Genomic DNA, 230,686 nt, shown 5'->3' on the forward strand with positions numbered 1-230,686 from the left:
TCCGCCACCATCCAGCTCGATAGCTGGGCAATTCCGCAATCACCGAGCAACGCCGCCAACAACGGTGTTCCGCCTTTCGAGGTGACATTACCGCACACCGGCACTTTGCGCTGCTGGCGACCATTGGCAAAGTACCAGTATGACTGACGGCGCCCGCGATTGAGCAGCAGACAATTATGCGACGCCAGTTCATCCGGATGCGCCGGAATGCCGTGAGCCGCCAGATAACCCGGTGTCGCGCACACCAGGGTGTGATTGGACAGCAGCGGCCGGGCCTTGAGTTGTGAGTCCGGCAGCACGCCGACCCGGATCGACACATCAACATCCTCGCTGTAGAGATCGACCACCTGATTTTCCAGCTCTAACGCCAGAGAAATACCGGGATAACGCTTCAAAAATTCGGGGATCAGCGGGCAAACGTGCAAGCGGCCAAAGCTTTCGAACACGGAAATACGCAGCTTCCCTTCCGGCTCGCCGGGGGTGTCGCGCAGCGCGGCCTGGAGGTGATCAACCTCTTCCACGATCCGGCCTGCGCCTTCCAAAAACAAAGCCCCTTTCTCCGTCAGTCGCAAAACCCGCGTACTGCGCACAAACAACGCGGTATGGAGCTCTTTTTCCAGCGCATCGATTTTTCTCGCCACTGATGACGGCGCCATATTCAGTACCGCCGCCGCTTGGCTGAAGCTGCCGGTTTCCACCACCTTGAGAAACACCCGGATCGAATTCAACATGCGCCACCTTTGCAATTTACGCAAAACTGATTGAGTTATTTTGTGGATTCTATTGAGATCCGGCGAAATATACAATGCAGAGCATGTTCACCAACAGGAGAAAACACCATGGCAAATATTTCATTTGACCAGATCCCGGGAAAACTGATGGCCTGCATGATGCAGTCAGAGAACTACATCAATGGGTTAACCTGTACCAACCACGCCCAGCTGGAGCTGATCCGCTACTATGCGTCCGTTCTCAATCAATGCGCCTATTGTATCGATATGCACTTCAAGGAAGCAGTCGCGGCGGGAGAAAGCACGCAACGCCTGTACGCCGTTGCCGTCTGGCGTGACGTTAGTTTCTACTCCGAGCAAGAGCAGGCTTTGCTGGCCTGGACAGAAGCGGTCACTGACATCCGGGAAAACAGCGGGACACGACAGGCATCTTTTGAACACCTGCTGCACTTTTACACGCGGGAAGAGATTGCCAACCTGACCCTGGCCATCGCGCAGATGAATACCTGGAACCGGCTGGCCAAATCATTCGGCTTTGAAGCCGGGACGTATAAAGTCGGCGCGTACGCATAATCATCTTTTACCCACATCGACCTGCCAGGCGGTTGACCCAACACCAACCTGTGCTGGCAGGCTCTCCGTACCCGGCGTGTTTCACTGCGCGCGAACCCATTCATTTGACCAAAGAAAATAGCAACTTCATCACATTCCACTATCAAAATGAGATTCAGGTTTGCATTTTTGTTAAAAAAAATGCGTTTGTCATAACCTTATAAAATTAGTGGTGTTAGTATGCACCCGATTTCACAGTCAATTTCACAAGTTGGTATGGAAGATAATGATTAAAAGAACACAAGACATCACTGAAGCACTCGACAAGCCGTTTTCGATCCAGGTCGACGGCATCTCGATTCCGGCAGTCGAAGGGGAAAGTGTATTAAGCGCGCTACTGGCCTCAAACATTCGTCAACTGATGAAAAACGATTATGGCGCCGAGTCCGGCGCTTACTGCGGAATGGGTGTTTGTCACTGTTGCCTGATCCACATTGACGGCCGACACAAACAACGTGCCTGTCAGACGATTGTCAAACCCGACATGAACATCGAAACCGGTCGGAACAACGTGTTGGAGCAAGAGGTGAAGCATGGCTAAGAAGGTTGTTATCGTCGGGGCTGGCCCTGCGGGCATGTCAGCCGCCACGGAACTGGCAAAGTTCGGTATTCACACCACTGTCCTTGAAGAAGCGCCGAAAGCCGGCGGTGTTATTTATCGTGGCCCATGGCGCAAAACCCTGGATATGCCGCACCTGGATGAAAAACTGCAAGAATCGATCGATAAGATCCAGCAGAACTATCAGCAATATCGCTCGTTCATTGATCTGAGAACGCAAACCCGCGTGCTGGGGCCATTAGGCAACAACAGCCTGTTGCTGACCCATGACCATCAACTTTCCACCATCGAATATGACCAATTGATTCTGGCAACCGGATGCCAGGAGCGCAGTGTGCCTTTTCCGGGCTGGCAATTACCCGGGGTCATGTTACTCGGTGGCATCCAGCTTCAGCTGAAGAGCGGATTGGTCAGACCGGGGCACAAAGTCGTGATCGCCGGAACCGGGCCGTTATTGGTGCTGGTTGCCTGCCAGCTGCATAAAGCCGGGTGCCAGGTTGAAGCCATCTGCGAAGCGGCGAAGTTTTCTTCTATCGCCAAAGAAACCTTAGGCTTACTCAACCGGCCACAACAGGCACTCAATGGGCTCTCCATGATGTTATACCTCAAGCAGCACAAGATCCCGCTGCATTATGGCTGGGGACTGGTGAAAGCTTCGGGGGTGGAGCAGCTCAATGAAGTCACCATGGCGCCGTACAACGATCAATGGGAACCGGATCGCACCAAAGCCGTGACCCAGAATGTCGACACGCTCGGGGTGGGCTACGGCTTCTCGGCCCGCTCACAACTGGCTCAGTTAATGGGACTCGATATCGCATATGACCACATGAGTGGCGCGATTCCGACCACGGACGACTGGCAACGCAGCAGCGTGGACGGCGTGTTCTGTGCCGGGGACAGTGCCAAGCTGGCCGGTGCCGATGCCGCAATGCTGGAAGGCCGGATCTCCGCACAGGCCATCGCTGCGGAACAGGGCAAGCTGAGCCACACCGAAGCCGAGCAACAGATCCACGCCATGCGCCGCAATTTAACGCGTTTTTACCGTTTCCGTCAGGCGTTTGATACCGCAGGCTACCGGGAATCCGGATTGCTGTCACTGCCGGATGAAGACACGGTGATCTGCCGTTGTGAACAGGTGAAACGACGTGCCATTGATGAAGCCATTGCACAAGGTTGCCGCGATATCGTGACCCTGAAAATGCGCACTCGCGTCACCATGGGCGATTGTCAGGGGAAAACCTGCGCCCATTACTGTTATGACCGTTTAAAGGAAGAAGGCTACGGTCAGGACCAAGGTCTGGTCCGCCCAAGGTTCCCGTTAGATCCAATCCCGTTCGCTGCTCTGGAGGATAATGAATGAAAGCGTATGATGTAGTCATCTGTGGGGGTGGCGTCATTGGCGCCTCGGTGGCGTATTTCCTCAGCCGTCAGAAAGATCTGAAAATTGCGGTGGTGGATTACAAGCATCCCGGCAACGCTTCACGGGCATCAGCCGGCGGCCTGTGGGCCATGGGCGAATCCACGGGGCTGGGATGCGGGGTTATTCTGTTCAAAACCCTTTCGAAGCAGATGCGGGAATCCGGCGCGACCGATGCACCGGAGCTGAACCCGCACATCATGCCCGAGCCGTTTTTTAATATGTCAATGATGTCGAATGCGATGTACCCGGCGCTGTATGATGAGCTGCTCGAAAACCATGGCGTGGATTTCAAGTTTGAACGGACCGGCCTGAAATTTGTCCTGTTCGACCAGTATGACCGCCTGTATGCGGAGCATATCGCTGCGGCCATCCCGGATCGTCAGGCGCATGTGCGTTGGCTTTCGCAGGCCGAGCTGCATGACGAAGAGCCAAACGTCTCACGCGATGCCGTCGGGGCCATGGAATTCGACTGCGATCACCAAATCAACCCGTATCGTCTGAATGAAGCCTACCTTGAGGCGGCGCGGCAAAATGGTGTTGAGCTGTTTCTGAACACCAAAGTGACCGGGATTGAGCGCAAGGGGAACCGGGTCACCGCAGTGAAAACAGAGCAAGGTGTGCTGCCGTGTAAGATGATGATTAACGCCGCGGGTGCCTGGGCAGAAACCATCAGCCAATGGGCGACCGGGTATGCCTTACCTGTCTTCCCGGTCAAAGGCCAGGTGATCATTACCGAAAAACTGCCGAAGCTGCTCAACGGTTGCCTGACTACCAGTGACTGCTACATCGCACAGAAAGACAACGGGGAGATCCTCATTGGCTCTACCACCGAGGAAAGAGGGTTTGATACCACCAACGATGTCAAATACATCAAGCAGCTGGCACAGGGTGCGATGAAATCGATCCCCGCACTGCGCGATATGAACATCAAACGTTGCTGGGCCGGCCTGAGACCGGGATCGCCGGATGAGCTACCGATCCTGGGTCCGGTTCCGGGGATTGAAGGCTATCTCAATGCCTGCGGCCATTTCCGGACCGGGATGCTGACCTCGGCAATCACCGGGCAGCTCCTGGATGAGCTAGTCCGGGCCGTGCCGACCACCATCGACATTGAACCGTTCGCTTATGAGCGTTTCCTCAATGAGGAAGGCATCATGGTTGCCGAACACAAGCTCGCCCATTCTTTATAATGGCGAGTTTGATTCATGCTCATTATTGGAAAGACAGGAAATTGAACCGATAAAATAAATTTCTTTGGGTCACCTGGTTCAATAGATATTGACTAAGGTGACCCACTTTCAAAGCACGACTCTTCATTCAAAGCACCGTTCTGAATAAGCAAAAGTCTTACTTGATACCAGGTTTATGACTTGACGCATATCCCATGAGCAACAAGCGAATCATCAGACAATTAAAATTAATTCAACTACCCCTTTGGCCGCACAAACTGGTAATTTGTCACCTTTCAAACGGAGCAAGGAAATTATTATTCTGGTAAACCAGAGCAGAATAACCATCGCAGGAATAAAGCTGTCACATCCGTTAGTTTTCCCTCTCAAACGACGCTGAATCATTCACGAAAGACACGCTTCCCAACAACCCCAAAAAAGTGGAACCAATCACCCACGAATTCACTCCTTTGCTTTTTTTCATCAAATACAAAAAGCAATATAGCCCCGCTTAATCTTTAAGCATTCACATATAAATAATCACACAATAAAAAGACTCATAACCTTCATTCGGACGCTATTTATTGATGAATGTTTATGAGCTGTTTAACAGGAAAATATAATGAATAATAAACACCTTTCTGTAAGTGTTGTTACCCTGGCTTTGCTTGGCGCTTTGGCGCCGGCACACGCTGAGGACACACTCAAGGCTTATACCTCTACCCTGCTGGAACTGGATGACAGTGACGCACGCGCAAAAAAAATTCGTCTAATCTATTCTTTAGAAAATGTCTGGAACCAGTCACTGCTACCAAGCGGCGCTAAGGAAGCAAAGCTGATCTTAAACGGCGGATCCGGATTCGATATGACCAACGTCCCGAACAAAGAGCAAATCTACGGTTTTTCGACCGGCGGGGATTACCGTTACACCATCCCGACAGCCTTTAAACTGGCCTTGAGCTACCTTAATGGTGCACCGCTGCGTCACATGAGCCATGCCCCGGAAAATACCATTGCCACAACTTCCGTTAGCGAATCGCTGGACTTCAATCTGGGCTTCACCGCTTCTCAGTCGCCTTCAATCGGTGGTGGGATCTCCTGGAGTAACCGGATAAGTTACGATCAACCGGAGTTCCAAACGGTAGCGGATTTCAGCCAGACCAATGAAAGTATCAGTTGGTTGATTGAGAATCAGACGATTCGTAACCATACCCCACCGAAAGACTGGTTGCTATACCACTGGACCAGTTGTGACATGGGCAATCTAATCGACTACAGCGAGTTGCCTGTCGTCATGCGCTCTGACTTTAAACCACAAGTGGGTGTGGTCTATCGCAAAGACAATATCAATGATGGTGAGGATGTGACCGACATCAAGCTGGTTGCCGGATGGCGCAAGACCAACTACTACTTCGGTCGCGACTGGTGCAGTTGGTACACTTCTCCGGAAAATACCTGGAAGAAAAACAAAGACAGCAGTCAGTGGACTGAGACCAGCCGGGCAGTGACGATCGCCTGGAACGACGAGCTCTACCACTAATCTCTGCGCCGGTTACCGCGTGATACGGATGCGGGGTAACCGGCATTTTCCAATGCCAACCGACAACAAGACAGATTTTATGGTCGCTAAAAAACAACTTTTTATCGGTACAATGCTGATGGTCGCCGCAGCACTCGGCGCCCGCCTGATCACCATGAGCATCAACGCTGATCCGGTCCCTTCTACAGTCACAACTGAATTTCCAGAGCAGCAAGACAACCAAATTGCTGAGGCGCTAACCGCCCCCCCAGCACAAGCAATCAGCTCAACCCTTGAACCCGACACCATCCAGCCAGGCAGCGGAGAGGATGCCTATCAGGCAGCAGACACACCATGGCTTTCGGCCCCGTTGAATGAGCTCAGCAACGCGCTATACGATTTCATTGAAACCGAGCAAGTCCGCTATATCAATACGACAGACTACCCATTTGATGCGCACAAACAGAGGCAGCTGCGCGCCCTGGCCAAACAAGGCGCACTGATCATGTTTGACAACACAGAGCCAGACTACCTGGACAGTTATGGCGTCAACGAAACTCAGGTAGTCTCCGAATACTTCGGCACGGCGTCTGAGGGAGACGTTATTATTGCAACCGGCGTTCCGACAGAAGACGGGGGCATTCATTATCTGGTTTTGCCGCTGATCAACAAAAACACGGCTGACAACAGTGCGCTGGTTGAAACGGTGAAAGAGGCAGTCACCTTACTGAAAGCGCAAAAAACTGATTTGGTGAAACCCAGACCACGGCAATAAACGTTTGGCAGTCGCGGCAGGGCCGCGACTGCTTATTTTCCTGGCCAGTCATGATGATTTAAAGTTGCTGATAATCACCCAGGCACCAATGGGTAATCAGGTCCAGGTATTCCTCGCCGGCATCTTCCGATGAAAAGTGGGATGCATGGTCAAATACCACCCGTTTGTTGGACGGGATCTGTTTCGATAAATCATCTGCATTGCTGACAAAAACGAATGGATCCAGTTTGCCCCAGGTGATCAGGGTTGGCAGACGAATGTCTTTGAGCCGCTTCTGAATCCAGGATAAGTCGTTCGGATAAGTGCCAAAAAAAGTGATAGCACACCGATGGGCTTGTTCATCGAAAGCAATGTCATAGTACTCTTTGATCGCTCGTTTGGTCGGCCGGTAACTGTGATAGCCATCTTTCACAGCCGTTTTGAAATTCGTTGCCATCACGGACTTTTTGTTGAGTCCTTTTGCCAGCCATCGCACCAGGCCAAAGTTAACTACCGCCTTGAGGATCGGCGACATTTTCGCCGGGTAATTCCCCGGACCATCAAAAATGTTCAGACTCTCGAATCGATCCGGATGCGCAATGGCGGCCGCGAGTGCGATCGGGACGCCCACATCCGGCCCAATGAGATGTGCTTTGGCAATCCCAAAATGATCCATCACCTGAATGATCACCTGGCTTAAATTCCGGGGCGACATGTCGCTTTCCTGTGCTTTTGACAAACCAAACCCAGGAATGTCGAATGCAATCAGGTTGAAGTGGCGGCACAGCGTTTCCCAACCGCTTTCCCACATGCGGATACTTTGGGGCAGACCATTGAGCAAGACCAATGTCGGCGCATCTTTCTTCTCATAACGGACATACCGGATGTCAAACTTGCCGATGTTGACGAATTGAGGAGAGAAAAGGTCGATATCTGATTCAGGTTCATTTGATGCGTATTGTTCCAACGCCTGATGAAGCAGGGAGTAAGCCATTGCCATACCTTTGGTTTCACGTTGTCGATAACGTGGGTTACTAATGTATACTAAAGTACATAAATGAGTGTTACCCTGCAATAAGGCAGAATATTCTGCCTTAGTTACCTTTTGATAACCTATGAGAACGAAGGAAGATGGCTGCGAGTAATCAAACGGGCAAAAGAGTCTTCGTACAAAGTGCAGACTGCCCTATTCGTGATGTCGTTGCGCAGATCGGTGATAAGTGGTCAATCTTGATCCTATTCAGCCTTGTTGACGGGCCTGATCGATTCAACTCCCTGAAATCAAGAATTGAAGGGATTTCGCAACGCATGTTGACACAAACATTACGGGACCTGGAACGGGATGGCTTTGTGAACCGGACGGTATATTCCGAAGTCCCGGTAAAAGTGGAGTATGAATTAACTGAGCTCGGAAAAGGACTAACCAAGTCGGTCTGGGGACTGGTGTCGTGGGCGGATGCGCACCATGACGACATTCGAGCAGCGCGCCAACATTATGATGCAAAAAAACAATAGCCCAGCAGCAAAAAGCCGGTGCGCAGCCGGCTTTTTCGTCTCTGCTCGCCAGATCTCTAAAACTTATTGCGCGCAGACTGAAAGGCTTCTTTCATGGTTTCAAACGCTTCTTCCGCCCCGGCTTTCAAATCCTGCCAGGCTGCGTCGCTGGACGCCTTGACCTCATCCAGTTTGTTTTTTGCATCCTGCTTTTTTTGCTTCAGTTCCTGGATTTCTTCACGATATTCCGCCTGTTTTTCCGCTTTGGCCTGATTGGCTTTCGCTTCAAGCTTATCAATCTCGGCATTCCACTCATCGAGCTTGGCATGAAGTTTGTCGATAAATGCTTGTCTGTCCATCCGTTCCTCCTCGCTATATGTATGTTCAGTACGTATTACATGCGTTGTCCGTGGCCGGATCATCGCTGCTATCGCTGGATTCATCCGCAATATTACCGGCTCATCCACTGCAATAACTCAACTACCAGTTGATAGCGGGACTGCAATTCCCGCAAGTCGGCAGCCTCAGTCACGGCATCCTGGCCAGAGCGCCAGATCATCTCAGCCTGATGACTGACCGCCTGTTGCTGCTCCGATGTTCGGCAATGTTTGGCAACCGTTGCCAGAGCTTCCAGCAGCCGGATCGAAACCGCAACATTGCCTCTCGCCCCCTGGCGGATTTGATCAAATGCCGCATTCACCATCCCGGTATAGCTGACGCTGCGAAACCGACAGCAGATTTGTTCCGCTTCCTGGCATCGCAATGGGTGCGGAAACTGGCGCCGGGTGAGCAAACTCAGCACCGCTCCCAGCCGATCGATACAGGTCATCGCGGTAAAGGGATCATTGATCCCGGGGGATAATGCCCGCAGAGCAATCTCGACCATCTGGTTGAGGGCAAATTCCGGATCTTGCTCGGCGGTACGTAGCGCGCCGCAGACAAAGGCCTGCCGGATTTGCCGCGCTTCCGCCTCCAGCGTTTCCGGATCTGATGAACACGCGTGTTCGGGATCACGCGGGATCGCCGCCACCAGCGTCACCCCGCAGGTGATGAAATCGCCGGGTCGAAAACGGACATCGTAAAAACAGTCAGATTCAGCCGCCGACTGCAATAAAGCCGCATAATCGACCGCTTGCAGGTAGCCGTCACCCGTGGCAGTGATCGGCCGGATCGCAGAGGTCTGTTCGACAAAGTCAGGGACCGCCAAGGGTTGCGATTCATACTGCAACGGCTCCGGAAAAAACAGTTCGATGCTGGCGACCAACTCATCATAGACGGTCGCCACCACCTGATCGGCCTGAATCGACACCGACACATGATGAATAAAATAGATCAGCACCCCGACATTGAGCACCGCCAGCCCCAGCGCCACATTCACGGACAGGTACGGGACAAATGCCTTCTCCTCTTCCGTATTGACGGCGCTGAGCACAAACAGGCAATAAATAAACGTGGCGATGAAGATCCCCAGCACATACTGAGTGCCGGTATCTTGCATGAAGTTTCGCAGCAAACGGGGACCGAACTGGGAAGACGCCAGCGTCAGTGCCACAATCGTGATCGAAAACACCACCCCGGCCACCGTGACCATCGACCCCGCCAGCGTGGACAAAATCACCCGGGCGCCTTCCGGTCCGCCAAAATAAAGAAAGCTGAACTGACGGAGCACCGCCAGTTCGATCAGCTGGTCGAAAACAATCAGGCTGTGGGCTGTCCCCATGGCGATCAACACCAGCCCGCCCGGCACAAACCAGAAGCTGGTCCGTACGCCTTCCCACCAATTTTGTAATTGTATTTTCACGGTGCGGCTGAACCTCGGGTGAAAAGCATCTATTAACAGTAGCAAAGCTGGCTCATCACAGGCATAAAGCTGGTCGCGGTCCGGCAAGAAGACGTTCGTGGGCACGCATCAGGCGCTTTTCGGCAAGCGAATGTAAAGGCGGGCGAAACTGCGGATAGAAAAAAGCCCGGTCCAATGCCGGCCGGGCCAAAAACTTGTAACTCAAAACACAATTAGCGAGAACTCTGAAGTTCAGGTTTATCCTAATCGGCCATACCTGAACCCAGGCTGGTCAGGGTGATACTTTTTCAAGCGGCTCAAGTGCCAGGCAATCCTGAACCCCCACGTCTGCCACAAAGTCAGGATCATGGCTCACCAGAATCATCGGGCCTTGGTGGTCGTGCAGCGCCCGGGCCAGCATCTGCTTCGCCACCAGGTCCAGGTGATTATCCGGCTCATCAAGCAACAACAAAGTCTCGCCCGGCTGATGACTAATCACCAACAGTGCCACTTTCATGCGCTCGCCGCCGCTGAGCCGCCCGACCGGTAATTCCGCCCGCTGCCGACGAAACCCGACCCCGGCGGCCATGGTGCGCAGCTCAGTCTCCGTATAATCCGGACACAGCCGCTGCAAGTTGGCCAGCACCGTCTGGGCTTCATCCAGCAAACTAAAATGCTGATCCAGGTAACACAGGCTGGCCCGGCAATGGGCCTCCCCCGCCGTGGGTTGCAACTCACCGAGCAAGGTTTTGAGCAAGGTCGACTTGCCGCAGCCGTTCGGGCCGGTCAGATGTACCCGATCGCCAAAAGTTAACCTGAAACTGATAGGCGCATGCTGTCCGTAGCGGAGTGTCAGTTGCGTCACATCCAGCACCGCCGAGAGCCGCTTTTCAGCCGCATTGACCTTCAGTTGCAGTGGTTTGTCCTGAACATATCGGGCCTTGTGCTCGCTGACGCGTTGCTCGGCCGCTGCCAATTGCCGGGAGAACTGAACCTTGCGCGCCGAGGCGGACAGCTGTGCGCCTTCTCGTTTACCATCGAGCAACATCTTGGGCTGACTACCGGAGCGCCGCTCCTTCTTGCCCGTCACCGCCCGTTGCTGGGCTTTTTCCTGACTGCGCTGGTGTTGGCGACGCAACTGCGTTACCTGGTTTTCCGCACTGGCCAGCGCCCGGCTAGCTGCGCCCTGCTGCCGCGCTTTCTCCTCGACATAATCCGTGTAATTGCCGCCGTACTGGCACATCCCTTCAGCCGTCAGTTCCAGAATACGATCCACTTCCCGCAGCAGTTGGCGGTCGTGGCTGATCAGCAACACCCCGCCGCAATACTGGTGCAACTGCTGGATCAACCAGCATCGCCCCGCCTGATCCAAATGGTTGCTCGGCTCATCCAGGATCAGAAAGTCGTAGTCGCCTTCAAACAACTGCCAGAGCTGCAAGCGGATCAGTTCGCCGCCACTGAGCGCCTGACAAGGCTGAAACGGATCCGGCGGCAGCCCGATGGCGCTCAGCCTAGCGCGAAGGACTTCGCGGATCTCCCAATCATCACCGACCAGTTCAAAATCTTCGGGCGCGCAACTGCCGTGCTCGATCCGCGCCAAGGCCTGCAGCTTGGTCTCTAACCCCAGAAAAGCCGCAACGCTTCCCATCTCGCGGCGCTGCGTTATGTTAGTGAGCTGCGCCAGACAACCGATGTTGGCTGAACTGCGGACAGTACCGGCATCCGGTTGGATCTGTTGCGATAAAATGCCGGCCAGCACCGATTTACCGGCGCCGTTTTTGCCGACCAGACCGGTGATCTGGTGTTCAAGTGAAAAACTCACGCCGGAAAACAGCGCTTCGCCGTTGTGATGATAAACCGCCAACGCATGGGCGGTCATGATTGAAGCAGACATCGCCATCTGCACCTCCTGAAAATCTTTTGCGGGTGCTCAAGGGACAATTCAATCAAACTCGAAAAACCTGTCACCGAAACCGGCAGGTTCTGAGTCATACGCCAGAGCACCAAAAAACAGATCAGGGGTAGTCGCGCACGCCATTGATGACGCAGAGCAGAGATCACACAAACCATAGTTCGCACAGACCACAGGTCGCAGCACAACCATCAGGCAGCCAACACGCTTGCGCATCGGTTTCTCAACCTGAGCACCAATCATCAGCAGCCACGAGCTTTGGTCGCGAACAATTTTATTTGCGAACACTTTGCTGCGAATACTTGGTTGCGAACACCTTGCTGCAAACATTTTGCTGCGAACACTTGGTTGCGAACACCTTGCTGCAAACACTTTGCTGCGAACACTTGGTTGCGAACACCTTGCTGCAGTGAACACTGAGTTGCGAACAAATGACTGGGAAAACATGCATGCCGCAATCGCGGCCAAGACGAAGTTACGCCCACTAACCCTGAAAATCCAAACTTAAAAAAGAATGTCAGATGTTAGTTGTTCATCGTGGCGTAAACTCCTGGGGAAATGATGGCGCTATTGTAGCCAGGCTTTTCCCCTCACTGCAAATCGACTGACCCGAACTTGCTCAATATTCGGCTCAGTTCACAACTTTGAGCCCACAATTGAGGCGGCGTCCAGCCATCGAACCGGAATTCCGGTGTGATGAGGCCACAGAATCAGCGTCTTTCCCTTCCCAAGCGCACCGAGTTTTTTTAATGTTTTTCTCAACAAGTTGAAAAGCGACGGAAAGTGACGAGGTTTAGACGGCCTTTTCACGACACAGAAGTACCAGACACGGAAGTACCCCACATGCCTTTACCGGATAACATACCGCTTGCCCTCATTGAAGATGATGAGATTGTGCGCCAGGCCACCAGCCAGTGGTTACAGCTCGACGGATACCAGGTGCTGGAATTTGCCGATGGCAATTCGGCCCTCAATCAGCTTCCCCCCGGATTTCCGGGGATCATCATCAGTGATGTCCGGCTGCCGGATATTGACGGGATGGCCTTGCTGCCCAAACTTCTGGCGCGCCATTCGGGGATCCCGGTGATCCTGATCACCGGTCACGGCGATGTGGATATGGCGGTCAGGGCGCTGCGTGACGGCGCCTTTGATTTTGTCGAAAAGCCGTTCGATCCGGCCCGGTTACTCGACACCGTCGCCCGTGCCTGCGAAACCCGTCAGCGCCAGCTTGAACAGCAGGATCGCGACCAGTATCTGGCACAGGCACAAGGACTGGAGAAAATCCTCATCGGCCGCAGCGATGCCATGGTTCATCTGCGCCAGCAACTGCTGAAAATCGCCGCTATCGATACCAATGTGATTATTTACGGCGAAACCGGCTGCGGCAAAGAGCTGGTTGCCCATTGCCTCCATCAGGTCAGTCCGCGAAACCGCCACGAGTTTGTCCCGCTTAATTGTGCAGCGATCCCGGAAAACCTGTTCGAGAGCGAATTGTTCGCCACGAAGCCGGGGCATTTACCGGGGCGGTCAAACGGCGGATCGGCAAGCTCGAATATGCCGATCAGGGCACCCTGTTTCTCGATGAAGTCGAGAGTATGCCGCTGAATATGCAGGTCAAAGTGTTGCGAGCCTTACAGGAAAATACCGTTGAGCGGGTCGGCGGCAATACACCGATCCACATCGATCTGCGGGTGATCGCCGCCGCCAAGGAAGATCTCCATCATCATCCGGAATTTCGCCAGGATCTGTTCTATCGTCTCAATGTGGCTCAGCTGTATCTGCCGCCGCTGGCCGAGCGCGGCGAGGATATCCTGCTGCTGTTTGATCACTACATTCACCAGATGAATCCGGACACCCGCTTGCCGAGCCCGAGTGACCAGCTTGCGCTGATGCGCTACGCCTGGCCGGGCAACGTCCGTGAGCTGAAAAATATCGCCACCCGGTTTGCCCTGGATGCCAGCTTGACCGTCGGAGAGATCCTGGCATCCCGGCCGAACCTGACCACTGAGCCTTCCAAAGCAACCCTGCCACTGGCCATCCAGGTGCAGAACTTCGAACGCAAAGTGATCCACGAGTGCCTGCAACGCCATCAGGGCAGTATTATCGATGCCATGGATGAACTGGATCTGCCACGCCGGACCTTGAATCAGAAAATGCAGAAATACGGCCTCAACCGCAGCGATTACACCTGAGCCCCCGAACCGCACGCCCGCGGTTTCTCTGCACCGGGCCGTCGGCAAAAAATCGCCGATGGCCCGTGACCCAATTTGCAAGCACCCTCACACTTTCGCGCCGAAAACACCAACAACTCTGTAACAATCCACCATGATTCCATGCAAGCATCGGCTGTTTTTTGCTTATCGGTTCGACGTCAAATGAGCAATTTTTTGCTCATCCGCGACGAAAAATTAATTTAATTCATATTTATCAGTCACTTAAATTTTGGCACCTGTTTTGCTATTCCTGTTTTGCTATTGAAGCTCAGCACCTGTTACAGAATTGATAATCCCAGGTCGGTACTTTTACGAGACCATTTATCCAATCCGGCCGCTTACATGGAGCGTATGTGTATGTTGAAAAAGACCTTATTGAAATCCCTGGTGATCGCGACCACCCTGGGCCTTGCGAGCGCCGCAACTCAGGCCGCCGAGAACCGCAGCTATATCATGGCGACCGCGTCCACCGGCGGTACCTATTATCCGGTCGGGGTCGCCATTGCAACCCTCAGTAAGATCAAGCTCGAGCCACAGCACCATTTTTCACTGGCTGCCATCAGCTCCGCCGGATCGGGCGAGAACGTGAAACTGCTCAATGAAAACGAAGCCCAGTTTGCGATTCTGCAAGGTCTGTACGGCGCCTGGGCCTGGAATGGCGAGGGCGGCTTCAAAAACAGCGGACCGCAGAAAGATCTCCGCTCCGTCACCATGCTGTGGCAAAACGTCGAGCACTTTACCGTCCGAGCCGATCTGGCCAAAACCGGCACCATTGCGGACCTCAACCAACTGGACGGCAAGAAATTTTCCATCGGGAAGAAGAATTCCGGCACCGAAGGGTCGGGACGTCAGATCCTTTCCGGCCTGAACATCAACCCGGATAGCTTTAACCTGGCCTACCTCGGCTATGGTGCCAGCGCCGATGCACTGCAAAACGGTGCGATTGACGGCATGAACACCCCGGCAGGCGTACCGGTCAGTGCGGTGACCCGCGCGTTTGCGGCCATGGGCGAAAAAATCAAGCTGCTGTCTTTCACCGACGCGCAGCTCAAGCAAGCCAACAGCCAGTACAACCTGTGGTCCCGCTACACCATTCCGGCCAATACCTATCCGGGTCAAACCGAAGCGGTCAACACCATCACCCAACCGAACTTCCTGGCGGTGCGCAAAGACATTTCAGACGATGATGTCTATCTGCTGACCAAGGCGATTTACGAGAACCTGGCGTTCCTCAACGGTATCCACAAAGCCACCAGAGCCATGGCGATTGAACAAGCCATCAACGGCCTTCCGGTGCCGCTACACCCGGGCGCAGCGCGCTTCTATCAGGAAATGGGGATCAATGTCCCATCTGAGTTGATTGCCCAGTAATTGCCGACCCAGTGTTCCCCGGCGGCGACGGCTCTCGCCGTCGGGGTTGAGGAGCCGACCATGAGCACGACCACAGAACAAGAACTCCAGCAGTTTGAACTGCCGACCCGAACTGATTTTCCCTGGCTGACCACGACAATCACGGTCATCGGGGTATTCCTTTCCGCCCTGCATATCTGGTTCAACACCCTGGCCACCCTGCCCGAGCTCTGGGTCTCGGCCACCCACTTCGCCGGTTTTGCGATTATCTGCGCCCTCTGGTACCCCGCCCATCGCAGCCTGAAACAAAGCAAGCTGGCCCTGGGCGGTGATCTCCTCATCGCTCTGGCAGCGTTGGCCTGCCTGATTTATATTCCGCTGGCGGAAGATGCCCTCTATGCACGCGGCGTGAAGTTTGTCGCCAGCGACTGGTTCTTCTCTCTGCTATCCATCGCCATAGTCCTGGAGCTGATCCGCCGCACCATCGGCTGGTTTATTCCGGTCCTGATTATCCTGTGTCTGAGTTACGTGGTGTTGTGGGGCCAGTGGGTCTCCGGGATTTTCCACTTTCCGGGCCTGAGCATGGAAACCTTGCTCTATCGCAGCTTCTTCAGCTCGGAAGGCATGTTCGGCTCAATCTCGCGGATCAGCTGGAGCTTTGTCTTCATGTTCATCCTGTTCGGGGCCTTTCTGGTACGCTCGGGCGTCGGGGATTACATCATTGATGTCTCCCGTGCCGCGGCCGGAAAAATCATCGGCGGTCCTGGCTTTATTGCGGTGATCGGCTCCGGCCTGATGGGCTCAGTCTCCGGCTCCAGTGTCGCCAATACGGTTTCAACCGGGGTGATCACCATTCCGTTGATGCGCAAAGCCGGATTCCCGGCCCGCTTTGCTGCCGGGGTCGAAGCCGCAGCCTCCACCGGCGGTCAGTTAATGCCTCCGGTGATGGGCGCAGGCGCCTTTATCATGGCCTCCTACACCCAGGTGCCGTATGTCAGCATCGTTGCGGTTTCTGTCGTTCCGGCGCTGATTTACTTCCTTTCCGTCGCCTTCTTCGTGCGCATTGAAGCCAAGCGCAGCGGCGTTCACCAAGTCACGACCTCAACCGAGCCGCTGCTCAAAGTGCTGCTCTCGGGCTGGCATAACCTGATCCCGCTGGCGGTATTGGTCTACCTGTTGGTGAGTGGCTTTACCCCGACTTATGCCGCCGGGATTTCCATCATCTCCGTGATTGTCGCGTCCTGGCTCTCGCCAAACAAAATGGGGCTGACCGCGATCATTGAAGCCATGGCTCAGGGCGCCCGGAATATGGCCACCACAGCCGTGCTGCTGATCGGTATCGGACTGGTGATCAATGTGATCAGCACCACCGGGATCGGCAACACCTTCTCCCTGATGATCAACGACTGGGCCGGCGGCAGCCTGCTGGTGATGCTGTTACTGATCGCCCTGGCCTCGCTGATCCTGGGCATGGGCCTGCCGGTGACCGCAGCCTATATTGTCCTCGGCACGCTGTCTGCCCCGGCATTGTATCAACTGATGGCAGAGAGTCAGCTGATTGAGATGATGGTCAACGGTCAGTTGCCGGAGCAGGCTCGCGCTATCTTCATGCTGGCCGCACCGGATCAGCTGGCAGCGCTGACGCAACCAATGCCCGCGGCGCAAGCCCAGGCACTGCTCGCCATGGTACCGGCCGATTTTATGGGGACTCTGCTGGAGCAAGGGCTGGGAATGGAAAAAGTCGCGCTGGCGCTGCTGGCCGCCCACCTGATCATCTTCTGGCTCTCACAGGACAGTAACGTGACACCGCCGGTCTGCCTGACCGCATTCGCTGCAGCAACCATTGCCCGGACCCCGGCAATGCGCACCGGCCTGACCGCGTGGAAAATTGCCAAGGGCCTGTATCTGGTGCCGCTGCTGATCGCTTATACCTCGCTGGTCAGCTGGGACTGGGTCTCGGTATTAAGCGTCGGCATTTTTGCCGTCTTCGGCACCTACGCCTTGATCGCGGCTATAGAAGGCTACCTGGAAGGCACGCTAAACTGGCTGTTGCGCATCGCCCTGATCGCCATCGGCCTGGCGCTGGTCTGGCCGGAAATTCCGCTGGTGATCCGCTTGGCCGCGACCGCTGCCTTTATCGCGCTGTTCGTGTTCACGGGACGTCAGGCACGGCAGGAGGCAATAACCGCTGCCCCGTCTTCGCCAACGTCATCAACCACATCGTCTTCAACGTCATCAAGCTAGACTGGCAGGGAGCATTGATCTGTGACTAAAATTTATGACTACATCATTGTCGGCGGCGGAATCGTCGGCATCTCAACGGCCTGGCAGCTACGCCAGCGCCATCCGGATAAATCCATCCTGATGGTGGAAAAAGAAGACGGCCTGTCCCGTCACCAGACCGGTCACAACAGCGGCGTGATCCACGCCGGGGTGTATTACGCGCCGGGCAGCCTGAAGGCCAACTTCTGTAAAGCCGGGGTCGAGAAAACCCTCGACTTTTGCCACAAACACCAAATTCCGGTGGAAAACTGCGGCAAACTCCTGGTAGCAACCAATGCGCAGGAAGTCGAGCGCATGCATGCTCTGTTTGAGCGTTGCCAGCAAAACGGCATTGCCGTCGAATTATTGGATCAGGCCGGATTGGCAGAAAAAGAGCCCAACATCACCGGGCTGGGCGCCATTTGGGTGCCTTCGACCAGCATCGTCAACTATCGCCAGATCACCGAGAAAATGGCCGAGGAATTTCTCGCGCTTGGCGGTGAAATTGCCCGGCGCACGGAAGTCGTGGGGCTGGCGGAAGACGACCGCCAGATCACTGTTTCGTGTAAAAGCGACGGGCAACCCCTGACGCTGCACAGCCGCTTTCTGATCAGTTGCTCCGGCCTGATGGCCGATCGCCTGACCAAAATGCTGAACCTTGACACCGATTTTCAGATCATTCCCTATCGCGGCGAATACTATCGTCTGGCGCCGAAATTCAATCAGATCGTTAATCACCTGATCTATCCGATCCCGGATCCGGACCTGCCGTTTCTCGGCGTCCACCTGACCCGGATGATCGACGGCAGTGTGACCGTCGGACCAAACGCGGTGCAGGGCTGGAAGCGGGAAGGTTACGGCCGGTTGAACTTCAGCCTGAAAGATATCAGCGAGATGCTGCGTTTCAGCGGCTTCTGGAAAGTCACGGCCAAACACCTGAAAACCGGCCTGATTGAAACCAAGAATTCATGGTGGAAACCGGGGTATCTCAAGCTGGTCAATAAATACTGCCCGCAGATCCAACTCGGGGACTTGCAGCCGTATCCGACCGGGATCCGCGCCCAGGCGGTGCTGAAAGACGGTACTTTGGTGCATGACTTTTTGTTTGCAGAAAGTCCGCGCAGCCTGCACGTGTGCAACGCGCCGTCACCGGCGGCGACCTCGGCGATCCCGATCGGCGAATACATTTGCGGCAAGGTCGAAGCCAAGGTGGGTGATATCCCAAAGGAAGCGGCAGCGGAGCCGGCGTCTGAATCGGCGGCTGAACCGGTCTGATCGCCCTCAGCTCCCATAATCAAGCGCTCAGGCGTTCAACCGTTCAGGCGGGCATATCGTCCGCCTGAACGTCCCGTTTGCTTTCGTCACGCTCTGATGCCGAGGGCCTGCACTCAGGCCGCGTATCGATTGAGCGGACAGCGATAAATCAAATCGGCATAGCGGCGACCACCAATCTCATAGGCATCCGGGATCCGCTCCACGAACGCAAAACCGCATTTCTCCAGCACCCGGCACGAAGCATCATTGCCTTCGGTCACCGTGGCCGTCAGCGCCGTCATTCCGATCTGCCGGGCATAACCGACCACCGCCGAGAGTGACGCCGTGCCATACCCTTTGCCCTGATGGTCCGGCAACAGCATAAATCCGACTTCCGCTTGCCCGGCAGCGGTTTCATCCGGTAAAAAGCCGGTGATCCCGACCGGCCGCTGCGTGTCCTTTTCGATCACCACCAAGCACAACCAGTGTGCAGCGCCGGGCTGCCAGGGCGGCAGGCGGCTGGTAAATTTCATTTCCAGCTCAGCAAACGGCAGCGGATCCCCGACATATTTCATCACCGTCGGTTCTTGCTGCAGCTCAGCAAACAAAGGCCAGTCCGTGGGTTGGATTTGGCGCAGATGTAACTGCGGCGTATTCAATTCGAGCATATCTTTCCTTGATTCAGACATCACAAGCGATAAATGATAGTCTTAACACGGCAAGGGCACTGAAATCCAGTGCAACCAAAGACATATCGGCAATCATATTTCTCCGGCCGCACCACTTCCGAGGTCAGGATCATCCGCCACCTTTACAGGAGCCCCCGTGTCGCATCTGAATCGCCTGTCCATCCGAGCCTATACCCACCAGACGCGCAGCCACTACCATGAGTACCACCAACTGGTACTGCCACTGCATGGCACGATTGAAATCAAAGTCGGGGCCTATCACGGCAAAGTCAGTCCGGGAGACGGCGTCACGATTCAGGCCGGTGAGCAGCATGATTTTCGTGCCCGGGAGCAGGCCCGGTTCCTGGTTGCCGATTTAGCCCGGTTGCCGGAAAATCTGCGCAATACCCCGTCAGCCAAGTTTACGGTCAGCCCGCCGCTGCTGGCGTATTGCCAGTATATCGGGGTGCAGCTGGCGCATCAGGTCAACCCGGTCTTAGAACAAGCCACCTTTGACTTGTTCTGCCTGTTACTGGCCGAGCAAACCTGCCCGTATAAACGCGACCCGCGGCTGGAGCCGGTGATCGAAGCCATCACGCGCGATCTCAGCGCCGAACATTCCCTCTGCACGCTGGCCGCTCTTGCCTGCCTGAGCCTGACCCAGTTTAAGAAAGTCTTCAAAGCCAGCACCGGCCAGACGGCGCAGCAATACATCACCCGACTGCGGATGGAAAAAGCCAAAGCCTTGCTCACCCACACCGACCTGCCGGTCCGGTTGGTGGCCGAGCAAGTCGGCTACCGGGATCTATCTGCGTTCAGCCGTCGCTTTCACCGCTATTACGGCCAGCCGCCCTCGGCATTCTCGACCTGACCTTTTGTAGCTGCGCTTCTTCAACGGGCCTTCTTAACTGGCTCTTCTCGACCCGCTCTTCTCAACCAGCCCTGCTTAGCCAGCTCTTCTTAACCAGGCCCCCAGTAACACAATCAGCTTTCCGGCCAACAAAAGCGGCTTTTCAGCACAACAAGATAACCCGAAAGGCCCTAAGATTTTGTCATCTTGAACACTTAAAGGAACAATCAGATGGCAACCATATTCGGTATTCTGGCCGTGCTGTTGTGGGGCATGCTTGCCCTGCTCGGCACCCTGACCACGGGGATCCCGCCTTTTCAGCTGCTCTCAATCTGTTTTTTCATTTCAGCGCTGCTGATGTTCGGCAAACGCCTTTGTCGTCGAGAGCCGGTATTTGCCCGGCCTCGTTTAACCCGGCCCCAGTGGCTCTTTGGCATCATCGGTTTGTTTGGCTTTCACTTTTGCTACTTCCTGGCGTTACGGCAGGCACCCGCCATTGACGTCAGCCTGATGGTCTATATCTGGCCGTTGCTGTTGGCCTTGTTCGTCGCCAACCGCCAAACGGCGGGCAGAGCTATGGTCGGCGGATGTCTCGGGTTTGTCGGGATTGCGTTGATTTTCCTCGGCGACGGCAGCCTGGCGCTGGATCAGGCCCACTGGACGGGCTATCTGCTGGCTCTGTGCTGCGCGCTGATCTGGTCCGGCTATTCCTGGTATCTCTCGCGCTCAGATAACTCAGTTGAGGACATTGGCTGGCTGTCGGCGGCTGTGGCGATCCTGTCTTTGCTGGCGCATCTGGGGCTGGAAAACGGTCACTGGGAATTGAGCGGCACAGAATGGCTCGGCGCACTGTTGCTGGGTCTGGGACCGGTCGGCGGGGCGTTTTACTTATGGGATCTCGGGCTGAAACGGGGGAACAAGTCCCTGCTGGCCTCACTCAGCTTCAGTGCCCCGCTGATCTCTTCAGTACTACTAGCACTGGCCGGGCTTCATAGCTGGTCGATTAATATTGTCATTGCGCTGGGTTTGATTCTGACCGGCGCACTGGTGAACAACTGGCCCAAGCGTGTCCGGCGTCTGTCCCAACCTGAGAGCGCTTAAGACGCAGTGATCGTGGCTCATCCGGCTCCCCTTTCCCATCGTCCAGCCATAAAAAATCCCCGGCCAGTTGACCGGGGATGATTTGCGGAACGCCAAGCGTATCGTCGCTTAGAACTGAACCTGGTAGTTCAGAGTATAAGTGCGGCCACGGCCTTTATAATCAAAGACTTCCGCTGGTGCGTAGTAAGTGTACCAGCCCCGTGCACGTTGTCCCCATACAGTACTGTAGTCTTCATCCAGCAGGTTCTGGATCCCAAAGCCCAGGCTACCCACCGGCAGCGCGACCGTCCCCACCAGATCAAACACGCTGTAGCCGTCAACCTTGCCTTTTGCATCATCGGTCAGATCAAACAAGGTCTGGTTCTGTAGTTTCACCGCGTAGTCGTCTTCATACCAACCCAACCAGGCACCGGCTTTTGACGAACTGGCGTAACGGATCGACAGCTTCTTCCACTCACCGTCGCTGTTCTGCTGCTCAGACTTGACGTAGTGACCATTCACCCCGGCCTGGAGTTGATCGGTCAGCCAGTAAGACGCCATCGCTTCCGCACCGTAAATGCGTTTTTTGTCATCCAGAACGTTCACGTTCAGGGTCTTCTTGTCAAACTTCACCACTTTGTCTGACTGAGAGTAGTACAGCGCCGCTTGCAGGCTCAGCGCATCCTCCTGCATCCGGTAGCCGATCTCGTAGCTGTTGGTCTTGATCCCTTTCATCTTGGAATCGTTGACGTTCACGCTCGCGGTCAGCGGGTAATGGCCGTTGGCATCCGCCGCGCCGTAAGTCCCGACACCGTAGTATTTCGCCGGATCAGACAGGTCAAAGCCCTGGGAGAAGTTCGCCCACACCTGACTTTGCGGGGTGAAGCGATAGATGGTGCCGACATTGAACAGACCAATGTTGTAGTCGGTTTCGCCACCCGGTACCGCGTCAGCTGAGCTGCCCTGGCCCAGCGCAATTTGTTGCTGGATATCGGCGCTGACAAAGTCATCAACCTTGTTATCCATGTACTGATAGCGATAGCCACCTTCAACGGTCCAGTCGTCCGTGATATCAAAACCTGCCTGAATAAAGCCGGCGACAGACGACACTTCGGTGCCCGGGTAACGACCAATGGTTGCCATGGTGCGATTCACCAGACCACCGCTTGCATAGCTGGTTTGCGGATCAAAAATAGCCTGGTTACTCTCCAGCTTGTCGATGTAGCTGTCGATCCCGTAAGTCAGGGTCAGGCGATCGAAGGATTTGATCAGCGCGGCACGTAAGCTCAGCACATCCGTGGTCTGCTCAGACGCTGCCAGGTATTTCCCGTAGATAAACGGAATAAACGACAGCTCTTCGCTACGGTAAGAAGCCTGCATGATCAGCTCGTGCGACAGGAATTCAGCGTCGTGATAGCTGGCGTTCAGCATCACCCGCTCCGTCCCGCCCTGGCGATCCGACTCGAAGCCTTTGCGCACATCAATCAGGCTGGTGTCCGGCTTATTCCCGGTAATATTTTTCGGCGCTCCGGCCAGATCTTCGCCAAAGTAAATGCCGTACGGGCTATCTTGCTGGCTATTGTAATATTGAGCTAGCAGGCTCAGAGTGCGGGTTTCTGACGGCGTGATGGTCAGGCTCCCCATCACATCCACCATTTCATTGTATTGCAGAGAGCCCTGCGTAATATCCGGTACCACGATATCGCCATTGGCATCGTAGTAACCGCGGGTTTCCCCGTAAACCACCGACGCACGGCCTTTCACCCGCTCATTGCCGCCGCTGATCGACTGTGCCAGTTTGTAATCAAAATCATCGCTGCTGTTCAGGCCCGAGGTGGTGCTGACATAGCTTTCAAACTGCAGTTCATCGCTGTCCGCCTGCTTGGTCACAATGTTGATCACCCCACCGGTCGCACCAGCGCCGTAAATCGACGTAGCTCCGGATAGGACTTCGATGCGCGCAATATTGAACGGGTCGATCGAGTCCAGCTGGCGGCTGATTGAGCGCGAAGAGTTCAGCGAAACGCCGTCAATCATCACCAGCATCGCGCGGCCACGCAAGTTCTGGCCATAGTTGGTGCGGCCCTGGCTGCTGACATCCAGTGAAGGCACCGCCGCGGCCAGGATTTCACCCAGGTTTTTACCGCCGCGGTATTCCTGTTCAATCTGCTCGCTATCGACGTACCAGACCGTTCCCGGAATATCCCCGATGCTTTTCGGTGCATGGCTGGCCACTACCACCATGGTTTCATCGACCGCTTCCTCTGCAACGGCCTGAAGGGAATAAGCCGAACCGGCCAGTGCCATGGCGGCAAGAAGCGGTTTGACCACGAACGTCCTTGATTGCTTTGATTTCATTTTGATCACTTCTTTTTAGAATTACATGAGTTGAAGAGCCCGCAGGAAACCTGCGTAAATCAGGCCGTCAAATTCGCAACGACCAATTGAATTTGTGCTTCGGCGGTGCGGCGATGACAGGTCCCGCACAGCTTTTCGCCCATACCGGGCAGGGTGTATTTCAAACAGCAACTCTGGCGCCGGGGAACACAGACATGGCGTTCTGCCACTTCCAGCGGCAGCCATTCCAGTCCCGATTGCAACGACGGCGAGAGGCTGCGGAAGAAATGGCTGACATCCTGGTGTACCGCCCGCCCGTCCACTTCCGGAAAGCGAACCAGCTGACTCCAGGGCGAGGCAATGGCCAGCGCGCAATTGCCCCAGAACACCTGCGGCGCAACACCGAACCGACGGCGAAACAGCGCGAAAAACTTTTGGGTCAAATCATCCAGCCAGGGCAGAAAATCGCGAACATCCCCGTTACTCGTGGCATGACGCCATCCCAATTGCCACTGCTGGGTGTCGAAAACCAGACGCTCTTTGCGCTGCAATGGTGAACGGTTTGTTACTCGGAAATAGGCCACCAGCGGAGAGAGAACTGCGGCCATCAGCCGTTTCTGTACCAGCGTGGCAGCCACTTTTTGTGTCGGGGCCTGCTCACGAACCTGAAATGCTTCGATCTGTTCGGCAATCCAGGAACCTTCCAGCAACGCTTCCAGGGTCAGGCAATTCGGGCTGCTGAGTGCTTGCCAAGTCCAGGCCGGATTAAGCAACGCCATCTTGTCATGGGTACTGTCGGCCTCCGCGAGCATAGGAAACACGTTTTCAAAACTGACCTGCATGCCGTTTTCTGCCCCCTGCTTACGCTGATACTCTCGGCTTTCGTTGATAGCTGCTTGATACTCAACAGCTTTACATTCTAACCTGGTCGCAAATGCTAATCAGTCTTATTTGTTAATGCAAATGATTTATAACCCTATTAACATCAAGATCATTGAACCCATCCTCGCTCAATCATCCGTTTCATCAACAAAAAAGCCGACAAGATGTCGGCTTTTGATAACAATTAATTGAATTATCATTTACTTTCGCAGCAGGTAGAGGAAATAGCCGCCGCCGATCACCGAAGCCAGTAACCCCGCCGGAAACTGCCAAGGGAACCACAGATTGCGCCCGACCCAATCGGCCAGCATCATGATATTGCCCCCCAGCAGGCAGGCCACCACCAACTGTTGCCGGGCAGAATACTGCCCCAGCGACCGCGCCATATGTGGGGCCAGCAGACCGACAAAACTCAGCGGGCCGACGACTATCGTCGCCAGCGCCGTCAGCATCGCCGCCAATAACATCAGGGCCTGACGGACCCGCTGACAGCTGAGGCCAATCGAGCCGGCAATCACTTCACCCAGGCTGATCACATCCAGCCAGCGCTGAAGCAACAAGAGTGCGCCGCCAATCAGCACCACGCCGGCAAGCATCAGGGCCACATCCTGATCGGCTACCAGATACGTCGAGCCGGACAGCCAGGTCAACAGCGCTTTGAGGTTCTCCTGCCCGGAAGACATCGCAATGCGGATCATCGCATCGAGTGCGGCACTGATCCCGATCCCGGTCAGCAACATCTGTGTCGGAGCGAACCGGTGACGCCGACCACTAAGCCAGATCAGGCCCATGACAATCAGGGCGCCTGCGGTGCCCAGCGCCATCTGCTCAACCCGCTGGACCGTCCAGCCGGCCATCGCCCCCAGCACCAACGCGAGGGCCGCCCCGGCGCTAATGCCCATCACTTCCGGGCTGGCCATCGCATTCCCGGTCACCCGCTGGATCACCGTCCCCGCCAGGGCCAGCCCCATACCGGCCAGCAGCGCCACCAGAACCCGGGGCAAACGCAAATCCAGCAGGGTCTCAGACACGCCCCATTGCCATCCGGCCGGACTGTTCCCTGCAAACGTCGCCAGCAGCAGTACACCTATAGTCACCCCACCCAATACCATCAGCATCATCCGGAACGATCGCGGGTGATAATGGCGGGTCGGCTCTTCTTCTGCTTTCAGGCTGGAGACAAACGCCTGACGGTGCAGCAGCCACAGCAGAAACGGCGCGCCAATCAGGGCCGTCACCGCACCGGTCGGCAACAGCTCACCGCCGACCCCGGAAAGCGGCTGGATCACCAGATCAGCGATCAACAGCAACATCGCGCCCACGCCGCTGCTGAACAGCAGCCGACTCCACAAGTGCCGCGCCCCCAACAACTTCGCCAACGCCGGGGCAACCAACCCGACAAAACCGATGATCCCCACCTGGCTGACAATCCCAGAGGTGATAAAGATCCCCAGTCCAAGACTGACCACCCGCAGATGCGCAACTTTCACGCCTACTGAGGAGGCGACTTCCTCCCCCAATTGCAGCACCGACAGCGGGCGCAACAGCAGCACCAGGATCCCGGCCGGGATCAGCAACAGGGGCAGCAGCGACATCACACCTTGCCAGTCGTTCTGATTCAGCGCCCCGGCGCCCCAGATAAACACGCTGGTTAACTGCTGCTCATGGATCAGCAGCAACATCATATTGAGCGAGCCGAAAAACAGGCTGACCACCATCCCGGCCAGCACCATCTGCAAAGGAGCAAATCCGCGCTTGGCCGTCAGCAGAAAGACCAGCAAAGTCGCCGCGACGCCACCGAGAAAGGCAAACCAGTAATGGCCGATCCCCAGTGATGCCGGAACAAACAACAGGCTGGCAGCCAGGCCCAGCTCGGCACCCGCCGCAACCCCAAGCGTGGTCGGCGATGCCAGGGGATTACGCAGCACGTACTGCATCAGACACCCGGCCACCGCCAGCCCGGCACCACACAGCAGTGCCATCACCAGCCGCGGCAGGAACGTGAAATGAACGATGATCTGGCGATAGTCCGTTTCATCGGGACTAAAAAGCGCATTCAACCATTGATCGGCACTGAGCGGATAAGGCTGGGCGCGATAGAGCAATACCCCCAGTACCAGCATCAGCCCGCCGCCGATCCAGCGTTGTTGTCGCGCCGGAGCAATCTTGCCCGGCGCCGTTTCGATTCCCTGCATCATCAGCCCTGCGATCCGGTCAGCAACAGCTGGGTCACCTGATCACTGAGACGCTCCGCAGCCTTCAGGCCGCCAAACGACCAAATCGCCGGCAACTCATAGACCCGCTGCTCCCGGCTGAAGGCCAGTGCACGCCACAACGGCGTTTTGAACACGGCTTGCTGCACTTTGGCATCAACCGGGCCGAAATACACCACGCTGGCTTGCTGCAACGGCGCTAGTTTCTCCATCCCTGCAGACGAAAAGCCCCACAGGTTGGTGTCCTGATGCCAGCCACTTTCAAGCCCCATGCGGGTGAGCGTGTTCACCGCCAGGGAGCCTTCACCGTGAATCCGCAAATGTTTATCGCCGATAAACCGCACCAACAGCAGCGGATGGCTGGCTTTGCCGGCCGCCTTCAGACGCTGGCCGTTTTGCGCCAGTTTTTCACGTGTGGCAGCAATCACTTGCTCCGCTTGCGCCTCGCGATCAAACAGGGCACCCAGCTGACGGGTCATGGCTTCCGCCTCCTGGTACGGCGCTTTTTTCTCGGAATAGACCGAGTACACCAGCGTCGGCGCGATGGCCGACAGCTTCTCGTACGCCGGGGCCAGGTGTTGACTCATCAGGATCACATCCGGCTTGATCTGGGCCAGCAGCTCCAGGTTCGGCTCACGACGCGAGCCGATATCAACCACGTTCTGCGGCAACACTGGCACGCTGACCCATTCCCGGTACCCCGCAACGTCGGCAATGCCTTGCGGAGCGACGTCCAGCGTCAGCAGGGTTTCGGTCAACACCCAATCCAGGGACACCACCTTTTTCGGCGGCGTTGAAAACTCCGCGGTTCCCAGCTCGTGCTGGTAGGTTTTCGCCGCAACCCCGGCGCTGAACATCAATAAAATTGCAAAAATCACACGCATTTGTCGTTTCCTTTCTTAGCGTACATAACTGATGGGCTGACCGGTTTCCGGATGGGTAAACAGTCCGAGCGGCACCCCGTAAACCGATTCCAGGACCGTCTCTTTCATCAAATCCCCCGGCGCGCCGGAAGCCAGCACCGCGCCCGAGTGCATCGCGATGAGATGGTCGCTGAACCGCGCTGCCATGTTGATATCATGCAGCACCATAATCACCGTCAGCCCGAGGCTCTGGTTCAGTTCGCGGATCAGCGACAGCAACTCATACTGGTGCGCGACATCCAGCGCCGAGGTCGGCTCATCCAATAAAATACACTGACTGCGTTGGGCCAGCAGCATCGCCACCCAGGCGCGCTGGCGCTCCCCGCCGGACAGGGTACTGACAAACCGGTTGGCAAATTTCACCAGCCCCACTCGCTCAATGGCGTCATCGACCAGTTGCTCGTCTTCCGCAGAGTAGCGCCCCAGCGCCCCTTTCCAGGGATAGCGACCAAAGCGCACTAATTCGCGTACCGTTACGCCGTCCGTCAGGGGCGGATGCTGCGGCAGATAGGCCACTTTCAGGGCAAACTCACGGGCATTCAGTGCCCCAACCGGCTGCGATTGCAACAACACCTGGCCCTGACTGGGTGCCTGCTGGCGGCTGAGCAATTTGATTAATGTGGATTTCCCACTGCCGTTATGGCCCAGCAGGGTGGTCACCTGCCCCTCGGCAAACGACAAGGATGTCGGATGAAGAATGGTTCGCTCACCGGCCTGGAATGCGGCATCGACTAAGGTAAACATCTTGGATTTGTGTTCTCCGTGTCTGCTTCAAGGAGCCGGTTTTTCCCTTACGGCCTAACAACCTTGATATAAATAGCAATTATTTGTATTTTCATTGTAAAAAATATCATTACCGCTGTCATTCACTGACTGATCAAGCTGAGATCTCTCCACCATGGCGAATGCTCCTACAACCGATACTCCCGCCACGGACCTCCCCCGTGGAGCCCGACCTTTGTTCATTGCCGCCATTGCTGCCCTGATGGGGATCGGCCAAAGCAGTTTGCTGGTTTCTCTCCCGGTGCTGGTCGAACAGTCCGGGCTCAGCCTGAGCACCTGGTCGGTGTTGATTGCCCTCGGCAGTGTCTTATTTTTGCCTGCCGCGCCGTTCTGGGGACGGATGAGCGATCGGATCGGCCCCAAGCCGGTGGTGCTCACGGCATTGTGCGGGTTACTGGTGAGTTTCGGCGGGTTACTGGTCGGAGTGATTCTGGCCGGGCAGAACCGCTGGCCGGAGGCTGGGATCATTGCCGGTCTGGCGCTGGCACGGGTTATCTACGGCTGTACCGTGGCCGGAATGGTCCCGGCCGCTCAGCACTGGGCCATCGCCAGTTGCGGCGAAGTCCACCGGCTACAGGCCGTCACCACCATCAGCGCCGGGCTGAGCACCGGTCGCCTGGCCGGTCCGTTGCTGGCGATGCTTGCCATTACCTGGCATCCGCTGGCGCCGTTCGCCCTGATGACGGTGTTCCCGGCGATCGCGCTGGTCCTGGCACTGCCCTTGAAGGCACCGGCGCTTCCGAGCGCCCCGTCACCGGCCGACACAGCCAACAGTCGGCCCGGCCGTGCGTTACTGCCTTTCCTGCTGACCGGCGCTGCGCTGGGCTGCACAATTTCCTTGCTGCAATACACACTCTCGCCGCTCCTGGCGGCGCTCACGACATGGTCGACCCCGGAAATTACCCGCGCGATCGGGCTGTTACTGACCCTCAGTGCCGCGGTGACCCTGCTGGTACAGCTCACCGCGCTCAAGAAACAACACCTGCACAGCCACACCCTTTATCGCGGCGGTGCGGTCGCGCTGACCCTAGGCTTTGCCCTGTGTCTGTTTCCGTCCTGGATGGCCCTGATCCCGGCCATGGCCATCCTGTCGGCAGGCGCCGCCATGCTGGTACCGGCCTACACGACCCGGGCCACCCAGGTCCAATCCGGCGGGCATGGCCTAGTCGCCGGGTATCTGGCGATGTCCCATACCGTAGGCTACGGGCTGGCCGCATTGCTGGCAGCAACCAGCAGCTATTCAGTTCAGTTGCCGATCGGGCTCTGCCTCGGCTTTGCCGGCCTGATCCTCGGGATCGCCATTCGAGCCAGCCGCTAAGGCCTGTTGCAGGACCAGCGTAAACGTCATCCCGGGTTGGCGCACACCACGCGCATCCGCGTTGTTTGCCGCGCTGATACTGCCTTGCATATCCCGCATACTGTTGGCGGTGATCGACAGCCCCAGCCCCAGACCTTCACCCATTTTTTTGCTGGTCTGGAATGGCTCAAACATACTGCCCAGCTTGTCCTCGCTGATCCCGGTGCCGTTATCGGTCACCTGGATCACGAGCTGAGCCCCTTGTTCGGCCGCCGAGACCACCAGGCTCGGTGCCGCCGTTTCGGCCATCGCATCCAATGCGTTGCTGATCAGGTTGCCCAGCACCTGCATCAAACGTTGCGGCTCCCCCAGCACTGCCGGCAGCTGAGCCGGGATCCGGATCCGAACCTGCACCCTGTCCAGCCGCTGCTGATGAATGCGCAGCACTTGCTGCAACGCTTCGGGCAACGACGTTGGCCGTAACTGTTCCGGCCGGTTGAAGGCAAACGTCTTCAACTGGCTGGTCATGTTCGCCATTCGATCCAGCAAGATATTCACCAGTTGGGTGTTAGCCATCAGCCGCTGGGTCTCCCCCCGCTCGATTAGCAGCGCGTTGCTCGAGAGCAAGGTTTTGAGCCCGGTCAGCGGCTGGTTCAGCTCGTGGGTAATGGCGCTCGACATTCGGCCCAGAGCGGCCATTTTGCTGGTCTGCACCAGCTCTTCCTGCGCCGCCTGCAACGCTTTGGTCCGCTCCTGTACCCGTAATTCCAACGATGCATTGGCCGCCCGCAAGGCAGTTTCGGCCTTCTTCCGTTTGCTGATATCGATCACGGTGATCAGCGACTGGGTCTCGCCATACCAGGGCAACGTACTCAGCGAAAACAGCACCGGAAAGCGAGAGCCGTCGCTGCGCTGGGCCATCGCCTCCACCCCGGAGATCTCCCCCCACTCCTGGGGTTTGGTGAGATTTTTCAACAGCAGCATGACCGTCGAGTTACCGGTATGGGTTTCAAATAACTGCCAGGCCAACAGATGGCGGATCATTGAAGGCGACAGGCTGAAATAACGCATGGCCGTCGGGTTGATTTCACTGATCTTGCCCCGGCTGTTGACCAGCAACAGTCCGACGTGGGTTTTGCTGAACATCCGGCGCAGCCGGGCTTCAGATTCAGCCACCAATTGCTGCAACTGCTGCCTGGAACGCAGTTTCTGCCGCCGCTCAGCCACGAACAGTCCAAGCCCTAGCAGGGCAATAAAAATCATCGCCGCACTGATCCCGAACCAGAACACGGTTTGATTCAGTTCGGCCAACGGGGTGAGGTAGTAAATATTCCAGTGCAGATCATCAAGCGCCACCGTTTGCACCAGATACGATGCCTTACCAAGTTGCCAGGTTGCCAGATTGGCCCCGCTGTAAAGCCGGATCGCCTGCATGGGATTGTCGGACCAGCTTTTGGCCGCGTCATTAAGCCATGCGGCACTGAATTTCTGGCTGCTGGAGAGGAAAAAGGTATGGGCCGGATCGCTGATCAGCACCAGCTCATTTTCTGCCAGCCAGGACTCCGTCAGCGTGCCGAGCCCCACTTTCACCACCGCAATACCGATGATCCCCGACGGCGTGTTTACCGGGGCGGCGAGAAAATACCGGGCCTGGCCGTCCACCATTTTGCTGAGGGTCACCACATCCCCACCCTGCTGGCGCAACGTGTCGGCTATCAACCGGCCGTCGGCATCCCGCCAATGAGCCGGCTGCTGGCTGGACGCGACCAGATCCCCCGCCGCGGTCAGGATATACCAGCCTTTGGTGTTGGCGGCTTTATCGAGCTGAGCCAAATACAGCGAAACCTGCGCCCGGACTTCCTGCTCACCGGCCAGCAAGCGGCGGCTGTCCTGGTGCTCAGCCACCAGATAAGGCAAATAGTGATAGCGCTGCAATGCCCGGCGAATATCGCCGACATAACTGAGCAGCCGATCCTCCCCGGCCGTCTGCGCTGCTTCCAGCAACCATTGACGGCACAACTCACGGGTTGCCTGAACACCGGCGGCCATCAGTAACACAACCGAGACAACCACTAGTAATCGTTTCATTCGACGGGACAACATCATTCCTTGATCCACGCAATACCATGCCCCCAGTGTGCTGGGCGGAGGGCGTAAAGTCGAGCAACGCCCGGCATAACAACAAGCTAGGTCACTGTCTGTGTGTCGAGAAACGGCTTACCGGGGGTTTGATACACTTAACGATGACACAAAACCGAAATCATCATGACGCTGCACATCCCGGCAGCAGTCATATACCCCACAGTCGGAGGCGCTCGCACATGAAACGACGACACTGGTTGCTCCCCTGCCTGCTCTGGCTCACCACGCCGTCCTGGGCTGATGAAACCTTTGACATGCCGCCTGTCTCGATCACCTGGGCCAGTCCCGACAAGTATCGTGATGTGCGGGCAACAGCCGGGAGCCAGAGCCGTTTTGAGCAACAGGTTTTTGAAACGCTTTCGATTTATTTTCAGGATGCAGCCAAACGCTTTCTGACATCCGAGCAGACCCTGGAAATCACGGTCGTCGACCTGGACCTGGCCGGTGATGTCCGGCTCAATACCAGCGGCCAGCCGCTGCGGATCCTGACCAGTATCTCTTCACCGGCGATTAGCCTGAGCTATCAATTGCTGGAGGGGGAGACCGTCGTCAAATCAGACAAAGTCTGGCTCACGGACCTCAACTATCAGTCCAGCGTCACCGGGCTGGGCCATCGCTCCCCGCTAGTGTATGAAAAAGTGATGATCCAGCGCTGGATTCAAAAGACGTTCCGCGACTGAAATGACTTTTCGCGACTGACCAGATCTCTCGCGGCAGAATACCAGAACGCCGCGTGTGTATCCGGGGCATAAAAAAAACCGCAGCCCCGTCGCTCACGGTCTGCGGTTTTCTGAAGTGTCGGCTGGCGGCTTATCGCGTCGCCATCGCCCCTTTACCCACCCCTTCGTAAGCAACAACTTCCAGGGTTTTGTCAGCCACCAGCGGCTTGACCTGCTCGGCAATATAATGGGCCAGCAGCTCAACCGTGGTATCGGTTTCAAGGATCTCCGTTTCCGCTTTGGCAATCGCCAGCTCAAACTCACCCTGAGGCGCAGTGTAACGGAAACCGTAATGGGTTTGCGGGGTCGCTGCCGCCGCATGCTGGCTTAAATTCAGCTCACTCAGCTCGGCCAGATCTTCCCGGGAGCCCAGGTAAATATCCTGCCAGCGCTGGGCCCATTGCTGCTCCAGTGCCGTATCCCGGTGGCCATCCACCAACAACTCGACCGGCGAACGGTGGCCATGGGCAATGCGCTGGCAGTTGCCGTCATGCTTTTTCAGACCATGGCTGTAATGGTAAAACGCGCCGTCAAGTTGTTCATGGCGCAGCTTCAGCTCCAGCCCCTGAACATTCTCCGGCAGGTTCCCTTTCAGGACCTGATACAGGTGGCGGGTGACCGACTCAATCGTCACCGCCTCGTCTTCAATGAAGCAATACGCCTGATCCGGACAATGCAGGTGAATACTCTTCTCGTCACGCAACAGATCCACCGTGGTATACCCCGGCTGACTGCCCGCAATATGGATCCGGGCATTCTGGGTCGGCACAATCAGGCGGTGATCCACATATATGTCAACCAGTTGCTTGATTTGCTTTTTGACCCGACTGAAATCGAGCACCATGCTCATCTCGTTCAGCTCACCCGACATCACCACATCGAGAATCCAGCTCTCCCCGACCATCCCCCGCTGACCACACAGATATGAGGCGTCAATCACGGTTAGATCTCTGACAAATAGCTTCAAACTGAAGTCCTTATTGATAATCGTTGTCATAAAACCAGAGCGGCATTATACGCAGCTCAAGCTGGTAGTAAACCTATGGACACAACCATCCCTGCGAAGATCGTCCGCTGCGTCAGGCAAGCCGGGCATTACCGACTAAAAACGATAACTCAGTGCGGCGTACATGGACGAAACGCCATTTTGCTGCGATTCAAAGCGAACGGCATTGCCGTTGCTGTCGACCCCGTCCCAGGTTTTAATGTCTGCCGGCAGGCGGGAATGGCGAACGCCCAGCTCCATGGCAAACTGATCCATCACGGTCCAGTTAACCCCAGCCTGGACGCCGAACACGGTTCCGCTGACATCGAACCCGCCATGGAGATCTGATTCTGACTCCACCCAGGCATAACCGAAGTGCAGCCCCACAAACGGCCGAATGTCCTGTCCGTTTCGGAACAGGTAGTCGCCACTGAACAGATGCAGGTTCGCCACCGTTTCATAACTCAGATCATTGGCAAATTCGCTCTCCGAGCGGTGATGCTCATAGCTATAGTACAGTCGGCTCCGACCATCCGGAGAAAAAATCCCGATATCCAACCCGCCGAATCCTTCGCTGCGCGTGGTGTCAGCTTCCTGCTTATTCGTTTCGCTGATCACCAACTGATCGGAGTTACTGATCTGGCTCATGCCGCCTTTCAGACTGGTAAAATACGAATAAGGTGCCTGGGCCGGGGTGGCTGTTGCCTGCGGTTGTGGCGATTGTGCCCAACCGGTCAGAGGAAGCAGGGCCAATACACATCCTGCCGCGACTGTCTTTTTATCCATGATAAACCTGTTCTGTCTCACTTCCGTGGCAACCTCATTCGGAGCGACTGCATTCGAAGCTATCTCACTCGGAGCCATCTCATTTGTGGTCGCCTAATCCGTGGTCGCCGGATTCATGACAACCAAAGCGCGCAAAAATATGGCAGGCACTGCGCCTGCCATACCCCAATTACCGGGTATCTTAATTCATTCGCTATATCAATACTATAATCACACCTCAGTGGTCCTGGGATCAGGATCGCAACCAGCCCAGCGCTTCTAACGGATCGTCAAAATAGCGAATTTCACCCGCCACAAACCAGCTGCCGACCTTGGTCATCACTTCCTGCCAGTGGCTATTGCCGTAAAACGCCACTTTGTTGAACTTCTTGCCGTGTTTCAGACCCAGCTTGAGATCATCCCAGGCCGCCTGCAACTGCCAGCCTTCAAAGTCCGTCCCGTCGACATAGACATTGACGACCGGGCTTTCAATCCCTTCCAGCGCCTCATCCACCATCGGGGTGATTTTTTCGTAATCGGCATGCGTCAGGGTGCCAATCACTTTAAATTCCATAAAGACGACCCCGTTCACCTTTTCAATATCCATTGACAGACCATGTAAGTTACTCATCACACCTCCTCAAACACATCGGTTTCCGGCTGAAATGTGCAAGCCACACGACTCTGTATGCCACATCTTCCGGGTTTCTTTTCAGTGTAATACCAATCAAAGTATGTAAGTGATCAGAAATAGCGCAGGAAAAATGGTTGAGAACAAGGCAGAGTTTTTAGATAAGTAGTTATTCTACAATCAAAAATTCTAACGCAGTTATCGAGCATTTGAACAAGCTAGGATGACCAGTTATTTACTGCGATTGGTATAATACGGATACGGGCAGACAGCGTGGTCCCCGGAAACAACAAAGCCTCCGGCAGGGACTCTGCCGGAGGCTTGACGCATCACGAGATGATATGGCACACCCATTAAGTGACACCGTCACCTAAATTTCAGCGCGGAGCTCTTTTTTCAGGATTTTCCCCGTGGCACTCATCGGCAACTGCTGGCGGATCACCACACTACGCGGGTACTTATAAGATGCGAACTGTGCTTTCCCCCACGCCTGCAACTCGGCTTCTGTGGCAAACGCCCCTTCTTTCAGAACCACATAGGCCCGGATTTCTTCACCGTATTCCTGGTCCGGGATCCCGAGTACAGCCACCATCGACACCGCCGGATGGGTCATGTACACCTCTTCGATCTCACGCGGATAGACGTTGAATCCGCCGCGGATGATCATATCTTTCACCCGATCGACAATATACAAATTGCCCTGCTCGTCATAACGCCCGATATCACCGGTAAAAAACCAGCCGTTGCGCAGGGCCCGTTCGCTCTCTTCCGGCCGGTTCAGATACCCTTTCATCACGTTATGGCCGCGAATTGCCACTTCGCCGTCTTCACCGACAGGCACCGGGTTGCCTTCGAGATCGTACAAACGGATTTCTACCCCCTGGATCGGCTGACCAATTGAGCCCGGGATCCGCTCGCGATCCAAGTGGTTGAAGCACGCCACCGGCGAGGTTTCTGACAAGCCGTAGCCTTCAAGGATCGGCACCCGGAACTGACGCTCAAATACGTGGATCACCTCTTTCGGCATTGATGAGCCGCCGCTGATCGCCACCCGCAAGGAGGAGACATCATGATCGGCAAAGGCATGATTGAGGGCGATATACATAGTCGGCACACCGGCAAACACCGTGACCTGATGCGTTTTGATCAGCTCAAGCACCGTCTGCGGTTCAAATCGCGGCACCAGAACCATGGTCGAACCAGCCAGTACGGCTGCGTTCATATTGACCGTCTGGCCAAAGGAGTGGAACAACGGCAAGGTCACCAAATGGACGTCATCGCCCTGCGCCGCCATCAAATTTTCCGTCACCAGCGCGTTGCAGACCATATTGCTTTGGGTCAGTTCAGCACCTTTAGGCAACCCCGTCGTGCCTGAGGTATACAGGATCACCGCCGTATCTTCCCCGGAGCGGGAAAGGTAATCAAACTCACCCGGCTGATCTTGGATAAAGGCGGAGAACGTCGGTTGCCCGTTATACGACAGCTGGGTTTGATCGGCCGTCATGACGATCATGTGCTCACATGCGTCAACTTGTGCAAAAGCCGCGACGCCGGCAGCCCCCATCGGTAAGGTATCGGTACCTTCAAAGCAGAAATAAAACCTGGCCTGAGCATCTTCCAGGTGGAATTTGATTTCCCGCTCTTTCAGCAAAACATTCAACGGCACGACCACCGCCCCGGCTTTCTGGATCCCGTAATAGATGATGGGGAAAAACGGCAAGTTCGGGCAACTCAGGGCCACGCGGTCCCCCGGCCGGATCCCTTTGGCGACCAATCCGTGGGCAACCTGACTGGCCAGCGCATCAAGCTGAGCATAAGTGAGCCGGGTATCGCCACAGATCACAGCAGGTTTATCCGGTTTACAACTGGCATTTCTTTGCAGCGCGGCAGCAAGATTCATCATAAGTGACTACCTTGTCATTGTTTGAATTTCGTTGAAATACAACTTAAATATCCGCGATATGCGATGATATCCAACCCATAACTAATCAAGCCCGGCCGGGCTGTCAACGGACACTGAGCCGATTGTTAATAATTTGTGATCGATATAACCCCTGTTCATTCAACACTGTGAACTCAAGCCAATGACCAGGATCAGTTATCTGCAATGGGCGGAAAACAGACCCGCTTGCCGCTCGATTGTAAAATCGCAATCTCGCTCGGCTTGCCTTCTTCGTCCAACCTGAGCTCACCGATGGCACTGTAGTTGACCAAACGACGTTTGCCCGGCGTGTCCGGATCCCGCTTCAGGATCTTCATGCGTTTGCGCTTGGTCAGCCAGTTCAACGGCGAGTGCGGGCTATACAGCGCCCGGTCCATCAAATCGCAAAACCGCAGCAACGCCCGGGGGAACTCATTTTTCAGGCCGCTGGAGGTGATCTGGAAAATATTCGGGCTGCAGCGTCGAAAACGGAGCTTGATGTCATAGGCGAAGGAATAATGCACATCACCGGACAAAATCACGAAATTGGTCGGTGTTTTGGTATGGGTGAAAATACTCAGCAACGTATTGGCCGAGCCGGGATGGGCCATCCAGTTTTCAGCATCAACCATCAAGGGCTGGCCCAGCCAACTGACGACCCGCTGCAAGGTCTCGATGAACTTCACCCCGAAAATCGGGGCCGCCGACACAATAATGACCGCCGGCTCGCGGAGCAGGGACTGTTGTAATTCGGTCAGGGCTTCCCAGTCCATCAAGCCAGAGGGCTTGTTCATTTTGGATTCCGAGCGCCAGCGCCGGGTTCGGGTATCCAACACCAGCATTTTTGGTGTGGTGTCGATGGTATAGTGCCATTGTTCGAACCGGTACAGCGCGTCAATGAAGCGATCCTGGTGCGCAGCTGTCGGCTCGGCAAAGAAGGTCGTCGCCAGCGCCATAAATTCATCATCAAACGAGGCCGGATCATTGCCCCAGCCCTGGCAAAGCCAGTAACTGAGCAGACCGTTGCCAATGATCCGCCGCGCCAGCGGATGACCGTAAGCTGCTTTTTCCCACCCCACCGTCAGGTTCCAGTCATCCGTGACATCATGATCATCAAAAATCATGTAGGTCGGAATATGTGCCATCAGGCGCTGAACCTGGGGTAAACCGTCGACAAACGCGTCGATATGCGTTTTTTCTTCCTGCCAGTGCTGCTGCCACTTCTTGGCCAGCACCTCGCCGCCCCAGCGGAAGCCGCCTTGCTGCAATCGCGACCGGTTCGTCAGTTGCCACAGCAGCGGCGACCAGACCAGTAGGTACATGGCGAAAAACTCACTCAGCCCCATCAGGTGATTTTCATTTTCCCGCGAACTGAATACCGGTCGGCTGCGATGGGGCAGCCATTTCATCAGCGGGTGGTCGTCCGACAACCCGTAGCCGCTGTCGACATATTGCGGCAGAATTTTATCGCGGCCATAAAAGTTATACGGATGCTCATACAGGGCAGCAGTATCGGTCACCGGTCCATCAGGAAACGTCTCATTTGGTAACCCCAGCAGGGCAATCACCTGCTGGATCACATCCAGCGTTGGTCCGGCAACGTGATCGGCGTAGATCTGATCGCCGCTCATCATCAACAACGCCGGCCGATCGGCAATGGCAAGGGCTGAAACTTTTTCATCCGCGGCGACCAGACTGTCCCGGCTCGGATGATGGGGATTGCGACAGGAGCCGTGCATCACGTAATCCGCCCGGCGTTTAATGATCAAAGACAAACGCTGCGCCTGCGGATACAGCAGCGTAGGCACCAGCGCCGTCACCTCGCCGTCCTGGGTCTGCAACTGGTATTCCAGAGGCGTTTCCACCGGAAAATCCCCGCGAAACGTGGCCTGGACGATCCAGGCAGACTGACCTATCTGCAGCTGCGAGGCCTCACTGAGCGCCGCCCGATAAAACGGTTCTGCCTCTCCCGGCAGGTAAAGAGAAAATTGTCCCTGCAACGGCGCTGTTGTCGCCAGCCAGATCGTCAGCTCTGATGCCGTGCATTTTCGCAACACCGGTCCGGCCAGAATCAGCGGTAAGGATGGCACAGAATTTTCACAAGATTGCATGACAGGCAATGGTGACTCCTTTGAGGTTTGATAAAGGCATCATACCGCATCAGCTTCCTCTTTTTGCTAAGAAAACGTCAGGTTACAAACGGCCGCTGTGGTGGGGAAACATCTCCCGCAGCGCGTCATACATCCAGGTCATCACGGTGCCTTTGCCCTGATCCCGGCGCTTGACGACCCCCATTTCAACCAACACTGAGTCCGGAATATGCTCGGTCGACAGCTCCACCAATGCATCGGCATACCACGCCTCCCGGGCGACATGTTCCGGGATCAGCGCCCAGCCGAGCCCGCGGATCACCAGCGCAGTGATGTAATAGTAACTGTCGATGTGCCAGTGATTGGGTGAAATCGGCCGGGCCGGCACTTCCCCCATCCGATCCCGGATCACCAGTTGGCGATACGCATGCAGCTCAGTCAGAGTCGGCGTCGGTCGGGCCGCCAGCGGATGGTCCGTAGCCACCACCAGCGCCTGATGAAACTGGCCAATCGGCATGAATTCCAGATTTTCCGGCGGCGGCTTCAGGCGGAATAAAATCCCGAGATCAGCCCGCTGCTCACTCACCCAGCGGGCAATATCGTCCTGAGAGCCATTGATGATGGTCAGTTTCAACAGCGGGAAACGCTCAGCGACCCGCAGGAAAAAGTTCTCGAACGTGGTAATGGGCACCGCTTCATCCATCGCGACAGTTAAAGACATCTCCTCACCGGTTGTGGCCGTCATCGCCCGGGACTGCATGCGCTGACACTGGGCCAGCACGGCCTGCGCTTCAATCAGCATCTCCCGCCCCTGCGGGGTCAGCACCGGCAGCCGGGCACTGCGGTCAAACAGGTCAAAGCCAAGATCAATTTCCAGATTGGTGATCGCCGTACTGATCCGAGACTGTGCCTTGCCGATCTGTCGCGCCGCCGCGGAAAATGAACCGCATTGCGCCGCGGCCGCAAAAGCTTCCAATTGATCCAAGGTCCAATTCATGTGCGTCTCTCTGTTCTCATCTTGTCATACGCAATCAATACACAATCAATGCGCCATATTCACCCGCTAGCTCAACCCAGCGGCTCTGCCTGACAGAGCTGTGCCGGATCTATCCGCCAATCTATCCGCTAATCTATCCGTCAATCTATCCGTCAATCTATCCACTAATCTATCCGAATAGCGGATGGATACTAACTTTAATCAATCCGTATTGCGTACATAATGTCGCACATTCCTGCTTTAAGACACAAGATGATGCAACAGCTAAATAACACAACACATTCCGTGCGCCGGACCTTCTGGCGCTACACCCTTCCTTCCGTCGCCGCGATGCTGGTCAATGGCTTATATCAGGTCGTGGACGGGATCTTTGTCGGTCACTATGTCGGGGCGGACGGTCTGGCCGGCATCAACATGGCCTGGCCGATTGTCAGCCTCTTGATCGGATTGGGCTTGTTGGTCGGCCTGGGATCAGGCAGCCTGATTTCCATCGCTCGGGGGGAAGGCGCGACGCAAATAGCCCGGACGACCCTGTCAACCGGCCTGGGCTTGATGGTTTTGCTCGGGGGGCTCATGATGGTTCTGATCGCAGCATTCGGCCCGGCCCTGATGATGGCCCAGGGCGCAACCGGCGCAGTGCTGCTCCAGGGCATCGAATATATCGACATTTTCGCCTGGGGCGCGGTCTTCACCATTGCCGCCGGTGCCCTGCCGATGCTGGTGCGAAATGATGACAGTCCAAACCTGTCGACGGGGATCATGTGTCTCGGCGCCGGGCTCAACATCCTGCTGGACTACCTGTTGATTGGGGTCATGGCGCAAGGGCTGGCCGGGGCTGCTCTCGCCACCATCCTGTCTCAAAGTGCCGTCAGCCTGATTGCCCTGGGTTATTTCTTTTCATCCTGGAGTGCGTTGCAACTGACCTGGCGGAGCCTGTCTTTTCGCGCTTCGCTGGCACTGAAGTCCATCGGATTGGGCATGTCCGTCCTGTGCATGTACGCCTACTTCGGTTTTGTGGTCGCGGTGCACAACCGGTTATTTATGGACTATGGCACCACCACACATGTTGGTGCATTTGCGGTCATCGGTTACCTGATGGCAATCTATTACCTGCTGGCAGAAGGGATTGCCGGCGGAATGCAACCGCCCATCAGCTATTATGTCGGCGCGCGGCAAGTGGCCTCAATCAAAACCACCTTGCTGCTGGCGATCAAGGTCACGGTACTGACCGGCCTGGGCTTTGTCGCTGTGTTCAACTTATTGCCGGAAACCATCCTGGGTTTGTTTATCCAGAACGATCCGGCCCTGATGGACACCGCAGTACACGGCCTGAAGCTTCATTTGTTCGCCCTGTATCTCGACGGTTTCCTGGCGCTGGCTTCCGTGTACTTCATGGCGGTGAATCAAGGCGGCAAAGCACTCGCGATTTCGGTCGGTAATATGCTGATTCAACTGCCTTTCCTCTACCTGCTGCCGCAATGGTTTGGCCTGGACGGGATATGGCTCAGCATGCCGCTTTCCAATGTCGTACTGTTTGCAGTGGTGGCGCCAATGGTATGGCTGGATATCAACCAAAGGCAGCAGCTACGCCGCCCGGCCAGCGTTTAACAACCGTCACTGCGGTTCCCGTCATTTCCCACCCCAAGGGAAGTGACGGGCTGTAGTCATACGTTTTCCGCTCTAACCTAACCCTTCCAAACAAGATTAAGAATGATTATTATTAACTATCAGGGGTCGGCGCCGTTAAAACAGATCCAAGCCTTTGGTGCTCCCATATTCAGAAACCGCAAAATAAGGCAGCCTGATCCTGCCACTTTACAATGTAAATACAATGAATCAAACACTGGCATATCAGCGCTTATTTCAACTCACAGAGCAGTTCATTCCGATCATGAAGGGAGAGCTGGACGTGGTGGGCGCGCCGGACATCCAATCGGAGACGAATCAGGATTTTCAGCAGCAGGGTCTTCAGAAAAATCGGCCGAAAATCATTGCCGGGAAGGCTGAAACCGACGCGCATTTTCAGGCAATCTATCAATTCTGGGAAGCAACGCATCCGGAAGCCGGCCATCCGTATTGGCTAACCCGAAGCTGGCTGATGAGCATCTGGCAACCGGTCTACCTGGCCGTGTTCAGTGTCTATCTGCTGAAAGCAGTGCCGAACCTGCAAAACATGACCCAGCACTATGCCGAAGGCGTGGTCGCCGGATATCGCCTGGCACCGGAGGGGATTACTGAAGGGAATGACCGCCAGCTGATCCAAACTGCCTGCGCGCACCTGATCACTCTGGTAAATCAATTCCAGCACCACTTTAACGTTTTTACCCGGCTCCGCCCGGGCATGACCCGCCCCCTGCTGGCGGACAACATTCTGGAAGCGCTGGCCACGCTGGCCAATCACTTCCCCGATACCGCCCCAGATGACTTAAAAAACCATGCCCGGTTATGGCTGACCGAGCTGGCGCTGGCATCACGCCATCTGGACAGTCTGAGCCAAATCGCGCCACAACAGCACGATAATTCGCCATGTTGGCAAGTGGCGCGGATCAGCTGCTGTATGCATTATCGTCGCCATGACGGCAAGCTCTGCGCCAACTGCCCGCGCGCAGCCAAGCGGAGCAAACAGGATACGGGTAGAAACAACCGCTAATACCTGAAAATAAAAAATCCCCCGGGCCGGAGAAACCGTGACCCGGGGGCAAAAAGCACATCGAATTACTTGTTCACCTCACACGCCTGCGCTGCAGGCTGCGCAGATGCTTCAGCGGTGCCCTGAGCGGCGTTTTTTGCCGCCTGGCGTTTGTCCTTAAGCGCGGTAAATACCGGCAACATCAGCGCTAGCACTGCAAAGATCATGATGCTCAACGTCAGCGGACGCTCCCACAGGAAAGCGTAGCTGCCATCGGACAGCGTCAGGGATCGGCTCAGGTTCTTCTCCAGAATGTCACCGAGAATAAAGCCCAGCAGCATCGGGGCCATCGGGAAGTTCAGCAACTTCAGGAAAGTCGCAATCACCGTAATGATCACCATCATCTGAATATCAAAGGCATTGAAGCTGACCAGATACACACCGGTGATCGAGAAGAACAGAATCAAGGGGATCAGGATCGGACGCGGGATCACCAGCAGACGCGAAATATACGGGATCAGCGGCAGATTCAGGATCAGCAGCACAATGTTGCCGAAATACATTGAGATAATCACCGACCAGAACACATCCGGGTGATCGACGAACAGGCGCGGACCGGGCTGAATACCGTACGCAATCAGCGCCCCCAGCATGATCGCCGTGGTGCCGGAACCCGGGATCCCCAAGGTCAGCAACGGCACAAACGAACCGGTCGAGGCGGCGTTATTGGCTGATTCCGGCGCCGCGAGACCGCGCAAGGCACCCTTGCCGAATTTCGCTTTCTCCGCCTTTGGTGCCAGGTTGCGCTCCATCCCATAACTTAAAAATGAGGCGATGGTTGCACCGGCGCCCGGCAGGACGCCCACCAGAAAACCGAAAAACGAAGAGCGGGTGATCGTCGGAGCCACATGCTTCACTTCGTCTTTGCTCAGCTTCATGCTGCCCAGCGAGTCCATATCCATCTGCGGCTCAGCTTCTTTGTGCTCACCACGCAAGACGGTCATCACCACCTCGGTCAGGGCAAAGGTCGCCATCGCCAGCAGCAGGAAGCTGATCCCGTCGATCAAATCCACATTGCCGAAGGTAAAGCGCGGACTGCCGGACATCACATCAATCCCGACCGTCGCAATCATCAGGCCGAAGACCGTCATCATCATCGCCTTGAGCACCTGGCCTTTGCCGGAAAATGCCGCTACGGCAGTCAAGCCCAGCACCATCAAGGCAAAGTAATCACTGGACTGAAAACTGAGCGACACTTTTGCCAGCGCCGGAGCTGCAAACAACAACACAATCGCCCCGATAGTCCCGCCGGTAAACGAAGAGTACGCGGCCAGCGCCAGCGCCTTACCGGCCTGCTTCTGCTGGGCCAACGGGTAGCCGTCAAACGCGGTGACCACAGTACTGGCACAACCCGGTGCATTGATCAGGATCGACGAGGTCGAGCCGCCGAAAATGGCGCCATAATAAACCCCGGCCATCAGGATGATCCCGGAAGACGGGTCCAGACCATAAGTGATCGGGATCATCAGTGCGATGGCAGAAATGGGGCCCAGACCGGGCAGCATGCCGATGAAGGTTCCGGCGAAACAGCCGACAATCACCATCAGCAGATTAAAGGGCATCACCGCTGTACTCAGCCCCGACAAAATTCCATCAAACATTGCTTATCCTCCGATGATCGCGCTGAACAGACGACCGGGCGCTAAATAGATATCCAGCAACTGCGTCAGGACGAACCAGAACCCGACCGCAAAAGGCACGGACGCCAGCAGCAGAATTTTGGGCCGCCGCTCTCCCAGCAGCCAGTAGCCGCCGCACAGAAACAACGCTGTCGCGATCAGAAACCCGACCCACTCCAGCGAAAGGGCAAATGCCACCATCAGCAGCAACAACTTGCCCACCAGGAAGAAGTCGTAGCCACTCAGTGACAAACGATCATGGCTCGCCCGACTCGCCGTAACCAACTGGCACACCGAAAACAGGATCCCGAGCCCCGCCAGTGCGGTCGGCAAGGTTCTGGCATGAAACGGTTCATATTCATCACCGGGAAATAGCACAATCTGATTTGCGTAGTAGCCGTAGGCGACGGAAAAGCACAAAAACACCAAACCACCGATGTGATCTTTGGTTACCGTCATGAGTGAGTCCTCACATTACTTGTTCATTCAGGAAAAAAAGAAAGCGCAGGGCGGCGACTGACCCTCTGCGCTTGAAGGGATTAATTCAAAAAGCCGAGCTCTTTCATCAGGCTGCCAATCTCTTTTTCCTGCTGCTCCAGAAAGGCTTCAAACTCTTTACCCGGCTTATAGATTTCGGTCCAGCCGTAGCGATCGCGCACGGCAGCCCAGGCCTCGGTGTTGTACATTTTTTCAAGAACTTCGGCATACTCGGCGGCACGTTCGTCGCTGATTTCCGGTGAGCCGAAGAAACCGCGCCAGTTAACGAACGTCGCATCATAGCCCAGCTCTTGCAGCGTCGGGACGTCCGGGGCAGCGGTTGAGCGCTTGTCACCCGTCATCGCCAGGATCCGGACCTCGCCTGCTTCCGCCAACACCAGGGCTTCACTCAGGCCGGTCGACAGCACCTGCGTTTCCCCCGACAACAGACCCGCCATCGCCTTACCGCCGGCATCGTAGGCCAGATATTTCACCCGGCGCGGATCCCCACCAGCCGCTTTGAAGGCCAGCGCGGCGACCAGATGGTCCATACTGCCTCGAGCAGAGCCACCCGCGACCGACACAGAGCGCGGATCCTTTTTATAGTCATCAACCAGTTGCGTAAAGCTTTGGTATTTCGAATCTTTCGCCACCACAAATGCAGCATAATCACCCACGGTGGCAGCAATCGGTGTCAGATCGCGGAACGATTGCGGAAAAACTTTGGCAAGAGAGCGGATCACAATCGGCGTCGAGTTCACCATCAGCGTATCCTGGGACTGCTCAGCGGTTTTGATCAAATAAGCAATGGCTTTCCCGCCGCCGCCACCAGACATATTTTCATAGGAGACTTGCTCCACTAGCTCCGATTTAGACAAGGCTTCGCCAATCCCGCGCGCTGTGCTGTCCCAGCCACCCCCTGCGCCGCCCGGCACCAAGAAATGTACCGAATCTACACTGGCCTGCGTCCCGAAGCTGAGAGCAGAGGCCACCACAGCCGCGAGTACCGAAACACGTTGACGGGAAATAAACTGAGTAAGCATAAGGGTTCCTCATGAATAGTTGTTGGTTCCTTCATAAAGAACAGTAATTCGCCGGATGAATGTTTAAAAGATTGTAAAAATAGTGTGAATAACGAGCATTTTGGCTGTTTTGTTCATATTGTTCACTGCAAGAAAAAAGTAACACGGGTAGACTATCCCCACGATGACACCGAAGGTGAAAGGAGTTCACCACCACCATGCGTCAGTTACTCTCATTACGCCGGCTGCGGTTAAAATCCCGTATGATATTGATTTTAGGGATAATCGCGATCCTTCAAACCAGTGCGCTCGGCCATTTTGCGATCAGTTATCTCGATAATGTTCTCAACGAACAGATCGGCCAGCAAGCCATGCGGGTTGCCATGGCGATCGCCGCTACTCCGGATGTCATCGATGCCGTGGCCGAAAAGAACACAACATTTCTGCAACCCCTGAGCCATAAGCTGGCCCAGGCGGCCGAAGCCCGGTTCGTGGTGTTCGGGGACGCCGAGGGCATTCGACTCGCCCACCCGCTCCCCGAACGTGTCGGCCGCCCGATGGCCGATGACGAGGGAGACACCAACGCACCGGCGCTGCGCCACGGCCGGGCGTATGTGTCGGAGGCGCTCGGCAGCGTTGGCTGGTCGGTGCGCGGAAAAGCGCCGATTTTCAGCCACGACGGCCGCACGGTGATCGGGATTGTCTCGGTCGGTTACCTGCTGGACACCGTCGAAGTCATCGTCAGCCACCATACCGGCTCCATGCTTGTGGCGATTGTAGCCGCATTCCTGTTCAGCGTCGGCACCGCGATTTTATTTGCCAACCATTTTCGCAAAGCGATTTTCAACTTAGAGCCCGAGCAAATCGCCCGGATGTTCCAGGAGCGCAACGCAACACTCGAAACTGTTCGCGAAGGGATTGTCGCCATTAACCAGACCGGCCACATCACCACCTTCAACCATGCCGCCATCAAAACTCTGGAACTGCCCGACGATCGCACCTACATCGGCCGCCACATTACCGAAGTGCTGCCCGACACCGGCATGCAGGAAGTGCTGGATCAAGGCCAGCCGCATTTCGACCACGATATCTGGCTGCACGACCACAACCTGATCGTCAACCGGATCCCCCTGCTTCAGGATGGCGAAGTCACCGGCGTCGTCTCCAGTTTCCGGCTGAAGAATGAATTGGATTTGGTCAGCCGCAAACTGACCCGGATCAAGCAGTACGCCGAAACCCTGCGCAGCCAGGCCCATGAATACAACAACAAGCTACACACCATCGCCGGGCTGATCCAGATTGATGCCAAAGAAGAAGCCCTGGCGGTGATCGGCCAGGAAACCGTCAGCCACCAGGCGTTTATCCAGCAACTGATGCAGGTCACCTCAGACAGCGTGCTGGCCGGGTGCCTGCTCGGCAAATACAACCGGGCCAAGGAGCTGGGACTGGAACTGGCCATTGATGAGAACAGCCAGATGTCCGATCTGCCGGACCCGCTGCCGCGCGAGCAACTGGTCAGCATTCTGGGTAACCTGATCGACAATGCCCTGGAAGCCACCTTAAACCATTACGGACCGGGCGGCACCGTGACTCTCGGCTTTTCGGACTATGGCAAAGAGCTGATTTTTGAAGTCAACGATCAAGGCGCGGGACTGACCCCGGAAGAAGCCGAGAAAATCTTCACCCGCGGCTACACCACCAAACCCCAGGACGGCCACGGTATCGGTCTTGATCTGGTACGCAGCCAGGTCGATCACCTGGGCGGCCTGATCACTGTCGAACCCGGCGAGCCAAGTGGTTCCGACGCGCCTGAACCATACAGCGGTAGCCGCTTTACGGTTTATCTGCCCAAACAAGCCTGGCGAGAACTGGCCCAACACCAACAGAAGGACACCCAATGACGACACCGATCAGTATCGTAATTGCCGAAGATGACCCCAAAATCGCAGAGATCCAACGGCGCTTTATTGAGAAAATCGATGGCTTCGAGGTGATCGGGATTGCTCACAGCCTGGATGACGCCCGTGATTTGCTGGAAGTCCTGCAACCGCAATTATTATTGCTGGACAACCAATTCCCGACCGGGACCGGTCTGGCGTTATTGCGCGAGTTGCGCGCCGAGAGCACGCATACCGATGTCATCCTGATCACCGCCGCCAAAGAAGTCGACACCTTACGCACTGCGATGCATAATGGCGTTTTCGACTATATCCTGAAACCCGTGGTGTTTGAGCGACTCAAATCGTCACTGAATCACTACGCTGCGCACCTCAGTAAACTGGCAGACATGGACTCGTTGATCCAAAGCGAAGTCGACGGCTTGCTTCAGTCGACAGCGCCTGACACAGCAGCAACGACCACGCCGCGGCTGCCGAAGGGCATCGATGCCTTGACCCTGGACAAAATCCGTAAGGTTCTGGCATCCCCCGGCCAGTCACTCAACGCTGAGCAAGTCGGTCAGGAAATTGGGGCCAGCCGGACCACCGCCAGACGTTATCTGGAATATATGGTCAGCGCGGACGAACTGTGCGCCGAAGTCGCCTACGGGAGTGTCGGCAGACCCGAGCGGAGATATCGCCGCCCCGGCTAGCGATAACCGCTCATTCTAACGGACTAACGGAGAAGAATGCTTTGGTCATAGACTATGATTTCGCAACAGCGGCGCTCATCATGGCCGTCTTTCTACTGGCCGGCCTGGTTAAAGGCGTGGTGGGGCTGGGTCTGCCGCCCGTTGTTCTAGGGGTTCTCACCGCGCTGATCGGCATTCATCAGGCCATGGCACTGGTGGCCCTGCCGGCCTTTCTTACCAACGTCGTGCAAGCCTTCTCCGGCCGTGAGGGGCGCCAGTTATGCCGCAACCACTGGCAATTCTTTCTGGCAGCCACCCTGGCGATTGCCGCCGGGCTCACCCTGGCCCTGATTCTCAACAGCCATCTGATGGCCTTGGTTCTGGGTGGGTTGCTGGCCACCTATGCCCTCACCGGTTTGCTGAAATTCCAACTGTCGGTGCAGCCGCAATGGCAACCCGGCTACGGTGTCGCCATGGGCACCCTCAACGGCGTTTTTACCGGGCTGACCGGCTCATCGGCCGTGCCTGGAGTGTTTTACCTGCAATCGGTCGGCCTGTCCCGCGACCAGTTGATCCAGGCCATGGGCATTCTGTTCACCCTCTCTTCCGTCGGTCTGAGCCTCGGGCTGATCCTACAAGGGGTGTTGACGGTCTCTGCCGGTAGCTTATCAGTTGCAGCCTTAGTACCGGCCTTTGCCGGAATGGCGATCGGCAGCCGGATCCGGCAACGTATCTCGGTGGGCCTGTTCCAGCGGATTTTTTTCTGCTCCCTGCTATTGCTGGGCACCTACATCATTTTCATGAACCTGGGACGCATCCCCTAAGGAGACGGTTATGGACCCCAAAACGCGAGGATTACTGGATAAACTGCTGGCTTTCGGTCAGGCCAATGATCGCCGGGTCAGCCACAAAAGTGAGAAGATGCTCAACATCCCCAAAGATACCGGCGAATTTCTGGCGGCAATGATCCGGGCCACCCGTGCCCGGCATGTCCTGGAGATCGGCACGTCCAACGGCTATTCCACCATCTGGCTGGCAGACGCCGTTGACAGCGACGGCCAGGTCACTTCCCTGGATATCACCGCTGAAAAAACCCGCCTGGCCACCGAGAACCTGGCCCAAGCCGGTTATCTCGACCGGGTCACGCTGCTGACCGCCCATGCAGAAGACTTCCTCAGTGATGTCCGGACACCGCAGTTTGACCTGGTATTTCTCGATGCCGATCGCAGCCAGTACATCGACTGGTGGCCCTTGCTGAAGAAGAGCCTGGTCCCTTCCGGCACCATCATCGTCGATAACGCCATCTCCCACGCCGAAGAGCTGACCACGTTTACCGCACTCATTCAGAGCGAGCCGTCCGTGACTCAGGCGCTGGTTCCCGTCGGCAAGGGAGAACGAATCATCGTGGTGCACGAAGACACGGCAACACTTTCGTTACCGACCTCTCAAAGTCATCACAACAATCAGGGATAATCGGTTACAAACTTGTCACTAACTTGATAAGATGCGCGCTCTTTCAGTCACTTAGCTTTCACACATGCCGAATTTCAGCCGGAACAGTCTCGTACATCAGGGGGTCATGGTACTGACCCTGTTGTCGATCCTGCTGACCCAGTTTTTATCGGCGATCGTGGTGCTCAACCCGGCACATTACCAGGGCAACGGCAACTGGCTGACCGGCGAAAAAGTGCTGATCTGTACCAGTCAGGGCCTGAAATGGGTCGAAGTCAGTCAGCTTCGGCACCAAAACCAGACGGACGCGGCTACGGGTGAAACACCACATGTTCTGAAATTCCACTGCCCGATCCTCAAATTACCGCCGGTCCTGGAACACACCCCGCTGGCCGCCGGTTTTTTCCTGCTCACCCTGCTGTTCTGTTTTTTCCCGGTACAACTGTTCAACTGTAACCGGGTCCTTGAGCGGATCTATTATCGCTACGCGCCCAAACAGTCTCCGCCCCAATCCGGCATCGTCACCCATTGAGGGTCTATCCTAGACCTAAATAATTGAAAATCACGATGTTGAAAATCATGATGTCGAAGACCAAGTCACAACTGAGCTTGTTCGCTTGGTCATTTATGAGAACACCCTGCCCCGGGACCACAAACAATCTTATCCCCGTGGCAGCAAGGAGAAAATAATGAAAAAAATCATCAACCTTCTACTGGGAAGTACCCTGCTGTTGAGCGCGATGGCCAATGCACACGATTACCAAGGCGGCAACCTGCATATCGACCACCCGTGGTCAAAACAGGTGCCGCCGACATCCCAGGTCGCAGCGGCCTTTTTTGAGATCGAAAACCGGGGTCACGAAGCCGATACGCTAATCAAAGCCGAATCCCCGATTGCCGGAAAAACTGAGCTACATGCCCATATCCATGAAGACGGCATGATGAAGATGCGGGAAGTGGAAAGCATTGACGTTCCGGCGCAAGGAACCCGCATGCTGAAGCCGGGGAGCTATCACATCATGTTCTTCGAGTTGAAGCAGGTGCCGGCGCTGGGCGATCGCTTCCCGCTGACCCTGTATTTTGCCAAAGCCGGCAAAGTCGACGTCGAAGTAGCAGTTGAAGAAGCCACCTACCAACCGAAACAACAGAACGACTCACACGCAATGGATCATAGCGGCCACTAATCCCCGCGCACCATCCGCCAAAGCGGTCACACATCGCCCAAAGCCGTTTGTATGCCCAAACGGCTTTTTTCAACCACTCACCCTTTGTCAATCTATAGCCGGTTGATCTCGTTGTTCAGCTGATAGCCGCTGTCGGTCACGATTTTCTCCAGCACCTCAATCCGTGCTTTCAGAGTCTTGATGTCTTGCTTCATTTCGATCAATGCCCGGGATTGATGTTCACTTTCCAGCGCTTTGACTTTCAGTTGATGATCTAAATATCGCTTAAACATGATTGAGATAAACACGATGGCGACAATAATGATTCCCGTCCAGGCCATGAATCGTTCCTTCTTGGTCGTCGATAAATTTTTATCCTGATGGGACTATCTAACCACGTTATCGATGGTAGCATCTGAAGCAGAACCAGCGTTTTTGACGCATATCACCGAAAAGACAGCATGTTAGAATCACCCTTATGTCCGGCCCGCAATGAATCTTTTATGAAGACCTGGAAATACCCACCGGCTAATCCGGTGCTGGCTGCTATGATTGACTGCTACTGGCTGCTGGAGCGCCATCATGATGGCGCGGCTCAGCCCCTGTTGATCCCCAATCCCTATTGCCACCTGATCCTGACGCTGCCGGAAGACATCCACCACTACCAGATTCAGAAGCCGGCACAGGGACAGGTCAAAGGACAGCATGGAATGCAGATCAGCACGGTCGCCGGCTCGCACCTGCTCACCCCTTTCACGCAAGCATTAACTATCCGGGACAACCCGCAAGTGTTGCGGCTCGGCGTGAAGTTTCAGCCCGGCGCACAATACCGGCTGCTGGGCCTGAGCGGCAAGGAGAATACCAACCGGATCATCCCGCAATCAGATTCTGCGCTACTCAATTCGGCACTGAACGTACTCTTTCAGCCTGTCACGCTCAACGGCCTGTTCGAGCTCCGCCATCAGCCTGAAAGTGTGGTTGCCAGCCTGGACCGCCATTTCGCGACGATTCTAGCGCAAACACCCGATGACCCGCACAGTCGACTGACTCAGCAAGCCCTTGTTCGGCTGAATCTGGACACAGAAGCTCTGGACACAGCAGCTCTGAACATAAAAGCGCCGGGCGTAAAGGCATCGTACGCAGAAGGTTCAGAAGGCAGGACACCGAACGCTCAACTTCCCGACACGACACCGGAGCAGGCGCTGGGGTGTTCACGGCGCACCCTGGAAAGAGTCTTTGTCCGCGTGACCGGACTGACGATGAAACAGTATCGGATGATGAAACGGCTCGATGCGTTGTTTCTCCATCTCTATCAGCATCCCGACCGCCAGCCGGAGTGGGCTGAAATCGCGTTCAGGTTCGGCTTCAGCGATCAACCGCACCTGATCCGCCAGCTGAAACGAGCCATCGGTGCCACACCGGGAAGCTATCTGGAAGCACGTAATCTCATCATTGATCTCTATGGTGATTTTGAGGGCGAAAACATGTGAGCTGTCGTTTTTGTTCAATCTTGCCGACCTCCCCTGCGCTAAGCTAGCAGCATCTCCAATCAATGACGTAAGCAAACCAAGCCATGACAACGATAGATAATTCACGCCTGCAACAAGGGTTCCCCTGTGTGTTCGACGACACACACAGCATTCAGCTGATTTGCCAGGAAGATTTGGCCGAGATCGTCGAGATGCTCGACAATCCCAAGGTCAGCCAGTATCTCTTTTTCGCACCGGCACCGGCCGAGGTCTACACGGCGTTCTTTACCCCGATCATTGACAACACCCGCACTGCGATTGCCTCGGCGCAATGGCCGGAGCACCCGACTTTTATCCTGCGGGATCAGGACCACCGTTTTATGGGGATGCTCGGCATCACCCGGAACATGATGCTGCCGGGCAACTTCGATGTCGGCTACCAGTTACCGGAACATGCCTGGCATCAGGGAATTGCCACCCGGGGGTGTCAGTTCATCACCCAACTGGCCTTTGAGCAACTCGGCGCGCACAAGGTTTGCGCCGACTGCTACGGCAACAACATCGGCTCGGCCCGGGTGCTGGAGAAAAACGGCTTTGTTCAGGAAGGACGACAAGCCGGCTTTTACCAACTCGACCACGGCGTTGACGACCGGGTGCTGTTCGGCATGACCCGCGACCAGTTTGCAGCCCGCCAGTCCCGGTCGACGTGCTAACAGAGATTCAGCAAGCTGAGCAGGTTCATCGCAACGCGCTCCGCATCACTCATATAAAAAACGACCGCAGCCGTGGCTGCGGTCGATGCTTTTCAGTCGCCCTGCACCATTGCGATGAAGTGCCCTGCCGTTAAAAGCGGCTCACAATCGAGAAATAGACCTTGTCTTCACCCAAGTTGCTATCCAACCCCCGGGCATAGCCGAGAGTGACCGGCAAGGTCAGCTGATAACCGAGTTTGGCTTCGAGCGTCAGCTCGGCCCCGACACCGGTCAGCTGCTTCTTACTGCTGCCGCTGTCCCAGGCAGCGCCGGAATCCACAAACAGGTTTCCGGAAATATCCCCCAGCCCCACCGGATAGAGGGACCAGTTGCGTTCAACCCGGGCCAGCCAGGTTTCCAACGCCAGACGCTGAGTCGCATAACGATGACCCACCTGAACACTTTCGTCATACCCGCGCAGCGCCTGGGTATCCCGGCCAAATAAGTACGCTTCCTCGAACAGGTCATTGCCGCCAAGGCGGAATCGCTTGGCCTCATCGTCGGCATAACCTGCCGCCAACCGGGCGGTCACAGTCGTGCGTCCCGGCAGATCCCAGGTTCCCTGCCACCGGGCCTGATACTTCTGGCCTTCAAAGTCACTGTCCAGCAAGTCATTGGTTTCCGCTACCAGATCAATCGCGTGGCCCCAGCCAACCCCGGGGACATTCAAATAGGCTTCCCGGTTATCAAACGTCAGTGCCAGACCGGTCAGGGTTTCATTGCGATCCCGGTACGGGCCCGCAAAGTCCGGTTGAGAAATCAGTTTTTCTTTATCCAGCACCACCCCGGCATGCAGGCTGAGCTGATCTTCAAACGCATTCCAGAGATGATCCCGTTGCACCAACAACTCATCTTCACGGGTGATTCGGTAATCGCTGCGCATCCCCTGGGTCAGCTTGTCGAAATCATGACTCCGGCTATAAGAGAACAACCAACGATTGTCGTATTGGTAGATTGCATTGAGATCGCCCAGTTCATTATCGACATCCCACGCCGCCAGCACCTGATAGGTATGGCGGCCCAGTGCATCGGAACCGAATGTCTGCGCCCCGAGCAGGGTTTTCATGTCATCGATGGCAACCACCGGCAGCCAGTTGCGCGGACGCAGGGTTGACCAGGGAGAGTAATCACTAACTTCCTCCTTCGCGGCAGGCGCTGTCACTGCCGGCGGATAGTCATACCGCCCTTGCTGGGCGTCTATCGAAAACTCAGACAGTGCGGTTGGCGTCGTCAAGTATCGCAGCTGATAGCCGTCCGACGTGTAAGCCTGGTAGACCAGACCATGTCCGGGCTGCCACACCGGCCGAAACGCCCCGCCCACTTCGCGGGTCCATTGCGTGACCTGACCGCTGTCGGGCGCCAAAACATAAATATTGAAAACCCCGTCATAATCGGCACTGAACATCACGCGGCCGTCCGGCAGATAGTGCGGACTATTCTCGGCGGCCCGGGTATCGGTCAGCGCTTCCCAGCGTTGCGTGGTCAAATCGAAGCGCTCCAGGTTCCAGCCCTGCAGCGGCCGTTTCACCGCCGCCACCAGCGCACGGCCATCCGGTGCAATGTCAAAAGTGCCCAGCACCGTCTCCGGCTCTCCGCGCCAGATCCGGCTCGGTTTCGGATCCGGTGAAGACGCATCCGCATCAAGCCGCCAGAGTTCGCTGATCCCGGTCACTTTGCGACTGGCGATCAGCTGTTGGCCATTTGGCAACCAGTGCATTTCCCGAAAACGCTGACGCTCAGTCAGCTGCTGCCATGCCTCATCCCGAAATAAGAACAGATCGTTGTAGCTTCTGCCGTCGGCATAGTCGATCCGCCGCGAAGCCAGCAGCCCCCCTTGGGAGTGAACATCTAAAGCGGTGACTTGCGAGCGGGCCGTCAGCCTCTGCCAATCACCTTCCGGCGTGGCATGCAGCATGATCTCAGGCCGGTCGTCACCATTGTTGCGATTAACGAGCAGCCCGTCGTCGCTGGCAGTCACCACCTGCAGGAAAGGCGTCAGTTGCAGATCCTGCCCGGTGACGGCCTGCTGTCTGAGCTGGGCCAGTTGCGGCGAAAACTGCGTTGTCATCTGTTGCTGAAAGTCTTGCCACAAGGCATCAAAACTCACTCCGAACGAGGTCCGGGCGGTGCGATTGAGCAAGAAATAGGGAATGATCTGACGACTGTAGGATTGCAGAAAATGCTGCACTTTCTGCTCGCCATAGGTTTGATTGAGATACTGGACAAAGTAAGCGCCATACAGATACTGATAGCCTAGCGGCCATTCCCGATCGGCCACCACGACCTGATTGAGATCTTTGATCTCACCACCCGCCACTTCCATCCGCATTTTCATCGCATACTGGCTGCTTTGCAGGCGACCATAACCCAGCGTTTCACTGGTTTCGAGATACACCGCCAGCCCTTCCAGCAGCATGGACGGCGTCAGCGCATGCGGAAACAGTAGTCCCTGACGGCCGAAAATGTTCTGCAGGATTTCCGGCGTCCCTTCCGCCATTTCCATGTGCATGACATGGGCAAACTCATGGCGGATCAGCATATGCAGCCAATCGTCACTGGTGGCCAGATCGCCGCCGTCTTCCGGTGGACTCATGAACAAACGCATTTGGGCAAACGGCAACGGCGTCGCCCAGCCATTGGAGACATCAAAGTCATCCACCATTACGATTTCAGTCCGCTCGCCCGGCGCTGACTGAAAATACGGCAGCTGATCCTGGCGGACCTGCTCGGCAATATCGAGCACCTTGGCGGCGCTTTGCTGATGACCGTCGACGAAATGGACGGTGAAATGTTCAGATTGCTGGCTGTACCACTGCGTGCCCGGCGTATCCCAGGCCACCGGCTGCGCATTGACCGCTCCGGAAACCAGCCCTGCGGCGACCAAGCCCCCGAGCAATGTGCGTTGAAGTCTCTTTCCTGACATGTGTATATGACCCTGATTGGTAATGCACACAGGTTACCAAGGATCGCAGATAAAAACACCGTTTTATATCAACGCGCTGCACAATTTCTCGCACGCAGCCGGTGCGTCATTCCGCCGTAAATTCCCGCCGGTAAAAATCTGTCGTGGCATGCTTCGGATTCGGCTTGAAATAGCGCCAGTCCCAACGCTGATAATGCTTCACCGCCCGTGTATTGGTGCGGCTCACGGACAGCAAAGCCCCTTCGCATCCCTGTCGTTTTAGGGTATTCGCGATAAAGGCTTGCGCGAGATCTGCAATGCCCTGCCCGCGGCACGCAGGGATCAGATAGATCAGGTGGACATAGCCGTACCCGGCCACATCGGAAAAAGCCCGAAATTCCAGCTGACCGATGATTTGTTCACCCTGCCATAGGTGAATATAAAACCAATCTGGTTGAGTCAGCCGCTGCTGCATTCGTGCTTGATAGCCAATCACCGACTGCGCATAGCCATCATCGGTGCCGAAGCTGCACACATAGGAATCCAGCCTGAAGTCGTGGCACGTTTGAAAGTCACGCGGGAGCTCTATGGGTCGAAAATGAATCTCCGTCATTCGCTTAATCCGTTACAAACTTGGGGAAAAAAGCCGGGCACGCCGCTCAGGGCAGCCCAGTTTGAGGGGTTAAAGCTGCTTATAGAAATAGACCGTCGCTTCGAGCTGACCAGACGAGCTACGAGCGAAATCCGGAATCTGGCCGGCTTCGGTATAGCCGATTTTCCGATACAGCGCGGAGGCAACATCCCCCAAACGGGTATCCAGAACCAGCAAAGACAACCCCATATCCTGACTGACCTGCTCCATCCGGGCCATCAGCTTTTTGCTGATCCCGCGTCCGCGGGCGGAGGTTTTCACCATCAGTTTTTCGACCTCGCCTCGGTGCGAGCCATTGGCTTTGGAGCACAGCGAGAGCTGCACCGCGCCGAGGATTTGCTCATTTTCAATAGCAACAAATAACCGGCGGGCGCCGGATTGCAGATCCGCCGCCACGCCTTGCCAGTAGGCGCTGATTTCAGCCGAATCAACCGGGGTTAAAAAGCCGACCGACGCGCCGCTTTCAATGCAGTCGGTTAATAGTGACGCCAGCGCCGTTTCTCGATGGCCGATGGAGGCGATTTCTATGATTTCCAAATTATCTTCCTTGTGTTTTTTATAAAACCGACGAGGCTCCCGGCAGCTACATCCCCTGCTGAGGGAAGAGCATTCGAGAAAGTTCCTGACTGAGGTGTGTCAGGCCAGAGGAAAGACCAACACGATTTCTCCGTCATCCTGAGAGCGGGACATATCCGCCACAAATCCTGATTTTTCATAGGCCCGGCGGGCACTATGATTATGCGGATACACCGTCAGCACCAGTTGACTCACCCCGAGCTGATTGGCAGCAACATCCTTGGCCTGCGACAACAAACCAACACCGATGCCTCGCCCCTGACAATGGGCTCTCACATACATCTGGATAATTTGTGCGCTCTCCTGGGCGATCGTCACTAAACCGCACAAGCCAACCAGTTCCTGCCCGTGAAACGCACCCAGCATGACCTTGGTCGGGTCCTGCTCAGCAATGCGCTGTTCAAAAAACAGTTGCGGTAAGGCGTGTTGTTCTGCGTAAATCGCGCCAAAGTTCTCCGGGTATAACTTCAGGCTTTCTAACCGGATCTGCCGGTAGGCCTGACAATCTGCAGGCTGCAATCGCCGGTATTGGATCTTCATCTTTCCTTGCTCTCCCTGCAAACCATGCGCTCAGATAAAACCTTATGCACAAATAGCATGCTAATGCCTTGTTAAGCAATGAGAAATTCAACCACACCGGATAACTCTTGTTGGACAGACAGAGCGTCAGCGCCGTTTCGCCCGCTCCTGCTCGGGTCGGTTGGTATTGAGTAACAGATCTTCAAAAAACTCAGGAAGTCATCAGCCACCGCCAAGATCCCCTCCACCACCCGATGTTGCGCCTGCAGGCACTGCCCGAGATGATGACTCTTCATCTGCGCTGGCATATTCAGTGTGGCGGAGTGCTTGGGTATAGGGGGATTTTCAAATCCCGAAAGCCATTCCAACACCCAAAAACGAAAAACCCCAGCACAGTGGCTGGGGCTTCAAATGTGGCGGAGAGATAGGGATTTGAACCCTCTAAACCATATACGGTAATCTCCTGCGCCACAGAAGATTACCGTAAAACGTTCTATTTTACAGCATCTTGACTTATCCATCAGTATCGTACAGTGTCCCAGAAGGCCACATTTGATGGACACAAAAAAGGATGACGACAATCCCACTTCGAGCCATTTTCTAAAGAGCGGAAGAGGATGATCTCATTACAAAAAACCAATGAGGTTTATCAAAAACAAGCAGCCTGATGATGTCGAACTGTTGATGCCTGCTTTTTACTAACATATTTAGAGGTCATGGCATAGAGCAACGACTTGTAGTTGACTTTAAATGACAGAACATCACCGACTCCGGTATTAGTCCCTGTTACATCCAGAATGAGGTGATCACTGCTGCTGCCAATGATTTCTATCGAGCGATTGAGTGGGGTCAGATCCGCGACCGGAACATCCTGCTCTCCCAAGGCAACAATTGCTCTTTTGTGTATTCCCCGGTCGATGAAAACAGGCTTTACACCAAAGGCATTCATCCCTAACGCCCCTCTGGGAATGGAACTTTTTTCTTTCAATTCAATCACTTCAGCCTGTAGCGTGAAAACGTCATTGTACATTCCAGGTATGTTTTTGCCATAGGCGCTCTCCCTTCCGAAAAATAGGGATTCACCCAGCCGAAGCTGGTTGATTCCTTTCGGTATTTTCTGCTCCATTAGTAGCGGAAGAATGCTGGAATTACCGCCAGATATAATCGTAAGCGAATGGTTAAGCTCTCTTTCCACCTGCTGTTTTATGGCAGTCAGCTCCAGCATGATTTCTTCGGAGGGAATAACTCCTCCGTAACAGGTCAGGTTGGTGCCAATGCCCGACCACTCGATATTGCTCTGTTTCAGTATAAACTGACCAACCTCGATGAGGTTCTCTGCCAATATCCCTTCGCGCAAATCGCCAAGCTCTATCATCACAATGATTTTGTGGTTTACCCCCAGAAGGCGTGCTTTATCTTGCAGTTTTTTAATTGTTTCAATTTCTGAAACTAGGCTGATATCTGCATATTTGACGACGTCTTCAGCTTCATGAATTCCTGGCAGGCGCAGCAACGTGGTCTGACAGCTGTCAGATATTTCTTTGATACTTTTGAGATTTTCTATTCGGGAGTCAGCTAAGGACCGGCAACCGGTGTTGATCAGGGTCCTGATGATCTCAGTATCTCCACTGACCACTTTGGTGACGGGCACCCAGTCAATAGGGTATTCACTTTTGCTGCATAATTCGTCCAGGTAAGCTGCATTGTGTAATAGCTTGTCCTGATCCCAGACAATTCTTGGAAGTTTAAGCATATGTTATTCCTGTCATGCCAACGAGAGATGATAATTACGTCATGCATGCATAAAAAATAAGATGAGCAATCCACTCCATGAATTGCTCATCAATTTTATGACCTAAAGTAAGCCATTAATTATCTGGCGTAACTATCAATGTCAGATATTAGTTTGCTGTATTTTCGGATCAACACCATCGCGTATTTCACTGTGACTGTGTGTTTCGTCATTGGTATTTTGCAGCTTAACGATGGAAAAACCGGTCAACGCAAAGATGATGGAGATCATGGGAACCACAAAGTTGAGTATTGCATAGGGAGCGTACTCAACGGCACCAACCCCAAGAGTAGCCAGGATAAAGACGCCGCAGGTATTCCAGGGAATAAACACGGAGGTCAGGGTACCGCCATCTTCCAGTGCCCGGGACAGATTCTTAGAGTGCAGCCCCTTTTCCTGATAGGTACTGGCAAACATTCTGGCGGGCACGACGACGGAGATATACTGCTCCGAACAGCTTGCGTTGGTCAGGAAGCAGGAAGAAATGGTGGTCGGGATCAGGCTTTTTGCCGACTTGGACGCGCTGATTATTTTTTCAACGATAGATTTCAGCATACCGGTGTTTTCCAGTATCCCTCCCAGAGTCATGGCGACAATGGTCATGGAGACCGTATACATCATGGACTCCAAGCCGCCCCGATTGAACAGACCGTCGACCATGTCGTTACCGGTTTCAATGCTGAAGCCGGTTTGCAGTGCTTTCACCGCTTCCGCCACAGAGCCACCCTGAATGAAGATCTGGCTCAGAAAACCGAGCAAAATACCCGCGAATAAGGCTGGCAGGGCTGGTACCTTCCGGGTGACCAGAAAAATCACGAAGACTGGGATCAGCAATAGCCAGGGAGAAATGACAAAGTTGTCCTGCAATATGGCCATGGTGGTGCTGATTTGTTCAAACTCGACGTCGCCAGCAGAGAAGCTCTGGCCCAGATACCAGTATACGGTTAGAGCAATCAGCAGCCCGGGTACGGTGGTGTAGAGCATATGTTTAATATGCTCAAAAAGATCGGTGCCGGTTAGTCCCGCGGCCAGGTTGGTGGTATCGGACAAGGGAGACATCTTGTCCCCAAAATAAGCGCCGGATATCACGGCACCGGCAACCATAGGGGCGGGGATACCCATGCTGATACCAATACCCATGCCAGCCACACCGATGGTACCCATGGTGGACCACGAACTACCGATGGCAATAGACACTACGGCACAGATAAGGGTAATGGAAACAAGAAACAGAGATGGAGAAAGTATTTGCAACCCGTAGTAAATCATGCTGGCGACAACGCCACCACCAATCCAAGCGCCAATGGCAACACCAACCAGCAGGATGATTACGACGGCGGGGAGAGCCAGTTTGATGCCACTGTAGATGCTATCTTCTATGTGCTGCCACTTATAGCCATGTATCCAGGCGACCAGCGCTGCGGTCATGGTACCAAATACAAGAGGTATATGTGGACTACCTTCAAATATGACAATGGTTACCAGCATGGCACCGACCATCAGGATGATCGGCAGAATTGCCATGGTGAAGGGTATTTTTGGAGTATCGTTGTTCATAATCCCTCTTACTCTTGATTATTGAGTATAAATTTCACAAAGAATTGAATTGTGAAAATAGTTAAATCCATGTGAACGAACGAGATTATTACATAACATTTAACAACTGTCTTTGTGTCCGCTAAAAAAATCAGCATCGACATTATTTTTTTCTTGAAGTGTGATTGATCTTTTAATTTTATTAATTAGACGGATTCTGACTGGTGAGAATATTAATTAATAATACGGTTAAACGGACCCAAGGAATAATTCCCAGGGTCCAGTTGTTTTTAATATCCAATGTGGTCGAAACTGAGTTGAGTTTTAGTGACCGGCTAAAGATTTTTTAATATTTTTATTAAATAGCCTGCATTAATTCAACGTTCTCATCCTGATATAACAATGCATAAAGATCTTTTGAGTTGTCTGGTTGCGGAACCAAATCAATTAACTCACCCAAATTGTTTTGTTGGGAAATATCAAGCAGCAAGCGCAGCGCTGAGTAATCTTCTAATGCAAAACCGACCGAATCAAAGATTGTAATTTCCTCATCGGACGTTCTTCCTGGCTTAGTACCACTCAGGACTTCCCAAAACTCGGTCACCTGGTGCTCTGCCGGCAATTGCTGAATATCACCCTCAATACGGCTTTGAGGCTCAAACTCAACAAATATTCTGCCTTGTGTCAGAACATCCATGTGTAGCTCGGTTTTTCCGGGGCAGTCTCCCCCCACAGCGTTGATATGCACACCGGGCGCCACCATGTCCGGGGTCAAAATGGTCGCTAGACGTTTGTCTGCGGTAACAGTAGTGATGATATCGACATTCTTGACCGCTTCTTTCGCCGAATCACAGATGGTGATGGTCAGACCTTCCACTTTGCGAAGGTTACGCTTGAGTTTTTCACTTGCCAGCGGATCAACGTCAAAACAGCGTATTTCTTCGATCCCCAGCAGCTTATGGAAGGCCAGCGCCTGAAACTCGCTTTGAGAACCATTGCCAATCAGGGCCATGGTACGGGAGTTTTTTCTGGCCAGTTTTTTTGCGACCATCACCGAGGTGGCGGCCGTGCGCAGGGCTGTGGTCAGTGTCAGCTCGGAAAGCAGAACCGGATAACCGGTGTCGACATCAGCCAGCACACCAAATGCCATGACCGTCAGCATACCTTTCTCGGTGTTGGCTGGATGACCATTCACATATTTGAAAGAATATTGCTGAGCATCGGCAACTGGCATCAGTTCAATTACGCCGATGTCGCTGTGAGCTGCCAGCCTGGCCGATTTGTCAAAATCTTTCCAGCGGAGGAAGTCCTGCTCGATAAACGTCACTAGTTTTTCCATGAATTTATCTGCACCTACAGCACCTACATGCCGGCTAAGGCAATCAACATCAATAAATCGGGTCATCCTTTCCTCACAACAAGTACGTTTTTGATAGCGTCATTATCGTGGGTGGCAATGCTAAATAATAGACACGAAATGTAGCTAATTTGATAAATTAGTTATCACAATGATAACATCTGATACCAGTTTGATATATTCAGGAAGAAAAAGGGATATACATGGATTCTATCGACCACATAGACCGCCAGCTAATAGGCCATCTGAGAATGAATGCTCGCCTGCCCGTGGCCTGGTTGGCAAAGACCGTTGGCGTTTCCCGTGCCACCATTCAGAATCGTATGACTCGGCTGGAGAAGCGGGGAATCATCAATGGCTATACCGCGTTGGTTTCAAGTGGTGCCAATGAACAACTCGCAATGGTCAGGGCGTTAATGAGCATTTATCTGGAAGGGGATACGTCCAGAAAGGTACGAACAGAGCTGATGAGTGAGCCCTGCGTATGCGCCATTCACTCAACGAACGGGCGCTGGGATATGGTATTGGAGTTGCAAGCACGCTCGCTGGAAGAATTTGACGGTGTGCTGTGCCGGATCAGAGAGATTAACGGTATTTCTACCTCGGAAACCAGCATATTGCTGTCGTCTCACCGCATCGGCAATCAGCACATATGATATGTGGCACACTTGGCCTCTCAGTCAATCAGCAGAAATTAAATGCGCCATCACTGCTCTATCCACGGTATCCATACCAAACCGGCAGAACAAATTCGTATCCGGCTAGCGCATATTACAGGAGAGAAAGCTTACAGTAGCAAAGGGGGTCGAGCGGAATTCAAGCGCTGAGGCATCAAGCCGTCATTCTTCAGCGCTCGGAGGATCGCCACCCAAACAATTTGCCACATCGGCTACGCTATGACCTTTTTCAGTAACCTATTTGACAGCTTCAACTTTGAATTCTTCTGGGCATGGGGGAAAATCCCGACACTCAGCACATCACCTGAAACGAACAAAGCCCTGTCTGATGACAGGGCTTTGGAATGTGGCGGAGAGATAGGGATTTACTGCGCCCTTCGGGCCGTTACTATAAAACGCCTTCGGCTGGCAACGTTGTCTCGCTGCGCTCGGCTGAACCCCCGTCTAGCGTTCTTCACCCTATCTCACCATCACGAATTTCAGGCATAAAAAAACCGCTGAAATTTCAGCGGTTTTTTTTGAATGTGGCGGAGAAATAGGGATTTGAACCCTAGATACGCTATAAACGTATGCCGGTTTTCAAGACCGGTGCTTTCAACCACTCAGCCATCTCTCCGTAAGTGACGTACATCATACGGGGCTGGCTGAGGGTTGTAAAGCCGTTCTCACAACATTTTCGTTCAAACGGCTAAAGTGTCATCAACCCTACTCTCTCTCGCTTAGGTTGCATCCAACCGCACTATTCTGAGCTATCCCCAGCACCAAAGTGATAAGTCAGCTTCAGGGCCAGGGTATCCACGTCATTCGGCTCAATAAAATAACGGGTCGCGTTGATGCCCAGTGTCCACTGCTTAGACAGGGCATAACCGATGTCAGCCCCGGCATACAGATCGAACCCGTCACTGTCGGACTTGATCGTCTCACCCTGGTAGCGGCTTTCGAAGTCGACATCCCAGTACAGGCCGCCCAAACTCACCTCGGCCCGCCATGCTTCCTGTTGCCAGAACGCATAACCGACATCCAGGCCAAAGCCATCGGCCAGAACCGGCGTGACCTGTGCGACTTGCTGATGGTAGGCTTGCGGCGTCGCAGACATCCCGCTGAGCGTCGCACTGCCTTCGCCCATATCAACATAGCGCGCCGTCAGCGACCACTGCTCATTGAACGCATAGCCCGCGCCGACAGACCAGTACAGGTCCGTGTCTTCAGTTTTGATGACTTCTTCAACTTTCACCGCATCACGCTTGTGCGCATTGCTAAAGCCAAGATCCGTCTCCATAAACCAGGCGGCCTGACTATTGAAGCTCAGCAGCGCCAGCAGGGCGAGCCATCCGCGTTTGCCGACCCGGCGGGCAAAGCCCAGCAAGGTCAGCAGCGCAAGGGTCAACCCGCCCGTGTGACCACCGGCTTCATTTTCCACCACAACGCTGTGAGTCAGGCTGGTCTTCACCGTCACCTTCCCGGTGTCTTCCAGACCATTGGTATCGCGGATCACGTAAGTCACGGTATCTTCACCTTCAAAACCGACTTTCGGGGTATAAGACAGGCTCTGATCACTGTTAATCGTCACCGTCCCGTTTTGTGCCACGGCCGAGACCACAGTGAGCGCATCGCCATCCGGATCACTGTCGTTACTCAGTACCCGGATAACCAGCGGGGTCCGATCATCGGTGGCGACAACATCATCCACCGCAACTGGTGTCTGACTGTTCACGACATTGACCTTCACGTTGGCAAAGTCGGTTCCGCCATTGTTATCAGAGACGCTGTAGCTGATGGTCGCCACACCATAGTACTGATCTTTGGCGGTATAGCTCAACCAGTTGCCGACCACGGCCACCGTCCCGAAATCAGCGGTTGCATTGGTAACCGTCAGCGGATGACCATCGGCATCACTGTCGTTGGCCAGCACATCAATCATGATGTGACCATTGCGGCTGACAGACACCGTGTCGCTCAGTGCTTTCGGTGCTGTGTTACCGGTTGCCCTTGCCGCAACACCGCCCGGATCGACCACACTGCCATTGGCGACACCATCATCATCATTCGGACCACCATCCTGAATCGTCAACTGCACACACCAGTGACCTTCGGTCAGACCCGGCGTCCAGCTGCTGTCCCCCGGAGGCGGACAATAACCGGCTTCACCTTGTGTCGACGCCAATGTATTCTCAGCGTCCTGGACAAAGTCGACCCAACCCAGACCTTCTTTATACTTACGGTACACCGCATCTGCTGGGATCGGACGCCGCTGCGGGAAGACCACGCGATAACTTTGGCCCACTTGCGGCAGACCTGTTGCGACAAAGTCAAAGATCCCGCCAATGTTATCGGCGGTTTCATCGGCGCCCAACTTAGTTTTCACTTCGTCCTCAAGGAGCTGCGTCCCGCCGGTTTCATTACCGGCCACGGTTACCCCTTTGCGCAGGCAGACCCCCGGATCCCCTTCAACCAGATAATGAGATGTATCCGCGACATTTTCCTGAATCACATTACAATCGCTGATCGCATCCTGGTAATCCGGGATCCCATCGTTATCACTGTCGGTATGGCCTTCCTGGTTATCCGGGATCAAGTCGCCATCGCTATCCTCGTCGCCCAGAACCGCCAGCGCTGCCACCACCTCTAGATAAACATCCTCTGTCACCGACAGCGGCGTCTGACCGTTATCCGTCACCGTCAGTTGCAAGTGATAGATGGCCGAATTCAGCCCAACTGGTGAGAAGTTCAAGGTCGCCCCTTGGGTCTGCCCGGCGATGGCAGCCGCCAGTTGCGCATCATCCGCAACCCAAGCATAGGTATGGCTATCGCCAGCATTCGGATCCGTCACCGTCGCATTTACCGTCACGGTCTGATCTTTGTTTTCCACCTTACTGCGCTGATCGTCCCCTTGTTTCACGATCACACTCACCTTCGGCGCCACATTCTGCTCATAGATGGTCAGGGTGTACTGGTGCTTGCTGCCCCGGTTCAACGTGTCATCCAAAGTGATAATCAGCGTTTCAGGATCTTCCGACTCCGGATTCGCCAGGACATTAAAGGTGATTTCCCCGACAGTCCCCTCAGTTATCACCACCTCACCATCCGTCAGATCATGGTCATTCGCACCACTGCTGCCCGAGACCTGATATGGAATTGTGACCGGATACGACGGTGCCGGACCATTGAGGTGAACCTTCACGGTATGGGACGTGTCTTCGGTAGTTTCTGCATCTTTCTCGATACTGACCAGCGGATGGACAATCACCGTCTGGCTCGCTTCGGCAGTATTGCCCTGCGAGTCCTCGGTCTGCCAGTACACGGTATTCACGCCCGGACGGAAGAAGGTCCGGTTATCAGCCAGTGAAACCGGCAACGGCTTCCCGGTGCTGTCAAAGGCCACCGCCGTACCCAAGTCCACCTTAGTCGACAAGGCGGTCGCGTTCACTTCCACATCGGCGGGCGCCGTGATGGTTGGCGCATCCAGCTTGCCGCTCTCAAGGGTAACCAGCGCTTTCGCCGTCGCTTTGCCACCCTTGCCGTCGGTAATACCGTACTGCACAGTCAGGGTACCAATCTGCTGCGTTGTCAGCAGGATCTTGCCATCCTGGATGCTGGCTTGCCCGGCCGTTGGTCGGACCCAATCCAGTTGCAACGTATCCTCGTCAACATCGCTGTCGTTCCTCAACACGTCCAGGGTGAAAGTCGTTTGACCATGGGCAGTCAAAGCGAACCGATCATCCACCGCAACCGGTGCATCGTTCACGGCAGCAACGTTCAGGGTCACGGTATACGCCGCGGACGACACCTGACCATCATTCACCTGATACTGGAAGCTGTCGATACCGTTGAAGTTCGCCGTTGGCGTGTACGTCCAGCCGTTCGTCGTCGCTGCCAGCACACCGTGGGATGGTCCCGCGGTGACTTTCCGGGTCAGACTATCCTGATCCACATCCGACACCGTTGGCGTGATCGTTGCGCTGCTATCTTCATTCAGCGTGACGGTCAGCGACTCACCCACCGGCGCATCGTTGACGTTGTTCACCGTCAGATTAAAGGCAGGCAGTGATGCACTCGCCTGGCCATCGGAGACTGAAATCACAATCCCATTGGTGGTTCCGACATGGCTGTTATCCGGCGTGCCGCTGAGCGCCCCGCTGGTTGCATCAAAGTTGGCCCAACTTGGTTTGTTGGTGATGCTGAAGGTTAGCAATGTACTGTCGACATCCGTCACCTGCGGCTTGTAGTAGTAAGCCGTATCTTCGTTGACCTCCGTGGCCGGATTACCGCTGATCACCGGTGCATCGTTGACATTGTTGACCGTCAGGCTGAAGCCCGGCAACGAGGCTTTCTCTGTGCCGTCCGAGACTGAAATCACAATGTTATTGGTGATGCCGACATCGCCATTGCCCGGTGTACCGCTCAGCATCCCCGTCGCTTGATCAAAGCTGGCCCAGCTCGGCTTGTTGGCGATACTGAAGCGCAGCGTATCGGCGCTGTCATTGTCACTCACAACCGGCACAAACTGATAAGCGGTATCTTCATCGACCGCCGTCGACGGGGTGCCGCTGATCGTTGGTACGTCATTAACCCCAGCAATGTCGATCGTGACCGTCGCCGGTGTCGAATCCAGCTCGCCGTCGTTGGCAATATAGGTAAAGCTGTCCTGACCGAAGAAGTTGGCATCCGGTTGATAGGTCACCTTATTACCTGACAGCAGCACGCTGCCATTCTCCGGTGGCATCACCATCTGATACATCAATGTCGAACCTTCCACATCGCTGCCCACCAGGGTAATCGCCAGGTCCGTATCTTCCTCGCCGTTGACCGACAGGCTCTGGACACTTGGTGCGTCGTTGACCGGATTGACCGTCAGCGTGACTTCCACCGGCTCAGAGTCCAACTCCCCGTCATTGACTTTGAACTTGAAGCTGTCTGCGCCGTAAAAGTTCGCATTCGGGGTATAACGCCAGCTGTTGTCACCTAACTGCTCAAGCTCACCATTGCTGGTGCTTTCAGTAATGCTGTACACCAGAGCATCGTCTTCGATGTCCGTCCCGCCCAGGGTGAGAGTCAGCGTGGTGTCCTCATCCAGCATTTGTGCCTGGGCTATCGCAACCGGCGCATCGTTGACCGGGGTGACGGTCATGGTCACGGTGGCCTCATTCGAGACAGCCCCCGCGGCATCTTTCACGGTATAGGTGAAGGTATCCTCACCGAAGTAGTTTTCATTGGCGGTATAGACAATCGCCCCTGCCGATGTGACCTGAACCTGACCATTGACCGGTGCCCGGACAACCGTGACACTGGCTGGATTCAGACTGTCACCGTCGTCAAGGTCGACATCGGTATCATTCCCCAGCACGTTGACTTCAAACGAACCTTCTTCCAGGAGCTGAGCGGTATTATCGACCGCGACCGGCGCATCGTTGACCGGGGCCAAAGTGACCGTCACCGTCGCTGGCTCAGATTGCAAGCCTTCGCTATCAGTTAAGGTGTAAGTAAAGCTAAAGGTGCCGTTCTTGTTCAAACGTGGAGTGATCGCCAGACTGCCATCGTCCCGAACACTGACCTCAGCTTTGGCATAATTCCCCGCACCATTGCCCTGATCTTCCAGGGTGATACTTTCTGGAGTGAAGCTTTGATCTTCGATATCCGAATCATTGGCCAGAATCGTCAGCGTGGTTGCCACATCTTCATCCGTGGTCACGCTGTCATTCCCCACAATCGGACGGTCATTCACCGCACCAATATTCACCGTCACCGTAGCCGGCTCAGAAACGCCACCTTCGCTATCGGTGATGGTGTAGGTAAAGGTATCGGTACCGACTTCGTTGAGGTTTGGCGTGTACACCAAAGTCCCCGCGTCCTGGTCGATAGCCACGCTACCGATGGCAGGCTGCGTCTCAATGGTGATGTCGCCGGTCGGCTTACCATCTTCAATATCACTGGCCGCCTTACGCACCGCAAGGGCATCGGTGGCATTATCCTCCTCAATCGTCTCACTCAGGTTCGCAGCAACCGGTAAGTCGTTCACAGGTGTGATCGTCACAGTCACCGTCGCTTCTGCCGACGTATTGAGCAAAGCATCTTTCACCGTATAGGTGAAGCTGTCCTGGCCATTTTCATTGTCATTCGGTGTATAGGTCGCGACGCCATTCGCAATCGCCACTTTACCCTTGGTTGGCGCAACAACCACGGCGGCAGAAGATGGCACCATATCGCCTTCCGGATCATAGTCGTTGTCCAGCAGCTTAATGGTCACGACAGTGTCTTCGTTCGTCGTCGCTTCATCGTTAACCGTGACCGGCGCATCCGCCACCGCATTCATGGTCAGAGTCACAGTATGGACTTGAGAGGTTGCGTTTTCGGCATCAACAACCTGGAAGGTAAAGCTGTCCGCATGATTTTCACTACCGTCATGCTGATAGCTGAAGCTGCCGTCCTCGCTGAGGGTCAACTGGCCATACTGCGGCTCAGTCACCACAGACGCGGTGAAGGTATCGCCGCTGTCGCTATCATCATCCGTTGCCTTGCTCAGCAAACCATTTTCCGCTGCAACCGTCAGCGTCGCGGCTTCATCCAGGGTAAAGCTAAAGTCCTGGCCGACCGGCGCATCATTGGTATTCACAACTTCAATGCTGAAGCTGTCCAGCGTGTCTTCATCCGTCCCGTCAGAGACTTTAATTTGAATATCACTGTAATGACCAACATCCGCATCCTCAGGCGTCCCGGTGAGCGCGCCCGTCTGCGAATCGAACTCAGCCCACTCCGGCTTGTTTTCAATGCTGAAGGTGTGCGTGTCGCCCTCATCCGGGTCGGCCAGGGTCGGCTCAAAGTGATACGCCGCATCCTCATCGACTGCCGTCGCAGGCGTACCGGACAATTCCGGCGCGACGTTATATTTCTTCGTCACGGTCGCAGAAATGCTCTCCGCCGCATTCCCCGCTTCATCAGAAACGACCACCGACAACGTCAGCGTCCCCTCAGCCAAAGCGCTGACATCAACGCCTGTCACCTGTTTACTTTCAGCATCAATCGCAATCGGCGACGAGCCAGACACGCTATCCGTTCCGTCACTGACTTGATAAGTCATGGAACCCGAACCTTCCAAGCCCGAAACGGTAAAGCTCAGCGCAGCCTCATTCTCCCGGTTAATCAATGCCTGATCGACGACCACGCTATGGCCGCTCGGTAGAACCGTATCAACATTCAGAGTGAGCTGGGTTGCTGCGGTGTTGCTGTTCCCCGCCGCGTCGGTGAAAGCGCCCGCATAGATATCCAGCGTCGCATTGGTTTCACTATCCGCATCAGGCGTGAAGGTGACGGTATAACTCGTGCCACTATGAGACGTGAAATTGCTCAGGGCACCACCAACAACCGTAATGTCACTTTCGGCAAAGTCAGTGCTGGCTTCGTTCAGAGTGACGCTGATCGTCGCCTGCTCGCCTGCTTTCAGGCTGGCCTTGTCACTGCTGATGGTCACGCTCGGCAGCGCGGTATCCAGGGTGATGCTCAGTTGCGTCGCTGCGGTATTACTGTTGCCCGCCGCATCGGTGAACGTCTCCGCTGCAATATCGAATGTCGCTGGCTCACTACGATCGGCCGCCGGGGTGAACGTTGCTGTATAAGCTGTGCCGCTGCCTGCGAAGTTGCTCAGCGTACCGCCAACAACCGTGATGTCACCTTCAGCAAAGTCACTGCTGGTTTCGTTCAGGGTGAAGGTCAGCGTTGCGGTCTCGCCTGCTTTCAGACTGGCCTTACTGCTCGTCATCGAAACGGATGGGATAACGTTATCCAGGATGACCGTAGTACTGGCTGCACTCGAGGTATTACCCGCCGCATCGCTCTGGCTGGCTGACACAGTTAGCGTACCATTGTTGAACGCACTGACGTCGAACTCGCTGCCGCTGATGGTCCAGTTACCACTGCCGTCGGCAGTCACGGTACGGCTCTGGCTGTTGGCACCATCGTGAATGGTGACGGTCACGCTATTGCCCGCCTCTGCATCGGTACCCGCGATTAAGACATCGTTATCTTCGGCGGCATTGACCCGGCCATCCCCCTCAATCGGCGTGGTGATCGACGGAGCTGATGGCGCCGTGTTATCCAGCGTAATGGTGGTGCTGGCAGCACTCGAGGTGTTGCCTGCCGCATCGCTCTGACTGGCTGACACGGTTAGCGTGCCGTTGTTAAAGCTGCTGACATCAAACTCGCTGCCACTGATGGTCCAGTTACCGCTGCCGTCGGCAGTCACGGTACGGCTCTGGCTGTTGGCACCATCGTGAATGGTGACGGTGACACTATTACCCGCCTCTGCACCGGTACCCGCGATTAAGACATCGTTATCTTCGGCGGCATTGACCCGGCCATCCCCCTCAATCGGCGTGGTGATCGACGGGGCGCTTGGCGCCGTGTTATCCAGCGTAATGGTGGTGCTGGCAGCACTCGAGGTGTTGCCTGCCGCATCGCTCTGACTGGCTGACACGGTTAATGTACCGTTGTTAAAGCTGCTGACGTCAAACTCGCTGCCGCTGATAGTCCAGTTACCACTGCCGTCGGCAGTCACGGTACGGCTCTGGCTGTTGGCACCATCGTGAATGGTTACGGTGACACTATTACCCGCCTCTGCATCGGTACCTGCGATGAGCACATCGTTGTCTTCAGCGGCATTGACAATCCCGTCCGTCTCAATCGGTGTCGTGATGGTCACCGCAGATGGCGCGGCATTATCCAGCGTAATGGTTTGTGTCGCAGCCGTGGAGGTATTACCCGCCGTATCCGCTTGCGTTGCTGATACGGTGAGCGTGCCATTGTTCAGGCCGCTGACATCCAGCTCACTGCCGCTCAGCGTCCAGTTACCGGAATTATCGGCAGTCACCGTACGGCTCACCGAGCTGCTATTGTCCGTGATGGTTACGGTCACGCTGTTGCCCGACTCAGCACCGGAACCGGCGATCAGAACGTCGTTATCTTCGGCCGCGTTAACAATGCCGTCCGTCTCAATCGGTGTCGTGATGGTCACGGCAGAAGGCGCGGCATTGTCCAGGGTAATGGTCTGGGTGGCTGCGGTGGACGTGTTGCCCGCCGTATCCGCTTGCGTCGCAGACACCGTCAAGGTGCCATTGTTCAGGCCGCTGACATCCAGCTCACTACCGCTCAGCGTCCAGTTACCGGAATTATCGGCAGTCACCGTACGGCTTACTGAGCTGTTGTTATCCGTGATGGTCACGGTGACACTGTTACCCGCTTCGGCGCCGGAACCGGCGATCAGCACGTCGTTATCTTCGGCCGCGTTAACTATGCCGTCCGTCTCAATCGGTGTCGTGATGGTCACCGCAGATGGCGCGGCATTATCCAGCGTAATAGTGGTGCTGGCAGCACTCGAGGTGTTGCCTGCCGCATCGCTCTGACTGGCTGACACGGTTAGCGTGCCGTTGTTAAAGCTGCTGACATCAAACTCGCTGCCACTGATGGTCCAGTTACCGCTGCCGTCGGCAGTCACGGTACGGCTCTGGCTGTTGGCACCATCGTGAATGGTGACGGTGACACTATTACCCGCCTCTGCACCGGTACCCGCGATTAAGACATCGTTATCTTCGGCGGCATTGACCCGGCCATCCCCCTCAATCGGCGTGGTGATCGACGGGGCGCTTGGCGCCGTGTTATCCAGCGTAATGGTGGTGCTGGCAGCACTCGAGGTATTACCCGCCGCATCGCTCTGGCTGGCTGACACAGTTAGCGTACCATTGTTGAACGCACTGACGTCGAACTCGCTGCCGCTGATGGTCCAGTTACCACTGCCGTCGGCAGTCACGGTACGGCTCTGGCTGTTGGCACCATCGTGAATGGTGACGGTCACGCTGTTGCCCGCCTCCGCGCCGGTACCCGCGATTAAGACATCGTTATCTTCGGCGGCATTGACCCGACCATCGCCCTCAATCGGCGTGGTGATCGACGGAGCTGATGGCGCCGTGTTATCCAGCGTAATAGTGGTGCTGGCAGCACTCGAGGTGTTGCCTGCCGCATCACTCTGGCTGGCTGACACGGTTAGCGTGCCGTTGTTAAAGCTACTGACGTCGAACTCGCTGCCGCTGATGGTCCAGTTACCACTGCCGTCGGCAGTCACGGTACGGCTCTGGCTGTTGGCGCCATCGTGAATGGTGACGGTGACACTATTACCCGCCTCTGCACCGGTACCCGCGATTAAGACATCGTTATCTTCGGCGGCATTGACCCGGCCATCGCCCTCAATCGGCGTGGTGATCGACGGAGCTGATGGCGCCGTGTTATCCAGCGTAATAGTGGTGCTGGCAGCACTCGAGGTGTTGCCTGCCGCATCACTCTGGCTGGCTGACACGGTTAGCGTGCCGTTGTTAAAGCTACTGACGTCGAACTCGCTGCCGCTGATGGTCCAGTTACCACTGCCGTCGGCAGTCACGGTACGGCTCTGGCTGTTGGCGCCATCGTGAATGGTGACGGTGACACTATTACCCGCCTCTGCACCGGTACCCGCGATTAAGACATCGTTATCTTCGGCGGCATTGACCCGGCCATCGCCCTCAATCGGCGTGGTGATCGACGGAGCTGATGGCGCCGTGTTATCCAGCGTAATAGTGGTGCTGGCAGCACTCGAGGTGTTGCCTGCCGCATCACTCTGGCTGGCTGACACGGTTAGCGTGCCGTTGTTAAAGCTACTGACGTCGAACTCGCTGCCGCTGATGGTCCAGTTACCACTGCCGTCGGCAGTCACGGTACGGCTCTGGCTGTTGGCGCCATCGTGAATGGTGACGGTGACACTATTACCCGCCTCTGCACCGGTACCCGCGATTAAGACATCGTTATCTTCGGCGGCATTGACCCGGCCATCGCCCTCAATCGGCGTGGTGATCGACGGAGCTGATGGCGCCGTGTTATCCAGCGTAATAGTGGTGCTGGCAGCACTCGAGGTGTTGCCTGCCGCATCGCTCTGGCTGGCTGACACGGTTAGCGTGCCGTTGTTAAAGCTACTGACGTTAAACTCGCTGCCGCTGATGGTCCAGTTACCGCTGCCGTCGGCAGTCACGGTACGGCTCTGGCTGTTGGCGCCATCGTGAATAGTGACGGTGACACTATTGCCCGCCTCCGCGCCGGAACCAGTAATCAACACATCATTGTCTTCCGCGGCATTGACCCGGCCATCGCCCTCAATCGGCGTGGTGATCGACGGGGCGCTTGGCGCCGTGTTATCCAGCGTAATGGTGGTGCTGGCAGCACTCGAGGTATTACCCGCCGCATCGCTCTGGCTGGCTGACACAGTTAGCGTACCATTGTTGAACGCACTGACGTCGAACTCGCTGCCGCTGATGGTCCAGTTACCACTGCCGTCGGCAGTCACGGTACGGCTCTGGCTGTTGGCACCATCGTGAATGGTGACGGTCACGCTGTTGCCCGCCTCCGCGCCGGTACCCGCGATTAAGACATCGTTATCTTCGGCGGCATTGACCCGACCATCGCCCTCAATCGGCGTGGTGATCGACGGAGCTGATGGCGCCGTGTTATCCAGCGTAATAGTGGTGCTGGCAGCACTCGAGGTGTTGCCTGCCGCATCACTCTGGCTGGCTGACACGGTTAGCGTGCCGTTGTTAAAGCTACTGACGTCGAACTCGCTGCCGCTGATGGTCCAGTTACCACTGCCGTCGGCAGTCACGGTACGGCTCTGGCTGTTGGCGCCATCGTGAATGGTGACGGTGACACTATTACCCGCCTCTGCACCGGTACCCGCGATTAAGACATCGTTATCTTCGGCGGCATTGACCCAGCCATCGCCTTCAATCGGCGTGGTGATGGTGAGTGCCGACGGCGCGGCGTTATCCAGGGTAATGCTCTGGGTGGCCGCCGTGGAGGTGTTGCCCGCGGTATCGGTCTGCGTCGCCGACACCGTCAGGGTGCCGTTATTAAAGCCGCTGACGTCGATTTCGCTGCCGCTGAGGGTCCAGTTGCCGCCCGTATCCGCCGTCACCGTGCGGGTGGTGGTATTGTTATTGTCCGTGATGGACACCGTCACAGGGTTGCCCGCCTCCGCGCCGCTACCGGCGATCAGGACGTGATTGTCTTCGGCGGCATTAACCACACCATCCCCCTCAATCGGGGTGGTGATGGTGAGTGCCGACGGTGCGGCATTGTCCAGGGTGATACTCTGGGTGGCCGCCGTGGAGGTGTTGCCCGCGGTATCGGTCTGCGTCGCCGAGACCGTCAGGGTGCCGTTATTAAAGCCGCTGACGTCAATTTCGCTGCCGCTGAGGGTCCAGTTGCCGCCCGTATCCGCCGTCACCGTGCGGGTGGTGGTGCTGTTATTGTCCGTGATGGACACCGTCACAGGGTTGCCCGCCTCGGCACCACTGCCTGAAATCAACACATCGTTGTCTTCCGCTGCATTAACCCGGCCGTCCCCTTCGATGGGGGTGGTGATAGTGAGTGCCGACGGTACGGCATTGTCCAGGGTGATGCTTTGCGTCGCAGCGGTAGAGATATTGCCTGCCGTATCGCTCTGCACCGCCCTCACCGTCAGCGAGCCGTTGTTAAAGCCGCTGACATCCAGCTCCTGGCCGCTCAAGGTCCAGTTGCCACTGCCATCGGCATTCACGGTCTGGCTCTGGCTGTTGACACCGTCGTCAATGGTCACCGTGACACTGGCTCCGGATTCAGCGCCGGTACCAATAATCAGCACATCGCTATCTTCGGCCGCATTGACCAGACCATCGCCCTCAATCGGCGTGGTAATACTGGGTGCACTGGCGCTGGTGTCCACGGTCACCGATAAGCCTGAACTGTCTGCGATATTACCCGCCGTATCCGTCGCACGGGCCGTAATGATGTGTGACCCGGCGGTCAGTGCCGAGCTGGTAATGGTCCAGATGCCACCACTCGCCGTCGCACTGCCGACACTGCCATCGATATCGGAGATCAGTGTAATGGTGTCACCAGTAGTCCCGGAACCGGTGAATGTCGCCGTTGTATCATTGGTGACATTATCGGTATTTGAAGTACCAGTATCACTGCTGGCAGACAAGTCTGGCGTACCGGGTGCTGAAGGGGCCGTGGTGTCCAGAGTGATACTCTGGGTGGCCGCCGTGGAGGTGTTGCCCGCGGTATCGGTCTGCGTTGCCGACACCGTCAGGGTGCCGTTATTGAAGCCGCTGACGTCGATTTCGCTGCCGCTGATGGTCCAGTTGCCGCCCGTATCCGCCGTCACCGTGCGGGTGGTGGTGCTGTTATTGTCCGTGATGGACACCGTCACATAGTTGCCCGCCTCCGCGCCTGTACCTGAGATCAGCACATCGTTATCTTCTGCTGCATTAACCCGGCCGTCCCCTTCGATGGGGGTGGTGATGGTGAGTGCCGACGGTGCGGCATTGTCCAAGGTGATACTCTGGGTGGCCGCCGTGGAGGTGTTGCCCGCGGTATCGGTCTGCGTCGCCGACACCGTCAGGGTGCCGTTATTGAAGCCGCTGACGTCGATTTCGCTGCCGCTGATGGTCCAGTTGCCGCCCGTGTCCGCCATCACCGTCCGGGTGGTGGTGCTGTTATTGTCCGTGATGGACACCGTCACAGGGTTGCCCGCCTCGGCACCACTGCCTGAGATCAGCACATCGTTATCTTCCGCTGCATTAACCCGGCCGTCCCCTTCGATGGGGGTGGTGATGATCACGTCGGATGGCACTATTGTGTCAATGGTGACACTCAGCGCACTGGATGCCGGGCTTACGTTGTTGCTATCGGAAGCCGCTTTTGCTGTGATTGCGTGCGTCACACCAGCCGCAAGTGTGCTGGTCGTGATTTGCCAATTTCCATCGGTTGCGGTACCCGTACCAATAACATCGGCTCCCCCGCCGACTTGATCACTATATAAAGTAACAGTCGAACCACTCTCAGCAGTCCCACTCAACGTTAGTGTTGTATCGTTGGTGACATTATCGATATTTGATATACCGGTATCCGAGGCAGCATCCAAATCCGGTGCAGATGGCGCATCCGGCGCAGTACTCACCGTAATAAAGTTGAAGGTGTTATCGTCGCTGATCCCGGCAAAGCTGTTGCCGCTACTATCCTCCACAGCTCCCGGATCAATACGAATGGCATACGTGCGGTTGCCTGATAAATTATTGGTAGGATTTAAGTAAACTTTATCGTTGGTAATACCGATCCGCCCGGCGCCGGGAGAGGTCGTTGTCCCGTCACTTTCAGTGGCGATATTGAACACCTCAAAATCGCTGCTGTCGGTCACGTTGCGGATGGTGATGTTGCCGCTTCCCAAGGCGATATTTTCATCAAAGTCGATAATGATATTGTTACTAACAGAAACATTAGTGTCGTTATCAGCGGGGGTTGAGTTTGCCCCATCAAAAGTGGGCGGCGTACTATCCGAGGCTGAAACGGTAAAGATGATATTATCAATTCCAACCCGGCTGCCATTGGTTTCGTGAACAAAGGTATACACCACCGAAGAGACCCCGAGCCAGTCAGAAGGGGTCAGTGTCGCAATAAAATCACTTAACTGTGGATCATTTGTAGCGATGCTTTCCGCGGTACCGTTATCCGGTGTAAATACAAAACTACCCGCGTCTTGGTTAGCGAATTCTCCAATATCAAACTGGGTAATATCAATAGGCACACTGAAGGTGATCGTCCAGGACTCACTGTTATGAAATGTCCCTGCGTCCATAAAGCCCGCTGTTACCTGGACCGTATTGCCACCCGACTGAGTTGCGGTCAACGTCACTCCGTCGACGGTTGTGGTTAACGTCTGAGTATTGTCACCATTGACCGAGGTAAAGTTGAATTTGCCGGCGGCTGCATCGGCGCTAAATAAAGCAGAGATGATCAGTGCCAACTTAGTCACTTTGTGATATTTGAAAAACCCCATCAATGAAGGAGGATGGTACCTTGCCCCCGAAGTTAACAGATCAGCCTCACACACCATTTTATTTTTCATACCAACTAAACCTTCATACCCCGTCACGATATCATCCGTGAACTTTCTACCATTTCTGACGTGAACCCGATGAAACAGACTTGTCGAACATTTTCGGGTCAAGAATCATTTCTATCGTTTTCGATAAAATAGGTCTGCGTTTATTCTCGCCTGCAGACTCAAGCTTTTAACCAACCATGACCTCAAGCAAGCTCACCCTCCTGCTTGCTTTTTGAGGTCCCATTCATTTTTCAAAAATCGCATTCAAATAGCGCAGCGATGAGCGAGTCACCTCATCTATATTGAATGTATCAACAACGCAATTTTGAAAGGCAACCCGTCAAACAACAGCCCGTTGCCCTGTATTCTGATGCATCATCATATCTCTGTATTGTCACTTCCCACATTACAAATCATGGCTAACTGCGCGGCGGATATACTCCCCTCAATGCAATCAGCCAGTTGATCGGCAGCACCGGACTAATGATGCCGACTGGCTCGTCATTGCCGGTACTACCGATTGTGACCAAACCGCCAACACTGCCATCACCGGATACAGTCAGTCCTTGTATTTCAGTCAGACTCACTCCCCCTAACCCCGGTGATATGTAGTTGTCACTGGCACTGCCCGCCGCGAGGTAAGTGCCATTGGAAGGCACTGAAGATATCCCGACGTTAGTGGCCACCTCCAGCTTTCCCGTAACACTGGTGCCGCCTGTTGGCGTAAACGTGGCTGTATGGCTATGCGCGGGTAACTGTGAGACCTTAAGGGTGACTCGCTCTTTCCCCATTTTGAGCCCCTGCGGATAAGTAAGGCCGCCGGACATCGTGCCTTGCCCTACCGGGCTGCGACCGCGTAAATCGGGTAAACCGAAGGTGGTACGGGCATCTCCGCCATAAATAGAACCGATAATAGAAAAGAGTGCTGTATTTTGTGCAATGTCCTGGAGCTGCCCTGAACACATTGCCCAGTTTTCGATTGTATAAGTGCCGCCAAAAGGCACCATAGCACCAATATAAGAATCCGCAGCCATATCCGTTTCTCCTGTGTCTTTTTGTTACCTTGAAATCACATGGTGAATCACAACCTATCCACCTTGCATCCATTTTTGTGGGTGATCATAAAAATCTAAATAACTCATTTATCGATAGCGACTGCTGACATCCAATATCGAAAAAACCACATCGACTAAACCAGGGCAACAAAAACCGACCGGTAAAACAAACACATTCGGCAAATCATTTGGCCTCCAATTTATATTTCAGTGTCCCATGATCATTACACCGGCGATAACATCATCCCGGCATCCATCCCGTATAAGAGAGAAAAACGATAACCATCAAAAATCCCCTGTGGGGTCGCAATAATATCCAGCTTGACCGCACCATCTTTCGTCGCAACCACCACACCAGAATTCAGTCCCACTTCAATCACAGTACCCGGCGGTAGACCAGCGACACTCAATTCCTGTTTGCTCGCTTGAATAAGCTGAATATCATGAGTATGAAAACGAATCCGAATACTTCCGAAATCCCCACACCCAGCCCGGGCCATATTGACGATGTCTGATGCGGTATGTTCTTCCCAGTTCACCATCGAATCTTCCGGTTGGGGAAAAGGTGCGGATGGATACACACGATTGTTCTGTTGCCGCCATTCAACTGTGCCGCTTTCCAATTGATTCATGAATTGATGCAACAATTGCGGGATCAGCTGAGCACTTTTTTGATAAACACACACCAAAGTTTCAAAAGGATGAATCGGCATCTCAAGCTGCGCACCAATTTCACCCGAATCAATTTCCGGGGTGACCCGATGCACCGTCAACTGAGTACAGGAAATACCGTCTCTGACTTGCCAATACAGCGGCATAGGCCCTTTGTACTGAGGCAAGTCACTGGGATGGATATTATAAATATCCTGATGAAAGTAATTGATCAGCGCTGTACTGATCTTATGACGGAATAAATAAACGATGCCGTAGCGTGCCGAGGACGCATCCAGAGCAGCAATGAAAGGAGCAACATTGTCAGCCGAATACTTGAGCACTGTTATCTCCAGCTGATTTAAAGCCTGAGTCAATTGCATCAAATCAGGATTTGGCTCTGCATCGACCAACACAACGCACGCTAGACGTCCCTGCGCCTGTAAATACTGGATAGCCGGTAACGAAAAGCTACTCCCAGTGAAAAATGCAAATTTCCCTGTCATGCTCGATTATCCTTTTGTTGCAACAAAGCCAGGGAGGCCGGTGAGTTGGTAATAAAACTGCACCGTTTCTCCGCTCCGTACGACAAAGTTCTGAGAACTGGTCACCCTAGGTTGCATGTCCACATAAAAGCTCATATCCGGACAAGGATGGGTGATCCCGGAATCATACGGACCGACAGATTCCCCAGCGAAAGTCTCGATATGGGCATAAATCGCCAGGATCCGATCTTTCATATCTGCAACACCGCTCGGAATCTTCACTTGATTCGCCCGAATGACTTTGACGCCGCTTTGCAACTCAATTTCTGCCATACCCAGCAAGCTGGATTTGGTGATTTTGAAAATTTCGCCTAGCTCAACACGGTCGGCTTGGGCTTGTTCTGAAATATTGTCGGAATGGGCATATTTCGCTGTTTGCCATTGCTGGTTAAACTCGGTTTCACCATGAACCAGCATCCCACGAACGGAGATCTCTGCCGGAATGAGTGAGCCGTCAACACTTAAAAAAGGCACCAGATGCTTAGCAATACTGAGCTGCCCTTCTTTGGTAAACCCATGCTGCATCGCTTCTAAAATCAACAGATCGAACGACTGCTCAGGCTGGAAGGCTGTCGCATCCGCTTCGGCGAGCTGAGCGACATAAGCATCCAGCCCCAAATCCGAGACTAACTGGTGAAGGGTCTGAATCGCACCGGGTTGCACATCCACCAACGTTAATTGGATTTGCTCACTGGAGAAAACCGCCTTCTCCTGGTAGTACTGCAGCAACGGAAGCATCAGCGGTGCAAAAGGCCCACAAGCCGGATAAAGTATATGAATGCTTTCTTTGTGGGCTAACTTGGCTCGGATTGCCTGATCAATACCCCGAGTAAACCCTTTGACCCGGTAGATGTCCTGAATCGTGGTGCGGCAGTTTAAAGGCGACATCACTAAGCCCGTCGACCCGATATACTGCCTGGTTAGCACTTCCTGCGACAGCCCGGCCAGTGCCATCGACTGAACCGCGCATTGATACATATTTTCAAATAACCGGGTTAAGGTTTGATGATCGGTTTTCTCTTGCTGCAACACCGTCGTAATCGTTTCGGTAAAGCTCTCGCGCAGTAAACAGCGCCGTTGCCAATCGGTGAGTTTCTCTTTGGTTAAAGCTTCAAGTTGCTGCCTGACGGAGTATTGCAGCAAAGGATCAAGCGCAGGTTCGGCATAACCAAACGCAAGCCCCGGCTGTGATGCTGCGCTTTCTTTCATTCCTGAATTACCACGCATCTCTGCTCGTTTCATTTCCATCGCTCTTCATCCTTCAAGCTCGGATTTTCATTTGAAACTGGCTGGTCATCTCCAGCTCTCACCAACCAATCCCAACTTATTGACCTTTTCATCGCTTGGGTTGAGTTTCTATCATTTCTAGCGGCGTCGTTGTATTACACGACATTACACGAAGCCTAAATTCACCAACCCGAAACCACATTAAATAAACGTCCGTGAGTCAGTTAGCGTCGTGAAGCCCCCATAGACAACATGACACAGCAAGCAGCACCACGACGTGACAGGGGTCGGTGCTTGGACATACCTTGCTCGCAATTACCGACAGCAAAGCACAACTATGCATACAATGTTAGTTCATCAACTTTCAGAGGCAATTCATTTTTGATATGAATCGTTATTGATTGATATATCTGCAAAGCTGATCACATTGGGAGCAATATCACATAATGTATTGAGTCCCTGAGCAGAAGATCTGGCATATACCAAAGGTGAATTTACTCGGGCTGGATCTCCTATCGGATGTACTTGAACGCCTGAAATGCCGGCTTCCATCCCCGCTGTCACCTATCAACGAAAACCTGCTAGCCATCTTTACCGACAAACTGGTAATATCGGCTTTCAACAAAATCCCAAATATCAAGAAGAGAGTGATTCCTATGGGACGCAGTTTTGAAGTCCGTAAAATGTCAATGGCAAAAACCCAGGGTGCCAAGATCAAAGTCTATTCAAAGTACGGTAAAGAGATTTACGTCTGTGCCAAGAATGGTGGTATTGACCCTGACAGCAACCTGTCATTACGCCGCCTGATGGAAAAAGCGAAAAAAGATCAGGTTCCTGGCCACGTGATCGACAAAGCGATCGACAAGGCGAAAGGCGGCGGCGGTGAAGACTTTGCAACTGCGCGTTACGAAGGGTTCGGCCCGGGGAACACCATGGTGATCGTGGACTGTCTGACCGATAACAATAACCGTACCTACATGGACGTGCGCCAGGCATTCGTGAAAAACAATGCGAAAATCGGTGCGCCGGGTGCCGTTGGCCACATGTTCGAGCACCAGGCCGTATTCCAGTTTGCCGGTAACGATGAAGAAGCGGTACTGGAAAACCTGATGATGGAAGATGTCGATGTTGCTGACATCGAGTGCGAAGAAGGCGTGATTACCGTCTTTGCCCCGCACACTGAATTCTTCAAAGTGAAAAACGCGCTGGCAGCTACCATGCCGGATGTGAAACTGGACGTTGAAGAGATTTCTTTCGTTCCACAAACCATGACCCCGGTCGAAGGTGACGATGTCGCCGCATTCGAGAAATTCCTCGATGCGCTGAACGATTGTGACGACGTCCAGAACGTCTACCACAACGCTGAACTGCCAGCCGAATAAGCAAAGCTTCGCTTTGTGCCCATCATCCGCCTGCCAAACAGGCGGATGATGTTCTTCCTTCTTGCTTTCCCCTCTTTCTTGCGTCACCGTTCCCTGCACCCTGCACAAGAATAGCGCGTCGGCACCGCGATAGTGCAACCGCATCTCCCGGATAACTCCCGTTCCCGCATTTCCGTACGCCCGCTGCTTGAATCGATGCCTTTGCACCGGCTAGCGCCGACACATTGAGCCTAATCCCCAGATTTCACAGAACTTTTCACTTCTTCGGACATGGCACCAAGCTTGCTAAAGATTCCTTATTACAAATCAATCAATAAACCGGCACTGCTTTTAACAGCCGCGGTTTGTAACAGGCGCGGCTTTTAACAAACGCAGCTTTTAACAGGCACAGCTTTCAGTCATCACCCAAAAAACGCCACCCGCTTGAGCGCGCTCCACCGTACAACGCGGTGAAAAAGGAGAGCAGTTCAACGATAATGGCAGTGACCGGCGTGACGTGCAGGGAAGCCGGATTGAAACAAGGATGAAGGGATGAATCTATCAAATCAGGAAAAACGCTGGTTGCCCGTTTGGGGCGCGACCGGAAAATTGGCGATGCACAAGGCCTGCTGGCTCAATCGCTCACGACGCTCACTGCTGACGCAAACCTTTGAAAGTGTCGCCAACAACCGGGTTCAGATCCTGCAATCCTGGGTCAATGCCCAATGGGATTTCCTCGACAATGCCGCCTTGTATGTGGCCACGAAACCGGACAGCGAGCAGCATGAGGTGCTGACCCGCCTGCTGGCGCGCAACAGTGACTTTTCCGAACTCTTTATCGTTCGCGAAAACGGTGAAATCCCCTTCTCCAGTTATCGCCCCCATCGTAATACCCGGCATCCCCAGCCAGCGATCCTAACAAGAGGACTCACGGCGCCATTGCTGCACGGACCCTATCCGGATCCGGCCACCGAGGCGATCGGCCCTTCCAGCTCGGCTTTTCATGATGCCGTCACCCTGATGTTTTACCAGCCGCTTGTCGTCGACAATCAGGTGATCGGTTGTTTGTGCGGCCGGGTGCCCAACGATGTGATGGGCGATCTGATCCAACGGGAAGCCGGCCACATCTACAGCGAATCCGGCGACAACTACATTTTCATGGTCGACTCGCGCCTGAACCCCGACATCCTGCCCGGCACGGCACTCTCGCGCTCCCGTTTTGAAGATGACACTTTTTCCCACGGCGAGAACCTTAAATCCGGCGTCCACACCCAATGGGGAACCGTCAAAATTCACCGTCATACCGAATTTGAAATCCGCTTTACCGATCCGGCCACCCGCGAGCTGCATCCCGGTGTACGGGAGACCATCGCCAACGGCAGCAACCTGTATATCGACTACCCCGGCTACTCGGATTACCGCCATATTCCGGTGATCGGTAAAGGGGTGACATTTCAGCTCAAGGGCTCACCGGATCGCTGGGGCATGATGTGCGAAGCTGATTTGGAAGAAGTGTACCGCCATCGCTCCTTGGCCTTCACGCTCAGCAAACAATACACCCTGGCGCTGATTTTTTCCCTGCTCACGCCGTTGCTGCTGACCCACTGGCTGGCCCTGACGCCGCTACAGCAAGCATTGCTCACCCTGCTGACCATCGTGCTCAGCAGCTTCAGTTTTACCCGGTTGGCTGCCGCGCCGGTCACTCGCAAACTGGAGCGAATGTCGACGGTGATCCAGACCATCGCCGAGGGCAACGGTAACCTCCGGCAGCGGCTGGATACCCGTCAGTTTACCCCGGATGAAACCGGGGACATGGGCCGCTGGATCAACAGCTTTATCGACAACCTGGATGGTATCATGCGCGATATGATCCAGGCGTCCCACGAGGTCCAACAAGTGAGTGAGTCCATGCTCCGGCGCTGCGACAGTGTCGATTTATCGAGCCGGGAAACCGCTGATGCCATCGATGCCATGCTCTCACTGGCCCAAACCCAGCAGCAGGACATTGCCAATGCCAGCATTGCGGCCACCACCATGCAGCAGGAGATGCAAAACACGGTCAATAATGCTCAGCAGGAGTACGAGCAGGCGGTGGGGAACATCAACCGGATCAAGGAGATTGTTCAGGCCTCGGCCCGGAGCGTCAATGATGTGAACAGCCAGATGAAGGAGATCGACGATATCGTCAAACTGATCGCCGACATTACCGACCAGACCAACCTGCTGGCGCTCAATGCAGCTATTGAGGCCGCCCGCGCCGGGGAGCATGGCCGGGGATTTTCAGTGGTGGCCGATGAAGTGCGCAACCTGGCCACCCGAACCTCGCAGGCCGCCAATCACATCGGCAGTATCATGAACAAGCTGCGCCAGGAATCTGAAACGGCGGTGAACTATATGGAGCAAGGGGTGAAAAACGTCGAGCAGAATACAATCCGCCTGGATGACGGCCAGCGCAGCCAGCAACTCCAGCAGGCGGTCGCAGCGATGTTTGACAATATTAACCATATTGCCAGCAACAGCCAGACCCATACCACCACGGCCAGCCGGGCGCATACCAGCACGCAATCCCTTGAAGTGGCTTCCCGGCAGCTCGGTCGGCGCACCACCCTGCTGAAAAATACTCTCCATCAGCTCAACCAGCTGGTCGAGCGGTTTGAAGTCTCTAAAACCGTGTAGGTCGTCAGGTGTGGCGTTGTCGTATGTGGCGCCGTTGTGTAGGTTCGTTCAGTGTGAAATAACTGCTTGTGGAATGGCTGTTTGCGAATTAATTGTTTGCGAAATAGCTGTTTGTGAAATAGCTGCTTGCGAAATAGTTACGTGCGGAATGAACACCAGGAGCACGTCGCTGGCCCGGGCTCAGAATGGGCTGTCTTTATCCAGCTCGCCACAGATGCCGGCGACGGCCAGGGCGAGCGCAGATTTGATGATCTGCTCCTGGCGGGCCAGTTGCATCTGATAAAAGCTGAGATCGGCATCATCGGTCGGCGGGGCGATTTCCAGTTGGACGACCCCCATCGCCTGCACCGAGTTCAATTTTTGAATCGCAGTTAACACCGCCGGATCGGTGAAGCTGTATTCCTTCCCTTCATTGTTGAGGAAATCCCGCAGCTGAATCACCGCTTCAATGTCATGGTACGGATCATCGGCGATCACCCCCAGGCCAAACAGTAACTTGAGCCGAACGGTCAGCTCTCCCAGCGGGCCGGACTGGCCCAGCAACGGCTCAACCACTGATTTCACCGCGAAGTCATCTTTACGGAAAATCCGCTGGATCAGCCGATCAACCGCTTCATCAAACACCTCGACCGAAGTGATAAAAAAACCGCGAACGGTCGGGGAAGCATTGAGACGTTCCAGAATGTCTGATTCTTGATCGCGGTCTACCATAGTCACTTGATTCTCTATTTCACAGGGAAGTGCTGCTGCACTTCTCCTTCGGCATGGGATTATTCCATTTTTAAGTGGTTGGCGACAATGCCATTTCTCTCAATCAATTCAATTCCTTGACGCAACATCCTCTCTTTGGAGCTTTAACAGCAAGGCCGACACCAAGAACGACACGCCAGCCGCTGCCACAATCGACAGGATCACCCCGACATAAGCGCCTTTGGGCGTCAGCAGCAACACCGTCACAATCGAGCCGGGTGAAGCCGGCGAGACAATCCCGGCCTGAAACAGCGTCAGGACAAACGTCCCGGTCATCCCACCGGCAATAGCCGCCAGCAACAGCCGGGGCTTCATCAGAATATAGGGGAAATAGATCTCGTGAATGCCACCGAAAAAGTGGATCAGCACCGCGCCACCAGCCGTCTGCTTGCCGGTCCCGCGTCCGCACCAGAGATAAGCCAGCAAAATGCCTAAGCCCGGTCCCGGATTGGCTTCAACCAGAAAAAACAGCGACTGCCCGGTTGCCGCCGCCTGATTCACCCCGAGCGGCGAAAAAATCCCGTGGTTAATGGCATTATTGAGAAACAGAACTTTGGCCGGCTCAACAAACAAGGCCGTCAGCGGCAGCAGCCCGGCATCCAGCATCAGATTCACGCCCGCGGTCAGAAATGTCGCCAGGGTCGTCATCGCCGGTCCGATAATCAAAAAAGCCAGGATCGCCCCCAGCATACCGATGATCCCGGCTGAAAAATTATTGATCAGCATTTCGAAGCCGCTGCGGATTTTCCCTTCGACCATCCGATCGAACGCCTTAATCGCCCAGCCCCCCAGCGGTCCCAGCACCATCGCACCCATCAGCATCGGAATATCCGTGCCTATCACCGCCCCCATGGTGGTCACCGCCCCCACCACTGCGCCACGTTCTCCCCCGACGAGTTTGCCCCCGGTATAGCCAATCAACAGCGGCAGCAGGTACAGCATCATGGGACTGACCAACTGGGCCAGCGTCTCGTTCGGCCACCAGCCACTGGGGATAAACAGTGCGGTGATCAACCCCCAGGCCAGAAAGGCCCCCATATTGGGAAGCACCATGTTCGACAGAAATCGACCAAAGTGATGAATGTTCCGTTTCATAGCAGGGGTAAACATAATGCGTCCTATTCTGATGAGGTGATGAATATACCGGCTTACTGAAGAGAGCCTGTTGTTCATCTTCAGTATCGAACGAATGAAAAGCAATGACCGCCCGCACAGTTCTCAGCGGGTACTTCTCTTTTCCCTTTCCCTTTCCCTTTCTAAAGTAAGATCCACTTCTTGCCCGGAATCAACTTCGCCGGGAGCCCTGCCCCACGTCCGGCGGTATACAGATCGATTTCACTTTCCAACAAGTACATTGACGTCACATCCAGCCCCATCTCCTGGCAGGCCTGTTTCAACGAGCAAGCGTACCGTTTCAGCGTTTTTTCACTCCAGCGGATTTGATACAGCACTTCCTGCGGGTGCTTGAACACCATCCGCTGAATCACCCCGACCCACCCCGACAAATCGGTGAGAAAGTCCGGATCTACCGTGCCGGGTTTGACGATCACATCTGAGATCCTGAATTGGTGTCCGGCTTGTTTCCTCTCCATACCACGTCATCTCCATCCCGCGTCATCTCTATGCCACAGCAAATCAAAGCATCACATCAAAACAGCAAGGGAAGCATCCGCGACACTTCCCTTGCTGCAGTACAACCGGATTTGCCTGAACTTGATCCCAGGCCCGGTTACAGCACGGCCTGGCTTTCAGTTACAAGTTTAGAAAAATAGCTTCAATTCGCTTGGCTTCCTCACTGTCTGCCGCCAAACCGGTGTAGTGCGCCAGAGTTGCCCGCAGCCCTTTGTCGCCCAACGACTGTTGCAGCTCAATCGCCTGCAGATCATCGTCGTTGACGTATTTGAAGGCCGCGGCGATCCCCTTGAGCAGATAGACATTGCCGGTGCCGTATTCCAGCGTGCCCAGCAGCGGCTTGATCAGGCGATCATTGGCGCCCAGTTTGCGGATCGGCTGACGCCCGACCCGGTCGATTTCATCGCGCAGATGCGGGTTGGCAAACCGGCCGAGAATTTTCTCGATATAAGCCTGGTGCAGCTGGCGATCAAAACCATAGCGGCGGATCAGCACTTCCCCGCTCTCTTCCATCGCCGCTTTCACCTGCGCCCGGATCTCGCCGTCTTCAATCGCATCGCGAATGGTCTCATGGCCCTTCAGCGCGCCGAGATAAGCGGTGATAATGTGCCCGGTATTGAGGGTAAACAGCTTGCGCTCGACAAAGGCCATCAGGTTATCTGTAGTCTCCATCCCCTCGATTGCCGGGATGTCGCCTTTAAACTGTTGCTGGTCGACAATCCATTCGCTAAAGCTTTCGACCGTCACTTCCAGCGGGTCGTTGGCTGCTTCCGACGGCGGCACAATGCGATCGACCGCCGAGTCGACGAAGCCCACCAGCTCATCTGCCTGATCGTGATAAATGGCATTGAGGTGTTGATAGACCTGCGTTTTCAGGTGGGTCGTGCCCCGCACCATGTTTTCACAGGCAATGATGTTTAACGGGCGGTTGTTTCCCGCTTCAAAGCGATGCGTCAGACCGGTGGCGATCGTTTTCGCAATGATGTCCAACACATTCGGACCCACCGCCGTGGTTACCAAGTCGGTATGGATGATCTGCTCAATCACATCCTGACTGGCTGAGTTCACCGCAGTGACGTGGGTGACGGTATCAACCTGACATTTCGTGCCCACCACTTTCACTTTATATGATTGGTCATGGCTGAGTTGGTCCACCAAAGGGGCATCTACGTCGGCAAACGTGACGGCAACATTGGCATCTGAAAGAACTTTACCGATAAAACCGCGGCCGATATTGCCCGCGCCAAAATGAACAGCTTTCATGTGATTTCCTACCCTTAAGACGATTCATATAAGGCCGGCTGGCACGCCGGCCTCCAATGTTTAGAAACAGAGATTTAAAACAAAGATTTAAATCAGAGAGAACCCGGTCGGGATCAGGCCGCTTGCTGGCCCGCCAGAATAGCCAGCACTTCGTTGACATCCCGGGTGCTGGTCAGGCGTGCCACCGCATCCGGATCGTCCAGCGCATTGGTGATCGTGGTGATCACCTGGATATGCTCATCATTTTTGGCGGCAATCCCGATCACCAGTTTTGCCACATCGTCTTCATCGTCGGTGAAAGTCACCCCGGCCGGGTACTGACAAATCACAATCCCGGTTTTCATCACCCGATCTTTTGCTTCAACGGTACCGTGCGGCACCGCAATCGACTCGCCCAGGTAGGTCGGCACCAGCTTTTCCCGTTCAAACATCGCGTCCACGTATTCCGGCTCTGCATAGCCCAGTTTCACCAACTGCTCACCGGCAAAGCGGATTGCTTCCTCTTTGTTGCCTGCGCTCAGGCCAAGATGGATATTCTCTGCCTGGATTCGGAACACCTGTGGTTCCTGTGGTTCCTGTGTATCAAAGCAGTCATCGTTGGCGGCAATCGGTGATACCTGAGCCGACACATCATCATTGGCCGCGTCCGGACCATTAGCCGCGACAATTCGGGTCACCAGATCGGTATACACCTGGCTGTCGAGGAAGTTGGTCAGAGAAATATGGGTTGCATGGGCAGCATGCTTCCGGGCACGCTCCGTCAAATCTTTATGCGTAATCACGATATCCACCTCTTGTGGCAGGCTGTTAATGGCACAGTTAGTCACCTGGATTGTCAGGCCGGCTTCGTTCACTTTCTTGCGCAGCAGGCTGGCCCCCATGGCACTGGAGCCCATTCCGGCATCACAAGCCACAATGATGTTCTGTACTTGGGCCAGGTTGACGTGACCGGCTGGCGCTGCAGCCGGGGCACTTTTTCCTTTCATGCTTTGCATTTTCGATGTCGCCGACGCCAGACTATCGCCTTCATCTTCCGTCTCACGCTGAGTTTTCATCAGGATTGCCGCGACACAGAAGGAGACCGTAGCTGCCGCCAGTACCGAGAGGATCACCCCGGCAAACGAGGCTTTCGGCGTCATCAGCAACACCGCAAAAATCGAGCCCGGCGATGCTGGGGACACAATCCCGGCATTGAACAGAGTCAGGGTGAACACCCCGGTCATCCCACCGGCTATCACTGCCAGGATCAGACGTGGATTCATCAGGATATACGGGAAGTAAATCTCGTGAATTCCGCCGAAGAAGTGAATGATCGACGCACCGCCTGCGGTTTGTTTCGCCGTCCCGCGACCAAACACCATGTAGGCCAGCAACACGCCCAGACCCGGGCCCGGGTTGGCTTCAATCAGGAAGAAAATCGACTGACCCAGCTCATTAGCCTGTTGAATACCCAGCGGCGAGAAAATACCGTGGTTAATCGCATTGTTCAGGAACAGAATTTTCGCCGGCTCAACAAAAATGGAGGTCAGAGGCAACAAGCCAGCTTCAACCAGCAGGTTGACGCCGCCCGCCAGACCGGCAGACAGAATTTTCACGAACGGGCCGATCATCATAAACGCCAGGATGGCACACAGCATCCCGATGATCCCAGCCGAGAAGTTATTGACCAACATCTCAAAGCCGCTTTTGACTTTGCCGTCGACCCAGTTGTCGAACTTCTTGATCGCCCAGCCGCCCATCGGGCCCACCATCATGGCGCCCATAAACATCGGAATATCGGTCCCGACAATGACCCCGGTGGTGGTAATGGCACCGACCACGGCACCGCGATCGCCACCGACCAACTTGCCGCCGGTATAGCCGATCAACAGGGGCAGCAGGTAAGTGATCATCGGGCCGACCAGCTTAGCCAATGCTTCGTTCGGCACCCAGCCGGTTGGAATGAACAATGCAGTGATGAAGCCCCAGGCGATAAACGCGCCAATGTTGGGCATCACCATGTTTGAGAGAAAACGACCAAAATTTTGTATTTTGATCTTTGCATCAGGTGATATCATAAGGATTCCCCGTTTGAGGTTCAGTTTGAAAAATCAGTGTTAGAACGGTTCGCCAAAACCGTTGATTGCTTCGTACCCAATCAATCTATCACAGAATTTCCAGACGGAACTGAGAACGGGTTTTTCGTGATCAGTCTCCGATTTTCCGCCCCCTTTGCAAAAAATTAACGTGATCTCCGTTGCAGAACGCCTTTGTAACTTAGCTACAAAACACCACTTTTGTAAAAATCAATAACAAATTATTGATAGACATCACAGAATTAAAACGATTAAAACTTAAACTCCTTGTGACATAAATCACATTATGAAACTTTTACCTCGATGAGCTTAAGATTGAGTGTGACCTATCTCACATTGATACGTCCGTTCCCCGCGTCAAAATCCTCTCCACGATGCCAGATATGCCATTTTGTAGCTTAATTACATACAACACCGGGTGAATATTCCACATGGGAATCCATCGCCATATGTGATCCGGTGCGAGGGGTAACCAACCTTTCTCATCATCTATACGGCCACTACAGAGCGCTCCGCTCAAAGCTCAAGCGGCCGATCCTGGCACACTGGCTCAGCCAATCGCTCGACATTGATTCATAATACTTCAACGCCGATGCAATCAATTGAGTTGCCTTGGTTGCCGAGGTTTTATTGGCTGCTGAAACGGAAAGCGATTGTCACCCTTGTGAAATGGAAACGTTTGACTCACTCTGATATCGCTATTGATATTTATATTAAACTTATTTTACAGTGCACCCGAGATCATTTAACATTTTGAATGCATACTATAAAAATAATGAACCGCAACACCGTGTTATGATCTCGTCATATATTACCTCCATACTTTAACCGGATTGTTCCGGGCTCCGGAAATCCTCAAGCAACACAGGCGTTCAATGTAACGCTACACGCTGAACGTAACAAAGTTATCAAGCCAAAAAATGAGCTTAACCAATTGATCTTTAATGCATAACTAATATTGACCTCTGGTTTTCTGTGAATAAGATCACTGTACCAACCCCGTATCACGTTACACAGCACTTACAATGCCTTGTTTTTTCGTTACCTAAAGAAACTATAAGTTACACTATGTTACGTCCAGTGTGACGTATCACGCGTAATTATTCCCGCACCTGACTTATGATGATTACCGTGAATTGGAGAGCTCAATAATATAATTCCAATCAACAACAAATAATGATTTTAAAGACAATTTAATTTTAATACGACGTGATCATCATTTTATTTTAATTCGCTATTCAACCGAGTCATTCGGATAGTGATGAAATATATATCCACCTCATGTTCCGGTCTGAATATTATTCTGGCAGGCAGGTTCAGTGCGGCTTGATTGTCACGTCCACAACATATCTCAATCTAATGTTCATCATGAATGGGGGTTCAAATGAACGTGTTTAGTACGATGCAAAAAATGGGGCGCAGCCTCATGCTGCCAGTCGCCTGTATGCCGGCAGCGGGTATCCTGCTGGGTATTGGTGGTAACGCTGAAGTTGCGAAGTTCCTGCCGGACATCGTTGCGCAAGTCATGACCGAAGCCGGTCTGGGTGTATTTGCCAACATGGCGCTGCTGTTTGCCATCGGTGTTGCCCTGGGCTTTACCAAGAACGACGGTGTTGCTGCCCTGGCTGCTGCACTGGGTTACCTGACCATGACCCGCGTCCTGGGCGTGGTGGCTGAAGGCACCGATACCGGTGTATTCGGTGGTGTCATCATGGGTCTGGTTGCTGCACAGCTGTTTAATAAATACCATTCTATCCAGCTACCGACTTACCTGGGCTTCTTCGGCGGTAAACGCTTCGTCCCGATTGTCACATCCCTGGCGGCCTGTGTGGTTGCCGCGATCCTGGCAATTGTCTGGCAGCCAATCGGTGCCGGTATTCAGTCTTTCTCTGAGTGGGCGGCATACCAGTCTCCGGAAGTTGCCTTCGGTATCTACGGCCTTGTTGAGCGTTCGCTGATCCCATTCGGTCTGCACCACATCTGGAACGCACCATTCTTCTACGAAGTCGGTGAGTTCACAACGGCTGCCGGTGAAGTGGTTCGCGGTGAAATCCCTCGCTACCTGGCGGGTGACCCAACAGCCGGTAACCTGGCGGGTGGCTACATGTTCAAGATGTTCGGTCTGCCTGCAGCATGTCTGGCCATGTACATGACCGCAAAACCAGAGAACAAACTGAAAGTTGCGTCAATCCTGGGCTCTGCCGCACTAACTTCTTTCCTGACCGGTATCACCGAACCAATCGAATTCGCGTTCATGTTCGTTGCACCGATTCTGTATGTTGCACACGCACTGCTGGCTGGCTCTGCCTTCGTCGTGATGATTCTGCTGGGCATCAAACACGGCACAACGTTCAGCCACGGCCTGTTTGACTTCACCCTGCTGTTCGGTCACTCCACCAACGGCTGGCTGCTTCCGGTTATCGGTCTGGTTTACGCGGCGATTTACTTCCTGGTCTTCACAGCGCTGATTAAAGCCCTGAACCTGAAAACAGTGGGTCGTGAAGACGAAAAAGAAGCAGCAGCTGACGTGAACACCGCTTCTGACGGCTTGGCGAAAGACATCACCGAAGCCTTCGGTGGCAAAGCCAACATCAAAGATCTGGAAGCGTGTATCACTCGTCTTCGTGTCACCGTACACGATGGCTCAAAAGTGAACTCTGAGCGTCTGAAAGAGCTGGGTGCTGCCGGTGTCTTCGCCAAGGGCGATAACTTCCAGGCAGTCTTCGGAACGCACTCCGAAATCATTAAAGGTCAAATGGAAGCGCTGGCATAATCCATCCGATTCCAAAGATCACTTATCGCAAACCGGGCTAAGCAGCCCGGTTTTTTTTAGCTCAGCGAAAGCCCCAGGGGACACCCGGCAACGCACTGACCCGGTTTCGGCATGACATGCATCTTCCGCACAATAGCCCCCCGCAGCACAGCCCCTGCATCGCAAACCTCGACATTACAAACCTCGGCACCACAAATCTCTACACCGTGGACCCCTACACCACTGACTCCTTCACCACAGACCCTGCACCACAGACCCTGCTCCAGACATTTTCCTCACCACAGGCTCCCCGCACCAGCATGATATCCAGAGCAATTTATCAACAAGCAGCACGTCAATTACCAACTCACACTTTTAAGCCAACACCCTCACCCAATATATGCACTATGATACTTAGTTGTTATATTAGGCATAAGCATGCACTCACTGTGCAGATATACCTATTTTGAGCAATAAGAGATCCCTATTGGCATGAATCACGCCAGCATTCTCGATCTGGTCTACAACGCTGCCCTGCTGCTGGCCATGATCATCATCTACGATATTGCAGCCGGGCGTGGCCATCCTTCCCTCAATCCTGTCCGACAGTTGTTTACCGGCCTGGCCCTGGGGGCCATCGGCATGGTGATCATGCTGACACCCTGGGAATATGCACCGGGGATCATCTTCGATACCCGCTCGGTGCTCCTGAGCATTTCCGGGCTGTTCTTCGGGGCGATTCCGGCCACGGTTGCCATGCTGATCACCGGAAGCCTGCGCTACCTGCAAGGCGGCACGGCTGCGCTGACCGGGATCTCCGTGATTTGGGCTTCCGGCTGCCTGGGCATCGCCTGGCACTACCTGCGGCGACGGCCTTTGAGCGAGCTCACCGTGCGGGAGCTGTACCTGTTCGGGGTCGTCGTCCACCTGGCGATGCTCGGCCTGATGCTGACCCTGCCCTGGGAGGTCGCCCGTCAGGTACTGGCCAGTATCACGTTTCCGGTGCTGTTGATTTACCCGGTGATCACCGTGGCGCTCGGCATGCTGTTTACCCGGCGACTCCAGCGGGATGAAACGGCGGAGGCCCTGCGCGAGAACGAGTTCCTGTTCCGCTCCCAATTCGATTTGGGCAATATCGGGATCGCCATCACCCACCCGGACAAACACTGGCTCCGGGTCAACCCGCGCCTGTGCGACATGCTGGGCTACAGCGAGAAAGAACTGCTGTTGCAGAGCTGGGTCGATATCACCCACCCGGACGATTTGGAAGCGGATCTGGCACAACACCAAGCCATGCTCGAAGACCAAATCCAGGGCTATAGTATGGACAAGCGCTTTATCCGCAAAAACGGCGAACTGCTGTATGCCCATATGACGATTGCCTGCTACCGGGTCGGGGATGACATCCAGTTCTTCATTGCGGGGATCATCGACACCACCGAAAGCAAAGAGGCGGAAGCACAACTGCGGGCAAAGAAAGAGCAACTGGCCTCGGTACTGACCGGGAGTGATCTCGGCTACTGGGACTGGAATATTCAAACCAATGTCATTCAGAGCAACGATCGCTGGGCCGAAATTCTGGAAGCAACCCCCGAAGAGATGAGCCCGGACAGCCAGTTCTGGTTTGACCGGATCCACCCCGATGATCGCCCGTTGGTGCGCCAGTCCCTCACCGATCATCTGGAAGGCCGTACCCCGCAGCATAAAATCGAGTACCGGGTCCTGACCAGACGCGGACATTACAAGTGGATCCTCGACTGCGCCAAAGTCGTCAACTACAGCGAGGACGGCAGCCCGCTGCGCATGTGCGGGACCCAAACCGACATCACCCAACGCAAGGAGGCGGAGGCGTCGATGCAGTTGGCCTCCATGGTGTATCAGAACTGCCATGAAGCCATGGTGGTAACCAACAGCCACGGTCAGATTATCGATACCAACCCGGCGTTTACCACGATGACTGGTTATCAGCCCGATGAAGTGAAAGGCAAGAGCCCGAAGATCCTGGTTTCCCGCCATCAGGACCGCAATATTTTCGACACGCTGGTCGACACCCTGTTTTCAACCGGCTGCTGGCAGGGCGAAATTGACCAGTGCCGCAAGAACGGCAGCACCTATACCGCCTGGCTGAGCATCAACTCCATCTTCAACCCGGACGGCTCTGTCCAGCGTCGGGTGGCGCAATTTTCTGATATTACCGAGAAGAAAAAGTCAGATCAGATCATCTGGAGCCAGGCCAACTTCGATGCCCTGACCGGCTTGCCGAACCGCCATATGTTCCTGAGCCAGTTAGAGCAGGAGCAACGCAAAGCACACCACCATGGCGAACAACTGGCCCTGCTGTTCCTCGATCTGGATCATTTTAAGGAAATCAACGACACCCTCGGCCACCATGTTGGCGACGAGCTGCTCAAGGCCGTAGCCAAGCGCCTGCAACATTGCGTGAAGGAAACCGATACCGTCTCGCGGCTCGGCGGCGACGAGTTTACCGTGATCCTGAGCGGGCAAAAGCATGCCCGTGGTGCGGCGCATGTCTCCCAGCGCATCCTGGCCCAGTTTGCCAAGCCTTTCCATATCGATGTGGAAACCATCTACATTTCACCCAGTATCGGCATCACATTGTTCCCGGAAGACGGCACCGACGCCGACACCCTGTTGAAGAACGCCGATCAGGCGATGTACGCCGCCAAAGGGCAAGGCCGCAACAGCTATCGCTACTTTACCGCCTCGATGCAGGAAGATGCCTTATACCGCCGCAGGCTGGGCAATGAATTGCGTCAGGCGCTCGGCTGCGACCAGCTGGAACTGCACTACCAACCCATCGTCAATTTACGGACCGGTGAAATCATCAAAGCCGAAGCGCTGCTGCGCTGGAAGCATCCGGAACTCGGCTATATCGGACCGGCTGAATTTATTCCGATTGCCGAGGAAACCGGGATGATTGTTGAACTGGGGGATTGGGTATTCCGTCAGGCGGCCCAGCAGGTCGCCATCTGGCGCCGGGATTTCCACCCGGAGTTCCAGATCAGTATCAATAAGTCCCCGCTCCAGTTTCGCGAGCAAGGCAATGATATCCATAGCTGGATTGCACATCTCCATGCACTCGGGCTGCCCGGCCGAGCCATCACCATTGAGATCACCGAAGGCCTGCTGCTTGATGCCAGCCAGACCGTCACCGAAAAACTGTTGGCTTTCCGGGATGCCGGGATCCAGGTGGCGCTGGATGACTTCGGTACCGGTTATTCCTCACTCTCGTATATCAAGAAGTTTGATGTCGACAATATCAAGATTGACCAGTCCTTCGTGCGCAACCTGAGTGCCGACTCCGATGACCTGGCCGTGTGTGAAGCCATTATCGTGATGGCGCATAAACTGGGCCTGGAAGTGGTCGCGGAAGGGATCGAAACAGGCGGCCAGCGCCAGCTTCTGATCAATGCCGGCTGCGATTATGGCCAGGGCATTTTGTTCTCAATGCCGAAACCTGCCGACATGTTCGAAAACTTACTGAACGTCAATCAAGAAGCGGCCCAAAGTCCCAGTGATCTGCCGGCTTAAGCTGCCGTCTTCAAAATCAGTGCAGCATGTGACAACGCAATTCGTACGACGTCTCTGAAAAACAGATGCCATAAAAAACCCCAAGCCCGAAGGCCTGGGGTTTTTCATTTCAGCAAGCTCTATCCGGCAACCAAATCACCCCATTCGGATCACTCTTCTACCAGCTCGTAGAATTGTGCCATCTCGTGCGGGGCAATCCCGTAACCGCCATCCGTCAGGTAACCGCCTTTATAGACAGTCATACCCTGCTCGTTCCAGTCCACGGCGATCTGGGCTGTTTCGCCATTTCGGCTGCCCAACAGTTGCAGCACTTCCTCCGTCACCGGGATCGCCCTGATCGTTTTCACCCGTTGAAACGGCTCGAACTCCGCACTCTGAGGCAGGGCGCCGTAGATCTCAATCCAGGTTTCCATCGGCACCAGCCACTCGTTATAGACCGCCCCGCTGATCGGCACGGGATGGCGGGCAATAACCACCACATTAGTCACGGTGTTTTCCGTTTCCAGCACAGGTTTACCGTGCTCATCAGCAACGAAGGTCGGCAGCATCCGATCCAGCTCACGACGCTGCGGCAAACGGCCGAGCGTCAACGCTTTTTTGCGATAGACCGGCGCTGATTCAAATTGAGCCATCAACACCGGGATCTCCTGAAACACCACCGGCGCCGTTGTTTCTGCAAGCGCCGCGGCTGGGGATGCCTGCCCGGTTTGCGCATCCGTCGCGCTCGCCCCCGATACCCACAACATCGAGGTCAGGGCGGCTGTCAGCAGAAGTTTATTCATGTCTGTTTTCTCTGAGATCAACGATATAACCTGCTATCTTAATCGCATTGGCTGCCACAATACCAGCTTCTGCCGTCTTCCACGCACCTGCGCGGATCAGTTGCACAACAAGACACCAAAGCATTCCCGAACTAGCTGGCAAGCCGTTTGCCCATCGAGACCCCGGCCAGCACCACAGCACCGGCGAGCAGGCCGGCCCCGGCATTGATCAATGCCGGCAGGAGCCAGCCAGCCCCCGGCAAGCGGGCAAGTTGTTCGACAAGGTGCTCGACCCAAACATGGGCGTGCGGAATGCTGTGCATGATGATCCCGCCACCGACCAGGAACATCGCCGCGGTACCAACGACTGCCAGTACTTTCATCAGGTACGGGGCGGCATTGATCAGGCCGCTGCCCAGCACATGGCGCACCGAGCGCCCGGGGTTGCCTTTGACCAGCCAGAGCCCCAAATCATCAAGCTTCACAATCGCCGCCACCAGACCATACACGCCGATGGTCATCAGTAAGGCAATCACACTGACCACCAGCACCTGGGTCGAAAAACTGGCTTCCTGCACCGTTCCCAGCGCAATCACGATGATCTCGGCCGACAGAATAAAATCGGTCCGGATCGCCCCCCGGATTTTCTGTTGCTCAAAGGCCAGAATGTCCTCCGGCTGCTCTGCCTGCGCCAGCTCATCCAGCAGGGCATTTTCCTCCGGTCGGGGAGCGTGCAGCCACTTTTCGGCGATTTTCTCCGCCCCTTCAAAGCACAGGTAAAGCCCCCCGAGCAACAGCAAAGGTGTGATCAGCCAGGGCGCGATCGCACTGATCAGCAACGCCGCCGGAACCAGGATACACTTGTTGCGCAGCGACCCCTTGGCCACCGCCCAGACCACCGGGATTTCCCGCTCGGCCCGAACACCCGCGACCTGCTGGGCATTGAGTGCCAAATCATCCCCGAGCACCCCCGCGGTCTTGCGCGCAGCGACTTTACTCATCACCGCCACATCGTCCAGCACGGTGGCAATATCATCTAGCAAGGTTAACAAACTCGCACCGGCCAAAACCTTCTCCTCATTCTCAGCTATCAGGCAACAGTATAGGCTGCTCGCCACCCTCAATCGGGTCCAGAAAGGTATACACCTTCAGACTATGCACCCACGAGCAACCCGGTTGCAACCGGAAATACCTGAAGCGTATGGACCTGGATCAAACAAACGTGCTACCAGTCCTCACAATTCAGACAACTGAACAGAAAACAACCGCATGACTCGCGCGCCGGGTATTCCTCCACTAAGCTCAGTTATGATTCAAACAGAACAATTGAAGAAAGTTTCAAGCCGTAGAGCGGCGATGGCGCAGATCAACAGACCGGATCAACACAGACCAAACCGCCCCACCCCGCCCGCTTTACTGACGGCCACTTTTCGGGACTCCCCCAGCGGAGATCATTTGACTTCGGTATTTATCAGGGACGCAACGACGCGAAGGTGTTGCACCTATGGCTATTGCCATTGCCTTGATTCTCATTGTGATTGTCTCGGTCCTTTTTCACTTTTACAGTCCGTGGTGGCTGACACCGGCGGCTTCAAACTGGGGTGAAATCGACGATGCCTTGACCCTGACGATTGTGATCACCGGGGTATTTTTCATTGGCATCAATTTGCTGATCGCCTGGCTGGTGATCCGCTATCGCCATCAGCCGGGGCGAAAATCCCACTACCAGCCGGAAAACAAGAAACTCGAAAGCTGGCTGTTCGGCCTCACCGCAATTGGCATTGCCGCACTGCTGGCCCCGGGCCTGGTGGTGTACGGCAAGTTTGTCAGTGTCCCGGAAGATGCCAAATTCGTTGAAGTGGTCGGGGAGCAATGGCGGTGGAGCTTTCGATTCCCGGGACAGGACGAGCAACTGGGCCAGAGCGATATTCGTTTTGTCAGCCCCACCAACCCGCTCGGCCTGGACCCGGACGATCCGGCCGCTGCCGATGACAAGGTGATCCTCAGCCCCGAACTGCACCTGCCGCTGTTTACCCCTTACAAAGTCCTGTTGCGCTCAAAAGATGTATTACACGATTTTAACGTGCCGCAATTTCGCGCCAAGATGGATTTGGTCCCGGGCACCGTCACCCATTTCTGGCTGACCCCGACCCGGCGCGGCACGTTCGACATCCTGTGCGCCGAGCTGTGTGGCGTCGGTCATTTCAATATGCGTGGCCGGGTGGTGGTTGAAGATGACGCCGCTTTCGGTGCCTGGCTGGCCGTCCAGCCCACCTTTGCCGATACCCAACGCCCGCCGGAAGCCGGCGAAGCCACAGATTTAGTCAGCCTCGGCAAAACCCTGTCACAAGTGAACGGCTGCATCGCATGCCACAGCATCGATGGCAAGCCCGGGGTCGGCCCGTCCTGGCTTGGGTTGTACGGTAAAACCGAAACCCTGTCCGATGACACCCAAATCGAGGTGGATGACGCCTACCTGCGCCGCGCCATCCTTAATGCCAATGTCGAAGTCGTCAAAGGCTATCCGGCCATTATGCCGGTCTACCAGTTCAGCGATCAGGAAATCGACGCATTGATCGCGTATATCAAAGCGGTCTCCACGCCATAAACCGGAGGCGGTGCCTCAAGTCAGGACGGGCTCACAGCGAAAGAGAAGGGAGAGATAATGACAGGTTACACAGGGTCGCAACACGGCGACCATCCCCAGTCATTCTGGACCAAATATATCTGGAGCCAGGATCACAAGGTGATTGCGATTCAGTATTCACTCACCGCGATTGCCATGGGCCTGATCGCCCTGGTGCTCTCCTGGCTGATGCGGCTACAACTCGGCTTCCCCGGCGTATTCGAGTTCATTGACCCGGAAACCTATTACCAGTCCCTGACCCTGCACGGGATGATCATGGTGGTCTATCTGCTCACCGCCCTGTTTCTCGGCGGATTCGGTAACTACCTGATCCCGCTGATGGTCGGTGCGCGGGATATGGTATTTCCTTTCCTCAACATGCTTAGCTACTGGTTTTACTTAGTGGCTTCATTGATTCTGGTGGCGAGTTTTTTTGTCAGCGGCGGCCCGACCGGCGCCGGCTGGACCCTTTACCCGCCGCAGGCCATTTTGCCCGGCACCCCCGGCACCGACTGGGGCATTGTACTGATGCTGATCTCACTGGCGGTGTTCATTGTTGCCGCCACCATGGGCGGCCTCAATTATGTCACCACCGTGTTGCAGGCTCGCACCGAAGGGATGACCCTGCTGCGGATGCCGCTGACGGTATGGGGGATTTTCACCGCCTCGATTATGGCGCTGCTGGCATTCCCGGCCCTGCTGGTCAGCGCGATCATGATGCTGTTTGACAAACTGCTGGGATCGAGCTTTTTCATGCCGGCGATCATGTCGATGGGTCAGCAGGCCGATTACGGCGGTGGCAGCCCGATCCTGTTCCAGCACCTGTTCTGGTTCTTCGGTCACCCGGAAGTCTATATCGTCGCCCTGCCTGCCTTCGGGATTGTGTCGGATCTGATCAGCATCCATGCCCGCAAAAACATCTTCGGCTACAAAATGATGGTCTGGGCCATTGTCGGCATCGCCGCCCTGAGCTTTATCGTCTGGGCGCACCATATGTACGTCAGCGGAATGAATCCGTATTTTGGCTTCTTCTTTGCCACCACCACCCTGATCATTGCCGTCCCAACGGCGATTAAGGTCTACAACTGGCTGTTCACCCTGTGGCGCGGCGATATCCATCTCAGCCTGCCGATGCTGTTTGCCATCGCGTTTATCAGCACCTTTATCATCGGCGGCCTGACCGGGCTGTTCCTCGGCAACGTGGTGGTCGATATTCCGCTCTCCGACACCTACTTTGTGATTGCTCACTTTCATATGGTCATGGGCGTGTCGCCGATCCTGGTGATCTTCGGCGGCATCTATCACTGGTATCCGAAAATCACCAGCCGGATGCTGAATCCGGCGATGGGCCATATCCACTTTTGGATCACTTTCCTCGGCACCTATGCGATTTACTTCCCGATGCACTATCTGGGGATCCTGGGCATGCCACGGCGCTACTACGCCTATGAAGACTACAGCTTTATTCCCGAGTCGGCCCAGACCCTCAATGCATTCATCACCATCGCCGCGCTGATTGTCGGGGCCGCCCAGCTGATGTTCCTGTTCAACCTGGCCTGGAGCCTCAAGCACGGCCAGAAAGCTTCAGCCAATCCATGGCGGGCCACCTCGCTGGAATGGCTGACACCGGACACGCCACCGAAACACGGCAACTGGGGCGAACACCTGCCGGTGGTGTATCGCTGGGCATACGATTTCAGCGTCCCGGGACACACGGAAGATTACATTCCGCAAACCACCCCGCCGGATGCACCGCAACCTGAACCCGGAGCCGATCCCGAACCTGACGCCGGGGCAGCACCGGACCCCGGGCCATTATCCCAAACCGATTTAAGGAGCGGCCATGATGAAACCTGATCCCCGCACCACGCCGGCCCGAGCCACCCCAACCCTGAGTCCGGACGGCGATCGCGCATTTGCTCCCCCCATCCGGCGGGCGCCCGCTTCGGCCGGGGTGTGGCTGCTGATGGCCGTGATCACCGTGATGTTTTTCCTGTTCACCGTCGCCTACCGGATCCGGATGAACCTCAGCGACTGGCAGCCGATGAGCGAGCCGTGGCAACTCGGCGTCAGTACCGTGCTGCTGGTGCTGAGTTGCGTCGCGTTGCATCTGTGTTGTCGCAAAGCCGCACTGCTGCCTTCTCTGACAGCCTGCCGTTCGCTGCTGCAACTGGCGGTCGGCCTGACACTGGGATTCGTGCTGGCCCAATTGTGGGTCTGGCAGCAACTGCTTACCCTGAACATCCGGGTCGGGCACAACCCGGCCAACAGCTTTTTCTACCTGCTTACCGGGCTGCACGGCGTGCATATACTGGGCGGGCTGGTTGCCCTCGGCTGGGTGATCTATCACGCCGGTACCCGTCACGGCGACGCCCTCTACCCGTCGCTGCGCTTATGTGCCCGCTACTGGCACTTCTTGCTGCTGATCTGGTTATTTTTACTGGGCCTGTTCCGACTGACCTAAGAGGTACACCACCATGAACTCTCCTTCGCCCCGTCACGGGGAAAGCACCGCCCAAACCGGACCATGGGCCAGCATCGTCAACGACTTCTCAGCCGACCGGGCGGTCTATCCGATTTCGCCCTTCAAAGCCATGATGTGGCTGTTTCTGCTCAGTGACATCTTCGTGTTCGGCTGCTTTCTGACCGGCTACATGGCGGTGCGGATCACCACCACTACCCCCTGGCCGATCCCCAGTGAAGTGTTCGCCCTCACCATCGGCGGGCAGAGTATTCCGCTGATCCTCATCGCGATCATGACCTTCATCCTGATCACCAGCAGCGGCACCATGGCGATGGCGGTCAATGCCGGTTATCGGCGTAAGCGCAACCAGGCAGCCCTGCTGATGGTGATCACCGCCCTGTTCGGCGCTAGTTTCGTCGGCATGCAGGCGTTTGAGTGGAGCAAACTGATTGAAGAAGGCGTCCGTCCCTGGGGCAATGAAACCGGTGCCGCCCAGTTCGGCGCCAGCTTTTTCATGATCACCGGCTTTCACGGCCTGCATGTCAGTGTCGGAGTCATTTACCTGTTGATTGTCGCCGGGAAAGTCTGGCGCGGCGATTATGATCGCCGCGGCAATTACGAAATCGTGGAGATCGCCGGACTGTACTGGCACTTCGTGGACCTGGTGTGGGTCTTTATCTTTGCCTTTTTCTACTTGTGGTAGGAGGCCCTATGAGCCCGTCACATTCCGACTCAGTCGAACACAAACAACAGCACCCGATCAGCCTGTATTTCAAAATCTGGGGCCTGCTGTTCCTCCTCAGTACCCTGTCATATCTGGTGGACTACTTCCACCTCGAAGGGTTGCTGCGCTGGAGCCTGATTTTGATTTTCATGATCCTCAAAGCCGGGCTGATTGCGAGCGTCTTCATGCATATGCGGTGGGAGCGGCTGGCACTGGTGTACACCATTTTCCTGCCGCCGCTGGTCCTGCTGGTGCTGGTCGCGCTGATGGTCAGTGAAGCCGATTATATTTTCCAGTTGCGGGAGCTGTTCTTCCATGAAGCGCCGTTTGTGCCGCACTCAGTCGGCCACTAAATCCCGCATCCCCAGGTATATCCGTGACGAATGGAGATCATTCAACAAGCCGCAGCCCCATTACGGGGCTGCGGAACTCGGGGGAATTTAGGACAGATTTAGGGCACGTTTATTAGGGCATGGTGCGTTTCATTTTCGCCCATTGATTTTGCAGGCTGATCAACCAGTGCGGCGGGGCCTTGCCGGTCCCGGCTGGTTTCAGTTTGTCATGGGCCAGCGTGACATTGGCCAGGGTGAGCTCCTGGTTCGGCTCTACATCCACCATCAACACATGTTGACCGGCACTCAGCACCTGTTTAAAGCGGCGAAACTGATAGTGCAACTCCTGGATCCCGAACAATCCACCTTCCCAGGTGATAAATCCCAGCATCACGATCGCCAGCATGATAAACGGCAGCCAGCCGACCGCCGCCACCGCGCCGGAAAAATACGCAACCAGCAGGACGAGCACGGCGGCCACGACACCGATCACCGCGCCGATTTCGGTTGAGTGGACAATATCGTTCCGCATAAAAGATTTCACCGGATGAAGATGATGATGGCTGGAGACGTCGGCATCCTTGTCGGTCAACACATGAATTTGCGGCGGGCTGATCCCACTGAGCTCCAGCTCATATTCCACTAATTCAAGATCGTCCAGGTCATCGCTGATATAAAAGACTCGCTTCATGATGGACTCCTGACAAGGCCGTGCAGGCCCCGAATTTGATGACCTGAACGCCTGGATCACAAACAATGACAGCGTTTGCACACTGACAGATGCTTTACAACATAAAACACTGCTTACCCTTCAATTTTACTACAGCTTCAGCAATTCATTTCGACCAAAAAGTAACCTCTGACATTTTCCTAACATCGGCCGCCGGGCCTTGCTCTATCATTGACCGATCTATGTTTAACGAAATCTCCGACTGTTATGAAAAAGCGTAATGTCTTCAGCCTATTGCTTATCTCCGGTTTACTGGGCGGCTGTCAGCTGACCCATGTGGCAGGGGAAGTAGACGGGGTGAAAATCCGGGCGACCACAGAGCAACAAGAAAGCCACGACCGCGACCACCACAGCCACGGCTCATTCTGTCCACCGGGACAAGCGAAAAAAGGCAACTGCTAACCTTCGGTTCCGGCCCGGCGGCCGGTTTCATCCATGCATTCACTCGTGTGTTCACATGGAAGAGCCCGACCGCCAGCCCGCTTCAGACAAGTGCCTAACGGTTAACCGGCATAGCGGAAGACATCCAGCCCGGCCGGATCGATATCGGTCTCCTGACCGCTGACAATATCCGCCAGCAACCGTGCAGAGCCGCAGGCCATGGTCCAACCCAGCGTACCGTGGCCAGTATTGGTGAACAGATTGGTGTAGGTTGTTTTGCCGATCACCGGCGTACCGTCCGGCGTCATCGGCCGCAGGCCACTCCAGTATTCCGCCTTGACAATATCACCACCATTCGGGAACAGATCCTGGATCACCATGGCAATGGTCGCCTTACGCTTTTCCGCCAGACTGAAATCATAACCGGCCAGCTCGGCCGTACCCGCCACCCGGATCCGATCATCAAACCGAGTCATGGCCACTTTATAGGTCTCATCCATCACCGTGGACACCGGTGCCGCGGCAGCATCTGCAATCGGCATCGTTAGCGAGTAGCCTTTGACCGGATAAACCGGGATCGACATCCCCAACGGAGCCAGCAAAGCGGCCGAGTAACTCCCCAGCGCCACCACATAGGCATCGGCTTTCAATTCACCGGCCGAGGTTGAAATCGAGGTAATTTTGCCATGTTGCTGATTCAGGCGCGTCACCTGAGTCTCAAACAGAAAACGTACCCCGGCCTGTTGGGCCAGCTCAGTGAGTTGCTGGCAGAACAGGTAGCAATCTCCGGTTTCATCATCGGGCAGGCGCAAGCCGCCGACAATTTTGTCTTTCACCTGCGCCAGCGCGGGCTCCGCGGCAATACAACCGGCCACATCCAGCTCTTCAAAACGCGTGCCGCTCTCGGCCAGCACCTGAATATCTTTGACCACCGCGTCCACCTGGGCCTGGGTACGAAACACCTGCAACGTGCCCTGCTGGCGGCCTTCGTAGTTCAAGCCCTGCTGCTCCCGGCGCAGATCGAGCAGACACTCGCGGCTGTAGTTGGCAATCCGCAACATTCTGGCCTTGTTGATCTGGTATTTATCGGGGCTACAGTTGGCCAGCATTTTCGCGGCCCACAGATAAAGCTCCGGCGAAACGGAAGGTTTGACCTTCAGCGGCGCATGTTTCTGCATCAGCCATTTCATCGCTTTGACCGGAATGCCCGGGGCCGCCCACGGGGACGAATAGCCGTAAGAGATCTGTCCGGCATTGGCAAAGCTGGTTTCCTCGGCGCTGCGCGACTGACGATCCACCACAGTGACGTCATGACCGGCCTTGGCGAGATACCAGGCGGAGGTGAGTCCCACCACACCACTTCCTAAAACAATCACTTCCATCGACGGCTTACCTTATCTGTTCGTTTTGAGAATAAAGCGGAGCATGCGCGATTTACATTTGCATAACAATCGATAATATTTAGCAGCAGTGTTTAGTTTTTCTAAAGGCAAGCCATGTCATCCTCCACCTCACCTCTCGCCGGTTCGACCCTGTCCGGCCTCGCGACCTTCAACATCGCGGCCCGCTACGGCAGCTTCACGCAGGCTGCCGAGCATCTGCACATCACCACCGGCGCGATCAGTCAGCAGATCCGCCAATTGGAGCAACAATTAAACCTGACTTTATTCGAACGCCATTCCCGCGGCATCCGTTTAACCGACAAGGGGCAGCAACTCTATCAGGTTGTCAGCCAGAGCCTCAGCGACATCAGCGACACCCTGGCCCGCCTGCAACAGCCGGACCCGGAAGGTGAGGTCCGGCTCAAGCTCACCCCATCCTTCGCCTACAAATGGCTGGTGCCGAGACTTCAGGATTTCTATCAGCAGTATCCGGACATCAACGTCCAGATCTTTGCCGAAGGTGCCCTGGTGGACCATCAGGACACCAGCGTCGATCTGGTGATCGATTACTGCCGTCAGCCGCATACCACCGGCACCCTGCTGATGAGCGAGTATTTACTCCCGGTGATGAGCCCGGCCTACCGGGACAAGTTCGACTGGCAATCGGCGGATTGCTGGCGCCAGGTGGTGCTGCTGCACGACGCCATGCCCTGGCGCGATGCCCGGCCGGATTATGAGTGGCATCACTGGTTTCAAAAAATGGGACTGCAGGCCAACAGCCAGAAGGGGCACTACTTTAACCGCACCGATATGGCAATGGCCGCAGCCGAAGCCGGACTGGGCGTCGCCATGGCCCGCGGGGCTCTGCTTCGGGAAGATTTGAACAACGGCAAGTTGGTCTCACCGTTTGAGGCCATTCCGGCCAAAGCCGGTTACTACCTGATCCAGCACCGGCACGGTCAGGCGATTGGCTGTTTTATCGACTGGCTTCGTGAAGCCGCCCGAAATCAGGCAAATGCAACCGAGAGCAGTGCCGGAAGTTAGACGCCAGATCACACTCTGACGCATTCACCGTCGCCCCCGGCTCGGCTTATTGAGACATTCGTTTACAATGTAAATCAAATTTCATATCTCCGCCGGTGTGAGCGCCGCGCGGTCATCGGAGCACCAAGGGATTCAGGAGCACAGTGATGGAAAACTACTCTGAAAGTGAACGGGTGATCCGCCGCCTATATGAAATCACCAGCCGCTATGATCAGGGCTTCGACGCTCAGATCCAGTCGCTGCTCAAGATGGGGCTTGAGCGTTTTCAGCTGGACATCGGCATCCTGTCGCGGGTCGAAAACGGCGTCTATACCGTGGTCCAGTGTGTCTGCCCGCAAGGGGTACCACTCCAACCGGGCGACAATTTTGCCCTGGGCAGTACTTACTGCTCCGTGACCTGCCGGACCGATCATCCGGTGGCGATAGAGTATGTCAAAGCAAGCGATGAACTCGGCCAGCATCCGGCCTATCGCGAGTTCCAGCTCGAATCCTACATCGGCATCCCGATCCGTTGCCAGGGCGAGTTATACGGCACCCTCAACTTCTCCAGCGCCGCCCCCTACCCGCGTCAGTTTCACGACATCGACATCGACTCCCTCCAGCTGATGGCGTCCTGGATTGAAGTCGAGCTGATCCGCCGCCAGCAGGAAGCCGAGCTCATTGCGCTGAATGAGAAACTGCAGGAACAAGCCAGGACCGACAGCCTCACCAAACTACCCAACCGCCGCAGTCTGTTTAAACATTTGCAGCAAGCAATGCCGCGGGTCAACCGGGATGGCCGGGCATCCAGCATTGTGCTCATCGATATTGACCACTTCAAAAAAATCAATGACCGATTCGGCCATCAGAGCGGCGACCTGGCGCTGATTGCGATCGCCACCTGCCTGCAGGAGCACTTGCGCCCACAAGATTTCGTCGCCCGCTACGGCGGGGAAGAGTTCACCCTCTGGCTGCCGGACACCTCGCTAACGGAAACGCAGGCAATCTGCCGCCGGTTATTAACGGCCGTGTCATCCATCTCGGTGCTCAATACCCAAATCACCACCAGCCTGGGAATCTGCCATTTCCAGTGTGACGGCAGCTTTCAGAGCAATCTCAACGGCCTGCTCGACAAGCTCATCAGCTACGCCGACCAATCGCTTTATGCTGCTAAACAGAACGGCCGCAACCGGATGGAGTGGGTAAACGTGACCGTGTCACGCGAGATCGTGGAAACCGAAAGCTCCACAGCAGAAATTAATCCGATGCTGGTGTGATGAATAGAAGCAACTGCCGACAGGCGACTGGACGGCCAATCGCCCTCCATTGAGCGATGATCATTGATGAAAAGGGCGAGCCAAACTGGCTGGCCCTTTTTTGTCTTTCTGGCTGGCTTACAACGCCAGCATCCGCGCGGTTCGTCCCGGCACCGTCAAGGTGTGATAGCGCGAGGTGATGGTTTCACTGTGGCTGCTCAGCTTATCCTGATACGGCATATACCAGTTAAACTCAGTATTGTAGGTATCGATGGTGTAAGAACGCGCCTCGCCGCATTTATTGATTGCCACCAGTCCGTCTTTTTCGCGCTTGAAGATCAGCAGGCACTGATCGCTATACAGCGTCTCCATCGATTTTCCCTGCATCTGATTGTGGAAACTGATCATGCTGACCATCTCACTACGGCTCCATACATGCTTCCAGCGACCGTTATCTTTATCTTCTTCGGCAGACAGCGCATCACTGTAGATCAGCGGCGTCCCGCCATCCTTGCCCAGGATATATGCATAAGCCAGCTGCTCGTCGGTCGGGTCCAGGATCTGATAGCGAAAACCGTCATTGGTCGGAATATCATGCGTGATGGTAAAGGTGATCGCGCGCTCATCTGCCAATGCCTGACCATAGGCTTGCGGATCGTGAAGCTGAGACATGCTGCCGCCGAATGAAAAGGCAGCACGAATCGAGGCGAACAGCGGAAAATCGTAAGCGCCATGGTTAGTATTGTTCAGATACGGCTCCAGAAACGTATGATAGTCGCTGCTGCCTTTGCCGCCGCTGGTGATCACTTCACCAAACACATGCATACCGGCGGTGATTTCCGGGGTGAAGATCTGGCTGATTTGATAATCACTCATGTGTTTGACCGCATCGACCCGAAAGCCTTTGATCCCCATTGCTTTTAACGCTTGCAGGTACAGGCGTTGCTGACTCACCACCCAGGCGTTCGGATCCAGATCCGGCAACCCGGTATCACCATTGCCGCCGCACAAACGCCAGTACTGCACGTGGCCGGGATTGCTCCAGTCGGTGATACAGCCTGCAGGGTGGAAATCATTGTCAGAAAACTGCCCCAGACTGAGATCACCAAATAGCTTCTGTCGGTTCACATAATCCATATCCTGGTCGTATTGCGCCAGCAACTCAGTGCCAGGATAGTTCAGATCGCTGCGTTTCCAGCTCTCGTTGGCCATGTGATTGAGTACCACATCGGCATACACAGCCACCCCTTCATTGTTCAGAGCAGTGATCAGCGCCTGCAAATCTTCTTTATTGCCCAACGGGGAGTCAATCAGGCGGAGGTCCTGCGGCTGATAACGCGCCCACCACTGCTCTCCGGCTGATTTCAGCGGCGGAGAGATCAGCACCTTCTTATACCCTGCCGCCGCGATCGCTTTGGCCTCAGTCGTAATATCACTATATTTCCAGTTAAAGGCATGCAAAATCGTCTCGGCATGCGCGGCAGAAGCCCCCATGCCGGAAACCAGCAGCACCCCCGCCCCCAACAGCATTGATTTGGAACGTTGATGCAACGTCGTTTGATGAAAAGTAAACGGTCTTTTGGATGTAGAAGTAACCATAAGGTAAACCTTGTGCTTGAGTTATTATTGGAATCATCAATAGGTTATTTCTCCATCACGAGAATCGAGAGCGCCACAACCTCAGGATGAGAGGAACGTCTCCAACGGTAATAATTAATTCATCATTAATGTGATCGGCGAGGGATTTGGTGGGGAGAGCAAATCGTTAAAGCCATCCTTTCGTTTCACCCAATCGCATGACGGAGAGCGTTTCAGGCAAAGCCTGATGCGATGGAAAGCTGTTATTCGTGCAGAAAGCTCATAAGTGACGAACACGAGTTGATCTGTTCAGATAAACCGTTACCAGTGAGAACCGCTAATTTCAGCTTCTCTCGGAGGTGTTAACGAGACAGCAATTGCTTGCTTTGCGAAACACGTTTGGTTATACACCATTGATATAAAAGGAAAAACACCAAACAGTCAATGCGTACGCAGTCTCGTTAAATCACAATGCTTACTTTACACAGATGCTTTGAAGATTTACTTTTAATTTTGGTGAGCTAATCGATTGAAAATAAAGTTTTTTTATAGCTATAGTGTCTGACAAAACTGGGGCGGTAGCTGAGAGAAATCGAGCATGCTGCCTAATTGGCTGTTATACATTTTTAAAAGGAGGCAGACCCATGGAAGATCAGAGTCGCCATAAAAAGCAGCAACTTTCAGGCGATGATGTTGTAATCATTATCGCTTTTGCGTTGACATTACTATTAGCTGTTGGTGCATGTGTCCTTTGGTTTCTAAGTGACCCGATAGTTATTCCCCCACCTGTTATCTCGATCTTACTTGGGATAGCAGTCTCATCATTGGCCTATCGTTTTCTTGGTGGTATTGGGGATGCCTCGTTTTCAATGAAGGGTTTAAAAGTTGGGGGATCTTCAGCAGTACTGATTGGTGTCGCAGTATGGAGTAATTCTGAGTTGGGGAAATATGTGCCAGAAAAAGATGAGAGACATACACCATTAGATCTCTCTCAGCACGTTATACCAGCTGTAGATAAGTGGTATGCTGTCGATGTTGTAAATGGTTCGCCAGTAGAACTTGAGTTTCCCTTATTTAGTCAATCACATAAACCTCCCTCGTATAGAACTATTAGTGAAAATTTTGCTTCACGAACGTTAAGTCTATATCAAGCTTCAAGTGACATATTTCATGTTGTATTTGAGAATGGTAATAAACAAATATTAGGTGCCCTGAGTCCAGATGTGCTTAACAAAGTGGGTTATTTTCAAGGGCATTCCTTAACTTTGTCAACGTATCAAGTCGAAACTTTCTCTGCAACTCAGAAAATCGATATAAATTCCAAGCTCCCTTTCGTCATTGAAACTAAAGGCTTTGGAGATAACTTTACAAAGTATAAGTTACTTGATCGATCTGACAATCAAAAAGTTATTCACGAGGGTGCCATTTTGCTTCGTAATTCTGACTTAGTAGAAATAAACAATAAATACTATTTAGTTAGCGTAATTGAGGTAAGTCACCAGATCATAAAGCGGGCAGACGGGAAAATAATAAACCCATACGCAAAAATATATGTGGCTGAGGTAATCGTTAAAAATGTATAACAAACGACTATGGCGTCAATGATTAAATTCATGCTGTTTTCTCTTCCCACCTGACGTCATCGCGAAGCATCGCATTGAGGATAACAACCATCTTCCTGAAACAGGCAATGATGGCTACTTTTTCGGTTTTCCTTCCGCTAGATGTCGCTGATAGGTGCTCTTGAATACCGGATTACATTGCATGGCCAACATCATCGCCATATATTAAAACGCGACGGTATCATTGAGATCATTTTTAGCACCCGTTATGAAAGGTGCCACATATTTTGATGCCATGATCTTAGCCGTATGACCGAGTTTTGTCAGCTCTCGGGCCCAGTAATGATAGTCGCCGCAGGCTTCCATCCCGATAATTGATGGCGGGATATAGGCAAACGTCGAGAGAACTTTCGAGCGTGATATTGTTTTGTAGATCAATACCTTGCCTTGGTGATCTTCACAGTGGATACTGAAGCTATGTTTGGCTAAATCAATGCCATCGACAGATGGTGACATGGTGGCCTCCGGCGATTTTGTAATCAGACATACCAAATGTGGCAAAGCCTGTGAGGGGGAGTCCATGTCATTCGTTAGAAGTTTTAGGAATAAATATGGGACGCAGAAGAGAACTAGGTAGTATCGCAAGCGGTATTATTGGTTCGTTTCAGAGTAGAAACAATGATGTCGATGGTTATTGGGGTATCGGTAAGCTATACCTGTTCGTAGATCACCTTCAAAGTAAGTATGTTTCTATAGATCTTTGCTCCCAACAGATTACCCCATATTATCCGCACTTTGACCTCATGACTGAGCGCTATTCAAAAATGTTTAAAGGGTTACTTATAAAACGTTCAATCCCGCTTGAATGGGTTAGCTCAGCATACGTTTACGTTGAATTTGAAGCTGATTATGAGGAGCGTCATCATAATTGGCGGAGTGCATTGGGAAATCCGTGCAATCTAGTTTGTGTAGTCGTAGATGACAATGGCAAAAATCATGTTGCTCGTGCGTATACAAACTGTTTCCCACATGACGCGAAAAGGGAAAGTCGGAGCACTAGGTGAGCAAACTTCTAACAAATAAGGATACGTGTCGCGCAGCCGACACTTCTATCCGGGTATTGGAAACCCTCTAGCTCATTACTGCCCAAAAATTCTTACCGAAAGAATACCGACATCCCACTGAACACCTTGCTGACTACCTACCCATAACTCGCCTCAATCGCGCGTGCCATGGATTCAATCAACTTCTCCCCCGCACCGTGAATCACTGGTTTTGAGCGGTGAAGCTGAATTCCAATCCGGCCCAAATCGGGTAAGGTTTCGTCCGCAGTGACCAGTGTCTCCGGGCAACCAATCCGGGGGCGGGCAGTGATCCCGATCCCGGCATTCACGGCCGGCCAGATGCCGCTTAAGCTCTGGCTTTGATAGACCACTTGCCAGCGTATCCCGGCGGCATCCAGCGCGGCAGTGGCTTTCTGCTTGAACAGACAGTTGGGCTCTATCACAACCAGGGGCACCGGCTGATGGGCTGCCAGAAACTGTGCCAGCGGAAAATCAGGGGCCGCAATCCAGTGAATGGTGGTGTCCGCAATCCGTTCAGCATAAGGGGTTGTGACGGGGCCTTGCCAGGTCACGGATACATCGAGCGAAGCGTCCTGGACTGATGCAATCAGGGTCGCGTATCGCTCAATCATGGTGTTGAGCTGTACTTGATCATTGATCCGGGAAAAACGGGCCAAGCACTCAGTGAGCACCCCTTGCGAGAAGTCTTCCTGCAGGCCGACCGACACCGTCCCCTGCAAATCAATCCACCGCAACGCTTCCAGCGCTTCGTCATTAAGCGCCAGCATTTTTTTGGCGTAACTGAGCAACTGCTCGCCTTGCGCGGTGGGCACCAGTAATCGCCCTTCTTTCCTCACCAGAGTGGCATTGGTCTGTTGCTCCAGTTTTTTCAGATGCGAACTCACCGCAGAGGTCGATTTATGCTGATGCTTCGCCGCCAGTGCAAAGCTGTTGAACTCAATGCCGAGTACAAAGGTTTTCAGCGCCTGTAAGTCGAGTACCGTCTCTTTCATCCCGTCTCCCTGGCCGAACGTCCAGACAACCATCCCAAATTATCGAACCAATGATCCCATATGTTTTGATTTTTCGGATTGTTATCCAGTGCCATTATAAGCATCAAGGTTCAAATCGGAACCGCCAAACAGAAACAAGGAGCCCCTCGTGATCGCAATGCAATACAAATTCGTGCTGCCGGCCGACTACCCTATGGCGTCCATTGAGCACCGAATCAAAGACAAAGGACACCTACTCAATGGCTTTCCCGGATTAATCTTCAAAACCTATCTCTATGCCCGCAAGGATGCGACGCACTACGCCTCACCGGTCAACTGCTACGCCCCGTTCTATGTTTGGGAAAATCATCACGCGATGGTTGCCTTTCTGCAAAGTGAAGGCTTCAAAGCCCTGTGTGAACAATTCGGCCAGCCGAAAGTCGAGACTTGGTTTGTAAACGGCGAGCTGACAGCGCCTACGGCTGAACATGAACTGGCAGTGATCCGTATCGGCCAGCAGGCTTCGGGGCAACATACCCATGTGCAGGGCATCAATTACAGCACATGGCAGCCGCTCGAGGTGATCTGGGTTCGCCCTTCTGAGGCGCAGGAATTACTTGACGGCGATGTCTATGTGGTAGGTTATATTGCGCGGGGCAACTGCGACATGGCTCCGACCAAGCTGTAACCGTCCCCCCGGATATACCTTTATGCATCAAAAAATCCGAGTGGCGGCCACTCGGATTTTTCAACTCAAAGACTGTTCAACCGGCATCACGGAGGCATTTCGGCTCGCTTATGATGCAGGCTTTGCCGCTTTGATCAGCACAGAGGTATCCATCCGTCCCAGCCCCTGCTGCTGGAGTTGGGCATATTTCTGATCGACCTCGCGGGTCATTGGCAACGCCAGTGCATGACGCCCGGCTTCATTCAGGCAGATGGCGAGATCTTTGCGCATCCAGTCAATCGCAAACCCAAAATCAAACTGATCTGCCGCCATGGTCACGGCACGATTCTCCATCTGCCAGGAGCCTGCCGCACCGTGCTTGAGCACATTGACCACCTGCTCGATATCCAGGTTCGCAGCTTTGGCAAGCAACACTGCCTCGCTCAGTCCCTGCAGAACCCCGGCAATACAGATCTGGTTGACCATTTTGCAGCGCTGGCCCTGTCCATGCCCGCCGAGCAATACGGCCTGTTTGGCATAGGCATCCATCACCGTGGAAACCGTCTCGAAGATCGCCGGCTCACCGCCGCACATCACGGTTAGTGCGCCGTTTTCAGCGCCCGCCTGACCGCCGGAAACCGGCGCATCAATGAAATGGATGCCTTGCTGTTTGCAGGCCGCCGCCAGTTCCAGCGCCAACTCGGCTGAGGTCGTTGTATGATCAACCAGGACCGACCCGGGCTTCATCCCCGCCAGAACACCCTGCTCACCCAGGACGACACTTCTGACATCATCGTCATTCCCGACACAGACAAACACCACATCGCACCCGGTTGCGGCGACGTCAGGCGTTGGCGCCCAGCGACCGGCATATTGTTCGACCCATTGCCTGGCTTTGCGCTCGGTGCGGTTATACACAGTGGTTGAGTAACCTGATGTCTGCAAATGGCCGGCCATCGGATATCCCATCACTCCCAGCCCAATAAACGCGACTTTTTTTCCTTCCATGCTCTCTTTCCTCATCTGTGCCCATGTCTCAAACATCAGCGTTTCTGTTAATGACACACGCTCAGGGTCCAAATTGAACTATGTCAATACGAGTATTTCTCATCCGAAGTCAGTTCCCTGGCATCACCAGCCTGCGCGATGAATTTAGCTGTGAATACTGGACTCTCGGGTGATGCTCCGATTTTACAACCCTAGTGACAGCCCATCATGTTGCGCAGTACATCGCCCAAAAATCCGTGTTCAGCTTGGGGCTTATCATAATGACTCACATTGACATATGTCAATGTGGAGATCTCATTTTATTTCAAAGGGGTTCGGGAAAAGATTAAACTAAGTCATAATTGCATGAAGAGATAATGTCAGCGGAAGAGGCATGGTGTGAGTGAAATAAAGTTCAGAAATATTGCGGCAATTATTGAGCTGCGCATCACGGAAGGCCAGTATCCGGCGGGTTCCAAGCTGCCGCCTCACCGGGAGCTAGCGCAGGAGCTGAACACGACCCCGGCAACCATCGCCAAAGCTTACAAACTCCTGGCTGAAAAAAACCGCGTGGAATCTTTCGTCGGCCGCGGCACTTACGTTTGTGGCGAGTCAAACTTATCGCAAGCGATCCACCCGCCTGAAAATGAAACGGAGTATAACTTTTCCATCCTTCAGCCGTGCCTCCATCAGAATACCGTCCAGCTGCAAACCGCATTCCAGCAGGCGGCAACACAACTGACCCCAGCGCTGACGGGTTATGTGGAGCACTCCGGGCATGAACAGCACCGACACGCCGGTGTCACATGGGCCCGTCAATATGGCCTGGCTGGCGGCACCCCACACAATACCCTGCTGACCAACGGTGCTCAGCACGCTTTATCCCTACTGATCACCGCATTCACCAAGCCCGGAGACACCATTGCCGTCGAATCCCTGACGTATCCGGGGATTCTGGCAATTGCCAGCCTGCAGGGCAGGCATGTGGTTGGCGTCGCACTTGACGATGACGGCATGTGCCCGCACAGCCTGCGCGAGGTCCTGGGCCAGTATCACCCCAAGCTGGTGATCGTGATCCCGTCCCATCAGAACCCGACCGGGATCACCATGCCGGCTCAGCGCCGCCAGGCAATCGCAACAGTCATCGCAACCTCGTCGGCCTGGCTCGTTGAAGATGATATCTACGGATTCCTGAATCCAGAACCGCTCCCGTCGATCTGTAACTGGCTCCCCGAGCAGGGCTTTCATATTTCCAGTTTATCCAAAGCCATCAGCCCGGCACTGCGATGTGGCTATGTCAAAGTACCGGATAGTCAGGTCGTAACAGTGAACGCCCAAATCCGCGCCAATATCTGGCTCTCCTCCCCATTCAACCACACCGTGGCCAGTCAGATGATTGAGAGCGGTCAGGCATTTGACATCGCTGATGCCCAGCGCGCTACCGCCCTGCGCCGGCAGGCACTGGCACGTTCAGTGTTAACAGGTTCAGCGGTGGATCTCTCAGAGCAGAAGCACAACGGCTTTCAGATCTGGCTTCCTCTGCCCGCGCACTGGCAGCAGGAGCGTTTTGTCATGGAAGCGAAGCATCGCGGGTTGATCGTCAGCAGCGGCAGCTACTTTCAGGCCGATCATGCTACGCCAGGTAACCACGTTCGTTTGTCACTGATGTCCGTCAGCACCGAAGCACGCCTGCAAGAAGGGCTGAGCCAATTAAACGATCTGCTTCACTCGGATATGAATACCGTCTTTCCGTTCTGAGCAACGACGGGCAGTTGAAACAGACCCCCTTTTGACCTTTCATCTCCCTTCAGATCTTTTCATGCTGCTCGAATCAAATCCGGCCCATCACCGGTCGGTTTTGATTCATTACAGATCACTGGCGCTCCCAACAGCGTTCGACACACAACTTCACCGCATCAAATACGCCATTTCATATCCTTATCATGTTCTCGTATGCTATTGATAGAACAGAAAATTAGCCATATGATATTATTCGCTTAGTAGCGCCATCTCATATGAATTACAGATGGAAATATCTTTTTTAGAAAATATTCAGAGAAATAATGAAAATTAATAAAACACTGATTACCACGTCTATTCTATCCGCGTTAACCCTGACCGCCTGTGGCGGCTCTTCTGACTCAACACCGCAGCCCCAGAAAGAAACGGCGCAGAAAAAAACAATCAAAGTCATCGATGGTTATCTGTCAAACGCAGAAATTTGCGTTGATAGGAACCAAAATGAAAAGTGCGATGCAGATGAAAAAGTTGGCTTTACCAATCGTGAAGGGACTTTCGAGCTCAGCGAAGCTCAGTCCGGCTATCCGATTATCGCGAATATTGTTGCCGGTAAAACGGTAGACAGTGATAACCCAGGCTCTCGCCTGCTGCAAAGTTACGCGATGCTAGCGAGTGCTGACCATGATGTCGTGACACCCTTTACCACACTGGCGATTCAGAAAAAGATGTCACTCAGTGAGTTAGCCATTGCACTGGATCTGGATGAAGCCGTCATCTCCGGCGATTACATTCAGCAAAAAGACACCAATGTTGATGCTGTGAAAGCACACTTCATTGCTCGCTCTGTGGCCGGCGCTGAATTAGCACAAACCGATCAGATCATCCAGAAAGCAAAAGAAACCATTCATGAGCATGCCAATAAGAACACGCTCAATGATCTGAACGACATCGTTCTGACAGTTGATCAGGAAGGCAATGTGGTTCAGGAAAACATCATCAAAGACCTGCAGCAGCATCTGGAAAAGAAAGCCGGATGGTCAATCGCAAGCTTCAATGACGCTTATTTCTCGGAAGAAGGCATTGCGAAAGCGAGCTTCAAGGACGGCACAATTGCAATTGAAGGCGAAGATGGCAAAACAGATTATTCCATTGAAGGGTCGAGTATTTTCGTCAAAGGGGATGATGGTTCAGTGGAAGAAGATGAATTCATTTACTCATCTGAAGACATCTTGCTGACCCTGAGCGATGTGAAGCAGGACAATCAAGATTTGCACTTCTGGGTGGCATCGGATGCATACCAGCAGGCCGACATGCAGGCGGTATCGTTCGAAGGCAAAACTTGGTATTTCCTCAGCGATGATTCGGATAGCAAAGCGCCTGAGCCAATGCTGGGTGAGCTGGTGTTCTCTGGCGAGAAAGAAGGAACGGTGCAAATCAATGATTCAGAGGGTGGCTTTGAAGCAAACTGGGCCATTGTAGACACCGATGGTCATAAAAACCTGGAGATTCAATTTCCGGAAGACGATGAATCCCTGTCCTGGCGCTTAATGTCGAGCAACCGTGATTTCTTGCTGGTCGCAGACGGGAACAATCACGGCCTGCTGATCAACAATAAAGAAGCAGCTGAGGCATTGTACCAAGCCTGGCAATCCAAAGTGAGTGACAACGAGTCAGAATCCGCACAAGCATGCCACACCCCTATGGCATGGGATAAACCGCTCGAAATCACAGTTCGTCTTGATGCCGGCAACAACTCAATCGCAGGTATCAATGAGCCGATCAAGCAGATTAATTTCGCATACCATGTCGACTATGGCGATTTTGAAGGCACTTTCTCCAGTGGTGTCATGCACCCGTATCAGGGGAGCGACCGTTCTTTAAGTTTCGATACCACGGCCGGGATTTCTCAAGATGCTGTCCCAGGGCCATTTAACACCCATTACGAAGTGAAACTGCCCAACGGCGACACCTTAACCTGGACACACAAGAATAATCTCGTTGATCGTGGCGGCGAGTTTTTAGCATTCGAAAACGCTCAATTAGCTGAAGCGGATCCGGACAGTAACTCGTTCCCAACCCTGTTTATTCAGGAATGTGATACCCCGAATCACTACCAGTTCACCCTGGGACGAATTCAATAATCGAGATGCCGGAGCCTGAGGCAGTTCGTCCATCATGACGAGCCAATCTTCAGCTCCTATGCTTGATTGAATTGAAGCAATCTGAGCCAGAGCCAAGCCTCTGGCTTTTTCTATTCATCCAACATGAACGCTATACGGGTTGGACGGATAGAAAAAAAGGTGCCTTTTCAGGCACCTTAAACGCGACAATCGCGAAGGGAAAGAATATTCCGGCGACGATTAGTTCCCCAGCGCCTGCATGGCTTTCTGACCCACATCAGTGTGGTGCATCAGACTGGAGAATGCCTGCGTGGTCGCTTGCGGACCGTACGCAATCACGCCCACCGGGGTGTTGGTGTGGGTGCCGGTACCCCAAACGGTGTTCTGATCTTCAGACAGTGCGCGGCCCAGCAGATCCATGCGGATCTCTTCGCCATACACATAGAAGGCTTTAAAGTCATGTACTTGCGGGAAGTGCGCGGCATCCAGGTAGCTGTGACCGTGAACACGGTATTCGTTCTCTTCCATCGCCAGGATATCTTTCGCCTGCTCGAGGTCGATCTTGAACTCGCTGTAGCGGTTGACGATTTTCACCAGCGCTTCCGGCGTCTGGTTTTCCAGCGCTCCGAACTCTGCAAAGATATCGCCGAAGCTTTTCTTCTGGCCGTACAAACGATCCAGGATGCCAAACTCACCAAAGTTGAAGTTCGGTGCAAACTCACGCTCTTTGAACGCATCGCCCGGCAGCATCTTCGGATTTGGCAGCTCGCTGCGCGAGTAGCTGAAACCGAATGAACCTGTTTCGTGGTCAGCGGTCACCAGCAGCAGGGTATCGTTACGCTCTTTCACCCACTCGTACACATAGTCGACCGTTTCGTCGAACTTCAGCATTTCGTGCAGCATGGTCCCGGCGTCATTGTTATGGCCGGCCCAGTCAATCTGACCGCCTTCAATCATCAGGAAGAAGCCGTCCGGATCTTTCGCCAGCACGTCCAGCGCCTTTTTGGTCATCTCTTTCAGGGTTGGCTGAGTGCGGTTCGGATCGTTTTTGGTCTGTGTGTAGACAATCCCGTTATCCATCCCGGAATAGCTGAACAGACCCAGCAGCTTATCGCCGTCAGCCTTGTCCAATTGCATGCGATCAAACGCCAAAGCGTAGCCCTGCTGCTGCGCTTCCGTCAGCAGGTTGCGCTCATCCTTACGCTTGGATTTGATTTTGACCTGACCGCCGGTCTGATCCATCACCGCCTGATAGGTAGCGCCTTTGTCATTGACCGATTTCGGGATCCAGTGGCGGATCCCGCCCGACAGCATCACATCCACCTGGTTGTTCAGCATATCCACGGCAATTTCATTTTCCATCGAGCGATGCGCCTGGTGCGCGGCAAAGGCCGCTGGGGTGGCGTGCGTCAGACGGGTATCCGAAACCAGGCCGGTGGCCTTGCCCATCGACTTGGCTTTTTCCAGGATCGTTTCGACTTTGTTGCCCTGAGCATCCAGGCCAATCATTTCTGAATCAGAGTAAACCCCGGCAGCCAGCTGGGTTGCCGAACAGGCAGAGTCCACGACAATCGCCGTTTTCGGGCTGTGCAGCGACATCCCCAGCACACCATCGTTCACCAGCTTGGTCATCGCGGTGCTTTCGCCGTGATAGACCGAGTGCGGCGCATAACGCGCGTATGTTTCCAGCAAGCCCATCTGTTGCGGGCCCATCCCGTCACCGATCATCATGATCACGTTTTTAACCGGTGCCGGCTGACCTGGCGCCTGAGTGGTTTCAACAGCTTCCGGCGAAGAACAACCTACCAGCGACATCACGCCTGCCATCACTGCAGCCGCGACCAGGCCTTGTGATTTCATCCCTTTAAATGACATAAAAAATTCTCTTAAATAACAGAGTTATAAGTAATAAGTTCGGAGCGGAATTATGCGGCGGGGTTATGACAAATATGTGATGGTTTGCTGACAAACCTGTGACACAGGGAAAGAGTTGCGAGCCACCTCTAGAATATTTGCTCTATTTGAGCCAAGAAATGAAGTTCCAGTGAGATCAATGTGTTAGATGCACAGTGGCGCAAGTCGGGCGATCAGGGCTGCCATCAAAGCCGGATCCGAGGGATTAAAATACAAGACTCCGCGGTGGTTCATGAAATTGGAATCCGGCCGGTTGAGATCCAATGGCTGACCAGCGATATCACTCACCCAAACCGTGCCGCAAGCCTGGGCTATCGCGGCCGTAGCGCTGAAATCCCACACGCTCCCACCGCCCTTGCCGGCTTTGGGCAACTTAAGATAGCACCCGGCGCCAGCCGTGATCACCCCCAGGGCGTTCATCACCGCGCCACGGTTGTGTATGACCTCCAGTCGGCGACCCATTTGCGCAGCAACATCCTCCAGAATAGCCAGGCAGGCCGGATAACGCGGATCGCGCAGAAAACTGCGATCGACATAAACCCGGAACGGATCGCCCGCTTCGAGCGCTGTCGGTGACCAGGGCTGGCCATGACGCAACACCTGGCGGTGGGCACGATCTTCCGGCGCACATGGATTCAGGGCCTGGAATGTCTCGCCGGTTGCCGGATCATGAACCACGCCAAGCCACGGCCACCCGGTCCGATCCACCAATGCAATCGCGACGGCATAGCCAGACGCCCCTGACGCTGGCTGATTGCGCTTATCTGGTGCAGCCGCGGCTTCGATAAACGGCAAAGTGCCGTCGAGCGGGTCGATGCACCAGAAATAGGGTTGATGAAGCCGTGGATGCGAGGCAGCATTCGACTCACTGGCGTTTTCTTCACTCAACAGCGCCAGATCATATTGCGCCAACGTCGGCTGCAGCACCTCAAGGATCCGGGCCTGACTGTCGAGGTCGACCTGAGTCACCACTTGCGAGCTCAGGCTGTCCCCGGCTGATTTATGGCCGACCTGCAACCGGCGGCGAGCAAACCCGACAATACAGGCGCCCGCCTGCTCAGCGGCTTCGACCGCCAGGGCCAATAATAGTTTGAGCTGGGATATCGACAGGCGCATGTGATCACTCCTGAATCGTCTGATTGGGGTCGGTAGAAGAAGATTGACTCACGCCGGGCTCTGGACCCCAGTGAGCCAGCTGGAGCAATGCCTGATGCGTCAGTTGCTCGGTATAGGCATTGATTTTCCAGTGATCCGGACACCAGCCTTTGACGAAGCGCTGAAAGTCCGCCCAGGCGATGGCGTAGAGCGGTCGCCACGTCTGCTCGACGTCCCCAGCCAGCACTGCCGGAGTCAGTTGCATCTTATGTGCGAGCTTCAGCTCGCCGGTCACCGACAGCGCCACAATCGCCTCGCGCAGACTGGCAAAATAGCCATCGAGCAACGCCGGGACCCGCGCCTCGCATTGCTCGAACGGCAGGCAGCTGCTGAGAAACAGGATCACATCTTTCATCCCGCAGCCCCCGCCGACATACTGAAAATCAACAGCCGCAACCCGGGTGCCGTCCGGCGTAAAACAGAAATTAGCCAGCTTGGCATCGCCATGCACCAGGGTCTGGTAGCGGCATTGGGACAGTACCCGATCAATGCATGACGCGGCGGCCTTTAATGCAGGATCTTCCAGCGCTGCCAACTCATCGGGACGCGTCGCCAAATGCCAGTAAGTCCCGGTCGGCCACAAACCGGTCGGCACCGCGCCCAGATGCCGGGCATGGAACCAGGCCAACCAGCGCAGACATGCTTGCACTTCGGTCTCAGAGGCGGTTTGACGTATTTCACTGAACCCCAGGGTCGCCAAATCTTCCAGGATCAGCAGAATGTCACCGTCCTGCTCGCGGACATACAGACACTGCGGCACCGGATACTCGCCCGGACACTGCCCGGCGAAGTCCCGGTACCAGTGGGTCTCAACCTGATAGGAATGTAATTTCCGTTGATGGGAGCGATCGGTATTCCAGCCGCGGGGATGATGCGCCGGTTGCGGCAATTGAATGTGTTTGACGATCACCGAAGGATGATCGCCACTTTGTAGCCAGGCTCGAAACAGCTTGCCATAACCGCCCCACAGCGGCTGTATGAGCTGCGTGTGGCTGACGGCCTGCGCACCTGTCGCCTGCGCAACCTGCTGCAAAATATCGGTGGTGATGGTCATAGTCTCTCAAGTGGAACGGGATAGCTCAGGCTCTGGCGGGCAGTGTATCCCAAATGGCCCGCCGCTGGCACTGCGGCGCGCTCCCGATGTTGGCTCGGGTGTTGGCCTCGGTGTCGGCTCAGGTGACAACCTGACGTCGCCCCGCCTCCCCGCAAGGTGCGTATTTCCCGACCGCCGTAGGTTGGATCGGGCAAAAAACCAGCACTCGAACAATAATTTTGTGATTTTGATCATATTTTGACCAGTTATTAACTGGCTGAAAATGCAGGCAAATTAAACATGCAAAAAACTAGCATATTGATTTGTTATCATTTTTGAGACGCTAGTACTTTTTTATTATCTTTTTTTGTTCTGTTATTTTATCGGCTCACTTAACCTTGGCTGAGCAAGTTATGAATAACGACATCCTCCAATTATCGATTGAGGAAATTGAGCAGCACCTCTCTGCTGATTCACTTTCTGAACAACAACACACCGAACTAAAAAAAGTCGCTTCAGAAAATAGTGACATTGCAGAACTCATGTATCAATTTTATCTGAATTCAAAGGATTATCGTAACGCGATGTATTATTTGGAGCAGGCTGATAAATTTGATGACAGCTACGCCCAGCTTTGCCTCGCTTCCCTGTACCAGCAAGGCAAGCATTGCAGCCAGGATCTGCTGCGTGCCAAGGGGCTGTTCGAAAAATCGGCTCGTAACGGCGATGCTGAAGCGCAGTTTGAAATCGGCAGCCTGCTGTTGTTGAGCGCCGAAAATGAAGATGACATTGAACAAGGCACGTACTGGCTCAATGAGTCATTCCTCAATGGCAATGATGACTCTAAAATGTTGCTGGAAGCCGTTTAACTTATAATTATTAATTTAATCACTAAGTTATTTCAACAATCAGAACAATAAGACTGTCATAGCTTTTACTGTCATAGTTTTCATTGTCATAGCTTTCATTGACTCCGGCATATCGGTTGATTTGTAAATTCCTTGCAGCGATATTAAATGCACATGCCTAGCGGTCATTCAATACGGAATAACGATAAAAATATCGCATTGCGGGACAGTGGTATATCTAAAAATAAGAACAACTTTCTATGAAACATTTGTGCGGCGTCCATGACGCCGCTTTTTTTTGCCCGTTATATCTCTGACTGGATTTACTTTTTCGACACTTTGACCGTGACGCTCCCCTGACGAGGACCGACGGTCCTGTCCCCTTTCCGCCGGAGCAGACCCCGCCACTCAATCCCCGCGAAAGACAGTGCCGGAAAAATGCGTTTTTCCTTAATATGCAACTAGATCAAATTAGATAAATAGGCAATAATGCAGCATTGTTATGCTATAGAAACAACCCATTAACAGTCAGATCCGCTATCGGACGACGGCACAGCCAGATCATAAGGAAGATCGACATGCTCCTGAAAGCCCATTTTCCCTCGGGAAGAACCATGACCTACCACCGCAACCTGCAAGCCCTGATGCACTCTTTTGATCAGGCCGGGATCACTTATGAGTTGATCACCGACCCCGCCACCCGCCTGCGCTCCAACCGCTAGGCCATTGCCCCGGCGACAGTCCTCTATTTTCGCCATGTTACTCAGCTTGCTGTATCCGGTCGCAGGCACCGCTTCAGGCCGTGCCCGCGACACAGGCGCGAGCGCACGCGGCATCTAGAGCACCAGTTGCCCGTAGCGGTTAAAGGCCAAACGGCTGATCAACGCCAACGCCGTCGCGACCGATAAGGTCGCGGCAATAAAGATCGCCACCATAATCACCAATTGGTATTTCACAGCCAGTAAGGGTGCCGTCCCGCCCAGAATTTGCCCGGTCATCATCCCCGGCAGGCTGACTATCCCCAACGTGGTCATGGAGGCCAATTGCGGTGCCAGCGCCGCTTTCACGGCCGTACGGATAAACGGCTGAACCGGATTGAGGGCCCCCAGTGCCAGGTAAAACTGGTATTCATTCTGCCGCTCCTTGAGACCGCAGTACCAACGCTCAATCGCCAGCACATTGGCCGTCAGGCAGTTGCCCAGCAACATCCCGGCGACCGGAATCATGTATTGTGCCTGCCACCAGGGCTCGGCCTGAATGACCCCGGCCAGCAAAGCCGGCAGGATCACCAGCAAAGCCACAATCTGCCCGGCCACGACGGCAGGCATCACTTGCTTTAAGCTGATTTCCGCCCGGCGACAGATGCTGAACCCTGCCACCAGCACCATGACCGACAACCACGCCAGGTTCAGCAGCGGGTTTTCGAACGCAAAAAGGGTTTGCAAGTAAATCCCCACCACCGCCAGCTGCAAGGTCATTCGCAACACCGCGGTCACCATAGTGCGGCCAAGACCCAGTTGCCAGCGGGCAAACAACAGCAATGGCAATAACAGCAGCAGGTAAAAACCGCCCAGAGCAAGGTGGCTGATGTCCAGCGCATTATTCATGATCATTCTCCATCCGGTGCTGTACGTGCGCCTGCCGCAGCCAAATCGGATCGTGCGAGACCGACACGGCGGTCACCGATTGCGAAACCAGCAAATCGAGTACCTGATCCCGGCTGTCCGGATCCAGGGCAGAGGTCGGCTCATCAAGCAGCCACACGGGGCGCGCCATCAACAGCGCCCGGGCAAACGCCAGCCGCTGTTTTTCACCGCCGGATAGCTTCTCGACACCACGGTCCAGCGCATGCGACAACCCGACTTGCACCAGTGCCGCGACGCATCGTGCATCGTCCGGCGTGTCGGTCGTCATGGCTTTCAATTGCCACGGCAAACGGAGGACACCGGCAATGTCTGCGGCCCCCATCACCGGTTGTTGCGGTAGATAACAGAACTGGCGACGCCACCAGCCCAGCGCCGTCACGTCGACCATCCGGCCTTGCCAGGAAAAATGGCCATTCGCCGCGGGCTGCAGCCCGGCCAGCACTTGCAACAAGCTGGTTTTGCCGCATCCGGACGGCCCGCAAACCGCAAGATGCTGGCCCGGCAACAAGGTTCGGGTCAGATACGGCTGGCGTCGGCTTTCTTGTCCGGAAGCCAGTTCGTGTAGCCTCAAAGCCCCCGGTGTCACGGTCGGTTCTGTATCAAGAGTAATCGCGCTGGGTGAAATCAGGCTCTGGGATTGCGGGTACTGCACATTTCGCTGATCGGTCATCGGTGCTGTCCAAGCGATGGGTTCCAACTCAGTCTATCGGGGGTGCCGTCCTGACTCAACTGGCTGAAAAATATATTCAATCTCCATCTCAATGATTAATTTCTGCCCTCAGCGGCCATTTTCAGCCTTTCCGGTGCCGGACGAGCATGTCTTCGCTTGGCTATTGAGAACAAACATATAAAATATCGGTAACACATCCGCCGCCGCGCAGCCAAGCACGCCAAAGGATATTACGCACTGGAGCTCACCGGCGATCACGCTACTGATCCGGACAAACAGGCCGATGCGACCACCGCACCGAATAAGGAACCACCGCATGACATCAACGCCTCCCCGCCTGCGAATGACGCGTCTGCACCATCATCGACGTGCGTTCACCCGCTGGCTCGGCGTCGGGTTAATCACCTGCTGGCCTTGGTTGACGCTGGCCGAGCCGGTTTCAGTGCCGGGCTCTGTTACCGGTTCCGGCCCGGTGATCCGGGTCGGGGGTGATCATAACTACCCGCCGTATGAGTTTATCAATGAAGACGGTGAGCCGGATGGCTACAACACCGAGTTGACCCGGGCCATCGCCGAAGTCATGGGCTTCAAGGTCGACATTCGGCTCGGCGGCTGGGATGACATCCGCCGCCAGTTGGATCGCGGCGACATTGATATCGTGCAGGGGATGGTGCAATCCGCCGCCCGGACGGCGCACTATCGCTTCTCGCCGCCCCATGCCATCGTCCACCAGTCGGTCTTTGCCCGCAAGTACTCTCCGGCCATTGCCGGGTTGAATGAGCTGGCCGGAAAATCGGTCATTGTCCAGAGCAGCGGCGCCATGCACGACTATCTGCGCCAGCAGCAACCCGACGCCAAGCTCATTCTGGTCGATTCCCATGCCGATGCCTTACGTCTTCTGGCTTCCGGACAACATGACTACGCCCTGGTTGCCAACCTGCCGGGCCTGTATACCGGCAAAGCACTGGAGCTGTCGAACGTTATTCCGGTCGGCAAACCGTTCGGCGCCCAGCACTATGGCTATGCGACCCTGAAAGGTCAGGAGGATTTACTGGCCCAGTTCAGCGAAGGGCTGGCGATCCTCAAAAACACCGGGCGTCAGCAGGCCATTTATGACAAATGGCTCGGCCCGATTGAAGCGCAGCGCTACAGCTGGAGACAACTCGGCATAGCTGCGGCAATTGTGTCGGGCGTGCTGCTCTTGATCCTCGGTGGCATCATGATCTGGAACCGGGCCCTGAGCCGGGAGGTTGCGCGCCGTACCGAAACCCAGCAACTACAGCAGCAACAACTGATCCAGGCCGACAAAATGACCTCGCTGGGGATCCTGGTCTCCGGGGTTGCCCATGAGATCAACAACCCCAGCAGCCTGCTGTTGCTCAATTTGCCGCTGGTCAAAGAGGCCTATCAGGACGCCGAAGATATCCTGGCGGCTCACTATCAGCAGCATGGCGACTTCAGCCTCGGCGGCCTGCCCTACAGCCGGATGCGCGATGAAATCCCGTCGATGCTTGATGACATGCTGGCCGGGACCCAGCGGATCCGCCGGATTGTCGATGACTTGCGCGATTTTGCCCGCCAGGAGCCGACCGTACTGAACGACACCGTCGACCTCAATGCCGTGACTGCCACCGCGATCCGCCTGGTCGACCGCACCATCAGCCAATCCACCCGCCATTTCAGCGTCAGCTACGGCGAGCACCTGCCGGGCTTTGAAGGCAATGGCCAGCGCATTGAGCAAGTGATTATCAACCTGATCATCAATGCCTGTCAGGCCCTCACATCGCCGGAAGGAGCGATTCACATCGCCACCCGCTATCGCCCGGCCGACCATCGGCTGATCCTTGAGGTTCGCGATGAAGGGGAAGGCATTGCACCCGAGCACCTGCCGCACCTGAGCGATCCCTTCTTTACCACCAAGCGGGCGCAGGGCGGCACCGGGCTGGGGCTGTCGGTTTCTTTCAGCATCGTGAAAGAGCACGGCGGCACTTTAGATTACGATTCAACTCAACACCAAGGCACCTGCGTGACCCTGACGTTACCGGCCTTGCAAGGAACCCACACAGCATGAATACCAATCGCTATCCCGCTTTCGGGGTGTTACTGGTCGACGACGAACCGGCTTTCCTGCGCAGCCTGAGCCTGATGCTGGAACGCCGGGGCGGGATCAACCACCTCTACACTTGCCAGGACAGCCGCGAAGCGATGACGATCATCGCCCGGGAGCCCATCGGTCTGGTGCTGCTGGATCTGACCATGCCGCATCTCTCCGGCGAAGTCCTGCTGCAACAAATCATCGAAGAGCATCCGGATGTCGGGGTGATCATTATCAGCGGACTGAACCAGGTGGAAACCGCGGTCCACTGTATCCGGCTCGGCGCGTATGACTACTTTGTCAAAACCACCGAGGAAAACCGGCTGATCGAAGGGATCAAACGGGCCATCCTGATGCAGGAGATGCGCCAGGAAAACCATGCTATGCGCCAGCGTCTGATGAGCAATACCCTGGAGCGTCCGGATGCCTTCGCCGACATCATTACCCGCGACACCAGCATGCGCAGCGTGTTCCAGTACCTGGAATCGGTGGCCCCGAGCAGTCAGCCGGTGATGATTTGCGGCGAGAGCGGGGTCGGCAAAGAGCTGATCGCCCGCGCGCTGCATACCCTGAGCGATCGCAGCGGCCCGCTGATCAGCGTTAATGTTGCCGGGCTCGATGACAATGTGTTTGCCGACACCCTGTTCGGCCATCACCGCGGCGCATTTACCGGGGCGGACACCAACCGGGCCGGGCTGATTGAGCAAGCCGCCGGCGGGACATTGTTTTTGGATGAGATCGGCGATCTGAGCCAGGCGTCTCAGGTCAAGCTGCTGCGCCTGATCCAGGAAGGGGAATATTATCCGCTCGGCAGCGATCGGCCCAAGCAGCTCAAGGCGCGCATCGTAGTCGCCACCCACCAGGATCTGCCGCAAAAGCAGCAGGACGGTACCTTCCGCAAAGATCTGTATTACCGGCTGAAAACTCACCAGGTCGACATCCCGCCCCTGCGCCATCGCCGCCAGGATATTCCGTTGCTGCTGGAGCATTTCCTGCAGGAAGCTGCGGACGAGCTGGGCAAAACCAAACCGACCATTCCCAAAGAGCTGCCGGTGCTGCTGGCCAACTACGCCTTCCCCGGGAATATTCGCGAGCTGCGGGCCCTGGCCTATGACGCCATGAGCCAGCACCGCTCCCGCATGCTGTCGATGGACGTTTTCCGCCGGGTGCTCGACGATTGTGCCCCGGCAAACGTGCCGGACGCTTCCGACACCGCCTCGCTGTTCGACCCGGCCATGCCGCTGCCGACGTTGCAGGAGATAAGCGATCTGCTGACCCGGGAGGCCATGCGCCGGGCCGAGGGGAACCAGTCCCTGGCTGCGAGACTGCTGGGGATCTCCCAACCAGCCCTGAGCAAACGCCTGAAAAAGACCCAGGGCGATTAATCCAACCCCTATAACCAAAGGAAAGGTTATAACTATGTAAATAGCTTATAACGCCTTGTTTTATGAAGACAATATGACAAGAACCGCCCTTACCCATTCCTTTGGTTATACCCCTTTGCTACACCCCTGCTGCTGATAAATGCATTTTTATCCATGTAAAACAATCAGATACACTTTATTAACAGAGTGGCATCATCCTTGCTGTATTCCTGACTCTGACAGAGTGGGCAAACGCCCATCCTGACGTGTGAACCATAACAGTGAAACAGAAATGGGCGACAGCCCGAATTCTGTCAATGGAAAAGGAATAAACATGGAACAAGCACTTGAACAGCCAACACCGAAAGGCTTTTGGGGCGGCCTCGCCTTATGGAAGAAAATCCTGGTTGGGATGATCCTGGGGGTCATCGCGGGCAGTGTACTCGGCCCGGATGCAGAAATGCTTAAACCAATCGGCACCCTGTTTATCAATGCGATCAAAATGCTGATCGTTCCACTGGTTTTCTGCTCTTTGGTGGTCGGCGTCACCTCCATGCAGGATACCCGGAAAATGGGTCGTATCGGGGTGAAAGCCGTTGTCATCTATCTGTCGACCACCGCCGTTGCGATCAGTATCGGTCTGGGCCTGTCCCACCTGCTGCAACCAGGCGCCGGTCTGGCCATGACTGCCACTGCCGCCGCCGGTGACGCAAAAGACGCGCCGACCCTGGTCCAGACACTGCTCAATTTGATCCCGAAAAACCCTATCAGTGCCCTGGCCGCCGGTAACATTCTGCAAATCATCGTCTTCGCATTGGGTCTGGGTGTAGCCCTGAACCTGTGTGGTGAAAAAGGCAAACCTGCGGTTCAGGTGTTTGAGAGCCTGGCAGAAGCCATGTACAAACTGACCGAGCTGGTCATGAAGCTGGCGCCGTACGGTATCTTCGGCCTGATGGCCTGGGTCGCCGGCAAATATGGTCTGGAGATCCTGCTGCCGCTGTTCAAAGTGATTGGCGTTGCCTACCTCGGCAGTGTGCTGCACGTGGTCGGCTTCTATTCTGCGGTGATTAAATTCATCGGCCGCCTCAGCCCGGTCCCATACATCAAAGGCATGGTGACCCCGGCAGCCGTAGCCTTCACCACCACCAGCAGCTCCGGTACCCTACCGGCAACGATTAAGTGTGCCCGCGAAGAGATGGGCGTGTCGAAAGGCGTATCGAGCTTCGTGCTGCCGCTGGGCGCCACCATCAACATGGACGGCACTGCCCTGTATCAGGGGGTTGCAGCCCTGTTCGTGGCTCAGGCCTTCGGGATTGACCTGTCATTTGCTGATTACATCACCATTGTGATGACCGCAACCCTGGCTTCTATCGGCACCGCCGGGGTACCGGGTGCCGGCCTGATCATGCTGTCGCTGGTCCTGACCACCGTGGGTCTGCCGATGGAAGGTCTGGCAATTATTGCCGGGATCGACCGGATCCTGGATATGGCACGCACCAGCGTGAATGTGTGTGGCGACCTGATGGTGGCAATTCTGGTGGGCCGCAGCGAAGGTGAGCTGGATACCGACGTCTACAACAGTACCGAGGGACACAGCACCGCCGGCACCAACGACGGGATCGTGACTGCCCGTCAGGAAATCGCGTAAGCCTTCACGGCATGGCAGGTAATCTGCCGGTTCATTCAGGGCTGCCGAATCCGGTACGCTCTGTTCAAGGCCAGCCCATTCGGCTGGCCTTGTTGTTTTTCCCGCTCAACCGATCGCAGCCACGGCTGTCTCTTCAAAAAAACTGACAATTTTTACACGTTTCTGTCACAAGCAGCGTGAGTTCACAAAATCACAAGATTTCCGTTCTCGACACGGAGCCCCGTCAGCCCCCCCTTCACCAGCCAGGTCTTATTTTTTAGCTTTTTTCCATATAGTTATGAATAATTTCCCAGCAAAAATGCAAGAAAATCCCACCGGGAGAAAAACGGGCAACACAACTATAAAACAATACTTTTTGCAATTGGTCAGGCTATGCATTAATTGCATTGTCGCTTACTTTTAGGCATTTCACTTTGATTTGCAAAAAGACCATTGTATTCCGGTCTTTTCTACTACGAGTCTAAGGTGACCGCCATGCACGATACTGCCAACCAGGTACGGATTGAAGAAGATCTGCTGGGCCAGCGTGAAATTCCGGCTTCTGCCTACTACGGCATTCATTCCCTACGCGCATTCGAGAACTTTAATATCTCTGCCGTGCGTATTTCTGATGTTCCAGAGTTTGTTCGCGGTATGGTCTACACCAAAAAAGCCGCCGCCAAAGCCAACATGGAACTGGGGGCGATCCCATCTGAAGTCGGCCAGTACATCATCCAGGCGTGCGATTTGATCCTGGATACCGGGAAATGCATGGATCAGTTCATCTCCGATGTCTACCAGGGCGGTGCAGGCACCTCGGTAAACATGAATGCCAACGAGGTGATTGCCAACGTTGCACTGGAGCTGAAAGGTCACGAGAAAGGCGAATACCACATCATCAACCCGAACGATCATGTGAATAAGAGCCAGTCGACCAACTGTGCCTACCCAACCGGTTTCCGCGTGGCGGTATACAACAGCATCATCAAGATGATTGGCTCTATTGAGCACCTGCAGGCGGCCTTCGATGCCAAGAGCGACGAGTTCAGCGACGTGCTGAAAATGGGTCGTACCCAGCTGCAGGACGCCGTACCGATGACCGTCGGCCAGGAATTCCACGCATTCAGCGTGTTGCTGAAAGAAGAAATCAAGAACCTGAAATACGCCGCAGCCCTGCTGCTGGAAGTGAACCTGGGCGCCACCGCGATCGGAACCGGCCTGAACGCACCGGCAGGCTACCAGGCGCTGGCGGTGAAATATCTGGCAGAAGCCACCGGTCTGGACTGTGTACCTTCAGAAGACCTGATTGAAGCCACCTCTGACTGTGGTGCGTATGTCACCGTTCACGCCGCGCTGAAGCGTCTGGCGGTGAAACTGTCGAAAGTCTGTAATGACCTGCGTCTGGTGTCTTCCGGTCCGCGTGCGGGTCTGAACGAAATCAACCTGCCGGAAATGCAGGCGGGCTCTTCCATCATGCCGGCCAAAGTGAACCCAGTGATCCCGGAAGTGGTCAACCAGGTGTGCTTTAAAGTGATCGGAAACGACACCACCGTCACTTTCGCGGCAGAAGCCGGTCAGCTTCAGCTGAACGTGATGGAGCCGGTGATCGGTCAGGCGATTTTCGAATCCATCGAGCTGCTGGGCAATGCCTGTGTCAACCTGGCGGACAAGTGTATCTCCGGGATCACGGTGAACCGTGAAGTCTGCGAAAACTTCGTCTTCAACTCGATTGGGATTGTCACCTACCTGAACCCGTACATCGGCCACCATGAAGGCGACATCGTCGGGAAAATCTGTGCTGAAACCGGCCGCAGCGTGAAAGAAGTCGCCATGGAGCGCGGCCTGCTGGGTGAAGAAGAGCTGAACGAAATCTTCTCAACCCAGAACCTGATGCGCCCGCAATACAAAGCCAAGCTGTATAACTAAGGTTGTACACCGGCGTCGCCCTTGGCAGGGCGACGCCTCAAACGACAAAGGGCTGGATGATCCGGCCCTTTGTATTATACCCCTCGCAGTAAATAACGGGTCATCCTTTACAGTCCGTTCGTCAGACCACCAATCGGGCTCATCTTGCTCAGCGACTGCCAGATGGCCTCACAGGAAGCATGCAGCCGGGAGTGGTAACGGTAAACATACAAGTCCAGCGGCACCGGCTCACGGGCCGTCAGGATTTGCAGCTTTCCGGCCGCCAGCTCATCTTTAATCGCATAATCGGGCAGCCAGCTGATCCCCTTGCCCTGCATCACCAACGCCTTGATAAAATCGGTCATCGACGAGGTACACACCGTATTCGGCGTCAGTTTGCGGTTGGCCCGGTGCAGTGCCCGGCCCATGTAGCTTTCCGGTGTGTAGTCCAGGCTCGGTACCGTATCGTTGTGCTCAAGATCAAACAGCGGCTCTCCCTGCGCATCCACCGCCGAGACGCAGTACAGGTAACTACGCCCCAGGTAGATCGAGCGATAAGGGGCGACTTGCAACCGATCTTCATAGAAAGAAAACAGGAAGTCACACTTGCCGTCGATCAGCAGCTCCACGGCCTCGTCCACTTCGTTGGCCACCACGGAAAGCTGGGCATTGAGCGCCGGGTTAAACAAGCAGCTGTGCAGCTTGGGCAGGATGCTGATCGCCATCGAATGTGCCGCACTGATCCGCACACTGTACCGACCATGAAACGAGCTGCCGGCCAGGCGGCTGACTTCTTCATCCAGCTGTTGCAGAATCGACTGCGCCGTGGTCTTGAACTGCTTGCCGTTCAGCGTCAAGGCGATCGGCGTTTTGCTGCGATCAATCAATTCCAGCCCGAGTTCGGACTCCAGCGATTTGATCCGGCGGCTGAAGGCCGGCTGGGTCACATTCCGTACGGCAGCGGCCTGGGAAAAGTTCTTCAGTTCAGCCAGGATCAGAAAATCCTGCAACCATTTCGTTTCGATGTTTTTCATAATGGTTCTACATCAGCCAAGCGAATATTCACGATCTCAAGTCAAGCAGGGGACGCTTCCGTACCGCAATCAACCTGCGGTGCGGGTGGCCACAACGGGCCGGGCCGTGCTCATGTTTAAAAATAAAAAAGCTTCATTGATGATCCCCGACAGCGCCGCCAAATCTGCAATGAAGCCGGTGCGCATTATCGCGCCAAGGCACCGGCAAGGCAATTGTCCCTGGTGAAGTTTTAGTAAAAGTCCACCGGGGCCGAGCGCCGATTTTTCGCAGTGTACAGCTCACCCGCCGCACACACCCGTCACCCAAACCCGTGACTCAAATCCGTCATTCAAATCGATGATGCGAAGAGACGAGCACAACGCCATTCCGGCATCATTCAGTGCCAGTCAAATAGAAAACCGGGCCGCCATTGCCAGCCAGATTTCAAATATGAAAATAAAACCAATTATTTTTGAAAAATAAGAACTACCGACCCTATTTATAAAATAATCATTAACCTTGATGATGCCGGAAATTTTATTTTCTCCCCAGACATACACACAAGAAACAAAACCATCTTATTGATTACAAACAGGTAAATTATATTTAACGAATGCGAAAATTTAGTTTTCAACCGTTTCATCTATCTGAACGCCAACCTCGGGATAAAATATCAAATCTTCATCGAGTACAATTGGTTTTTCACGATTCGATGCCAAGTTGCTCCCAATTCGGCGAATAATTGTAACTATTATCAAAATCCACCATAATAAGCCCCTTATTCAGCGTCATCGCTTCGCTACGCACTGAAGGTTGTAGTTAATGGAACAGAAAGTATTAGTCGTGGAAGACAGCCGGGCCTTTCGACGGATTATCGAATTGGAGCTCAGAAAGGCTGGTTTTACCCCTGTCTTGACAGAAAGCATTGCGGAAGCAGAAAAGGTGCTGGATGAGGGAACCGACTTTTTATGTGCCATTCTCGACTATTGCCTGCCGGACGGCCAGGATGGAGAGATCATCGATCTTTGTCTGTCCGTTGATATCAAGGTCATCGTCCTCACCGCCCTGATGGATGAAATGACCCGGGAAAAAGTGCTGGCTAAAACCGTCATTGACTACATTCCCAAAGACAGCCCGGCCTGTATTTCCTCCATCATTCCAATCCTGCACCGCCTGGAAAGTAACAAGCAACACAAAGTGCTGGTCGTGGATGATTCAGCCACCGCCCGCCGTTATCTGCGCAGCCTGCTCGAGCGTCAGTACCTGACGGTGGTTGAAGCGGCCAACGGCAAGCAGGCGCTGACCATGATCCAACAGGAGCCGGACATCAGCCTGGTGATCACTGACTATGCCATGCCCGAGCGCGACGGTGTCAGCCTGATTAAAGAGCTGCGCAAAACCTACCGTACCGGACAGCTGGCCGCCATCGGCCTGTCAGCCAGTGATGAACACGCCCTGACCGCCAAGTTTCTCAAAGCCGGCGCGAACGACTATCTCAAGAAACCCTTCAACCAGGAAGAGTTCTACTGCCGTTTGCACAGCACCCTGGACATTCTGGACTCTGAGCGCCGCCTGTACCGGCTGGCCAACCAGGATTATCTGACCCAGAGCTGGAACCGGCGTTATTTCTTTGAGCACGCCCTGGTGCGCCATCATCAGGGACCGCGCTGCCTGGCTCTGCTGGATATCGATCACTTCAAAGCCATCAATGACAGCTTCGGCCACCACATCGGGGATATGGTGCTGATAGACCTGGCCCAGCGTCTGAAGCGCTTCTTCTCAGACGCCCTGGTCGCCCGCTTCGGCGGTGAGGAGTTTTGTCTGTTGTTCGGCAATTCGCCGCAAATCTTCGAGCGCCGCCTGGCCGCCCTGATGGAAGATGTCGCCGGTGCCGAGCTGGAACTGATGGGCCACACCGTGCGTTACTCCGTCAGCCTGGGCATGGTCAACGCCGAGGCCAATATCCATGAGCTAATCCGCCGCGCCGACCATTGTCTGTATCAGGCCAAATCCAGCGGCCGTAACCGCATCGTCCTCGAACACCCGCAAACGGAGCCCAGCCTCTGATCGCGGTACTCCCGTGAACGCCTGCCGGCAGTTCGTCCTGCCGGTTCGAGGCAATTTCGCCCCTGTCTCACCCCACGAAACAGCATTTTCCGCCGATTTCCGCGTCGTTAGCTACACTTCAAACTAACCCGTCGTCCACGGATACCCCGTTGGCAGCTTCCCCAATGCGGTCAGTTAAGAGGCAAGAGATGGCAGAGGTTCCCGGCCCGCAGCAACCCCGCTTTCCAAAGCCAACATCGGCATCAGGCTCCGTTCGGGCCCGCGACGTGCTGTTGCTGATCCGCACGCTGGCTGAGGAAATGCGCCAACACCCCCTGATGGATGACGAGCTGACGCTCAAGACCCGACTGGATCAGGAGCTGGGGTTTGACAGCCTGACGCGGGCCGAGCTGATCCAGCGCAGTGAGCAGCAATTTGCCGTCAACCTGCCGACCCAAGCCATCGCCGAGATCGAAACCCCCGCCGACCTGCTGCGCGCCATTCAGCACGCAGCGCCGCAGGACGCCGGAGCGGTGCAGGATTCCTCCCGCCTTACCCAGCCGTTCGAGCTGGGCCATGTCGCCTCGCTGCCCCACCGGGCTGCCACCCTGCAAGCCATGCTGGACTGGCATGTCGACCAACACCCGGATCGGCCGCAACTGTATGTCTACCAGGATGCCGACCAGATGGTCGAAATCAGCTATCAACAGCTCCGGCAACGGGCCCGTCACATCGCCCGGGCCCTGCAAGCGCGGGAGATCGCCCCGGGGGATTGCGTCGCCATCATGCTGCCGACCTGTGAAGATTACTTTTACAGTTTTTTCGGGATCCTCTATGCCCGGGCGATCCCGGTGCCGATCTATCCCCCGGCCCGGCTCAGCCAGATCGAAGATCACCTCAAGCGCCATGCCGCGATCTTGAACAATGCACGGGCCAAACTGATGATCACGGTGCCCGAAGCCAAACCGCTGTCGCAGCTGCTGCGGCTCCAGGTACCCAGTATTCAGGCTGTGGTCACCCACACCGATCTTCACCAAACCGCAGCGAAAGGCGCTGATATCGGTGATGCCCGGGCGGATGATATCGCGTTTTTGCAATATACCTCCGGCAGTACCGGGCTGCCCAAAGGCGTCACCCTGACCCATGCCAATCTGCTGGCCAATATTCGTGCCATGGGTCGCGTGGTTCAGGCCAGCTCGGACGATGTGTTTGTGAGCTGGTTGCCGGTCTATCACGACATGGGATTGATCGGCGCCTGGCTGGGCAGCCTGTATCATGCGATCCCGCTGGTGATCATGTCCCCCTTGCTGTTTCTGTCCCGTCCGCAACGGTGGCTGTGGGCCATCCACCGCCATCGGGCCACTCTATCGGCCGCCCCCAACTTTGCCTACGAGCTGTGCCTCAACAAAATCGATGACAGTGCGCTGGCCGGGCTGGATCTCAGCCACTGGCGGCTGGCCTGGAACGGCGCAGAGCCGGTCAGCCCGTCGACCATGCGACGTTTCACCGAGCGCTTCGCGCCTTACGGTTTTCGCCCGCAAACCATGTCACCGGTGTACGGCCTGGCGGAATCTTCGGTTGGCCTGACGTTTCCGTCCCTGTCCCGAACCCCGCGTATCGAGCGGATCAAGCGCGATCCCATGGCGCGACTCGGGCGAGCCGAGCCCGCCGCGCCCGATGATCCGACGGCGATCCAGGTGGTCGGGCTGGGCTACCCGCTACCGGGCCATCAGATCCGGATCATCGACGCGCTGGGCCGCGAGCTGCCGGATCGGGAAGAAGGCGAGCTGGAATTCAAAGGGCCGTCTGCCACCCAAGGCTATTACCGCGACCCGGACAAAACCCAAGCCCTGTATCACGGCGACTGGCTGACCACCGGCGATCGCGCCTTTACCATCGGTGGCGAGCTGTTTCTGACCGGGCGCAGCAAAGACATCATTATCCGCGCCGGGCGCAATATCTATCCCCATGAGCTGGAAGAAGCCGTGTGCCGGCTACCCAACATCCGCAAAGGTTGCGCCGCCGCCTTTGCCAGCCACGATCCCCAGAGCGGCACCGAGAAGCTGGTGATCCTGGCAGAATCCCGCCAGCATGCTCCGGCGCAGACCGAGCCGCTCCGACAGCAAATCAACACCCTGGCGCTGGATTTACTCGGCAGCCCGGCCGATGATGTGGTGATCTGCCCGCCACATACCATTCCCAAAACCTCCAGCGGCAAAATTCGCCGGGCCGCCTGTAAATCCCTGTATCAGACCCAGCGCCTTCACGAGCCGCAACGGGCCGTCTGGCAACAGGCGCTGCGCCTGATCCGGGCGGCGATGCTGCCCCAGCTCCACCGCGCCTGGCGGATCGGTATCGATATCGCCTATGCCGGTTACCTCTGGGGGCTGCTGACCGTGCTGGCGCCCATAGTCTGGACAACCGTTGCGCTGCTGCCCAACCCGAAAAGCGCCTGGGCCGTGACCCGTTTCGGAGCCAGAGCCCTGCTGCGACTCAGTGGCACACACCTGACCCTTGATGGCCGGGAACACTTGCCCGGCCCCGGCACACCCTGCGTCATCGTTGCCAACCACGCCAGTTATCTCGACGGCCTGGCGTTTATCGCGGCCTGTCCGCAACCCTGCCGATTTGTCGCCAAGGCCGAGCTGCGCAACAACCCGCTGACCCGGGTTTTTCTCTCCCGGCTCGGCACCGAGTTCGTCGAGCGCTTTGATGTCGAGCAGGGGCTCGTGGATGCCAGCCGCATCGCCGACAGCGCAACCGAGCAGCAACCCTTGGTGATCTTCCCGGAAGGCACCCTCTACCGGATGGCCGGGCTGCATGAATTTCATATGGGAGCATTTCTTGCCGCAGCCAAAGCCGGATTACCGATCCTGCCGGTCACAATCTGCGGCACCCGCTCCAAACTGCGGGACAAATCCCTGTTCCCGCGCCGTGGGCCGATCCACCTGCGATTTAGTCCGCTCATCGCCCCGAACGGGGCGGACTGGCAGGCTGCCGTACAACTGCGCGATCAAGCCCGGGGCGAAATCCTGCGTCATTGCGGCGAGCCGGATCTGGCCCATGCCCCCAAAAACCATCCGTCCCGCCCTGATCCCGGCTCCCGTTAAACCCGTCGAATAAAGTCTCATAAAATTGAATAGATTCAATCCATTAGTCACACCCTCCCCGCGCATTCTCCGGCTTTAGCCCAACACGTCAATGATGTGCCAAACGCGAAAATCGCGGCAAAAATGACCAAGATCAATGCAGAAATAACGTAAATCCTGAGTCTATAGAGGCGTCATTGATGCCACCGCGATGCCGTCGAGCCCCGGTATTCCATCAAGCACGAAGTAGATAACTATTCAAGGAGAGTGAACATGCTATGTCCTGATTGTAAGCAACCCATGCTCAAATCGGCCGATCACAGCAACCACTGTATGAATCTCAACTGTCCACCGAGTCGCACCCAGTGTCCGGCCTGCCAGTCGGATAACACGCAGCAGACGGGAAAAAGCCTCACCGAGGCCCAACTGAGCTGCAGCCAATGCGACACCCGCTGGACCATCTCACGGATTGAAAAAACCTGATCGCCGCCGGGTTTGTGACAGGCGAGCCCGGCACATCGTTCACAATCCCCCACCGCTCCGACTCATCCCGCTCGCCCGCCTGATTCCCCTCCAGTTACGCCACTTCATCCCGAACACCGGGGACTGTGCCAAACTTAGAATTTACGCTCCCCTCGCTTTTCGGGGAAGAGTCATGACCCGGCGTAGACCGCAGGAGGGAAGATGAAAGTGATCGTGGACTTGTGCATCCGATACGGCCTGTTAGCCCTGATCATGCTGCTCACGCTGCTGGTCGGCTTCGGCAGCCTCGCACACCCCGAGTGGCGGGTGTACCTGATCTTGCTGCTCCCCCTGGCGCTCGTCGGGCTATGGGATTTAATGCAGTCCCGCCATAACCTGCTGCGCAACTACCCCTTAGTGGCGCATATCCGCTGGATGTTTGAGACGTCCCGTCCCTATTTACGCCAATACATCGTTGAAAGTGATTTAAGCGAGCGTCCCTTCAACCGCAAACAACGCTCGCTGGTTTACGAGCGCGCCAAAAATACCGTCGACTCGCAACCCTTCGGTACCGATCTGGATCTCTACAACACCCAGTACGAACTGCTCACCCATTCGATTTGTGCCCGAAAAATAGAAGACACCAATTTCAGGATCCGGGTCGGCGGTCCGCAATGCAGCCAGCCGTACGACGTGTCGCTGCTCAATATCTCGGCGATGAGCTTCGGTGCTCTCAGCGGGAAAGCCATTGAAGCCCTGAACAAAGGGGCCGCCATCGGCGGGTTTTATCACGATACCGGGGAAGGGGGGATCAGCTCTTATCATCGCCGTCACGGCGGCGATTTGGTATGGGAGATCGGCACCGGCTACTTCGGCTGCCGAGATCAGAACGGTCATTTCGACTTGGCATTATTCACCAAACAAGCCCGGCGCGATCAAGTGAAGATGATTGAGATTAAGCTCAGTCAGGGCGCCAAACCCGGCCACGGCGGTGTCTTGCCGGGCATCAAAGTGACCGAAGAAATCGCCCTTGCCCGGCATGTCCCGGTCGGCGTGGCGTGCGTGTCTCCGCCCGCCCACAGTGCCTTCCGGACCCCGATTGAACTGCTGGAATTTGTCGCTTTGCTCCGGGAGCATTCAGGTGGCAAACCCGTCGGGATTAAGCTCTGCATCGGTCACCCCTGGGAGCTGTTTGCGATCTGTAAGGCAATGCTGAAAACCGACATTCTGCTCGACTTTATAGTGGTCGATGGGGCGGAAGGCGGCACCGGCGCAGCACCGGAAGAGTTTTCCGATCATCTCGGCATGACGCTGCGCGAAGGGTTGATCCTGACCCGCAACGCGCTGGTCGGGACCGGCTTACGTAATCATGTCAGTCTGGGGGCCAGCGGCAAAGTCTGCAGCGCTTTTTCAATTGCCAGCAATCTGGCGCTGGGTGCCGACTGGTGCAATGCCGCTCGGGCGTTTATGTTCAGCCTCGGCTGTGTGATGTCGAAAAAATGCCATACCGACAAGTGTCCGACCGGGATCACCACGCAAAATCCGAACCGGCAGCACGGCCTGGTGGTGGCCGACAAATCCATCCGGGTCGCCAATTTCCATCGCAATACGCTGGCAAGACTCGGGGAGCTCATCGGGGCCATCGGCCTGGAGCATCCGAGCGAACTGCGTCCCCATCATCTGCACCACAGAACCAGCCCCAACGCGATTGCCACCATGGATAAAATCAAAGAGTTCCTGCCCTACCGGGCGCTGTTGGATGATCCGGATGCCACCCCTTACGCCGAATGGTGGGCCGCCGCTTCCCCCGACAGTTTTCAGCCGTTGCAACATACCGGCCCCGGTCAATACCGGCGCTAATGCCCGAGATCGAGATTCTGGGTTCAAGGTTCAAGGTTCAAGATTCAAGATTCAAGATTCAAGATTCAAGATTCAGAAAAACAGGATCACCGCCCAGACCAGCCCGGCCAGCAGCATCGAGACAAAGACCGCCGCCGAGCCAATATCTTTGGCCCGGCCGGACAACTCATGATATTCATCCCCCACCCGATCGACCACGGCTTCAACCGCCGAATTGAGCAACTCGACAATCAATACCAGGACCAGACTGGCCACCAGCGCCAGTTGCTCCAGCTTGCTCACCGGCAGGAAAAACGTCACCGGCGTGAGCAAAACCAGGATCCCCAGCTCCATCCGAAACGCTTCTTCATACTTCCAGGCTGCTTTCAGTCCCAGAATGGAATAACAGGCCGCATCATAGACCCGCTTTAATCCCGTCTCACCCGGCTTCATGTCCTGCACTCACTTCAAAAAACTCAGTGCATCATATGCCATGAAGTCATCACTATCGAGGGGGTGACACGCCGAGACGTGATCTCAGCCAATAAAAGCAACGACTTAATCGTTGAGCTTCAGTAACAGCAAATCACAGGGCATCTGGCGCACCAGCGGCTCGCTCGGGGAGAGGAACAACTGGCGAAACAGGTTACATTGGTGATGGCCGAGTACCAGCAGATCCACTTCGAACTGCGAAATGGCGGTGATCAGTTGATCTTCAAGATAGCCAGTGTAGAAGAGGTGTTTATACAGCGGATAATTGGTGCCTTTCAGCAGTCGCCTCATGGCCGCCACCGACGCATAGTGCTCGCTTTCGTCGATGTTCACTGCATCGTATTCACGTACACCGACTTCCAGGTGGCCCAGATCCGGGTCCATATGGATCACGCTAAACAAGGCATGGTGAATCCGCGCCTGCTCTGCCGCTTTCGAGATCAGATATTCAGCGTACTCATCCAGATTCACCGCCAGGAGTAAATGCTTGTATCCCATGACAATCTCCTTTCAGACCATCGCGCCACAGGTACATCAGCCGTCACACCACCGACCAATGCCTACACAAACCATAGAAGAGAATACCGCGAAAACGTAGTTTTATTGCCGGATGTCCCGTCACGGCACCGGTTGACAGGCCGATGCGCTCATGCGTCGGTATCCGGCATCAAACGCTAGCTCAGGTTCTTGACCAACTGATCACAGCTTTGTTTCAGTGCGATCAGTTCCTCCAGCGGCATGGCGCTCTTGCAGAAAATTGCCGCCGGGATCGATTCCGCTTGTATTTTCAACGCATCGCCCTGCTCGGTCAGATACAGCACACGCACCCGCTCATCTTTGTCGCTGCGGCGGCGGCTGACCAGACCTTTGCCTTCCAGCCGCTTGAGCAGCGGCGTCAATGTGCCGGAATCCAAATGCAGCCGGGTGCCGAGATCTTTCACGTTGATGCCGTTTTCAGACCACAGCACCATCATCACCAGATATTGCGGATAAGTCAGATCCAACGCCGCCAGGAGCGGCCGATAAGCCCGGATCATCGCATTCGCCGCACTATAGAGAGAGAAACAGACCTGTTTTTCCAGCACTAAATCAGACGCTTTTCCTTGTGTCAGCGCTTGTGATAGCTCTTGTGATAGCTCTTGTGATAGCTCTTGTGATAGCCCCTGGGATCGTCCCTTGTCTGTCATCGTGATGTACTCACCAAAAAATAAATTGCGCACAATATACTTGCCTTCACCCGCAAGATCGAATTAAGATTGCAGGCAATTAAATTGCACACAACTTAAATTACTCACCAAATCCAAACAAAGGAGTCCACATGACGACGCTATACACCACCACCGCTACAGCTTCTGCCGGTCGCAACGGTCAAGCCAGCACCGACGACGGCAAACTCAACGTCAACCTGAGCTACCCGAAAGAAATGGGCGGCAGCGGTGAGCACACCAACCCGGAGCAACTGTTTGCCGCGGGTTATGCCGCCTGTTTTTCCAATGCCGTACTCCACGTGGCGCGCGAAGGCAAAATCGCCCTCAAAGCAGCACCGGTCTCCGCCCAGGTCGGCATCGGCCCCAATGCGCAAGGCGGTTTTGCCCTGAGCGTCAGCCTGGCCGCCACGGTAGATCTGCCACAAGCGCAGGCCATCACCCTGATCCGCACCGCCCACAGCGTCTGCCCATACTCCAACGCCGTCAAAGGCAACATCGATGTGCAACTGAGTGTCAACGGCGAAGTGCTGTAACACTCTGAAAGGGTTGAATCTCAGCCATTAAAAACCACCCGGCCGATAGAAGATCACAGTCGTTCAATCCCGATGCTGCCGATGATTTTCAATTTCCGGCCGGGCGTTCAGCACCATAAACCACGCCTTACATCACATCGGGGCGATACGAACTCATCATTTCAGATCACCTCCTGCTTCCTTCCCTGTCGCAACCGCGTCACAGCCCTCTGGAGTGCTTTTTTCGTTAACCCCGTCCAAAGACGTCGATCTTTCAAGACGAAAACAGCCGTACCCATCACAAAAACAGGACAACTTAAATTGGCCAATATATGACCTGGAGTTCATATTTTAATCAATCGAAGGCGCGATCTTGCAGTTTGGGTCCATCCGTACCTCCAAGCCAAGGAACGTATACAGGGCCCTACCGGCATCGTCCCCGTACTGATGCCGTTCCCTGTCTCCCCGGAAACAGGACTGAGCGCGTCCTGTTTCTTCACACAAAAAGAGAACAGGACAATGCAAAGCAACGAGATTGAGAATATCAAACAACGCGATGTGAAGTACCTCCAGGCAGATATTGCCTGTGTGAAGGCGATTGCCCAGGCGGCCGTTAATGTCGAGCTGTTTACTATCCCGCTGTATATGACGGCGTTGTATTCGGTGCAGGGCATGCACCAAATTAACAGCAAAGGCAGTACTCTTTATACCGGGCGTTGGTGGCCGGGCTCGGCACCCACGGCGGGCGAGGCACTGACCACCAACGCACAGGTGTTTAACAAGGTCTACAGTGTGTTTGTCGCCGAAATGCTTCACCTGCAACTGGCATCCAATATGGCCAGTACGTTGGGCTTTACCCCAGTGTTCACCAGCAGTGCACTCCAGAGCGAAGATAACGGTTGGCAGTGTTACAACAATACCAGCCAGATCCCGCATATCCTGGACTTTTCTGACTGGAAGGGCACCGATCCGGATTTGAGCCAGCTGAAAGTCGCGCTGCGGGCCATGGACTCAACCCAGGTTGAACTCTTCCTGGCCATCGAAGAGACCGAAGATCGCGCCCGGGAGATGCTGCGTAACCCGCAAGTGACACAAGCCGGCGGGACAGAAACGGCCAAGTATTTTGAAGAGGCGCCGTATAACTGGTTCAGTGCCAGCATGACCGAAAATGATTTACCCATGTTCGGTTCAATCGGGCATATGTACCTGTGTTACTGGCAATATCTGGAAATCGAGTACAGCGATGGCAGCACACTTCTGGGGCATCTGCTGGCAGCTAAAAATGGGCAACGGGATCAGTTTAACAATGTACCACCGCGTAACATGCAGCAATATCCGGGCATAGATGCCACCATTGGACCCACTCTGGATGAGGTGAAGATTCAACTCATCAACAACATCAATGCCATTACCGATCAGGGCGAAGGCGCCGATGTGGTAAAAAACATCCTTGAGCGATGGTCAGAACAATCCTGGGTCAAGGTGTTCCAGAGCAATATGTTAAACGCGGTCCAACAACGCTTCCAGCCCGACAAAGAAGCCCTGAACCTGGACTATCCCGGCTATGATGATGAAGGCAATAAGACAACGCTGCCATCCGGCTCCGCCCAGGCCCGGTTTGAAAACGGCGATAAGGATCACTTCGAATTATTCGAGCAAGTGAAGACCCTGATCAGCCAGCCGGACTACCTCACCTGGGATCAGTGGCACCAGCAACATCCGGACACCCCCTGGACTGCCGACATGCTCGGTAAAGACGGAGCACCGAACCTGCCGTCGACCGAAGCGATTGCCGACGCCCTGAATCGCCTCAACAGCGTGGCTGAAAGAGACAACACGTATCAGCTGTTCAGTCAGGCTGCCGTCGGCACCATTAAGGGGATCACCACAGCACTGAACCGTTACTGGGCCGAACCGGATGCGGAATTTCCGTCACCAGCGATGGGCGGCTCGGGCGATCGCATTTCGATCTGCTGGGCAGTGACCGGCCGCTGTCCTGATCTGGTTACCGGGATCGCCAACCAGCAATCGGGCACCTTGTATCATGCCTGCCAGGGAATGGCGATGTACCCGGAAACAGGCACCACAGAAGGTAAGGAAGCAGAGAACAGCTGTGCCAACGTCCTGAGCTATCACAGCTGTAAAGGCTCGAATGAGTGTAAAACCCAGGGCGGCTGCGGCTTTGTGCAAAGTGCCAGTGGCGGCGGCAGTTGCAGCAGCAGCGCCGCGAAAGGGCTCAAAAGTGCCCCGGCAGACAACCTGTGCGGCGGGTTTGGCGGCTGTGCCGTCCCGATTTCTGCCTCGCAGCTGTTCCCGCACCAGGTTGACAACGATTACCGGATGCAGCTTTATACCTTTGGTCCGGCCCCGGACTTTCCGGCAGAGAAAACCCGTTGGCCGCAGCTCAAAGCCCGGGACATGCTGCCACCGGTGGTCCAGTATGTGGATGCCATGCCCTATCAGCCCGGAGAAGCTGTCTATGATGTCGCCTGGCGCGCCTATTGCGAGGCAAAAGGGTTGATTAAAGTCACCAAAACCATCCATGGTGACAAGATTGAAATCCCCGAGCCACCGCAGCCGAGTGACATCCGCCTGGCCATGCCACCGTCAACCTGAGGACTGGCTCAATGACCCAAACGTTCAACCCATCTCAGCAAGGCTCCCCTCGGGGGGGCCTTTTCTCCTCAGCCGGTGCGCCACAATTGCCAAACCGGCTGGGCCTGGAAAACCTCGGCTTTGGTGTCGGTTTACGGACCCAGCATTTTCCTTACCTGATGCAGCAGGACGACTGGTCCGTTGACTGGTTTGAGATCATCAGCGAGAACTTCATCGACAACTACGGTTATGCCCGCCACGTGCTGGAGCAGGTCCGTGCCCGGCGTCCGGTGGTCATGCACGGGGTATCGATGAATCTCGGCAGCAGCGATCCCCTCGATGAAATCTATCTCGGCAAACTCAAAGCTCTGGCGGATGACATCGAACCGGCATGGATATCCGATCACTTGTGCTGGACCGGGGCCCTCGGCATCAACAGCCATGATCTGTTGCCGATGCCGCTGACCGCGGAAAGTCTGCGTCATGTCGCGGCGCGGATCCACGATGTACAAGAGCGCCTGCAACGTCCGCTGATCCTGGAAAATCCGTCAACCTACCTGGAATTTCGACAGAACAGCTACAGCGAATGGGATTTTCTGGCCGAACTGGTTCGGCAAACCGGTTGCGGGCTGCTGCTCGATGTCAACAATGTCTATGTGTCGGCCTATAACCACGGCTACGATCCCGTGACCTACATCGAATCCCTGCCCCATGACAGCATTGTCCAAATGCACCTGGCCGGACCGACCGAGGTGGGCGACTGCCTGATTGATACCCATGATCAGCCCGTCCCGGCCCAAGTCTGGCAGCTCTACCAACGGGCACTTGCACTAACCGGCGGGACGGCCACCTTGCTGGAATGGGATGCCAATATTCCTGACTTCCCAGAGCTGGTCCGGGAGCTAGATAAAGCCCGCGGTGTTGCCCAGGGCCGGCTGCCGGAAAACGCCCCGAGTGTGTCTCAGGCAACCCCGGCTGGTGCAGCGATTTCAACCCCGATTGTTCGATAGGTATCTTGATGGCGCATCCAACGTTACAACAATCCCAACAATGGCTGATGACCATCCTGGCGGTGCGCGGGGATCTGCGCCAGAAAGTAATGGCGGCGACCCAAGCCACTCACCTGCCGCCGGAATCTTATTTGGCGGACCCAAACGAAGGTAACCGCAGGCTGGAACCGCCAGGACACACCCAACCTCAGGAGCCGACGGCAGGCGACACTTCCATATCTATTGCTGAAGCACAAGCACGATCACTGGCAAGTCCGCTCAGGCGCCTGGATATCTATGCCGCCGGGTATGTAATGCGGTTGGTCGAGTGTCTTCAGGCCGAATACCGGATCCTGGCTGCATTTATGGGAGAGAAGGTGTTTCATGACTTTGCCAAGGCCTATATTGTCAGTCGGCCTTCCAGTCATCGTAGTTTGTATGATTTAGGCCGGGATTTTCCGCGCTTTCTGGCCGAGACCCGGCCGGATGGCGATTTAAACCCGGAGCAACGGGCCTTTTTCGTCCTGCCGCAGGAGATCGCACAAGTCGAACGGGCCCGGGCTGAAGTCGCCCTTGCCAAAGGATTTGAGGGAAAGCCGCTCTCCGTTTCCCCAATGTTGAACGGGTTGGCGTTGTTTCACGAACCAATCCGGCTGACGCCCGCACCTTGCCTGCGCCTGCTCGCGCTGGAATACCCGGTCCTGCCCCTGATGAGCGCGCTGGAAGCAGCGCAAGAGGCTGCAAGGGCGAATACCGCGAACTCAACCGATGGATTGTCGCCACAAACTGGCGCACCCGAGCTGACATCAGCAGCACTGACCATACCCGAATCCGCTGCAAACTGGCTGGCCTTGTCGCGGGTCAACTATCAGCTGACCACGGTCGAGCTGACGCCCTGGCAGCATGCTTTGCTCACTGCCTGTCAGCAATCCGCCGGGCTCAACGAAGCCGTTCATGCCGCGGCACAATCAGAAGGCCTCAACACCGGCGATATCTATACCCGGCTGATGCTCTGGTTACCGGCAGCTGTCACCCAAGGACTGTTGTGCGTCGACGGAGAAACACTCCCTTGAGCATTTTCATTTTAAAGCCATCAAAGAGGCCGCATGACCTGCTGTAAGACGCGACTGAATCCAGGCGGTTTACATTGTAAAGCGGCAAGCTCAGGGCTTGCCGCTTTGCTGTCACTGGCGCTTGAAGCGGGTTATTCCAGCACCCGGGCCAGCTCGTCCAGGGAGGACGGATCATCAATGGTTGAGGGCACCACGTACTGCTCGCCATCGGCAATTTGGCGGATCACCCGGCGCAGGATCTTACCGGAGCGGGTTTTCGGCAACCGGTCGACGATGATGGCCTGCTTAAAGCACGCCACCGCGCCAATCTCCTGCCGCACTTTCTGCAACAGCGCCTGCTCAATATTGCCGTTCTCCGAGACAAAACCGTCTTTGAGCACCACCAGCCCGAGCGGCAGCTGACCTTTCAGCTCGTCATGGATCCCGATCACCGCGCATTCGGCGACGGCTTCATGGCTGCCGACCACTTCTTCCATTTCCCCGGTCGAGAGCCGGTGCCCGGCCACGTTGATCACATCGTCAATCCGGCCCATCACGAACAGGTAGCCGTCTTCATCGATATAACCGCCGTCACCAGAGACGTAGTAGCCCGGAAACTGGCTCAGATAACCGGACTCAAACCGGTCGTGATTGCGCCACACCGTCGGCAGGCAGCTCGGCGGCAACGGGCGCTTGATCGCGATATAGCCTTGCGTATTGGCAGGTTGCGCCTCGCCCAGCTCGTTGAGCACCTCAACCTGATAACCCGGAACGGGTTTCGTGGCTGAGCCGGGTTTGACCGCAAAGCGCTCCAGACCAAGCGGATTGCCGGCAATCGCCCAACCGGTTTCGGTCTGCCACCAGTGATCCACCACCGGGCGTCCGGTTTTGGCCTCGACCCACTCCAGCGTCGGCGGATCCAGCCGCTCGCCAGCCATGAAAATCGTGGTCAGGTTGACCATCGGATAATCCTGCAGGAAGGTGCCGTCCGGATCTTCTTTCTTGATCGCCCGAAACGCTGTCGGGGCCGAGAACAACACCCGCACACCGTACTCATTACAAACCCGCCAGAACGCGCCGGGATCCGGGGTTCGGACCGGTTTGCCTTCATACATGATGGTGGTGCAGCCATAAATCAAAGGGGCATACACAATGTAGGAATGGCCGACCACCCAGCCGACATCCGAGGCCGCCCAGAATACATCGCCCGGGTCGACGTTATAAATTGTCGACATACTGTAGTGCATCGCCACCGCATGGCCGCCGTTATCCCGCACCACGCCTTTGGGTTTGCCGGTGGTGCCCGAAGTATAGAGAATGTAAAGCGGATCGGTCGCTTTGACCGGGACACAATCGTGAGGCGTCGCCGTTTGCATCAGGGCCGACCAGTCTCTATCCCGTTCATGATGCAGGTCCGCCAAGCACTGCTTGCGCTGATAAACCACCACATGCGCCGGCTTCCAGCGGCTGTCCATCACCGCCTGATCGACCATCGGCTTGTAGGGGATCACTTTGCTCACTTCCACCCCGCAGCTGGCAGTCATGACCACTTTCGGCTCGGCATCTTCAATCCGCACCGCCAGCTCGTTGGGAGCAAAACCGCCGAACACGACGGAGTGAATCGCGCCCAGCCGGGCACACGCCAGCATCGCCATCGCCGCTTCCGGGATCATCGGCATGTAAATCACCACACGATCGCCTTTCTCGACGCCGAGTCCGGCCAGCATCCCGGCGACTTTGGCGACCTGATCCCGCAGCACCCGGTAGGTATAGCGAGCTTTCTGCCCGGTGACCGGCGAGTCGTAAATCAGCGCCGTCTGATCGCCCCGGCCCTGCGCCACATGGTGGTCCAGCGCCAGATAGGCCGTATTCAGTTCACCGTCAGCAAACCAGCGCTCAATGCCGTGTTCGTCCTGACTCAAAATTGTTTGTGGAAATTGAAACCAAGCCAGATTCTCGGCCTGCTGCTTCCAAAAGACTTCCGGCTCTGCGGCCGATAAATCAAATGCTTCCTGATATGCAGACATATTGCTTCCTCCAGTATGTCCTGATACCAATCACAGTAAGTAAGTGATCAGAAATAGCGCAGGAAAAATGCTTGAGAACAAGGCAGAATTTTTCGATAAGTAGTTATTCTACAATCAAAAATTCTAACGCAGTTATCGAGCGTTTTAACAAGCTAGGATGACCAGTTATTTACTACGATTGGTATGAGATTGCTCATCTCCAAACGCGCTCAAGCCACCACTTCGGCGGGCACCCGGACAAATCCTTCCATCAGGATCCGTGCACTACGGCTCATGATGGCTTTTTCCACCACCCAATCCTGACCCACAACCCGCGCCTTTGCCCCCACCTTTAAGGTGCCGGACGGATGGCCGAAGGTCACCGACTCTCGCTCACCGCCGCCGGCTGCGATATTCACCAGGGTTCCCGGGACACAGGCCGCTGAGGCAATCGCGACTGCGGCGGTCCCCATCATCGCGTGGTGCAGCTTGCCCATCGACAACGCCCGCACCAGCACATCAACGTCTCCAGCCGCAACGGGCTTACCGCTCGACGACACATAGGTTTTCGGCTCGGACACAAAAGCAATTTTCGGCGTATGCTGACGGCTCTTCGCTTCTTCCAGCCGCTCAATCAGCCCCATTTTCAACGCGCCGTAAGCCCGGATCTGCTCGAACATTGCCAGCGTTTGTTCATCATTGTTGATGTCATCCTGCAGTTCGGTGCCGGTGAACCCAATCACTTCGGCGTCGATAAAAATGGTCGGGATCCCGGCATTGATCAGCGTGGCACTGAAGGTGCCGACGCCCGGCACCTCCAGCGTATCGACCACATTCCCGGTCGGAAACATCGACCCTTCGCCATCGGCCGGATCCATAAAGTCGACCTGAATCTCAGCCGCCGGAAACGTGACCCCGTCGAGCGCAAAAGCCCCGGTCTCCTGCACCTGACCCTTGACGATCGGCACATGCACCACAATGGTTTTGCCGATATTGACCTGCCACACCCGCACCGTCGCAATCCCGTTTTCCGGCAAACGCTCTCTGGCGATTAAACCGGCATGGATCGCGAACGGGCCGACCGCCGCCGACAAATTGCCGCAGTTGCCGCTCCAATCGACAAACGGCTGATCAATCGACACCTGACCGAACAGGTAATCCACATCATGATCTGCACGCTCGCTTTTGGAGACAATCACGGTTTTACTGGTGCTCGAGGTCGCACCGCCCATGCCGTCAATCTGCTTGCCGTAAGGGTCCGGGCTGCCAATCACTCGCAGCAGCAGGCGGTCACGAGCTTCGCCGGGCACCTGAGCCGCCGGCGGGAGATCTTCCAGACTAAAAAATACGCCTTTGCTGGTGCCGCCACGCATATAGGTGGCGGGCACTTTAACCTGAGACGCAGATACACTCCTTGTCATGATGCCCCCTTTACTTGGCCAGAAAGTCTTGCGCGAAGCGCTGCAACACGCCGCCCGCAGCATAGACATGCACTTCATCGGCAGTGTCGAGACGACAGGTGACCGGCACATCGACTTTTTCGCCGTTAGCACGGGTGATCACCAGTGCCAGCTCGGCGCCCGGGGTGATCTCACCGACCACGTCGTACAGCTCGGTGCCGTCCAGTGCTAACGTGTTGCGGTTAACCCCGGCTTTGAACTGCAAGGGCAGCACGCCCATACCGACCAGGTTGGTGCGGTGAATGCGCTCGAATCCTTCAGCGACAATGGCTTCAACCCCGGCCAGACGTACCCCTTTAGCGGCCCAGTCGCGAGACGAGCCCTGACCGTAATCGGCCCCGGCCACCACGATCAGCGGCTGCTTGCAGTTCATGTAGGTTTCAATCGCTTCCCACATCCGCGTCACCTTGCCTTCCGGCTCAATCCGCGCCAGCGAGCCCTGCACGACTTCGCCGTTGTCTTTGACCATTTCGTTGAACAGTTTCGGATTCGCCAGCGTCGCCCGCTGCGCGGTCAGGTGATCGCCGCGGTGGGTGGCGTAGGAGTTAAAGTCCTCTTCCGGCAAGCCCATGGTGGCGAGATATTCCCCGGCCGCACTGGACGCCAGAATCGCATTGGACGGCGATAAGTGGTCGGTGGTGATGTTGTCGCCCAGGATCGCCAGCGGACGCATCCCCGACAGGGTCCGCTCCCCGGCCAGCGCGCCTTCCCAGTACGGTGGACGGCGGATATAGGTGCTCATCGGACGCCAGTCATACAGCGGGTTGCTGTTGCGCGCCTCGTCATCCAGCTTGAACATCTGGATATAGACCTGATTAAATTGCTCCGGCTTAACGTACTGGCCGACCACCGCATCAATTTCTTCGTCGCTTGGCCACAAGTCATTAAGGTAGACCGGATTGCCCTGCGGGTCTGTGCCCAGCGCATCGCGCTCGATATCAAAACGGATCGAGCCTGCCAGCGCATAGGCGACCACCAGCGGCGGCGAGGCCAGGAACGCCTGCTTGGCGTACGGGTGGATCCGGCCATCGAAGTTGCGATTGCCTGAAAGGACCGCAGTGGTGTAGAGATCACGTTCAATAATTTCTTGCTGAATTTCCGGATCCAGTGCGCCGCTCATGCCGTTACAGGTGGTACAGGCATAACCGACAATTCCGAAGCCCAGTTTTTCCATTTCCGGCAGCAGGCCAGCTTCTTCTAAGTACAGCTTGGCGACTTTCGATCCCGGTGCAAACGAGGTTTTCACCCAAGGCTTGCGCACCAGCCCCAGTGCATTGGCTTTCTTGGCCACCAGCCCGGCGGCCACGACGTTGCGCGGGTTACTGGTATTGGTACAGGAGGTAATGGCGGCAATAATCACAGCGCCGTCCGGCAACTCACCGGCTTTTTCTTCCCACGGACCGGCAATGCCCCGCGAGGCCAGCTCTGCGGTCGGCAGACGTCGGTGCGGGTTCGACGGACCGGCCATGTTGCGCGCCACTTGCGAGATATCAAATTCCAATACCCGCTCGTAAACCGCGCTTTGCAGATCATCGGCCCACAGACCGGTTTGCTTGGCGTATTGCTCCACCAGCTTGACTTGCGCGTCATCACGACCGGTCAGCTTGAGGTAGTTAATGGTCTGCTCGTCGATGTAGAACATCCCGGCGGTGGCACCATATTCCGGGGTCATATTGGAAATCGTTGCCCGATCGCCAATCGTCAGATCTTGGGTCCCTTCGCCGAAAAATTCCAGATACGAGGACACCACCCGCTCATTGCGCAGGAACTCGGTTAAGGCCAGCACAATATCGGTGGCAGTAATGCCCGGCTGACGTTGGCCGGTCAGTTTGACCCCGACGATATCCGGCAGGCGCATCATGGACGGGCGGCCCAGCATCACGGTTTCGGCTTCGAGGCCCCCGACCCCAATGGCGATCACCCCCAGCGCATCGACATGCGGGGTGTGGCTGTCGGTCCCGACACAGGTATCGGGATAGGCAATCCCGTCCTTGGCCTGGATCACCGGCGACATTTTCTCCAGATTGATCTGGTGCATGATGCCGTTCCCGGCCGGGATCACGCTGACGTTCTCAAACGCGGTTTTACACCAGTTGATGAAGTGAAACCTGTCTTCATTGCGGCGCTCTTCGACGGCGCGGTTCTTGTCAAACGCATCCGGGTCAAACCCGGCGTGCTCCACCGCGAGGGAGTGATCGACAATCAGCTGGGTTTCCACCACCGGGTTCACTTTGGCCGGATCGCCACCTTGCTCGGCGATGGCATCGCGCAGGCCCGCCAAATCAACCAGGGCGGTCTGGCCCAGAATGTCATGGCACACCACGCGCGCCGGATACCAGGGGAAATCCAGATCGCGCTTGCGCTCAATCAGTTGCTTCAAACTCTCCGTGAGACTGTCCGGATCGCAGCGTCGAACCAGCTGTTCGGCCAGCACGCGTGAGGTGTAGGGGAGTGTCTCGTAGGCCCCGGGTGCAATCGCATTGGCGGCTTCCCGGGTATCAAAAAAATCGAGTCCGCTGCCGGCCAGCGGCTTACGGTATTGGGTGTTTATCTTCATTGCTTCCCTCCGTGAGTCTTATGCTCACAGACGCTTTCAGGCGACGTTCAGATCTTGATGCTCCCCCCGGCCATCTGCGCCGGGGGGAGGGATTGGCGGGACTCCTTGGGCGGAGTCTGCTGCAGCGTGTTATTTCCGCGCTTCGATGGGCAGCCACGCTTGTGGCTCCGGCCCGACGTAGTCGGCGCTCGGGCGGATGATGCGGTTGTTGGCGCGCTGCTCATACACATGAGCGGCCCAGCCCGTCACCCGACTCATCACAAAGATCGGCGTGAACAGCTTGGTCGGGATCCCCATGAAGTGATAGGCCGAGGCGTGGAAGAAATCGGCGTTACAGAACAGATTTTTCTCGCGCTTCATCACCTGCTCTACCCGCTCGGACACCGCATACAGACGGGTGTCACCCACATCGGCAGCCAGTTTTTCCGACCATGCTTTAATTAAAGCATTGCGGGGATCGGACTCACGGTAAATCGCGTGACCAAAGCCCATGATTTTCTCTTTCTTCGCCAGCATGTCCATGATCCCGGCTTCCGCTTCATCCGGCGTCTGCCACTGCTCGATCATTTCCATCGCCGCTTCGTTGGCACCGCCGTGCAGCGGGCCGCGCAGGCTACCGATAGCCGCGGTAATGCACGAGTGCAGATCCGACAGGGTCGAGGCACACACCCGGGCGGTAAAGGTCGAAGCGTTGAACTCATGCTCGGCATACAGTACCAGCGAACAGTGCATCACTTGTTTGTGCAGCTCAGATGGCGTTTTGCCGGTCAGCATTTCCAGGAAATAGCCACCGATGCTGTCCTGATCGCTGTTGGCGGTATCAATCCGCACCCCATCGTGGCTGTAGCGGTACCAGTAGCAGATCATGGCTGGCAGCATCGCCAGCAGGATGTCGGTCTTGCTTTCCTGCTCGGAAAAGTCCAGCTCCTGATCCAGGTTGCCCAGCATCGAGCACCCGGTCCGCATCACATCCATCGGATGGGCATCGGCCGGGATTTCTTCCAGCACCCGACACAGCGCCGGCGGCAGACCACGGGCCTGTTTCAGCACCTGCTTGTAGCCGTCCAGCTCGGCCTGGGTCGGCAACTTGCCTTTCAACAGCAAATGCGCCACTTCTTCGAATTCGGCATGATGGGCCAGATCCGTGATGTCATAGCCACGGTAGGTCAGCCCGGTGCCGCTTTTACCCACGGTACACAGCGCTGTTGTCCCGGCGCTCTGGCCACGCAGACCGGCACCACCTAATTGTTTGTTATCCTTTTCCTTATCAGCTACGGCTAACGCAGTCATAGCAGACTCCTTATTTGTTCACGTTATCCAACGCCTGAGTCTCCGTTGCGACGGCTGATCGCCCTCGCTTTGATCATCAGGCAATGACTGTTTCCAGCGTTTGGTTTGTTATCAAAATAATTAATCTGGTCTTCGCAACGCGCGGCGTTGCGGGTCTTGCTGCGGAGGACTGACAAGGCGGACACTGCGAGCCGCACGCCCCAGGGCAAAGCAACTCGTCACACCTTCTCTCCATTTCATTGTTCGCTTTAGCGACCGAACGGCGACTCCCTGCCGTTCAGCGTTGCATCACTCGCCCTTTTGCTGATCAAACAGCTGGTCGAGCTTCTTCTCATAATCATGGTAGCCAAGATAATGGTAGAGCTGCTCACGGGTTTGCATCTGATCGACCACGTTGCGCTGATGGCCGTCTTTGAGCAGATGCTGATACACATTAAGCGCCGCCTGATTCATCGCCCGGAACGCCGACAACGGATACAGCACCATGTCGACACCGCACTCGGCCAGCTCTTCACGGCTGAACAGCGGGGTCTGACCGAACTCGGTGATATTGGCCAGGATCGGCACCTTCACCGCATCGGCAAACTGCTTGTACTGCTCCAGCGTATTAATCGCTTCGGGGAAAATCATATCGGCCCCGGCGTCGACACAGGCAATCGCCCGTTCAATCGCCGCGTCCATCCCTTCGACAGCCAGCGCATCGGTACGCGCCATGATGACAAAATCCGGATCCACGCGGGCATCGACCGCCGCCTTGATCCGATCGACCATTTCATCCTGGCTGACAATTGCTTTGTTCGGGCGGTGACCACAGCGCTTCTGCGCCACCTGATCTTCCATGTGGACTGCCGCGGCACCGGCACGCTCCATCTCTTTAATGGTCCGGGCAATATTGAAAGCGCCGCCAAAGCCGGTATCAATATCCACCAGCAGCGGCAGGCTTGAAGCCGCGGTGATGCGACGGACATCTTCCAGCACATCGTTGAGGGTGGTGATGCCGAGATCCGGCAAGCCGTACGAGGCATTGGCAATCCCGCCGCCGGAGAGGTAAATAGCCTGGTGACCCACCTGCTCCGCCATCATGGCGCAGTACGGGTTGATGGTCCCGACCACCTGCAATGGCTGGCTGGTGGCAACGGCCTGGCGGAAGTGTTTTCCTGGACTCATGATACGTTCTCCTTGTCCTCAGTGAGTTGTTGTTCGATTAACAATCGGCTGCGCATGATGTGTCGGCGCATCAGCATTTCGGCCAGTTCGGCATCCCGCTCACGCAGGGCAGACAGCAGGTGGAAATGCTCGGTCAGCGCCTGCTCCGGACGGGAGTGCGAGCGCTGGGACTGATGGCGGTACATCCGCAGCAAATGATAAAGCTCGTCACACAGCAGACCGATCAGGGTGCTGTTGCGGCTGGCCTGGATGATCCGGTAATGAAAGTCGAAATCCCCTTGCTGGTGGAAATAGGACGCCCCTTCCACCTCTTCGATGTGCTGCTGGTGGGTATCCAGCAACTGCTGCAGGGCCTCAATTTCGGCATCGGTAATATGCTGGCAGGCCAGGCGCACCGCCATCCCTTCCAGCGCTTCGCGCACCGCGTAGATCTCGACCAGTTTTTCCCGGCTCAGGGCAATCACCCGTGCGCCGACATGGGGCACCCGCTCTACCAGACCGAGGGATTCCACCCGCATCATGGCTTCGCGCAGCGGGCCGCGACTAACGCCGAAACGGCGTGCCAGTTCCGGCTCAGAGATCTTACTGCCGGCGGCAAACTGTCCTTTAACAATCAAATCAATCAGCTGCTCGGTCAGATTCTCCGACTTGGTCAGCTCCTTGGCCGCAGCCATCGAAAGGGACGATGCTTCCCCCGCTGGCTCAACGTGATTGTCGACATCGCATAAGGCGACGGCTTGTTCTTTCATCATAACTGTCAACAATTGCTTAACTTAAGAACAAAAATAGCGCTTAAAATGCGTTCAATCAAGGGGGATTGTTAACAGTTTGAATTAGACCTTGGTCTATATTGTCGACAATGTGAGGAATAGCCAGAAAAGAGACCGCAAAAATAGGGGCCGAACAAGCAGATTGTCGACAGCAAAAAAAACCGGCCTGGTCGGCCGGTTTGACGTTCAAGCGAACGCATCGATCGCGATGCGCTCTCCAGAGCAAAGTTAGATATCCAAGATAATCGTCTTGCGGGCTTTCTTGCCCTGATTGTCAGTGACAATCAGCTGTACTTTCTGTTTGCCGCGTTGCTCAAACAGATGGAAAGCCACCCCGCCTTTTTGCACGCTGCCGTCCGGGAAAACCCACTTGGTGTCGACAATATGGCCATCCGAGTCACTGCTTTCCGACCACAGCATTGCCATCCGGCCCAGGTTGAAATAACCCGCTTCGGCAACCGGCTTCTGGTTACGCGGCTCTAACTCAACCACTTGCTGGGTAGAGCTGGTCGCGCCGGAATTATCGGTGACGGTCAGGGTCACGGTATAACGACCGAAATGCTGATAACGATGCGACGGATTCGCCTCGGTGCTGGTGGCACCGTCACCGAAGTCCCACTGCACGCCGGTGATTTCACCGTCGCTGTCCAGGCTCTGGTTGACGAAATCAACACGCTTGTGACGAGAGAGATACGTGAAGTTCGCTTCCGGCGCGGCATTGTCTGCTTCGGCAGAAATCCGGATCACCCCGTAGCGGTTATCGTCCGCCTGGCGCACCACATCAATCGAAATGCCGAACTGCGCCAGCTGACGACCAGCATCCGGGATCTCCGGTGAGGTGTAGTCGGCGCCATCGTTGAACGATGCATTGGCAATCAGGCTCGGATCTTCCAGCACATCATCATTGTTGACCAGACGCAGCGGGGCCTGATCCTGCAATGAAAATGCCGCATCGCGAACCTGGTAGCGGGTGGTCGCCGGCTCGCCGGTTTGTGACCATTTCAGAGTTGCCTGATCGGCATCCACCACACCCAGCCAGCCTGCGCCCGGATGCTCGCCGACCCAGTTGTCGGTCATCGACTCATCGACATACCACACAATCAGGCCCGGCTCGAAGGTCATCAGCTGACCCATGCGCTTGATGTTCGCCAGACCCTGATCGACATCCTGATGGCTACGCCATTGCAGCAGGTAATACTGATCAGCTTCGTGGAAACCCTGATTGCGGGTATAACCGGTAAAGACAAACTGATCTTCGGTTTCCGCATCCGCGCTGAACACCACGCTTTCATCGGCCGTCACCGTCATCTGATCAAGGTAGAAACCTTCTTCGGCCAGACCGCCATCGGTGATGTAGTCAAAGCTCAGGGTGATGGTCTGTCCGGCCCACGGGGTCAGATCAAACTTGGCATCGGTCCAGCCTTCGGACGAGCCGGTCACTGCCGGCACCAGACCGGTATTGAGCGGATCGTTCATGGTGGTGATTGAACCGGCGATCTGCTGGCCGTTGACCAGCACGCGGGCAAAGTCATAATCAGTTTCTATCTGGAACCAGGCTTTAAAGTCCAGCGAGATCCGACCGGCCGACGGCAGGGTGATTTCGCGGCTCATGCTGGTACGCAGATCGTCACCTTTCTGCGAATAGAACTGGTAGTCCCCGGCAAACGGTGCGACCCCGTCCACCTGCTTGCGCGGCAGATTAATGCGCACCAGGTTCATGGCGTCATTATTGACGGTTTCGGACAGGGTAATGGTATGCGACTGGCCTTTCAGCTCCTCCAGCGACAAGGTGCTGTCGAGGATCCAGTTGCCACCGATGGCCGATTGCAGGAAGGTTTTCGCCCAGCCACTGAATGCAGTCGGCTGCGTCCCGCCAATCTGACCGGCCCAGCTGCCCGAAGACATGATCGACCAGTAAGAGACCGGCTCGCCCTGCCCGGTGTACTTGGTGTCGTACTCATCCGGCAGACCCAGGTCATGGCCGTATTCGTGGGCACATACCCCGGCTGCGGCATCAATCGGCTGAATGGTGTAGTCAAATGCCGCGTACTGACCGTTGAACCGGCCCGGGACCTGGCTCGATGTACCGGTCAGGATATGCGGCTGACCCAGGTTGAAGCGGTGGGACCAGATTGCGTTCTCATTCAGCACCCCGCCACCGGCCTCTTCACCGACCGACGCATGGAACACCATCAGGTGGTCAATCACGCCATCCGGCTCACGAAAATTCCCGTCACCGTCATAGTCGTAGCGATCTTCGATATCGTAATCGGCCAGATTGATATTCGGATCTTTGGCCAGCTGATCCAGCGCTTCCCGCACCAGATCCTGCGCCCGCAGATCGTTGTCTGTGGTCGGCGAGTTGCCGCCGTAATACGCCGCGTTCTGGCTCGCCCGGTACCAACCGAAAGCCTGGCCGGACACGCTGTATGTATTGCCGGATTCCTGCTCGTAATACTGACGCATCGAGATCAGATTCTCGCCGTTCGGGCCGGTGTATCCCTCACCGGAGAACAGCAGGTTCTGGTAGTGCTCGTTCGAATAACTGTCATAGAGCATTTCGGTATGCTCTGAGGTCAGGCGATTGTCATCCCACGGCAGATCCGGGAAATCGACCAGCAGCGCCAGCACTTTGTCGGTGCGTTTCTGGCTCAGATCCAGCGCGAAGATACTCGGACCATGGGCATGACCCGGCATTTTCATCTGCTTCAGCACATTGGCCCGGTTAAGCAGCGCCTGCTTGTCAAACTGCGCATCCCCATGAAAGCCTTTGTTGGCCTTCTTGGCCAGGTAAGCTTCCAGCGCTTGCTGCTTCTGCTGGCTCGTCGCGTCAGGGGCGATATCCCCACGCTGGATCAGCATCTCGATCAGCTTCTCTTCATTGGCTATGGCCAAGTCCGCAGGCGTTGCCGCGTGGGCAGACACCGTTCCTAGCAAAGCAATCAGTGACGTTGCGATTGCAGTTCTTTTTATGCTTATCATTATTATTCCTTTTATCAATGATAATGTTGTGCTGTCTTGAAGGTGCAGCAACCCGATTTCGCCGTAGCGAAACTGAAAAAAGTAAAACCTGGTAATAATCTGGACGGTTAGCCCGAATTGGGGGTTGGTTTGCGCTGCTGCTCAAGCTGCGCACGGCCGATGCAATCAATGCCTTGTTTTTCAGACAAATCTTGATCAGGTATTCCAACCGGGGATTTTTGCCGACGATGTTTTTGATTGAGGTAGATTTGCAGCGCCTGTTGCTGTTCGTGCGCGGTCAGTCCCTGGCAGATCACCCCGCGGGCAATCAGTGAACGAATCATTCGCTCATCATCGACAACGGCAGTTTCCGCAATGGAAAAGCCTGAATAAACAGCAATATAAAGTAGAATTAATACTCGAAACACGGCTTGACATCCTGTCCGGCTAACGTGATTTGAACCTAATTTAGGGCGATTACCGAAGAGTTTCAACGCTCTGGGTATCATTAGTTAAATAAATGTAAATGGTTAGAACCATCATCACATTATCAACAATTCAGGTCATGATGCCTTGTCAAAATCCCAAAAAATGTCTTATTTAAAAGACATCCCGCTGCGCCCCTGTGGCAGGCACATCACCGCGCCGCAAACCCAACCGGACGGGCCTCTGATGACCTTGAGTGCATATAATGAGCACAGAAACATGCTTCACTGAGATGTGATTTCAGAAATAGCAGGCAGGGTCCGCACGATGAATGTTGCGGACTCCCTCTGTACGGAACGCGAGCAACCTCACGTCTTGCAGTGCTGGTGGCACCCGGTCGCAAGCATCATTTGTCGCGAGAATCAGGCGCTAGAATCCGGTGCTGGATCCCGGCGCGAGATATTCCTCCAGACCGGCATTTCTCAGCCCGGCATAGATATGATCCACAAACGCCTGCGCCAGGCGGGACAAGGGTTTGTGCGACGGGGTAATGATGGCGTGTTCAAAAATCACCTCCGGCGCAAACGGACGAAACACCACGGCGCCCTGGCCGGATTTACTGATGGTATAGCTGGCCGCACTCATAGGATCGCAAATCGAGCAGCACAGCTGATGCTCAACGAATTCAAAGCCGGAGATGTAATTTTGCAGTTCGAACCGCGGATGGTAACGAGCGCCCTGCTCTTCGAATAAAAAGCGCACCAGCTCACTGGTCGGGTGCTGGGCAAACAGGGTCGCCAGCGGCACGTTATCAAGATCAGCCGGGGTGATCACCGCTTTTCCGGCCAGCGGATGATCCCGGTGCACCGCACAGACCCCTTTGAGCCGGATCGGCTCGACATTGATCGAATCCCGCTCCTTCGGCATTTCCGCATAGCCGATGTCATACTGCTGCGCCGCCACCCAGTCATGCACAATCATCGAGCTGCGCATCATCATCGACACATTCACCTCTGGCCGGTCTTTGACAAAATCGGCAATCACGTGCGGCATAAAATAGAGCGACGCTGCCGGCATACAGGCCACCCGCAGGTTGCCCCGCGACAGGTTCTTCACTTCGGCCATCAACTGCGCCGCCCGGGTCAGCCGCTCTAAGATTGCATCGGTCTCTTCGAGCAGGAAAAACGCTTCCGGCTTGGGGATCAGGCGTCCTTTGTTGCGTTCAAACAACTTAAACCCGAGTTCGTTTTCCAGGCTGACCAGCATCGCACTGACGGCCGGTTGGGTGCGGCACAGGGTGCGCGCCGCCACGGAAACCGAGCCAGAGCGCATCACCGTTCTGAATGTTTCCAACTGCTTAATCGAGAGGTTGGTGTCCATGCCATACCCTATAGGAAAAATTTATGGAATTAGAGAAATTTTAAATTTGTTTCTATTGGTTGTCAGCATTAGATTAACAACGTATTCACAAAAGCAACAATAAGGAAATGTGCTGTGGAGCGATTGTTCAGATACCTGCTTACTGCGCTGATGGGCATTGTGGCCCTGACGCAGTTCGTGCAGGTGATAACCCGATACATCTTTGAGGTCCCGATCATGGGACTGGAAGAATCCGTCATCATCCCGACCCTGTGGCTCTACATGCTGGGGGCGGTGAACGCCTCGCGGGAAGATACCCAGATCCGGGCCAACGTGCTGGAGATCTTTATCAAGACCGAGCGCGGCCACACCATCCTGGCGCTGGTCGGGGAAGTGATCAGTTTTGTGATCTCCCTGTGGCTGACGTACTGGGCCTGGGACTATTTCAAATATGCCCTGCGCGTGTGGAAAGAGAGCCCGACCCTTTATATCCCCACTTTTTTCCACGAGTGCTCGCTGTTCCTCGGCCTCGCGATGATCACCGGCTTTATCGGCCTGCACATCATCCGGCTGGTGCGCCAGCTCAACGCCCCCGACTATTCAACAAAGAAGGCTTAAACCATGGTTGAAGTTGCACTATTTGCGGTAGGCGCGCTGGTCCTGCTGCTGACGATTGGCGTGCCGTTGCCGTTCTGTTTCGGCGGCGCCCTGATGATCATGACCTACCTCGGCGACATGTCGATGAAAGGCAATATGATGTGGGGCACCGGCCAGCTGACCAACCCGATCCTGCTGGCGATCCCGCTGTTTGTATTGTCCGGCACCATCATGAGCCAGAGCGGCATCGCCGCCAGCTTGCTCCGGTTCGTCAACGTGTTCGTCGGCCATATCCGCGGCGGGCTGGGTATTGTCGCCTCGGTCAGCTGTGCCATCATCGGGGCCATTTCGGGCAGCGGCCTGACCGGCGTCGCCGCTATCGGCCCGCTGCTGATCCCGGAGATGGAAAAACGCGGCTACCCGCGAGCCTACGCCACGGCGCTGATTGCCAACTCCTCCATTCTGGGGCTGCTGATCCCGCCGAGCGTGACCATGATTGTCTACGGCTGGGTCACCGATACCTCGATCCTGGCCTGTTTCCTGGCGACGCTCGGTCCCGGCCTGCTGGTCACCTTTAACTTTGCGGTGATCAACCTGCTGATGGCGCGCAAGTTCCCGCTGGTGCTGGAAGAAAAACTGCCGTTTGGTGACATGCTCAAAGAAGCCTCGTCCCGAACCGTGCATGCGATCCCGGCGCTGCTGATGCCGGTGATTATTCTCGGTGGCATCTACGGCGGTATCATGACCCCGACCGAAGCCGCAGCCGTGGCGGTGATTTACGCCATCCCGGTCGGCTTTATGATCTACAAGGGCCTGAACTGGAAGTCACTGCTGGCCTCGGGCAAAGAGTCCGCCACTGCGGTCGGCTCGATTATGTTCATGATCCTGTTCAGCCTGATCCTCAGCCAGATGTTCGTGGTAGAAAATGTGCCGCAGGAGCTGGTCGACGCCATTTTCGGCATTACCGAGAACAAAGCCCTGCTGCTGATTTTCATTAACTTCATGCTGTTTCTGGTCGGCATGGTGGTCAACGACATCACCGCCATCATTCTGATTGCGCCGCTGCTGCTGCCGCTGATGACGGCCATCGGGATCAGCCCAATCCAGTTCGCCGCCATCATGGGCGTGAATACCGCAATGGGTGGCGTGACACCTCCCTACGCCTCGATTCTGTACCTCGGTGCCCGCATCGGCAACGTCAAGTTTGCCGAAGTCGTCGGCCCGGCCATGAAGCTGATCCTGTTCGGCTACCTACCGGTGGTGATTCTGACCTCGTTCTGGTCTGACTTATCACTCTTCCTGCCAACGCTGTTTGGCTACTGATCATAAGGATATTGATGATGAAATTGACAGGTAAGTTCACCCACTCCTTCAAACTGAAACAAACGGCTCAAGCCCTGCTGCTCGCTGCAACGGCGCTGAGCATCCTGCCGGCCACGGCTGCAACGCTGAAAATCAGCCATGTGCGCCCACAGGGCACCGTGATCGATCAGGATGTCAAACGTATGGGCGAAGCGCTCAAGGCTGCCACCGACGGTGACGTTAAATTGCGCGTCTATGCCGCCAACGCCCTCGGTGACTACACCCTGGTGCAAGAGCGCATTTCGGTCGGCGCGATCGACATGGCGGTTCAACCCGCCTCAACGGCCACCGACCGTCGGATGCAGCTCGGGCTGCTGCCGTATCTCGCCACCAACTGGGCCGAAGCGCAGGCCATTTACGGTGACGGTGCCCCGGTGCGCGAAGCGATGGCAACACTGTTTGCCCAGCAGGATATCACCCTGCTGGCCGCCTACCCGGTCTATTTCGGCGGGATCTCACTCAACCGCAACGCCGTTGAGCCGGGCCAGCCGGATGTCAGCAAAGGCATCAAGCTGCGGGTACCGCCGATCAAGAGCTTCCAGCTGCTGGCGGATAACGTCGGTTACATCGGCTCGCCGCTGCCATTCTCGGAAGCCTTTACCGCGGTACAAACCGGCGTGGTGGACGGGGTGATCGGTTCGGGGGCCGAAGGCTATTACGCCTCGTTCCGCGATGTGACCAAAACCTATATTCCGCTCAATACCCACTTTGAGATCTGGTACCTGATGATTAACAGCGAGCGGTTTAACGACCTGTCCGACAGCGAGCAGGCCGCACTGAAAACGGCCGCAGCCGATTTCGAGCAACGCCGCTGGCAGCATGCGGAGCAGGATCAGACTGCGAACGAGCAAAAATTGGCCGCCAACGGTGCTGAAATTGTCAAAGTCAGCCCACAACAACTGGCGCAAACCTCAGCCAAAGTGCGCAGCACCGTGTGGCCGGAGATCCTGAGCGATATCGGCGCCGAGTGGAGCCAGTCGATCCTGGATCAGGCGCTGGAAAAGACCCCGAACTAATCCTTCACCCAACCGACGGCGGGGCACCAGCCCCGTCGCTGCAACCCTGAAGAGAAATGTCATGAAACCGGAATATACCATTATCGGCGGCGGTGTCGTGGGCTGCGCCGTGGCTTACGGGCTGCTCAAAGCCGGCCACCGGGTAACCATCCTGGATGGCGGCGACCGTGATCACCGCGCTTCCCGGGGCAACTTCGGTCTGGTCTGGCTCTCCTGTAAAGGACTGGACGCCCCGCACTATGCTGCCTGGACCCGCCGCTCCGTCGGGATGTGGCGAACCCTGGCCGACGAGCTGCTGGCGTCCACCGGCATTGATGTCAACCTAGTCCAAAACGGCGGCTACGATTTCCATTTCAGCGAATCAGAAATGATGGCCCGCACTGCCCAGTACGACCGTCTTCGCCAGGAACTCGGCAGCGATCACCCGTACGAGATCTGGGATCGTGAACGCCTGCGCCAGGAAGAGCCGAACATCGGCCCGGATGTCGTCGGCGCCATTTACGGCGCTGAAGACGGCCATCTCAACCCGCTCAAACTGCTCAAAGCCTACACCCTGGCCATTACCCAACTGGGCGGCGAGCGGATCACCCGGGTTCAGGTCGAGCGCATCGAACGCGATGCTAATGGCCGCTATCAGGCCACCACAACCGATGGCCGCCAGTTTCACAGCGACAAACTGGTGCTGTGCGCCGGACTGGGCGCCGCGCAGCTCGGCCCGCTGGTCGGATTAAAAGCGCCGGTGCAGCCCCAAAAAGGCCAGGTGCTGATCACCGAAAAAATGCCGCCGATGATGCAGCGTCCATCCGGGATTATCCGCCAGGTCGATGAGGGCGGGATCCAGATCGGCGATTCTAAGGAAAACGCCGGATTTGATGATCAGGATACCCTGGCCGTCACTGCCGCGATTGCCGAGCGGGCGATCGCCGTCTATCCCTTCCTGGCCCATACCAAGCTGATCCGCAGCTGGGGGGCGCTGCGGGTGATTTCGCCGGACGGCCTGCCGATCTATCAGCAGTCCGACTCACATCCGGGGGCGTACATCATCAGTTGCCACAGCGGGATCACCCTGGCCGCCGCGCACAGCTATTTGCTGCCGTTGTGGCTGGAAAACGATGCCAACCAACCAGATTTGGAGCGATTCAGTGAAAAACGATTCGAAATTTCTGAGGCTCGATAACGCCTCGTCTGCCCCAACGGTGGTGTTTCACTGGGAAGGACAGGCCATCACCGCCCGCGAAGGCGACACCATCGCGGCCGCCCTGCTGGCGGCCGGGGTCGACCATACCCGCGAGACGCCAGCTACCCAGTCTCCGCGTGCGCCGTTTTGCATGATGGGCAGCTGTTTTGAGTGCCGGGTCGAAGTCGATGGCGAGCCGAACGTGCAGGGTTGCATGCGCCAGGTTGCGCCGGGCATACAGGTCAAACGCCAGCGATACTGAGCCACCAGCGCCAGCGTTATTTAGCCACCAACACCAGCGTTATTTAGCCACCAACGCCAGCGTTATTTAGCCAACTGAGGAAGAATTATGCGTACAGTCGATGTTTGTATTATCGGGGCCGGACCGGCAGGGATGGCGGCCGCGACGCAATGTGCCAACGCCGGGGCCAGCGTGGTGCTGCTTGATGAACAAGCCCGTGCCGGCGGACAGATTTACCGCGCCATTACTGCGGATGGCCACCCGCTGAGCGAGGTGCTGGGGCCGGATTACCTTCACGGAGCCACTCTGGTTCAGGCGCTCGACGCCGCCCCCCTGGAGCACATCACCGAAGCCACGATCTGGCGGGTTGATACCGATCGGACCGTCTACTGGAGCCGCCACGGCAAAAGTGAACAGCTGCAAGCCAAACGGATCATCCTCGCCACGGGTGCGATTGAGCGCAGTTTCCCGTTTCCGGGCTGGACCCTGCCGGGGGTGATGACCGCCGGCGCCAGCCAGATCCTGCTCAAAACCGCCCGGATCGCGCCTCAAAAAGCCGTGATGGTCGGTACCGGGCCGCTGCTGTATTTACTGGCCGCCCAGTTGATCAATGCCGGGGCACCGCCGTCGGCGATTGTCGATACCCAAATGCCGGGCAGCTATCTCAAAGCCAGCCGCCATCTGGCCGGCGCGCTGCAGGGCCATCAATATCTGGTCAAAGGGCTGAAGCTGCTGCGCCAGATCAAACAGGCCGGGGTCGCCCACTACACCCAGGCCAGAGACATTGAAGCCGTCGGCACGCAAACCGTCGAGCAACTGCGCTTTCGCAGCAAAGGCAAAACGGTTTGCCTGGACACAGCCACCGTGCTGAGCCACATCGGGGTGATCCCCAATGTCCAGCTCACCCGCGCCATGGGCCTCGATCATGTCTGGGACCAAGTGCAACGTTGCTGGCGCCCGGCGCTCGATACCTTTCACAACACCTCGCTGAATGGCGTCGCCGTCGCCGGGGATGGCAGCGGGATTGGCGGAGCCAAAGTGGCCGAGTTGCAGGGCAGCCTGGTTGCGGCCGAAGCGCTCCGAGCCTTAGGCCTGCTGAGCCAGGAGCAGCACCAACAGCAGACTGAGCCGCTGCTTGCCCGGATCCACAAAGAGCTGGCGATCCGGCCATTTCTCGATACCTTGTATCCGCCGCCTCAGCAGGCATTGGCCCCAGCTGACCGCACCCTCGTCTGCCGCTGCGAAGAAGTCACCGCCGGGGAAATCCGCCATCTGGCGCGCAATCAGTGTCACGGGATCAACCAGATCAAGAGCCTGACCCGCTGCGGGATGGGGCCGTGCCAGGGACGCTACTGCGGCCCGACCGTGGCCGAGATCATCGCGGCGGAAACCAACCAGTCACCGTCGGAGGTCGGCTACTACCGTATTCGCCATCCCATCAAGCCATTGAAGCTGGGCGAGCTCGCCAGCCTGACCCCGGTGACACATTCTTTTATTCAGCCTTATCAATCCAAGGAAACGACCCATGACACAGATCATCAGAAAGCACACCAATCAACGCATGAGTAAAATCGTGATCCACAATGACACGGTTTATCTCTGTGGCCAGGTGGGTGTCGGCGGCACCAGTGTGGCCGAGCAAACCGCCGAGGCCCTGCGCCGGGTTGACGCCCTGCTGCTTGAAGCCGGTTCAGATAAACACCATATCCTGCAAACCACCGTCTGGCTGGCCGACATGAGCGATTTCGATGAAATGAATGCGGTCTGGGATACGTGGTTTGAAGAGGGCTTCCAGCCGGCACGTGCCTGCGGCGAAGCTAAACTGGCCCGCCCGGAGCTGAAAGTCGAACTGCTGGTCACGGCTGCGGTTAAACAGTAAGTCCTCGGCTCCAATCGCTGCGTGGCGGTATGCCTCCCTGAATTGCTCCACCCGCCACGCAGCGCTTCAATCAGCCAAGCTAGACCCAACTCAGGTCCAGCCCGGCTCTGATCCTGCCCCGCCAAATCCCGGGCTATTGCCCCTCCCCCTAAATCAGTTGTTTGACCAACTCCCCTAACCGGACAATCGCCTGTTGGTGGGCATCCGTGAGGGCAAAAGAGGCATTGAACCGGAAACAGTGGTTGAACTGATTGCTGGTGGCAAACATCCGGCCGGGCGCAATGCTGATCGTCTCTGCCAGCGCCAGATGATACAGCACCGTGGTATCGACATGGCGTGGCAGTTCGACCCAGAGGAAATAGCCGCCTTCGGAATTATAAATCCGAGCGCAATCCGGCAAATTCGCTTTCAGGCAGACTTCGTTCGCCGCTTTACGCTGATCCAGCGTACGGCGCAGCAACCGCAAATGGCTGCCGTAGTTGCGGGTGGTCAGGTAATGGACCAGCGCCAGCTGGATCGGCACGCTGGTGGTCAGGGTACTCATCAGCTGGAGTTTCTGGATCTTGAGCGCCTGCTTTCCGGCGGCCACCCAGCCGATGCGAAAGCCTTCCACCAGGGTTTTGGAAAACGATGAACAGTGCATGAAACGGCCCTGCGCATCAAAGGCTTTGGCCGGTAACGGCTTGCTGTCACCGACATACAGCTCGCTGTAGACATCATCTTCGATCAGGTGAACCTGATACTTGTTCAGCAGCGCGGCCAGTTGCTGCTTTTTCTCCACCGACAGGGAATACCCCAGCGGATTCTGGAGATTGGTCATCAGCCAGCAGGCCCGCACCGAATGGGTTTGCAGCGCCCGCTCCAGCGACCCCAGATCGATCCCCTCGCCGGGATGAGTACGCACCGCAATCGCCTTCAGTCCCAGGTTTTCCAGCGATTGCAACGCGCCGTAGAACGTCGGCGACTCGACCACCACCCAGTCCCCCGGCCGGGTGACTGCCCGCAGACTCAGGTTCAGCGCTTCCAAGCCACCGGCGGTGATCACAATCTCATCGGGCGAAATATTCATGCCTTGCGCCGCGTAACGTTTAGCGATCAAGTGGCGCAGCTCATCGTTACCCGGCGGCAGATTATCGACCACACTGGAGAGCGGCATGGTGCGCACCGCCGCGGTCAGCGACTTGTTGACCTGATGACGCGGCGCCAGTGCCGGATCCAGATACGCGTGGCCGAAGCTGGCCATACGCGGGTTACGGCTGGCCTGAAGCACATCAAAAATAAAATCGTTCACATCAACCGATTCGGTCGGCTGCACCGCCATGGTGTCCTGAACCTGTTGCGCCATTTCCGGCGCTACCCGATAACCGGAACGAGGATAAGACACCACCCAACCCTGACTCTCCAGCACCTGATAAGCCTGCAGGACGGTCATCAGGCTCATCCCGGCATGTTCGGCCTGTTTGCGCAGCGACGGCAGCTTGTCCCCCGCCAGCCAGACGCCGGTATGGATTTGCTGCTGGATCTGGCTGACCAGCTGTTCATATTTCGCCATGACGGGATTTCCTCGTGCAGTGGGGTACAGGGACAGGCAACAAAAATATAACAAACCATAACACAAATCTGTTATAGGTAAAGCGTCCCATTCTGTATCTATGCCAAACATGTGCTACAGCCTACGATCCCGGCATCATCAATCACAATCGCAGGTCGTCTTATGTTCGATGTTGATGCGTTTATGCTGGCCCGTGTCCAGTTTGCTTTCACGGTATCGTTCCACATTATTTTCCCCGCCATCACCATAGGCCTCGCCAGCTACCTGGCGGTACTGGAAGGGCTCTGGCTCAAAACCCGCAACCCCGATTACAAAACCCTCTATCACTTCTGGTCGAAAATCTTCGCCGTCAACTTCGGAATGGGCGTCGTTTCCGGTCTGGTCATGGCCTATCAGTTCGGCACCAACTGGAGCGGCTTCTCGGAATTTGCCGGGAGCATTACCGGGCCGCTGCTGACCTATGAGGTGTTGACCGCCTTCTTCCTCGAAGCCGGATTCCTCGGCGTGATGCTGTTCGGCTGGCACCGGGTCGGCGATCGCCTTCACTTTTTTGCCACCTGTATGGTCGCGCTCGGCACCCTGATCTCCACCTTCTGGATCCTGGCCTCAAACAGCTGGATGCACACCCCGCAAGGCCATGAGATCATTGACGGTCAGGTGGTGCCGGTAGACTGGCTGGCGGTGATTTTCAACCCGTCCTTCCCGTATCGCTTGTTCCACATGGTTGTCGCGGCCTTCCTGAGCAGCGCGCTGTTCGTCGGTGCTTCCGCAGCCTGGCATTTGCTCAAGGGCAACCGGACCTCTGCCATCAAGCGGATGTTTTCCATGTCGCTATGGATGCTGGTCATCACCGCACCGATCCAGGCGGTGATCGGCGATCTGCACGGGCTCAATACCCTGGTCTACCAGCCTGCTAAAATCGCAGCGATTGAGGGTCACTGGGACAACAGCGACGGTGAGCCGACACCGCTGATCCTGTTCGGGATGCCGAACATGGACACCGAGCAGACCGATTACAAAATCGAAATCCCCTACCTGGCCAGCCTGATCCTGACCCACAGCTGGGATCAGCAGATCCCGGCCCTGAAGGACTTTGCCCCCGAAGATCGGCCAAACTCACCGGTGGTATTCTGGTCATTCCGCATCATGGTTGCGCTGGGGCTGCTGATGATCCTGCAGGGCCTGATGGGCCTCTGGCTGCGCCGCAAAGGGACGCTTTATCACAATCAGACCTTCCTCAAGTTTGTCCTGATGATGGGCCCCTCCGGCCTCATCGCCATCCTGGCCGGCTGGGTGACCACCGAAGTCGGCCGCCAGCCCTGGGTGGTCCACGGACTGCAACGCACCAAGGATGCGGTATCGGCCCACGGCGAGCTGCACATGAGCATCAGCCTGCTGACTTTCTTCGTGGTCTATTCCCTGGTGTTCGGGATCGGGTATGTCTACCTCATCCACCAAATCAAACAAGGCCCGGATCACGACGGTGACGCCGAACCCGGTGATGCCCTCCCTGACCACGAACCGCTGTCGATTTCCGGCCGCGTGTAACGCCCGGCTTATTTGAGAAGGAGAACCCCATGGGTATTGAACTTGCCGTGATCTGGTTCGGCATTATTATTTTCGCCACCTTGATGTATATCACCATGGACGGCTTTGATTTGGGCATCGGGATCCTGATGCCGCTGGTTCGCGACAAAGACGATCGGGACTTGATGGTCAACACCGTCGCTCCGGTCTGGGACGGCAATGAGACCTGGCTGGTGCTCGGCGGCGCCGGGCTGTTCGGCGCATTTCCGCTGGCTTACGCAGTGATCGTCGACGCCCTGACCATCCCGCTTTCCATCATGCTGATTGCCCTGATCTTCCGCGGTGTGGCCTTTGAGTTTCGTTTCAAGGCGCTGCCAAACCACCGCGCCTTCTGGGACAAGGCGTTTATCATCGGCTCGATCGTCGCCACCTTCTGCCAGGGCGTAACCGTCGGCGCGGTGATCCAGGGCTTCCCGGTCGTCGGACGCAGTTTTGCCGGCGGTGCGTTTGACTGGCTGACGCCGTTCACGCTCTTTTGCGGTCTGGGACTCGTGGTGACTTATGCCCTGCTGGGCGCCACCTGGCTGATCAAAAAAACCGAAGGCGATCTCCAGCGCCGGATGTATCAGGCCACCACGCCACTGCTGGCCGCCTTTGCGATTGCCATGGTTGTCGTCAGCCTGTGGACGCCGCTGGCCTATCCGCAGATTGCCGAGCGGTGGTTCAGCCTGCCGAACCTGTACTTCCTGGCACCGGTGCCGCTGCTTTCCCTGTTCTGCCTGTGGCGGATCACCACGGCGGTGAAACGCGGCGGACAAACCAGCCCGTTCGTGATGGCGCTGCTGCTGACATTCCTCGGGTTCAGCGGCTTAGGGATCAGCCTGTGGCCGAATATCATTCCGCCGGAAATCAGCATCTGGGAAGCTGCCGCACCACCGCAAAGCCTGGGATTCATGCTGGTCGGGGCCCTGTTCATCATCCCGTTTATTCTGGTGTACACCTACTGGAGCTACTACGTGTTCAGCGGCAAGGTAAAAGCGGGGGAAGCGTATCACTGATGCGCTTGAACCACCGCGCCACCTGATATGACGATGTAATTGCAGAAAAGGAGGAACCATGGAGAAAGTGACCGCCCCCAAACCGGGCATGAAGCAACCGTTGAAGCAGTGGTCCTGGCTCATATTGATTTGGGTGGGGAGTGTCGCCTCACTGGCGCTGGTCTCCTTCGGATTCCGCGCCCTGATGCACGCCGCCGGGTTTAAGTCCTGAGGCATCCGCAGGAGTGACGACGCCAGTAGTTTGGTCTGCTGGGGTCGTTGCTCATTGCGGGCAGAAGCATACCACTTAAAGTGCTGCAAGTAAGACAATCTATCGGGATGCTTCAAATATCCCGAACAGATCCGACGGGCCACCAACACCACCAAATACAGTTGAAGGGTGCACCGGCAGTTCCGCAAGCTGACCAAAACCAAGAGCGGCTTCGCCAACAATACCAGCTTGCTGAAGCTGCTCTATACGGGGATGTTGAATGCCCCTGAGAAGTGGACGCATCCGTGCAGAACTGGAACCTGACACTATCCCAGTTGAGTATCTACTTCCCGGACCAGGGTGAGATCACGAACGTTTTGTGACCAAATTCTGTGAGTTTGACCGGCCGATCGAATTATGATCTTATACTCCCTTTTTCGGGAGTTCTAAGGTGAGTATCGAGGCTTTTTCTCAGTATTTTGGCGATCTGCAAGACCCTCGTCAGTCTGCGAAAATCAGTTATCCCTTATTCGATGTTCTGTTTCTTACTGTGTGTGCGACGATTGCAGGAGCTGAGGGCTGGGAAGACATTGAAGATTTCGGTGAAGCACATTTTCAATGGTTTCAGAAAAAAGGACTTTTTACATCTGGACTTCCTGTTCACGACACCATTGCTCGTGTTATCTCACGCCTAGATCCAAGTCAGTTTCAGCAGTGTTTTATCAACTGGATGCAAGCCGTTACTGAGCGCTCAGACGGTGAGTTAATCGCAATCGATGGTAAGGTGTTGCGTAGCTCATATAACCGCGAAAGCAGGCAATCTACGATTCATATGGTTAGTGCCTTCGCCACGGCCAACAGCGTAGTTATGGGCCAACTCAAAACCAATGCGAAGTCGAACGAGATCACGGCAATACCGGAACTGCTTAACTTGCTGGACATCAAAGGCTGCCTGATTTCGATTGACGCAATAGCCTGCCAGACCAACATCGCCTCAACCATCATTGATAAAGGTGGTGATTATTTACTTGCAGTTAAAGGTAACCAGGAAACATTGGCTAAAGCTGTACGTCAGGCGTTGTCTGCGAAGACTTCGATTCAGAGCGCCCCTGAAAATGTCACGGTGGAGCAAAGCCACGGACGAATCGAAGCCCGAGAATATCATGTACTACCTGCTGGTGAGTTGGTACAACAGTTTCCTGATTGGAAAGGGCTCAAGAGCATCGGCGTTACCATTGGTTATCGCATTGATAAATCAGGTAAAGAGTCACTCGAATATCGCTATTACATCAGCTCTGCTGAGTTGGAGAAAGAGCGTTTTGCCACCGCAGTGCGTGGCCACTGGGGAATTGAAAACAGCCTGCACTGGGTACTTGATGCATCAATGAACGAGGATGCTTGCCAGATTTATCGCGGAGATGCAGCTGAGATCATGGCCTGTTTTCGGCACATTGCACTGAACATGTTGCGATCCGAAACCTCGAAAAAGGCTAGCATTCGACGTAAACAGAACATTGCAGCGATGAATACCGCTTATCTGGACAAGGTGTTACTGGCAGGTTTTAAAGCAGCGAGTAAAAAATGAGCATTCATGCTCTCACCCTGCTTCCCGGACAGAGTCAACTAATATGTGGATCTGTAACTTACGCTGACACAGAACTATGAACATTCTCATCAGCGGTAATTAAAAATAGCCGCTGATTTTTTGTTTTACATCCCCATAATTTTTTCGTAAGTCTCAAATTCGGAGAATGGCTGTTCTAACTTTGTTATTGATAGGATTTCTTTTTGCTCATCTGGTGTTAGTGACAGATATGCTCTGTCAGTTTCATAATTTTTTTCAAATATCATTTTTTTTGTTGACTCTGCTAATTTTTTTGTTTGCATTGGTAGTTTCAAATAATCATAAGATGCAAGTAATTCAGCTAATTCCCCTCGCTCTGGTTGCAGACAATTATTGAATGAGCGTTCACTTAGATATGCTAGGATTAAAGGTTTTTCTTCTATCATATGTTTTAAAAGTGAAATTTGACTTTTGCTTAAATTTGGTACTTTTTTTTTCAAATCGCAATGGTTAATCTTTCTGGAGTATTTTGAAATGCTGTTGTTCAACTGTTCAAAATAAAAATTGTCACTTGAAAACACCTCAGGAGTTATCATTACTGCAAAGAGTGAAATTAACTTAAGTACTTTCATAATTGGCAACCCATGTATATTGACTTCCAGAACACATATTCCTTTGGACTTTTTTGGTGCTGTAAGGCTTGTTGAAAAGCTAATTCTTCAATTTCTTTTCTTTTTATGTCACTTAAGCTATCAAATGACGTAAAAAAATACTCCCAGTTAGCTTGAGTTATAGCGTACGCTGTCTGATTTGCTTCTGATGTAGCTTGTTTTGCCGCAGCTTGTACTACTGTTTTAGCTGTATCACGCCTCACTAGATTTAACACTTCTTTTACATTGCCAGTAGACGCACTTCTTAATGAACTTCCACCAAATATAGTAAATAGATGACCAATGGTAAGCCAAATGCGACCATATTTTTCTAAGTTGTGAAGTTCTTTAATTTTATCGATACCGTGTAAGCTGTTTTCATCAAAAGTGATGTTTACTATTGCAGGACACTTTTTCATATCAACCTCATTTCCCGATTATATTAACCAGAACGCATAAAATATCCGAAATTCTATTGTGTAAATGCGTTGAGCGTGGTTTTTCGATCAACAACTAAAAATTAAGTAATTGGAATATGTACAATTACTTTATTGTATGGTTTATGTCTTAGTCTTTCAGGTAACAAACAAGTATGGCATCAACGTCATCTCAACATGCATCACATCATGCGCTGACGCTGTCGTGTCTGCCCATAACGCTCGTGTTGCCTCACTAAACCATGGCCCGGATTTCGGACAACTCAAATCTGCAGCGCCATTCGACGCCGGCCAGAAAAGTGACAAATAAAGCCTCTGACAACATGAACACAATCCCGATCAAGCTTGCACTATCCATGAATCGATAAACCAAAAATAGACAAATCAACGCCCAGAGACAATTGCCGAACACCAATCCCTGAATCTTTCGTAGCGAGACTTTCCGGCTCATCGCGAGGCTCGACGAATAGAGGCCATAGAGTAAATTCGCGAACGCCAGAAAGAGCACGACCGTGTCCGGCATGCGGTAAATTTCACCAACAAACGAATGAAAGCTGATTAAAACAGACCCAACAAACAGCGCGGCCAAGCCATCTATCCATAAGACTTTATCCATCCATCTCACTGGGTGTCCTCCTCAGCCGGGCAATGTTACGGACGCTCCTCATCAAACATTTCAATAACTCACCCTAGCCCTTCTTTCGCTCGGGCAATTGCCGCTGTGATGGCTGCCTTGGCTTGCGGACTATTCTTCCAACATGTGGTTCGCAGCATGGAAGCCACCATTTCCGCGATGTCATCCGCCTGATACGTGGCTAAATCAGCCAAGGTGTCGATGCCAATTTCCTCGAACCTTTTCAGGACGGTAGGACCCACCCCCTTCACTGCCAGCAGTGCATCTCTTTCAGGATCCGAAAACGCCATCTTTCCTCCTTAAAATACCGATTGAATGACCAGCCCGACCTCATCAGGCTTTACCCACCGGACCAGCCCGTCGGCCGACCACGGGCAGCCTTGAAAACAACCACATGCGCAACTAGTTTAACAATAGCACCTCAGTATCCACACTCTGTTTCACCCTGGCAAGGTGCCGCGCACAAAACGAGATCACATCAAACGCAAACAAATTGATAATGAGAGCCATTCGCAATAAAGTATCTTTTTTCTCAATGGACCTATTCAAGTCACCGCCAGTGCATTGTTTGAACCCCATCCGTATTTGGAAACCCTGACAACGCGCGCGGTAGTACTTGGCCATCATGGAGTGACTTATGTCTTGTTCTCGCCTTCACTTGCCCGTCTTCGGGCTGATTTTTTCGCTGCTTCTTGCGGGCTGCAATCGTGACAGCCCACCTGAAAAGGCGATGACCATTTCTGAGGGATGGCCGAAAGCCATCTCCAGTCGCTATGGCGACATCACGCTCAACGCGCCGCCGAAGCGCATTGTCTCCACCAGTGTCTCGATCACCGGCACCTTACTGGCCATCGATGCGCCGATCATCGCTTCCGGCGGGACCGGCCCGAATACGGCCATCGCCGACGCCAACGGTTTTTTTAAGCAATGGAATCATGTGGCCTATGAGCGCGAGATTAAATCGCTTTATCAGGGGAAGGCGAATGCCGAAACCATTGCCAAGGAAAAGCCGGACTTGATCATCGTGTCTGCAACCGGCGGTGACTCTGAGGTGAAGTTATACGAGCAGTTTGCATCGATAGCCCCGACGGTCGTCATCAATTACGACGATAAAAGCTGGCAAGCGCTGGCCCGTCTGTTGGCAGCCATCACCGATCGGGAAAAACAGGCTGAAGCCGCGATACAGACCTTTGAGACCAAACTCGCTGAGCTGAAAACACGGATCCATCTTCCACCACAGCCGGTGAGCGCCATGGTGTATTACGGCGACGATCGGGGCGGAAACTTCTGGACCAACGATTCCGCGCAAGGGGGGATCCTCAATGCGCTGGGCTTTACCCTGAGCCCGCTGCCGGAAGCATTCAAAAACAACCACCAAATGGGAGTCAGGAAAGATATTGTGCCGGTAAACGGAGAGAATTTCGCCGACGCAATCACCGGGCATTCGATCTTGCTGTTCTCCGCAGACGATGCCATGGTCGAACAAATGAAGCGCAACAAGTTCATCGCCCACCTGCCCGCCATCCAGCAAGGTCTTGTGTTCCCGATGGGTAATGATTCTTTCCGGCTGGATTACTACAGCGCCATGAATTTACTCGCCACGTTAGACACAACGTTTCGTGAGCAGGTGTTGTGATTAGAACCGGTGACCGCCTCCGCAGAGGCGGTCACCGTGCGCTGGTTAGCTGGCCGCTGGTGCCGTCTGGTTGTTTTGTTGCGAGGCGTCTTGCGGAGCAGATGCTGAGTGCGCAGATCCCTGAGGTGCCAGTGCCGGGTCAAACAGCGTTGCACGGCGAAGCGGACGAAACGCGAGGACCATCAGCATCCCGATACCAGTCGCCCCGAGCCCGAAGCTCAAGACGGACATAGCCGGAGCCATGATTTTACCCAAAGCCCCCAGCCCTAAAGCGCCGACGGAATCTCCCGTCACATCCTGCGCCGTCCACAAGCTGCTGACACGGCCGAGTAAATGGTCCGGCGTATGACCCTGGACGATAGAGTACTGGATCAGCGAGGCGACAGAGCCTAAATAGCCATACACCACCAGCACGGCTAAAAACAGCCAGAAGTTCGCCGTCAGGCCCATCATCACAATGGTAAAGAAGGTGCCCATGGTTGAGTAAATCATCACCATGCCCGGCTTTTTCGCCTGCTTCACCCAGCCGGAAGTCAGCGCGCCGACCATCGCCCCTAAAGGAATGGCCGAATACATCAGACCGGCGTTGGTGGCATCGCCCGTAAAGGTCTCTAACGCCAGCGCCGGGAACATCACCCTGACAGCTGTTGCCAGCGTCTCAAGGGTACCAAACACCACCACACAGCCGACAACTTTATTGGATGTCAGAAACTTCACCCCTTCATAGAGCGACAGGAACGGGTTTTCCGGCGTTTGGTGCGTCGGCTTCATCGATGGCAGCCTGAATAGCGGGATCAGCGTACAGAGCGTGCCGACGGACGCTGCCACATAGTTCCAGCTGACATCGCCAAATGAAATAAGCAGCCCGCCAATGGCCGGGGACAGCACCATGCCGAGGCGCACGGTCAGCATGCTCAGCGCCGCCGCTGCCGGCAGGTTTTCCCGACCGACGATCACCGGCAGTGAGGCCATCAGTGCCGTCATGCCCATGGCACCGAAGAAACCATCCCACACCGACAAAATATACAGCGCCGCCAGCGATGATTCCGCCAGCAAGCTGTTCAGGGCCAAGGCACCGAAGCCAATGCCACAAGTGCCCCTGGCGATGAGGATCAGTTTGCGTCTGTCATATTTGTCTGCCAGGACCCCGCCGAGCAGGAGCCCGACAAACATCCCGATCCCGTCCAGGGCCATGATCATGCCCACTTGTAATGTCGACCCTGTCATCTCATGGATTTGGATCGGGACCGCCACGGTCATCATGCCGAGCGCAAGCACGGACATCATTCGGGCGATAAATACCATTCGGAAGTTCGGATTTTCTTTCAGTAAGCTGAAATCCAGCAGAAGTTTGGGCATTGTCATGATCTTAATACGTTAAAAATTGAGGATAAATTTGAGTCACTTTCAGAGTTAATGCTTAAAGCTTGAACATTCTTAACACCAACCTATAATAACCGCAATGATAACCATTTACATTAACAACAATGACTGAATTGAAAACATCTGCGGTTTCCCCTCTCCTGAATCCCCGAATACCAGCACAAGTTTCATTTCTGTCTGATGTTTTCACCGGCAGGGTCGTCAGGCTGATCAGCCTGGGAGTTGCCGTGCTGGTTGCCTGCGCGCTGAGCCTGTTTCTGGGGTCCAAAAATATATCGCCGGGCACGGTGGCCGATATTCTCGCCGGTCAGGTCAACACCACAGAAAGCCTCATCGTGCTGGAAAGCCGCCTGCCGAGAACCGTAGCGGGATTGCTCGTGGGGGCTGCGCTGGCTGTTTCGGGCTGCCTGATCCAGTCCATCACCCGCAACCCGCTCGCTGATCCGGGCATTCTCGGGGTGAACGCCGGGGCAAGCTTTTTTGTGTTGGCGGGCGTCCTTTTCCTGGGCAACCAGGGGATCTCGGAACACTTGTGGTTCGCCTTTGTCGGCGCCATGGCGACCAGTGTGTTTGTCTACTTTATCGGCACGTATAAAGAGGCCAAGGTCAATCCGCTGAAAATCACCCTCGCGGGGGTGGCGATCGGGGCATTGCTTGCCGGGATCTCATCTTCCATCACACTGATGAGCCCCGAAGCTTTCGATCAGATGCGCTTTTGGGATGCCGGCTCACTCGATATCCGGGATCTGTCGCTCGCCACCATCGCGTTGCCACCGATTCTGCTCGGGCTGATCGCAGCTCTCGCGATTTCACCCGCCCTGGATAATCTCGCGCTTGGGGAAGATGTTGCGCAAGGCTTGGGGACCAATGTCCGACTGGTGCAACTGACCGCCTTGTGCGCGATCGCCTTGCTGTGCGGGAGTTCAACGGCCATCGCGGGGCCGATTGGCTTCGTTGGCTTAATGATCCCGCATATTGCCCGGAGACTGGCCGGCCCCAACCAGCTCTGGATCACGCTGTATTCCATCGGCCTGGGGCCGCTGCTGATCTTAAGTGCCGATATTCTCGGCCGAATCATCGCGACCAATGAAATTCGCGTCTCCATCGTCACGGCTTTCGTCGGCGCACCTGTGCTGATTTACCTGGCGCGTAAAGTCACCTCTTTCGGCAAACTCTAATGCACCCATCCAAATCCATCTTAATCGGCAGCCAGACCGGCTGTTACAATCTTCTGATCTCACGGCGCACCCTGATGTGGTGTTTGGCGCTGGTGTTGGCAACCCTGATGGTCGCCATGATCACGCTGTCAACCGGACAGCTCAAAACCACATGGACCGAGCTGTCCCAGGTTATCTGGGGCGAAGGGGATCCGTTTCTGTCCACGGTGATTCTGGAGTGGCGCTTACCCCGACTGACATCAAGCCTGCTCTTTGGCGCGGCACTGGGAGTCAGCGGCGCGCTGTTTCAGTCCCTGATCCGCAACCCGTTGGGCAGCCCTGATGTGATCGGGTTTAATACCGGTGCTTATACGGGCGCTTTAGTCGTCATCATCGAGTTTGGCGGCAACTACTTCCAAATTGCATTCGGCGCGATTGCCGGCGGCATCATGTGCGCAGGTCTGGTTTATGTGCTGGCCTTTAAACAGGGCGTGCAAGGCTTTAGGCTCATCATTATCGGCATTGGTGTCAGCGCCATGCTGGGCGCATTCAATAGCTGGCTGATGGTGTCGAGCAGCCTGGAAACCGCGATGACAGCAGCGCTTTGGGGGGCGGGGTCGCTCAATGGCCTCAGTTGGGGCAAAGTGATGCCCGCTTTCCTGTTTATTGCATTGGCCCTGATGGCTGCGGCCATGCTTGCCCGGCAGATGAACATCCTCGAAATGGGCGACGACAGCGCCAATATGCTCGGGGTCGACAGTGAAAAGATCCGGCGGCTGGCGATGTTGTTTGGCGTCATTTTAACCGCGGCCGTCACTGCTGCGGCCGGTCCGATTTCGTTCATCGCCCTGGTGGCGCCGCAACTGGCGAAAAAGCTCACCCGGGAAGGCGGCGTCGCCATCATCCCTTCCGCTTTCATGGGTGCCATGCTGCTGACCCTGTCCGACTTTGCCGCTTCAAACCTGATCGCGCCCAACCAGTTACCCGTTGGGATGGTCACCATCAGCATTGGCGGCTTCTATCTGATCTATCTTTTGATTCAACAATCAGGAAATTAATGTTTTGACGGATGTACCACACGCGCCGCCCCCAAGCCAACACCGCCTGAGAGCCGAAAACATTACCCTCGGCTATCAAGAAACGCTGATCGCCCAGGCTTTATCCCTCGATATCCCGGATCAGCAGTTTACGGTGATTTTAGGACCGAACGGATGCGGCAAGTCGACATTGCTTCGCGGGCTCAGCAGGCTGTTAACGCCGCGGGAAGGAAGCATCACCTTTGACGGCAAACAGCTGGACCATTATCCGCGCCACGAACTGGCAAAGCTGCTGGGGTTGCTGCCTCAGTCGGCCATTGCACCCGGCGGCGTCACGGTCCATGATCTGGTTGCCAGAGGGCGCTTCCCGCATCAGTCATTCCTGCGCCGCTGGACGGCGGCAGATGAGCAGGCCGTGCGCGCCGCCATTGCCGCGACACAAATTGAGCCGCTGCTGGAACAGAGCGTGGAGTCCTTATCCGGCGGGCAACGCCAGCGGGTCTGGGTGGCGATGGTGCTGGCCCAGGACACGCCCTATCTATTGCTGGACGAGCCCACCACATACTTAGATATCGCCCACCAAATTGAGCTGCTTGAACTGTTCAAAACCCTGAATCAGCAACAAGGCCGGACCATTGTCGCCGTCCTGCACGACCTGAATCACGCGTGCCGGTATGCCGATCACCTGGTGGTGATGAAATCGGGTGAGATCATCGCCCAGGGCGCCCCAAAGCAGATCATTACCGAAACCCTCATCAAGGAGGTGTATGGCCTGAACAGTGTCATTCTGGATGATCCCCTGACGCATACCCCGCTGGTGTTACCGAACACGCTTTAGGGTTCACCGGCTCAAACCCAAAAGACGTCTTCCTGAAAGACCAGCACCAGAGAGACCAAGTGCCTGAGAGGCAAAACCCCGGAAAGACGAAGCCCCTGAAAGGCGATGCTTCTGACTGAAGCCGGCAGCAATACAAAAAAACCAGCACGAACGCTGGTTTTTGTTTTTGTCACTGCAAGGTCGGGTGCTGACTGAGCAGCCGATTGAGCTGCTCTCCGATGTCACCGACATTTTCATGCGCGATCATGTCGTCATGCGAGCAGTCGAAGAAATGCTTGTCTAACTGCGATAAGAACGGCTGCCAGTGCCGGTCAACGTCATAGTCGTCCGGAAGGGTCCGCCGGGCAATGAACAGGTCCACTCGCCCATCGTAGTGAGACGAGCGCGCCCCCGATAATAACCGCACGGCATCTTCATAACTGGCCGTAATGTCTTGCAACATCTCCGCCCTTTGCTGCGCCAGCTCCTCATCGGCATCCGTTTCGTCACTCGCGGCAAGGAACAGCGCTTTTTCCCGTTCAATCTCGCCCCGGACTTCTTCACTCAATGGTCCGTCCCAATCCTGGCTTTCCGGCGGATAGGTATCGAGCAGCCCCAGAAACGCCACTTCTTCGCCTTGCTGTTGCAACATCACCGCCAGAGTGTGCGCCACCGTGCCCCCGAAGGAATAGCCCAGTAAATAATAAGGGCCTTGCGGTTGCACCTGCTTCAACGCTTTCATGTACATTTCACAGGTCTCTTCCATGTCTTTCCCCGTCGCGATTGGCCCGTCGGGACGCGGCGACTGCAAGCCGACAATCGGGTAAGTGCCCCCTAAATGCTTCGGTAAACCCGTGTATTGCCAGGCAAAGCCCGATGCCGAGTTAATACAGATTAACGCCGGTCCGTTCCCGCCCCGGATTGGCAACACTTCCCCATACCCGGCTGACTCCGGTGCCTGAAGCGCGTCTTCATCCTGCAGCAGCAACGCCAGTTTCTCGACCGTCGGATTAACCATAATTTGTCCGACCGTGACCGGAACTGCTAACTCGCGCCGGATATCTGCTGCCAGCTTCATGGCCATCAAGGAATGACCGCCCATCGCAAAGAAGTCATCTTCCGCAGTAAGCGTTTCGATCCCCAGCACCTCGGCAAAAATCGCAGCCAACTGGGTTTCAAGACCCAGGTGAGCGGTACGCCCCGTCCCGGAGGCAATCTCACTTGGCAGCGGCAACGCTTTGCGATCCAACTTGCCGTTGGCACTCAGCGGAAACTCCGCCATCACCAGCACGGCAACCGGCACCATGTGGGCCGGTAAATGCTCAGCCAACTGCGCGCGTAAGGCCTCCCCGTCCGTTTGTGCGTCGTCGTTTAAAATCACGTAACCCACCAACTGCCGGTCATCGGCACCGGCCATTTTGGTTTCAGCACCCAGCGCTTTGGCGCAGACCAGGGCCTGCTTCACGCCACCGCATGACTGGAGTGCAGTTTCGATCTCGCCAAGCTCAATTCGCTGGCCGCGGATTTTCAACTGATCATCGCTGCGGCCCAGGTATTCGATTTTGCCGGAAGGCAGCCAGCGCACGACATCGCCTGTGCGGTACATCCGCTCCCCGGAGCGGAATGGATTCGCGATAAAGCGGTCTGCCGTCAGTGCGCTCCGATTGAGGTAGCCGATTGCCAACTGATCGCCCGCCAGATAGAGCTCCCCGGGAACCCCGATTGCCGCTTCGCGCAGGAAACTGTCCAGCACATAGACCTGGGTATTCCACACCGGCAGGCCAATCGGCACACTGTTGCCGAGGCTTTCCGCCATCGGCTCACCAAATGCAGGGCAATAGGTCACGTCGACGGCGGCCTCGGTCGGGCCGTAAAGGTTATGCAGCGGCGCATGAATCCATTTCCCGTACGCCTGAGACAGCGCTTTCGACAGCGCCTCACCCGAGCAAAAGACGCGTTGCAGGCTCGGGACAACGGTATCGCCGGCCGCCGCACTTGCATCCAGGGATGCCACGAAGGCCGCCAGCATCGACGGCACAAAGTGCAGGGTGGTGATCTTGTAGTCATCGATGATTTGACGCAGCCACTCCGGATCTTTATGGGATTCAGGCGGCGCCATAACGAGGCTCGCGCCCTGGATCAGCGGCCAGAAGAACTCCCACACCGACACATCAAAACTGCACGGCGTTTTTTGCAGCACCACATCATCAGGGGTGAGCTGGTATTCAAACTGCATCCATTGCAGCCGGTTCACAATGGCTTGATGCGAGACCAGCACGCCTTTCGGATTGCCCGTCGACCCCGAGGTATAAATGATATAGGCCCCCTGTTCCGGCGAGAGCGGCTGGTGCGTGATGTCGCTGACATCGGTTGGCTCAGGCAGCGTATCGAGGATCAGCAATTCTGCCAGCCCGTCAAAACGCGACTGAAACTCGGAGGTGGTGATGATCAGCTTGGGTTTCGCATCACCGACCATGTATGCCAGCCGTTCATCCGGATAACTGACATCCAGCGGTAAGTAAGCGCCCCCGCACTCGAGAATGCTGTTTAATGCCAGACTCAGCTTAGCGCTTCTCGGCAGCGCGACAGCGACGATGTCCCCGACGCCCACGCCATGCCTGACCAGCAAATTCGCCATCGCCGTTACTTGCCGGCGCATGTCCCGGTAAGTCAATTGGTACTCACTATCAATGAGTGCAATACGCTCCGGCGTCCGCGCCGCTTGCACCGCCATCAAGGATTGCAGCGTGTCGTTACTGACCTCCGCCTGAGTTTGGTTCACTCGCTGCTGGAGGGCGACTTCTTCATTCAGTCGTAAATCGAGCTGCGTGAGCGGCAGATCAGGATGGTCAATCACCGCCTGCAGCAGGTTTTCAAACCGTTGCACCACCTGCCGGGCAATCCCGACGGTGTCGCGGTATTCGAACAGGATCTGGATTTGCTCGCCCGGCAGCACCAGGATCGTGAGCGGGTAGTGCGTATAGCCCCGATTGTGGATCTGCGTCAGTCGGGCACCGGCATAATCCTGCTGATACCAGTCGGTGTGGTCCGGGTAGTTCTCCACCACCAGCAAAGTGTCAAACAAGGTTTCACCGCCAGCGAGCTGCTGGATTTCACCCAGGCCCAGTTCATCGCGTTCAATCAGCTGGATCTGAACTTCCTGATGTGCTTTTAATTGCGCCAGCAGGCTCTGGTTGGCGTGGAGCTTCATGCGCACCGGAATGGTGTTACTGAACAAACCGACATGCTCATCGATGCCCTTCACGTCCCCGAATCGGCCCGACACCGGGGTCCCGAAGACCACATCTTCACGCCCGGTCATCATCCCGAGGATGCTGGACCAAACCCCTTGCATCAGTGAGTTCATGGTCAGGCCCGATCGGCGGAGTAACTGGTTCAGTTGCTGCGTTTTTTCAGCAGAGATGATCAGTTCATGCTCCTGGACCTGCGCTGCAACCGGCACCTCCTCAAACGCAAGGGTCGGATGAACATCTTGCAACACATCGCGCCACAGTGCTTCTGCCGCCGTTTTATCGCGTTGCTTCAACCGGCTGACGACATCCGCGTAGCTTGCAGAGACCTTGGGCAGTGCTACACTGCCGCTGGCATACGCGGTCAGGAAATCGCCCAATAATATCGGCGTCGACCAGCCGTCAACCACCAGGTGGTGCGCCGAGAGATACAAGGTGCTGAGGTCCTGTCCGTGATGGATCAGCGTCGCATTCAGCAATGACTGCTCGGGATGGGTGAGATCAAACTGGCGTACCAGCTCTTTCGTTTCAATCGCGACCATCGCAGCCTGCTGCGCTTCAGCACTCTGCTGTCGTAAATCAACAGATTCGATCGGCCACGACACCCGGTGATGCGGCATCAGCTGCACCGTGCGACCCAGGATACTACTGTCAAACTTCGCCAGCAGTTGCGGATGGCGATCGATCACCGCATCCAGTGCTTGCTGAACGCGCGATAGGGTCACTTCGCCCTGGAAAGTGAGCCGGGTCGTCGAGTTGTAATGGCTGTTTTCATCCCCGATTTGCGACTGGAACAGTAGCCCTTCCTGGAGCGGCAGCGCAGGGAGAAGATCGGCAACCCGGCCATAGCGCTCGGTAAACGCCTGTGCATCCATCAGGGTAATGCCGGTTTCGGTATATTCCGCAGGCACTTGTAAGGCCAGGCTCGGATCGTCACAGTTCGACAACCATGCCACCAGCGCAGTAAGTGCTTGCTCGATGCCCTCCCCAATCGCATCGATCTCTTCGCTGCTGAATTTGGCCTCATTCCACGACCAGTTCAGGGCAAATTTCGGCCCGCCGTCGGACTCATCAATGAAGATGTTCAGCTCTAGCTCGTGTTGTAGCGCACACTCACTATCGAGCGCGACAGCAAAGGTATCGGCAAACTTACCCGAGCGGCTCAGCGGCATCCATGGCTCCGGCGCCGCGGCATCCTGAGTCTGCTCAAAGCGCCCGAGGTAGTTGAACAGCAAGGCCGCTTTGTTTCCCTGAGACAGCGCCCGTAATTCCTCACGATACGGGTTCTCCAGATACCGAAGCGCCATGTAGCCGAGCCCTTTGTCTTTGACGCTTCGCTTGGCTTGCTTGACGGCCATGATCAGATCCGGAATGGCGCCCTGACCCGGCAAATCAATCACCAACGGATACTCGGTCGTAAACCACCCCAGGGTCTGGCTCAGGTTCAACCCCGGATCAAATTCTTCCCGGCCATGCGACTCGACATTCACCTTCAGGGCATTTCGTTGGTATGTCGCACCGAGCACAGAGGTCACCGACGCCAGCAGCAGTTCATCGATATCCAGCGCGGCAGACGACTGACTGTGGGTTAACACCGCTTGGGTTAGCGCACTGGACAGGAGCACCCGGCGATGGACCGCCTTGCCGGGATCTACCGGGGCTTTTAACGGCGCGACCGAACGCGCTTCCAGCTGACGCCAGTGATCCAGCTGGCTCGCCAGATTGCCTAAGTGCTGATAGAGGGCTTTGGACCAGGTATTGATCCCGGTCACTTCACCCGCAAGGTCGACCTGATCCCCGTTCACTTGAGCACGGGTGAGGGCTTTCAGCTGCGGTAAAGCGATCCGCCACGACACGCCGTCAATAATCAGGTGGTGCGCCAGGATCATGAGCCCGCGACGGCCGTTCGGATCGCTCAGCATCACCAGCTGTAACAGTTGCCCCGACCCGAGTGACACACGCTTGCTGGCATGTTCAAAGATCTCGTCCAGCGGCGCGGTAGCCATGGCATCCACCGACACCGAATCCAGCCAACGCTGTACATCCAGCGCCTTCACAGGCGCAATCACATATTGCGTCCCTTGCTTCACCAGTCGGCATGCCGCGTTGAGAGCAACCCATTGTGCCAGCGCGGCTTGCAGATGCTGCTGCGTAACCTCAGGTTCAATCTCGACAAACACCCCCTGAACATAACGGGTCTCTTCCGAGAAGGTCTCTTCAAACCAGTTCCACATCGGCAAGGGTTGAATGTCGCCATCCTGGTTGATGTCCGCCTGGTTCTGCAGCGGCTGCATCAATGCGGCCATCGCGCCCAGCTCACGGGCGGCAAAAATCTCTCTGGATCGCAGCTCATATCCAGACTTTCGCAGCAAGGTTCCCAACCCCATCGCGGAAATACTGTCACCGCCCAGATTGAAGAAATCATCTGAGGTGCCAACCTCAGCAACCCCGAGCAGTTCGCCCACCGCCTCACACAATGTCTGCTCAGCTTTCGTCTGCGGTGCAACCCGTTCACCGCGGGAGGCAAACACAGGTTTGGGTAATGCCTTGCGGTCGATCTTGCCGTTCACGTTGAGCGCGAACGCATCCAGGATCACCAAAGCCGCAGGCACCATATATTCAGGCAGCGTGCTGGCCAGGGTTGCCAACAAGGTTTGCTCATCCAGAGCCGCTTTCGCCGCACTGACCAGGGTGCAGTAAGCAATAAGCCGATGTGATTCACCGAAGCGCTCGGCGATCACCACCGTGGTGTCGACCCCTGCCACCGCATTGATAGCACTTTCGACATCGCCCAGCTCAATCCGGAATCCGCGGATTTTCACTTGATCATCGCTCCGGCCGATGAAATCCAGCTGGCCGTTATCCCGCCATTTCACCAGATCGCCGGTGCGATACATCACTTGACCGTGTTCAAACGGGTTGGCCACGAACCGCTCCGCCGTCATACCCGCCTGGTTAAGATAGCCTTTAGCCAGGCCCGCACCAGCCAGGTATAACTCGCCGACCACACCGACGGGAACCTGAGCCAGCTGCGGATCCAGCACATAAGCCCGGGCATTCAGGATCGGTCGCCCGATCACCGGGGTGCCGTCAGCCGTCAGCGGCGCGCTCACCGCATCTACGGTAAACTCCGTCGGGCCATAGAAATTTTCTACCAGTAGTTCTGGAAATGCCTGCACTCTCGACCACAGTTTTTCGGGAACGGCTTCACTGCCGATCAGCACCAGCGCAGGCACATGACCGGCATCCATGAGTCCGCTGTCCAGCATTTGGCTGAACAAGGACGGCGGTAAATCCAGGGCGTCGATCTGATCTTGCTGCACGCGATCGACCAGTTCATATGCATCTTTGCGCTTTTCGTCATCGTACAAGTAGAGCGTATGCCCGCACAGCATCCAAATGACTTGCTCCCAGGAGGCATCAAATGAGAAAGACGTTGTGTGCGCGGCACGAACCTGAACCTCACCCTCAGCGCACTGCCGTTTCTCTGCAATCTGGCGAATTGCCTTGGCAAACACCGAGTTCTGGTGTGAATGAAGCAGGTTCAGCAGCGCCCCGTGCGTATTCATCACGCCCTTCGGCTTGCCGGTTGAGCCTGAGGTGAAAACGATATAAGCCACATCAGACGGATCAATGTCCGGGCCGGAGCGACAGGTAGCATTGCAATTGACCAGCTCTGTCAGCGTGATGCAGCGTGCCAGGGAGCGCCATTCAAGGCCCTCAACCTCTTCAACAATCACGCCCCAGGGTTGCGCCTGCTCGAGGATGGTTTCAATACGCTCCTGCGGATAATCCAAATCAATCGGAAGATAGACCGCGCCACAGCGCAATACTGCCAGCATCGTGATCATGGTTTGTGGGCCGCGGGGCAATGCCACACCGACGATGGTGCCTTGTCCGGCACCGAGGGCCATGAGCTGCTGCGCCCGGGCCTCAATCGCCTGGCTGAGCGCTGCAAACGTCCAGCTTTGCTGAGCAAAATTCAGCGCCACAGTGTCAGGCTTCAACCGGACCTGACGCGCAAACACATCCAGCACCGTCTGATCTTCTGTGATATCCAGCGCCGGGCCCTGAGACCACTGTGCAATATCCGCTTGCTCGCCTGGCGGAACCAGCGCCAGATCGCTTAACGCCACATCAGGATTGGCCGCAATTTGCTCAACCATGTAGGCAAAGCGACGGGCGTGCAACGCCAACGCGCGTGGTGAGTATTTCGCCGCATTGGCCGTCAACGTGAGACTGAGCGCGTTATGGCTCTTTACGTTTGGGTTCTTTGCGTGATCGTTCTTTGCGTTTTGGTTCTCTGCATTTGGAGCCAACGCCGGCGAAAATTCAATCTCATCAATCGGCCCGGCCGACAGAATATGCGTTTTGCCGGGGATACCGGCCAAATCGATGTTGTCCGCAAATGGTTTGAAGTTGAGCACCGGTCCGTAAAGCGGTTGCCCGACTTTGCCCAGATCCCGTTGGATTTGCTCGGCATCGTACATTTGGTGGCGGCGAATGTCGCGAATCGACCGATTCATCAAGGCCGCAACCTCAGCAATCGTCATCCCAGGGTCAAGTGACAACGACAACGGCAAGACGTTCACCACCGCACCAGCGGCGCCGGCTGCACGCCCAATCCGGCGCATCAGTGGAAAACCGACACATAAGTGGTTGTTTCCCGTCACCCGGTGCAGGTACGCAAAGACCAGTGACATCGCGAACTCGGACGGTAAGATGTTGTTGCCTTCGCGGCTCAGCCACGCCCCACCGGCCAGATCGATGCTGTATTTTTCGACACCGATGGCATCGTGACGGCGACCGCCAGTCACCAGCGACGGGATCTCGGGCAATGCCCCGGCGTAGTCTTGCCAGAACTGTTGGGCTTTTTGATATTGCGCGGACTCTTTGAACTGCTGGTGCTCTGCGATCACCGCCGTGAACGCACCAAACGGAGCCGGCCCACCGGTCGCGTGCTTGGCGTGGTTATATTCGCGAATAATATGTTCAGTAATGCCATGAAAGCTAAAGCCATCCACATCGAGATGGTGGTAGCGCTGATACCACAGCCACTTCGGCGCGCCGTCTTCACCGACATCAATCAGGCAATGCCGGTATCGAGGGGCCTCGCTTTGCAGATCAACCGTTGTCGCCAGATCTTCCTTCATCCAGGCGACCGCAGCATCGTGCGGGGATGCCGCCTGCGAAAAGTCCAGGATTTCCAGAGCATCAATCGCCACGGATGGACGCGAAAACTGTTGTTTGATCTCACCGTCATTTTCCACATAACGACAGTGCAGCGAATCGGCGGCTGCAATACCGGCATTGACCGCCTTGGCGAACTGCGCCTGATCGATGTCGCCGAAGATCTCTGTATAGTGAGCGACATTAAATTCTGCTGGATTCGGCATTACTTGCTGTGCAAACCAAATCCCCTGCTGCGTCCCAACCAGAGGCCAAAGTTCCTCTTGTACGTCGTGGTTCTGCATTCATTCATTCCTTAAAGTCAAAATCACGGATGGTCGTGATCGTGATGTTCTACCCTGGTTGGATTCAGACCCGGATGTCCTGCCAATGCGCTTCGATATATTCAAGGCAGTCTTGTTTTGAAGACGGGCCAAAAGTACGCTCCCAGCCTGATGGGGTTTGCTTAAACTCCGGCCACAAGCTGTACTGACCGCGATGATTCATCAGCACAAGGAACTGATGTTTCAGCTCATCAAAAGGGTTCACGTATTGTTCCGACATACCTAACTCCGTTCGGATGTTGATTAAGATTCACAAGAAAAAACGTAAGACAGTCCATCGATGATGCCCCCCCGCCAGCATAAGCGTTCATGGCCGCCATCAAAGACTCTGAATTGAATTCGGTGTTGCTGTGAGGCCAGCTGGTTGGACATATCCCGACTCAGGTCGATCATGATGTCTTCACCACTCCCCACTTCTAAAAAGAGGTTTAAGCGCGCGTTCGCGCCCAGCCCGCCATGTACCTGACGGCTCATCTCGCTGAGTAAATCGGAAGTATGAGGCGGGGAATACTCGCTCGGCGGTTTCACCAGAGAAAAGTCGGGCCACCAGAATGAACCGGACTGGCACACCACGGCGCCAAAGCGCTCCGGCCAATGAAGCGCGGCATACATCGCTGCCAGCCCGCCCAGGCTTTGGCCGACAATCGCGGTTTGCTTGGGATCTTGAGTCACCGGAAAATAGTCAGAAACCAGCGGCAGCAGTTCCGTCATCACTGCTTGCCAAAAAGTGGGATTGCAACTCAGCTCTTCACTGCGTTGATGGCCATTGACCTCATCAATCAACACGTAGATTGCTTCGGGTAATGTGCCGTTTTGCGTGGCCTGTGACAGCGCATCATAAATCGGCAGAGATTGAGACCAAAAACGGCCATCAAGAATCAGTACCAAAGGCAAATCATGACGCGTTGTTGATAAACTCGTAGAATAAAGCCATAGCTTTCGCGTACCGTTTAATAATTTGCTGTGCCAGCGCAAAATAAGATCGGCATGAGTTCGGCTTTGCCCGGATAATTCATCAAAGTTTCGCCATTCGGATTGCGACTGTGCATTTGGCATGTGCAAAGGGGTCTTATTTTTTCCCCACTCGCAGTGGCTCAAGTGTTGCCGACTGAATTCATCGCCACAACTCAGAGGAAAAATAGTCCGCAACCATTGCCGGTGCTGGGTTCTCTGCGTTTCAGCACTCCCGGTGTATTTCGGCTGCACCTGCTGAAAAGTGACCGGAATAAATGAATATCCACCACGCCAGGTATTTTTCAGTTTATCGACATAAAACCAGACGTCCGTTCCTTCTAAACGGGTCAACTTAGCCATATCGAAACTGTGATGATCCGTCACCCCATTAATGTCGATATAAACTTCTTTGATAGAATTCTCAATATAAGTTCGGGGTTCCCGCCAAAGAAAAATAACCTCTGTGTATTCTGCTTCGACGGCAATCATTAAAGGTGTGCCTTCTGAATGGATCTCTTCCCACCATTGCTCATCACCAACACAACAGTTTTTTCTAAAAAGCGATTTAAAAATGCTTGAAAGGAATTGTTTTCCTTGCGTTTGGCTATTTTCAACAAACATGACGATTCCGACTCTTCGACCACGAGCCTATTCACAAAAATGGAGATTAATTATCATAAATTTACCAGAGGCAATATTGCAAATAAAAACAATTATCATTAGTATTGCCAACCGAGTTAACTTTTACATAATTGTTGCGGCAACTTCAAATGTTTTTCTTCATTTTGTAATTTAAGGATTTATTAGGTCATGAAGCCCATGGAATTAAGCAGCGGTATTTCAATCAGTCATGCCAACAAGACCAAACTTGCCACGCTCATCAGCATTATTTGTCTCGGTACCAGCATTTCTGCCTCGGCCAATGAGCAAGACAATAATAAGAACATGGAAACGATTGTTGTGACCGGTGAAAGGCTGGGTGGTACGCTCGCAGAAAATACCAGCTCGGTGACTGTATTCACTGAAGAAGCGGATAACGGTGAAGACCAAACCTACTACGACTTGCTCGATCGCGTGCCGAACGTGCTCAATGCCCCTTCAGGGATCCCACATATTCGGGGTGTTGACGGACGTGGCCCGGGTGAAGGGTTCCTGACCTTTATGACCGGCGCAACACCGCGCGTCAACACAACAGTGGATGGTGTGGCCGAATCCTGGACCGGTGAGGCCTTCGGTAAGGCCGGACTGTGGGATACCGAGCAAGTCGAAGTTTATAAAGGCCCTCAGTCAACCAACCAAGGTCGGAACAGTATTAGTGGTGCCGTGGTCATCAAGACCAAAGATCCAACGTTCTACACCGAAAGTAAAGTTCGCGCCGGCTATGAAAATGAAGATGGGAAATACCATCTGGCAGGCGTAGTCTCAGCACCAATTGTCGATGAGAAGCTTGCTTTCCGTCTGGCAGCCGAAGGGACCAAAGGCAATACCCCGATTAATTACTCGTTGCCGAATAACGACCAGTACCCTTGGGATCCGTCTGACATTGAATCTCACAATTTTCGGGGTAAGCTGTTATTGAGACCTTGGGGGAGTGACAAGCTCACCGCAAAACTGACATTCGGCAGCCGGAATGAAGAAGGTCAATATACCAGCCTAGTTACCGAGGAAGGTACATTTAACTATACCGATAAAAATGGTACACGTCGTCAGGAAACCAAAAGCTGGAACGTCAATTTCGATGTCGCTTACCTGATTAACGACGAGCTGGCCTTAGATGTCCTGCTGGCGAAACGCGATTACTCGACTGACTTTGAAGCCTATCCACTTGTGGACTGGTGGGGTGACGTCGACGAAGAAAATTACACCGCCGAAGCCAAGCTTTCGTATGACTCACTTGATGATAAATACAAAGTCACTGTCGGTATCAGTAGTTTCTTCAAAGATCAGGACACCCAAACAGACTCATTAAAGCGTGATGACGAAGTCCAAACCCACGCAATCTACTTTGATTCTAAAGTCAAACTCACCGACCGCTGGGGACTCTTGCTTGGCGCGCGTTATGAGCATGATGAACTCAAACGTGATTTCGACCATGCTAAACTCCCAATCGATTTTAAGGCAGATGAAGACAATGATATCCTCTTGCCGAAAATCGGGGTGACGTACGATGTCTCTGACAAGTCAATCCTTGGTTTAACGGCACGTAAAGGGTACAACGCCGGCGGCCTGGGCTATAACGAATTCAGGGAAGAGGTGTTTACCTTTGATCAAGAAGAAGTATGGACCTATGAGCTGAGCTCCCGTTCAACCTTTATGGACAATAAGCTGGGGCTCACCGCCAACATCTTCTACAACGATTACGAAAACTACCAAACCTCTGTTCAAGGTGACAGTGGTGACCGTTACGATAGCTTCATTGCCAACATTCCGGAAGGCCAGACATACGGTACAGAAGTCGAAACGACGTACTGGTTTGATTCCGGTCTGGATATTTTCGCATTTGTTGGTCTGTTAAAAACCGAGATCAAGCAAAGCCCAACCGGGATCTCCGGTGACTTCAAAGGGAATGAGTTCAGTTATGCACCGGAAGTTTCGGCCGGACTTGGCTTCACTCAAAACTTCGATTCCGGCGCATTCTTCGGCGCGCGTGTTAATCATGTTGCTGATTACTACACTGATTTAAAAAATGATGAAAACAAAACCGCGGGTGATTATACGGTGCTGAACCTTAATGCGGGTTATGCTGGTGATAACCTGACCGTTCGTGCATACGTGAAAAACGCTGCGGATACCGATTACGTCATTCGCCAGAAGGGCAGGATGTTTGAAGTTGGCGGACCACGTACTATTGGTCTCGTGGCTGATTATCAATTCTAATCCTCTATCGCTTGGTGCCGCTTGATTACCAAGCGATGATTTTAGTTAAAATCAATCAGGGCAATTTTATCTTCCTCGAAACCCGGTTTCATGCGGAATTCGTTGAAATAAAATTGCCCTGTTTTTTATTGAGCTCACATTAATATTATGCCACGTCACCTTGGACCAATCTGGTAACGAACCGGCTTGAAACCAAAGAAAGCTTGGTTTACTCATCGCGCCATCCGTACCACGTCGGATCGGGATCGGCATCAATACCTCATAAAAAAGCCTGACCAGCGTCAGGCTTTGTTTATTTAAGACCGGTACCGCAAGGGCTGCACTACAGGATCTTCGACAAAAACTGCTGCAACCGCGGATGCTCAGGCGCATCAAAAATGTCTGCCGGGCTGCCGCCCACCAGCAGCTCGCCGTCTTCCATGAACAGCACCCGGTCGGCGACTTCACGGGCAAAGCCCATTTCGTGAGTCACCACCACCATGGTCATCCCTTCCGCAGCGAGATCTTTCATCACATCCAGCACCTCGCCGACCATTTCCGGATCCAGCGCCGAAGTCGGCTCGTCAAACAGCATCACATCCGGCTGCATCGCCAGCGCCCGGGCAATGGCCACCCGCTGCTGCTGACCACCGGAGAGCTGCGACGGATAGACATTCATTTTCTCGGCCAGCCCGACCCGCTTCAGCAGCGCCTCAGCTTCCGGCTCCAGCTCGGCCCGGCTGCGACCCAGCACCTTTTCCGGCGCCAGCATCACATTGCCTTTCACCGTCTTGTGCGGAAACAGGTTGAACGACTGAAATACCATGCCGACATTGGCACGCAGATCGTTGATATTGGTCGACTTGGCATACATGTCCAGACCGTCAATCTGGATTGCCCCTGAGCTGATCACTTCCAGCTGGTTCAGGGTTCGCAAAAAGGTCGACTTGCCGGAGCCGGATGGGCCGATGATCACCACCACCTCCCCGCGCTTAACGGTCGCGCTGACATTTTTCAGCGCATGGCATTGGTTGGGATACACCTTGTTGACATCCGTTGCGACGATCATCTCATCGCCCTGATACGCTCTAGTCACTGCTCGCCATCCTCTTTTCAATCCGCTGAACGCCCCACGACAGGCTTGTGGTCAGCAATAAGTAAAGACCGGCGACCACAAACCAGACTTCAAACGTGGCAAAGCTGCCACTGATCACTTCCCGCCCCGCCTTGGTCAGATCGGTAATGGAAATTACCGACACCAGGGAAGAATCCTTGATCAGGGTGATCAACTGCCCGGCCATGGGCGGCAGGGTGCGCTTGAACGCCTGCGGCAAAATGACGTACACCATGGCTTTGGGGTAGCTCATTCCCAGCGAGCGCGCGGCTTCCATCTGGCCCGGCGGGATCGACTGGATCCCCGAGCGGATGATTTCAGCAATATAGGCCCCGGTGAAAATCGACAGCGCCGCGACCCCGGCGGTAAACCGCTCCAACTCAAAAATGGTGCCGAGGAAAAAGTAGACAATGAAGATTTGCACCAGCAACGGCGTGCCCCGGATCACCTCAACATAAAGCAGCGCCAGGTTTTTACTGACCGGGTTATGGGAGATCCGCATCAGTCCGGCCACCAGTCCGAGTACAATCGCAAAGCACAGTGAGAGGACCGAAATTTTCAGCGTCATCCAGAGCCCTAAAGTCACCGGTCCGATAGTCCACTGTTTGCTGCGGGCGATCACATCGCCTTCAAACACCAGATCGCCGGGCTGAACCAGCCGCTCGTCATCGCCGGTGATCTGCTGTGGGGTATCGCTGTAATCAAGCTGAATGGTCAGCGAGTTGTCGGCATTGAGCACCACAGTGCCGTCCCCCCGGGCCCGGATTTCCTGCGGTGAGGTGTCGACAATAAACGGCAACACCCGTTGCCACTGCCAGTTATAGTTAATGGTTTTGGAGGCCTGGTAGAGGCCCAGCATCAGCGCGCCGACAATGGCGAAGGATGCCAGGTGCCAGAGCCAGCGGTGAGTCGTCTTCATCATACTTCTTCCTTAGACGTCCTGTGGGATCCCAATCAACAGTGACCGCTCCCGCCCGAGCAGCGGCCACTACAGTGCAACGGGTTATTGCACCTGGCTCAACCAGCTATCGCTCTTGAACCACTTGTCGTAGATCCGATCGTACGTCCCGTCACCTTTCACCTGACGCAGGAAGTTATTGAGGAAGTTGAGCATATCGATATCGCCCTGGGCAACGGCCCAGCCCAGCGGCTCGTAAGTGAACGGCTGCTCTAGGTGCACCACTTTGCCGGCATTCTGCGCGGCATAAATCGCATTGAACGGCATGTCATAGACCAGGGCATCGGCTTTGCCGTTGGCCACTTCCAGCGCCGCATCGGCCTGGGTTTCAAACACATTCATCTTAGCCTGGCTGATCATGCGCTTGCTTGCCAGCTCCCCGCTGGTGCCGAGCTTGGACACAATGGTGTACTTACTGTTGTTGAGATCGCGGTAGCTGCTGACTTTCCCTTTCAGCTTCGGATTGAGCAGAATACTCTGGCCGATCACGATATACGGATCGGAAAAATTCACCCGCATATTGCGCTGGGCATTGATCGTCATCCCGGCATTGATCATATGGCACTTACCAGTCAGCAAGGTCGGAATGATCCCGTCCCAGGCCGTATTGACCGGTACGTACTTCACCCCCATCTGGCGAGCCATCAGCCTGCCGAGATCAATGTCAAACCCGATATAAGAACCATTTTTGCTCTTCATCTCGAACGGCATGTACCCGGCATCAAAACAGACACGCAGCTCACCCGACTCAACAATATCATCCAGGATCGGCCCGGCCGTGACGCTGGTCGAGACCCCTATCAATGCACACGTCGCAATCATGCTTTTCAGAAACTTTCGCATAAACATCCCTGTATCCTTTGTTATGAATAAAAATACGCTTTCTCAGCGTGATACAGCTAGGTTATAGCAAAGATAATCTTGTGAACTCAAACTAACACGGATAAAAAACGACCACATCATGACGCAACCACTGATACCGTAACAGCATAAAATGCCACAATAAACGATATAATCAGCATGTGAGATAAATTTCAACCAGCCAAATCAACCATAAACACCATCAGAATAACAATTCACGAATAATGATTTTTTAGTTACTTATTTGAGAATTGAAGCACTAAATAATCAATTTAACTGCAAGATTATTCTAACGAATACTGCCATCCGCCTCTGTGCGCTCTGTGCCCGGATTCCCCCACTGACACCTGACCCCATACAGCCAGCAGGCCCTCTCCGCCAGCGACAGGCGTCAATGCCCCGGCTCTTTTTCTCCGGAGCAAACCCAAAAATATGATCTTGATACAAATGATAATGATTGCTATTTATATTGATAAATTTATTATTTTAGCCATGACGTGTCCTGATGAACGGCGTGACATCCCATACCAGGGATTTCCCCGGCTTCAGAGCACGTTCGAACACGTATGGATACTGCGTAAAGGAGGGGCAATCACGCCACCTGCTTTATTTCACCCGATCACAAGGTACGAAACATGTCAGAACATGCCCTGAACTGGATGCCACTCACGCTGCCCCAACTGGATTTTTGGGAAGAATTTGCCTGCCACCCGGATGAGCCCCTGTCCACCGTCGCCCATACCATCGACATTCGCGGAGCAGTCGATGAGCAGGCGCTCAGCCAAGCCATTGAACAGGCGGTCCGGGAAACCGATGTCCTGTCGCTGCGTTTTCGCCTCCGTGAAGACGGCCACACCCCGGAGCAAGCCCGGGATCCGCAACGGCAACCTCAGCTCCGGCTGATTGATCTGCAAGACCATGCCAATCCGGAGCAGGCTGCCACAGCCCTGATGCAGGCGGATGTCGACGCCCCGCTCAACCTGCTCAGCCAACCGCTGTCCGCCCAGTGGCTGATCAAACTCGATCCATCCCGCTATCTCTGGTATATCCGGGCCCACCACATTGTGATGGACGGCTTTGGAATGACCTTACTGGAGCAGCGCTGTGCCACCCTGTATGCCCACTTCCTGGGTCAAGGGGAAGCCGGTGCACCATTCAACGCCTTCGCCAGCTTCCTCGACGAAGAGCAGAGCTATCGCAGCAGCCGCCGTTTTGAGCAGGATAAAGCCTTCTGGCAGGACTACCTGGCGAGCAGCCGTGATCTGACGGTGCTGAACAAAGAAGACGACTTCGGCGAGGAAACACTGCATTTCAGTTGCGAGCTTTCCCCGGCCCTGAGCGAGCAGCTCAAAGCGATGGCGGGCGAGCTGAAGATGGGCTGGCCGGATCTGCTGGTCAACCTCTCCGGCCTCTACCTGTACCGCTTTTTGGACCAACCCGGCGATAGCCCACGCACCTCAATGCCGCTGTGGGTCCCGTTCATGAGCCGCTGGGGGAGCGTCGGGGCTTATATGCCCGCTTTGCTGGTCAACATCCTGCCGTTCGGTGTCACCGTCAACCCGGATGACACCCTGGCCCAATATCTGACCACCAGCGGCAAGTCGCTGCGACAGCTCTACAGCCGCGGTCGTTACCGGATCGAGCAGATAGCCGCCGATCAGGGGCTGACTGCCAACAGCCGTTACTTTTTCTCACCCTTCATCAATGTGCTGCCGTTCGATCCACCCGTATTTACCGGGTGTGAAGTCAAACATCAGGTGATCACCAGTGGCCCGGCCGATGGCTTCAATATCACCTTCCGTGGCCGGACCAATGCCGATGCCCTGACCCTGAGCCTGGATGCCGATCCCCTGGCGCATCCACGGGAAGCATTTGAACAGCACCAGCGCCGTCTGCTGCTGTTTCTGGAAGCCGTGCTCTCGCCCGGAACCCTGCAACTGCCGCTTCATGCGCTCTATCAACGCGTTGAACACTAGGCACTCCACCACACCTGCAAGACGTGCTCAGGCGTGAACGACGATTGCCTCCGCGCAGCCTTGGAATCGACAGCGCCAAGCCAGATATATCCAGGCGGGCTCTCCCCCGCCTGGATTACCACCCGGGGCTCGTCGCATTAAATGAATTCAGGTGCAAATCAAAGCGTTGCGAACACCTTGACAACCGCGGAGCCTCTTCCCCATAATCACCACTTGATAATAATTACCATTTTCAAGTGAGTAATCTTTTAGCCCGTAAAGAAAGACCTGCCTCGTGAGGGATACACATGCAAATGCTCCAAAAAGTAATGCGCTCAACCGCTGTTGAGTCACTGCCTTATGTTGAAGACCTACTCAGCGACATCGCCCTAGATCCCGCCAGCGACCAGTTGATTGCTCAGAAAAGACAAGCCATCAGCAACATCCTGCGTGGTCACGATGATCGCCTGATGCTGATCGTCGGCCCGTGCTCGATCCATGATCCTCAGGCCGGTCTTGAGTATGCCGCCCGGCTGGCCGAGCTGCAGCAGGACTATCACGATCAATTACTGATCGTGATGCGAACCTATTTTGAAAAGCCGAGAACCCGGGTGGGCTGGAAAGGGCTGGTGGTGGATCCGGATCTCGACGGCAGCCATAACATGCCCAAAGGACTGCGGATCGCCCGCCAGTTTCTCCATGATGTGATCCAACTGGAGCTGGCCACCGCAACCGAGTTTCTTGATACCACGGTGTATCCGTATCTCTGCGATCTGATCTGCTGGGGCGCGATCGGCGCACGGACCACGGAATCTCAAATCCACCGCCAGATGGCTTCCGGCCTGCCGTGTCCGATCGGGTTCAAAAACGGAACGGACGGTAATGTTGAGATTGCTATGGATGCAATCCATGCCGCCCAGGCGTCGCATCATCTGTGTGTTTCCGGGCTGCGCAGCGGGCCGCAAATGGTGATGACCGGAGGGAATCCGGACGGCCATGTGATTTTGCGCGGCGGCAAAACCCCGAACTACAGCTCCGAAGATGTAGTTGCCGTGACCCAGCAGCTCGAAGCCAACCAGCTTTCTCCCCGTCTGATCGTCGACTGCAGTCACGGCAACAGCCTGAAAGTGGCGAAAAACCAGCTTCATGTCGCCGAAGACCTGGCCCGGCAACTGATCGACGGCGAGCAATATATCGCCGGGGTCATGGCGGAAAGCTTCCTGGTCGGCGAAAACCAGAAACTCGGTGATCAGCCGCTGCGCTACGGCCAGTCCATCACCGACGCCTGCCTCAGCTGGGACGATACCCGCACGCTGATCGACACCCTGGCCAACGCCAAGGAAATCGCGCTCAGCAGGCAGTTTTCAACCGTCGCCTGAGTCTGACGCCGGACTTGAAAAACCAATAAAAAACGCCGGTTCGAGTGTCCCGAACCGGCGTCAATCGATAATGAATGAATGGCCTGAACAAGTGACCGGATCCGAAGACAAAGCATCCGCGTTACTGTCAGGCCAGCCTTGCTAGTTATCCAACACTAGTTATCCAACGTTGCCCCGCCGTCAACCCGCAGATCATGCATGGTAATATGATTGGCCGCCTCAGAGAGCAAAAACAGCACGGTATTGGCGATATCTTCCGGCTCGGCAATTTTCTGTAGCGGGATCCCCAATCGATACTGCGCCGCATCCCCGGCAATCACCTGCGGCTCACCGTAGGTGTCAGTCCAGAGCTGCTGCTGCATCTCAGTTCGGGTCGAGCCCGGGCTGACAAGATTACAGCGAATGCCGTGCGGTGCCAGCTCGATGCCCATACTTTTCACCAACATGTGCAGCGCGGCTTTTGACGCCGGATAAGCCCCCATATTCGGCCGCGGGGTATTGGCTGCATTCGAGCCCACCACCACCATCGCGCCACGACCGGCCTGTTTCATCGGCCCACTCAAAGCCTGCATCACCGCCAACGCACCAAAGGCGTTGATCATGAACGTCTCCTGCACCGCCGCGATATTCATGTCACTCAAACTCCCCAAATGCAGGATCCCGGCACAGCTCGCCAAATCCGTGATCGGACCGTACTTATCCTGAAGCGCGGCGATCACCACCGGAACTGCATCCGGTGCTTTCAAATCCAGTCGATCGCAATGCAGCTGCGTTGAATGCTGCGCGCGCAGTGTCTCGGTGTTGGCCAGCAATAAGTCCAGGTCGACATCGGTGGCAATCACACGCGCCCCGGCCCCCAGCAGGGTTTGCACCACACTCAACCCAATGCCCCGCGCAGCGCCGGTCACCAATATGTTTTGCCCCTCAAGTGACAACTTCATCTATCATAACCTCATGATTCACATGTGTTTAATCAAGCTCACCGTATCAACATCAATCGATTCATAAAAAATGTGAGCTTACATCAAAAACAACGATATTTATCAAATACCAATGATAACTATTCGCATTTTTATTGTTATCAATGTAATGTGAGTCGCACAATTTCGCAATAGATCGCGTTTGATATATAAGAGGGAACACCATGCAACGTGAAGTCATCGGCTATTCCAAAATGGCCCAAGAGCTCATCGAGCAGCAGCTGACCACGTCACCTTTCTTTTTTGCCTCACCATCCAATACCTTGTTCGGCGTCGGCGTGGCTCAGGAATTCCACCAGCCAATCCCGTTTACCGATCTGGCCAAACAGGCCACAGCGATGCTTCAGGCCGCCAAAAAAGATGAGTCCGATAATCCGGTCCTGTTCGGAATCGTTCCGTTCAGTGACGACAACCCGACCCGGTTTGTGATCCCCGAGAAACTGTATGTCTCCAGCAGTACGCGCGGTAGCCTGCCCCGCTCGAATATGGTATCGCAAGCTAAACTGATTTCATCGCCATCCGGCCAGCAATACCGCCAGGGGGTAGAAGATCTGCTGGAAATGTTTGCCACCACCGGCCTGTCGAAAGCGGTGCTTTCTCGTGCCGTGGAAGTGGCAACCCATGAAGATATCCCGCTGCAGAATTTGCTCAGCAACCTGCTGGCGATCAACAGCCGGGGATATACATTTGCCGCCAATACCCAGACCGGCACCAAACTCATGGGCGCCAGTCCGGAACTGCTGGTGGCGAAAAAAGGCAGCCACCTGGTGTCCAACCCGTTGGCCGGCTCGCGTCCACGCTCGGAGTCTGAAGCGCTTAACGACGCATCCCGCCTGTCGTTGCTCAACACCCAGAAAGATCTGCATGAGCACGGCCTGGTGGTCGAGGAAGTCGAACGGGTCCTGAGCCGCTACTGCCATAACCTCTACACGCCGATGGTGCCGTCGGTGATCGAAACCCAGACCATGCTACACCTGTCGACGGTGCTGGAAGGCCAGGTCACCGATCCACACCTGAACGTGGTGCAAATAGCCGCCGACCTGCACCCGACGCCGGCCGTCTGCGGCTATCCGCGTGAAGATGCCTATCAGGCGATCCGCAAGATTGAGCAATTTGATCGCGGTTATTTCACTGGCATGGTCGGCTGGTGCGATGCCCGTGGCAATGGTGAGTGGGTGGTCACTATCCGCTGCGCCGAAGTTCAGAAACGGCAGATGAAAGTCTATGCCGGGGCCGGCATCGTCAACGAGTCCGTGCCGCAAAGTGAGCTCGATGAAACCGGCGCCAAAATGGGCACGATTCTCTCGGCCGCCGGAATCCAACTCAACGACTTGCTGACTGCCTAGGAGCTCCCATGAACCACAACACTGATTTGACGGTCTGGCCTGACGCACAAGCCAGGGAGTACCGCGAGCTGGGCTACTGGCAGGATCGAACCCTGCTGGATCACTTCCGCCAAACCGCAGCGCAGTTTCCTGAGCAACCGGCTGTCATTTGTCAGGACCGCACTTTCACTTATCGCGACATGAACCTGCATATTGGCCGTCTCGCCGCCGGATTCAAGGCCCTGGGCCTGGCGCCAGGCGATAATGTGGTGCTGCAAATGACCAATGTCGCCGAGTTCTACACCTGCTTCTTTGCCCTGCTGCAGCTGGGAGTGCGCCCGGTACTGGCGCTGCCGGCTCATCGCCAGGCCGAGATCACCTACTTCTGCGCTCATGCCGAAGCGAAAGCCTATCTCATCGACGGAGCCAGCACCGCGTTCGATTACCAGGCGCTGGCCCGTGACGTCGTCGCGAGCTGCCCGAGCCTCAAGCATGTCATAGTCCGCGGCGAACTGGCCCCGACGGACGATCCGCGCTTTATTCGTCTCGCCAATTGCGAACAAGCGCCCGAGACTGCGCAAACGGCCCATCCTTCGGATATCGCTTTCTTCCAGCTCTCCGGCGGCACTACCGGCACCCCGAAGCTGATCCCCCGCACCCACAATGACTACGCCTACAGCGTTACCGGCAGCGTCGAGATTTGTCAGTTCAGCCCCGACACCCGCTATCTGTGTGCCCTGCCGGTGGCCCATAACTTTCCGCTCAGCTCCCCGGGTGCCCTGGGTGTATTCTGGGCCGGTGGCTGCGTGGTACTGACCCAGAACCCGGCACCGCAAGCCGCCTTCGAACTGATTGAAAAACACCGGGTGACCGTCTCGGCACTGGTGCCACCGCTGGCCTTACTGTGGATGGATCACGCCGCCAACACGCCATACGATCTCTCGAGCCTGGCATTGGTCCAGGTGGGCGGCGCCAAGTTCAGCGAGACCGCTGCCAAAGCGCTGCCGGACAAACTCAACTGTCAGCTCCAGCAGGTGTTCGGCATGGCCGAAGGGCTGGTCAACTACACCCGCCTGGATGACCCGATTGAGGTGATCACCCAAACTCAGGGTCGGCCGATCTCAGCCCACGATCAGGTCCGGGTGGTCGACGACGCCGGTCGGGATGTCGCGATCGGTGAAGAAGGCTTCCTGCTCACGCAAGGGCCTTACACCATTCGCGGCTACTACCGGGCTCCGGCTCATAATGAACGCTCCTTCAGCCAGGACGGCTTCTACCGGACCGGTGATATCGTCAAACGCACCGCCGAGGGCAATTTGATTGTGACCGGTCGGGATAAAGATCAGATCAACCGCGGTGGTGAAAAGATCGCGGCCGAAGAGATCGAAAATCAGCTGCTGCGCCATGAAGGGATCCATGATGCGGCCCTGATCGCGATTCCGGATGACTATCTGGGGGAGCGCAGTTGTGCGGTGATCGTGCCTCAACCGGGCGTTGAACTACGCCCGATTGCGCTCAAGCGGTTTTTGCGCGATTTAGGGATCGCCGATTATAAAATCCCGGATAAGATCGCCTTCAGTGCAGCGTTGCCGAAAACCTCCGTCGGTAAAATTGACAAAAAAGCACTGCGCGCCACGTATGCCTGAAGCCCAGGCTTCACTGACACGCAATCAAAAGCCCGAGGATGTCCTCGGGCTTTGTTGATTGATTCAAATCTGACTCGATTCAAATCTGGCTCGTTTCAAATTTGAATAATAGTGCTGACGCTTTTACCACCAAGGCGGCGGATCAAGCCATTGCAGGCTCTGCGTGTGTCTCTGCCTGCGGGGACGCCATCAGTGCCCACCATTCGCGCAGGGTGACTTTTTCCATCAGCTGCGCAAAGGTGACCTTCGCGCCCTGCTGGTTCCACTGCTCCAGCAGCATCATGGCGCGAATGGAATCCAAGCCCAGGAACATCAGGTTCTCGTCAACATCCACTTCATCCAATTCCAACGCCAGCGCCTCGGCAACATCCTGTTGCATGGCTTCTAAGGTCAGCGCCGGCTTGACCGCCTGCGCCATCGCCGCTAACGCCACAGACAACGGCTGGATGTTACCGGCGCGACCGGCCAGGTAGCTCAGGGCAAACTCGTGATCAGCCAGCGAGAAATCAGCAATGGCATCGCCAATCACAAATGGCTTGATGTCCAGCATAAACGCATCCAGCGCCGTCGACAGAATCCCGATGTGACCGTAAATCCCGCAGATGATCAGCTGATCTTTGCCTTGCGCCTGCATGTAGTCCAGCAACGGGGTCTTTTTAAACGCGCTGTAGCGCCATTTCACATACTGCAGATCGTCACTTTCCGGAGCGAGCTCAGCAATAATAGCGGTCTCTTCCTTCAGTCCCGTTCCCCAGAAGTCGGTCAGCAAGGCGCGATCTTCCGGCGCCTGATTCGCCGGCTGAGCGGTATACACCACCGGGATCCCGGCTTGCTTAGCGGCTGCCTTCAGGGTCTGGATATTTTGCTTGAGCTCCTTCATCGGCGACTGATCCGCCCGATAAAAATTGACAAAATATTCCTGCATATCGTGGATCAACAGCACCGCTTTAGCCGGGTCAATTTGCCAGTCCGTTTTGTTGGCCGGGTAGCTTTCAGTTGCAGGGAGTGTATAACGCTCGATGCTTGGAATCGCCATTGTTGCTTGATCCTTATTTTTTTCATCCAATAGTGCTCGACGACACCGCACGCGCTTGCCTCCGGCAGAATCATGCGAATGAAAGCCGAGATTGAAAATCAGCCGCACGATCAGCAGTGGGTGTTGTTCGAACGACAACAAACACAAATGATATTTATTATCATTGCTTTTTGCAACAATGGATTTGCTGATTTCTTGAAGCCCGTGCAGAAGAATGACAAAAAAATCAAAAAGGATGAGCGAAGTCGACGGCGGCATCAACACCACCAGTGATGACATGCCATCGGGAAAATATGTCCGACAGACATAAAAAACAGTTAAACAAAATTCATATCAATTAATCTGTGCTAGATTTTTCAAAAGAGACGTATGGTTTTTTGCTCAGTTAGGTCGAACATTCCGCACAATCATGCCCGGCCGAGGAGCCAACCGAACCAAACACACAAACAAAGGCTATCTCCGTCAAGTGCTTAGCAGGATGCAGGAGCGAGACTATGTGGACCCCGATAAAATTTTCCCTGATTGCCCTCAGTTTCATCACGATTACCCGCCCCGGTAGCGCGGCTCCGCTGCCTCCCCCGCAAGAGACCGTGATCCTGACCGTCAGCGGCCAAATCGAGCAGACCAACGCCCTGCACCAGGCCCAATTCGACCGCCAGATGTTACTGCAGCTCCCGCAGTCAACCATCACCACCCAAACGCCCTGGACGGAAAAAGCTCATGTCTATGAAGGGGTATTGCTGCGCGATTTCCTACACTATGTCGGCGCTCAAGGACACACGCTCTCAGCCACCGCCCTGAATGATTACCAGACCCAAATTGATCTGGACGTCATTCAGCCCTATCCGGTGCTGCTGGCTCTAAAAGAGAACGGTCGCCTGATGCGGGTCAGGGACAAAGGCCCAATCTGGATCATCTATCCGCTGTCTGAACATCCGGAGCTGGATCAACCTCAGCACCATGAAGATATGATTTGGCAGTTGCGCACCCTGGATGTTCGCCCATGAGAAAAGTAAAAATTCTGCTGGTCGCATGCATGGTGCTATTGTTTGCGATCAGCTCCGTGGTCAGCACCCAGCGCCAGCACCAGGTGTCCGGTTTGATCTCCCTGTCGATTAAAACTATCGGCTGGTCTTCTTCCGAGCTAGAGATGGAAACCCTGAAATTCATGCAGGCCCTGCGGCGCATTGCCCTGAACGATCTCAGCCAGGAGGAAGTCTCGCTGCGCTTTGATCTTCTCTGGAGCCGGATTGATGTGCTCGCCGCCGGCGAAGAATCCCGTCCCTTTCGCAACCAGCCCGGGGCCACCAAGTTACTGCAACGTTTCAAACGGCACCTGATGGCCATTGAACCCGAGGTGTTTGCGCTCAAGCCGGGTGATCAAGCCGCCCGACGCCTGGAGCAAGCACTCATCCCCTTTCAGCAGCAGGTCCGGAACCTGAATGTCCAAAATGCCGCCGGCGATAAGAGCTGGCGCGATCTGCAACAAATTTCAAGCCTGCAACATGAGGCTAACCTCTTTTTACTGGGTTTGCTCCTCAGTGGCAGCATCTTGATTTTCCTGTTGATCCGGGAAAGTACCACCAACCTCAAGCAAGCCCTGCATGACAGCCTGACCGGCCTGGCCAACCGCCATGCTTTTCACCTGAAACTCGAGCAGGCCATTGCCGCCGGCCACAAACATCACACCGGGATAGCCGCCTTGATGCTCGACATGGACGGCTTTAAACACGTCAATGATCAACTGGGTCACGCTGTTGGCGACCAGCTCCTGCAAGCCATCGCTGCACTGCTGAAAACAACGGCCAGCTCCGGCAACACCGTTGCCCGACTGGGCGGCGATGAGTTCGGCATTCTCCTGGATCAGAACGCCACTCCGGCATCCTGCCGCAAGCTGGCGTCGCAGCTCAATACCGCCCTCAAGCAGGGGATCACCATTCAGGGCCATCGGCTTTACCCGCAGCTCAGTATCGGCAGCAGCTTCTTTCCAGAGGATGCAATGCAACCAGACATCCTGATGCGCCATGCCGATCTGGCCATGCATTATGCTAAGCATGATCCCAAAACCGGCTATCGCCGGTTTGAGCAACCAATGGAAGACAAGCGCCAGCGCTTCCATACCCTGGCCGAGGATTTGGTCGCCGCACTGGCCAACAATGAGCTCCAGCAACGTTATCAGCCGATTGTCTGCCTCAAGACCCAGCGTATCGCACTGGTGGAATCCCTGCTGCGCTGGCACCATGCGCAGTACGGGGATATTTCGCCAACCGAGATCGTGACGGTTGCCGAGCGCGCCGGTCTGGCCGAGCAGCTCAACGCCTGGGTGTTGACCACGGCCTGTGCCCAGAGTGTGGCCTGGCGGAAATCCGGGCTACCTGCAATCCGAATGTCGGTGAATATCTCACCCGCCATGTACACCCGATATGATTTGGCCGGGATGCTCACCCGGGTTCTGTCGCAAACCGGTCTGCCAGCGGATCAGCTGGTGCTGGAGATCACCGAAGATACCACGATGCAGGATATCGACAGCTCGCCGCAGATCCTCAGTCAGTTGCACCACCTGGGCGTCGAGCTAGCCCTGGATGACTTTGGCACCGGTTACTCTTCCCTCAGCCATCTCAAATCGATGCCATTTCAGAAATTAAAAATTGATAAAAGCTTTATCCAGGCCTGCTCCCCGACAGCTCATCAAGCCAACAGTTTTCTGCGGACCATCATTCGCCTCGGCCAAAGCTTGGGAATGGCCGTAGTTGCGGAAGGAATTGAGACCAAAGCGCAGTACGAGCATTTGGTTGATGAAGGCTGCCAGTTTGGCCAGGGATTCTGGTTCCACCGCCCCATGACCGGTGACGAGCTTGCCGCCATCCTCAGAGAGCGCCAGCAGGACAACGTCAGCTACCTGAGCAACAAGACAGCGACGGAGCGGCAAGTGTGAGCCGTCATGTGGAATGAAAATACGGCTAAGATTTGGCTATTGAAGCCATCGTCGTTTGTTATACGAATTTTTCCACCAAATCCCGTGTCATAAAGTGACTATGTGGATCCAAATTGTAATCAGCAAATGGGGCACAGCAAGTGAACCCAAACTTTTCATACAGGTTTCTTGCTGGTTGGAAAAACTCATGGGTACCTGTCTCTAAACTAACTTTTTGATACCCTCTGTCTATTGCGACGTTAAGAGCATGAGCAAGCAGTTGAGTTGCTACACCGGATTTACGAGATGAGCTTGAAGTTCTCATTGACTTGAGTTCAATATGCTGAGGAGTTAATTGTTTGATAGCCAAACAACCTTGCAGTTCATTACCAATCCAACCACTGAAAAATGTAATGTCTGGTGATTTCAGCGCATGAACATCAAGAGCGTGAGCACTTTCAGGGGGTGAAGTTGCGTACATATCAGCTAAATGTTCTTCAAGTAATTTGAACACTTCACCACCCGATAAGTTATCTATTTTTATTTCCATATTCTGAATTTTCCTTAATTCGTATAACGAATGGCATGGACTCCCCCTCATCAGGCTTTGCCACACTTGGTATGTCTGATTACAAAATCGCCGGAGGCCACCCTATCACAATCTATCTATGGCATTGATTTAGCCAAACATAGCTTCAGTATCCACGGTGAGGATCATCAAGGCAAGATTCTGATCCACAAAACAATATCACGCTCGAAAGTTCTCTCGACGTTTGCCAATATCCCACCGGCAATTATCGGGATGGAAGCCTACGGAGCCTCTCATTACTGGGCCCGAAAGCTTTGTCAGCACCAGTGCTAAGCTCGGCCATACGCCAAAGATCATGGCATCAAAATATGTGGCGCCTTTCAGAACGGGTGCCAAAAACGATCTCAATGATGCCGTCGCGATTTGCGTGGCTGTTGCCCGCAGTGCCAGCAACGCACGGCCGGGGGAGCCGAAAAAGGCAAACTGAATAAGGAGAATGGCACTGGTGCTGACAACAACTGGTGCTGACAACTGACCGCAACCAGGAGAAAGCCAACGCATGACCGAACTCAGGCGGTAATGTCAGCACCAGTGCTAAATTACCGTAAATCGCCGAAATAGAATGTCCGCTCAACCCAGCATGTACTTTCCTTGTAGTTGTCGAAGCTACGGAGAAAGAAACATGCTAAGCCGAGAGGACTTCTACATGATAAAGCAACTTCGTCAACAAGGGGCATTTATTGTGGATATTGCCCATCAAATTGGGTGCTCTGAGCGCACCGTTCGACGTCAACTGGCGCTGCCTGCGCCGTGCAAAGGCCGGCCTAAGACACCCAGGCCCAGCAAGCTGGAGCCGTTTAAAAACTTCATCGACGGCAAACTGAATGACAATATCTGGAATGCTGAAGTGATTTTCCAGCAGTTGCGAGAGCGGGGATATCAGGGCGGAAGATCGATCCTCCGCGCCTACATTCACCCTAAACGCCGCCTGCGGCCAAGCAACCAAACGGTTCGCTTCGAGACCCTGCCGGGCCAACAGTTACAGCATGACTGGGGAGAAGTACGCACCGTGATTGCAGGCCAACCCTGCAACGTCTCTATTGCCGTGAACGTGCTGTCTTACTCCCGACGTTTCCACGTCTGGTCCTGCCTGAGCCAGGATGCCGAGCATACTTACCAGTCCTTGATAGAAGCGTTCCATCACTTTGGAGGCGTGCCTGAAACCGTCCTGGTGGACAATCAAAAAGCAGCGGTACTTTCACATCACCCTCGGCAAGGCGCGGTCTTCAACGAAGGTTTTCAACTGCTGGCGAAGCATTATGGTTTTCAACCCAAGGCCTGTCGCCCCCAGCGTCCTCAGACCAAGGGGAAGGTCGAGCGCATGGTCGGCTATGTGAAGCACCACTTCTTTGCGCGTTATGCGGCTTTCGACAGTCAGGCTCATCTCAACCAACAACTGCTCCAGTGGCTCGAAGAGACGGCAGATGAGCGCTGCCTGCGCCAGTTCCGGCAATCCCCGCTGACGCGCTTTGATGACGAGCGCCCGAGATTAAAAACGTTGCCGCCAACCGACTTTGACACCCGTTACTATGATGTGCGTCACGTTGCCTGTGATGCGTACATTGAAGTCCGGGGCAACCGCTACAGCGTGCCGTCCGCTTACTGTGGTCAGTCGGTGACCATCCGCATCAGCCTGGAGGGTGAACTGAGCGTCTATGGCATAGAAGGCGAATGTATAGCTTGCCATCGATTATCTCAACAAGGCTGGCAGACGGAGCCGGCACACCACCGCGCCTTGTGGCAACAAACCTTACAGGTGGAAACCCGTGATCTTCGCATCTACGACGAGGTGTCATCATGAACCTCGACAGCTTGCTTCAGAAACTAAAAATGGAGCACCTACAACTGGGCCTCGACAGCATCTGTGAACACGCCGCCAAGCAAGAGCTGGACTACCGAGCCTTCCTGACCCAGGCACTGAGCGAAGAGTGGCATGGCAGGCACCAAAAAGGCTTCGAGTCCCGTCTCAAACAAGCACGGTTGCCTTGGGTGAAAACGGTTGAAGAGTTCGATTTTACCTTCCAGCCCAGCATTGACCGCAAGCTGATACGGGAGTTAAGCGGGCTGGGGTTTATCGAGCGTAATGAAAACGTGGTGCTGCTCGGTCCTCCAGGCGTTGGGAAAACCCATTTGGCGATTGCCCTTGCCGTCAAAGCGGCTGAAGCCGGGCACCGGGTCATGTTCCTGCCCCTGGATAAGCTGCTCAGCACACTGCTGAAAGCGAAGCAGGAAAACCGGCTTGAGCGTCAGCTTCAACTGCTGATTTACCCGAAACTGTTGGTGCTGGATGAAATAGGTTACTTACCCATGTCCAGAGAAGAGGCCAGTCTGTTCTTCCGCCTGGTGAACCGTCGCTATGAGCGCGCCAGTACCATACTGACTTCGAACAAGAGCTTTATTGACTGGGGCGATGTGTTCGGAGATCAAGCGATTGCTACGGCTATCCTTGATCGGCTGCTTCATCATTCCACCACGCTCAATATCAAGGGGGACAGTTATCGACTGAAAGATAAGCGTAAGGCCGGTATGCTCACGAGCCTGCCGGAAGAAGAAACACCCACGACAACCTAAACGTCACGAAAAGTGATGAAAACCGGACATTCTAAACTGGTGAAATGTGGTCAAAGTAAGTTGGTGTTGACAGTAACCCATTGAAGTGAAACAAAGCATGATCACTTCCAGGCTGCGCTCGCCCTGAAGAAAGCCGCAGGTGCAACGCCCACCGAATCCCAAACGAGCAATTTGCTTAATAAGGCCGTCCGGGCTTGTCCAACACCCGGATAGAAGTGTCGGCTGCGCGACACGTATCCTTATTTGTTATGTTTGTGTTTTCAGCTTTCCATCACAATATCAACAATTTGACCATTTTCATCAAATGAAACGCTTATTAGGTAATTAGTGACATCATTGGGTAAAGTGAAATCATAAACGTCGTCCTCGGCGTAAGTTAATATAAGTGCAGACAAAACGTCATCGAAGCTTGGATTTTCTTTACCTATAATTTCTAGCCATACTGTTGCGGGGAGTTCATCTAAATGATGAGATACGAACAAGTCGATACCGTATTCACCTGACTCTGTTCCGTGTGAGGCTCTTATAGCTTCCAAAGCTAACTCTACTTTTTTATCCATTTCAAATCTCCCCCAGATATCGAGAAAAACATAACGAATGACATGGACTCCCCCTCATCAGGCTTTGCCACACTTGGTAAGTCTGATTACGAAATCGCTGGAGGCCACCATGTCACTATCTGTCTATTGCATTGATTTAACCAAACATAGCTTCAGTATCCACGGTGAGGATCACCAAGGCAAGCTGTTGATCCACAAAACAATATCACGATCGAAAGTTCTCTCGACGTTTGCCAATATCCCACCGGCAATTATCAGGATGGAAGCCTGTGGGGCCTCTCATTACTGGGCCCGGGAGCTGGCTAAACTCGGTCATACGCCAAAGATCATGGCATCAAAATATGTGGCGCCTTTCAGAACGAGGGCCAAAAACGATCTCAATGACACCGTCGCGATTTGTGTGGTTGTTGTCCGTCCTTCAACGTACGACCGAACTCAGGCGGTAACCCATTGAAGTGAAACACAGCGTGATCACTTCCAGGCTGCGCTCGCCCTGAAGAAAGCCGCAGGCGCAACGCCCACCGAATCCCAAACGAGCAATTTGCTTAATAAGGCCGTCCGGGCTTGTCCAACACCCGGATAGAAGTGTCGGCTGCGCGACACGTATCCTTATTTGTTATATTAATTTTCACCGCTCACGCTGACATAAAGATCTGTCAAAAAATGGCAGTATGTATCGACACAATGCACTGTAAAACCAGACTGTAAAATAACTTTGTTATCGTCTGTAATATCTAAATGTTCACTTTGCTTTATGTAACCTCGAAGAACTTTATTGCCTGTTTTTATTGTTCCATCAGCATGAACTAGGCTGTTACGAATTTGCTGTATAAATAGTACTTCTTTCCACGCTTCATTATTTTTCGGGAAGTTTACGAGCGCTATTTTTTCTAGATACTTTTGACATTGGTCTATGATCCCATTAGAAGCGAGATCTTTTATTTTGATTGGACTATCGATAGCGTTTTCATAAGTCTCACATAACTGCTGCATTTGATGCTCTAGAACAGAATAAGAGACTATTACTTCTGCTCGACGCTGAATTGAAGGAAAAATATTTTCGATTTCATCTAAGTCTACATCATGAGATTCAAGAGTAACTTCACTTGGCAAAGAGCCTGTATCCCGCATTTTGATTTTTAACTCGGTAACTTGTGTCGCAAGGAAGTCTTCGACTAGAAGCGCATGTAAGCGATATGAGTCTAAATCTGAGCAAAACTTGCCATATTGAAACGAGCTAAAAGTCACTATTATCTCCCAATTAATATAACGCCTTGCTAAGCGGCGTGAAATAGTTGGCTAAACTTGCGAGGAACGAGCGTGAGCCAACTGTTTCACGTCCGTCTAAGCAACTTGTTATAACTCTAAATAGCTGTTCCTAATAGTAGATCTTTCAGGGAAGGGAACTCAGTCCAAATTGTGCGATCTGATCAGTTACCACACCAAATCATATCCACGCAGAGGACTGAGCAATGGCCATCATAGCACCGATTCCACGTCCGGAACGTCGAAGAATGCACAAAGCGATTCAATCAACAGCAGATAAAGGTTTTGCCCGTCGATTAATTGCACTTCTTGCCCTGCATGATGGTAAGTCTATCGTTGAAGTTCATGCCCTGACTGGTGCTGCTCGCTCCTCTATCGGACGCTGGATTAACTGGTTTACTGAGTGTGGTATGGACGGGTTGAAATCAATGGATACCGGCCGTCCACCGCTGTTACCCATGAATGAAATGCTTTCTATGTTAGTACTTCTGATTCAGCTATCACCACAGGATTTAGGATATCAGCGAAGCCGCTGGAGTACCGAGCTGCTGACACTGGAATTGAACAAATTGTTTCGTTCATCCGTTGCCGCCTCAACTGTCCGTCGCTGGTTACCTAAAGCTGGCATTGTTTGGCGACGAGCAGCGCCAACACTCTGTATCAGAGATCCGCATCGCACTGAAAAGATGGATAAAATCAATCAAGCCTTAGCCAATTGCTCTGCAAGACATCCTGTCTTTTACGAGGATGAAGTTGATATCAATTTAAACCCTAAAATCGGTGCTGATTGGGTGATGAAAGGCCAGCAAAAACGCGTCCCGACACCGGGAAAAAATGAAAAACACTATCTTGCGGGAGCGCTTCATTCGGCAACAGGCAAGGTGTTATATGTCAGCAGCTGTAGCAAAAACTCAGAGTTATTCATCGCGATGTTAGAGAAACTCAAGCGCCACTATCGTGGCGCAAAAACGATCACACTTATCCTGGATAACTACATCATTCATAAGAGCCGAAAAACACAAGCCTGGCTAAAACAAAATCCCAAGTTCATTTTGCTGTTTCAGCCTGTTTATTCGCCTTGGGTCAATGTTATCGAGCGGCTGTGGAATGCGCTGCATGAAACCATCACACGGAACCACAAATGTAGCTATATGTGGCAACTTCTTCGGCAGGTGAAGTTCTTCATGGACAACGTATCACCATTTCCAGGAGGCGGGCATGGGATTATCAAAATGTAGCACTATTAGGATCAGCTATTTAGCCTAATTACAGTTTCAATATTTTCAGAATAGTCATCAAGGCAAAGTTCAAAAGGTTCAATTCCGATCTCAAGCGAAACGTTTCCGTCAACACCAGAAATCGTTGTACTTGTAAACTTAAGTTTTTCTATCGGGAAATCTATCATCTTGCACCTGAGTTATAACAGAGTATTAGGCTGCATGCTTACTTTCACGCAACTGGCATGCAGGTCACTTCACATACTATAGCCACAAAAAACCATCATTTTCAATTAGTTAAATCACCAAATCACATCAGTGAATCTTCAATTCACCCGGGCAAAGTAAGCATTGCTGTTTAACGAGACCGCATTTGCACTCAGAGCCACCAGTGAAACCTTTTATTATCAGGTAGATAGCTTTGGGTTATGTTGTGCAATGCAAGTAAATGCTGTCTCGTTAATACCGGAAATGGTTGGATAATTGACCGTATTTTTTATCACTGAGTAAATACAAATTTACTTGGATGACTCATTTATGCGCTGTGAAGCTCAAATCGACAGATCACGGAAATGGCGTGGGATGCTTTGGGTGGATGCAGATGTTCAAACCCAGTTTCAGGCACATTGGCCCAAAACGCAAAAAAGCCCAGCACAGTGGCTGAGGTTTCAAATATGGCGGAGCGCTTGGGGATTGGGGGGATTTACTTCTCCCTTCGGGCCGTTGCTATAAAGCGCCTTCGGCTAGCAACGTTGTCTCGCTTCGCTCGGCTGAACCCGGCCCAGGATTCGCACCCTATCTCAAGATCACAAATTTCAGGCATAAAAAAACCGCTGAAAATTCAGCGGTTTTTTTTAATGTGGCGGAGAGATAGGGATTTGAACCCTAGATACGCTATAAACGTATGCCGGTTTTCAAGACCGGTGCTTTCAACCACTCAGCCATCTCTCCGTAAGTGCGGCGTATAATACGCAAGTCCGGGGCAGCTGTAAACCCCTGATAAGTTCAAGCGTTTATATTTTCGCCACCCTGACTGGCTTCGGCGACACTTCCGGCAAATTGGCAGAAAATAGCGGGCAAAAATCAGCTAGTCCGAGCTAAATTTTGCCGCGGTACCGGATTTTTCCAGTATATGGCTTTCAAATCCGTCCAGGCTGATCTGATTGCGTTGCGCCCAGTAGGCTTCAACACCCGCCGGGCCTTTCTTTTCCGCCCAGGCGATCAAGCTATCCCGCTCCCCGACATAGTCAAACAGCGGCACAGACATCCCGCACGATGATTGCACCTGGTCGATATCCAGTAAAAACAACTGGCGGGTGCCTGGCAACTCGGGAAATAAACTGATGTAGCTCTGCCAGGCTGGATCGGCGCGGTGGATCGCCGTGGCCTGGCCATACAAGCGGAGGATGTCCGGCGCGCCGCGCAAGGCACAGAACATCACCGTCATCCGCGGGTTTTGTTGAACATGGGCCGCGGTTTCATTCCCACTGCCGGTGACATTGAGCCAAATCACCTGCTTCTCGTTCAGGATCCGAAATGAATCCATCCCCTTGGGCGAGAGATTCACCGTCCCTTCAGCCGCAGCCGTGGCGACAAAAAACAAATGTTGCTGCTCAATAAAGCTGATTTGGCGGGGAGATAAGTGTTCGGTCAGTTTTCCCATGATTCGCTTCCTTGCCGTGTTTCCGGTTAACGAAAAATATAACCTAACGAACCCATGTCGTCGGTTGCTCTATCTGTTCAATCGCATCCTTCAGCTCGTCGAACTTATGATCCAAGACGGCCTGGGCATCATACAGGCCGCGATTGTAGAAATAGACGCCGATTTCTTTGGCAATGAAATCCAGCAAGAACTCAGCATCAAACTGTCCCAGCTCCTGATCCAGCTCGTTGTCGAAATAGCGCTGCAACTTCTCGACCAGCACTGCTTTTTCCTGATTGGAGAATTCAATCGATGGCATCGTCTTTCCTTGTGAGTGAATGAGATAGCGCCTGCATCACTGTGCTGTTTACAGTGTAAAGCGACATGCTCTTTCATGGGAGCCAAACCGGAAAAATAACCATCGAATCTGCTGTGCAGTGTCGAAATCAACGCCACCATTCTCCGAATTCTGACGATCCAACATTCCCGCCACCAGCCTCACCACCACTGCCGGGGCTGTTATTCAAATGTCACAATCGGCGCTTAGATTGAGCAAGAGACACTGATAACGAGCTTAATCACGATGATCAATATCGAACGTGCGGTAAATGAAAAGTTTCCATCTTTTTCCCAAAAGCCCAATCTGATCCGCAAACCGACGCTCAGCCTGCTGCGTAAGCTGGTCAACGAATCCGAAATCAATCGTTTCCTCGATCAGCATCAAGAGATACTGGGGATCGATTTTATCGATGCCGTATTTGATTACTTCAACTTCAGCTACGCTGCATCCAGCCGCGATAAAGAAAATATCCCGGCTCAGGGCCGAGTGGTGATTATTGCCAACCACCCGCTGGGCTCACTCGATGGCCTGGCGCTGCTCAAGCTGATCAGTGAAGTGCGCCGCGACGTCCGCATCGTCGCCAACGATTTGCTGATGAACTTCTCGCAACTGGAGGGGCTGTTCATTCCGCTCGATAACCTGACCAGCACCAGTTTCCGCCGCAGTTACAAGGAAGTGATCGCCGCCCTGAACCATGACGAGGCTGTGATCATCTTTCCGGCCGGCGAGGTCTCGCGAACCAGCCCGACCGGGATCAAAGACGGCCAATGGCGCGGCGGGTTCCTGAACTTTGCCCGCAAAACCCAGTCTCCGGTGTTGCCGATCCATATCAACGGCAAGAACTCGGCTCTGTTCTACAGCGCTTCCCTGCTGGCCAAACCGCTTTCCACCGCGATGCTGGCCGGCGAGATGTTCAAGCAGCGCAACGGTACCCTGCTGTTTCGCATCGGCGAGATGATCCCCGCCAGCGAGCTGCACTCCGATCAGGTAGCAGATAAAGCCCTGATCAAGCGCTTGAAAAAACACCTCTACAACCTGGGCAAAGCCCGCAAGCCGTTCCGGAAACGGGCGTTTGTGACAGAAAAAACCGTCGCCCACCCGGAAGATCGCCAGGAAATCCGGCTCGAACTGAAAGCCTCGCAACTGCTGGGCGAAACCCGGGACAACCACCGGATCCAACTGTGTGACTTTGACCAGGCACCGGTGGTCATGCGGGAGGTCGGCCGTTTGCGTGAGCTGACGTTCCGCAAAGTCGGTGAAGGCACCGGGTCGAAGCGGGATCTGGATAAATATGATCGCTATTACCAGCACTTGATCCTGTGGGATGAGAACCGGCTTGAGATCGCCGGTGCCTACCGCCTGGGCCGCGGCTGCGAGATCCTTCGTCAATACGGCCGCCAGGGGCTCTATACCGACGAGCTGTTCGACTATACCGACGCCGTCACCCCCTACCTGCCGACCACCGTCGAGCTGGGCCGCAGCTTCGTCAGCCCGAGCTACTGGGGCAAAGCCAGTCTGGATTATCTGTGGCAGGGGATCGGCGCCTATCTGCGCCATCACCCGGACGTTCGCTACCTGATTGGCCCGGTGACCATGAGTAACGAGTTCCCACCCGCCCTGCAAACCATGCTGGTGTACTACTACACCCGTTACTATGGCGGTGAAACGGACCTCGCCGAAGCCAAACGCCCATACACACTGGATCCCGATACCGAGCAACAGCTGGACGCCCAGTTCGCCGGGCTGGATCGCCAAGCCGGGTTCGAGCTGCTGCAACACACCTTCACCGCACAAGGCTGCAAAGTGCCGGTGCTGTTCAAGCAGTACGCTTCGCTGTTCGAGGACGGTGGGTTCCGGCTCATCACCTTCAGCGTTGACCCCGATTTCGGCAACTGTATCGACGGCCTGTTTATGGCGGATCTGACCCAAATGAAGCCCGCCAAGCGCAAGCGCTACCTGGGCGAGTAACCCACTGCGCCAGACGTGTTCCCAAGTATCCGGGCCGTGTGCGGAGATCGCACGCGGCCCGCGTTTTTATCGCGCCTTTTCTCTGACGGTTTGTGCCGCCCTGAGCACCCAGACCGGCCGAACAGCCTGTCATTAAAGCTTCTCTGCCCTGTCACGGCGCTGCCATCTCAAAAATCCACACTGCAAAGGAAAGGCAATCGATCGGACACGGTCATGCCTTGGCGAGGAGATGCTATGCACTACAATACAATCTGGCTGTCAGACATTCATTTGGGGTTTCGCGATTGCAAAGCGGAATATTTATTGGACCTGCTGAACAACACCCGCTGCGATACCCTGTATCTGGTGGGCGATATTATTGATATCTGGGCGATGAACCGCTCTTTTCACTGGCCGCAATCACACCAGGATGTACTGAGAAAGCTGATTGAAATTGCCGGGGGGGAGACCCGGGTGGTTTATATTCCCGGCAACCACGACCACCAGCTTCGGGATGTGATCGGCTCCATCCTGCTCAATGTGGAAATTCAGTCCCGCCAAGTCCACACCACCGCTGCCGGCAAACAGTTTCTCGTCACCCATGGTGATGAGTTTGACCACGCCGTCATGTGCAGCAACCTGCTCAAAACTATCGGCGATGCCTCCTACTACCAATTGCTGCGCCTCAACCGGGCCATCAACCGGATCAGAAAATGCTTCCGCCTGCCCTACTGGTCACTGGCGTACTACGTCAAAAACCGGGTCGGGAACGCCCGCAAGGCAATTGAACACTACGAAGAAGCTGCAGCCAAAGAAGCGGCGAAACTGGGGCTGGACGGTATTATTTGCGGCCACCTCCACCAGCCGGAGCTACGCACCATCAACGGTGTGCTCTACTGCAATGACGGCGACTGGGTCGAGAGCTGTACCGCACTGGTCGAGCACCCGCAAGGTCGACTGGAGCTGGTGCACTGGGCCGATCTAAAACAACCGATCAAGTGCGACCAGGCTGCCAATGACAAAGAATTTTGCGCCCCCTATGCGCTGCCGGGGCTCCATCGCCGGCAAAACCTGCTCAGCCGCGAGTAAGCCCATCACAACGTCACATCCCTCCCCCACCGCAGAAAAACCAAGACCCGGGCACGCCGGGTCTTTCTGAACTCATCTTTTCTCGTGGTTTACCGCGTCACAGGCTTCGGTTGATCCATCTGTCGAGCTGATGGCGTAACACCCGGTTCCGTTCCTCGGTGTCTTCTGCTCCGGAATTAACGCTGTAGGGTCTGATAAATCACCTCGGTCAGCTCGCCGTCAACATCCCCCGACAGCTCCCAGGTAAAGACCCCGGCTAACCCTTTCTGTTTGGCCCATTCGGTTTTGGCCTGCACTGAGCGTTTATCGTCAAATGAGATATACACCTGCTTTTGCGGATGCCACAGGAACGGCGCTTGCGCAGCCTGATCGTAGCCGTACTGATACCCCTGAGCGGCGGTATAGTTTCGTTTCAGATCCCAGTACATGAAATAGCCAGGCTCTGCGCTGTCGGTGCCGAAGCTGGCCCCTTTTTCCGATGACAAGTTGGCGGTCGGCAACTTACCGTCAAAGCCTTGGGTGCCTTCCCAGCCACGGCCGTAGTAGGCAGCGCCGAGCACCAGTTTCTCAGCCGGTACGCCCAGGGTGATCATCTGGTCAATGTAGGCATCCGCGCCCATGCCCCACCAGCTTCGCTCCGTGGCATGCAGGTTGGTCAGGTGCCCGGTTTGCGGCCCCCAGCCGCCGAGGAAATCGTAGGTCATGGCGAACATGTTATCCATGTAAGGAGCAACCGAACGCCAGTCGATCTGCGCCGATTTCGGTCCGACCCCGATGGCCGAAGAGAGCTTATAAGTGCGATCGGTCTTCGCCGCCAGCTTGTTGAGTTCAATCCGGAGCTGCTTGATCAGCGAGGAAAACGCCTCGCGCTCTGCCGCTTTCTCCGCATCGCTCAGCTTGGTGTTCGGATCCCAGGGCGAAGTCGTCAAACCACCCCCGCCCGGATATTCCCAGTCGAGATCGATCCCGTCGAAAAAGTCATACTCGGCGATCAAGGCCACCGCCGTCTTGGCAAAATGCTCGATATGCCGGGGATCTTTTGCCATCGCATGAAACGGTTCCGACATCGTCCATCCCCCGAAAGACGGCAGGATCTTCAGCGCCGGGTACTGCTGTTTCAATGCAGACAACTGGGCAAAATGCCCCTTATAGGGCACACCGGTCTCCACAGCACCGAAATCAACTTCCAATGCAGCTTTACGATCAACCACCACGGCGCTGAACGGCGCTTTCCCTTCACACGCTTCAGCCACCTGCTGGCGAACTTTCTCACCCGCCCCTTCATGCGGGCCACACATGCTGAGGAACGCATAAATCACATGGGTCAGCTTGTCCGCCGGAATATCTGCAACCGTATAGGGACGGTCAGCATTCTCGTATTGCCAGTCCGCAAAATACCCGGCCACCACCGCAATGCAGTTCACTTAAGGGGAGCTGCATGGCGATTAACCGGGTAGCGGGTCTTTGATATCTTAACTGCCCTGGGCCTAGATGGCCTGGGGCGATTTTCCTTGAAGAGCACTGACAGGTCCCCCCGTAGTGCCTTTAGCCTCTTGGGCGTGTTTCCCGGTGACAGTGCCTTACTCATTACCCTGAGCTGACTTGCAATAAACTGGCAGGCGTACTTGAAGCTTATTTCTGTGGGGGCTCTGTCATGCGCCACAGCCGCCTGGCTTGCCTCTCTCCTGACCAGGTTGTAGCCGAGAAGCAACCCCCATAACTCTTGATAAACCAGCTCGACCGTTTTGCTCCGCAAGGTAAGAGAATTGTGCTGCATGGAGCTCTTTATATCGCGGTAGCCCAGTTCAATCTCCCAGCGTTCGTGGTATAGGGTGGCAACCTGCTCGGCGCTGTACATCTCTCTTGGCAGGGAGGTGAAAACCGTTTTCTCTTTCCCGTCTACCTCATAGGTGACTGCCCGTACCTGCCATTTCTCAGGAAGGGTCGGATTCTTCTTTCTCGCTTGGGGCGAGACCTTCATCTCGATAAGGTTGTCATTGGTTTCCTCCTCGTCGAGAAGTGTGTATACCACGCCTTTTTTAGCAGGAATAAGCCAATGTCGGTTTGCCCCGCTGGCAGAGATGCCCAGCAACAGGCTTGCTCCGTAAAATCCCTTATCCAGCAAAGTCACCGAGTTATCCGGCAGCGAGTTGATAAAGGGTTGGGCCAGCGGTATTTCACCTCGGCGATAAGGGCTGATATCGGCATCAATGATGATATGGGAACGCACGTTCATCATGGTGACAAGACGGAGTACAGGGTAAGGTGTCTGGCGCTTTCCGGATGTGTTTCCCGAACCGAAGTGTTCGCGAAGCCCGGGGGTATCCGGGGTCCTGAACAGAGCCCCATCAACAGCAAAAACCTGAAGTTTATTCCAGCTGTCTTCCGGGTACCTTTCTTTACCCCATACCTGAGCACACTGTTTGAACAGCCATTTAGGCGCTTCCTTTCCCAGTCGCTGACGGGCTTGTGTCAGAGCACTCTTGGCCAGGAGTTCCTCGTTTGCCAACCCTTCGGCACAGACATTCATACGGCGGGCCACTTCAGCTATAGGCTCATTGCGGAAAAAGGCCATACCGACAATAAGCCAGAGCACCATATCACTGGGGAGCCGTCTTCGTCTGATGGTTGCCTGAGTCGATAAAGATGTAGCTCTGGCAACCCACTCGTCGGGAACGTGTTCAGAGAAAGTGGTCAGCTGGGAGATATCGACAGGAGACTCTTCAAGAAAATCTGTGAGTGCGGAAGCTAAGGGCATAAAAAAACCGGAAACCAGTAAATGATTTCCGATTTTGACGCATCAGAAGGATCAGTCAACCGATCCTTAACTGATCAGCATTGGGCCACCACCGGGGGTTGGGCCATGGCCGGCGCAATCATCAGACTGCCTGCCAACGCCCCAAAGACCAACTTCTTCATATCCGCTCCTTGTCTATTGTTTGACCACATTATTAATGGCTTTGGCCCGAACCGGCAGCGAAGATGGCGAACGAATCAACAATTCTCGAGTCACTTCATGGAATCACGGTCAGATGCCGCTCCGGCCCCCCCAGGAAACGAGACAGACACGGTCCACAATTGGCACAGCAGCGCAGGCAGGATCCATTACACTTGCAGGAGAGCCTTACGTGGCACACTCACCCATCGATATTCCGGGGGAAGTTATGTTCAGCACGATTATGGTACCGGTCGATCTCAGACATGAAGCGCACCTCGGCCCCTCACTGGATTTGGTCGGCCATCTGGCCAAAGCCTACGAGGCCAAAGTGATCTTCGTCGGCGTTTCGCTCTCTGCGCCGACGGAAATTGCCCATAACCCGAAGGAGTTCAAGGCCAAGCTGGCCTATTTCACCCGGGATCAAAGCCGCCATTATGGATTTGAAGCCGAGAGCCATCCGGTCTTCAGTGTCGATCCGGCGGCCGATCTGAACCGCAAGCTGCTCGACACCATTGACGAGCTGAGCGCCGATCTGGTGATCATGGCGACCCATATTCCCAATGTCAGCGATTATCTGTTTGCCAATCACGGCAGCTATATTGCGACCCATTGCAAAACCTCGGTATGCTTGGTACGAGCGACCGAATGACGGTCGCCCGGCACCATTGGCCACCGGTTACGATGACTGCCATAGAGCATGGCTGCCGAAGATCATCATCACCGTCCATCATCGCTGTCGATCCGGGACACGATTGAGAAGGAATTTTTTATGTCTGTCACCCGCTATGCTGAGATCCTCCAGCTCGGCAACCCGCTGCTGCGCCAGCTGGCAGCGCCGCTTACCCCGGCCCAGTTCAAGGAGCATACCGCCCTGTTTCGCAGCCTGGCGCAGATCATGCACGAACATCAGGGCGTCGGGATCGCCGCCCCGCAAATCGGTGCGTCAGTCCGGGCGTTTATTGTCGCCTCCAACCCCAACCCGCGCTATCCCGACGCGCCGTTGATGCCCCCGACACTGATGCTCAACCCGCAACTGGTCTGGGCCGGTGACACCATGGTCAAAGACTGGGAGGGTTGTTTGAGTATTCCCGGCATGCGGGCCCGGGTCAGCCGCCACCGCGAGATCGATGTCAGCTATACCACCCTCGCCGGCGAAACCGTCCAAGCCCGGCTGAGCGATTTTGTCGCCCGGATTTTTCAGCATGAGCTGGATCATCTTGACGGCATCGTCTTTCTTGACCGGGCAACACCGCAGGACTACGCCACCGAAGCCGAATACCGCAAGCAGATCGCCGGGCCGGGTTCGGCCTGAGCAAGGTCTGGCTCGCTAAACCATTGGATTTCATCGATAAAAATCAGCGCACTGTGACAAATCTCTCATCTTTTCGCCATCAGATTGTCATATTTTCCCGCCACAATGCCCCCATCCAGCACGGAGTGCGATGTAAGGCTGTAGAGAGCAAAATGCAAACTTTGACACGATCGAATGACAATCCGGCGCCCGAGAAGCAACAACGCCCGATGGGGTTCAGCGAGTTCAACCACTGCATCGATATCCTGCTCGGCCATGGAATCGCCAACGGGCCGGACAGTGTACAGATAATCCCGGCGGCGAAAACAACACCGTCAGCTCCACGAACAACGCCGTCAACAACATCGGCCTGCCACAGCTGGAACTCCCCCGATCACTTTGCCGGCTCGCAGGCTGCCTGAGCCGGCCCCTGAGATCCCGAGCGGTCAGCGCCAGTCGCTCAGGACTTCGGGGTCTCATCCCGGGCCAACTGCTGCGCCAACTGACGGGCAACAAACTCCGGACTATGAGTCCGGCGCGCCAGCTGACTGTAGACCACCGGGATCACCAGCAGGGTAAACACGGTCGCGACCGAAATGCCGACCAACACGACAATCCCGATCACCAGCCGGGTTTCCGCCCCGGCGCCGGTCGCCAGGATCAGCGGCACCGCGCCCGCCGCCGTGGTCACCGCAGTCATCAGGATCGGACGCAGCCGCGCCGCGGCCGCATCGATAATCGCCTGCTCAAAGGCCTCGCCCTGATCCCGCAACTGGTTAGCAAACTCGACAATCAGGATCCCGTTCTTGGCCGCCAGACCGACCAGCATGATGATCCCAATCTGCGAATAGATATTGAGGCTTTGATCGGTGAAATAGAGCCCGAGCAGGGCGCCGAAGGTGGCCAGCGGAACGGTCAGCATGATCACGAAGGGGTGAATATAACTTTCAAACTGGGCAGCCAGCACCAGGAACACCACCACCAGCGCCAACAGGAATACAAACAGCACCGAGGTACTGGCATCCTGATAATCCTGGGACGGGCCCTTATAATTGACCACCGCATCCGGCGGCAACAGCTGCCGGGTCAGCTCGTTAAGGTACGCCAGCCCTTCCCCCAGGGTATAGTCATCGGCCAGGTTGGCTTCAATGGTGATTGCCCGGACCCGGTTATAGCGATTGAGCTGCGGCGCATCAGCAAATTCGGTCACGGTGATCAGGCTCGACAACGGGATCAACGCGCCGGTCCGTGCGGAGCGAACATACAGGTTGCTCAGATCCGCCGCGGTATTTTGCCGCTCCCGCTGACCTTCCACCACCACATCATATTCCTCACCGTGCCACTGATACGTGGTCACCAGCCGCGAGCCGAGCATGGACTCCAGCGTCTGGCCGATATCGCGCAACGATACCCCGAGATCACCGGCCCGATCCCGGTCAATCGCCACCCGAAACTGCGGCTTGGTCTCTTTGTAGTCATGATCCAGCCCGGTCAGGCCGGGATTTTTCGCCGCTTCTTCCAGCAAGATATCCCGCCACCGGGCCAGTTCGGCATAGCTACCGCCCCCCAACACAAACTGCAACGGCTTTCCGACTCCACGCCCGAACGGCTGGCGCATGACGGCAAAGGCCCGCACCCCCGCCAGATCGGCCAGTCGTTGCTGGATGTCCCGGGTGATCGCCCCGGCGCTGCGGCGCTGCGCCCAGTCTTCCAATACCACAATCGCGAAGCCGTTAGAGAAATCTTCAAGCCGGCCCCAACCCCGCGGCGCCCGAACCAGCAGGCGCTTGATTTCCCCGGCTTCCACCAGCGGCATCAGGCGGTGCTCAATCTCACTCATGTAAGGCTGCATAAACTCAAAGCTGGCCCCCTGCGGGCCGTTGACGATGATAAACATCGCGCCCCGATCTTCCCGGGGGGCAAACTCAGACGGGATTCGGCTGGCCAGCAGCGCGCTTCCGGCCAGCGCGACCATGATGATCCCGGCCACCCAGGCCGGGCGCCGGATCCACTGCACCAATGCCCGGCGGTAAGCCGCCGTGACCCGGGCCAGCAAACTACTCATCATAGTGACCAGCCAGGGCTCCTTGGCCACCTGACGCATCAGCTTTGAGCCCATCATCGGGCTCAGGGTCAGCGCCACCAGCGAAGACAGGATCACCGCCGCGCTCATCGCCACCGAAAACTCCCGGAACAGTTTGCCCAAATCCCCCTGGAGAAACCCGATCGGCAGGAACACCGAAACCAGCACCACGGTGGTGGCAATAATGGCAAAGCTGACCTGACGCGCACCGAGAAACGCCGCCTTGAGCGGCGGCTCCCCCAGCTCGATCCGGCGATGGATATTCTCCAGCATCACGATGGCATCATCCACCACGATGCCGATGGCCAGCAACAGCGCCAGCAGGGTCAGCAAATTAATGGTATAGCCCAAGGCAAACAGCACGATAAAACTGCCGATCAGCGACACCGGCAGCGTCAGCGCCGGGATCAGCATCGCCCGGACACTGCCAAGGAACAGATAAATGACCAGAACCACCAGACACAGGGCAATCAACAGGGTTTTATAGACCTCGTCAATGGAGGCCTGAATGAAGACCGACGAGTCATAGGAGCGCTTGATCTCCATGCCCTCCGGTAAGGTCGGATTGAGCTGATCCACCAGGGCATTGGCCGCATTGGCGACCGCCAGAGTGTTGGCCGTCGACTGGCGGGTAATGCCGATACCAATCATATCCTGGGTGTTGCCACGAAAGGTGATCCGCTCTTCTTCAGCCGCCAGCGCGACCCGGGCCACATCTCCCAACCGGATCAGATAGCCGTCCGTGCCAGAGCCAACCACCAGCTGGGCAAAGTCTTCCGGGGCAACAAAACTGCGTTGGGTGCGGATGGAGAATTGGCGTTGCTGCGATTCAAGCGAGCCGGCCGGCAGCTCTACATTGTCCGAGCGCAGGGCCGCTTCCACATCGGCAACCGTCAGCCCGCGCGCCGCCAGTTTCTGACGGTCGATCCAGATCCGCAGGGCATAGTTTTTCCCGCCCCCGATGCGGATGTTGGCCACCCCGTCGATCACCGAAAAGCGATCCACCAGATACCGCTGGGCATAATCCGTCAGCTCCAGGGTATTGAGCCGATCGGACACCAGATTCAGCCACATGATCACTTCCGAGTTGCCTGCGGCCTTTTCGACCTCCGGCGGATCCGCTTCATCAGGCAGGGTGTTGATCAACCCGGCGATCCGATCCCGGACGTCATTGGCGGCGGCATCAATATCCCGGCCGATCCCGAACTCCAGGGTAACGGTGGATCGCCCGTCGCTGCTTTGGGAGCTGATATTGCGGATCCCGGCAAGCCCGGAGACCTGATCTTCCACCACCTGGGTGATCCGGCTCTCGACGATCGCCGCCGATGCCCCCCGGTAATTGGTCGATACAGTGACCACCGGCGGATCGATATTGGGATATTCCCGCAACGGCAGCATCTGGTAGGCCACCAGGCCGAAGGTGATCAGCAACAGGCTGATCACCGAGCCCAGCACCGGCCGCTTGACCGAGAGATCTGTCAGAATCATCCGCTCACCTCCCGGAAGCTAAACCGCTCCGCAACCCGCGTTTCCACGGTTTGTCCCGGCCGGACCCGCTCAATGCCACGGGTAATGATCTGCTCACCCTCGGCGATCCCGCTGGTGATTTCGGCACTGCCTCGGCTGCGGTAGCCCACTTCAACCCGGCGCTGCTCAACCACCTTGTCGGGCGTCACCACAAACAGGAAATGGTCCTGCTGGCGTGCAATCAACGCTTCTTCCGGCACCACCAGCCCGGCGTGCTGATCCACAATTAGCTGCAGCGTCATCAGCATTCCGGGGCGCAGCAGCAGTTGCGGGTTGGCAATTTCCGCCCGCACCACGATTGCCCGGGTCAGCGGGTTGACCCGGCTGTCAATCCCAGTCACCCGGCCGGCAAAACGCTGCTCGGGGAAAGCGGCAACCTGGCCTTCAATTGCCGAGCCTATCCGCAGTTGGCCGATAAACTGCTCGGACACCGCAAAATCAAGCTTCACAATCGCCAGATCGTCCAAGGTGGTCAGCACAGTTCCCGGCGTCACCAGGGCGCCGGGGCTGATCTGGCGAAATCCCAGCAGCCCGGCAAACGGGGCATGAATAAACCGAGCATCCAGCTCCGCCTGGTTCTGCGCCAGCACCGCCCGAGCCACTTCGATATCGGTCTGCAACCGATCCAGTTCGGAGCGGGCAATGGTATTGCGCCGCACCAGCCCTTCAATCCGCCGGTATTCCCGCTCCTGCTCTTTGAGATTAGCCTCGGCAGCCCGCACCTTGGCCTGCTGCTCTCCCGAGCGCAGGGTGACCAGCAGCTCTCCCCGCCGGACCTGCTGACCGTCGCTGAAATGGACCTGATCCACCTTTTCGGTCACTTTGGCCGACAACACCACGGACTCACGTGATTTCACCGTCCCGAGCGCTTCGACTTCACGCCGTACCGCCTCCCGTTGCACGGTCGCCACCACCACACTGGGCACCGAGGCGGAATAGACCGCCCCCTGACTACCGCCCCGCTCTTTGTACCACACCCCGACCGCCAAAGCGGCCAGGGCAATCACGCCAATGATCAAGGTTG

General features: G+C 55.1%; 172 protein-coding genes, 2 tRNA genes and 6 pseudogenes (2 of these 180 running past the window's edge). 90 read left to right on the top strand and 90 right to left on the bottom strand.

Features of this window, described 5'->3' with window-relative positions:
• Window positions 1-731, bottom strand: the 5' portion of a protein-coding gene (locus NH461_RS22305; RefSeq protein WP_261603159.1) for a LysR family transcriptional regulator. 172 nt of this gene lie to the left of the window's left edge; 731 of the gene's 903 nt are visible here — the first part of the coding sequence; its start codon is at window positions 729-731; its stop codon lies beyond the left edge, outside the window.
• Between the two features lie 108 nt (window positions 732-839).
• On the opposite strand from NH461_RS22305, the gene NH461_RS22310 reads away from it, so the two are divergent.
• From NH461_RS22310 to NH461_RS22335, 6 genes are all read left to right on the top strand, one after another.
• Entirely contained in the window at window positions 840-1,304 is a 465-nt protein-coding gene (locus NH461_RS22310) for a carboxymuconolactone decarboxylase family protein (protein WP_261603160.1), read from the top strand.
• A gap of 265 nt (window positions 1,305-1,569) precedes the next feature.
• Window positions 1,570-1,884, top strand: coding sequence for a (2Fe-2S)-binding protein (locus NH461_RS22315; protein WP_261603161.1), 315 nt, complete (start codon window positions 1,570-1,572; stop codon window positions 1,882-1,884).
• On the top strand, window positions 1,877-3,262 hold the full coding sequence (locus NH461_RS22320; protein ID WP_261603162.1) for an NAD(P)/FAD-dependent oxidoreductase: 1,386 nt from the start codon (window positions 1,877-1,879) through the stop codon (window positions 3,260-3,262). The genes NH461_RS22315 and NH461_RS22320 overlap by 8 nt, the downstream gene beginning before the upstream one ends.
• Window positions 3,259-4,512 carry an NAD(P)/FAD-dependent oxidoreductase gene (locus tag NH461_RS22325; RefSeq protein ID WP_261603163.1) on the top strand — a complete coding sequence of 418 codons (1,254 nt, stop codon included), beginning with the start codon at window positions 3,259-3,261 and terminating at the stop codon, window positions 4,510-4,512. The genes NH461_RS22320 and NH461_RS22325 overlap by 4 nt, the downstream gene beginning before the upstream one ends.
• A gap of 601 nt (window positions 4,513-5,113) precedes the next feature.
• A complete protein-coding gene (locus tag NH461_RS22330; protein WP_261603164.1) occupies window positions 5,114-6,031 on the top strand; it encodes a leukocidin/hemolysin toxin family protein in 918 nt (305 codons plus the stop codon).
• Between the two features lie 79 nt (window positions 6,032-6,110).
• Window positions 6,111-6,785, top strand: a complete 675-nt coding sequence (locus NH461_RS22335; protein ID WP_261603165.1) for a topoisomerase I — start codon at window positions 6,111-6,113, stop codon at window positions 6,783-6,785.
• Window positions 6,786-6,843: 58 nt separating this feature from the next.
• Here NH461_RS22335 and NH461_RS22340 read toward each other — a convergent pair whose 3' ends face one another.
• Entirely contained in the window at window positions 6,844-7,758 is a 915-nt protein-coding gene (locus NH461_RS22340; protein WP_261603166.1) for an alpha/beta fold hydrolase, read from the bottom strand.
• Window positions 7,759-7,895: 137 nt separating this feature from the next.
• On the opposite strand from NH461_RS22340, the gene NH461_RS22345 reads away from it, so the two are divergent.
• Entirely contained in the window at window positions 7,896-8,279 is a 384-nt protein-coding gene (locus NH461_RS22345) for a winged helix-turn-helix transcriptional regulator (protein WP_261603167.1), read from the top strand.
• A gap of 56 nt (window positions 8,280-8,335) precedes the next feature.
• Here the strand turns inward: NH461_RS22345 and NH461_RS22350 are convergent, their stop codons facing one another.
• The 3 genes from NH461_RS22350 to NH461_RS22360 all read right to left on the bottom strand — a co-directional run bounded on the left by NH461_RS22350 (window position 8,336) and on the right by NH461_RS22360 (window position 11,938).
• Window positions 8,336-8,617 carry a hypothetical protein gene (locus NH461_RS22350; RefSeq protein ID WP_261603168.1) on the bottom strand — a complete coding sequence of 94 codons (282 nt, stop codon included), beginning with the start codon at window positions 8,615-8,617 and terminating at the stop codon, window positions 8,336-8,338.
• A gap of 92 nt (window positions 8,618-8,709) precedes the next feature.
• On the bottom strand, window positions 8,710-10,059 hold the full coding sequence (locus NH461_RS22355) for a DUF2254 domain-containing protein (protein WP_261603169.1): 1,350 nt from the start codon (window positions 10,057-10,059) through the stop codon (window positions 8,710-8,712).
• Window positions 10,060-10,330: 271 nt separating this feature from the next.
• Window positions 10,331-11,938: an ABC-F family ATP-binding cassette domain-containing protein gene (locus NH461_RS22360; protein ID WP_261603170.1), complete on the bottom strand. Its 1,608-nt coding sequence runs from the start codon at window positions 11,936-11,938 to the stop codon at window positions 10,331-10,333.
• Between the two features lie 855 nt (window positions 11,939-12,793).
• Between NH461_RS22360 and NH461_RS22365 the strand changes: the two are divergent.
• The 4 genes and pseudogenes from NH461_RS22365 (at window position 12,794) to lhgO (ending at window position 19,050) form a co-directional block, all read left to right on the top strand.
• A pseudogene (locus NH461_RS22365) lies at window positions 12,794-14,142 on the top strand (sigma-54-dependent transcriptional regulator).
• Between the two features lie 378 nt (window positions 14,143-14,520).
• Complete coding sequence (locus NH461_RS22370) at window positions 14,521-15,534, top strand: TAXI family TRAP transporter solute-binding subunit (protein WP_261603171.1); 1,014 nt, start codon at window positions 14,521-14,523, stop codon at window positions 15,532-15,534.
• A 60-nt stretch (window positions 15,535-15,594) separates the two neighbouring features.
• Complete coding sequence (locus NH461_RS22375; protein WP_261603172.1) at window positions 15,595-17,757, top strand: TRAP transporter permease; 2,163 nt, start codon at window positions 15,595-15,597, stop codon at window positions 17,755-17,757.
• Between the two features lie 21 nt (window positions 17,758-17,778).
• The gene (gene lhgO / locus NH461_RS22380; RefSeq protein WP_261603173.1) at window positions 17,779-19,050 is read left to right on the top strand and encodes an L-2-hydroxyglutarate oxidase; all 1,272 of its coding nucleotides are present in this window, start codon (window positions 17,779-17,781) and stop codon (window positions 19,048-19,050) included.
• A gap of 113 nt (window positions 19,051-19,163) precedes the next feature.
• Here lhgO and NH461_RS22385 read toward each other — a convergent pair whose 3' ends face one another.
• Window positions 19,164-19,697 (bottom strand): GNAT family N-acetyltransferase, encoded by a 534-nt coding sequence (locus NH461_RS22385; protein WP_261603174.1) that lies wholly within the window; start codon window positions 19,695-19,697, stop codon window positions 19,164-19,166.
• Window positions 19,698-19,854: 157 nt separating this feature from the next.
• Here NH461_RS22385 and NH461_RS22390 point away from each other — a divergent pair, with 157 nt between their 5' ends.
• The gene (locus NH461_RS22390; protein ID WP_261603175.1) at window positions 19,855-20,568 is read left to right on the top strand and encodes an AraC family transcriptional regulator; all 714 of its coding nucleotides are present in this window, start codon (window positions 19,855-19,857) and stop codon (window positions 20,566-20,568) included.
• Window positions 20,569-20,778: 210 nt separating this feature from the next.
• Window positions 20,779-21,648 carry a DMT family transporter gene (locus tag NH461_RS22395; RefSeq protein ID WP_261603176.1) on the top strand — a complete coding sequence of 290 codons (870 nt, stop codon included), beginning with the start codon at window positions 20,779-20,781 and terminating at the stop codon, window positions 21,646-21,648.
• Window positions 21,649-21,756: 108 nt separating this feature from the next.
• Here NH461_RS22395 and NH461_RS22400 read toward each other — a convergent pair whose 3' ends face one another.
• The 5 genes from NH461_RS22400 to NH461_RS22420 all read right to left on the bottom strand — a co-directional run bounded on the left by NH461_RS22400 (window position 21,757) and on the right by NH461_RS22420 (window position 28,726).
• Window positions 21,757-23,985, bottom strand: coding sequence for a TonB-dependent receptor (locus NH461_RS22400; RefSeq protein WP_261603177.1), 2,229 nt, complete (start codon window positions 23,983-23,985; stop codon window positions 21,757-21,759).
• Between the two features lie 59 nt (window positions 23,986-24,044).
• Entirely contained in the window at window positions 24,045-24,806 is a 762-nt protein-coding gene (locus NH461_RS22405) for a (2Fe-2S)-binding protein (protein WP_261603178.1), read from the bottom strand.
• A 240-nt stretch (window positions 24,807-25,046) separates the two neighbouring features.
• The gene (fhuB, locus tag NH461_RS22410) at window positions 25,047-26,969 is read right to left on the bottom strand and encodes a Fe(3+)-hydroxamate ABC transporter permease FhuB (protein ID WP_410000146.1); all 1,923 of its coding nucleotides are present in this window, start codon (window positions 26,967-26,969) and stop codon (window positions 25,047-25,049) included.
• A 74-nt stretch (window positions 26,970-27,043) separates the two neighbouring features.
• The gene (locus tag NH461_RS22415) at window positions 27,044-27,943 is read right to left on the bottom strand and encodes an ABC transporter substrate-binding protein (RefSeq protein ID WP_261603180.1); all 900 of its coding nucleotides are present in this window, start codon (window positions 27,941-27,943) and stop codon (window positions 27,044-27,046) included.
• Window positions 27,944-27,958: 15 nt separating this feature from the next.
• Window positions 27,959-28,726, bottom strand: coding sequence for an ATP-binding cassette domain-containing protein (locus NH461_RS22420; protein WP_261603181.1), 768 nt, complete (start codon window positions 28,724-28,726; stop codon window positions 27,959-27,961).
• 214 nt (window positions 28,727-28,940) lie between these two features.
• Between NH461_RS22420 and NH461_RS22425 the strand changes: the two genes are divergently transcribed.
• Entirely contained in the window at window positions 28,941-30,083 is a 1,143-nt protein-coding gene (locus NH461_RS22425) for an MFS transporter (protein WP_261603182.1), read from the top strand.
• Here NH461_RS22425 and NH461_RS22430 read toward each other — a convergent pair.
• The gene (locus tag NH461_RS22430; protein WP_261603183.1) at window positions 30,006-32,150 is read right to left on the bottom strand and encodes an ATP-binding protein; all 2,145 of its coding nucleotides are present in this window, start codon (window positions 32,148-32,150) and stop codon (window positions 30,006-30,008) included. The two genes, NH461_RS22425 and NH461_RS22430, sit on opposite strands and share 78 nt — an antisense overlap.
• A 233-nt stretch (window positions 32,151-32,383) precedes the next feature.
• Between NH461_RS22430 and NH461_RS22435 the strand changes: the two genes are divergently transcribed.
• Complete coding sequence (locus NH461_RS22435; RefSeq protein ID WP_261603184.1) at window positions 32,384-32,884, top strand: DUF3016 domain-containing protein; 501 nt, start codon at window positions 32,384-32,386, stop codon at window positions 32,882-32,884.
• Window positions 32,885-33,014: 130 nt separating this feature from the next.
• On the opposite strand, the gene NH461_RS22440 is transcribed toward NH461_RS22435, so the two are convergent.
• The 6 genes from NH461_RS22440 to NH461_RS22465 form a co-directional block, all read right to left on the bottom strand.
• Window positions 33,015-33,890, bottom strand: coding sequence for a 6-carboxytetrahydropterin synthase (locus NH461_RS22440; protein WP_261603185.1), 876 nt, complete (start codon window positions 33,888-33,890; stop codon window positions 33,015-33,017).
• A gap of 135 nt (window positions 33,891-34,025) precedes the next feature.
• Window positions 34,026-34,694, bottom strand: a complete 669-nt coding sequence (locus NH461_RS22445) for an outer membrane protein (RefSeq protein WP_261603186.1) — start codon at window positions 34,692-34,694, stop codon at window positions 34,026-34,028.
• Window positions 34,695-34,926: 232 nt separating this feature from the next.
• Window positions 34,927-35,304, bottom strand: coding sequence for an STAS/SEC14 domain-containing protein (locus tag NH461_RS22450; protein WP_261603187.1), 378 nt, complete (start codon window positions 35,302-35,304; stop codon window positions 34,927-34,929).
• A gap of 370 nt (window positions 35,305-35,674) precedes the next feature.
• On the bottom strand, window positions 35,675-37,207 hold the full coding sequence (locus NH461_RS22455) for a long-chain-fatty-acid--CoA ligase (protein ID WP_261603188.1): 1,533 nt from the start codon (window positions 37,205-37,207) through the stop codon (window positions 35,675-35,677).
• 191 nt (window positions 37,208-37,398) lie between these two features.
• The gene (locus NH461_RS22460) at window positions 37,399-39,336 is read right to left on the bottom strand and encodes an alkaline phosphatase D family protein (RefSeq protein ID WP_261604610.1); all 1,938 of its coding nucleotides are present in this window, start codon (window positions 39,334-39,336) and stop codon (window positions 37,399-37,401) included.
• Window positions 39,337-39,418: 82 nt separating this feature from the next.
• Window positions 39,419-40,312, bottom strand: coding sequence for a LysR family transcriptional regulator (locus tag NH461_RS22465; RefSeq protein ID WP_261603189.1), 894 nt, complete (start codon window positions 40,310-40,312; stop codon window positions 39,419-39,421).
• A gap of 252 nt (window positions 40,313-40,564) precedes the next feature.
• Between NH461_RS22465 and NH461_RS22470 the strand changes: the two genes are divergently transcribed.
• Window positions 40,565-41,920 carry an MATE family efflux transporter gene (locus NH461_RS22470; protein WP_261603190.1) on the top strand — a complete coding sequence of 452 codons (1,356 nt, stop codon included), beginning with the start codon at window positions 40,565-40,567 and terminating at the stop codon, window positions 41,918-41,920.
• Between the two features lie 223 nt (window positions 41,921-42,143).
• On the top strand, window positions 42,144-42,962 hold the full coding sequence (locus NH461_RS22475; RefSeq protein ID WP_261603191.1) for a siderophore ferric iron reductase: 819 nt from the start codon (window positions 42,144-42,146) through the stop codon (window positions 42,960-42,962).
• 65 nt (window positions 42,963-43,027) lie between these two features.
• Here NH461_RS22475 and NH461_RS22480 read toward each other — a convergent pair whose 3' ends face one another.
• The 3 genes from NH461_RS22480 to NH461_RS22490 all read right to left on the bottom strand — a co-directional run bounded on the left by NH461_RS22480 (window position 43,028) and on the right by NH461_RS22490 (window position 46,140).
• Window positions 43,028-44,602, bottom strand: coding sequence for a tripartite tricarboxylate transporter permease (locus NH461_RS22480; protein WP_261603192.1), 1,575 nt, complete (start codon window positions 44,600-44,602; stop codon window positions 43,028-43,030).
• Window positions 44,603-44,605: 3 nt separating this feature from the next.
• Window positions 44,606-45,079: a tripartite tricarboxylate transporter TctB family protein gene (locus NH461_RS22485; protein WP_261603193.1), complete on the bottom strand. Its 474-nt coding sequence runs from the start codon at window positions 45,077-45,079 to the stop codon at window positions 44,606-44,608.
• A gap of 80 nt (window positions 45,080-45,159) precedes the next feature.
• Complete coding sequence (locus tag NH461_RS22490) at window positions 45,160-46,140, bottom strand: tripartite tricarboxylate transporter substrate binding protein (RefSeq protein WP_261603194.1); 981 nt, start codon at window positions 46,138-46,140, stop codon at window positions 45,160-45,162.
• Between the two features lie 242 nt (window positions 46,141-46,382).
• On the opposite strand from NH461_RS22490, the gene NH461_RS22495 reads away from it, so the two are divergent.
• The 6 genes from NH461_RS22495 (at window position 46,383) to NH461_RS22520 (ending at window position 51,324) form a co-directional block, all read left to right on the top strand.
• Entirely contained in the window at window positions 46,383-48,020 is a 1,638-nt protein-coding gene (locus tag NH461_RS22495; RefSeq protein ID WP_261603195.1) for a sensor histidine kinase, read from the top strand.
• Entirely contained in the window at window positions 48,017-48,709 is a 693-nt protein-coding gene (locus tag NH461_RS22500; RefSeq protein WP_261603196.1) for a response regulator, read from the top strand. The genes NH461_RS22495 and NH461_RS22500 overlap by 4 nt, the downstream gene beginning before the upstream one ends.
• A gap of 80 nt (window positions 48,710-48,789) precedes the next feature.
• The gene (locus NH461_RS22505; RefSeq protein ID WP_261603197.1) at window positions 48,790-49,512 is read left to right on the top strand and encodes a sulfite exporter TauE/SafE family protein; all 723 of its coding nucleotides are present in this window, start codon (window positions 48,790-48,792) and stop codon (window positions 49,510-49,512) included.
• 10 nt (window positions 49,513-49,522) lie between these two features.
• On the top strand, window positions 49,523-50,161 hold the full coding sequence (locus NH461_RS22510) for an O-methyltransferase (protein ID WP_261603198.1): 639 nt from the start codon (window positions 49,523-49,525) through the stop codon (window positions 50,159-50,161).
• 106 nt (window positions 50,162-50,267) lie between these two features.
• Window positions 50,268-50,672 (top strand): hypothetical protein, encoded by a 405-nt coding sequence (locus tag NH461_RS22515; protein WP_261603199.1) that lies wholly within the window; start codon window positions 50,268-50,270, stop codon window positions 50,670-50,672.
• Between the two features lie 157 nt (window positions 50,673-50,829).
• Complete coding sequence (locus NH461_RS22520; protein ID WP_261603200.1) at window positions 50,830-51,324, top strand: copper chaperone PCu(A)C; 495 nt, start codon at window positions 50,830-50,832, stop codon at window positions 51,322-51,324.
• A 92-nt stretch (window positions 51,325-51,416) separates the two neighbouring features.
• On the opposite strand, the gene NH461_RS22525 is transcribed toward NH461_RS22520, so the two are convergent.
• Entirely contained in the window at window positions 51,417-51,644 is a 228-nt protein-coding gene (locus NH461_RS22525) for a hypothetical protein (protein ID WP_261603201.1), read from the bottom strand.
• A 162-nt stretch (window positions 51,645-51,806) separates the two neighbouring features.
• Here NH461_RS22525 and NH461_RS22530 point away from each other — a divergent pair, with 162 nt between their 5' ends.
• Together NH461_RS22530 and NH461_RS22535 are read left to right on the top strand one after the other, a co-directional pair.
• Entirely contained in the window at window positions 51,807-52,793 is a 987-nt protein-coding gene (locus NH461_RS22530) for a helix-turn-helix domain-containing protein (protein ID WP_261603202.1), read from the top strand.
• An 83-nt stretch (window positions 52,794-52,876) separates the two neighbouring features.
• Window positions 52,877-53,485, top strand: a complete 609-nt coding sequence (locus tag NH461_RS22535; RefSeq protein WP_410000119.1) for a GNAT family N-acetyltransferase — start codon at window positions 52,877-52,879, stop codon at window positions 53,483-53,485.
• A 130-nt stretch (window positions 53,486-53,615) separates the two neighbouring features.
• Here NH461_RS22535 and NH461_RS22540 read toward each other — a convergent pair whose 3' ends face one another.
• The 7 genes from NH461_RS22540 to NH461_RS22570 form a co-directional block, all read right to left on the bottom strand.
• Complete coding sequence (locus NH461_RS22540) at window positions 53,616-56,447, bottom strand: hypothetical protein (protein ID WP_261603203.1); 2,832 nt, start codon at window positions 56,445-56,447, stop codon at window positions 53,616-53,618.
• A 106-nt stretch (window positions 56,448-56,553) separates the two neighbouring features.
• A complete protein-coding gene (locus NH461_RS22545; protein ID WP_261603204.1) occupies window positions 56,554-57,039 on the bottom strand; it encodes a GNAT family N-acetyltransferase in 486 nt (161 codons plus the stop codon).
• A gap of 69 nt (window positions 57,040-57,108) precedes the next feature.
• Complete coding sequence (locus NH461_RS22550; RefSeq protein ID WP_261603205.1) at window positions 57,109-57,615, bottom strand: GNAT family N-acetyltransferase; 507 nt, start codon at window positions 57,613-57,615, stop codon at window positions 57,109-57,111.
• 99 nt (window positions 57,616-57,714) lie between these two features.
• Window positions 57,715-58,194, bottom strand: a complete 480-nt coding sequence (locus tag NH461_RS22555; protein WP_261603206.1) for a GNAT family N-acetyltransferase — start codon at window positions 58,192-58,194, stop codon at window positions 57,715-57,717.
• Between the two features lie 628 nt (window positions 58,195-58,822).
• Window positions 58,823-59,926: an alanine/ornithine racemase family PLP-dependent enzyme gene (locus NH461_RS22560; RefSeq protein ID WP_261603207.1), complete on the bottom strand. Its 1,104-nt coding sequence runs from the start codon at window positions 59,924-59,926 to the stop codon at window positions 58,823-58,825.
• A gap of 141 nt (window positions 59,927-60,067) precedes the next feature.
• Window positions 60,068-61,522 carry a Na+/H+ antiporter NhaC gene (gene nhaC, locus NH461_RS22565; protein WP_261603208.1) on the bottom strand — a complete coding sequence of 485 codons (1,455 nt, stop codon included), beginning with the start codon at window positions 61,520-61,522 and terminating at the stop codon, window positions 60,068-60,070.
• 337 nt (window positions 61,523-61,859) lie between these two features.
• A complete protein-coding gene (locus NH461_RS22570; RefSeq protein ID WP_261603209.1) occupies window positions 61,860-62,906 on the bottom strand; it encodes an ornithine cyclodeaminase in 1,047 nt (348 codons plus the stop codon).
• A gap of 155 nt (window positions 62,907-63,061) precedes the next feature.
• Between NH461_RS22570 and NH461_RS22575 the strand changes: the two genes are divergently transcribed.
• Entirely contained in the window at window positions 63,062-63,514 is a 453-nt protein-coding gene (locus NH461_RS22575; RefSeq protein WP_261603210.1) for an Lrp/AsnC family transcriptional regulator, read from the top strand.
• 546 nt (window positions 63,515-64,060) lie between these two features.
• Here the strand turns inward: NH461_RS22575 and NH461_RS22580 are convergent.
• From NH461_RS22580 to NH461_RS22600, 5 genes are all read right to left on the bottom strand, one after another.
• A tRNA-Ser gene (locus tag NH461_RS22580) sits at window positions 64,061-64,151 on the bottom strand.
• Between the two features lie 123 nt (window positions 64,152-64,274).
• Window positions 64,275-78,488, bottom strand: coding sequence for an Ig-like domain-containing protein (locus NH461_RS22585; protein WP_261603211.1), 14,214 nt, complete (start codon window positions 78,486-78,488; stop codon window positions 64,275-64,277).
• A 398-nt stretch (window positions 78,489-78,886) separates the two neighbouring features.
• Window positions 78,887-79,501 (bottom strand): phage tail protein, encoded by a 615-nt coding sequence (locus NH461_RS22590; RefSeq protein ID WP_261603212.1) that lies wholly within the window; start codon window positions 79,499-79,501, stop codon window positions 78,887-78,889.
• Window positions 79,502-79,746: 245 nt separating this feature from the next.
• The gene (locus NH461_RS22595; RefSeq protein ID WP_261603213.1) at window positions 79,747-80,679 is read right to left on the bottom strand and encodes a methionyl-tRNA formyltransferase; all 933 of its coding nucleotides are present in this window, start codon (window positions 80,677-80,679) and stop codon (window positions 79,747-79,749) included.
• A 6-nt stretch (window positions 80,680-80,685) separates the two neighbouring features.
• A complete protein-coding gene (locus NH461_RS22600; protein ID WP_261603214.1) occupies window positions 80,686-81,966 on the bottom strand; it encodes a hypothetical protein in 1,281 nt (426 codons plus the stop codon).
• A 635-nt stretch (window positions 81,967-82,601) separates the two neighbouring features.
• Here NH461_RS22600 and NH461_RS22605 point away from each other — a divergent pair.
• The gene (locus tag NH461_RS22605; RefSeq protein WP_261603215.1) at window positions 82,602-83,327 is read left to right on the top strand and encodes a YebC/PmpR family DNA-binding transcriptional regulator; all 726 of its coding nucleotides are present in this window, start codon (window positions 82,602-82,604) and stop codon (window positions 83,325-83,327) included.
• 531 nt (window positions 83,328-83,858) lie between these two features.
• Window positions 83,859-85,982, top strand: coding sequence for a methyl-accepting chemotaxis protein (locus tag NH461_RS22610; RefSeq protein WP_261603216.1), 2,124 nt, complete (start codon window positions 83,859-83,861; stop codon window positions 85,980-85,982).
• Between the two features lie 180 nt (window positions 85,983-86,162).
• Here the strand turns inward: NH461_RS22610 and NH461_RS22615 are convergent, their stop codons facing one another.
• The 5 genes and pseudogenes from NH461_RS22615 to NH461_RS22635 all read right to left on the bottom strand — a co-directional run bounded on the left by NH461_RS22615 (window position 86,163) and on the right by NH461_RS22635 (window position 91,684).
• Entirely contained in the window at window positions 86,163-86,693 is a 531-nt protein-coding gene (locus NH461_RS22615; protein WP_261604612.1) for an MltR family transcriptional regulator, read from the bottom strand.
• A gap of 135 nt (window positions 86,694-86,828) precedes the next feature.
• Window positions 86,829-87,842: pseudogene (locus tag NH461_RS22620) on the bottom strand (PTS mannitol transporter subunit IICBA); the annotation flags it as partial.
• Window positions 87,843-87,988: 146 nt separating this feature from the next.
• Complete coding sequence (locus NH461_RS22625) at window positions 87,989-88,324, bottom strand: hypothetical protein (RefSeq protein WP_261603217.1); 336 nt, start codon at window positions 88,322-88,324, stop codon at window positions 87,989-87,991.
• Between the two features lie 160 nt (window positions 88,325-88,484).
• A complete protein-coding gene (locus NH461_RS22630; RefSeq protein WP_261603218.1) occupies window positions 88,485-89,627 on the bottom strand; it encodes a mannitol-1-phosphate 5-dehydrogenase in 1,143 nt (380 codons plus the stop codon).
• 113 nt (window positions 89,628-89,740) lie between these two features.
• Window positions 89,741-91,684 (bottom strand): PTS mannitol transporter subunit IICBA, encoded by a 1,944-nt coding sequence (locus NH461_RS22635; protein WP_261603219.1) that lies wholly within the window; start codon window positions 91,682-91,684, stop codon window positions 89,741-89,743.
• 1,402 nt (window positions 91,685-93,086) lie between these two features.
• Here NH461_RS22635 and ptsG point away from each other — a divergent pair.
• Both ptsG and NH461_RS22645 read left to right on the top strand, forming a co-directional pair.
• Window positions 93,087-94,475, top strand: coding sequence for a PTS glucose transporter subunit IIBC (gene ptsG / locus NH461_RS22640; RefSeq protein ID WP_261603220.1), 1,389 nt, complete (start codon window positions 93,087-93,089; stop codon window positions 94,473-94,475).
• 471 nt (window positions 94,476-94,946) lie between these two features.
• The gene (locus NH461_RS22645; RefSeq protein WP_261603221.1) at window positions 94,947-98,006 is read left to right on the top strand and encodes an EAL domain-containing protein; all 3,060 of its coding nucleotides are present in this window, start codon (window positions 94,947-94,949) and stop codon (window positions 98,004-98,006) included.
• Window positions 98,007-98,155: 149 nt separating this feature from the next.
• Here the strand turns inward: NH461_RS22645 and NH461_RS22650 are convergent, their stop codons facing one another.
• Window positions 98,156-98,788, bottom strand: coding sequence for a hypothetical protein (locus tag NH461_RS22650; protein ID WP_261603222.1), 633 nt, complete (start codon window positions 98,786-98,788; stop codon window positions 98,156-98,158).
• A 131-nt stretch (window positions 98,789-98,919) separates the two neighbouring features.
• Window positions 98,920-99,834: a DUF808 domain-containing protein gene (locus NH461_RS22655; protein ID WP_261603223.1), complete on the bottom strand. Its 915-nt coding sequence runs from the start codon at window positions 99,832-99,834 to the stop codon at window positions 98,920-98,922.
• A gap of 437 nt (window positions 99,835-100,271) precedes the next feature.
• Here NH461_RS22655 and NH461_RS22660 point away from each other — a divergent pair, with 437 nt between their 5' ends.
• The 5 genes from NH461_RS22660 to NH461_RS22680 are packed head-to-tail and all read left to right on the top strand — an operon-like array spanning window position 100,272 to window position 104,934.
• Window positions 100,272-101,375: a cytochrome c oxidase subunit II gene (locus tag NH461_RS22660; protein WP_261603224.1), complete on the top strand. Its 1,104-nt coding sequence runs from the start codon at window positions 100,272-100,274 to the stop codon at window positions 101,373-101,375.
• Window positions 101,376-101,432: 57 nt separating this feature from the next.
• Entirely contained in the window at window positions 101,433-103,250 is a 1,818-nt protein-coding gene (gene ctaD, locus NH461_RS22665; RefSeq protein ID WP_261603225.1) for a cytochrome c oxidase subunit I, read from the top strand.
• Window positions 103,237-103,857: a cytochrome c oxidase subunit 3 gene (locus NH461_RS22670; protein ID WP_261603226.1), complete on the top strand. Its 621-nt coding sequence runs from the start codon at window positions 103,237-103,239 to the stop codon at window positions 103,855-103,857. The genes ctaD and NH461_RS22670 overlap by 14 nt, the downstream gene beginning before the upstream one ends.
• Before the next feature lie 13 nt (window positions 103,858-103,870).
• Window positions 103,871-104,560: a heme-copper oxidase subunit III family protein gene (locus NH461_RS22675; RefSeq protein ID WP_261603227.1), complete on the top strand. Its 690-nt coding sequence runs from the start codon at window positions 103,871-103,873 to the stop codon at window positions 104,558-104,560.
• An 8-nt stretch (window positions 104,561-104,568) separates the two neighbouring features.
• Window positions 104,569-104,934 (top strand): cytochrome C oxidase subunit IV family protein, encoded by a 366-nt coding sequence (locus NH461_RS22680; RefSeq protein ID WP_261603228.1) that lies wholly within the window; start codon window positions 104,569-104,571, stop codon window positions 104,932-104,934.
• 112 nt (window positions 104,935-105,046) lie between these two features.
• On the opposite strand, the gene NH461_RS22685 is transcribed toward NH461_RS22680, so the two are convergent.
• Entirely contained in the window at window positions 105,047-105,604 is a 558-nt protein-coding gene (locus NH461_RS22685; RefSeq protein ID WP_261603229.1) for an NAD/FAD-utilizing enzyme, read from the bottom strand.
• 246 nt (window positions 105,605-105,850) lie between these two features.
• On the opposite strand from NH461_RS22685, the gene NH461_RS22690 reads away from it, so the two are divergent.
• Complete coding sequence (locus NH461_RS22690) at window positions 105,851-106,045, top strand: hypothetical protein (RefSeq protein ID WP_261603230.1); 195 nt, start codon at window positions 105,851-105,853, stop codon at window positions 106,043-106,045.
• A gap of 101 nt (window positions 106,046-106,146) precedes the next feature.
• Here NH461_RS22690 and NH461_RS22695 read toward each other — a convergent pair whose 3' ends face one another.
• Entirely contained in the window at window positions 106,147-107,406 is a 1,260-nt protein-coding gene (locus NH461_RS22695; protein ID WP_261603231.1) for a D-amino acid dehydrogenase, read from the bottom strand.
• A 114-nt stretch (window positions 107,407-107,520) separates the two neighbouring features.
• Between NH461_RS22695 and NH461_RS22700 the strand changes: the two genes are divergently transcribed.
• Window positions 107,521-108,450, top strand: coding sequence for a LysR substrate-binding domain-containing protein (locus tag NH461_RS22700; RefSeq protein WP_261603232.1), 930 nt, complete (start codon window positions 107,521-107,523; stop codon window positions 108,448-108,450).
• Between the two features lie 146 nt (window positions 108,451-108,596).
• Window positions 108,597-109,706 carry a sensor domain-containing diguanylate cyclase gene (locus NH461_RS22705; RefSeq protein WP_261603233.1) on the top strand — a complete coding sequence of 370 codons (1,110 nt, stop codon included), beginning with the start codon at window positions 108,597-108,599 and terminating at the stop codon, window positions 109,704-109,706.
• 117 nt (window positions 109,707-109,823) lie between these two features.
• On the opposite strand, the gene NH461_RS22710 is transcribed toward NH461_RS22705, so the two are convergent.
• Window positions 109,824-111,215, bottom strand: a complete 1,392-nt coding sequence (locus tag NH461_RS22710) for an alpha-amylase family protein (RefSeq protein WP_261604613.1) — start codon at window positions 111,213-111,215, stop codon at window positions 109,824-109,826.
• A gap of 692 nt (window positions 111,216-111,907) precedes the next feature.
• On the opposite strand from NH461_RS22710, the gene NH461_RS22715 reads away from it, so the two are divergent.
• A complete protein-coding gene (locus NH461_RS22715) occupies window positions 111,908-112,846 on the top strand; it encodes a hypothetical protein (RefSeq protein WP_261603234.1) in 939 nt (312 codons plus the stop codon).
• 28 nt (window positions 112,847-112,874) lie between these two features.
• On the opposite strand, the pseudogene NH461_RS22720 reads toward NH461_RS22715, so the two are convergent.
• From NH461_RS22720 to NH461_RS22730, 3 genes and pseudogenes are all read right to left on the bottom strand, one after another.
• Window positions 112,875-113,050: pseudogene (locus NH461_RS22720) on the bottom strand (IS110 family transposase); the annotation flags it as partial.
• Between the two features lie 6 nt (window positions 113,051-113,056).
• Window positions 113,057-113,341 (bottom strand): annotated as a pseudogene (locus NH461_RS22725) (IS110 family transposase); the annotation flags it as partial.
• A gap of 685 nt (window positions 113,342-114,026) precedes the next feature.
• Window positions 114,027-114,902, bottom strand: a complete 876-nt coding sequence (locus tag NH461_RS22730; RefSeq protein ID WP_261603235.1) for a LysR substrate-binding domain-containing protein — start codon at window positions 114,900-114,902, stop codon at window positions 114,027-114,029.
• A 157-nt stretch (window positions 114,903-115,059) separates the two neighbouring features.
• On the opposite strand from NH461_RS22730, the gene NH461_RS22735 reads away from it, so the two are divergent.
• Window positions 115,060-115,569, top strand: a complete 510-nt coding sequence (locus NH461_RS22735; RefSeq protein ID WP_315903270.1) for a DUF4865 family protein — start codon at window positions 115,060-115,062, stop codon at window positions 115,567-115,569.
• A 108-nt stretch (window positions 115,570-115,677) separates the two neighbouring features.
• Here the strand turns inward: NH461_RS22735 and NH461_RS22740 are convergent, their stop codons facing one another.
• Complete coding sequence (locus NH461_RS22740; RefSeq protein WP_261603237.1) at window positions 115,678-116,592, bottom strand: NAD(P)-dependent oxidoreductase; 915 nt, start codon at window positions 116,590-116,592, stop codon at window positions 115,678-115,680.
• A 342-nt stretch (window positions 116,593-116,934) separates the two neighbouring features.
• Between NH461_RS22740 and NH461_RS22745 the strand changes: the two genes are divergently transcribed.
• On the top strand, window positions 116,935-118,293 hold the full coding sequence (locus tag NH461_RS22745) for a PLP-dependent aminotransferase family protein (protein ID WP_261603238.1): 1,359 nt from the start codon (window positions 116,935-116,937) through the stop codon (window positions 118,291-118,293).
• 305 nt (window positions 118,294-118,598) lie between these two features.
• Window positions 118,599-120,416 (top strand): hypothetical protein, encoded by a 1,818-nt coding sequence (locus NH461_RS22750; RefSeq protein WP_261603239.1) that lies wholly within the window; start codon window positions 118,599-118,601, stop codon window positions 120,414-120,416.
• A 219-nt stretch (window positions 120,417-120,635) separates the two neighbouring features.
• On the opposite strand, the gene NH461_RS22755 is transcribed toward NH461_RS22750, so the two are convergent.
• The 3 genes from NH461_RS22755 to NH461_RS22765 all read right to left on the bottom strand — a co-directional run bounded on the left by NH461_RS22755 (window position 120,636) and on the right by NH461_RS22765 (window position 124,518).
• Entirely contained in the window at window positions 120,636-122,210 is a 1,575-nt protein-coding gene (locus NH461_RS22755) for an alkaline phosphatase (protein WP_410000147.1), read from the bottom strand.
• A 243-nt stretch (window positions 122,211-122,453) separates the two neighbouring features.
• Window positions 122,454-123,425 (bottom strand): 3'(2'),5'-bisphosphate nucleotidase CysQ, encoded by a 972-nt coding sequence (locus NH461_RS22760; RefSeq protein ID WP_261603241.1) that lies wholly within the window; start codon window positions 123,423-123,425, stop codon window positions 122,454-122,456.
• Window positions 123,426-123,429: 4 nt separating this feature from the next.
• Complete coding sequence (locus NH461_RS22765) at window positions 123,430-124,518, bottom strand: ecdysteroid 22-kinase family protein (protein WP_261603242.1); 1,089 nt, start codon at window positions 124,516-124,518, stop codon at window positions 123,430-123,432.
• Between the two features lie 392 nt (window positions 124,519-124,910).
• Between NH461_RS22765 and NH461_RS22770 the strand changes: the two genes are divergently transcribed.
• Both NH461_RS22770 and NH461_RS22775 read left to right on the top strand, forming a co-directional pair.
• Window positions 124,911-125,366, top strand: coding sequence for a tetratricopeptide repeat protein (locus NH461_RS22770; RefSeq protein ID WP_261603243.1), 456 nt, complete (start codon window positions 124,911-124,913; stop codon window positions 125,364-125,366).
• 557 nt (window positions 125,367-125,923) lie between these two features.
• Window positions 125,924-126,067 carry a hypothetical protein gene (locus tag NH461_RS22775; RefSeq protein WP_261603244.1) on the top strand — a complete coding sequence of 48 codons (144 nt, stop codon included), beginning with the start codon at window positions 125,924-125,926 and terminating at the stop codon, window positions 126,065-126,067.
• A 114-nt stretch (window positions 126,068-126,181) separates the two neighbouring features.
• Here the strand turns inward: NH461_RS22775 and NH461_RS22780 are convergent, their stop codons facing one another.
• A complete protein-coding gene (locus NH461_RS22780) occupies window positions 126,182-126,952 on the bottom strand; it encodes an ABC transporter permease (protein WP_261603245.1) in 771 nt (256 codons plus the stop codon).
• Window positions 126,945-127,661 carry an ATP-binding cassette domain-containing protein gene (locus NH461_RS22785; RefSeq protein WP_261603246.1) on the bottom strand — a complete coding sequence of 239 codons (717 nt, stop codon included), beginning with the start codon at window positions 127,659-127,661 and terminating at the stop codon, window positions 126,945-126,947. Before NH461_RS22785 ends, NH461_RS22780 begins: the two co-directional genes overlap by 8 nt.
• A 316-nt stretch (window positions 127,662-127,977) precedes the next feature.
• Between NH461_RS22785 and NH461_RS22790 the strand changes: the two genes are divergently transcribed.
• The 4 genes from NH461_RS22790 (at window position 127,978) to aspA (ending at window position 134,673) form a co-directional block, all read left to right on the top strand.
• Window positions 127,978-129,732, top strand: coding sequence for a transporter substrate-binding domain-containing protein (locus tag NH461_RS22790; RefSeq protein ID WP_261603247.1), 1,755 nt, complete (start codon window positions 127,978-127,980; stop codon window positions 129,730-129,732).
• Complete coding sequence (locus NH461_RS22795; RefSeq protein ID WP_261603248.1) at window positions 129,729-131,141, top strand: sigma-54-dependent transcriptional regulator; 1,413 nt, start codon at window positions 129,729-129,731, stop codon at window positions 131,139-131,141. The genes NH461_RS22790 and NH461_RS22795 overlap by 4 nt, the downstream gene beginning before the upstream one ends.
• 313 nt (window positions 131,142-131,454) lie before the next feature.
• Window positions 131,455-132,768: a dicarboxylate/amino acid:cation symporter gene (locus NH461_RS22800; RefSeq protein WP_261603249.1), complete on the top strand. Its 1,314-nt coding sequence runs from the start codon at window positions 131,455-131,457 to the stop codon at window positions 132,766-132,768.
• Window positions 132,769-133,242: 474 nt separating this feature from the next.
• Window positions 133,243-134,673 (top strand): aspartate ammonia-lyase, encoded by a 1,431-nt coding sequence (gene aspA / locus NH461_RS22805; protein WP_261603250.1) that lies wholly within the window; start codon window positions 133,243-133,245, stop codon window positions 134,671-134,673.
• Between the two features lie 107 nt (window positions 134,674-134,780).
• On the opposite strand, the gene NH461_RS22810 is transcribed toward aspA, so the two are convergent.
• Window positions 134,781-135,686: a LysR substrate-binding domain-containing protein gene (locus NH461_RS22810; protein ID WP_261603251.1), complete on the bottom strand. Its 906-nt coding sequence runs from the start codon at window positions 135,684-135,686 to the stop codon at window positions 134,781-134,783.
• Window positions 135,687-136,488: 802 nt separating this feature from the next.
• Between NH461_RS22810 and NH461_RS22815 the strand changes: the two genes are divergently transcribed.
• The 4 genes from NH461_RS22815 to NH461_RS22830 all read left to right on the top strand — a co-directional run bounded on the left by NH461_RS22815 (window position 136,489) and on the right by NH461_RS22830 (window position 143,123).
• Window positions 136,489-137,733 carry a response regulator gene (locus NH461_RS22815; RefSeq protein ID WP_261603252.1) on the top strand — a complete coding sequence of 415 codons (1,245 nt, stop codon included), beginning with the start codon at window positions 136,489-136,491 and terminating at the stop codon, window positions 137,731-137,733.
• A gap of 188 nt (window positions 137,734-137,921) precedes the next feature.
• Window positions 137,922-140,822: an AMP-binding protein gene (locus NH461_RS22820; RefSeq protein ID WP_261603253.1), complete on the top strand. Its 2,901-nt coding sequence runs from the start codon at window positions 137,922-137,924 to the stop codon at window positions 140,820-140,822.
• Between the two features lie 252 nt (window positions 140,823-141,074).
• On the top strand, window positions 141,075-141,284 hold the full coding sequence (locus tag NH461_RS22825) for a hypothetical protein (protein ID WP_261603254.1): 210 nt from the start codon (window positions 141,075-141,077) through the stop codon (window positions 141,282-141,284).
• 201 nt (window positions 141,285-141,485) lie between these two features.
• Window positions 141,486-143,123: an FMN-binding glutamate synthase family protein gene (locus NH461_RS22830; protein WP_261603255.1), complete on the top strand. Its 1,638-nt coding sequence runs from the start codon at window positions 141,486-141,488 to the stop codon at window positions 143,121-143,123.
• 72 nt (window positions 143,124-143,195) lie between these two features.
• Here the strand turns inward: NH461_RS22830 and NH461_RS22835 are convergent, their stop codons facing one another.
• The 3 genes from NH461_RS22835 to NH461_RS22845 form a co-directional block, all read right to left on the bottom strand.
• A complete protein-coding gene (locus tag NH461_RS22835; RefSeq protein ID WP_261603256.1) occupies window positions 143,196-143,555 on the bottom strand; it encodes a diacylglycerol kinase in 360 nt (119 codons plus the stop codon).
• Window positions 143,556-143,660: 105 nt separating this feature from the next.
• Complete coding sequence (locus NH461_RS22840; protein WP_261603257.1) at window positions 143,661-144,092, bottom strand: universal stress protein; 432 nt, start codon at window positions 144,090-144,092, stop codon at window positions 143,661-143,663.
• A gap of 176 nt (window positions 144,093-144,268) precedes the next feature.
• Entirely contained in the window at window positions 144,269-144,814 is a 546-nt protein-coding gene (locus tag NH461_RS22845) for a MarR family winged helix-turn-helix transcriptional regulator (protein WP_261603258.1), read from the bottom strand.
• Between the two features lie 98 nt (window positions 144,815-144,912).
• On the opposite strand from NH461_RS22845, the gene NH461_RS22850 reads away from it, so the two are divergent.
• From NH461_RS22850 to NH461_RS22865, 4 genes are all read left to right on the top strand, one after another.
• Window positions 144,913-145,335 (top strand): organic hydroperoxide resistance protein, encoded by a 423-nt coding sequence (locus NH461_RS22850; RefSeq protein ID WP_261603259.1) that lies wholly within the window; start codon window positions 144,913-144,915, stop codon window positions 145,333-145,335.
• Window positions 145,336-145,833: 498 nt separating this feature from the next.
• The gene (locus tag NH461_RS22855) at window positions 145,834-147,930 is read left to right on the top strand and encodes a ferritin-like protein (protein WP_261603260.1); all 2,097 of its coding nucleotides are present in this window, start codon (window positions 145,834-145,836) and stop codon (window positions 147,928-147,930) included.
• Window positions 147,931-147,941: 11 nt separating this feature from the next.
• On the top strand, window positions 147,942-148,919 hold the full coding sequence (locus NH461_RS22860) for a DUF692 domain-containing protein (RefSeq protein WP_261603261.1): 978 nt from the start codon (window positions 147,942-147,944) through the stop codon (window positions 148,917-148,919).
• 8 nt (window positions 148,920-148,927) lie between these two features.
• The gene (locus tag NH461_RS22865; protein ID WP_261603262.1) at window positions 148,928-149,971 is read left to right on the top strand and encodes a putative DNA-binding domain-containing protein; all 1,044 of its coding nucleotides are present in this window, start codon (window positions 148,928-148,930) and stop codon (window positions 149,969-149,971) included.
• A gap of 131 nt (window positions 149,972-150,102) precedes the next feature.
• Here the strand turns inward: NH461_RS22865 and NH461_RS22870 are convergent, their stop codons facing one another.
• The 9 genes from NH461_RS22870 to NH461_RS22910 all read right to left on the bottom strand — a co-directional run bounded on the left by NH461_RS22870 (window position 150,103) and on the right by NH461_RS22910 (window position 163,967).
• The gene (locus NH461_RS22870; protein ID WP_261603263.1) at window positions 150,103-151,977 is read right to left on the bottom strand and encodes a propionyl-CoA synthetase; all 1,875 of its coding nucleotides are present in this window, start codon (window positions 151,975-151,977) and stop codon (window positions 150,103-150,105) included.
• Window positions 151,978-152,186: 209 nt separating this feature from the next.
• Window positions 152,187-153,377, bottom strand: a complete 1,191-nt coding sequence (gene prpF, locus NH461_RS22875; RefSeq protein WP_261603264.1) for a 2-methylaconitate cis-trans isomerase PrpF — start codon at window positions 153,375-153,377, stop codon at window positions 152,187-152,189.
• Between the two features lie 10 nt (window positions 153,378-153,387).
• The gene (acnD, locus tag NH461_RS22880; RefSeq protein WP_261603265.1) at window positions 153,388-155,973 is read right to left on the bottom strand and encodes a Fe/S-dependent 2-methylisocitrate dehydratase AcnD; all 2,586 of its coding nucleotides are present in this window, start codon (window positions 155,971-155,973) and stop codon (window positions 153,388-153,390) included.
• A 129-nt stretch (window positions 155,974-156,102) separates the two neighbouring features.
• Window positions 156,103-157,263, bottom strand: a complete 1,161-nt coding sequence (gene prpC, locus NH461_RS22885; protein WP_261603266.1) for a 2-methylcitrate synthase — start codon at window positions 157,261-157,263, stop codon at window positions 156,103-156,105.
• A 288-nt stretch (window positions 157,264-157,551) separates the two neighbouring features.
• Window positions 157,552-158,430 carry a methylisocitrate lyase gene (gene prpB / locus NH461_RS22890; RefSeq protein ID WP_261603267.1) on the bottom strand — a complete coding sequence of 293 codons (879 nt, stop codon included), beginning with the start codon at window positions 158,428-158,430 and terminating at the stop codon, window positions 157,552-157,554.
• On the bottom strand, window positions 158,427-159,104 hold the full coding sequence (locus NH461_RS22895) for a GntR family transcriptional regulator (RefSeq protein WP_410000148.1): 678 nt from the start codon (window positions 159,102-159,104) through the stop codon (window positions 158,427-158,429). The genes prpB and NH461_RS22895 overlap by 4 nt, the downstream gene beginning before the upstream one ends.
• A gap of 324 nt (window positions 159,105-159,428) precedes the next feature.
• Complete coding sequence (locus NH461_RS22900) at window positions 159,429-162,182, bottom strand: immune inhibitor A domain-containing protein (RefSeq protein WP_261603268.1); 2,754 nt, start codon at window positions 162,180-162,182, stop codon at window positions 159,429-159,431.
• A 107-nt stretch (window positions 162,183-162,289) separates the two neighbouring features.
• The gene (locus NH461_RS22905; RefSeq protein ID WP_261603269.1) at window positions 162,290-162,655 is read right to left on the bottom strand and encodes a hypothetical protein; all 366 of its coding nucleotides are present in this window, start codon (window positions 162,653-162,655) and stop codon (window positions 162,290-162,292) included.
• Window positions 162,656-163,016: 361 nt separating this feature from the next.
• Window positions 163,017-163,967, bottom strand: coding sequence for a LysR family transcriptional regulator (locus tag NH461_RS22910; protein ID WP_261603270.1), 951 nt, complete (start codon window positions 163,965-163,967; stop codon window positions 163,017-163,019).
• A 114-nt stretch (window positions 163,968-164,081) separates the two neighbouring features.
• On the opposite strand from NH461_RS22910, the gene NH461_RS22915 reads away from it, so the two are divergent.
• The 7 genes from NH461_RS22915 (at window position 164,082) to NH461_RS22945 (ending at window position 170,218) form a co-directional block, all read left to right on the top strand.
• Window positions 164,082-164,564, top strand: coding sequence for a TRAP transporter small permease (locus NH461_RS22915; protein WP_261603271.1), 483 nt, complete (start codon window positions 164,082-164,084; stop codon window positions 164,562-164,564).
• A 3-nt stretch (window positions 164,565-164,567) separates the two neighbouring features.
• Window positions 164,568-165,866, top strand: coding sequence for a TRAP transporter large permease (locus NH461_RS22920; RefSeq protein ID WP_261603272.1), 1,299 nt, complete (start codon window positions 164,568-164,570; stop codon window positions 165,864-165,866).
• Window positions 165,867-165,880: 14 nt separating this feature from the next.
• Window positions 165,881-166,921, top strand: a complete 1,041-nt coding sequence (gene dctP, locus NH461_RS22925; protein ID WP_261603273.1) for a TRAP transporter substrate-binding protein DctP — start codon at window positions 165,881-165,883, stop codon at window positions 166,919-166,921.
• A 61-nt stretch (window positions 166,922-166,982) separates the two neighbouring features.
• Window positions 166,983-168,098, top strand: coding sequence for an NAD(P)/FAD-dependent oxidoreductase (locus NH461_RS22930; RefSeq protein WP_261603274.1), 1,116 nt, complete (start codon window positions 166,983-166,985; stop codon window positions 168,096-168,098).
• The gene (locus NH461_RS22935) at window positions 168,064-168,360 is read left to right on the top strand and encodes a (2Fe-2S)-binding protein (RefSeq protein WP_261603275.1); all 297 of its coding nucleotides are present in this window, start codon (window positions 168,064-168,066) and stop codon (window positions 168,358-168,360) included. Before NH461_RS22930 ends, NH461_RS22935 begins: the two co-directional genes overlap by 35 nt.
• A gap of 87 nt (window positions 168,361-168,447) precedes the next feature.
• Window positions 168,448-169,908 carry an NAD(P)/FAD-dependent oxidoreductase gene (locus tag NH461_RS22940; RefSeq protein ID WP_261603276.1) on the top strand — a complete coding sequence of 487 codons (1,461 nt, stop codon included), beginning with the start codon at window positions 168,448-168,450 and terminating at the stop codon, window positions 169,906-169,908.
• On the top strand, window positions 169,865-170,218 hold the full coding sequence (locus NH461_RS22945) for a RidA family protein (RefSeq protein ID WP_261603277.1): 354 nt from the start codon (window positions 169,865-169,867) through the stop codon (window positions 170,216-170,218). Before NH461_RS22940 ends, NH461_RS22945 begins: the two co-directional genes overlap by 44 nt.
• 148 nt (window positions 170,219-170,366) lie before the next feature.
• Here the strand turns inward: NH461_RS22945 and NH461_RS22950 are convergent, their stop codons facing one another.
• The gene (locus NH461_RS22950; protein WP_261603278.1) at window positions 170,367-171,770 is read right to left on the bottom strand and encodes a PLP-dependent aminotransferase family protein; all 1,404 of its coding nucleotides are present in this window, start codon (window positions 171,768-171,770) and stop codon (window positions 170,367-170,369) included.
• A 162-nt stretch (window positions 171,771-171,932) separates the two neighbouring features.
• Between NH461_RS22950 and NH461_RS22955 the strand changes: the two genes are divergently transcribed.
• From NH461_RS22955 to NH461_RS22975, 5 genes and pseudogenes are all read left to right on the top strand, one after another.
• Complete coding sequence (locus NH461_RS22955; protein ID WP_261603279.1) at window positions 171,933-173,318, top strand: cytochrome ubiquinol oxidase subunit I; 1,386 nt, start codon at window positions 171,933-171,935, stop codon at window positions 173,316-173,318.
• Window positions 173,319-173,347: 29 nt separating this feature from the next.
• Complete coding sequence (gene cydB, locus NH461_RS22960; protein ID WP_261603280.1) at window positions 173,348-174,355, top strand: cytochrome d ubiquinol oxidase subunit II; 1,008 nt, start codon at window positions 173,348-173,350, stop codon at window positions 174,353-174,355.
• Window positions 174,356-174,413: 58 nt separating this feature from the next.
• Window positions 174,414-174,566, top strand: a complete 153-nt coding sequence (locus tag NH461_RS22965) for a DUF2474 domain-containing protein (RefSeq protein ID WP_410000120.1) — start codon at window positions 174,414-174,416, stop codon at window positions 174,564-174,566.
• A gap of 96 nt (window positions 174,567-174,662) precedes the next feature.
• A pseudogene (locus NH461_RS22970) lies at window positions 174,663-174,928 on the top strand (IS256 family transposase); the annotation flags it as partial.
• 68 nt (window positions 174,929-174,996) lie between these two features.
• Window positions 174,997-176,130 carry an ISAs1 family transposase gene (locus NH461_RS22975; protein WP_261603281.1) on the top strand — a complete coding sequence of 378 codons (1,134 nt, stop codon included), beginning with the start codon at window positions 174,997-174,999 and terminating at the stop codon, window positions 176,128-176,130.
• Between the two features lie 125 nt (window positions 176,131-176,255).
• On the opposite strand, the gene NH461_RS22980 is transcribed toward NH461_RS22975, so the two are convergent.
• The 4 genes from NH461_RS22980 to NH461_RS22995 form a co-directional block, all read right to left on the bottom strand.
• Window positions 176,256-176,741, bottom strand: coding sequence for a hypothetical protein (locus tag NH461_RS22980; RefSeq protein WP_261603282.1), 486 nt, complete (start codon window positions 176,739-176,741; stop codon window positions 176,256-176,258).
• On the bottom strand, window positions 176,738-177,178 hold the full coding sequence (locus tag NH461_RS22985; RefSeq protein WP_261603283.1) for a hypothetical protein: 441 nt from the start codon (window positions 177,176-177,178) through the stop codon (window positions 176,738-176,740). The genes NH461_RS22980 and NH461_RS22985 overlap by 4 nt, the downstream gene beginning before the upstream one ends.
• A 253-nt stretch (window positions 177,179-177,431) precedes the next feature.
• Entirely contained in the window at window positions 177,432-177,812 is a 381-nt protein-coding gene (locus tag NH461_RS22990; protein ID WP_261603284.1) for a hypothetical protein, read from the bottom strand.
• Between the two features lie 68 nt (window positions 177,813-177,880).
• Window positions 177,881-178,120, bottom strand: coding sequence for a hypothetical protein (locus NH461_RS22995; protein ID WP_261603285.1), 240 nt, complete (start codon window positions 178,118-178,120; stop codon window positions 177,881-177,883).
• A 347-nt stretch (window positions 178,121-178,467) separates the two neighbouring features.
• Here NH461_RS22995 and fepB point away from each other — a divergent pair, with 347 nt between their 5' ends.
• Entirely contained in the window at window positions 178,468-179,466 is a 999-nt protein-coding gene (fepB, locus tag NH461_RS23000; protein ID WP_261603286.1) for a Fe2+-enterobactin ABC transporter substrate-binding protein, read from the top strand.
• A 45-nt stretch (window positions 179,467-179,511) separates the two neighbouring features.
• On the opposite strand, the gene entS is transcribed toward fepB, so the two are convergent.
• Entirely contained in the window at window positions 179,512-180,825 is a 1,314-nt protein-coding gene (gene entS / locus NH461_RS23005) for an enterobactin transporter EntS (protein WP_261603287.1), read from the bottom strand.
• A 251-nt stretch (window positions 180,826-181,076) separates the two neighbouring features.
• Here entS and NH461_RS23010 point away from each other — a divergent pair, with 251 nt between their 5' ends.
• From NH461_RS23010 to NH461_RS23020, 3 genes are all read left to right on the top strand, one after another.
• Entirely contained in the window at window positions 181,077-182,027 is a 951-nt protein-coding gene (locus tag NH461_RS23010; protein WP_261603288.1) for an iron chelate uptake ABC transporter family permease subunit, read from the top strand.
• Window positions 182,027-183,064: an iron-enterobactin ABC transporter permease gene (fepG, locus tag NH461_RS23015; protein ID WP_261603289.1), complete on the top strand. Its 1,038-nt coding sequence runs from the start codon at window positions 182,027-182,029 to the stop codon at window positions 183,062-183,064. Before NH461_RS23010 ends, fepG begins: the two co-directional genes overlap by 1 nt.
• Window positions 183,065-183,152: 88 nt before the next feature.
• Window positions 183,153-183,881, top strand: coding sequence for an ABC transporter ATP-binding protein (locus tag NH461_RS23020; protein WP_261604616.1), 729 nt, complete (start codon window positions 183,153-183,155; stop codon window positions 183,879-183,881).
• A gap of 169 nt (window positions 183,882-184,050) precedes the next feature.
• Here NH461_RS23020 and NH461_RS23025 read toward each other — a convergent pair whose 3' ends face one another.
• The 3 genes from NH461_RS23025 to fes all read right to left on the bottom strand — a co-directional run bounded on the left by NH461_RS23025 (window position 184,051) and on the right by fes (window position 194,199).
• Window positions 184,051-192,585 (bottom strand): non-ribosomal peptide synthetase, encoded by an 8,535-nt coding sequence (locus tag NH461_RS23025; RefSeq protein ID WP_261603290.1) that lies wholly within the window; start codon window positions 192,583-192,585, stop codon window positions 184,051-184,053.
• A gap of 64 nt (window positions 192,586-192,649) precedes the next feature.
• Entirely contained in the window at window positions 192,650-192,844 is a 195-nt protein-coding gene (locus NH461_RS23030; RefSeq protein ID WP_261603291.1) for an MbtH family protein, read from the bottom strand.
• A gap of 23 nt (window positions 192,845-192,867) precedes the next feature.
• Window positions 192,868-194,199, bottom strand: a complete 1,332-nt coding sequence (fes, locus tag NH461_RS23035) for an enterochelin esterase (protein WP_261603292.1) — start codon at window positions 194,197-194,199, stop codon at window positions 192,868-192,870.
• A gap of 189 nt (window positions 194,200-194,388) precedes the next feature.
• Here fes and NH461_RS23040 point away from each other — a divergent pair, with 189 nt between their 5' ends.
• Window positions 194,389-196,455 (top strand): TonB-dependent receptor, encoded by a 2,067-nt coding sequence (locus tag NH461_RS23040; RefSeq protein WP_261603293.1) that lies wholly within the window; start codon window positions 194,389-194,391, stop codon window positions 196,453-196,455.
• Between the two features lie 322 nt (window positions 196,456-196,777).
• Here NH461_RS23040 and NH461_RS23045 read toward each other — a convergent pair whose 3' ends face one another.
• The 3 genes from NH461_RS23045 to NH461_RS23055 form a co-directional block, all read right to left on the bottom strand.
• The gene (locus tag NH461_RS23045) at window positions 196,778-197,503 is read right to left on the bottom strand and encodes an amino acid ABC transporter ATP-binding protein (protein WP_261604617.1); all 726 of its coding nucleotides are present in this window, start codon (window positions 197,501-197,503) and stop codon (window positions 196,778-196,780) included.
• Between the two features lie 19 nt (window positions 197,504-197,522).
• Window positions 197,523-198,470: an amino acid ABC transporter permease gene (locus NH461_RS23050; protein ID WP_261603294.1), complete on the bottom strand. Its 948-nt coding sequence runs from the start codon at window positions 198,468-198,470 to the stop codon at window positions 197,523-197,525.
• A gap of 81 nt (window positions 198,471-198,551) precedes the next feature.
• Window positions 198,552-199,349 (bottom strand): transporter substrate-binding domain-containing protein, encoded by a 798-nt coding sequence (locus NH461_RS23055; protein WP_261604618.1) that lies wholly within the window; start codon window positions 199,347-199,349, stop codon window positions 198,552-198,554.
• 653 nt (window positions 199,350-200,002) lie between these two features.
• Here NH461_RS23055 and NH461_RS23060 point away from each other — a divergent pair.
• Complete coding sequence (locus NH461_RS23060) at window positions 200,003-201,343, top strand: condensation domain-containing protein (protein WP_261603295.1); 1,341 nt, start codon at window positions 200,003-200,005, stop codon at window positions 201,341-201,343.
• A gap of 287 nt (window positions 201,344-201,630) precedes the next feature.
• Window positions 201,631-202,701 (top strand): 3-deoxy-7-phosphoheptulonate synthase, encoded by a 1,071-nt coding sequence (locus NH461_RS23065; RefSeq protein WP_261603296.1) that lies wholly within the window; start codon window positions 201,631-201,633, stop codon window positions 202,699-202,701.
• Window positions 202,702-202,856: 155 nt separating this feature from the next.
• Here NH461_RS23065 and NH461_RS23070 read toward each other — a convergent pair whose 3' ends face one another.
• Complete coding sequence (locus NH461_RS23070; protein ID WP_261603297.1) at window positions 202,857-203,642, bottom strand: 2,3-dihydro-2,3-dihydroxybenzoate dehydrogenase; 786 nt, start codon at window positions 203,640-203,642, stop codon at window positions 202,857-202,859.
• Between the two features lie 203 nt (window positions 203,643-203,845).
• On the opposite strand from NH461_RS23070, the gene NH461_RS23075 reads away from it, so the two are divergent.
• Window positions 203,846-205,027: an isochorismate synthase MenF gene (locus NH461_RS23075; RefSeq protein WP_261603298.1), complete on the top strand. Its 1,182-nt coding sequence runs from the start codon at window positions 203,846-203,848 to the stop codon at window positions 205,025-205,027.
• Window positions 205,028-205,035: 8 nt separating this feature from the next.
• Window positions 205,036-206,652, top strand: coding sequence for a (2,3-dihydroxybenzoyl)adenylate synthase (locus tag NH461_RS23080; protein WP_261603299.1), 1,617 nt, complete (start codon window positions 205,036-205,038; stop codon window positions 206,650-206,652).
• Window positions 206,653-206,794: 142 nt separating this feature from the next.
• Here NH461_RS23080 and NH461_RS23085 read toward each other — a convergent pair whose 3' ends face one another.
• A complete protein-coding gene (locus NH461_RS23085; protein WP_261603300.1) occupies window positions 206,795-207,688 on the bottom strand; it encodes an isochorismatase family protein in 894 nt (297 codons plus the stop codon).
• A 78-nt stretch (window positions 207,689-207,766) separates the two neighbouring features.
• On the opposite strand from NH461_RS23085, the gene NH461_RS23090 reads away from it, so the two are divergent.
• The 3 genes from NH461_RS23090 (at window position 207,767) to NH461_RS23100 (ending at window position 210,623) form a co-directional block, all read left to right on the top strand.
• Window positions 207,767-207,961 carry a hypothetical protein gene (locus NH461_RS23090; protein WP_261603301.1) on the top strand — a complete coding sequence of 65 codons (195 nt, stop codon included), beginning with the start codon at window positions 207,767-207,769 and terminating at the stop codon, window positions 207,959-207,961.
• Between the two features lie 221 nt (window positions 207,962-208,182).
• Window positions 208,183-208,695: an oxidoreductase gene (locus NH461_RS23095; protein ID WP_261603302.1), complete on the top strand. Its 513-nt coding sequence runs from the start codon at window positions 208,183-208,185 to the stop codon at window positions 208,693-208,695.
• On the top strand, window positions 208,692-210,623 hold the full coding sequence (locus tag NH461_RS23100; protein WP_261603303.1) for a putative bifunctional diguanylate cyclase/phosphodiesterase: 1,932 nt from the start codon (window positions 208,692-208,694) through the stop codon (window positions 210,621-210,623). The genes NH461_RS23095 and NH461_RS23100 overlap by 4 nt, the downstream gene beginning before the upstream one ends.
• A 58-nt stretch (window positions 210,624-210,681) precedes the next feature.
• On the opposite strand, the gene NH461_RS23105 is transcribed toward NH461_RS23100, so the two are convergent.
• Window positions 210,682-211,152, bottom strand: a complete 471-nt coding sequence (locus NH461_RS23105) for a GNAT family N-acetyltransferase (protein ID WP_261603304.1) — start codon at window positions 211,150-211,152, stop codon at window positions 210,682-210,684.
• 114 nt (window positions 211,153-211,266) lie between these two features.
• Here NH461_RS23105 and NH461_RS23110 point away from each other — a divergent pair.
• The 3 genes and pseudogenes from NH461_RS23110 to istB all read left to right on the top strand — a co-directional run.
• A pseudogene (locus NH461_RS23110) lies at window positions 211,267-211,573 on the top strand (IS110 family transposase); the annotation flags it as partial.
• Between the two features lie 240 nt (window positions 211,574-211,813).
• Complete coding sequence (istA, locus tag NH461_RS23115) at window positions 211,814-212,992, top strand: IS21 family transposase (protein WP_261603305.1); 1,179 nt, start codon at window positions 211,814-211,816, stop codon at window positions 212,990-212,992.
• On the top strand, window positions 212,989-213,762 hold the full coding sequence (istB, locus tag NH461_RS23120) for an IS21-like element helper ATPase IstB (protein WP_410000121.1): 774 nt from the start codon (window positions 212,989-212,991) through the stop codon (window positions 213,760-213,762). Before istA ends, istB begins: the two co-directional genes overlap by 4 nt.
• Before the next feature lie 260 nt (window positions 213,763-214,022).
• Here istB and NH461_RS23125 read toward each other — a convergent pair whose 3' ends face one another.
• Window positions 214,023-214,322: a DUF2004 domain-containing protein gene (locus NH461_RS23125; protein WP_261603306.1), complete on the bottom strand. Its 300-nt coding sequence runs from the start codon at window positions 214,320-214,322 to the stop codon at window positions 214,023-214,025.
• A 109-nt stretch (window positions 214,323-214,431) separates the two neighbouring features.
• Here NH461_RS23125 and NH461_RS23130 point away from each other — a divergent pair, with 109 nt between their 5' ends.
• Complete coding sequence (locus tag NH461_RS23130; protein ID WP_261603307.1) at window positions 214,432-214,776, top strand: hypothetical protein; 345 nt, start codon at window positions 214,432-214,434, stop codon at window positions 214,774-214,776.
• Window positions 214,777-214,943: 167 nt separating this feature from the next.
• On the opposite strand, the gene NH461_RS23135 is transcribed toward NH461_RS23130, so the two are convergent.
• On the bottom strand, window positions 214,944-215,570 hold the full coding sequence (locus NH461_RS23135; RefSeq protein WP_261603308.1) for a hypothetical protein: 627 nt from the start codon (window positions 215,568-215,570) through the stop codon (window positions 214,944-214,946).
• A gap of 224 nt (window positions 215,571-215,794) precedes the next feature.
• Here NH461_RS23135 and NH461_RS23140 point away from each other — a divergent pair, with 224 nt between their 5' ends.
• The gene (locus NH461_RS23140; RefSeq protein WP_261603309.1) at window positions 215,795-216,826 is read left to right on the top strand and encodes an IS630 family transposase; all 1,032 of its coding nucleotides are present in this window, start codon (window positions 215,795-215,797) and stop codon (window positions 216,824-216,826) included.
• Between the two features lie 839 nt (window positions 216,827-217,665).
• Here the strand turns inward: NH461_RS23140 and NH461_RS23145 are convergent.
• The 3 genes from NH461_RS23145 to NH461_RS23155 form a co-directional block, all read right to left on the bottom strand.
• A tRNA-Ser gene (locus NH461_RS23145) sits at window positions 217,666-217,756 on the bottom strand.
• A 136-nt stretch (window positions 217,757-217,892) separates the two neighbouring features.
• The gene (locus NH461_RS23150) at window positions 217,893-218,468 is read right to left on the bottom strand and encodes a pyridoxamine 5'-phosphate oxidase family protein (RefSeq protein WP_261603310.1); all 576 of its coding nucleotides are present in this window, start codon (window positions 218,466-218,468) and stop codon (window positions 217,893-217,895) included.
• Window positions 218,469-218,511: 43 nt separating this feature from the next.
• Complete coding sequence (locus NH461_RS23155; RefSeq protein ID WP_261603311.1) at window positions 218,512-218,766, bottom strand: DUF2164 domain-containing protein; 255 nt, start codon at window positions 218,764-218,766, stop codon at window positions 218,512-218,514.
• A gap of 264 nt (window positions 218,767-219,030) precedes the next feature.
• Here NH461_RS23155 and NH461_RS23160 point away from each other — a divergent pair, with 264 nt between their 5' ends.
• Window positions 219,031-220,755: a lysophospholipid acyltransferase family protein gene (locus NH461_RS23160; protein ID WP_261603312.1), complete on the top strand. Its 1,725-nt coding sequence runs from the start codon at window positions 219,031-219,033 to the stop codon at window positions 220,753-220,755.
• 234 nt (window positions 220,756-220,989) lie between these two features.
• On the top strand, window positions 220,990-221,823 hold the full coding sequence (locus tag NH461_RS23165; RefSeq protein ID WP_261603313.1) for a UDP-2,3-diacylglucosamine diphosphatase: 834 nt from the start codon (window positions 220,990-220,992) through the stop codon (window positions 221,821-221,823).
• A gap of 176 nt (window positions 221,824-221,999) precedes the next feature.
• Here the strand turns inward: NH461_RS23165 and NH461_RS23170 are convergent, their stop codons facing one another.
• Complete coding sequence (locus tag NH461_RS23170; RefSeq protein ID WP_261603314.1) at window positions 222,000-223,247, bottom strand: glycoside hydrolase family 18 protein; 1,248 nt, start codon at window positions 223,245-223,247, stop codon at window positions 222,000-222,002.
• Window positions 223,244-224,581, bottom strand: a complete 1,338-nt coding sequence (locus NH461_RS23175; RefSeq protein ID WP_261600266.1) for an IS4 family transposase — start codon at window positions 224,579-224,581, stop codon at window positions 223,244-223,246. Before NH461_RS23175 ends, NH461_RS23170 begins: the two co-directional genes overlap by 4 nt.
• 370 nt (window positions 224,582-224,951) lie before the next feature.
• Here NH461_RS23175 and NH461_RS23180 point away from each other — a divergent pair, with 370 nt between their 5' ends.
• From NH461_RS23180 to NH461_RS23190, 3 genes are all read left to right on the top strand, one after another.
• Entirely contained in the window at window positions 224,952-225,410 is a 459-nt protein-coding gene (locus NH461_RS23180; RefSeq protein WP_261603315.1) for a universal stress protein, read from the top strand.
• A gap of 120 nt (window positions 225,411-225,530) precedes the next feature.
• A complete protein-coding gene (def, locus tag NH461_RS23185) occupies window positions 225,531-226,073 on the top strand; it encodes a peptide deformylase (RefSeq protein ID WP_261603316.1) in 543 nt (180 codons plus the stop codon).
• Between the two features lie 152 nt (window positions 226,074-226,225).
• Window positions 226,226-226,474: a hypothetical protein gene (locus tag NH461_RS23190; RefSeq protein ID WP_261603317.1), complete on the top strand. Its 249-nt coding sequence runs from the start codon at window positions 226,226-226,228 to the stop codon at window positions 226,472-226,474.
• A 38-nt stretch (window positions 226,475-226,512) separates the two neighbouring features.
• On the opposite strand, the gene NH461_RS23195 is transcribed toward NH461_RS23190, so the two are convergent.
• Both NH461_RS23195 and NH461_RS23200 read right to left on the bottom strand, forming a co-directional pair.
• Window positions 226,513-229,623 carry an efflux RND transporter permease subunit gene (locus tag NH461_RS23195; RefSeq protein ID WP_261603318.1) on the bottom strand — a complete coding sequence of 1,037 codons (3,111 nt, stop codon included), beginning with the start codon at window positions 229,621-229,623 and terminating at the stop codon, window positions 226,513-226,515.
• A protein-coding gene (locus NH461_RS23200; RefSeq protein WP_261603319.1) for an efflux RND transporter periplasmic adaptor subunit crosses the window boundary here: on the bottom strand, window positions 229,620-230,686 show its 3' portion. Its footprint extends 55 nt past the window's final position; only the last 1,067 of its 1,122 coding nucleotides appear in the window; its start codon lies beyond the right edge, outside the window — the gene reads right to left on this strand; its stop codon occupies window positions 229,620-229,622. Before NH461_RS23200 ends, NH461_RS23195 begins: the two co-directional genes overlap by 4 nt.

Source organism: Photobacterium sp. TY1-4 (assembly GCF_025398175.1).
Classification (GTDB): domain Bacteria; phylum Pseudomonadota; class Gammaproteobacteria; order Enterobacterales; family Vibrionaceae; genus Photobacterium.

Bases quoted from the DNA above. Each gene is read 5' to 3' on its own strand.
- NH461_RS22310 (WP_261603160.1), top strand. From the start codon at position 840: ATGGCAAATATTTCATTTGACCAGATCCCGGGAAAACTGATGGCCTGC.
- NH461_RS22315 (WP_261603161.1), top strand. From the start codon at position 1,570: ATGATTAAAAGAACACAAGACATCACTGAAGCACTCGACAAGCCGTTT.
- NH461_RS22320 (WP_261603162.1), top strand. From the start codon at position 1,877: ATGGCTAAGAAGGTTGTTATCGTCGGGGCTGGCCCTGCGGGCATGTCA.
- NH461_RS22325 (WP_261603163.1), top strand. From the start codon at position 3,259: ATGAAAGCGTATGATGTAGTCATCTGTGGGGGTGGCGTCATTGGCGCC.
- NH461_RS22330 (WP_261603164.1), top strand. From the start codon at position 5,114: ATGAATAATAAACACCTTTCTGTAAGTGTTGTTACCCTGGCTTTGCTT.
- NH461_RS22335 (WP_261603165.1), top strand. From the start codon at position 6,111: ATGGTCGCTAAAAAACAACTTTTTATCGGTACAATGCTGATGGTCGCC.
- NH461_RS22340 (WP_261603166.1), bottom strand. From the start codon at position 7,758: ATGGCTTACTCCCTGCTTCATCAGGCGTTGGAACAATACGCATCAAAT.
- NH461_RS22345 (WP_261603167.1), top strand. From the start codon at position 7,896: ATGGCTGCGAGTAATCAAACGGGCAAAAGAGTCTTCGTACAAAGTGCA.
- NH461_RS22350 (WP_261603168.1), bottom strand. From the start codon at position 8,617: ATGGACAGACAAGCATTTATCGACAAACTTCATGCCAAGCTCGATGAG.
- NH461_RS22360 (WP_261603170.1), bottom strand. From the start codon at position 11,938: ATGGCGATGTCTGCTTCAATCATGACCGCCCATGCGTTGGCGGTTTAT.
- NH461_RS22370 (WP_261603171.1), top strand. From the start codon at position 14,521: ATGTTGAAAAAGACCTTATTGAAATCCCTGGTGATCGCGACCACCCTG.
- NH461_RS22375 (WP_261603172.1), top strand. From the start codon at position 15,595: ATGAGCACGACCACAGAACAAGAACTCCAGCAGTTTGAACTGCCGACC.
- NH461_RS22385 (WP_261603174.1), bottom strand. From the start codon at position 19,697: ATGCTCGAATTGAATACGCCGCAGTTACATCTGCGCCAAATCCAACCC.
- NH461_RS22395 (WP_261603176.1), top strand. From the start codon at position 20,779: ATGGCAACCATATTCGGTATTCTGGCCGTGCTGTTGTGGGGCATGCTT.
- NH461_RS22400 (WP_261603177.1), bottom strand. From the start codon at position 23,985: ATGAAATCAAAGCAATCAAGGACGTTCGTGGTCAAACCGCTTCTTGCC.
- NH461_RS22405 (WP_261603178.1), bottom strand. From the start codon at position 24,806: ATGCAGGTCAGTTTTGAAAACGTGTTTCCTATGCTCGCGGAGGCCGAC.
- fhuB (WP_410000146.1), bottom strand. From the start codon at position 26,969: ATGCTGGTACTGGGGGTATTGCTCTATCGCGCCCAGCCTTATCCGCTC.
- NH461_RS22415 (WP_261603180.1), bottom strand. From the start codon at position 27,943: ATGCGTGTGATTTTTGCAATTTTATTGATGTTCAGCGCCGGGGTTGCG.
- NH461_RS22420 (WP_261603181.1), bottom strand. From the start codon at position 28,726: ATGTTTACCTTAGTCGATGCCGCATTCCAGGCCGGTGAGCGAACCATT.
- NH461_RS22430 (WP_261603183.1), bottom strand. From the start codon at position 32,150: ATGAAACGATTACTAGTGGTTGTCTCGGTTGTGTTACTGATGGCCGCC.
- NH461_RS22435 (WP_261603184.1), top strand. From the start codon at position 32,384: ATGAAACGACGACACTGGTTGCTCCCCTGCCTGCTCTGGCTCACCACG.
- NH461_RS22445 (WP_261603186.1), bottom strand. From the start codon at position 34,694: ATGGATAAAAAGACAGTCGCGGCAGGATGTGTATTGGCCCTGCTTCCT.
- NH461_RS22450 (WP_261603187.1), bottom strand. From the start codon at position 35,304: ATGAGTAACTTACATGGTCTGTCAATGGATATTGAAAAGGTGAACGGG.
- NH461_RS22455 (WP_261603188.1), bottom strand. From the start codon at position 37,207: ATGATGAATCTTGCTGCCGCGCTGCAAAGAAATGCCAGTTGTAAACCG.
- NH461_RS22460 (WP_261604610.1), bottom strand. From the start codon at position 39,336: ATGCAATCTTGTGAAAATTCTGTGCCATCCTTACCGCTGATTCTGGCC.
- NH461_RS22465 (WP_261603189.1), bottom strand. From the start codon at position 40,312: ATGAATTGGACCTTGGATCAATTGGAAGCTTTTGCGGCCGCGGCGCAA.
- NH461_RS22470 (WP_261603190.1), top strand. From the start codon at position 40,565: ATGATGCAACAGCTAAATAACACAACACATTCCGTGCGCCGGACCTTC.
- NH461_RS22475 (WP_261603191.1), top strand. From the start codon at position 42,144: ATGAATCAAACACTGGCATATCAGCGCTTATTTCAACTCACAGAGCAG.
- NH461_RS22480 (WP_261603192.1), bottom strand. From the start codon at position 44,602: ATGTTTGATGGAATTTTGTCGGGGCTGAGTACAGCGGTGATGCCCTTT.
- NH461_RS22485 (WP_261603193.1), bottom strand. From the start codon at position 45,079: ATGACGGTAACCAAAGATCACATCGGTGGTTTGGTGTTTTTGTGCTTT.
- NH461_RS22490 (WP_261603194.1), bottom strand. From the start codon at position 46,140: ATGCTTACTCAGTTTATTTCCCGTCAACGTGTTTCGGTACTCGCGGCT.
- NH461_RS22495 (WP_261603195.1), top strand. From the start codon at position 46,383: ATGATATTGATTTTAGGGATAATCGCGATCCTTCAAACCAGTGCGCTC.
- NH461_RS22500 (WP_261603196.1), top strand. From the start codon at position 48,017: ATGACGACACCGATCAGTATCGTAATTGCCGAAGATGACCCCAAAATC.
- NH461_RS22505 (WP_261603197.1), top strand. From the start codon at position 48,790: ATGGCCGTCTTTCTACTGGCCGGCCTGGTTAAAGGCGTGGTGGGGCTG.
- NH461_RS22510 (WP_261603198.1), top strand. From the start codon at position 49,523: ATGGACCCCAAAACGCGAGGATTACTGGATAAACTGCTGGCTTTCGGT.
- NH461_RS22515 (WP_261603199.1), top strand. From the start codon at position 50,268: ATGGTACTGACCCTGTTGTCGATCCTGCTGACCCAGTTTTTATCGGCG.
- NH461_RS22520 (WP_261603200.1), top strand. From the start codon at position 50,830: ATGAAAAAAATCATCAACCTTCTACTGGGAAGTACCCTGCTGTTGAGC.
- NH461_RS22525 (WP_261603201.1), bottom strand. From the start codon at position 51,644: ATGGCCTGGACGGGAATCATTATTGTCGCCATCGTGTTTATCTCAATC.
- NH461_RS22530 (WP_261603202.1), top strand. From the start codon at position 51,807: ATGAAGACCTGGAAATACCCACCGGCTAATCCGGTGCTGGCTGCTATG.
- NH461_RS22535 (WP_410000119.1), top strand. From the start codon at position 52,877: ATGACAACGATAGATAATTCACGCCTGCAACAAGGGTTCCCCTGTGTG.
- NH461_RS22540 (WP_261603203.1), bottom strand. From the start codon at position 56,447: ATGTCAGGAAAGAGACTTCAACGCACATTGCTCGGGGGCTTGGTCGCC.
- NH461_RS22545 (WP_261603204.1), bottom strand. From the start codon at position 57,039: ATGACGGAGATTCATTTTCGACCCATAGAGCTCCCGCGTGACTTTCAA.
- NH461_RS22555 (WP_261603206.1), bottom strand. From the start codon at position 58,194: ATGAAGATCCAATACCGGCGATTGCAGCCTGCAGATTGTCAGGCCTAC.
- NH461_RS22560 (WP_261603207.1), bottom strand. From the start codon at position 59,926: ATGCTTAAACTTCCAAGAATTGTCTGGGATCAGGACAAGCTATTACAC.
- nhaC (WP_261603208.1), bottom strand. From the start codon at position 61,522: ATGAACAACGATACTCCAAAAATACCCTTCACCATGGCAATTCTGCCG.
- NH461_RS22570 (WP_261603209.1), bottom strand. From the start codon at position 62,906: ATGACCCGATTTATTGATGTTGATTGCCTTAGCCGGCATGTAGGTGCT.
- NH461_RS22575 (WP_261603210.1), top strand. From the start codon at position 63,062: ATGGATTCTATCGACCACATAGACCGCCAGCTAATAGGCCATCTGAGA.
- NH461_RS22585 (WP_261603211.1), bottom strand. From the start codon at position 78,488: ATGAAAAATAAAATGGTGTGTGAGGCTGATCTGTTAACTTCGGGGGCA.
- NH461_RS22590 (WP_261603212.1), bottom strand. From the start codon at position 79,501: ATGGCTGCGGATTCTTATATTGGTGCTATGGTGCCTTTTGGCGGCACT.
- NH461_RS22595 (WP_261603213.1), bottom strand. From the start codon at position 80,679: ATGACAGGGAAATTTGCATTTTTCACTGGGAGTAGCTTTTCGTTACCG.
- NH461_RS22600 (WP_261603214.1), bottom strand. From the start codon at position 81,966: ATGGAAATGAAACGAGCAGAGATGCGTGGTAATTCAGGAATGAAAGAA.
- NH461_RS22605 (WP_261603215.1), top strand. From the start codon at position 82,602: ATGGGACGCAGTTTTGAAGTCCGTAAAATGTCAATGGCAAAAACCCAG.
- NH461_RS22610 (WP_261603216.1), top strand. From the start codon at position 83,859: ATGAATCTATCAAATCAGGAAAAACGCTGGTTGCCCGTTTGGGGCGCG.
- NH461_RS22615 (WP_261604612.1), bottom strand. From the start codon at position 86,693: ATGGTAGACCGCGATCAAGAATCAGACATTCTGGAACGTCTCAATGCT.
- NH461_RS22625 (WP_261603217.1), bottom strand. From the start codon at position 88,324: ATGGAGAGGAAACAAGCCGGACACCAATTCAGGATCTCAGATGTGATC.
- NH461_RS22630 (WP_261603218.1), bottom strand. From the start codon at position 89,627: ATGAAAGCTGTTCATTTTGGCGCGGGCAATATCGGCCGCGGTTTTATC.
- NH461_RS22635 (WP_261603219.1), bottom strand. From the start codon at position 91,684: ATGATATCACCTGATGCAAAGATCAAAATACAAAATTTTGGTCGTTTT.
- ptsG (WP_261603220.1), top strand. From the start codon at position 93,087: ATGAACGTGTTTAGTACGATGCAAAAAATGGGGCGCAGCCTCATGCTG.
- NH461_RS22645 (WP_261603221.1), top strand. From the start codon at position 94,947: ATGAATCACGCCAGCATTCTCGATCTGGTCTACAACGCTGCCCTGCTG.
- NH461_RS22650 (WP_261603222.1), bottom strand. From the start codon at position 98,788: ATGAATAAACTTCTGCTGACAGCCGCCCTGACCTCGATGTTGTGGGTA.
- NH461_RS22660 (WP_261603224.1), top strand. From the start codon at position 100,272: ATGGCTATTGCCATTGCCTTGATTCTCATTGTGATTGTCTCGGTCCTT.
- ctaD (WP_261603225.1), top strand. From the start codon at position 101,433: ATGACAGGTTACACAGGGTCGCAACACGGCGACCATCCCCAGTCATTC.
- NH461_RS22670 (WP_261603226.1), top strand. From the start codon at position 103,237: ATGATGAAACCTGATCCCCGCACCACGCCGGCCCGAGCCACCCCAACC.
- NH461_RS22675 (WP_261603227.1), top strand. From the start codon at position 103,871: ATGAACTCTCCTTCGCCCCGTCACGGGGAAAGCACCGCCCAAACCGGA.
- NH461_RS22680 (WP_261603228.1), top strand. From the start codon at position 104,569: ATGAGCCCGTCACATTCCGACTCAGTCGAACACAAACAACAGCACCCG.
- NH461_RS22685 (WP_261603229.1), bottom strand. From the start codon at position 105,604: ATGAAGCGAGTCTTTTATATCAGCGATGACCTGGACGATCTTGAATTA.
- NH461_RS22690 (WP_261603230.1), top strand. From the start codon at position 105,851: ATGAAAAAGCGTAATGTCTTCAGCCTATTGCTTATCTCCGGTTTACTG.
- NH461_RS22695 (WP_261603231.1), bottom strand. From the start codon at position 107,406: ATGGAAGTGATTGTTTTAGGAAGTGGTGTGGTGGGACTCACCTCCGCC.
- NH461_RS22700 (WP_261603232.1), top strand. From the start codon at position 107,521: ATGTCATCCTCCACCTCACCTCTCGCCGGTTCGACCCTGTCCGGCCTC.
- NH461_RS22705 (WP_261603233.1), top strand. From the start codon at position 108,597: ATGGAAAACTACTCTGAAAGTGAACGGGTGATCCGCCGCCTATATGAA.
- NH461_RS22710 (WP_261604613.1), bottom strand. From the start codon at position 111,215: ATGCTGTTGGGGGCGGGGGTGCTGCTGGTTTCCGGCATGGGGGCTTCT.
- NH461_RS22715 (WP_261603234.1), top strand. From the start codon at position 111,908: ATGGAAGATCAGAGTCGCCATAAAAAGCAGCAACTTTCAGGCGATGAT.
- NH461_RS22730 (WP_261603235.1), bottom strand. From the start codon at position 114,902: ATGAAAGAGACGGTACTCGACTTACAGGCGCTGAAAACCTTTGTACTC.
- NH461_RS22735 (WP_315903270.1), top strand. From the start codon at position 115,060: ATGCAATACAAATTCGTGCTGCCGGCCGACTACCCTATGGCGTCCATT.
- NH461_RS22740 (WP_261603237.1), bottom strand. From the start codon at position 116,592: ATGTTTGAGACATGGGCACAGATGAGGAAAGAGAGCATGGAAGGAAAA.
- NH461_RS22750 (WP_261603239.1), top strand. From the start codon at position 118,599: ATGAAAATTAATAAAACACTGATTACCACGTCTATTCTATCCGCGTTA.
- NH461_RS22755 (WP_410000147.1), bottom strand. From the start codon at position 122,210: ATGTCGCTGGTAGGTTGTTCTTCGCCGGAAGCTGTTGAAACCACTCAG.
- NH461_RS22760 (WP_261603241.1), bottom strand. From the start codon at position 123,425: ATGCGCCTGTCGATATCCCAGCTCAAACTATTATTGGCCCTGGCGGTC.
- NH461_RS22765 (WP_261603242.1), bottom strand. From the start codon at position 124,518: ATGACCATCACCACCGATATTTTGCAGCAGGTTGCGCAGGCGACAGGT.
- NH461_RS22770 (WP_261603243.1), top strand. From the start codon at position 124,911: ATGAATAACGACATCCTCCAATTATCGATTGAGGAAATTGAGCAGCAC.
- NH461_RS22775 (WP_261603244.1), top strand. From the start codon at position 125,924: ATGCTCCTGAAAGCCCATTTTCCCTCGGGAAGAACCATGACCTACCAC.
- NH461_RS22780 (WP_261603245.1), bottom strand. From the start codon at position 126,952: ATGAATAATGCGCTGGACATCAGCCACCTTGCTCTGGGCGGTTTTTAC.
- NH461_RS22785 (WP_261603246.1), bottom strand. From the start codon at position 127,661: ATGACCGATCAGCGAAATGTGCAGTACCCGCAATCCCAGAGCCTGATT.
- NH461_RS22790 (WP_261603247.1), top strand. From the start codon at position 127,978: ATGACATCAACGCCTCCCCGCCTGCGAATGACGCGTCTGCACCATCAT.
- NH461_RS22795 (WP_261603248.1), top strand. From the start codon at position 129,729: ATGAATACCAATCGCTATCCCGCTTTCGGGGTGTTACTGGTCGACGAC.
- NH461_RS22800 (WP_261603249.1), top strand. From the start codon at position 131,455: ATGGAACAAGCACTTGAACAGCCAACACCGAAAGGCTTTTGGGGCGGC.
- aspA (WP_261603250.1), top strand. From the start codon at position 133,243: ATGCACGATACTGCCAACCAGGTACGGATTGAAGAAGATCTGCTGGGC.
- NH461_RS22810 (WP_261603251.1), bottom strand. From the start codon at position 135,686: ATGAAAAACATCGAAACGAAATGGTTGCAGGATTTTCTGATCCTGGCT.
- NH461_RS22815 (WP_261603252.1), top strand. From the start codon at position 136,489: ATGGAACAGAAAGTATTAGTCGTGGAAGACAGCCGGGCCTTTCGACGG.
- NH461_RS22820 (WP_261603253.1), top strand. From the start codon at position 137,922: ATGGCAGAGGTTCCCGGCCCGCAGCAACCCCGCTTTCCAAAGCCAACA.
- NH461_RS22825 (WP_261603254.1), top strand. From the start codon at position 141,075: ATGCTATGTCCTGATTGTAAGCAACCCATGCTCAAATCGGCCGATCAC.
- NH461_RS22830 (WP_261603255.1), top strand. From the start codon at position 141,486: ATGAAAGTGATCGTGGACTTGTGCATCCGATACGGCCTGTTAGCCCTG.
- NH461_RS22835 (WP_261603256.1), bottom strand. From the start codon at position 143,555: ATGAAGCCGGGTGAGACGGGATTAAAGCGGGTCTATGATGCGGCCTGT.
- NH461_RS22840 (WP_261603257.1), bottom strand. From the start codon at position 144,092: ATGGGATACAAGCATTTACTCCTGGCGGTGAATCTGGATGAGTACGCT.
- NH461_RS22850 (WP_261603259.1), top strand. From the start codon at position 144,913: ATGACGACGCTATACACCACCACCGCTACAGCTTCTGCCGGTCGCAAC.
- NH461_RS22855 (WP_261603260.1), top strand. From the start codon at position 145,834: ATGCAAAGCAACGAGATTGAGAATATCAAACAACGCGATGTGAAGTAC.
- NH461_RS22860 (WP_261603261.1), top strand. From the start codon at position 147,942: ATGACCCAAACGTTCAACCCATCTCAGCAAGGCTCCCCTCGGGGGGGC.
- NH461_RS22865 (WP_261603262.1), top strand. From the start codon at position 148,928: ATGGCGCATCCAACGTTACAACAATCCCAACAATGGCTGATGACCATC.
- NH461_RS22870 (WP_261603263.1), bottom strand. From the start codon at position 151,977: ATGTCTGCATATCAGGAAGCATTTGATTTATCGGCCGCAGAGCCGGAA.
- prpF (WP_261603264.1), bottom strand. From the start codon at position 153,377: ATGACAAGGAGTGTATCTGCGTCTCAGGTTAAAGTGCCCGCCACCTAT.
- acnD (WP_261603265.1), bottom strand. From the start codon at position 155,973: ATGAAGATAAACACCCAATACCGTAAGCCGCTGGCCGGCAGCGGACTC.
- prpC (WP_261603266.1), bottom strand. From the start codon at position 157,263: ATGACTGCGTTAGCCGTAGCTGATAAGGAAAAGGATAACAAACAATTA.
- prpB (WP_261603267.1), bottom strand. From the start codon at position 158,430: ATGAGTCCAGGAAAACACTTCCGCCAGGCCGTTGCCACCAGCCAGCCA.
- NH461_RS22895 (WP_410000148.1), bottom strand. From the start codon at position 159,104: ATGGCTGCGGCCAAGGAGCTGACCAAGTCGGAGAATCTGACCGAGCAG.
- NH461_RS22900 (WP_261603268.1), bottom strand. From the start codon at position 162,182: ATGATAAGCATAAAAAGAACTGCAATCGCAACGTCACTGATTGCTTTG.
- NH461_RS22910 (WP_261603270.1), bottom strand. From the start codon at position 163,967: ATGGACACCAACCTCTCGATTAAGCAGTTGGAAACATTCAGAACGGTG.
- NH461_RS22920 (WP_261603272.1), top strand. From the start codon at position 164,568: ATGGTTGAAGTTGCACTATTTGCGGTAGGCGCGCTGGTCCTGCTGCTG.
- dctP (WP_261603273.1), top strand. From the start codon at position 165,881: ATGATGAAATTGACAGGTAAGTTCACCCACTCCTTCAAACTGAAACAA.
- NH461_RS22930 (WP_261603274.1), top strand. From the start codon at position 166,983: ATGAAACCGGAATATACCATTATCGGCGGCGGTGTCGTGGGCTGCGCC.
- NH461_RS22940 (WP_261603276.1), top strand. From the start codon at position 168,448: ATGCGTACAGTCGATGTTTGTATTATCGGGGCCGGACCGGCAGGGATG.
- NH461_RS22945 (WP_261603277.1), top strand. From the start codon at position 169,865: ATGACACAGATCATCAGAAAGCACACCAATCAACGCATGAGTAAAATC.
- NH461_RS22950 (WP_261603278.1), bottom strand. From the start codon at position 171,770: ATGGCGAAATATGAACAGCTGGTCAGCCAGATCCAGCAGCAAATCCAT.
- NH461_RS22955 (WP_261603279.1), top strand. From the start codon at position 171,933: ATGTTCGATGTTGATGCGTTTATGCTGGCCCGTGTCCAGTTTGCTTTC.
- cydB (WP_261603280.1), top strand. From the start codon at position 173,348: ATGGGTATTGAACTTGCCGTGATCTGGTTCGGCATTATTATTTTCGCC.
- NH461_RS22965 (WP_410000120.1), top strand. From the start codon at position 174,414: ATGGAGAAAGTGACCGCCCCCAAACCGGGCATGAAGCAACCGTTGAAG.
- NH461_RS22980 (WP_261603282.1), bottom strand. From the start codon at position 176,741: ATGAAAGTACTTAAGTTAATTTCACTCTTTGCAGTAATGATAACTCCT.
- NH461_RS22985 (WP_261603283.1), bottom strand. From the start codon at position 177,178: ATGAAAAAGTGTCCTGCAATAGTAAACATCACTTTTGATGAAAACAGC.
- NH461_RS22990 (WP_261603284.1), bottom strand. From the start codon at position 177,812: ATGGATAAAGTCTTATGGATAGATGGCTTGGCCGCGCTGTTTGTTGGG.
- NH461_RS22995 (WP_261603285.1), bottom strand. From the start codon at position 178,120: ATGGCGTTTTCGGATCCTGAAAGAGATGCACTGCTGGCAGTGAAGGGG.
- fepB (WP_261603286.1), top strand. From the start codon at position 178,468: ATGTCTTGTTCTCGCCTTCACTTGCCCGTCTTCGGGCTGATTTTTTCG.
- entS (WP_261603287.1), bottom strand. From the start codon at position 180,825: ATGCCCAAACTTCTGCTGGATTTCAGCTTACTGAAAGAAAATCCGAAC.
- fepG (WP_261603289.1), top strand. From the start codon at position 182,027: ATGCACCCATCCAAATCCATCTTAATCGGCAGCCAGACCGGCTGTTAC.
- NH461_RS23025 (WP_261603290.1), bottom strand. From the start codon at position 192,585: ATGCAGAACCACGACGTACAAGAGGAACTTTGGCCTCTGGTTGGGACG.
- NH461_RS23030 (WP_261603291.1), bottom strand. From the start codon at position 192,844: ATGTCGGAACAATACGTGAACCCTTTTGATGAGCTGAAACATCAGTTC.
- fes (WP_261603292.1), bottom strand. From the start codon at position 194,199: ATGTTTGTTGAAAATAGCCAAACGCAAGGAAAACAATTCCTTTCAAGC.
- NH461_RS23040 (WP_261603293.1), top strand. From the start codon at position 194,389: ATGAAGCCCATGGAATTAAGCAGCGGTATTTCAATCAGTCATGCCAAC.
- NH461_RS23045 (WP_261604617.1), bottom strand. From the start codon at position 197,503: ATGATCGTCGCAACGGATGTCAACAAGGTGTATCCCAACCAATGCCAT.
- NH461_RS23050 (WP_261603294.1), bottom strand. From the start codon at position 198,470: ATGATGAAGACGACTCACCGCTGGCTCTGGCACCTGGCATCCTTCGCC.
- NH461_RS23055 (WP_261604618.1), bottom strand. From the start codon at position 199,349: ATGCGAAAGTTTCTGAAAAGCATGATTGCGACGTGTGCATTGATAGGG.
- NH461_RS23060 (WP_261603295.1), top strand. From the start codon at position 200,003: ATGTCAGAACATGCCCTGAACTGGATGCCACTCACGCTGCCCCAACTG.
- NH461_RS23065 (WP_261603296.1), top strand. From the start codon at position 201,631: ATGCAAATGCTCCAAAAAGTAATGCGCTCAACCGCTGTTGAGTCACTG.
- NH461_RS23070 (WP_261603297.1), bottom strand. From the start codon at position 203,642: ATGAAGTTGTCACTTGAGGGGCAAAACATATTGGTGACCGGCGCTGCG.
- NH461_RS23075 (WP_261603298.1), top strand. From the start codon at position 203,846: ATGCAACGTGAAGTCATCGGCTATTCCAAAATGGCCCAAGAGCTCATC.
- NH461_RS23080 (WP_261603299.1), top strand. From the start codon at position 205,036: ATGAACCACAACACTGATTTGACGGTCTGGCCTGACGCACAAGCCAGG.
- NH461_RS23085 (WP_261603300.1), bottom strand. From the start codon at position 207,688: ATGGCGATTCCAAGCATCGAGCGTTATACACTCCCTGCAACTGAAAGC.
- NH461_RS23090 (WP_261603301.1), top strand. From the start codon at position 207,767: ATGAAAGCCGAGATTGAAAATCAGCCGCACGATCAGCAGTGGGTGTTG.
- NH461_RS23095 (WP_261603302.1), top strand. From the start codon at position 208,183: ATGTGGACCCCGATAAAATTTTCCCTGATTGCCCTCAGTTTCATCACG.
- NH461_RS23100 (WP_261603303.1), top strand. From the start codon at position 208,692: ATGAGAAAAGTAAAAATTCTGCTGGTCGCATGCATGGTGCTATTGTTT.
- NH461_RS23105 (WP_261603304.1), bottom strand. From the start codon at position 211,152: ATGGAAATAAAAATAGATAACTTATCGGGTGGTGAAGTGTTCAAATTA.
- istA (WP_261603305.1), top strand. From the start codon at position 211,814: ATGCTAAGCCGAGAGGACTTCTACATGATAAAGCAACTTCGTCAACAA.
- istB (WP_410000121.1), top strand. From the start codon at position 212,989: ATGAACCTCGACAGCTTGCTTCAGAAACTAAAAATGGAGCACCTACAA.
- NH461_RS23125 (WP_261603306.1), bottom strand. From the start codon at position 214,322: ATGGATAAAAAAGTAGAGTTAGCTTTGGAAGCTATAAGAGCCTCACAC.
- NH461_RS23130 (WP_261603307.1), top strand. From the start codon at position 214,432: ATGTCACTATCTGTCTATTGCATTGATTTAACCAAACATAGCTTCAGT.
- NH461_RS23140 (WP_261603309.1), top strand. From the start codon at position 215,795: ATGGCCATCATAGCACCGATTCCACGTCCGGAACGTCGAAGAATGCAC.
- NH461_RS23150 (WP_261603310.1), bottom strand. From the start codon at position 218,468: ATGGGAAAACTGACCGAACACTTATCTCCCCGCCAAATCAGCTTTATT.
- NH461_RS23155 (WP_261603311.1), bottom strand. From the start codon at position 218,766: ATGCCATCGATTGAATTCTCCAATCAGGAAAAAGCAGTGCTGGTCGAG.
- NH461_RS23160 (WP_261603312.1), top strand. From the start codon at position 219,031: ATGATCAATATCGAACGTGCGGTAAATGAAAAGTTTCCATCTTTTTCC.
- NH461_RS23165 (WP_261603313.1), top strand. From the start codon at position 220,990: ATGCACTACAATACAATCTGGCTGTCAGACATTCATTTGGGGTTTCGC.
- NH461_RS23175 (WP_261600266.1), bottom strand. From the start codon at position 224,581: ATGCCCTTAGCTTCCGCACTCACAGATTTTCTTGAAGAGTCTCCTGTC.
- def (WP_261603316.1), top strand. From the start codon at position 225,531: ATGTCTGTCACCCGCTATGCTGAGATCCTCCAGCTCGGCAACCCGCTG.
- NH461_RS23190 (WP_261603317.1), top strand. From the start codon at position 226,226: ATGCAAACTTTGACACGATCGAATGACAATCCGGCGCCCGAGAAGCAA.
- NH461_RS23195 (WP_261603318.1), bottom strand. From the start codon at position 229,623: ATGATTCTGACAGATCTCTCGGTCAAGCGGCCGGTGCTGGGCTCGGTG.